We start from the raw sequence: 220,672 nt of genomic DNA, 5'->3' as shown, positions 1-220,672 counted from the left end.
GGCTGAGCTGGGCGCGGGCGTGGTCGATTTCCCAGCCCAGCGCCTCGGCGGATTCCATGTTCATCACATGCGGGTGCAGCGCGACCGCATCGGTGAAGGGCGCGCCGAGTTCGATGAGCGTGACGGTGGCGCCTGCCTTGCGCGCGGCCTCGCTCACGAACGCCATCAGGCCGGCCGTCTCGGGCGTGCCGGCCTGGCCGGGGGCGAGCACCAAGGCGAGCTTCGGCGCCCGGCCGGGCTTCGTCAGGCTGTGGTCGAAGCCGGTCATCGCCGTCATGCCCAGCGCCACATCAGCGACGCTGGAACCCATCAGGCCGATGGTGTCGAGGCTCTCGCTCATCACCTTCATGCCGGCGCGGTGGAAGGCGCCGTAGCTCGGCTTGAAGCCGACCGCGCCGCAATAGGCGGCCGGGCGCACGATGGAGCCGGCAGTCTGCGTCCCGAAGGCGAGGTGCAGCACGCCCGCCCCCACGCCGGCCGCCGAGCCGGAGGAGGAACCGCCCGGCGTGTGGCCGGGGTTGTGCGGGTTGGTGGTGGGGCCCGGGAAGCGCGTGGCGAACTCGGTGGTGACGGTCTTGCCCGCGATGATGGCGCCGGCGCGGCGGGCCAGCGCCACGCAGGCGGCGTCGCTGCGCGGCCGGTGCCCGCCCCAGATGGGCGAGCCGTATTGCGAGGGCTGGTCGGCCGTGTCCAGCACATCCTTCACGCCGAGGAAGAGGCCGGCCAGCGGCAGCTTGGTGCCGCCCTTGACCGCCGCGTCCACCCGCGCCGCCTGCCGCATCACCAGCGCGGGTTCGTGGTGGGTGAAGGCCCGCAACACGGGCTCGCGCGCGGCGATCCGGGCCAGCATGGCCTCGGCGAGGTCGGTGGCGGAAAGGCTGCCGGCGGCGATGCGCTGGGCGGCCTGGGCGGCGGAGAGGGATGCAGGATCGGTCATGGGGCGGGAGGCTAGGGCGGAAGCTGCGTTGCTGGGAAGGGTGCGGCCAGGCCCCCCGGACGCCGCGCGGCCGCGGCCAGCATCTCGACAAAGGCGCTCACCTTGGTCGGGCGGAAGCGGGTGGCGGGAAAGACGGCGTGGATGCCTCCGTCCGGCAGGCTCCATTCGGGAAGCACAGCGTGCAGACGCCCGCTGGCCAAGTCATCGCCCAGGATGAAATCGGGCAGGACGGAAAGGCCGCCTCCCGCCAACAGGGCCTCGCGCACGGCCAGGGTGGCATCGATCGAGATGGCGGCGCGCAGTTGCACCGTGCGGCGCTCCTCACCGCGCGTGAATTCCCAGCGGTCTGGCTCGCGGAGGGCCAGGTTCGCCACGAAGGGGAGCGCGGGCAAAGCCTGCGGTCCCGGGAGAGCGGCGGTGGCCTCGCGCCAGGCGCCGCCCGCCACCAGAACCTGCCGGAAGCCGCCGATCCGCCGCGTCTGCAAGGCGGAATCGACCAGCCAGCCGACGCGGATGCCGAGGTCGAAGCCCTCCGCCGTCAGGTCCAGCGTGCGATCGGTCAAGTTCAGGACCACGGCGCAGGCCGGGTAGCGCTGGCTGAAGGCCGTGATGACCGGGACGATGACCGCGGTGCCGAGGTCGAAGGGCGCCGTGATGCGCAGGGTGCCGGTGGGCTCGGCGGCGCCTTGCGCCAATTCGTCGAAGGCACGCTCGGCCTCGCCCAGGATCACGGCGCAGCGGGCATGCAGCAGGCGCCCCGCCTCGGAGGGCTGCACCCGGCGCGTCGTGCGCAGGAGCAGGGCGCTGCCGGTCGCCTCCTCGAGCCGCGCGATCTGCTGGCTGACCACGGCCTTGGTCACGCCCAGGCGCGCGGCGGCGGCGGTGAAGGAACCGGCTTCCACCACGGCTGCGAAATAAGCGAGGCGATTGAGGTTGATCGGCGCGCGCATGGCCGGGGTCTCCATCGGCATTGTTCGACTTGAACATACACAGTGTCGTGATCGTTTGTCTTTTCCTGACACGGCGCCCCGGCGATGATCCGCGGCGCTGGAGACCCACCCATGCCCCGCCTGCTCTTTCTTTTCGATCCCCTGTGCGGCTGGTGCTACGGCGCCGCCCCCGCCCTGGCCGCCCCTGCCCTGGCCGCCCTGCGCGGTCCCGGCCTGGAGCTGCTGCCGACCGGCCTCTTCGCCGGCCCCGGCGCCAGGCGGATGGATGCCGCCTTCACCGCCCATGCCTGGAGCCATGACCAGCGCATCGCCCAACAGACCGGCCAGGCCTTCACGGACGCCTATCGCCGCACTTCCCTCGCCATCGGCGCCGCCTTCGATTCCGGCGCGGCCAATGCCGCCCTGACCGCTGTGCATCTCGCCGCACCCGAGCGCGAGGCGGAAGCGCTGCACGCCATCCAGCAGGCCCGCTTCATCGACGGACGCGACATCACGGCGCCGCACATCCTGGCCGGCCTGCTGACGGAACTCGGCCTGCCGGAGGCCGCGCGGCGCCTTGCCACGGATGATCCCGAACTGGCCGCCGCCACCCTGGCCCGCACCCGCCGCGGTGCGGCCTGGATGCGCCGCCTGGGCGCCCAGGGCGTGCCGAGCCTTGCCCTTCTGGAGGGCGAAAACGCTCGGCTGCTGCCCAGCCGCCTGCTCTTTGGCCCGCCCACCGATCTTCTCGCCACCCTCGAAACCACCTGACCCCAGGACTGCAACGGAGCTCCCGCATGATCACCCGCCGAAACGCCCTCACCGCCCTCCCCCTGGCCATGGCCGCCCCCCTGGCGCATGCGGCCGAGCCGCTGCGCTGGCAGGCCTTCCCGGCCGGCCCCAATGGCTTCTTCCGCGCGCCCGTCCTGCTCACGGGCCCGAGCGAGGCCATCCTGGTGGATGGCGGCTTCACCCTCTCGGATGGGCGCGCCGTGGCCGCGGCCATCCAGGCCAGTGGGAAGCGCCTCACCACCATCCTCGTGACCCAGAGTGACCCGGACTACTATTTCGGCCTTGGCCCGGTCCGCGCCGCCTTCCCCTCGGCCCGGATCATCGCCGCGCCCGAGACGGTCGCCGCCATTCGCGCGAGCGCGCAGAAGAAGCTGGAGACCTGGGGCCCGCAACTGCGGGAGAACGGCCCGCAAAGCATGGCCGAAGTCGTCATCCCCGAGGCCTCGGCCGAGACGCATCTGCGCCTGGATGGCGAGGCCATCGAGATCATCCCCGCCCAGGGCCTGGCCAATCGGCGCCATGTCTGGGTGCCCTCGCTGCGCGCGATCATGGGCGGCGTGCTGGTCTTCTCCGGCCTGCATGTCTGGACGGCCGATACGCCAAGCCCCGCCGAGCGTGCCGCCTGGGTCGCCAACCTCACGGCGATGGCTGCCCGCAACCCCGGCGTCGTCGTGCCCGGCCACATGGCGCCGGGCGCCGTGATGGATGCCAGCGCGCTGCTCTTCACGCGCGACTACCTGCTCGCCTTCGAGGAGGAAATGGCCCGGTCGGCAGACAGCGCGGCGCTGATTGCCGCCATGCGCGCCCGCTATCCGGCGGCAGGTCTGGGCATCGCGCTCGAGATCGGCGCCAAGGTCGCCAAGGGGGAAATGCGCTGGGGCTGAAGCCTCATCGCGCCTCCGCCACCCCCTGCGCGATGAGCTCGACCAGCGCGCGCGCCAGGCAGTCGTTCAGCCGGTCCGTCGCGGCGCCCCGATCGGCACGGGCGGTGCGCTCGAGGTCGAGCGCGCCGGTATCCACCCAGTGCTGCATCAGGTCGTAGCGGCGAAAGAGCGGCGCGCCGGCCGCGGCGGCCACCAGGCGCAGCTTGTCACGATACGGGTCGATATTCGCATTCGCCCGCAGGAAGCGGGAATATTGCTGGTCGAGGATGATGATGTCCGCGCCCCGCCGGCGGATGCGCTCCAGGCCCAGGCGCATCGCCTCGCCCATGTCGTCGGGGTCGAGGCCGCGCACCGCCTCCACCGTGCCGGCCTGCCAGAGCACGAGCGCGGGCGTCTCGGCGGCCAGGCTCTCGCGCAGCAGGGCCTGGTGGTCATGCACCGTCACGCCGCGCCCGCCGCGCAGCGCGATCTCGACCGAGCGGCCCGGGAAGCGCGCGGCGAGCAGCGCCTGAAGGCGCGCGGGCCAGGCGGCGTCGGGGCCCGAGGCGCCGGGGCCGGTGATGGAGCCCGAGCCCAGGACCAGCACGCGCAGGCTGCCCTGCTGCAGCGCGCGGGCGGTGGCGGGCAGCGGGCGGGCCGCGCTGACCACCTCCGGCGGGATGTCGCAGGTCGCGGCCGGCGCCGGGGCGGGGGCGGCGATGGCGGCCGCCAGGGCGAGAGCGGCAAGGGCTGGAAAGGGCATGGTCAGGCGGTCCCGGTGAGCGGCTGGGGGGCGGGGGTGGGCGCTGGCTTGGGGCGCACCGTCTCGCGCGCCCAATCGGCGATGACGGCGACGATGACGAGCGCAGTAAAGCAGAGAAGATTGACGGTGAGTTGCATGCCCCAGCCATCATCCTGCTCCAGCAGGAGCCGCGCGGCAAAGGAGAGCAGGATGCCGAAGCAGAAGACCGGCAGGCTGTGCCGGCCCATGGCGGCGAAGGGCCAGATCCAGCGCGATCGGAGAAAGCGCCAGTCGCGCGGCACATAGGCGGCGACGAGGTAGGTCAGCGCCAGCATGGAGAGCAGCCGCGTGGGGTGCAGCGAGACCTTGTCGATGCCCACCAGGAAATCCGAGAACCAGAGCGGCATGTCCTCCATCGTCTCGGGCAGGTGCTCGGAGACGATCATGCCGAGCACGCCGAGCCCGAGCACGAGCAAGGCCATGGCCGCGATCCAGGGGCTCTTCGGCGGCAGCGGGATGGAGGGCGCGCCGCGCGCCGCCTGGCCGAGCAGGAAGCCGCAGACGAAGAGCACCTGCCAGGCGAGCGGGTTGAAGAACCAGCCGCCCTCCTGCCAGCGCGGCAGGTTGAACCCCGCCGCCCGCACGCCGAGCCAGAGGGCGACCGAAAGCGTGAGCAGCGCCCAGGGATGGCCGCGCAGCAGCAGGCCCGGGATGAACAGCGCCAGCAGCACGATGTAGAGCGGCAGGATGTCGAGGAAATGCGGCTGGAAGCGCAGCAGCAGCGCCTCCAGCAGGGTGCGGTAGGGCTGCTCGGCGAAGGGGTCGAGCGCCAGCTCGTCGAGGTAGGTGGCGCGGTCCAGCGTGGCCGCGGAAAAGCCCACCTGCGCGGTGAAGACGACCAGCAAGAAGATGTGCGCGACATAGAGCTTGCCGATGCGGCGGACGAGGCTGGCCGCGGCCGGCGCCCAGCCCTGGCGGTCGGCCTGGCCGGCATAGGCGAAGGCGCCGGCATAGCCGGCCAGCAGCACGAAGGCCTCGGTGGCGTCCGCGAAGGCGAAGTTCTTGAGCGTGAAGCCGCCCACCCAATTGCCCGGCGTGTGGTTGATCACGATCATCCAGAGCGCCAGGCCCCGGCAGATGTCGGCGCGCATGTCACGCCCAGGACGCGGAAGGGTCGCGGGGTTGCTGGTTTGCGTAGCCATCGTCGCCATCACCCCCTATATGGCGTTTATGCTGCGGCGCGTCCCCCCTTTCCTGCTGCTCAGCCTCCTGCTCGCCCCCGGGGCCGGTATGGCCGCGCCCGGCTGCCCCTCCGTGACCGAGCGCCTGGCCCCGCTGCTCGGCGTCCAGGCCGAACTGGACGCGGGCGAGCCGCTGACCATTGTGGCGCTGGGCTCCTCCTCCACCGAGGGGGCGGGCGCCTCCACGCCCGAGGCCGCCTATCCGAACCGGCTGGAGGCGTTGCTGCGCCGCAAGCTGCCGGGCGTGGAACTGAACGTGGTCAATGCCGGCAAGTCGGGCGAGACGAGCCAGGAGATGCTGGCGCGGCTCGAGGCCGATGTGCTGGCGCATGACCCGGACCTCGTCATCTGGCAGGCCGGCGGCAATGAGGTTCTGCTCGGCCGCGACCCGGCCGCCTTCCTCGACCTCATGCGCCAGGGGTTGCGCCGGCTGCGGGCGGCGGGCGTCGAGGTCGTGCTGATGGACAACCAGCAGGCGCCGCGCATCCTGGGCGCGCCCGCCCATGCCCGCTTCGAGGCCGCCATGCGGGCGCTGGCCGAGGAGGAGCGCGTGCCCCTCTTCGCCCGCTCGCGCCTCATGCGGCGCTGGCATGAGGCGGGGCTGCCCCAGGGCGAGGTGATCGCGCCCGACGGGCTGCACCACAATGACCGCGGCTATGCCTGCCTCGCCGAGGCGCTGGCCGCCGCCCTGCTCCGCTCCGCCGGGCAGCGCGAGGCGCAGCTCGCCGCCAACTGATCGCACCCGCGTGACCGTCACCACCACCGCCCTGCCCTCCGGCGCGTTGCGGCATGAGATCGGCGTCGCCGCCTCGGCCCTGCCCGCCGTGCGCCCCTCGGCGCTCGAATCCGCCTGGGAGGCGGCGCGCGCCTCGGCCGAGGCGGGGCTCTGGGGACCTGCGCGGCTGATCGCCTTCGAGGATGGCGTGGAGATCGCGCTGACCGACACGGATGCCGCCTGCTGGGCCGAGGCGATGGCGCGGCGGGACGGGCTCGATTCCCTGGCCGGCCTCGCGCTCTGCCTCAGGCTTCTCGCGCTGGTGGAGGTGCTGGGCCGGGCCAAATGGCTGCGCGGCCTGTTCGCCATCACGGCCGAGGGCGCTGAATTCCACCCGGCACTCCTCGCCGCCGCCGCCCGCGCGCCCCTTGATGCGACGGGGCGTTTCGAGGATGGCCCATTGCGTGCGATGCTCGGACGGAGCATTTCGCATGCTTCCGCCTGACGCCCCCTTCCGAGGAAAGACTTCCCCCATGTTGCGCGCCGCCGTGCTGCTCTGCCTCCTTCCCCTCGCCGCCTGCGGCCCCTCCGGCACCTTCCCGGGGAATTTCTCCGCCCCCACCCTCTCCCCGCCCCGGCCGGGCGATCCGCGCACCAATGAGGCGGTGGCCCAGGCCTGCCGCGCCCAGGTGGCGCAGCAGCTCCAGCGCCAGGATCGCGGCATGCTGCTGCGCGAGGATGAGAGCAATTCGCGCCTCGGCGCGGGCTTTGGCGGCCAGCCCTCGACCAACCAGACCGATGTGCTGGCGCGGCAATACCTCTTCGAGCGGCGCATCAACGAGTGCATCCGCCTGAACACGCAGACCGACCCCTCGGTGCAGCCGGCGCCCGCTGCGCAGCCCGCGGCCACCCCCGCCGCCACGCCGCCGCGCCGGGGCACGCGGACGAGCTCCTGAGCTGGGCCCTTTCGGCGCGCTCGGGCGCGCCCTGTCCCACCGCGATGCCCGGATCTTCTTCTCGGCCAGCCTGACCGCCTGGACGGGGCTCTGGATGCACCGCATCGCGGTGATGTGGCTGGCCTGGGAGCTCACGCGCTCCTCCTTCTGGGTCGGCATGGTCGCCTTCTGCGACCTAGCCCCCGCCGTCGTCTTCAGCCCGATCGCCGGTGCCGTGGCCGACCGGATGGACAGGGTGAAGCTGACCATGATCGCGCAGGGCGCGATCGGCGCGCAGGCGCTGGGGATTGCGATCCTCACCTGGACGGGCGTGATCTCCATCGGCTCGCTGCTCGTGTTCGAGGTGATCGGCGGCATCGCGGCCAGCTTCGCGCAGCCGGCGCGCCAGGCGCTGATGCCGGGCCTCGTGCCGCGCTCCGACCTGCCGGCGGCCGTCGCCTGCAATTCGCTGACATTCAATGTCGCCCGCTTCCTGGGGCCCGCCATCGCGGGGCCCATGGTGGCCCTCTGGGGCGTGGTGCCGGCCATCCTCTGCAACGTGATGGCCTATGTGGTCGCGACCGCCAGCCTGCCGCTGATGCGGGTGGACCCGGCGCATATCCGGGGCCATGCGCCCGAGGCCTCGCTGCTGGCGGAAACCGTGGAGGGCGTGCGCTATGCGGCCAACCACCCGGGCATCGGGCCCATCCTGCTCTTTGCCGGCATCAGCGCCATCCTGCTGCGCGGCATCCAGGAGGTGCTGCCGCCCTATGTGGAGCGCCTCTTCGACCAGGGGGCGGCCGGGCTCGCGCTGCTGACGGCGGCGATCGGAATCGGCGCGCTGGTGGCCGGGCTCTGGGTCGCCTCGCGCGGGCGGCTGGCCGGGACGACGCGCATCGCGGTGCTGGCCATCGGCGTGCAGGCGCTCTGTGCGATGGGCTTCGTGGCGACGGGCTGGTTCCCGCTGGCGGTGCTCTGCGGCGCGCTCTACGGCGCCTGCGCCTCGATGCACGGGATCTCGGTGCAGACGCTGGCGCAATCGGCGGCGCTGACGAAAATGCGCGGGCGGACGCTGGCGCTCTGGGGCTTGATCACCCGCGCCTGCCCGGCCCTGGGCGCTCTGGTTCTGGGCACGGCGGGCGAGGCCTTCGGCATGCGGTGGCCGACGCTGATCGCGGCCGGTGCCGCGCTGCTGGTGACGGCCTGGGGCGTGACACGCATGCGCGGCTGGGCCAGACATCTGGAAAATCCCACATAGGACAGGTTCGTATGCTGAACACCGCGATCATCGGCATGGGCAATTGGGGCCGCACGCTGGTCAATTCCGTGCAGGGCAAGAATGGGGCGGGACTCCGCTTCGTTGCCGGCACGACGGGCACGCTGGACAAGGCGCGCGACTACGCGGCCGAAAAGGGCATCCGCCTGCACGCGACCTATGAGGAGGTCCTGGCCGACCGCGAGGTGCAGGCCGTGGCGCTGGCCAGCCCGCATGGCATCCATGCCGAGCAGGTGATCGCCGCCGCCGCGGCCGGCAAGCATGTCTTCGTGGAAAAGCCCTTCACGCTGAGCAAGGCCAGCGCCGAGGCCGCCGTAGAAGCCTGCCGGAAGGCCGGCGTGGTGCTGGCCCTCGGCCATAACCGCCGCTTCCTGCCGGCGGTGGCCGAGATGAAGAAGCTGCTGGCCGACGGCGCGCTCGGCACGCTGCTGCATGTGGAGGGCCAGTTCAGCGGCCCGGGCGCCTTCGCCTACAAGGAGGGGATGTGGCGCGCGGACCGGGCCGAGAGCCCGCTTGGCGGCATGGGCGGCATGGGCATCCACATGGTGGACATGATCATCAACCTGGCCGGCCGCTTCCGCGATGTGCGCGTGCTGAGCCATGCCAAGGTCAGCACCACCATCGACGACACGACGGCGATGATGGCGACCCTGGAGAACGGCGCGACCGTGACCTTCGCGACGCTGGCGCTGGCGCCGCGCTACTGGCGCGTGGCGCTCTTCGGCACGGATGGGCTGGTGGAGCAGCGCGGGCATGAGCAGCTCTTCTTCCGCGCCCGCGACGGCCAGGAATGGACGCGCGACTTCCCGGTGACCGACATCGAGCATGCCGAGCTGGAAGCCTTCGCGGCGGCCGTGGCCGGCGGGCCCGCCTATCCGCTGCCGCTAGATGAGGCGGTGCATGGCGTCTCGGTCTTCGAGACGATGATCTTCGCCGCCGCCTCGGGCAGCGCCTACGCGGTCGCCTGACGCGGCCTTACCGGCGCGCGCGGGGCGTGGGCTCCGGCGCGTCGCAATCCGCGCCGGCGAGGGTGAGCGTCACGCTGCTGGAATGCGGCCCCTCCTGGCTCTCGGGCGGGGCGAGGACAAGCTGCACGCCCTGCCCGGCCGGCGCCGGCATCACCTGGAACACCGCCTCCACCCCGCAGGCGCGCAGGCCCTGGCGCGCGGCCTGGGCGCGGCTGGCGGCGAGCGCCTCCACCGCCTGGGCCATCGCGTCGTTCAGCGTCAGGGTGGCGGTCGGCGGCGCCGGCATCAGCACCGGCGCGGTGCAGGCCGGAAGGGCGAGGGCCGCGAGAAGGGCGGTCGCGAGTATGGGGCCGGTCTTGCGTCGCATGCGGCGTCCTCCGAGTGAGTGCGGGAGACTGCGCCCGCCATCGCCGCGCTGCAATGAGGGATTGCGCGCCCCGCCGCCTTCCCCGGCACCTCCCCCTGCGTTAAGTTTCGCGGCCTTTCGCAACACCAGGAGCAACGCCCGAGATGAGCAAGATCACCCGCACCGGCAGCAACCAGATCCTCAGCAGCGCGGTCGAGTACCACAACTTCGTGTATCTGGCCGGGATCACGGCTGATGACCTGAGCCAGGACGTCACGGGCCAGACCCGCCAGGTCGTCGCCAAGATCAACGCCCTGCTGGAGGCGAATGGCACGGATACGACGCGCCTGCTGCAGGCGCAGATCTGGCTGAAGGACATCCGTGACCGCGACGCGATGAACAAGGTCTGGGTGGAGTGGCTGGGCGATGCCGGCCGCCCGGCCCGCGCCTGCGTTCAGGCCAATATGGCCGATCCGCGCCACCTCGTGGAAATCATGATCACCGCCTGCAAGTAATTCCGGCGGGCAGGCATTCACTGCCCGTCAATACTTCGAGAAGCGCGCCAGCCTGGTCAGGCCGGCGCGCTTTTTCGTGTCTGGGGGGCTCGCACGTGATTGCGGCCCGGCGCGGCGATGCTGCGGCGCGCCGATCATGATTTCCAGGAAAGCTGTGGCATTTCGGCCGCAACACTGTGGCAAAAACCTTCGCTCAGGGGATTTGCAGGAAGATCATCCTGATTTTCGCGCCGCCATGGGGGGGCTGTGGACAAATCACGCCGGGTTACGCCGTGTGTCGCAATTCCGGGTTGCCCGGCCCGCCCATGCCCGATACCCGAAACACAGCGAAACATTCCAACCGCCCAGGAGGGGTTCTGCATGCGTCTGAAGCTCGCGACCATGACCATGTGCCTGCTGCTGGGCGCGGCGCCCTTCGCGCCCCAGGCTTCCGCCTCGCGCGGGGATGCACGGTCGGATGTGCGGACTTCCGCTTCGCAGCCCCGCACCGCCGCGGCCCAGGCCAACCGCCAGGCCCGCCCGCGCCAGAGCAGCGCCGGTGGCTATGGCGGCGGCCTGACCTGCGTGCCCTATGCGCGCTCGGTCACCGGCATGGACATCTCGGGCAATGGCCGCGACTGGTGGCACAATGCGGCCGGCCGCTATGCCCGGGGCCAGCGCCCGCAGGTCGGCTCCGTGCTCGCCTGGCCGGGTTCGGGGGGCATGAGTTCCGGCCATGTCGCCGTCGTCTCGCGCGTGCTCAATGCGCGCCTCATCGAGATTGATCACGCCAATTGGGGCGGTCCGGGCATCCGTCGCGGCACCGTCATGCGCAATGTGCAGGTGATGGACGTCTCGTCCGACAATTCCTGGACCCGCGTGCGCGTGCAGGTGGGCTGGAGCAACGAGAATTTCGGCCGCGAATATCCGACCTACGGCTTCATTCACAACCGCCCGGCCAATGTCGCCCTGGCCGATGCCGCCGATGACATGATCCGCCCCGTCTCCTACACGCGCCGGTCCACCGCGCCGCGCCCCCGCGCGGCCAACACGCAGCAGCGCGTGGCGAGCCGCCCCACCCGGCCCACCCGCGTCGCCCAGGCTCGTCCGGCCCGCTGACCTGGGCCGCCGATTGGGGCATGCTGGACCTCTCAGGAGGGTCCCATGTTCGTCGCCGCCAATCGCTTCCGTGTCATCCCCGAGCAGGCCGCCGCCTTCGAGCAGGTCTGGCTGAACCGCGAGAGCCGGCTGCATGAGCTTCCGGGCTTCGTCAGCTTCCAGCTGCTGCGCGGGCCACAGGCGGAGGACCACATCCTCTACACCTCCTCCACGCTCTGGGCCTCGCGCGCGGATTTCGAGGCCTGGACGCGCTCCGAGCAGTTCCGCCACGCCCATTCGGGGGCCGGCAGCAGCCGGGGGATGACGCTGGGGCCGCCGAGCTTTGAAGGTTTCGATGTGCTGCAACACATCAAGAACGAACCATAATATGCTGCATTTAAAGCAAATCTATAAAATCACTTCGCGGCCTTGACCGTCCCGCCGGCCCGGGGCCGCCCAAACCCGGGGGGAAGATGCAGCACGATCTGACGCAGACCATCGCCGGCTTCGACTTCCTCGATTTTGGCGCCTCCAAGGGCGGGTCGCTGGCATGGGCGGCCTCCGCCTTCGGGGGGCGCGGCATCGGCGTGGACATCGCCCCCGCCAAGATCGCCCGCCTCGCCGAGGCCGGCCATGCCGGCTTCGTCGCCGACGCCACCGCGCTCGACCTGCCCGATGGCAGCTTCCGCTAAGCCACCATGATGAACTTCCTCGAGCACCTGCCCGACCGGGCGACCGGCGAGCGCATCATCGCCTCGGCGCTGCGCGTCTCGCGCGACTTCGCCTTCCTCCTCGGCCCGAATTTCGACGAGGCGGAGAACCTGCACCGCCTGGGGCTCAAGAAGTTCTTCGCGGACTGGACCGGCCACACTTGGCACCACACGACGCGGGAGCTGTCGGAGATCCTCTCGGGGCTGGGGCATCCCTTCAAGCTGATCGAGTTCGGCGAGATCCGGGACAGCGCCCACCCCAATCTGCTGTCCCTCGCCGCCCGGCGGAACCGCAGCGCCCATGACCCCGCGCTGGACCCACCCAAGCCTGCGGTGAAGATCCGACGTGGCGTCTATGGATGGGTGGCGGCCGTCATCTGGAAAAATCCGGCGGTGGATGTGGCGGACATCCTGCTCAAGGCCGCCGGCTGCCGCGTTGTGCCGCAGCCGGCGCGCGGCTGAGCCTCAGGCCCGGGCCGCCATTTCCATCGAGCGGTCCCAGAGATTGGGGACCACCGTGTTGGTGTAGCCCGAGACGAAGCGCTTCTTCTCGCTCGTCGCCGGGTCGAAGGTGTGGCGCTCGATCGCGCCGATATTGCCGCCATAGACATGGATGGAGATGGAGGGGCGGTCAGGGATGGCGTTCTCCACCCAATGCACATCCTCTTCGCCGGAACCCACGCCCACCACCTGGCCGGGGCTGAGGTGGTCCACCTGGCCCTCGCGCATCGGCGCGCCCGGCTCAGGGTGCATGGTCACGCTGACCTCCGCGCCGCGCAGCATGCCGACCAGGCCCCAGACCTTGTGGTTGTGGACCGGCGTGCGCTGGCCGATGCCCCAGACGAAGCTGACCACCGAGAAGCGCTCCAGCGGGTCGCAATGCAGCAGGTATTGGCGGTAGGTGGGGCCGGGCTCGGCCAGCGCCTCGGGCAGCCAGTCATCGGTCGCGATGAGCTCGGCCAGCAGGGCCTGTCCCTCGGACAGCCAGCGTTCCTCGGAGGGGTTCTGGTCGGCGAGGCGCGTCATCGCCTGGATGAACCGGCGCAGGCGGGAAATATCGCTCATCAATCCTCTCCGAGGGCACGCTTGGCGACGGCGGCGAGGTAGCTGGAGGCCACAGGCAGCACGTCATCGTTGAAGTCATAGGCCGGGTGGTGCAGTTCGCGCCCGCCATCGGCCGGCCCATTGCCGATCCAGACAAAGGCGCCGGGCACCTCGCTGAGGAACCAGGAGAAGTCCTCGCCGGTCATCGCGGGCGGCAGATCCCGCCGCGCAGTGGTCACGCTGGCGGCGGCGGCGGCGGCCGTCTCGCGCTCGGCCGGGTGGTTGGCCGTGACCGGCACGCCACGGCGGAACTCGACCGAGGCGGTGAGGCCGAAGGCGGCGGCGATGCCGTGCGCGATCTCGCGCATGCGGGCCTCGATCAGCTCGCCCACCGCGTCATCCAGCCAGCGGGCGGTGCCGAAGAGGCGCGCGCGGCTGCCGATCTGGTTCCCGGCGGAACCGGCCTCGGCGATGGTGACGGAAACCACCGCCGATTCCAGCGGGTCCACCCCGCGCGCCACGATGGATTGCAGCGCCACGATGGCGTGGCCCGCGCCCAGCATGGGGTCGCGCGTCATGTGCGGCAGGGCGGCGTGGCCGGCATGGCCCTGGAAGATGATCTCGAAGCGGGCGCCGGCCGCCATCACCGCCTTCTCATGGATGGCGATGTGCCCGGCCTCGAGCCCCGGCCAATTGTGCCAGCCGAAGATGCGGTCCATCGGGAAACGCTGGAACAGCCCGTCCGCGATCATCTGCCGGGCGCCGCCGCCGCCCTCCTCGGCCGGCTGGAAGACGAGGCGCACCGTGCCGGACCAGCTTGGGTCCTCCAGCAGGAGTGCGGCGGCCCCCAGCAGGGCGGTGGTGTGGCCGTCATGGCCGCAGGCATGCATGACCCCGGGCTTTCGGCTGCGATGGGGCAGCGTCTCATCCAGCTCCTGGATGGGCAGCGCGTCCATGTCGGCGCGCAGGCCCACGCTGCGGTTGCCGCCGGCCCCCGTGGCCGCGCGGCGCAGCGTCGCCACCACGCCATGGCCGCCGATGCCGGTCTCGATCTCGGAGACGCCCAGTTCCTTCAGCTTCTCGACCACGAAGGCGGCGGTCTCGCCCTCGTCGAGGGTCAGGCCGGGGTTGGCGTGAAGGTGGCGGCGCCAGAGGGTGAGACGGGACTGGAGATCAGGGTTCATCCCACCAATCTAGCCAGAAAGCGGCGCGGGGCGGAACCTTGCCGCTGTCACGTTTTTTGAGGCAATTCTTCGCTGATGACGGTTGATCTCGTTTGCAAAGGTTGTATCTTTAAACCCTTACCACCTTGTGGTTGCAGCACGCTGAGCAACGAGGCAGATTCCCATGAAATTCGCTGATATCGGTCAACAGCTCCGCGCCTATCGTATGGAATCCGGCATGCGGGCGGAGGAGATCGCCGCCCGCCTCGGTGTCTCCCGCGCCGCGCTCTATCGCTATGAGAAGGGCGAAGTCATCAAGCTTGAGACGATCCGCCGTCTCGCTGAACTTCTCAAAGTTTCGCCGCTCTCGCTGCTCGGCATCGGCATCGAGTATTTCGCCCGCCCCGCCGCCTTCCAGGAGCGGCTGCGCGGCCTGGAGGAGCAGGCGGATCAGGTGCTGCTGGCCGGTGGCGCCTTCTGCTGGCAGATCACGGGCGAGGCGCTGGAAGGCGCCCTGGCCGAGGCCTGGACCCAGGCCGTGCCCGCCGGGCCCGACCGCACCGTCGCCATCTCCCTCATCGAGCAGGCGCTGGGCGCGCTGACCGCCCGCAAGCGCCTCTACATCCAGAAGCGCCCCTCGGTGATCGCCGTGCTGAGCGAATCGGCCATCGTCACCTTCCTGAACGAGGGCGTGGCCGGCGGCCTCACCATCCCCGAGGCCTCACGCTCCCGCGCGCGGGAGGCGGCGGCCATTGAGTGCGAGGCCATGGCCGTGATCATGGAGACGGTGCCGATCGGGCTGCAGCTCGGCCTTGCCACCGGCATCCAGCCCTCCGCCCCCTTCATGGTGCTGCGCGGGCGGGAGCGCGCGCATGTCGTCACCTCCCCCATCCCGGCCGATGCGCCGCCGAGTGCCGTCGCCGGCGTCGCCGGCATCACGGCGGCGGAGGAGGCCGTCTCGGTGCATCAGCGCGTGGCCGAGGCGATGTGGCGGGATTGCCGCAAGGGCGCCGAGGCCGCGGCCCGCCTGCGGCAGCTGGTGCGCGAGGCGCGCGGCTGAACCGCTTGAGCGCGGCCGCGGGGAGGGCCTAGGCTCCATTCCATGCGAGCGGATGGTCCGCCCGCATCCGGAACGAAACCTGACATGCGCCTGATCCCCCTCGCTCTTCTCGCGCCGTTGGCGCTGGCCGGCTGCGCCGCGGAAGGGCCCGCGCCGAATGCCGCGACCCCCAGCCCGGTCCCCGCCCCCGTGCAGCCCAACAGCCGCATCACCTTCCCGACCGAGGCGCAGATCGCGGCCGGCCAACCCATCCGCATCCGCCCCGCGGCCAATTTCGGCGAATATGGCGTGATCCAGTCCCTGCCGGGCGCGCAATCCTGCGGCGTGCTGCAGCAGGGCCGCGTGGCGCGCTCGCTGCCCGTCTCCTCGCCCTCCGGCCCCGTCACGCCCGCCTTCAACATCGGCGGCCGCTGCCCGCGGACGGATGACAATCGCGGCCTGTCCTTCGTGCAGATCACCGAAGCATGGAACCTGCCCAACGGGTATTACCTGCGCGGGCCGACGGATGAGTGCATGCTGCCCCATGTCGGCTCCAACGCGGTCTGCGTCCCGCGGACGCCGCGTCCGGGCTGAGCCTTGGAGCATGATTCGTTGAGGCGGAATCGCCGAAGCTGAATCATCCTCTCAGCAAAAAGCTAGGCCGTGCGAAGCGAACGCATGTGAACGCAGCCTGGTCTAGCCCTGGGCCAGCGGGTGGTGTTCCTCGACCACCGCCCGCAGCCGCTCCTCCAGGACGCGGGTGTAGATCTGCGTGGTCGCGATGTCGGCATGGCCGAGCAGCGTCTGCAGCGCGCGCAGGTCGGCCCCGCGGGCCAGGAGGTGGGTCGCGAAGCTGTGCCGCAACACATGCGGGCTGACCTTGGCCGGGTCGAGCCCGCCGGCGATGGCGGCCTGCTTCAGCAGCAGCCCCACCCCCTGGCGCGTCAGGTGCCCATTGGCCCCGCGTGAGGGCAGCAGCCATTTCCGCGCCGAAAGCCGCCCCTTGCCGCGCGGCACCAGGCCGGCCTGTGCGGCCATCGCCGCCTCCCGCGCGCGGCGGGAGATGGGAACCAGGCGCTCCTTCCTTCCCTTGCCCATGACGGTGACGAGCGGCTCCTCCTCGCGCATCAGGCCGGCGGGCAGCGTCACCAGCTCGGTCACGCGCAGGCCGGAGGCGTAGAGCAGCTCGATCGCGGCCGTCGCCACGGGGGCCTGGGCGGGGGGAAGCTTCGAAGCCCCCTCGATGAGCTGCCGCACCTCGGCCTCGCTCAGCGCCTTGGGCAGCGGTGCCGGGGCCTTGGGTGCGTCCAGCAGCTCGGTCGGGTCATCGGGGCGCAGGCCCTCGCGCGCCAGGAAGCGGTAGAATTGCCGCAGCGAGGAGAGGCGGCGCGCCTGGGTGCGCGCCGAATAGATGGACTGGGCGCCCAGCCAGCCGCGCAGATCCTCAGGCGTGGCCCGGACCGGGTCCCCCTCCAGGTGGGAGAGGGCGCTCTCCAGATCGGCGCGATAGGCCTCGATGGTGTTGCGGGCCGCGCCGCGCTCCGCCGCCATCATCTCCAGGAAGGCTTCGAGATGGCGATTCACGCCGCCTCAGCGCACCTGGAAACGGTCATTGGGCAGCACGCGCTCAACCGGGGCGGTGGTGACGGCGGGCGGAAAGGCGCCGAGCGCCAGCAGGCCCAGCGCGCCGGCGCAAAGCAGCAGGAGGAACAGGGTCAGCACCGGGCGGCGGAACATGAGAAGTGGGGCATCCCCTCGCAGGATTCAGGGATTGTGCTAGCCTTGCGCCCAGTGTCACGCAACCTCGCCCAGCCCGATTCCCAGGACGTCGCCCCCTTGCGCAGCATCGTGCTGGTCGGCATGCCGGGAGCCGGGAAATCCTCCATCGGCCGCCGCCTCGCCGCGCGGCTCGGGCTGCCCTTCCGCGACGCCGATACCGAGATCGAGCAGGCGGCCGGCATCCCCATCTCCGAGATCTTCGCCCGCTATGGCGAGGCGCATTTCCGCGAGGGCGAGCGGCGCGTCATCTCGCGCCTGCTGAATTCGGGCGAGCCCATCGTGCTGGCCACCGGCGGCGGCGCCTATGTGGACCCGCGCTCACGCGCCGCCATCCGCGAGGCGGGCGCGACCGCGCTCTGGCTCAAATGCCGCCTTTCCACCCTCATGCGCCGCGTGGCGGGGCGTGACCACCGGCCCATGTTCGTGGGCCAGGACCCGCGCGAGGTGCTGGAGCGGCTGATGGCCGCCCGCCACCCCGCCTATGCCGAGGCCGATGTGACCCTGCTCTGCACCGATGAAGCGCCCGAAGTGACCACCCGCCGCGTGGCCGAGGCGCTGGCCGCCCATCGCCCGCCCGAGCGCCTGCATGTGGGCCTCTCGCGCAACGGCTATGACATCGTGATCGGCGAGGGCGTACTGAAGCGCGCCGGCGCCGAGATGGCGCAGCGCCTCGAAGGCCGGCGGGCCGTCATCGTCAGCGACCAGTCGGTGGCGCCGCTGCACCTGCCCACGCTGCGGGAATCGCTGGCTGATGCGGGCTTCACGGTCGCGGGCGAATTCCTCGTCCCCCCCGGCGAAGCCAGCAAGTGCTTCACGCAGTTCGAGCGGCTGGTGGATGGCATCCTCTCGGCCAAGGCGGATCGCCGCCTCGCGGTGATCGCACTCGGCGGCGGCGTGGTGGGCGATCTGGCCGGCTTCGCGGCGGCGGCCGTGCTGCGCGGCCTGCCCTTCGTGCAATGCCCGACCACCCTGCTGGCCCAGGTGGACAGCTCGGTCGGCGGCAAGACCGGCATCAACACCAGCCACGGCAAGAACCTGGTGGGCGCCTTCCACCAGCCCAGGCTGGTGCTGGCCGATACGGCGACGCTGCGCACCCTGCCGGAGCGTGAATTGCGCGCGGGCTGGGCCGAGGTCGCCAAGCACGGGCTGCTGCAGGGCCCGCTCTGGGAGTGGTGCGAGAGCGAGGGGCCGCGCGCCATGCAGGGCGACGCCGACGCGCTGGCCCATGCCGTGCTGGAGAGCTGCAAGCTGAAATCCGCCGTCGTCGTGGATGACGAGTTCGAGATGAAGCCGGAGGGCGGCCGCGCGCTGCTCAACCTCGGCCACACCTTCGGCCACGCGCTGGAGGCGGAGTGCGGCTATGGTGGCGAATTGCTGCATGGCGAGGCGGTGGCCATCGGATTGGGCCTGGCCACCGAGCTCTCGGCCCGCCTCGGCCTCTGCTCGCAGGAAATGCCCGGCCGCGTGCGCGAGCACCTGCGCGAGGTGGGGCTGCCCAACCGGATCGCTTCCCTGCCCCGCCGCTTCAGCGTGGAGCGCCTGATCGCGCGCATGCGGGCCGACAAGAAGGCGCGCGACGGCGCCATGCGCTTCGTGCTGCTGCGCGCCCCGGGCGATGTGTTCACCGAGAGCGGCGTGACCGAGGCGATGGTCCGCGCGCTCCTCACCGAGGAAGGCTGCGAGCCATGAGCGAATACAATCTCCAGGTCCTGCTGAAGCGCCGCCCGGTGGGCGAGCCGGTGGAGAGTGATTTCGAGGTCGTCGAGGGGCCCATGCCGCTGCCGGGCCACAACCAGGTGCTGGTGCGCAACCGCTTCCTCAGCCTCGACCCCTATATGCGCGGCCGCATGAGCGACGCGAAGAGCTACGCGAAGCCGGTCGAGCTCGGCGCGGTGATGGAAGGGGCCACGGTGGGCGAGGTCATCGCCTCCAACGACCCCGCCTTCGCGCCGGGCGATGCGGTGATGGGCGGCCAGGGCTGGCAGCGCTTCTGCGCGATGGATGGTGCCAAGCTGCGCCGCGTGGATGTGAACGAGGTGCCGCTCTCGGCCAATCTCGGCGTGCTTGGCATGCCGGGGCTGACGGCCTGGGTCGGCCTCGAAGATATCGGCGAGCCCAAGCCGGGCGAGACGGTGGTGATCAGCGCGGCCTCGGGCGCGGTGGGCCAGGTGGCGGGGCAGATCGCCCGCGCCCGCGGCGCGCGCGTCATCGGCATCGCGGGCGGGGCCGCGAAATGCGCCTTCGTGAAGAACGAACTCGGCTTCGATGACTGCCTGGACCACCGCGGCGACCTGAACGCGCAGCTCGACGCCGCCTGCCCGGATGGCATCGACGTCTATTGGGAGAATGTGGGCGGCCATGTGCAGGCCGCCGTCTTCCCGCGCCTGCGTGATTTCGCGCGCATGGTGATGTGCGGGATGATCGCCCAATACAACATCGCCCCCGGGGCGGATGCCGCCGGCGCGCCGCCCGGCCCGAACCTCGGACCCGTGGTGCGCAAGCGGCTGCGAATCCAGGGCTTCATCGTCAGCGACCATGGCTGGCAGCGCTATCCGCAGTTCCGCGCGGTGATGCTGGGGCTGATCCGCGGCGGCCAGCTCCATTGGCGCGAGGACATCGTGACCGGGCTGGAGGCCGCGCCGCGCGCCTTCATCGGCCTGCTCAAGGGCGAGAATTTCGGCAAGCTCGTCATCAAGGTGGAATGACTTCGCGGCTTCTTGCAATGCTGCCATGCATGAAGCACACAGACGCCGGACCTTCCCATCGGACGGAGAGACACGATGACGCGTAACCTCACCCGCCGCGCCAGCCTCGCCGCCCTGGGCGGCGTGTCGGCGCTCGCGCTGCCCGCCAACCATGCCCGCGCCCAGGCCCCGCGCGAGCTGCGCCTCGGCCTCATCACCCCGCCCGCGCATACCTGGAACCAGCAGCTCACCGCCTGGGGCACGCGGCTGCGCGATGCCTCGAACGGGCGCTTCACCGTCACCCTCTTCCCCTCGGGCCAGCTCGGCAACGAGGCGGCGATGCTGCAGCAGATGCAGACCGGCGCGCTCGACCTCAGCCTGCTCACCGTCTCCGAGATCAGCAACCGCGTGGACGCCTTCGGCGCGCTGCTCGCCCCCTTCATCGCGAAGGACATTGATGAGGCGGTGCGCATGCTGCGCCACCCGATTGCGCTCGGCCTGCTCAACGGCCTGCCGCAGGCGACGGGCTGCGTCGGCTTCCGCTACGGCATGGTGGGCATGCGCCAGCTCAGCACGCGGGATGTGACGAACACGCTGGCCGACCTGCGCGGCAAGAAGATCCGCATCACGCCCGCCGCCCCCACGCGGGACTTCTTCAACCTGATCGGCATGGCGCCCACGCCGCTCCCGCTGCCGCAGATCTTCGAGGCGCTGTCCAACGGGCAGATCGACGGCGTGGACCTGGATTTCGAGAGCATCATCAACAACCGCTTCCAGGAACTCTGCCGGACGATGCTGCTGACCAACCACTTCATGTTCCCCGCCGTGGGCATGATGTCGGCCCGCGTCTTCGGCACGCTGACCCCGCCCGACCGCGAGCTGATCCGCGGCACCATGACCGAGGCGCTGGACGCGCTGTGCAACTCCATGCCGGAGCGCGAGGCACGCCAGGGGGCGCAGCTGCGCGCGAGCAACATGCAGATCCGCCCCACCGGGCCCGAATTCTTCGGCGATGCCGTGGCGCAGTTCGACCGGATGTGGGGGCCGAAGGCGCCGGCACTCGCGCAGCTCCGCGCGGCGTTTCCGCGCGGCTGAGGTGCGGGCAGCGCGCCACGAGGGGGCTTTGCCCCCTCGTACTCCCCCAGCAAGAACCTCAGGTTCTTGCATCTCCGGCGAGACATGATGCGGCGCCTGAGCCTCGCGACCGCCGCACTCGAGAAGGGCGCGCTGGTCATCTGCATGGCCCTCGTGCTCGGGCTCGTGTTGCTCAACGTCGTCACACGCAGCCTGAACTATTCGCTGTTCTGGGTGGATGAGGCCGCCGTCTTCGCCATGGTCTGGGGCTGCTTCATCGGCGCCTCGCTCCTCGTCCACCAGCGCATGGACTTCGCCGTCACCCTCCTGACCGACCCCCTGCCCGACCGGCTGCGCCATGCGGCGCGCGTGCTGGTGGATGCCCTCGTACTGGGCTTCGGCGTGCTGATGGTCGTGCTCTGCTGGTGGTGGTTCGACCTGCCCACCCTCATCGCCCAGGACTGGAACCTCCAGGCCTTCTTCGAGGTGAACTTCAACGGCATCTACATGGACCGGCCCACCACCGTGAACCTGCCCAAATGGCCCTTCTTCCTGGTCATGCCCTGGTTCGCGCTGACCACCACGATCCATGCCACCGCCAACCTTCTGGAGGACCTCTCCGCCATGCGCTCGGGCGCGGCCTTCGCCGAACGCCAGGAGGCGGAGGTTTGATCACCGGCCTCGCCTTCGCCGCCCTGCTCTTCATCGGCGCGCCCATCGGCATCGTGCTGGGGCTTTCAGCGGCGGCCTATATCTTCGCCAGCAACAACCAGGTGCTGCTCGGCTCCTACCCGATCCAGATGTTCGGCGGCGTCGAGAACTACGGGCTGCTCGCCATTCCGCTCTTCCTGATCCTGGGCGAGATCATGAACGGGGCCGGCATCACCACGCGCCTGATCGGCCTCGCGCGCGCCTTCGTCGGCACGGTGCGCGGCGGCCTCGCCTACATCAACGTGCTGGCCAATGCGCTGATGGCGAGCATCCTGGGCTCGGCCGCCGCGCAGATCGCCATCATGAGCCGCGTCATCGTCCCCGAGATGGACCGCGAGGGCTATGACCGCCGCTTCTCCGTCGCCACCACCGCCTCGGCGGGGCTGCTCGCGCCCATCATCCCGCCCTCGATGATGTTCGTGGTCTATGCCGTGCTGGCGCGGGTGGCCACCGGCGACATGTTCCTGGCCGGCATCATCCCCGGGCTGATGATGACGGCGGGCTTCTTCCTCGTGATCTTCTGCGTGGGCCTGGTCCGCCCCTTCCCCGTGCCCGGCGCGCTCACCTGGCGCGATCGCCTCACGCTGCTCCGCGACGGCGCGCTGACACTGGCCATCCCCGTCGTCATCATCGGCAGCATCACGACCGGCGTCGCCACCGCGACCGAGAGTGCCGCCGTCGCCTGCGTGGCCGCCTATGTCATCGGCCGCTTCGTCACGCGCGAATTCCACGACCGGGACCTGCCGCGCATGCTGCTGGCGGCCGGGCGCAACGCCGCCGTCGTGCTCTTCATGGTGGCGACGGCCGCCGTCTTCGGCTGGGTGCTCACCTTCGGCAAGGTGCCGCAGGACATCGCGGCCTGGATCCAGACCATCGCGACCGGCCCCGTCTCCTTCATGCTGCTGGTGAACGTGATCCTGCTGGTCATCGGCACGGTGATCGACGGCATTCCGGGCCTGATCATGGTGGTCCCGATCCTGCTGCCCATCGCGACCGACATCTACGGGATCGATCCCGTGCATTTCGGCGTCGTGGTCTCGATCAACCTGGTGCTGGGGCTGGTCTCGCCGCCGGTCGGCATCGCGCTCTTCATCGCCGCCGCGGTGACGAAGATGAAGCCGGGGCAGATCTTCCTCTGGACCATCCCCTATTGCCTCACGACGGCCGTGGTGCTGGTGCTGCTCAGCATCTTTCCGGCGCTGACGCTGTACCTGGTGCGCTGAACTCCAGCCGGGCCGGCCGCGGCCCGGCGCCGCCTCCGGTCTCGATTGCGTTGGATCAAGGCGCGAGCCACTCCACCCTCCCAGGATGCCGGGCAGCGGGTCACCCGGTGCAATCGCGAAGCGAGGCCATGCGCAAGAGAACGCGGTCGAAACAGGAGGCAGGGACGCCATGAGCCGGACGCCGGCCGAATTCCCACCGCCCCGCCCATCCCGCCGGGCCCTGCTTGGCGCACCGCTTCTTCTCCCCTTCGCAGCCCGGGCCCAGGGCCTGGATGATTCGCTGGCGGGCGTGGTGCGGCGCGGCGTGCTGCGGGTGAGCGTCAGCTTCTGGACCTCCCGCTTCCTGCCCCGGCCCGGGCCGGACGCACCCGGCATGCGGGATGGCTTCCATGACGCGCTGTCACGGCTCATCGCGCAGCAGCTGGGGGTGCGGGCCGAGCTGCTTCCGGTGCGCGAATCGGGCCAGGGCGCCAGTCGGCTGATCGAGGGCGAGGTGGACGTCGCGCTGGCGCCGCCGATCACGCGCCAATTGCTGCGCCAGATCATGTTCTGCAGCCCGCATCTCAACCTCGACCTCGTCGTGGTGGCGCGCGGCGCCCAGGCGACGGAGCGGCCGCGCCAGAGGCTGCAGGGCATGCGCCTCGGCGCGCTGTCCGTCCTCGCCGCGGCCCTGGTGGATCGCGGCACGCTCGCCAGCGTGACGCCGGTGGCGACCCCCTGGCAGCTTCTGCGGCTGCTGACGGAGGGGCAACTGGACGGCGCCATCCTGACCAGCGTGACGGCCGATTCGGCGCTGCGCGAATTGCCGGAGCTCGGCCTGCGCGTGCAGCAGTCGCTGGCGCCCGCGACCTTCGCCGCCGCCGTGGCCTATGGCGCGCATGACCTGCGGCGCGCGGTCAACCTCGCCATCGAGCAATTGCTGCTGGATGGTCGCCTCGCCGACCTGTTCCGCCGCGAGACGGGCCTGCCCTTCAACCCGCCCTATCCGGAGTGACGCCGATGCCGCCCGCCCCCCTTCCGCGCCGCGGCCTGCTCCTCGCCGGGGCCGGCCTCGCCGCACCCGCCCTGGCCCCTGCCCTCGCGCAGACGGCCGATCCGCAGACGGTGAACTTCATCAGCTGGACCAGCGGCGCGCCCATCCAGGCCACGCTCCGCGCGCAGATCACGAGCTTCATGACGGCCACGGGCCTGCGCGTGGCGCACCAGCACTTCCCCTGGAGCGGCTACCGCACCGCCCTCCTCTCGCGCATGCTGGGCGACGGGCCGGCCGATGTGATCTGGCTCTCCGACGCCTGGCTGCCCGAATTCGCCGAGGCGGGCTGGGTCTCCCCGATCGACGATGTGGCGGCGCTGGCGCGCTTCAAGCCCGAGACCCGCGCCTCCTGCGTGCAGGGGATGAGCCACCGGGGCGAGCAATACGGCCTTGCCTATTACGGGGACAACATGGCCTTCCTCTACAATGCGCGCCTGCTGGAGCGCGCGGGCTTCGGCGATCCGCCGCGAAGCTGGAACGAGGTGGTGAACCAGGCGCAGGTGATCCGCCGGCGCGGCCTGGCCGCGGCGCCGCTCGGCCTGCCGCTCGCCGCCGACCCCTGGCTGATCGAGGTGATCTCGACCCTGGTGTTCAGCTTCGGCGGGGATTTCGTGGCCGGCGGCGAGCCGGTGATGGCCGCGCGGCCGCAGACGCGCGCGGCGCTCGACTTCCTGGCCCATGCGGTGCTGCATGAACGGATCGTCTCGCCCGAGGCGGTCAGCGCCAGCGAGGATGACGTGCTGGAGGCCTTCGGCCATGGCCAGCACGCCTTCGCCATCCTGCCGACCTACCGGATGCGCTTCCTGAACAACCCGGCGCGCTTCGCCGAGGCGGGGCATTTCCACGTGGCGCTGATGCCCAACGGCCCCGATGCCACGCGGCATGAGACCTGCGGCTGGGTGCGCATGTACGCGCTCACTTCGGCCGCGGCGCGGAACCTGAGGCGGCTGCGCAACGCCGTCGCCTTCATGGGCGCCTTCGGCGGGCGGGACCACACAGGCGAATACGCCATGGCCAAGCGCCTGCTCTTCGGCGCGGGCGTGCCCTTCTGCGCCACGCCGCTCTACCAGGACCAGCAGGTGATCGACTACGTCACGCAATGGAGCCTGGGCGGCAACATGGTGCTGCGCCAGCAGATGGACGCGGTCCGCACCAAGGACACGATCTCGCCCTGGTTCGGCAATTGGCAGGCTCTGACCGACCGGCTCTGGCAGGCGATCTGCCAGGGGACGCTCTCGCCCGATGCGGGCCTCACCCTGGCGGCCGAGGCCTGGTCGGGCCTGCGCCGGTCGAGGGGCTGAGCCATGGGCCTGCCGCCCTTTCGTCGCCGCACCCTGCTGGCCGGTCTGCCATGGCTGGCCGGCCCGGCGCGGGCAGCCCCGGATGGCTCGCTCCGGCGCGTGCTGGATGCGGGGGTGATCCGCCTCGGCGTGCAGGTGGAGGGGACGGTGGCCGCCGCGCGCGCCACGGATGGCAGCCTGCGCGGCTACCTGCCCGAACTGGGCCACCGCATCGCGCATGGCTTCGGCGTACGGCCGGAATTCGTGGCGGTGCCGCGGGGCGACATGCTGGGCCTCTCGCAGCAGGGCCGCTTCGACCTGGGGCTGGGCGGGGCCATCGCCAGCACCTGGCTCGCCATGAGCACCCTGCTGAGCGACCCGATCATGCGCTTCCAGCTCGTCGTGCTCACGCCGCGCGAGCATCCGGTGCTCGGCATGGGCGATCTTGCCAGCTGGCGCGTCGGCGTCCTCGACGGGCGCTCCTTCGCCGAGACGCTGCGCGAGGCGGGCGTGGAGGAGGCGCGGACCGTGACCCATCGCAGCTGGGAGGAGGCGGCGGCGGCGCTGCGGCGCGGCGGCAAGGAGGCGGTGGTGGTGCCGACCTATCACGCGCGCGAGATCCAGCGCGTGGTGCCGGGTGCGACGGTGCGCTTCACCCTGGGTGAGTTCTGGCATTGCGCCATGCTGCGGATGGGCGAGCATGACCTGCTGCGGGCGGTGAACGTGCTGCTCTACCTGCTGCGGCAGGAGGGGCAGCTGCAGGCGCTCCACCACGCCTTCTTCGAGCAGGACGCCGGCGGAAGGAGGACGCTGTGATGGCCCGCCCCCTGCCGGGGCGCCGGCACCTCCTGGCACTCACAGGCCTGGCCCTCGCCTGCCCTTCGCTCCGCCCCGCGCGCGCCGCGGCCACACCCGACGTGCTGCGCCGCGTGCGGGAGGAGGGGGTGGTGCGGATCGGCGTCTGGCTGGAGACGCCCCCCTGGGGCGGCTTCGACGCCGAGGGCCGGCCCGATGGCTCCGAGGTCGCGATCGCGCGGCTGCTGGCCCGCGACATGGGCCTTCGCCTGCGCCTCGTCCGGCTGAAGGCGGCCGAGCGGATGGAGGCGCTGCTGGAGGATCGATGCGACATCCTGGCCGCCGTCCTGCCGATGACGCCGCCCTATACGGGGCGCGTGGCCTTCACCCTGCCGCATGGCCGGGTGAACACGGTCTTCGCCGCGCCGGCCGGGCTGCGCCTGGAATCGATGGGCGACCTGGTCGGCCGGCGGGTGGCGATGTCGGCCGGGACCATCGCCGCCGACGCCGCGCATGCCCTGCTGCCCCCGGGCGCCATCGCGCTCTTCACGCCCGGCACGCCGCAGACGGTGGAGGCGCTGCTGCTGGGCGAGGCGGATGTGGCCGTGACCTATGACTGGCAGCTCCGGGACCTGCGCCTCGCCCGGCCGGACCTCGACATCGTGCCACGATTGCCGGTGCAGTCCTGGACCTACGGGCTGGCCACGCGGCTCGGCCAGCCGGACCTGCAGCGCTTCCTGAACATCTTTCTCTTCCTGCGCGGGCTGGACGGCACGCTGGCCGATATCCACGCCCGCTACTTCGCAGCCCCGCTGCCGGAGGGGCTGCGCTTCCGCTGAGCGGGCGCGCAGCCGCCGGGCCTCACTCGGGCTCGACGCGCGCCAGGCGCAGCAGGGTCTGCGCCTTCTCGAAATCGCGCGCGATATAGGTTTCGAGCGCCGCACCCGCCTGGAAGGTCGGCACGATGCCGAGGCCCTGCAGGCGCGAGCGGATCGCCTCCTCGCCCATGATCGCCTCCACCTCGGCATTGATGCGGGCGATGATGCCGTCGGGCATGCGGGGCGGGCCCCAGATGGCCCACCAGGAATGCGCGTCCACGCTGGGGAAGCCGGCCTCGGCCGTGGTCGGGATGTCGGGGGCGGCGGGGCTGCGCTGCGGCGCGGTGAGCGCGATGCCGCGCAGGCTGCCGGCGCGCACCGGCGGCAGCATCGCGAGCATGGGGTCCGTGTTGAAGCCGAGGCGGCCGCCCAGCAGATCCACCAGGATGGGCGCGGTGCCGCGATAGGGCACGAAGGTGACGTCCGCGCCGATCTGCCGGACGAACTCGATGGAGGCGAGGTGCCCGGCCGAACCCAGCGCCGAGACGCCGGCCGACCAGTCGCGCGGATTGGCGCGGATGGCGGCGGCCATCTCCGCCATGGTGGTCTGCGGGCGGGCGGGGTTGATCGCCATCAGGCAGGGCCCCTCGCCCACGCGGGCGATGGGCTTGAGGTCGGTCAGCGGGTCATAGCCGGGGGCCCGCATGACCAGGCGCGCGATGGTCTGCACCGAGGCCGAGACCAGCAGCGTGTAGCCATCGGCCGGCGCTTGCGAGACGGCGATGCCGCCCACCGTGCCATTGGCGCCGGCGCGGTTCTCGACGGTCACGGTCTGGCCGGTGCGCTCGCCCATGCGGGCGGCCACGGCACGCGCCATGGTGTCCACCGAGCCGCCGGGGGCGAAGGGGACGATGATGCGCACGGGCCGCGAGGGCCAGGCGGGCTGGGCGAGCGCCGGAAGCGCGAGGCCGGCGGGCAGGAGGCTGGCGCCGGCGAGGGCCGCGCGGCGGGTGAAACGGGTGGTCACGGGCGTGAGGTCTCCGGGCTGGAAGGGCGAGGATAGACCGGGATTCGCGCGATGTTTACCCAAAATTCACACGCGGCGCCGCTCAGCTGGCGCGGCGCTGCTCCAATGTCACGCGCAATGCCCGCATTTCGGCCTCCAGCGCGGCCAGACGCTCGCCCACAGGGTCGATTTCCTGGGCGGGCAGGCCATAGCCCACGGTCACGATCTCGGGACAATCCGGGCCCGAGCAGCGGGCGGGGATGCCCACCACCGTGGTGCCATCCGGCACGGAAGCGACGGCGACGGCATTGGCGCCGACGCGGGCCCCTCGGCCGACCGTGATGGGGCCCAGCACCTGGGCGCCCGCACCCAGGATGGCGCCATCCAGCACATCGGGGTGGCGCTTGCCGGCCTTGAGCGAGAGGCCGCCCAGCGTGACGCCGTGATAGATGGTCACGTCATCGCCGATCGTCGCCGTCTCGCCGATCACGACACCCATGCCGTGGTCGATGAAGAGGCGCCGGCCGATCTTCGCCCCAGGATGGATCTCGATCCCCGTCAGCATGCGCCCGAGATGCGAGGTGAAGCGGCCGAGGCCGCTGAGGCCGAGCGTCCAGAGCCGGTGCGCGAGGCGGTGCCACAGCACGGCATGCAGCCCGGGATAGGAGAAGATGACCTCGGGCCAGGAGGGGCGCGCGGGGTCGCGCTCGCGGATGGAGCGGCCGAGTTCGACGATCTCGAGTGTCATGCGAGCCAGCCTGGCACGGGCAGGCCCTTGGCGCGCAGGAATTCCGGGTTGAAGAGCTTGGACTGGTAGCGCGCGCCGCCATCGCAGAGGATGGTGACGATGCGGTGCCCGGGGCCCATCATCCGCGCGAGCTTCACGGCCGCGGCGACATTGATGCCGGCCGAGCCGCCGATGCACAGCCCCTCATGCAGCGTCAGGTCGAAGACCTGCTCCAGCGCCTCCTCATCCGTCACCTGCAGCGCGTCATCAATGGGGGCACCTTCCAGATTGCCGGGGACGCGGGACTGGCCGATGCCCTCGGTGATGGAGCCGCCCTCGCTCATCTCGGGCGTGCCGGTCTTGCGCCAGGCATAGAGGGCGGAGCCCATGGGGTCGGCGAGCACGACCTGCGTCGTGGCGTCATGCGCCTTCAGCGCCATGGCGATGCCGGCCAGCGTGCCGCCGGTGCCGCAGGCGCAGGTGAAGGCGTCCACCCGGCCGCCGGCCTGGGCGATGATCTCGGCCCCCGTGGTGCGGCGATGGCCCTCGCGGTTGTCGAGATTGTCGAACTGGTTGGCCCAGAGGGCGGAGCCCGGATCGGCCGCGTTCAATTCCTCGGCCAGCCGGCGTGAATAATGGACGTAGTTGCCGGGGTCCTTGAAGGGTTTGGCCGGGATCAGGCGAAGATCGGCGCCGATCATGCGCAGGAAGTCGATCTTTTCCTGGCTTTGCGTCTCCGGCATCACGATGACGCTGCGATAGCCGCGCGCATTGCCGACCAGCGTCAGGCCGATGCCGGTATTGCCCGCCGTGCCCTCGACGATGACGCCGCCGGGGCGCAGCTCGCCGCGTGCTTCCGCGCCCTGGATGATGGCGAGCGCGGCACGGTCCTTCACCGAGCCGCCGGGATTCATGAATTCGGCCTTGCCCAGGATCTCGCAGCCGGTGGCGGCGCTGGCGCGGGCGAGGCGGATGAGGGGCGTGTTCCCGATGGCGCCGAGAAGGCCGCGGACGGGCGTCGAGGTGATGGCGTTCATGGCCGATGCATATCAGCTTGGCTCAACCGTGAAACAAGGGTTCCGCGCGGAGGAATGCGCGCGACGCGGGGGGATCATGCGGCGACGTGGAGAATTTCACGTTGACGGACGAAGTTGAAATTCATATCTCACGATCCTTCATCGTGCTTAATTCACGTCATCGCCGGGTATTTTCCGCCCGGCCGGAGCAAGTTCCCATGAACCGCCGCCAGATCCTCGCCCTCGCCCCCTTCACCCTCGCCGCCCCGGCTTTCGCCCAGGCCGACCGCCCCATCCGCCTCATCGTCCCGGTCGCCCCGGGCGGCAGCCAGGACATCGTGGCGCGCCTCATCGCCCGCCATCTCGGCCCCGTGCTGGGGCAGGCCATCGTGGTGGAGAACCATCCGGGCGCCGGCAGCAATATCGGCTACGAGCTGGGCGCGCGGGCCCGGCCGGATGGGCTGACGCTCGTCGCGGGCTCGGACAGCCTCTCCATCAACAAGGGGCTGTTCCGCCGGCTCTCCTTCGACCCCGTCGAGGATTTCGCGGCGGTCGCGCAGGTCACCTCCGTGCCGCAGATCCTCGTCGTGAAGGCCGATTTCCCGGCGGCCAGCCTCGCCGAGTTCGTGGCGCTGAGCCGCCGCCTGCCCATCGCCGTCGGCACGCCGGGCAATGGCAGCCTCTCGCACCTGCTGGTGGAACTGCTCCAGCAGGCGACCGAGACGCGCTGGACGCATGCGCCCTATCGCGGCGGCGCGCTCGCGGTGAATGACCTGCTGGGCGGCTCGCTTCAGGGTGTGATGATCAATATCGGCGCGGTGACGCAGCATGTGCAGGCCGGCCGCCTGCGCGGCCTCGCCGTCTCGACCGGCGGCCGCACCTCGGCGCTGCCCGAGGTGCCGACCCTGGCGGAGGCCGGCGTCTCCAACATCGCCGTCTCGGGCTGGCACGGCCTCGTCGCGCCACGCGGGACCGAGGCCGCGACGGTGCTGCGCATCAACCAGGCGGTGGGCGAGGTGCTGCGGATCGCCGAGGTGCGCGAGCGCCTGGGCGCGCTCGGCATCGAGCCGGTGGACGCCCCCCCCGAGGCGCTGGCCGCCAAGCTGCGCGAGGATGCCGAGCGCTGGGCGCCGGTGATCCGCCGCACGGGCATGCAGCCGGATTGAAGACGGCGCGCCCTGCCCCACATCCCGGGGCGTGAATGACGCGCCCCGGCTCCGTTTCTACCTCTCCCATGTCGGTATCGGCATGGCGCTTTCGGCCGTGCTGATGGCGGCGATCCTCTGGGCGGACCCGCTGGGTCTGGGCGGCCTGCTGCTCCGCTCCTCCGAGCACCCGCTGCCCCTGCTGCTGCTCTGGTTCTTCTGCGCGCTGACCTTCGGCTCGGTGCAATTGGGGGTGGCCATCATGCTGCGCTTCGAGCGATGAGGCGGCGGCTCCTGCCCCTGCTGCTGGCGCCCTTCGTCGCGGCGTGCTCCGCTTTCGGCATGCGCGACGGCACCGAAGAACCGCCCTTCACCGTGATCGCCCGTGTGGGGGAGTTGGAAATCCGCCGCTACGCCCCGCGCCTGATCGCCGAGATCAGCGTCACGGGCGATGAGGTTTCCGCCCGCAGCGCCGCCTTCCGGCCGCTCGCCGCCTATATCTTCGGCGAGAATGACGCGGCCGAGCGCATCGGCATGACGGCGCCGGTCGCCCAAGGGAGGGCCGAGGCGGGCGAGCGGATCGGGATGACCGCCCCCGTGGCGCAAAGCGGCGGCGAGGGGCAATGGCGCGTGGGCTTCTTCATGCCGGCGCGCTACAGCCTCGCCACCCTGCCCCGCCCGCGCGACCCCCGCATCGCGATCGTGACGCTCCCTGAGGTGGAGGTGGCGGTGCTGCGCTTCTCCGGCCTGCCAGGCGCCGAGGCGGTGGCGGCGGCCCAGGCCCGCCTTGACGCCGCGCTCGCGGGCAGCGCGTGGACGCCCAGCGGCCCGGGCGGCGCCTGGTTCTACGATCCGCCCTGGACCATCCCGGCGCTGCGCCGGAGCGAGGCGTGGCGCCCCGTCCTCAGCAGGTGATGGCGATGGCTTCCACCAGCTGCGTGCTGATCAGGGTCTGCCCCACGCCATTCGCCTGATGGCCGAGCTTCACGCGCAGACCCGCCGGGCTCACCTGGAAGCTGCGGTTCATCGGCCGGTCCAGCAGATTGCCCCGGTAGGTGAAGGTGATGTTGGCCGGGCTCTGGCTGCGGATGAAGGCGTAGTAGGTGATGGTGGTGCTCGTCCGGTCGGTGTCCGTCCGCTCGGCCGTGACCCGGCCGTTGCAGAAGCGCGCCAGCTGCGCCTGCGCCGTGGCCGGCAGGATCAGGACGATCACCAGGGGCAGAAGGCGCAACATGGTCTCACTCCCGCATGTCGAGTCTTGTTAACCTTTGTGCAGGCCCCCTGCCAATCGGCATCTTCGATCCCGGGGGAAGGCTCAGCCGATGGTCAGCCCGTCACCATCGCGATCTTCCCGAAATGCGCGTTCGCCTTCATGTGCGCCAGCGCCGCATGCACCTCATCGAGGTGGAAGACGCGATCAAGCGGCAAGGCGAGCTTGCCTGCCTCCAGCGCCGCCCAGAGGTCCTGGCGCATGAGGCGGACGATCTCGCGCACCTCCTCATTGCTGCGGGTGCGGAAGGTGACGCCGATATAGGAGATGCGGCGCGCGGCATGCAGGTCGAAGTCGAAATCGGCGACGGCCCCGCCCAGGCGCCCGACATTGATGATGCGCCCCAGGATGCGCGTCGCCGCCAGCGTCTGCGAGACGAGCGGGCCGCTGATCTGGTCCACCACGGAATCCACGCCGCGGCCGCCGGTGGCCTCCAGCACCTGCTTCACCCAGGCGGGGTCGTTCGTGTCCACCGCCAGCGTGGCGCCGAATTCGGCCAGCCGCGCCCGCTTCTCCGGGTTGGTGGAGCTGCCGACGACGACGCTGGCGCCCATGAGGCGCGCGATCTGCAGCCCCATCAGGCCCACGCCGGAGGAGGCTCCCTGGATCATGATGGCCGAACCCGGGGCGCAGAGGCCGTGCGTGACCACGGCGTTGTGCATGGTCTGCAGCGCCACCGGGAGTGTGGCCGCCACCTCCCAGGACATGTTGGCATCGGGCACCAGGCTCACGCGGCCCCAATCGGCGAGCGCGTATTCGGCGTAGCAGGCGCCCATGCCGCCCATGACGCGCATCCCGGGCTTGAGATGCGAGGGCACCTCGCTGCCGCATTCCACGATCTCGCCCGCGGCCTCCAGGCCCGGGATGGCGCCGATGCCGCCCACCGCGCCATGCGCATGGCCGGCCGCCACGCCGAGATCGGCGCGGTTCAGGCCGATGGCGCGCAGCTTGATCAGGATCTGCTCGGGGCCGGGCCTGGGCACCGGCACCTCCTGGATCTTGAGGCCTTCGGCGGTGACGACGGCGGCTTTCATGGCATGCTCCCCTGGGAATCGACGCGGAGGCTAATCCGAAACCGCGCATGGAACGAGGGGCGGGGGCACATGGCAGCAGCGCAGCCCATCCTCTCCATCCAGTATCTGCGCGGCGTGGCCGCGCTGATGATCGTCCTCTACCACCTGGGCCTGCCGCTCGCGCGCCTCGGCCATGGGGGCGACTGGCCCGAGGGGCTGCGGCATGGCGTCGACCTCTTCTTCGTCATCAGCGGCTTCATCATGGTGGTGGCGACGCGCGACCCGGCGCTGACGCCGGGCACCTTCCTGCTGCGCCGCTTCCTGCGCATCGCGCCGCTCTACTACGTGCTGACGGGCTTCCTGCTGGTGGTCTTCGCGATCCGGCCCGCCCTGTTGCAGAGCTTCGTCTTCGAATGGCCGCACGTGCTGGCCAGCTTCGCCTTCTGGCCGGCGACGCACCCGGTGACGGGCGAGGCGGAGCCCGTGCTGATCCCGGGCTGGACGCTGCAATACGAGATGTTCTTCTACCTGCTCTTCGCGCTCGCCATGCCGGCCGGGCGCTGGAGCCTCGCCGCGCTGGCCGCGATGTTCCTCGCGCTGGTGGGGCTGGGCCAGATGCTCCAGGGCGGGGTGGCCTTCACCTTCTTCACAGCGCCGCTGATCCTGCAATTCCTGATGGGGGTGGCGCTCGGCCGCGCGCATGAGCGCGGCTGGCTGACGCCGGGCGCGGCGGGCCGGCGATGGCGCTGGGCGGTGGCGGCGGGCGCGGCGCTGGCCATGGCCGCGCTGGTCTTCCTGCCCCCCGCCCTCCCCGGCCCCTGGGCCGCGCTGGAGAGCGGCGCATGGGCCTCTGTCATCGTGGGCGCGCTGGTCTGGCTGGAGCGGGCGGAATGGATGCCCGACTGGCGCTGGCTGCTGCTGGCCGGGGATGCGAGCTATGCGATCTATCTCTCGCACCCCTCGGTGCTCTCGGCGATGCAGCAGGGCTGGCAGCGGGCCGGGCTGCCGCCCGATCTCATCACCTTCGGCGTCGCGGCCGTCTTCGCCTCGGTGGCGGTCGGGCTCTTCCTGCACGCGGCGGTGGAGCTGCCGCTGCGGCGGCGCCTCAGGCGGCCCGCGCCTCAGCGCAGCTCGATCGCGTAGCGCAGCGCGCCGGTCTCGATCCAGGAGAGGCGGCGCTCGACCGCGCGGTCCATCACGTCGAAGGCGATGCGGGCGATGTGCAGGATCGGCGCGCCGGGGGCGAGGCCGAGCAGCGCGGCCTTCTCCTCGGGTGCCGCGATGGCCGAGAGCTTCTCCGTGACCCGCATCACCGTGATGCCGTGGTGGCGCTGGTAATGGACGTAGAGCTCATCGCTCAGTTCCACGCCGATGGGCAGCGTGAAGCCGGGGAAGAGCGCCTCGGGCAGCGCGATCTCCTCGACGATGGGGGAGCTTCCCGCGATGAAGCGCTGGCGCGTGAAGCGGTGCACGCGGGCGCGGCGCGTGAGCGCGAGGGCGCGCGCTTCCTCCGGCGTGGCGGGCGCGCGTTCCAGCCGGTGCAGCCAGCTGGTGGGGGCGAGGCGCGCGCCATCCAGCCCCTCGGCGCGGAAGAAGTGGAAGAGCGCTCGCTCGCTGGTCGCTTGCGTCACATAGGTGCCGATGCCCTGGCGGCGCTCGATCAGGCGCTGGGCTTCCAGCACGCCAAGCGCCCGGCGCAGCGTGCCCTGGCTGATGCCGAGCTGGGCCGCCAGCACGCCCTCGGTCGGCAGCGCCTCGCCCGGCTTCCATTCGCCCGCCGCGATGCGGGCGCGCAGATCCTGCTCGGCGCGCGCATAGAGGGGCGCGCGGGCGAGTGCCGTCATGCGCGGCGCAGGTTGGGGGCGGGCAGGCCCTCGATGAGCACGTTCACGCAGGCGGGCTTGCCGCTGGCGAAGGCGCGCTCCAGCGCGGCCGCCAGATCCTCGCCGCGCTCCACGAATTCGCCATGGCCGCCGAGGCCGGCCACCACCAGGTCATAGCGCGTGCCCGGCGCCAGTTCGCAGCCATGGGTGCGGTTCGCGCCATAGTCGCGCGCCTGGATCTGGTATTCGGCATTCCACTTCGCGTCATTGCCGACGACCAGCACGAAGGGCAGGTCATGCCGCAGGGCCGTGTCGAATTCCGCCATGTGGAAGCCGAAAGTGCCATCGCCGCAGATGGCGAGCACACGCCCCGCCGGGCGCGCGGCGCGGGCGGCGGCGGCGAAGGGCAGCGCCGCGCCGATGGCACCGGCGACGCCGTTGATCACCCGCTCGGGTGCCGAGAGGCAGGCCTGCATCCATTGGCCGATCTCGCCGCCATCCACGACGAGGACGGTCTCGGGCGTGATGTGCGGGCGGAGTGCCGCGCCCAGCGTCGCGGGATGCACCGGCCCGCCCGGCTTGCCCGCCAGCGCCGCCCAGGCCGGCGGGCGATGGGCGATGGCCTCGCGCAGCGCCGCCGCCCAATCCGTGTTGGCGTGCGGCTTGGCGTGGGCCGCGAGCATGGCGACGGCCTCGAGCGGTGCGGCCATGGCCGAGAGCGCGAGCCGCTGGCCCAGGCCCTGCGCGGCGCGGGCGATGAGCTTCGCCTCGGGCTCGATCACGACCCAGCGGGCCTTCTCGCTGACGAAGGGGGCGCGGCCGAAGCGCAGCGTGAAGTCGAGCGGCTTGCCCAGCAGCACCACGCAATCGGATTGCGCGAGCATCTCGGCGAAGGCGCCGAGCGAGGGATCGCCCAGGCCGCGCGGGCTTTCCATGAGGGCCACGGGCAGGCCGATGGCGGCCTCCAGCGCCATGCGGGCGCGGCGGCCATCGGGCGTGTTCAGCGCGGGGCCGGCGGCGAGGATGGGGCGCTCGGCCGCCGCGATGGCGGCGAGGATGGCGGCCGCACTCTCGGCCGCGAGCGGCATGGGATGCGCGAGATAGGCGGCCTCATCGGGCAGCTTCGGCGTGGCCTTGGCCTCGACCACATCGGTGGGCAGCGAGATGTGGACCGGCCCCGGCCGGCCGGAGCGGGCGATGGAGAAAGCGCGGGCGATGTCGTGGGCCAAGCCCGCCGTGCTCTGAGCCAGCCAGGCGGCCTTGCAGAGGGGGGCCGCCATCTCGACCTGCGGCGTCTCCTGGAAGGCGCCGAGGCCCAGCTCATTCAGCGGCGCATGGCCGGAGAGCAGCAGCAGCGGCACCTCGCCCGCCAGCGCCGTGGGCAGGCCGGCGACCGCATTGGAATGCCCCTGCCCGCCAGTGACGAGCGCCACGCCGACCTCGCCCGTCAGCCGCGCCCAGGCATCGGCCATGTGCACGGCGGCGGCCTCATGGCGGACATGGATGATCTCGATGCCCTCACCGAAGGCCGCGTCATAGACCGGCATGATGTGGTTGCCCGAGAGGCTGAAGACGCGCGTCACACCGCCCTTCTTGAGTGCGCCCCAGAGGACGTCGGCCCCGCGAATCTCGTGCTGCATCATGCGTCTCCTGTTCTTGGGGCCGAGCTTGCACGGGTCTTGTGTCTTATACAAGACCGGGGCAGGATCGGACCATCGGGAGGAACAGCGATGGCCGATCTGAAGGTCCGCATCTGGCGCGGCGATGCCGCGGGCGGCGCATTCGCCGAATACGCGGTGCCGGCGCGCGAGAACCAGACCATCCTCGACGTGGTGACGCAGATCCAGCGCGAGCAGCAGCCGGACCTGGCCTATCGCTTCGCCTGCCGGGTCGGCATGTGCGGCTCCTGCGCCATGGAGGTGAATGGCCGCGCGCGCTGGACCTGCCGGACGCATGTGAAGCGCGTGGCGAGCCCCGGCGAGACGCTGGAGATCCGGCCGCTGGCCAACCTGCCGGTGATCCGTGACCTGGCCACCGACATGGCGCCCTTCTTCGACAAATGGGCGCGCGCCGGCGGAAAATTCCAGCCGAAGGATGCGCCGGATGGCGCGGTGCCGGCGGAATTCGCCGTGGTGCCGCCCGCTTCGAAGAAGCGTCAGGCCGCCGATGCGGGCATCGAGTGCATCGGCTGCGGCGTCTGCTACGCCTCCTGCGACATCGTCGCCTGGAACCAGGATTATCTCGGCCCCGCCGCGATGAACCGCGCCTGGACGCTGGTGAATGATGTGCGCGATGGCGGCAACAAGGAGAGGCTCGACGCCGTCAGTGGTGATGCGGGCTGCCACTCCTGCCACTCCACGCAATCCTGCACCGAGCGCTGCCCGAAGAATCTCGACCCCTCCTCGGCCATTGCCGGGCTGAAGCGGACGATCTTCTGGGACAGCCTCCTGGGGCGGCGCTGATGCGCGCGGCCGGCACGCGGCTCTGGGCCATCCAGCGCATCACCGCGGCCTTCCTGGGCCTCGCCGTCATCGTGCATCTGGTGACGATCATGCTGGCGATCCGCGGCGGCTTGTCGGCGGCGGAGATCCTGGCGCGAACGAGGGGTGCGGAGATCTGGTTCGGCTTCTATGTGCTCTTCGCGCTCTGCGCCGGGCTGCATGGCGCGATCGGGCTGCGCAACATCGCGGGCGAGTGGCTGGGCTTGCGCGGGCGCGCGGTGGATGCGGTCTGGCTCGGCATCGGGCTGGTCACCGCCGGTTTCGGCATCCGCGCGGCCTGGGGCCTCTACCATGCCTGATCGCCGCCACCCCACCTATGTCGCCTTCGTGATCCATCGCGTCTCGGGCCTGCTGCTGGCCCTCTTCCTCCCGCTGCACTTCTGGGCGCTGGGCCAGGCCATCTCGGGCGAGGCGGCGCTGGAAGGCTTCCTGCGCTGGACCGACAATGCGCTGTTCAAATTCGCCGAATGGGGCCTCGTTGTCCTGCTGGCCGTGCATCTCGCGGGGGGCCTGCGCGTGATGGCGCTGGAATTCCTCGGCTGGCGGGCGCGGCAGAAGGACATGGTGGCGGCCTCGGCCGGGGTCGCCATCGCCGCCGCCATCCTGTTCCTGCTCAATGTGGGCTGACGCGCTTCTCATCTCGGCGGGCAGCCTGCTCGCCGCCTTCTGCGCCAGCATCGCGGGCTTCGCCTTCGTGCTGGTGGGGGCGGCCGTGCTGCTGCAATTCCTCGCTCCCGCACTTGTGGCGCCGGTGCTGGTGATGGGCAGCCTGATCGTGCAGGGCATCGGCACCTGGTCGGTGCGCGCGCATATCCCCTGGCCGCGCCTCTGGCTCTATGTCGGCACCGCGACGCTGGGCGTGCCCTTCGGCCTGGCAATCCTGGCGCTGGGGCCCGCGCGCGCCATCGTGGCCGGCGTGGGCGTGCTGCTGGTCGTCTATGCCAGCTACACGCTGGCGCGCATCGCGCTGCGCATGGCGCCCGCGCGGCGGGCGGCGACGCGGGCGAGCGACGCGGTGATCGGCTTCGCCTCGGGCATATTGGGCGGCATCGGCGGCTATGTCGGCGCGCTGGTGGGCATGTGGGCCGATATCCAGGGCATGCCGCCGCAGGACACGCGGGCGCTGATGCAGCCCTTCATCGCCATCATGCAGGCGCTGACCATCATCGGCCTCGCCTTCACCGGCTTCTTCACGCCCGAGGCGATCTTCCTGACCGCCACCGCCGTCCCTGCCCTGCTGCTCGGCACCTGGCTCGGCCTGCGCGCGGGCAAGCGGCTGCCCGCGCAGGGCTTCCGCCTGGTGCTGCTCGGCCTGCTGCTCGTCTCCGGAATTTCCCTTCTCATCTGAGGAACCGCCATGTCCGTCATCCCCCCTCCCGAGAAGCTGCGCGTGACCCCGGATGCGATCGAGGAGGCGGCCAAGCTCCTCTACATCCGCGCGCTGAAGATCCTGCCCGACGACATCAAGCAGGGCTTCTTCCGCCTGGATGCGAGCGAGACGGATGGGTTGGCGCGTTCGGTGCTGGCGACGATGATCGAGAACATCGCCGTCGCCGAGCGCACCGAAAACCTGCTCTGCCAGGATACGGGCATCCCGATCTTCAACGTGCAGATCGGCCGCGATGTGGAGTTGGATGGCTGGGCGCTGAAGCAGGCCATCGCGCGCGGCACCGAGCGTGCCACGCGCGAGCATCCGCTGCGCAGTTCCGTGGTGCACCCCATCACCCGGGTGAACGCGCATACCTCCTGCGGGGCGCATGTGCCGGTGATCAACATCGATTTCGTGGAGACGCCGCGCACGCTGCGCCTCGAGATGATCCCGAAGGGCAGCGGCTCGGAGAATGGTTCCTTCCTGCAGATGCTAATCCCGGCGGATGGGCTCTCGGGCGTGAAGCGCTTCGTGGTGGATGCGGCGATCAAGGCGGGCGGCAAGGTCTGCCCGCCGACCATCCTGGGCGTCGGCGTCGGCGGCACCAGCGATCTCTGCATGCATCTGGCGAAGGTGGCGGCGACGCGGCCGCTCGGCAGCGTCTGCGCCGATGCGGAGGGTGCCAAGCTGGAGGTGGAGCTGAGCGAGGCGGTGAACTCGCTCGGCATCGGGCCGCAGGGGTTGGGCGGGGACAGCACCGCCTTCGCCGTGCATGTGGAGATCGCCGCCACGCACATCACGATGAACCCGGTGGCCGTGAACGTGCAGTGCCACTCCGCCCGCCGCGCGAGTGCCACCTTCACGCCCGAGGGCGTGGTGATCGGCTTCTAGGGAGCACGCATCATGGCCCACCACACCCTCCACATGCCCTGCACCGAGGCCGATATCCGCAAGCTGCGCGCCGGCGATACGGTGACGCTGCAGGATACGCTCTTCGGCATCCGCGACGCCACGCAGATCCACATGTTCGACCGCGGGCGGCGCACGCGCTTCGACCTGAACGGCCATGCGGTGATCCACACCGCGCCCAATGTGCGGAAGGTGGACCCGTCCGGGACGAACCAGGCGGGCTATGAGGCCGTGTGCATCGGCACCACCACCTCCGACCGCATGGAGCGCTTCACCCGCCCGCTGATGGAGCGCGAGGGCGTGCGCATCATCATCGGCAAGGGCGGGCTGCGCGAGGAATCCGCGAAGGCCTTCCAGGAGCTGGGCGGCTGCTACCTCGCCGTCATCGGCGGGGCGGCGGCGCTGGAGACCACCTGGATCGCCGCCATCGAGGATGTGGACATGGATGACCTGAACCCCGAAAGCCTTTGGCGCTTCGCCATCAAGGATTTCGGGCCGCTCATCGTCGGCATGGACAGCCATGGCGGCAGCCTCTACCGCGACGTGCAGGCGAGCGTGGAAGCCAGGCGCGCAGCGGTTCTCGCCAAGCTGGGAGCGGGCTGATGGACAGGATCTCAACCGACATCCTCGTTCTCGGCTCCGGCGGCGCGGGCCTGCTGGCCGCGCTGCACGCGAAATCCGCGAACCCCGATCTGCGCGTGACCGTCGCGGTGAAGGGGCTGCTCGGCAAATCCGGCTGCACGCGCATGGTGCAGGGCGGCTACAATGTGGCGCTCGCCGCCGGCGACAGCGCCGAGCGGCACTTCATGGACACGCTCGATGGCGGGAAATGGCTGAATGACCAGGATCTCGCCTGGACGCTCGTCACCGTGGCCCAGCGCCGCATCCGCGAGCTGGAGAACCGCTGGGGTTGCTTCTTCGACCGCAACGCCGACGGCACCATCCACCAGAAGGCCTTCGCCGGGCAGACCTTCGACCGCACCGTCCACAAGGGCGACCTGACGGGCATCGAGATCATCAACCGCCTCGCCGAGCAGACCTGGGCGCGCGGCATTGAGCGGCTGGAGGAGCATCGCGCGCTGGCGCTGATCCCGACGCGGGACGGATCGCGGCTTTCCGGCGTGCTGCTGCTCGACATCCGCCAGGGGCGCTTCGTCTTCGTGCAGGCCAAGGCCGTGCTGCTGGGCACCGGCGGCGGGCCCACCATGTACAAGTACCACACGCCCTCGGGCGACAAATCCTGCGACGGGATGGCGATGGCGCTACGCGCGGGCCTCGCCTTGCGCGACATGGAGATGGTGCAGTTCCACCCGACGGGCGTTCTCGCCGGCCCCGGCACGCGGATGACGGGCACCATCATCGAGGAAGGGCTGCGTGGCGCCGGCGGCTATCTGCTGAATGGCGACGGCCAGCGCTTCATGCACAATTACGACCCGCGCGGCGAGCGCGCCACGCGCGACATCGTCTCCCGCTCCATGGAGCGCGAGATCCAGGCCGGCCGCGTGAATGCCGAGGGCGGGCTCTGGATCGAGATGGGGCATCTGGGCCCCGCCAATGTGGCGAAGCAGTTCAAGGGCATGGTGGAACGCTGCGCCGATATGGGCTTCGACCTGGCGGGCGGGCGCGTGCCGGTGGTGCCGACGGCGCATTACATGATGGGCGGCGTGGTCTTCCGCGCCGATGGCAGCACCGAACTGCCCGGCCTGTTCGCCGCGGGCGAGGATACGGGCGGCGTGCATGGCGCGAACCGCCTCGGCGGCAATGGTGTCGCCAATTCCACCGTCTTCGGCGGCATCGCGGGCGATGCCATGGCGGCATGGGTGCCGCGCGAGGGCGCGCTGGAGGCGCCGGATGAGGAGCGGCTGCACGCCGCGCAGGATGCGGCCCTCTTCCCCTTCGGGCGGCCCGTCCGCCCGCTCAACGCGCTGCGCGACGCGCTGGCCAACCTCATGTGGGACAAGGCCGGCATCCTGCGCGACGCGAAGGGGCTCGCCGAGGCCGCCTCCGGCCTCGATGCGATCGAGGCGGAACTGCGCGCCTCGGGTGTCGCGGATGGCGCGCGGGGCTTCAACATGTCCTGGGCGGATTGGCTGAACCTGGAGAGCCTGGTGCTCACCAGCCGCGCCATCGTCGCCGCCGCCGAGGCGCGCGCAGAGAGCCGGGGCGCCCATTGGCGCGAGGATTTCCCGCAGACGGACGAGGATGCGAAAGGCCTCAGCCACACCGTGGTGACGCTGGAGGAAGGCCGGGTGAAGCTCGACTGGCGCGAGGTCCGCTTCACCCGCCTCAAGCCGGGGCAAAGCCTGTTGGCGGCGGCCGCGGAGTAGCCGTTAACGCTTTTTCAAGCGATGGCGGCGCAATCTGCCGCCATGGTCCTGCGCCCCCCGCCCCCCTCGCCCGACGCGCTGCTCTTCGACGCCCTGGTGAACAGCCGGCCCAGCCTGCCCCGGCAGGAGGCGGATGAGCTGGCCGACCTGGTGCTGCGCCTGGCGGGCGCGGTGCGGGAGACGAGCGTGGCGCTGCGCGAAGCCTCTGCCTGCCTGGAGGGCCGGCGCGATCCCGAGCGCCTGCCCGAACTGCTCACCCGCGCCGAGGGCGCCTGCCGCGAGCAGGCGGATTGCACCACGGCGCTGATCCAGCATCTGGCGCCGAGGTTGGCCGCCGCCTGAGGCGCCTCAGGCGCTTTCACGCGCCTTGCCGGGCTTGTGGACCTTCACCGCGCTCTGCTCCGCCAGGATCTCGCCGATGCTCTGGCGCAGCAGGCGGATGTCGCGGATGCGGCCGAAGCTCGGGCGGTGGAACAGCGCCACATCCCGCATGTGCTGCCCACCGGCGATGCGGCGATAGGCCACCATGTCGTCCAGCAGCGCGCCCACCTGGATGGCTAGCTGCGGCATGAAGGAGACGCCCGACCCGGCGGCGATCATCTGGCGCAGCGTCTCCAGGCTCGCCGCCTGCAGCTCGGGCGAGCCCTCGCGCAGGCGGGAGGGGCAGAGTTCGAGGGCCTGGTCGCGCAGGCAATGGCCCTCGGAGAGCAGGATGAGTTCCGGCACCGGGATGTCCTGCGGGTTCACCGCCTCCACCTGGGCCAGCGCGTGGTCGCGCGGGACGGCCAGCGCCAGTTCCTCGCGGAAGAGGGGCAGTTCCACCAATTCGCTGTCGCCGATCGGGCTGGTGGCCAGCAGCGCGTCCAGCTCGCCCTCCTCCAGCTGGCGGACCAGGGTGCGGGTGTGCCCCTCGGTCAGCAGCAGCTTCAACTCGGGGTAGCGGGCGCGCAGCGGCTTGAGCAGGAAGGGCACGAGATAGGGGCCGAGGGTGGAGATGACGCCCAGGCGCAGCGTGCCGGTCAACGGCTCGGCGCCGATGCGCACCACTTCGAACAGGCGCCGCGCCTCGCTGATGATGCGCTTGGCCTGGGCCACCACCTCCTCGCCGCGCCGCGTCACCAGCACGCCGCGCGGGCTGCGCTCGAAGATCTCGACGCCCAGGAACTCCTCCAGCTTGCGAAGCTGGCCCGAGAGGGTGGGCTGGCTGACGCCGCAGGATTGCGCGGCGCGCCCGAAATGCAGGTGCTCGGCCACGGCCGTGATGTATTCCAGGTCCCGCAGGCTCAGTCCGGCAAGGTTCATGCGATTCCCCATGCTCCAAGGCTCGGCGCGCAGCATTCGCCAGCGGGGGGCCGGCTGCAAGCACTGCTTGACGCATGCGCACGTGCCTGGAGGAGGCATGCGGCGCCACCCACCCGCCGACAGGACCCCCCCATGAGCGCCTTGCCGAGCTTTTCCGAGGCGCTGCGCGTCTGGGCGCGCATCGGCCTCCTCTCCTTCGGCGGGCCGGCGGCGCAGATCGCGATGATGCAGCGCGAGGTGGTGGACCAGCGCCATTGGGTCAGCGACCGGCGATTCCTGCACGCGCTGAACTTCTGCATGCTGCTGCCGGGGCCGGAGGCCATGCAGCTCGCCACCTATCTCGGCTGGCTGATGCATGGGGTGAAGGGCGGCATCGCGGCCGGGCTGCTCTTCGTGCTGCCGGGTGCGGCGGTGATGCTGGCGCTCTCCTTCCTCTACGCGATCCTGGGCGGCGTGCCGCTGGTGGACGGCCTCTTCTTCGGGCTGAAATGCGCGGTGCTGGTGCTGGTGGTGGAGGCGCTGCTGAAGGTGGCGAAGCGCGCGCTGAAGGGCGCCCTGCCCTGGGCGCTGGCGGTCGCGGCCTTCGTCGCGCTTTTCGTGGCGGGCCTGCCCTTCCCCGTCGTCGTGCTGGCGGCCGCGGCGCTGGGCTATGCCCTGCCCCAGGCCTTCGCGGCGGGCGCCCATGGCAAGCCGCGCGAGGGGGCGCCGGCCGCGCTGGATGCGGCGCTGGCGGCCGATCCGGGCCGCATCGCCGCCATGGCGCCGCTGGCGCGCCGGGCGGGGCTGGTGGCCCTCGCCCTCTGGCTCTGGCCCGTGGCGCTGCTCATGCCGATCGGCGGCGTCTTCGCCGATGTCGGCTGGTTCTTCTCGAAGATGGCGGTGGTCACCTTCGGCGGCGCCTATGCGGTGCTGGCCTATGTGGCGCAGGAGGCGGTGGAGCATTACGGCTGGCTCACGGCGCCCGAGATGCTGGCCGGGCTCGGCCTCGCCGAGACGACGCCCGGGCCGCTCATCCTCGTGCTGCAATTCGTGGGATTTCTCGCGGGCTGGCGGGATTCGGGCGCGCTGGGGGCTCTGGCGGGCGCGGGCCTCACGCTCTGGGTGACCTTCCTGCCCTGCTTCGCCTGGATCTTCCTGGGCGCCCCCTACATCGAGAAGCTGCATGACGTGCCGCGCCTCAAGGGCGCGCTGGCGGGCGTCACCGCCGCCGTGGTGGGCGTCATCGCCAACCTCGCGCTGTGGTTCGCGCTGCGCGTGCTCTTCGCGCGGATGGAGGGCATCCTGCCCGACCCGTGGAGCCTGCATCCGGCGGCTCTGGCCCTCTCCGTGCTGGCCGCGTTCTGCCTGTTCCGGCTGAAGCTCGGCGTGCTCGGCGTGCTGGGGGTGACGGCGGGTGCGGGGCTCCTGCTGCGCCTCACCGGCCTCGGCTGAGGGCCAGCGCGAAGACACGCAGGCGGCTGGCGAGCGGCTGGCCGGTCTCGGTGCGGGCCGCGTCCTGCTCGGCCACCAGCGCCGCCAGCGTCGCCTCGCGCCGCAGGGCCTCCTCCTCCAGCACGGCCCAGAACTCCGGCTCGAGCGCGATGGAGGTGGCGTGGCCCGCGAGGCGCAGGCTGCGCTTGACGAGGTGGCGCATGGTCAGCCGGAAGGGCGGAGCATCGCCTCGGGCCGCACCCAGGCGTCGAAGTCTTCCGCCGCGACACCCTGGCGGAGCGCGGCGTCGCGCAGCGTCAGATCCTCGTGCAGCGCGAGCTTGGCGATGGCGACCGCGCGGTCATAGCCCAGATGCGGGTTCAGGGCGGTCGCCAGCATCAGCGATTTCGCCAGGTTCTCGGCCAGCCGCGGCAGATTGGGGGCAAGCTTCTCCACCATGTTGCGCGCGAAGCTTTCCGACGCATCGGCCAGCAGCAGCGCCGATTGCAGCACGGCCTGGATGATGACGGGCTTGTAGGTGTTCAGCTCCAGGTGCCCCTGGCTCGCGCCGATCGTGACCGTCACCTGATTGCCCATGACCTGGGCCGAGACCATGGCCAGCGCCTCGCTCTGCGTCGGATTGGTCTTGCCCGGCATGATGCTGCTGGAGAGGCCGTCCTCCGGCAGGATGAGTTCGGCGAGGCCCGCGCGCGGGCCGCTGCCCAAGAGCCGCACGTCATTCGCGATCTTCATGAGCGAGGCGGCGATGGTGTTCATCGCACCATGCAGTTCGAGCAGCGCGTCATGCGCCGCCATGCCCTCGGACTTGTCGGGGTTGGGCGTGAAGGGCAGGCCGATGCGCGTGCCCACCACCTCGCAGAAGACGCTGTCGAAATCCGGATGGGTGTTGAGGCCGGTGCCGGCGGCGGTGCCGCCCTGGGGCAGTTGCAGCAGGCGCGGCATGCAGAGCTCGAGCCGCGCGACACCGTTCATCACCTGCCGCGCATAGGTGGCGAACTCGCCGCCGAGCGTGACCGGCACCGCATCCATCAGATGCGTGCGGCCGATCTTGAGGATGCCCTCCCATTCCTCGGCGCGGGCCTTGAGCGCGCTCGCCAGCGCTTCCAGCGCCGGCTTCAGGCGGAACTGCACCGCCTGCGCGGCCGCGAGGTGCATCACCGTCGGGAAACTGTCGTTGGAGGACTGGCCGAGATTCACATGGTCGTTCGGATGCACGGGCTCGCGCGCGCCGAGCGGGTGGCCGAGGAGCTGGTTCGCGCGGTTCGCGATCACCTCGTTCGCGTTCATGTTGGTCTGCGTGCCGGAGCCCGTCTGCCAGATGGTCAGCGGGAAATCCTCGTCCCGGTTGCCCTGGATGATCTCGTTCGCCGCCTGGCGGATCGGATCGGCCAGATGCGCCGGCAATTCGCCGAGGCGCGCATTGGCCTCGGCCGCCGCCCATTTCTGCTGGCCCATGGCACGGATGAGCAGCGGCGGGAAACGCTCGGTCCCGATGGCGAAAAGCGCGCGCGCGCGCTCGGTCTGCGGGCCCCAAAGGCGGTCGGCCGGGATCTCGATGCTGCCGAGGCTGTCGGTTTCGGTGCGGGTCATGTGGTCTCCTTGAGGGGCGCCGCCCCTCAAACTCCCCGCCAGGGAACTCGTTCCCTGGACCCTCAATCGCTGTAAGTCGAAATCTCGATCAGGTTCTGGTCGGGGTCGCGGCAATAGACGGAGGTGATGGGGCCGAGCGCGCCGTCCTTCGGCACCGGCCCCTGTTCGATCGAGACACCGCAGCGGTGCAGATGCTCCACCACCTGCGGCGCGCTGACGGTCACGATGAAGCACAGATCCTGCCCGCCGGGGGCCGTGGCGACGCCGGACCACCATTCGGCCTGCGTCGCCTCCACGGGCCGCAGGTTGATCTTCTGCCCGCCGAAGCGCAGCGAGGTGCGGCGATGCGGCCCGAATTCCGCGCGCTCCATGCCGAGGACGCGCTGGTACCAGGCAGCGCTGATCTCGACATCCTTCACGGTGATGACGAGGTGATCCAGGCGGTCCACGGAAAAGCGCATGGGCTCAGGCCTTCTTCTGGCGGCGGGCGGTCACTTCGATCTCGATGCGCATGGCATCCGTCTGCAGCCCGGCATGGATGAGCGTGGAGGTGGGGCGCGCCTTCCCGAGATACTTCTTGATCACGGGCCAGCAGGGCGCCCAATCCTCACGGCGGGGGACGATGAACATGACGCGCACCACGTCATCCAGCGTGGCGTCGGCCTTGGCGAGGGCTTCGGCGATGTTGCGGAAGGTCTGGTCGCATTGCGCGGCCACGTCGTCCGCGATGGTCATGGTCGTGTAGTCGTAGCCGGTGGTGCCCGACACCCAGATGTCGTCGCCATCCACGACAGCGCGGGAATAGCCGATTTCCTCCTCGAAGCGGGAGCCGGAGGAGAGGCGGATGCGGGTCATGGCCGGTGTCCTGAGAGGATGAGTTGCCCCGAGGGAGAGAGCGCGCCGGGCGAATGGAGCCAGATGATCTCGGCGATGAAGAGATCGGCCTCGCCATCGGCCAGCCGCACGCGCAGGCGATGGCCGATGCTGGGGATGCCGTCCAGCTCCACCATCTCGGTCGCGAGGGGGCCGAGGCCGTCCTCGCGCAGCGCGAGGAGGAAGCGGTAGCCGTTCACGCGCAGCGCTCCGGGCGGAATTTGCGTTCGGTGCTGGCGGGGTGCTTCGCCAGCATCGCCGCCGGGCGGATGGGGCGCGGGACGAGGTTGCCCTGGCAGTTCGGGCATTTCATGCCGAGCTTGTCCCGCGCGCAGTCATCACACCAGGTGCATTCGTAGGAGCAGATGAGCGCGTGCGGGCTGTCCGGCGGCAGGTCGCGATCGCAGCATTCGCAATTGGGCCGAAGGATCAACATTACTCAATCTCGTCGCTGGTTTTTTCAATGGACACGTCGATCATGCAGTCATAGCCAGCAATTTCCGGCTGCAAGGTCCAAGTCACTCTCTTAACCTCCAACAGGACATCAAATCCGAACTTCTTGAGCTCAGGAAAATGAACGAGGTCACCCTTCGCCGGGGCTCTCTTGAGATCGAAAACCTCACCCCAAAAGGCAGCCCCAATCCTTTGATCACGCAGGGTGTCGATAAGATTGGCAGAAACCTTGAAGGTCCCCATCATTCCAGGCCCTCGTAGAAGTCGTTGCCCTTGTCATCAACCACGATGAAGGCGGGGAAATCCTCCACCTCGATCTTCCACACCGCCTCCATGCCGAGTTCCGGATATTCCAGCACCTCGACCTTCTTGATGCAGTCCTGCGCGAGGCGCGCGGCCGGGCCGCCGACGGAACCCAGGTAGAAGCCGCCATAGGTCTTGCAGGCGTGCAAAACGGCCTTGGAGCGGTTGCCCTTGGCGAGCATGACGAGGCTGCCGCCGGCCTTCTGGAAGGCCTCCACATAGCTGTCCATGCGGCCGGCCGTCGTCGGGCCGAAGCTGCCGGTGGGCATGCCCTCGGGCGTCTTGGCGGGGCCGGCGTAGTAGATCGGGTGGTCCTTCAGGTATTGCGGCAGGCCAAGGCCCGCATCCAGCCGCTCCTGCAGCTTCGCATGCGCGATGTCGCGGCCCACCACGATGGTGCCGGTGAGCGAGACGCGGGTCTTCACCGGATATTTCGTCAGCGTCGCGCGGATCGCATCCATCGGCTGGTTGAGGTCGATCTTCACCACCTCGCCGCCCAGGATGTCCTCCGTGTGCTCCGGCAGGTAATGCGCGGGGTCGGTCTCGAGCTGTTCGAGGAAGATCCCCTCCGGCGTGATCTTCGCCTTGATCTGGCGGTCGGCGCTGCAAGAGACGCCGATGCCGATGGGCAGCGAGGCGCCGTGCCGCGCCATGCGGATCACGCGCACATCATGGCAGAAATACTTGCCGCCGAACTGCGCGCCGATGCCGAGCGACTGCGTGAGCTTGTGGATCTCGGCCTCCAGCTCATGGTCACGGATGGCGTGGCCCGACTTGTCGCCCTTCCCCGGCAGCCCATCCAGCCACTTGGTGCTGCCGAGCTTCACCGCCTTCAGGTTCAGCTCCGCACTCGTGCCGCCGATGACGACCGAGAGGTGATAGGGCGGGCAGGCGGAGGTGCCGAGCGTCTTCACCTTCTCCTCGATGAAGGCGAGCAGCTTCTGCTTGTTCAGCACCGCGCGCGTCTGCTGGTACAGGAAGGTCTTGTTGGCCGAGCCGCCGCCCTTGAGGATGAACATCAGGTGGAACTCGTCGGCGTGGTGCTCGCCGGGCGAGGCCATGATGGAGAATTCCACCGGCAGGTTGTTGCCGCTGTTCACCTCCTCATACATCGAGATCGGCGCCATCATCGAATAGCGCAGATTGGTCTCGGTGTAGGTGCGCGCCACGCCGTAGGAGAGCGCCTCCTCCTCGTCGCCCTCGACCCAGACGCGCTGGCCCTTCTTGCCGAAGACGATGGCGGTACCGGTGTCCTGGCACATGGGCAGCACGCCGCCGGCCGCGATGTTCGCGTTCTTCAGCAGGTCGAGCGCCACGAAGCGGTCATTCGCGCTCGCCTCGGGGTCCTTCAGGATATTGGCGAGCTGCTGCAGGTGGGCCGGGCGCAGCAGGTGCGAGACGTCATGGCAGGCGACGCGGGCGAGTTCCACCAGCGCCTCCGGCTTCACCTTCAGGACTTTCTTGCCCTCCACCTCGATGGTGGTCACACCCGCGATGTCGAGCTTGCGGTAGGTGGTCTGGTCCTCGGCCAGCGGGAACATCGTGCTGAAGGCGAAGCCCGGCGGGCGGGCGGGGGTGGCGTGATCAGCATCAAGCGGCATGGCGGCCTCGGCGATTGTTGGTTGCCCCATGGATAGCGCGGGCGCGCGCCCGCGTCATCCTGCCCGCTGGGCCGCTACTCCCGCTTGCGGCGGAAGGCGTCGAGGCTCACCACCTGCGGCGTCTCGGAGGCGGCGGGCGGGAGCGGCATGGGCTCGGGCTCCGGCGCGGCTTCGGGCAGGCCCGCCACATCGGTCTCGTCCGGCTCGAAGCGCAGGCCGAAATTGGCGTGCGGGTCCTGGAAGGCGGTCAGCGCGCCGAAGGGCACGGAAAGCACGGAGGGCACACCGGAGAAGGAAAGCCCCACCGAGAAACGCTCGGCCGCGCGGTCCACCATCAGATCCCAGAAGCGGTGCTGCAGGACGATCGTCATCTCATGCGGGTAGCGGGACTTGAGATGGTCGGGAATCTTCGTGCCGGGGTGGTCGGTGCGGAAGGAGATGTAGAAGTGGTGCTCGCCGGGCAGGCCCTCGCGGGCCGCGTGTTCCAGCGCGTCCACCGCCACGCCGCGCAATGCGCGGGCGGCCCAGCTCTCATAGGGGATTTGGCTCTCGGGGGTGCTCATCGTTGCTCTGTGGCGGGTGCTGTGTCGGGGGCCAACATATGGGGATGCGATGCTTTGGGGAAGAAAGCCCGGCGCCTCACCCCTGCCCCTTCGCCCGGAGCGCCCGCCAGACCTGTCGCAGCCCCTCCGCCTGCTGGGCGAACCAGCCGCCCGAGACATAGGCCCGGGGCGCGCCCGGATCGCCGGTGCGCGGGTAGGCGGCGCGGTTGAAATCGGCCGTGCCGAAGATCCAGTCCCAGACGGGGAGCAGCACGCCGTAATTCTTCCCCGCCTGGCCCACGCTGAGGACGCCGTGATGCAGCCGGTGGAAGCGCGGGCTGACCAGCAGCCGCTCGCCCACCCGCCCGAAATCGAGGCGGACATTGGCGTGACTGAGGCTTTCGGCGAGGCGCAGGACCAGCAGGATGATCGGGAATTGCCCGGGCGGGACGCCGATCAGCACCGCGATCACGCCGAACCAGGCGGCGGCGATCACGTCATCCAGCACGTGGTTGCGGTCATCCGTCCAGAAGGTCATCTGCGTCTGGGCGTGATGGATGGAATGCAGCGCCCACCACCAGCCGAACTGGTGCTGGAAGCGGTGGCGCCAGTATTCGGCGAAATCCAGGATGACGATGTAGCAGGCCAGCGCCACCAGCGGCCATTCGCGCAGCCAGGGCAGGAAGGTCTCGAGCGTCGGCGGCACGAAGCCGGAATCCGCGATCCAGCCCTCGATGCGGGCCGAGGCGGCGAAGAAGAGGATGAAGCCCAGCATGGGCAGGATGCCGAGGCGCGTGAGCAGCGTGTAGGTCACGTCGGTCCAGACGCGGCGCCGGCTGTCCCAGTGCTCGACGGGGCGCCAGCGCTCCAGCGGCAGGCAGACGGCGGCCACCACCATCACCTGGATCACGCCGAAGACGAAGAAGTCCATCCAGTGGAAGGCCTCGTCGGCCCAGTCCATCAGGCCGAGTTCGTACATCAGCGGCTGGAGCAGCGCCTCGAAGAGCCAGCCGGTGAAGCGTTCATAGGCGTCGGCGATCATCGGGCGATGCCTTCAGCTGGCAGGGGGGCGAAGCAGAAGCCGCGCTCGATCAGGCCGGTGAGGAGCTGGTCGAAGACGAGGCCGAAGGGCTCGCGGCGGGAGCGCACGCCCCAATGCATCACCAGCACCTCGCCCGGGCGGATGCGGCTGAGGTTCTGGCGCAGCAGGGCCGCATTGGGATGCGCGTCGGAGGCGAGTTCGTCACCCAGGAAGCCATTCGCCGTCCAGCCCTGGTGGGTGAGGCCGCAGGCGGCGGCCATGCGCACCGCGCCGGGCGTCACGATGCCGCCCGGTGCGCGCCAGAGCGGGAGCACGGTCGCGTCCGGCACCATGGCGCGCAGCGCCTCGATGGGGCGCGCCAGTTCGGCGCAAAGCCCGGCCTGGTCCAGCACCTCCTGCCCCTCATTCCGGCGGGAGGCATAGGTGACGCGGCCTGGCGCCGGGTCGCCGCGGAAATACCAGTGGCGCCAGGTGTGACTGGCGAAGACATGGCCCTCGGCCGCGCGGGCGCGCCAGAAGGGCGCCCAGGAGGGGTCGAGGTTGCGATCGCCGCGATGCGTCGGCTCATTGGCGATGAAGAGGGTCGCGCGTACGCCGTGGCGGGCCATGCTGGCCGCGATCATCTCCGCCTCGCGCGACCAGCCGGTGTCGATGGTGAGGTAGAGCGTGCCGGCGCAGCCACGCGCGATCGGCGGGCGCGCCAGCTGCGCGGCGGCGGGCGTGGCGCCCAGCCCCAGGGCGCCGATGGTGACGGCCCGGCGGGTGAGCATGATCAGCGAAGCGAGGGGCGGGCCGGATAGCTGGCCGGGTGGCCCGCATTGACGCGCACCGTCATGTCAGCCTGCGGCAGCGCGGCGGGGGCGGCCACGGGCGCGGCACGGGTGATGGTGCCGCCGCCCACCACGGGCTGCGGCATGGGGCGCGGGCCGCTGACGGCGCCGGGTGTGGCGAAGGCGAAATCGGCGCCGAGACCGGGGCGGCGTGGCATCACGAAGATGCCATGCGGGCTGCGCCCCACGCGGATCTGCGCCTGCTCGCCCGTCGCGGGGTCGAGCATGAGGACGCGGCCGATCCAGCGCAGGGTGGCGAAGATCCGGCCGTCTGAATCGAAGGCGATGCAGTCGGGTCCGCCCGGCACCTCGAAGACGCGCCGCACCTCGAGCGTCGCCGCATCCACCTCGGCGATGCGGCTGTCCACGCGGGAGGTGGCGTAGAGGAAGCGCCCATCGGGCGAGGGAAAGACGTTGTGCGCGCCGCGGCCCACCGTGAAGGCCGTCCGCACCTCGCGCGTCTCGGGGTCGAGCGAGACGAAGTCGGTGCGGCCCATCAGGCCGATGAGCAGCCGGCCGCGATGCCAGATGATGCCGGCGGGTTCGGGCCCCACATCCTGGATCCAGAGGGTGCTGCGGGTGGCCATGTCCACGGCCGCCACCTGCCCCGTGCCCTGCAGCGTGACGTAGACGAAGCGGCTGTCCGGGCTGAAGGCCACGTGGCTCGGCTTGTCCGGCTGGCGGAAGCGGTGGATCAGCGAGAGGGTCGCCGCGTCATAGATGTCGATCTGGTCCCGCCGGAGCGAGGCGATGACGAGATAACGCCCATCCGGGCTGTATTCGAGGTGGTAGGGGTTGCTGATGCGCTCGCGCCGGCGGATCTCGCCGGTCGTGGGGTCGATGAAGAAGAGCTCGTTCCCGCCACTGTCGCCCACCACCAACTCGCGCCCATCGGGCGTCACGACCAGGTGATGCCCCTCGCGCAGCAGCGGAATGCGCCGCGTTTCGGTGCGCGTGGTGGCGTCCAGCACCGAGATCGAGGCATCGGCGGAGTTGATGACGTAGACCGTGTCGGCGCGCGCGGACACGGGGGCGCTGAGCGTGGCGGTCAGAAGGAGCAGCAGTGCGGCGCGCCACATGGCAGCGGGGCTTTCGAGTGCGCGGCTTTCGAGCGGGGGTCTTTCAAGCCTCAGGTTACACGCGCATTTAGCCCCGGAAATCTGAAGAATTCAAGACGATAGGGCCGGATGGCAAGAATTACCTCGGCTTGAAATGCAGCGAAACACCATTCATGCAGTAGCGCAGCCCGGTGGGCTCCGGCCCGTCCGGGAAGACATGGCCGAGGTGGCCGCCACAGGCGGCGCAATGCACCTCGGTGCGGCGCATGAAGAAGCTGTTATCCTCGCTCTCGCCGACATTCCCCGCGATGGGGCTGGTGAAGGAGGGCCAGCCCGTGCCGCTTTCGAACTTCGTCTCGGCGTCGAAGAGCGGCGTGTCGCAGCCCGCGCAATGGAAAACCCCGGGCCGCTTCTCGTGGTTGAGGGGCGAGGTGCCGGCGCGCTCCGTGCCGTGCTCGCGCAGCACCTTGTAGGCGGCGGGCGAGAGCATGGCGCGCCACTCCGCCTCGCTCCGCTGGATCGGGAAGTCCTGCGTGCTCGTCTTCTTGCCGAAGAACATGGCTCAGGGCCCCATGCCAGCGACGGGGGCACGGCTGAGGCGCGCGGCGAAGCTCTTGCGGAACTTGCTCACCTTCGGCGCGATCACCGCGCGGCAATAGCCGGACCACGGGTTGAGCGCGAAGTAGTTCTGGTGCTCGGGCTCGGCCGCGTAGAAGGTGCCGGCGGGCACGAGTTCCGTGACCAGCGGCGCGCCCCAGATGCCGGCGGCCGTCACCTCGGCCATCACGGCCTGCGCCACGGCCTTCTGCTCGGGCGTCTCGGCCAGGATGATGGAGCGGTATTGCGGGCCGACATCGGCGCCCTGGCGGTCCTTCGTGGTCGGGTCGTGCAGGGTGAAGAACATCCGCAGCAGGTCGGCATAGGTGACGATGGCCGGGTCGAAGCCGATCCGCACCACCTCGGCATGGCCGGTCTTCTTGGCGCAGACCTGCTCATAGGTCGGGTTGACCGTGTGGCCGCCGGCATAGCCGGAGACGACCTCATGCACACCCGCCACATCCCGGTAGGCGGCGTCGAGGCACCAGAAGCAGCCCCCGCCCAAGGTCGCATATTCCCTGGTCGCGTATTCCATGATCCGCACCTCCCTGTTCCGCGCCCACACATAGGGTGGACATCCCGGTTGCAGAAGATGCGGGATGTTGCGGGGGTTCGCCGGATGGGGCCGTAAGGTGACCTGGACCGTGCTGCGTTCACATGCGTTCACTTCGCGCGGTCCAGCTTTTTGCTGAGAGGATGGTTCAGCGTTTCGGCGATTCCGCCTCAACGCATCATGCTCTAGCCTTGCCGCTGCCGCGCCGCGAGGGAGGAGACCTCCTCGCGCAGGAAGCGGCCCGAGGCGTCCAGCTCGCCGGCCAGGCCGCGCAATTCGCGCGCGGCGGCATCCGTCTCCGCCACCTCGCCGCTCAGCGCGTGGGCGCCGCCGGTGACGACATCCGTCGCGGCCGCCGCATGCGCGACGCCGCGGGCGATCTCGCGCGTCGCGTCGCCCTGCTGGGACATGCCATCGGCGATGGCGGCCGAGATCACGTGCAGCTCCTGGATGGTCTGGCCGATGCCGGCGATGGCCTGCGCCGCGCCCTCCGTCGTCGCCTGGATGGCGCCGATCTGGCTCGCGATCTCCTCCGTCGCGCGGCCGGTCTGCAAGGCGAGACTCTTCACCTCGCCGGCGACGACGGCGAAGCCCTTGCCGGCCTCGCCCGCGCGCGCCGCCTCGATCGTGGCGTTGAGCGCGAGCAGGTTGGTCTGCGCCGCGATGGTCTCGATCAGGCGCACCACCTCGCCGATGCGCTGGGCGGCGGTGGAGAGGCCGCGCACCGTCACATCCGTCTCCTGCGCCTGGGCCAGCGCGCGGTCGGCGACGCCGGAGGCCTCGGTCACCTGGCGGGTGATCTCGGCGATGGAGCCGGCGAGTTCCTCGGCGGCGGCGGCCACCGCCTGCACATTGGCGGTCGCCTCCTCCGAACCATGGCCGAGGCGCTTCGCCTCGCCCGTCGCGCGCTCGGCGAGGTCGCTGAGGCGGCTCGCGGCCTGGAGGGTGAGCGAGGCGCGCTCGGTCAGCTTGGCCGAGGCCTCGGCCAGCGCGGCCTCGAGCGCCGCGGCATTGGCATGCGCCGCCTCGCGCCGGGCGAGTTCCAGGCGGCCGCGCTCGGCCTCCGCCTCCTCGCGCGCGGTCAGCGTCTCGATGCGGGCGAGGCGCATCGCCTCGATGGCGCGCGCCATGTCGCCCAGCTCGTCGCGGCGGGCGAGATGCGGCACGGCGGCGTTGAGCTCGCCCGCCGTGATGCGGCCCACGCTGGCGCCGAGATCGCCCATCGGGCGCAGCATGCGGCGGATCATCCAGCCGCCGGCCAGGCCCATCACCAGCAGCGCGACAAGGCCCGCCAGCAGCCCGTCCCGCGTCATCGCGGCCTCGACCGCGGCCAGCGCGGCCAGCGACTGGCCGGCGAAGAGCAGGCCGATCTGCCGCCCCGAGGCGTCGCGGATGGGCTGGTAGATGGTGAGGTGGTTGGTGCCGAGGATCACATTCTCGCCGCGATAGGTCCGCCCCTGGGTGATGGCGGCGGCATGGGCCGGGCCGGGTGCCAGGCGCGTTCCCGTCGCGCGCGTGCCGTCCGGCCGCACCACGCTGGTGGCGACGCGCTCATCCCCCTTGAAGATGGTGGCGACCCCGCCGCCCGCGCGCGAGACCATGTCCACGATCGCATTCGCGCCTTCCAGCACGAGATCGCCGCGGACGAGCTGCCCGCCCTCGTTCAGGCGCCAGGGCGCGCCGCCGGAAAGCTGCGCGGTGACCGCCTCCAGCAGCTGGAGGTCACGCTCCAGCCGCTGCTCCAGCCGCGCTGTCTCGGTCGCGTGGAAGCGTTGGAAGGACCAGAGCTGCAGGCCGAGCACGGCCAGCGCGATGGCAAGGAGCCCCACGGCCGCGATGCGGGTGGCAAGGCTGAGCGCGGCGAGGCGCGGGAGGACGTTTTTCATGCGCCGACATTCACGGGCAGGGATTACCGGCCCGTGAACGCCGCCGATGAAATTCAGGCGGGGACCGCCGCCTCCTCGCGCATCGCCATCCAGGCGGCGTCCAGCCCCTGGCCGAAGCGGCGGCACATCAGCGCGATCTCGGCCTCGGTCATGATGAGCGGCGGCGTGAAGGCGATGCGGTCGCCGATGGCGCGGACCACGAGGCCCGCCTCATGGCATTTCTGCTGCACCAGCACGCCGACCTTGCGCGCGGGGTCGAAGGGCGTGCGCGTCGTCTTGTCGGCCATGAGCTCGACGCCGGCGATGAGGCCGACGCCGCGCACATCGCCCACCAGCGGATGGCCGCGGAAGGCGGCAAGGCCGCCCAGGAAGGCGGGCGAGACGCGCTGCACATGGCCCACCATGTCCCGCTCGGCATAGATGGCGAGCGTCTCGAGGCCGACCGCGCAGGCGACGGGATGGCCGCCATAGGTGAAGCCATGGCCGAAGCTGCCGTGCTTCTTCGAACCCTGGATCAGCGCCTCCTGGATCGGCGCGGAAATCAGCGTGGCCGAGAGCGGCTGGTAGGCGGCGGTGAGCTGCTTCGCGCAGGTCAGGATGTCGGGCGTGATGCCATAGGTCTGGCAGCCCCACATGTGGCCGGTGCGGCCGAAGCCGCAGATCACCTCATCCGCCACGAAGAGGATGTCGTGCTTCTTCAGGATGGGCTGGATGGCCTGGAAATAGCCCTCGGGCGGCGTGATGGCGCCGCCGCCGCCCTGCACCGGCTCGGCGAAGAAGGCGGCGATGTTCTCAGGCCCCTCGCGCTCGATCAGGGCTTCGAGTTCCGCCGCCATCCTTGCCGAGAATTGCAGCTCCGTCTCGCCCGGCTCATGGGCGCGGTAGTAGTTCGGGTTGCTGATGTGCAGGAAGCGGTCGCCATAGGGCAGGTCGAAATCGGCCTGCATGTGCGGCTGGCCGGAGAGCGAGGCGGTGGCGACGGTGTTGCCGTGATAGCCGCGGATGCGGCCGATGAGCTTCTTCTTCGACGGCTTGCCGCGCTGGTTGTTGTAGTACCAGATCAGCTTGATCGCGGCGTCGTTCGCCTCCGAGCCCGAGCACTGGAACAGCACATGGGTGAGGTTGCCGGGCGCCATCTCGATGAGCTTCTCGGCCAGGCGCACCGCGGGCTCATGCCCCTTCTGGAAGAAGGTGTGGTAATAGGGCAGCGCCAGCAATTGCTTGTACGCCGCATCCGCCAGCCGCTTCTCCGAGAAGCCGAGCGAGGCGCACCAGAGCCCGGCCATGGCCTCGATGTATTCCCGCCCCTCCGTGTCGAAGACATGCACGCCCTCGCCGCGCGCCATGAGCACGGCACCGTGCTCGTGATGATCGGCGAGGTCGGTCTGCTGGTGGATGAAGTGCGCGATGTCGGCGGCGTGCAGGGAATTCGGGCGCATCATGGCTCTCCTCGAGGCAGGGGGTGAGCTTACCCGGTTCGGGCGCGAGGGAAATGGCCATCGGGCGGCCGGGTTTCCTTGTATTCCGGAAAACCTGAGTCTGAGGCATGATAGTTGCACGGACAAAAACCGCAGCAGGACGCGGGCGCCGCCCGGTCCCGCCGCTCCGCGCGCAGACAGGATGTCTCGACATGGCTCTACCCACCCGGCCGCCCGATGGCGGCAAGCGAGGCCCGAACTGGGGCAGCATCATCGCCTATGGCATCATGATCGTGCTCGGCCTGCTGGCCCTGGCGCCGCTGCTCTCGGCCTTGCGGTAGGTCTCAGCCGGGGGCGGGAACCCAGCCGCCCGCCTCCTCGCGCAGGCGCGGCGTCTCGCAGACGCTGACCACCGGGATGTCGGCCGGCCATTCCGCCGCCCAGGCGCGGGTCTGGATCATCGCGACGCAGAGCCCCACCGGGCGCAGCCCCGCCGCCTGCAGGAGGGCGAGACCGGCGCGGGCGGAGGAGCCGGAGGAGACCACGTCATCCACCAGCAGCACACGCCGCCCCTCGAGGCGGGGCAGCATGCGCGGATCGAGCCAGAGGCGGCGCTCCGCGGTGGTGGTGATGGAGCGCATGGGCACGGAGAGCCGCTCCTCATACCAGAGCTTGCGCGAATAGCCGGCGGCGACCCAGTTGGCATGGCCGAGCCGCTCGGCGAGCAGCGGGGCGAAGACATGGCCGAGGGTGGGCAGGCCCAGGACCATCTCGGCGCGCAGCGGGGCCGCGGCTTCGGCCATCCAGCGCACCAGCGCATGCACCACGGGAAAGCTCGCCTGGGTGGCGATGAGGCCGGCCACGCCGATGGGGCGGATGGGCAGGTGGAGCACGCTGCCATCGGGCATGCGCGCGGGGTAGCGCGTGGCGAAGGGCGGGCCGGGATCGGGCACGGCGTCGAAATGCTGCCAGGGGTCGGTCACGCGGGAACTCGTCCCACACGCGGGGCGGCGCGTCAAAGAACACGCGGGGCGGCGCGTCCAAGGAGCACGCGGGGCGGCGCGTCAGAAGCGATACCGCAGCCGTGCCGTGCCCGCGACCTGCGTCACATTGCCCGAGAACTCGCTCTCCACCCGCGCGCCGAGCGTCAGCCCGGCCGCGATGGGCATCTCCAGCCCCCCCGCGAGCAGCGCCGCATTGGCATCCGGCCTGCGCGCCCCGCACCGTGAAGCCCGCATTGGGCAGCGAGGCGAAGCCCACCGCCATCGAGGCGTCGCGCGTCATGTAATGGGCCCAGGACGCCCGCAGATAACCCTGCACCGGCACCGAACCCAGCTGCGCCACACCCTCCAGCTGCGCGCCCAATTCGCCGCGCAGCGAGGTCTGGCTCTGCCCGCCCACCGTCACGCCATGGGTCGTGCCGGTCACGGTGCTGCTCTCCGTGTAGCCCTGGTTGTTCACCTGCTGCCATTGCAGCGCCGCGATCGGCAGCGCGCGGAAGCCGCCGCCCAAGGCCAGGCCATCCTGCCGCGCCTCGGCGCGCAGCGAATAGACCTGGGCGCCCAGGCCCGCCCGCTGCTGGTCGCTGTTCAGGAAGTAGAGCGTGCGCTTGGTGTCCACATCCATGAAGGTGAAGGCGCCGGCACCCGAAACCGTGAAGCTGCCGAAGCGCGTCGTGCCATAGGCGCCGATCTGGCCGAAATTGGCAGTGCCGCTCCCCTGCCCGCTCGCGAGCGAGGTGCCGCTCTCGCCCACCGCGATGGCCACGCCCGCGATGCTCCGCGCGCCGATCAGATGGTCGAAGCCCAGCGCGAAGCCCGCCATGCGCGCCGTGCGGGCGGCCGAGCCATCCGCCGCATCGCCGCTCGTGCGGTTGTAGCCGCCGGTCGCCGTGCCCCAGACGGCGTGGCGCTTGGCGTTGGGCGCGCTGCCATCGCCATCCCCGCCGGGGCGCAACCGCCCGCCCATCATGCTCTCGCGACCATAGCCGAGCGGATCGAGGAGGGTCGCCAGGAACTGCTCGCCCGCGGCGAAGCCCATCGCCCCCGTGCCGGTCGCGATCTCCCCCGAGAGCTGGTTCACCGCCAGGCCGATCGTGCTGGCCGGCTGGTTGTACACGTTGAAGAAGGGCGAGAGATTGCCGCCCGCCCGGTTCGCCGCATCCAGCGCGCCCGCGGCCGAGCGCTGGTTGAAGCTGGTGAGGGTCGAGATGGCCGCCGTGGTGAGCGGGGCCGGCGTCAGCCCCAGCAGCACCTGGGTCGGCGTGACGCTCACATTCGCCTCGACGCCCGCGCCGAAGCTGCCGCTCGTGCTCACCTGGGCGAACTGGCCGCTCACGCTGCCGGCCTGGAGCAGGATGTAGGGCGTGTTGAAATTGTAGGACCCGCCCAGCGGCAGCAGCCGCAGCGTGCCGCCGAGCGCGGCATGGCCCGTGACCTGGATGCGATCCGCGAGGCCGCCCTGCACCTCGATCGCGGTGGTGGAGCCGGCCTCCAGGGTCAGCCCCGCGATGGTGATCGTGCCGATGGAATTGCCGGGGGCCAGCGTCGCGCCATTCGCCACGGTGACGCCCGGCAGGGTGCCGCTGCCGCCCAGCGTGCCGCCATTGACGATGACATTCGCCCCGTCCACCGCGCCATTTACCAACATCCCGCCGCCATTGAGCGTGACGCTGGGCAGGCCGCGCAGCACCCCGTTCACGATGAGCTGCCCGCCATCAATCACGATCCCGGCCCCACCCTCGATCGCGCCGTTCACGATCAGCGTGGCGCCCCGGATCAGCGTCTGGCCGCCGATCCGCGAGGTGCCGTCGAGGGTGGTGGTGCCGCCGAGCAGGGAGAGCGTGCCGCGGGCGCCGGCGCCGGCATCGGCCAGCGTGCCGCCGAAGCTCGTGCCGCCCTGCGTGATGGCGAGCGGGGCGCTGCCCAGCAGCACCAGGCCATCCCCCGCCAGCGAGGCGACGGTCATCCCGCGCGCGAAGGTGAAGGCGAGGTTCGCCGTGGCGCCGGCCGCGACGAAGAGCGGTCCCGAGCCTATCAGCCCCCCCTGGAGGACAAGGCTGCCGGCCATCACCCGCGTCGGCCCCTCATGGTTGAGCCCGCTGCTGACGAGCAGCCGGCCCCCGCCGGTCAGCGTCAGCCCGCCCGGCCCGCTGGTCGTGGCGATCTCATTCAGGGTCAGCGTCGTGCCCGGCGCCGGCGCCAGGGCGCCGCCCGCGCCCTCCAGCGCCATGGGCCGGCTGATGGTGAAACTCGCGGTGGTGGCGAGGGTGCCGCCGGCCAGGGTGATGAGGCCACGGGCCGGCGTGCCGAGATTGACGTCCGCGCCCACGGAGAGCGTCCCGCCGGAAATCACCGTGCCGCCGGTATAGCTGTTGGCGCCGGTCAGCGTCGTCGTGCCTGGGCCGGCCTGCCGGAGCAGGCCGCTGCCGGAGATGGCATTGGCGATGGTGACGGCATCCGCGCGGTTGATGGCGAGCGTCGCGTCGTTCACGACCGCGCCGGTGCCGAGCGTGCCGCCGGGACCGAGTTCCAGCGTGCCGGCGCTGATGGTGGTGCCGCCGGTATAGGTGTTGGCGCCGGTGAGCGTCACCGTCCCGGCGCCGCTCTGCCGGAGCGCGCCCGCGCCGGAGATGACCTGCGGCAGCGTGAGGCTGCCCGACGCATTCACCTCCAGCCGCGCCCCGGCCGAGACGGCGACCGAGGGGCTGCCCAGCGCGCCGCCATCGCCCAGGCGCAGCGCGCCCTGGGTCACCTGCACGGCCGAGAGGCGGCTGGCGCCGGTCAGCGTCAGCGTGGCCGTGCCCTCCTTGGTGAGCGTGCCGCCCGTGCCATCGGCGCCGAAGGCGGCGCCCGAGGCCTGGTCCGTGTTGTTGCCGCCCAGGCGGATCTCCTTGCCCCCGAGCGAGACCTCGCCCTCGCCCGAGAGCGTGCCGAGGCGGAAGGAGGTGCCCTGGAACAGGGGGAGGTAGAGCACCGCATTGCCTTCCAGGCGCAGGCTGGCCTGCGGCGCGTCCTGGCTGCCGCGGAAGGCGACATGGCCGCCCCTGCCGCCGAAGCTGCCGCCCTCGGCGGTGATGCGGGCCGTGCCGGCCGTCGCGTCGCCCAGGAACTCCAGGCTCCCGCCGCCGCCCCCCGTGCCGCTGATCGCGGGGTTGCCCGACCCGCCCAGAAGCCGGATGGTGGAATCGGCCGCGGTGCTCCGGTCCTGGAAGACCAGCCGCGCACCGATCGTGTCATAGCCGATGGAGCCGCCGATGGTGAGCCTGGCCGTCGCCGCCGTCGCGTCGTCGCGCAGCTCGACCAGGCTGCCCGCCGGCTGCCAGCTCGGCCCGCCGCGATTGATGATGGTGGCGGCACCCATGCTCGCCTGGTCACGGAAGGTGATGGTCGGGATGGCGATCCAGTAGGAGGGCGCCGCCTCGTTGATCAGCGTCGCCGTCGCCGCCGTGCTGGTGCCCTCGAAGCGGATCTCGTTCGTCGCCGCGGAGACGAGGCCGTCGCCGGCCGTGTTCGTGTAGGTGCCGCTCCCCGCGCTCGCCGTGCCGAGGAAGCGCAGGAGGCCGCCGGGCACGCCGCCCGTCACCGCGCCCCGCACCACATGCGTGTTGTTGCCCGCATGCGCGCCGCTCTCGTAGATCAGCGTGCCGCCCTCGGCGACCGTCACGGTCGCGTTGCTGGACAGCGTGGCCCCGGCGGCGATGCCGAGCGTGCCGGCCGTGACGCTGGTGCCGCCCGTATGCGTGCTGGCCCCGGTGAGCGTGAGCGTGCCGGTGCCCGCCTGCGTCACGCCGCCCGTGCCCGAGATCACGCCGCCATAGGTCACGGCATCGCTCCGGTTGAAGACCAGAAGCGCGTTGTTCGTGATGTTGCCCGCGACGCTGCCCGTTGTCCCGCCATCGCCGATGCTGAGCCGCCCGGCGCTGATGGTGGTGCCGCCCGTGTGCGTGTTCGCGCCGGTCAGCGTCAGCGTCCCCGTGCCCGCCTGGGTGAGCGTGCCCGCGCCGGAGATCGCGCCCCCATAGGTCAGGGCGGTGGCGCGCTCGAAGACCAGCGCGCCGGCATTGGCGATATCGCCCGAGAGGCTGCCGGTGACGCGCAGGGTGCCGCCCGACGCGATGCTGGTGCCGCCCGTATGGGTCGCGGCGCCGCTGATGGTGAGCGTGCCGCCACCCGCCTGCGCGAGGCTGCCCGTGCCGGAGAGGTTGCCGGCGAGCGAGACGGCCCCGGGCCGCGCGAAGACCAGCGCGCCCTCATTCGCCACCCTCCCCGTCCCCAGCGTGCCCGTGCCCTCGACGCGCAGCGTCGTGCCGCTGTTGATCGTGGTGAGGCCCGAATGGCTGTTGGCCCCCGTCAGCGTCAGCACGCCCGGCCCCGCCTGGGTCAGCGCGCCGCTGCCCGAGATGGCGTTGGCGAGTGTCACTGCATCACCCCGGTTCACCACCAGCGCGCCATTGTTCAGGACGGCGCCGCCGCTGATCTGCCCCGAGGTGCCGCCATCCCCCACCTGGATGGTGCCGCCCGCGTTGATGGTGGTGAGGCCCGTGTGCGTGTTGGCACCGGTCAGGATCAGCGTACCGCTGCCCGCCTGCGTCAGCGTGCCGGTGCCGGAGATGGCGTTGGCGAGCGTGACCGTGTCATTCCGCGCGAAGACCAGCGCCGCGTTGTTGGTGATGCCGCCGCCACTCAGCGCGCCCGCGCCCTCGATGCGCAGCGTGCCGGCCGTGATCGTCGTGGTCCCGGCATAGGTGCTGGCGCCCGAGAGGGTGAGCGTGCCGGCCCCCAGCTTCTCGAAGCCGCCCGTGCCCGCGATCACGCCCGCGAAGCTGCCCGAGGAGATCTGCGTGGTGGCGCTGCCGGTGAGCGTGCCCGCCCCTTGCAGATTGCCGATGGTGCCGGTCAGCGCGCCGTAGTCGAGCGTGGCGCCGGAGGCGATGGTGACGCTGCCGGCCAGCTGCGTGAGCTGGTTGAGCGCGAGATTGCCGGCGGCGAGCCGGCCGCCCGCGATGGTGAGCGCGATGGTGGCGGGCGAGAAGACATCCACCGTCGCGAAATCCGCCACCACCCGCCCCGTCTCCGTGGCCGAACCGATGGTGAGCGTGGTGCCGGGCCGGAGCGAGAGCGCGCCCGTCAGCGTCAGCGTCTCGCCCGTGGCGGCAGCGAGGCGGCCGCTCGCATTGTCGGTGAGGTTGATGGCGTTGCCGAGCGTGCCGGTCACATTCGCGCGCAGGCCGCCGCCCGTCATCGTGACCAGGCCCGTGCCGGCGGCGTCCATGTGGCCCAGCGCCAGCGTTCCCGCGCTGATCGTGGTGCCGCCCGTGTGGCTGTTCGCCGCCGTCAGCGTCAGCACGCCGCCGCCCGCCTGGGTCAGCGTGCCGCTGCCGGAGATCTGGTTGGCGACGGTCAGCGCATCGCTGCGGTTGAAGACGAGCGCGCCGTCATTGATCACCGCCCCCGTGCCGAGCGTGCCCGATGTGCCGCCCGCGCCGATCTGCAGCGTGCCGCCGCTGATCTCGGTGGTGCCGGTGTAGCTGTTGGCGCCGCTGAGCGTGAGCGTGCCGCTGCCGGTCTTCTCCAGGCTGCCGCTGGTGCCGGTGATGGCGCCCGAGAAGCTGCCCTCGCGGATCCGGATCAGGTCCGTATTGGTGAGCGTGCCGGCACCCTGGAGGTTGCCGATGGTGCTGAGCCGCCCGTCCAGGTCGAGCGTGGCGCCGGACCGGATGGCGACGCTGGCGGCGTTGGCGGTGAGGTCGTTGAAGGCGAAGCCGCCCGAGACCACGCGCCCGGCCGCGATGACGAGGGCGGTGGTGGCGAGGTCGGTCGTGTCCACGCTCCCGAAGCCCGCCACGATCGTGCCCGTGGCGCCGCTGGCGCCCAGCGTCAGCGTGGAGCCGGCCAGCGTCGTCAGCCCGCCGCTGAGCGTGAGCGTGGTGCCGGCGGCGGCGGCGATGGTGGCGTTGGCGCCCCCGGTGATCCGGATGTCCTGCGCCAGCGTCGCATCCACGGCCGTGCGCAGCGTGGCGTCGCCGATGGTGATGAGGCCGGCGCCCAGCGCCGCGGCGTGGCCCAGCACCAGCGCGCCGGACTGGATGCTGGTGCCGGCGGAGAAAAGGCCCGCGCCGTTCAGCGTGAGCGTGCCCGCCCCGGTCTTGCTGATGGAGCCGAGGCCCGAGATGCCGGCGGCGAGCGTGGCGTCGGTGGCTTGCGCGAATTCCAGCGCGGCGAAGCCCTGGAGCGCGATGACGCCCTGCACCGAACCGCCCGCGCCGAGGGTGAGCTGGTTGGTCCCGCCCAGCAGATCCAGGGCGGCGGCGCCCTGGGTGCCATTGCCGCTGAGCCCGGCCGAGAGCGTGGCGTTGAGGGTGAGCGAGAGGCCCTCGCCCCGGATGCCCACGCCGCCCTCGGCGAAGGGGCCGCCACCCGCGCCGCCCGAGACATTCGCGTTGATCTGCAGCGTGACGCCGTCGGTCGAGGTGAAGGTGATGCCCGCGCCGCCCTGCCCGCCATCGCCCGGCAGGCCCGTGGGGGAAGCGCCGCCCGCGCCACCCGCGCCGCCGGTGACGGGGTCGAAGAGCGTGCCGGCATTGCCCGGGGCGATGAAGACGAGGCCGGTGCCGCCCCCGCCGCCCCCGCCGCCCGCATCGGCCCCCGCGCCGCCCGCGCCGCCCGCGCCGCCGGTGATCGGCCCGCTGGGAAGGATGGAATCGACCAGGCCATGGGCACCACCGCCGCCGCCGCCGCCCGCGAGGGTGCCATCCGCGCCGGGACTGCCGGCCGCGCCGGGGCCGCCGCCGCCCGCCCCGCCGGGCGCATCGCCCGCGCCGCCGGCGCCGCCCGTATCGCCCGCGCCGCCACCGCCGCCACCGAAGGACGCGTTATCGCCGCCGGCGCCGCCCGCGGAAAAATTGCTGCCGGAGCCGCCCGCGCCGCCGATGCCCGAGCCACCCTGGCCGCCCTGAGCCAGGGCATCGCCGCCGATCAGGGCCGTGGATGCCAGGAGGGCCAGCAGAAAACGTGAAAACTCCAAACCGGCGACCATCCTGGTTGCATGCGCGTTGCGTCACGCTACCCAGAATGCGCCGGCCTGATCCAGTGCGGCCGCAGGTTATTCCGCGGCCGCAACCGGCTTGGCGGTGTCGCCATGCTTGGCCCCCTTGCGGGGGCCCTCATGCGCCATTTCGCCCATCGCCTTCTGCACATGGGCGGAAAAGACGTATTCGGCCGGGCGCTGGTTCGAGAGGTCGATCTCGGGCGCCATGGGGCCTTCGGTGCGCGGGCCGCGCAACTGGGCGGCGACGGCCTTCCAGGGGCGCTTGATGGCATCGAGCGCGGCCGTCGCCTCGAAGCCGGAATGCACCATGCAGTCGGCGCATTTCTCATAATTGCCGACGCCGTACTTGTCCCAGTCGGTGGTTTCCATCAGCTCCGTGAAGCTCTTCGCGTAGCCCTCGCCCAGCAGGTAGCAGGGGCGCTGCCAGCCGAAGATGTTGCGCGTGGGATTGCCCCAGGGCGTGCAGTGGTAGCTCTGGTTGCCGGCGAGGAAATCGAGGAAGAGCGGGCTGTTGCCCATGCGCCACTTGGGCTTGTCCTGGCCGGTGTTGTGGCGGAACACGTCGCGGAAGAGGTTCTTGGTCGCCTGGCGGTTCAGGAAGTGCTTCTGGTCCGGCGCGCGCTCATAGGCGTAGCCGGGCGAGAGCATGATGTTGTCCACGCCCATCGCCGTCACCTCGTCGAAGAACTTCGCGGTGCGCCCGGCATCGGCATTGTTGAAGAGGGTGCAGTTGATGGCGGTGCGGAAGCCGGCGGCACGGACCTTCTTCAGCGCCTCGACGGCGCGGTCATACACGCCCTCCTGGCTCACGGCCCAGTCATGCTGCGCCTTGTCGCCATCCAGGTGGATGTCCCAGATGAAGCGGGGATGCGGCTTGTAGGCCTCCATGCGCTTCTCGAGCAGGAGCGCGTTGGTGCAGAGGATGACGATGCGGCCCTGCTTGAGCAGGCCGTCCACGATCTGCGGCATCTCCTTGTGCAGCAGCGGCTCACCGCCCGCGATGGCGACGACGGGGGCGCCGCATTCGAGCGAGGCCTCCAGGCACTCGGCCACGGAGAGGCGCTTGTTCAGAATCTCATCCGGGTAGTCGATCTTGCCGCAGCCCGCGCAGGCGAGGTTGCAGCGGAACAGGGGCTCCAGCATCAGGACGAGCGGGAAGCGCTTGCGGCCAGCCAGTTGCTGCTTGACCACATAGGCCGCGACCTTGGCCTGTTGCGCCAGTGGAATACCCATGCCGATTCCGCTCCGGTTCCATCGAAGACCGAGCCTCTAGCACGGGGAATGCGGCGCTGCGAAGGCAAGTCGGGCCGGCGACCCGCCGCGCGCCCCGGACCGAAATGTACAAAAATTGAAACTTGTTGGTGTCCCAGGCATGCACAATCATGGGTTGAGCGAATCCATGGAGGGGCACGCATGTTGGCTCGAGTGAAAGCGAACCCGCAGGTCAGGCGCTGGGCCGGCGCGGCCGCGCTTCTGCTGGGCGCGGGCGGCCTGGGCGGTGGCGGGGCGCTGGCCCAGACCGCCGTGCCGACGAGCGGCCTCTATATCGGCGCGGGGGGCAGCATCAATGTCGCGCGGTTCGACACGCAGAACACCTATTTCGCCGGCGTGTCGGACGCCTTCCAGAACGGCGTGCGGGTGCTGAGCGGGGCGGCCGAGGGACCGGCGCGCAACCCCATCGGCAGCGACGTCGCCGCGGCGCCGAACGCGCAGATCGGCTATTACCGGAACTTCCGCGACAGCCGCTGGCTCTGGGGGGCCAAGGCCTCCTACAGCTACCTGGGCGCGAGCGCCTCGGCGAGCAACTCGCTCCTGCCGCAGTTCGGCGGCTTCACGACGACGGACGGAACCTACGTCCCCTTCACCGGCAATGGCGTGGCGCGCTCCTACCAGATGCGGGCGCAGCACCAGGTCACGCTCACCCCCTTCCTCGGCTACACGACCGACCGGGGCTTCCTCTATCTCGGCGGCGGGCCGACGCTCACCCGCATCCAGACCGATGTGAACGGGCTGATCGGCTTCGCCGACATCAACGGCCAGGTCACCAATGTCTCCGGTCCGCCGCAGAACTTCTCGAGCGCCGGCTGGGTCTGGGGCGGGATGGTCATCGCGGGCGTCACCTGGTTCCTGACGCCCGACTGGTTCCTGGACTTCGCCTATACCGCCTCCGCCACGCAGCGGCAGTCGGGCGTGCACAACAGCCCCTTCATCAACACCGCCGACCCCCGGGGCGTGACCCAGGGCAGCGTGTTCCTCAGCACCTCGGGCGGCGTCGTCATCCAGGGGGCGACGCTGACGCTGAACCGCCGCTTCTGAGGCGGGCGGCTGACGGCGCGGGGGTGGCGGGCGGCAGGGCCGTTCTTGCCGGAATGCCATGCATCCGGCCCGGGCATGGCGGGCTGCGCCTGCGCGCGTGGACTTGGCGCGCCCTGGCGGATAATCAGTGCCTCCGGCCATCCTGCCGGCGCCCCGCCCCGATGGAGTCCCTCCCCCGTGAGCCACGCCGCCACCAGCCAGATCCTGAACGAGCTGGAAGCCCGCCTCTCCGGCAGCCTGGATGACAACCTCGCCGGCCGCCTGCCCGATGCGGGCACGGTCGCCGCCGCCGATGCCCGCGCGCGGCATTGGAAGAGCCCGCACAAGGGCCGCCTCAGGCCCGGCTCGCCCGAGCACAAGCAGGCGATGTGCGCGATGTTCGCAGAGACCTTCAACCCCTACAAACCCAGCGTCATCAACTGGCCCAAGCTCGATGCCGAGGCGCTGCACCGCATCACCTCGCTGCCCATCTGGGACATCGCGGTGCAGACCGAGGGCAAGGCGCGGCTGCGCATGTCCGCCTATGCCGAGACGCTGGCCGACCCCGAGCTGCGCGAGACCATCGCGCGCAATGGCTGGGAGGAGAACCGCCACAAGGAGGTGCTCTCCCGCCTCGTCGAGGCCTATGGCATCAAGCTCGCGCCCGAGCCGGAATACGTGAAGCCCAAGGACACCGAGTGGGCCTATCTCGTCACCGGCTTCAGCGAATGCGTGGACAGCTTCTTCGCCTTCGGCCTCTTCGAGATGGCGCGGCAATCGGGCTTCTTCCCGGAGGAACTCACCGAGACCTTCGAGCCGGTGATGCAGGAGGAATGCCGCCACATCCTGCTGTTTGCCAATTGGCTGGCCTGGCACCGCGCCACCATGCCGCTCTGGCGCCGGCCCTGGTTCGAGATGCGGGTCTGGGCGGTCTGGGTCTTCCTGGGCTGGGAGCGCATCGGGCTCGCCAAGACCGTGGATGGCGACGGCAAGGAGCGGGTGCAGGACAACAACTTCACCGTCACCGGCGGCAAGGCGGTGGCGGCCAAGGAATACAGCATGGCCGAGATCATGGACCTCTGCCTCGCCGAGAATGACCGCCGCTTCGCGGGCTATGACGAGCGCCTGCTGCGCCCCACCACCATGCCCTTCCTGGTGCGCCTCGCGCGGCGCTTCATGCGCGCGCCCAAACCGGCCTGATGGAGAGCGGGCTCGCCCCTGCCCTGCTGGAGGCGAGCGCGCTGGCGGCGCGCAGCGCGCTGCTGGGGGGTGCCGCCTTCCTGGTGGCGGTGGCGAGCCCGCTGGCGCGGCGCCTGCCGCCGGGCCAGGGTGCGACGCTGATGGCGCGGACGCAGCTTTTCCTGAGGCTGGCCGCGCTGGCGACGATGGGCCTCGCCATCGCGCAGCTCTTCGCCGGGCAGTTCGGCGCGATCGGCGTGATCCTGGCCGCGCTGGCGCCGCTGGTGCTGGCCCCGCGCGAGGGGCCGGCGCCGCGCCTCGCCCTCGTCATCCTGGCGTTCAGCGCGGCGGCGATGGTGCTGGGCGTGACGGAGGGCCGGCTCAGCCTGCTCCAGCCGGGGAGCGTGACGCTGGCCACCTTGCTGCGCGAGGCCGGCGCGGCGCTCTGGATGGGCAACCTGCCGCTGCTCTGGATGCTGCTGCGCCCCGCCTGGCCCGCTTCCGTGCCGCAGGCGATCGGCATGCGGCATGCGGGGCTGATGCTGGCCGGCATGGCGCTGGTGGCGCTGGGTCTGTTCCTGGCCGCGCCGCATCGCGGCCTGCTGTTCGGCGCGGAGGCCTTCCCGCTTCTCGCCATCACGGCCGGCTTCGTCCTCCTCGCGCAGATCGCGGCGGGGTTGCGCGTGCTGCTGCTCCTGGCCGCCGGGCGGGCCGCGCCGGCGAGCCTCTGGCTGCCGCGGCTGCGCTGCGTGGTGGAGGTGGAGCTGCTGCTCTCGCTGGCGCTCTGCGGGCCCATCGTGGCGCTGTTCCGGCTGGGTGCCACGGGTCTGGAGCCGGCGGCCGGGCCCGATCCCGGCGCGCTGCTGCCGCATTTCGGGCTGCATGGGCTGGGGCCGGTGGAGACCGGCGGGCTGGTGCTGCTGCTGATCGCGGCGCTGGCCTGGCTGAACCGGCTGGGCGGCGCGCCCGTGGCGCGCTTCGCCCCGCTCCTGCTGCTGCCGCTCGGACTGGGGCTGGCCTGGGGTGCCTCGGGCATGGCGCTGGCGCTGGCCGCGCTGGTCACGGTGGCGGGCCTGGCCGAGGCCTGGGTGGTGTTTCGCGGCAGCGCCGGGGGGCTCGGCATGGTGCTGCCCTTCGCGGTGATCCTGGGCGTGATCCTCGTGCTGGCGGGTTCGCCGCCGCGCTGGGCGCTGCTGCCCTGCTTCCTGGCCATGCTCGCGCTGCTGATCCGCTGGGCGGCGCTGCGCCTGCCCGAGCGGCGCGACCGCGCTTTGGCGGCGCTCGCCTGGCCTGTCGCGCTGGGCGCGCTCGGCCTCGTTCTGGTGCTCGCGCATGATGTCTGATCCGGCGGCCGGGCTCGGCCGCATCGTCGTGGCGCTGGTGCGGCTCTCGCTGCGCCGGACGATCCTCATGCTGCTGCTGCTGGCGCTGGGCACCGCGGGCGCCGGCTGGCTCGCCGCCACGCGCTTCGCCCTCGATTCCGACGTGACGAAGCTGTTTCCCCAGGACCTCCCCTGGCGCATGGCGGAGCGGCAGATCGAGGCCGCCTTCCCGCAGCGGCAGGACCTCATCGTCATCGTGCTGGATGCAGAGGAGGCGCGCGAGGCGGAGCGCCGGGCGGCGGCGCTGGCGGGCGCCTTGCGCGCGCATCCCGGCCTGTTCCGCAGTGTGCGACGGCCCGATGAGGGGCGCTTCTGGGCGACCCATGGCCTGCTCTACCTGGATCTGCCCGAGGTGCAGTCCATCACCGAGCAGATCATCGCGGCCCAGGGGCTGCTCGGCCCCTTCGCAGCCGATCCGAGCCTGCGCGGTGTCGCCGATCTGCTGCGGCTGATGGGTGAAGGGCTCGCGCGGGGCGAGGCGGATACGGCGCGGCTGGCGGCCCCCCTGGCCGCCTTCGCCGAGGCGGCGAAAGGGGCGCTGCAAGGCCGGGTGGTGGCGCCGGACTGGGAAAAGCTGCTGACCGGCCGTGCGCCGCGCCCGCTGGAACTGCGCCGCCTGATCCTGGTGCAGCCGGCGCTGGACTATGAGCAGCTCACCGCCGGTGCGGCCGCCACCGAGGTGATCCGCGCCGAGGCGGCGCGGCTGGCCATCCCGATCCGCCTCACCGGCCCCGTGCCCATGGCGGATGAGGAATTCGCCACCGTCAGCGCGGGCGCCGTGGAGAACAGCATCGTCTCCTTCGTGCTGGTCGGCGTGCTGCTCTGGATGGCGCTGCGCTCCTGGCGGCTGATCTGGCCGCTGCTCGTCCTCATCGTGGTGGGGCTGGTCTGGACCGCGGGCTTCGGGCTGCTGCTGGTGGGCAGCTACAACCCGCTTTCCATCGCCTTCGCCGTGCTCTTCATCGGGCTCGGGGTGGATTTCGGCATCCAGTACGCCGTGCAGTACCGGGCCGAGCGGGCGCATCTGCCGGAGCTGCGCCCCGCCCTCGAACAGGCCGCGCGCCTGGCGGGCCCGGGGATGACGCTGGCGGCGCTGGCCGTCACGCTCAGCTTCCTCTCCTTCTGGCCCACGGATTATCGCGGTGTCGCGGAACTCGGCCTCGTCGCGGCGCTGGGCATGGTGATCGGCTGGTTCCTGGCGATGACGCTGCTGCCCGCCCTGCTGGTGGTGGCGCGCCCGCGCGGCGAGGCGCGGGAGGTGGGCTACCCGGCGCTGCGCCCCGTGGATTCCTGGCTCTCGGTCAATGCGGGCGGTGTCGCGCTCATGGCGCTGGCGCTGGCCGCCATCTGCGTGGCGAGCCTGCAATGGCTGCGCTTCGACACCAACCCGATCAACCTGCGCGATGCCGGCGCGGAATCGGTCGCCACCTGGCGGGACCTGGCGCGCAGTGCGGAGACCAACCCCAACACGCTGGAGGTGCTGGCCCCCGACCTCGCCGCCGCCGAGGCGCTGGCGCGGCGCCTGGCCGCCCTGCCCGAGGTGGCGCGGGCGACGACGCTGGCCGATTTCATCCCGGGCCAGCAGGCCGAGAAGCTCGCCCTGATCGAGGATGCGGCGATGCTGCTGGGCCCCGCGCTGGCGGCCGAGCCGCGCCCCGCCCCCGATGCGCTGGCCGAGGTGGCGGCCCTGCGCGCGGCGGCCAGCGAACTCGCGCCCCTGCCGGGCGAGGCGGCGCGGCTGGGGCGGGCGCTGGCGCAGCTCGCGCGCGGGGGGGCCGAGGCGCGGGAGAATTTCACCGCCGCCACCGTGCCGGGGCTGGACGAATTGCTCGCCCGCATCCGCGACATGCTGGCCGCCGCCCCGGTGACGCCGGAGAACCTGCCGCCCGAAATCCGCGCGGAATGGATGACGCCCGATGGCCGCGCGCGGGTGGAGGCGGTACCGCGGCCCATCGCGGAGGATGAGACCACGCTGCTCGTGCGCTTCGCCGCCGCCGTGCGCGCCATGGCGCCCGAGGCCACGGGGCTCGCCGTCTCGATGCAGGAATCCTCGGCCACCATCCAGCGCGCCTTCCTGCAATCGGGCCTGCTGGGGCTGGTCTTCGTGCTCGCCCTGCTGTGGCTGACGCTGCGCTCGCTCAGGCTCTCGCTGCTGGCGCTCGCCCCGCTGGCACTCGCCGGGCTGATGACCATGGCGCATTGCGCGCTGCTGGGGCCCGACCTCAACCTCGCCAACATCATCGCGCTGCCGCTGCTCTTCGGGCAGGGGGTCGCCTATGACATCTACTTCGTCGCCGCCTGGCAGCAGGGAAGGCGGGACCTGCTGGCGAGCCCGCTGAACCGGGCGGTGATCTATTCGGCCGTGACCAATGCGGCGGCCTTCGGGGCGCTGGCGCTCTCGCCGCATCCGGGCACGGCCAGCATGGGCGTCGTGCTCTCGGTCAGCCTCGTCTATTCGCTGCTCTGCGTGATGCTGGTGCTGCCGCCGCTGCTCAAGCTCTTCGCGCCGCGCCCGCGGGGCTGAGCCCGCCTTTTCCGGATTTTGCATTTTGCAACGCACCACGCGGCCCGGTCCGCCCGCTTGCAGGATGCGAGGCGAAGGGACCGCCGGAAAATTTCATATTTTCCGTAACTTGAACTCCCCCGGGCTGCCGCCCTTGCCGGCACACCGCATGCAACGCCTCCGGCACACGCCGCATCCGAGGGGTTTGCACCATGGTTCGTCCCATCATCACCGGCACCGCCAACGCCGACTGGCTGCACCTGCAGGCCGTGGCCCAGGCGGTCGAGGTGACCGCCGGCGCGGGCGATGACGGCATCTTCGCCGGGGCCTTCGACGACATGCTGCGCGGCGGTTCCGGCCACGACCTCATCTGGGGCAACGCGGGCAGCGACACCATCCTGGGCGAGACCGGCAATGACCAGGCCTGGGGCGGCGACGGCGATGACAGCCTGGATGGCGGCGCCGGCCAGGACCTGCTCTGGGGCGATGCGGGCAACGACACCATCCTGGGCGGCGCGGGCCAGGACCAGCTCTGGGGTGGCGAGGGAAATGACAGCCTGGACGGCGGCGCGGGCCACGACATGCTCTGGGGCGGCTCGGGCCATGACAGCATGGCGCTGGGCGAGGGCAACGACCAGGCCTGGGGCGAGGACGGCGATGACCGCATCTCGACCGGCGCGGGCAACGACACGGTCTGGGCCGGCCAGGGCGATGACAGCATCACCGCCGGGGCCGGGAATGACAGCATCACGGGTGACCAGGGCGACGATCTGATCGACGCGGGCGCCGGCCACAACACCGTCCATGGCGGCGTGGGCCGGGACCGCGTCACCGCCGGCGCGGGCAACGACACCATCACCGGCGACCAGGGCGATGACGTGATCGACGCGGGTGCGGGCAACAACACGGTCTGGTCCGGCCAGGGCGATGACAGCGTCATCACCGGCGCCGGCCATGACGAGATCGGCACCGACGAGGGCCATGACACGGTCCAGTCCGGCGCGGGGAATGACCGCATCTACGGCAATGGCGGCAATGACAGCCTGGACGCCGGCGCGGGCAACGACTTCGTCACCGGCGATGCGGGCAACGACAGCATCAACGGCGGCGCCGGCAATGACAGCCTCTTCGGCGGCGCGGGCGATGACCGGATCATCGCCGGCGACGGCGCCGACCGCATCTATGCCGATGCCGGCAATGACACGGTGGTGCACAGCCGCGGCACGGTGAATGGCGACTTCTTCAACGGCGGCGCCGGCTTCGACACGCTCGCCTTCGACATGACCCTGGCCCAGTGGCAGGACAGCGCCTTCCAGGCCGAGCTCGGCACCTACATGGCGCGCCTCAACGCGGGCCGGACCGGCCTGTTCGACTTCGCCTCGCAGGGCCTGAAGGTGACCAGCTTCGAGGCCGTCTCCGTCACGGTGGATGGAAAGGCCGTACCCACGACCGATCACGCCGTCACCGCGCGCGCCGACGCCTTCCAGGTGAGCGAGGATGCGGCGCGCCTCACCGGCAACCTGCTGGCCAATGACAGCGTGGCCGACTTGGTGGCGAAGATCGAGATCCTGGGCGCGGCCAGCGAAGGCACGCTGAGCCTGGGTGCGAACGGCGCCTTCACCTGGGAGGGCGGCGATGCCTTCCAGTCGCTCAAGGCCGGCGAGAGCCGCATCGTCACCTTCTCCTACAAGGTGACGGACAGCGACGGCGACACGGGCACGGCCGAGGCCAGCATCACCGTGGTGGGCGAGAATGACGCGCCGGTGGCCGGCGCCGACGAGGCCAAGACCGACGAGGACACGGCGATCAAGCTCGACCTGCTCGGCAATGACAAGGACGTGGACGGCGATGCGCTGACCCTGGTGGGCGTCTCGGCCTCCGAATACGGTGCGGCGATCAGGCTCGATGGCGGGGTGGTGGTCTATGACCCGTCGGCCTCCGCCAAGCTCCAGGCGCTGGGCGCGGGCGAGGCGGTGACGGACAGCTTCACCTACACCCTGCGCGACGCGAACGGCGCCGAGGTGACGCAGACCGTGAAGATCACGCTGGCCGGCCTGGACGACAAGCAGGAGGTCACGGGCAGGCTCGTCGCCTCCTTCGAGGAGGGCCTGGGCAAGGGCTGGCAGGACACGGGCGACGTCGAAACCGTCAAAGGCGGCACGGAGGGCAAGATGGCCGCGCTGCTCTCCACCGACGACGCCAAGGACCAGAAGCAGGTCGAAGGCTGGCTGCAGCTCGACAAGGGCACGCTCGACAAGCTCGGCTATGGCGATGCCGAGGAGGGCTCGGCCATCCGCGCCAAGGTCGAGCTGGAAGCGGGCGACACGCTGAACTTCGACTGGCTCTTCGGCGCCGCCGCCAAGTCCGGCGGCAATGACTTCGCCTTCGTCACGCTGCGCCATGACGGCGCGAACCAGGTCTTCGGCCTGGCCGATGTGAAGATGGTCGGCCAGGGCAAGGACAGCGGCTGGCAGGGCTTCTCCTTCAAGGCGGAGGAGGCCGGCAGCTACGAGATCGGCATCGGCGTGATGGATGTGGGCAGCAGCGACGGCCACTCCACCCTGATGCTGGACAATATCTGGATCGGCTGAGGCGGCGGGGCCGCGCTCCGGCAGGCTCGGATCGCGGTTTGCATTGCTTTTTGTTTATTTTTTGACAATCTTCCGGACAAGAAACCGGAGGAGATGTCCCATGCGTCGTCGTCACCTGGCGGGCGCGGCCCTGCTGCTCGCCGCCCCCGCCGTCCAGGCTCAGGCCCCCTGGCCCGACCGCCCCGTGCGGATCATCGTCCCCTTCCCGCCCGGCCAGAGCACGGACATCGTGGCGCGGCTGGTGGCCGACGAGCTCTCCCGCCGCTGGCCGCAGCGGGTGGTGGTGGAGAACCGGGCGGGCGGCGCGGGCGTGCCGGCGATGGAGGCGGCGGCGCGCTCCGCCCCCGATGGCGCCACGCTGGTGGCGGGCTCGATCGGGCCCATGGCGGTGAACGCGGCCGTCATCCCGCGCCTCTCCTACGACCCGGAACGGGATTTCACGCCCATCACCAACCTGACGCTGGTGCCGCTGTGCATCGTGGCGCACCCCTCCTTCCCGGCGAATGACCCGGCGGGCTTCCTGGCCGCCGCGCGCGCCGCGACGCCGCCGCTCGCCATGGCGACGGCGGGGCCCGCCTCGGGCGCGCATATGGCGGCCGAGCTGCTGGCCCATCGCCTCGGCATCACGCTCAACATGGTGCATTACCGGGGCAGCGCGCCCGCCATCACCGACCTCGTCGCCGGCACCGTGCCGCTGATGACGGACAGCCTCGCCTCGGCCCTGCCCAATGTGCGGGCGGGGCGGCTCAAGCTCATCGGCGTCAGCACGCGGGGTCGCGTCGCCTGGGCGCCCGATGTGCCGAGCTTCGCCGAGACCATCGCGCCGGGGCATGAGGCGGTGGGGTGGAACGGCCTCGCCGCGCCGGCGGGGCTTCCGCCCGGGATCGTGGCGCGCATCAACGCGGATGTGACCGCCGTGCTGCGCGACCCGGCCGCCATCGCCCGCATCGAGGAGGCGGGAATGCTGGCCGATCCGCAGACGCCGGAGCAGTTCGCGGCCTTCCTGCGCGCCGAAATCGCGCGCTGGCGCGAGGTGGCGCGCATCGCGAATGTGACGCTGTAACCGCCGCGGGGATGTGCTTTCCTGCGGCCACAAGAACCGGAGGAAACCGCATGATCACCCGTCGCCTCGCTTTGGCTGCCCCTTCCCTGCTCGCCCTGCCCGCCACCGCGCAGACGTGGCAGCCGGAGCGCGCCATCACCATGATCGTGGCCTTCGCGCCGGGCGGGGGCACGGATGTGGCGGCGCGCACGCTGGCGCGCTTCATGGAGCGCGAGCTCGGGCAATCCGTCGTCGTCCACAACCGCGCGGGCGCGGGGGGCGAGGTGGGCTGGTCGGAACTCGCGCGCGCGCGGCCGGACGGGCTGACCATCGGCTTCATCAACACGCCCAACCTCGTCACCATCCCGATCGAGCGCCAGGCGCGCTACAAGCTCGAGGATTTCGCGCCCATCGCCAATGTGGTGGATGATCCCGGCGGCTTCTGGGTGCTGCCCGACAGCCCCTGGCGCAACCTCACTGACCTCGCCGCCGCCGCGCGCGCCGCACCCGGCACCATCAGCTACGGCACGACGGGCGTGGGTTCGGACGACCACCTGGCGACGCTGGCCTTCGAGCGGCTGACGGGGACGCGCCTGCTGCATGTGCCCTTCAACGGCTCCTCCCAGGTCCGCAACGCGATCCTGGGGCGCAACATCCAGCTGGCGGCGATGAACATGGGCGAGGGCGTGGGCGATTTCCGCCAGGGCGTGCTGCGCCCGCTCGGCCAGATGGCGGAGGCGCGCTGGGCCAACACGAATGACGTGCCCACCTTCCGCGAGCAGGGCTTCGACGTGGTGGACGGCTCGCTGCGCGGGCTCGCTGCCCCCGCCGGCACGCCGCCCGCCGTGCTGCAGCGCCTGGCTTCCGTGGTGCGCGGCGTGATGGACCACGCGGATTTCAAGGCGGCCGCGACGCAGCAGCAATTGCCGCTGCGCTTCCTCGACCCCGACCAGCACCGCGCGGTGCTGTTCGCGATGCGGGACAACTACCAGCGCATGTGGGCGCAGCATCCCTGGCGGGAGTAGGCGCGCCGGGCGTGACGCCGAAGGCGTGAATCGGCCGCGCAGCCCACGTCCGATCGCCTGAGGCGCAGCCGAGGGCGTGCATCGGCCGCGCAGCCCGCGTCCGATCGCCTGAGGCGCAGCCGAGGGCGTGCATCGGCCGCGCAGCCCACGTCCGATCGCCTGAGGCGCAGCCGAGGGCGTGCATCGGCCGCGCAGCCCACGTCCGATCGCCTGAGGCGCAGCCGAGGGCGTGAATCGGCCGCGCAGCCAATCCCCCGCTACCAGTAGCTGCCGCGCTCGATCTTCACGACGTTGGGCGGCGTGTCCTCCGGGTCGGGGCGGACCCAGGCGGCGTTCATGCGCTCCTGGAAGAACGCCTCGCCATCCCAGCGGCGGCCGCGGATGCCGAAGAGGATCTGCGTTGGACCGCCAGTGTGGAAACCCACCTTGCCCATGGCTTTCGCATGCGCCGAGAGCAGCAGCGAGATGCCGCCCGCGCCGATCAGCGCGATGTCATAGGGCGCGGCCTCCAGCGCATCGCGCATGCGCTCGAAGCGCTCCTGCCAGCCCGCCTCGGCGGGCGGCGCGAGGCCGGGGGAGAGCGGCATGCGGATGGTGCGAAGCTCGAATTCCGGCAGGATGTCGGTGCCCGGCCAGATCTCGGCGCGGCGGGCGTATTGGCGCTCGATCGTCGTGGCGAAGGGGGAGATCACGGTCACGCGCTTGCCGGCGAGATGCCGCGACCAGGGGTTGGGGAAATACCAGGGGTCGAGCGACTTCAGCGGGATGAGCCGCGCCTGGGGCGCGTGGCGGTTGAGCACCGCCGGTTCGCCCGAATAGCCCATGACGCCCATCACATCCATCGTCCCCGCGGCGGCGACGATGCGCTGGCAGAAGGCGTCGAGCGAGGCGTCGTCATCGGGGAAGAGGCCGACATTGAGGAAGGCCTGCTGCCGCAGGAGGCGCGGATAGGTGGCGCCCTTGGGGCGCTCATCCAGGTAGAAGCCGCAGAGTTCGGCCTCAAGGCCGCCGATCTTGCCGAAGGCCTTCGGCGGGCCGCTGCCGATCGCCTGTTCCAGCAGCGCATGCCCCGCCGCGTCCGAGGGCGCGAGGCGGCCGCCGAAGGCGCGGCGGATGCGCGCATCGTTCACATATTGGCGCAGGCGGAAATAGGTCGGGTGGATGGCGTCCCACAGCCAGGGCCGATCACGGACGAACTGGGCGAGAACGCGGCGGATTTCCATGATTTTGAGCATAAATGCGCCCCCCGCGCGGGACAAGCCGCGGGCCTGGCGCGCGGCGGTTCAAGTGGACAGGGCGGATGCGCTCGCCTAGATGAATCGGCGGCGAGGCGATCGGAGTCATGGAGAGAATCGGCGAGATTCCGCACCCTCGGGGCGCCCGGGGCGGCCTGCGGTGAGTGCGGCGGGCGATGCGCTCGCCGTTCCCGCGGCGCATATGCCAGGCACGCCCGCGGCCTGGGCGCCGGGCAGCTTCGCCGTGCGGGATGTGCTGACCACCGCCTTCCTGCGCCTGCCGCTGCTCATCCTCGCGCTCATCCTCCCCGTGCTGGCCGGCGTGCTGGCGGCGAGCGTGACCCGCCCGCTCTGGCCGGCCGAGGCGCTGCTGCTGGTGCAGGCGAGCCGCGAGAGCCTGGGCAGCCCGGACCCGACGGGCACCGGCCCCACGGTGATGAGCGTGGAGACGCCCAAGATCATCCAGTCCGAGGCGGAGCTGATCAATTCCGACGCGGTGCTGCGCCGCGCGCTGCTGGCCGCGGGGCCGGGCAGCATCTTCCCCGGCCTCGGCGAGCGGCGCCTCTTCGGCCTCAGGCCGGCCCTGCCCGAATCCGAATGGCTGCCGGCGGCGGCGGACCGGCTGCGCCGCGCGCTCTGGGTGCGCTTCTCGGCCAATTCCAACGTGCTGCGGGTGACGCTCTCCCTGCCCGATGCGGAGCGCGCGCGCCTCGCGCTCCATGCCGTGCTGGAGGCCTATTTCACCTATCGCGCCGAGGTCTTCGCGCAGGGGGATTCGCAGCTGCTGTCGGTCGAGACGGACCGCATGGCGGCGGACCTGCGGGCGCTCGACGCGCAGATCAGCCAGGTGCGCTCGGATGCGCGCATCCTCGACCTGCCGCAGGACATGCAGCTCGCCAATGCCCGCATCGACAGCGTGACGACGCGCATCGACGCGCTGCGCGAGCGCAAGGCGGTGACGGACGCGCAGCTCATGGCCGCCAGCGCGCGGCTCGCGAGCCACCCGCAGCGCGTGGTGGCGACGGCGGAGAGCACCAACCTCGCCCCCAATGACGACAGCCGCAACGAGCTGACGCGCCTGCTGCTGGAGCGCCGCCACATGGCCGCGCAGTTCACGCCCGACTGGCCGCCGCTGCGCGCGCTGGACCAGCGGATTTCGGCGCTGCGCGAGAGCATCGCCGCCAATGCGCGCATCCGCTTCGAGACGGTGCGCGAGGTGCGCAACCCCGCCGTGGAGCAGATCTCGCTGCGCATCGCCACACTGGAGGTGGAGGCGGACGCCATCGGCCGGCAGATGGAGGAGCTGATGGGCCAGCGGCGCGAGGCCGAGGCGCGCGCCGCCGCCCTGCTCAACGCGGAATCCGTACTGCGCGACCTGGGCCGCAGGCGGGACGCGCTGGAGGCGAGCTTCCGCCAGATCTCGGGCCGCGAGACCGGCGCGCGGGTGGCCGAGGATGCGCGCCGCGCGCGCTCGCCCACCGTCAGCGTGCTGCAGCCGGCAACGCTGCCCGCCCGGCCGCGCGACCGCAGCCTCTCCTTCATCCTGGCGGGCCTGGTCGGCGGCGTGATGCTGAGCGCGGCCGCCGCCATCCTGCTCACCCTCACCCGCCGCAGCTATGCGACGACGGAGGAAGCCACGCGCGGGCTGACGCTGCCCGTGCTGGCCAGCATCCCACGCCGCGCCTCGCTGGAGGGGGCCAATCCCAACCCGCAGATCACCGATCTCGGCTCCATGCTGCTGGATGCGCGGGCGAGCGGCGAGCGGCTCTCGCTGCTGCAATTCGTCTCGACCGGGCCGGAGGATGGGCGGGGCGCCATCGCGCTCGCCGTCGCCGCCGAGATCGCCCGCGCGCGGGGGCTGCGCACCCTGCTGATCGACCTCGAGACGGATGGGCGGCGACACCTGGCCGAGATGGGCGCGAGCCCGATGCATGACAGCCAGGACCCGGAGAATGTGCTGGCCTTCAGCACCGTCATCCCCAGCTTCTGGATCGCCTACAACGCGCATACCTCGCTGCTGACCGACCCGCATGCGGGCATTGACCGCACCGTGGCGCTGCTCACCCGGCTCCGGCGGGAACTGGACGTGGTGGTCTTCGTGGCGCCGGCCGATTCCAGCGCCTATGCCATGCGCCGCCTGACCGCGCTGATGGATGCGAATGTGCTGGTGCTGCGGGCCGAGCGCAACGACAAGGGCGCGGTGCGCCGCGCGCGGGATGCGGTGGCGGCGGCGGGCGGCAAGCTCGTCGGCTTCGTGATGAATGGCGAGCGGCCCATCATCCCCCGGCGCCTGGCCTGGCTCGCGCCATGAGGCGGCGGCTCTGGCTGGGCTTGGTGGCGCTCTCGGCCTGCGCGCCGGGCACCGACAATTTCGGCACCACGCAATCCATCGCGGTGCGGGAAACCATGCCCGAGGGCTTCGCGCCCTGGACCGACGGGCCCATCCCCTACCGCTTCGGCGCGGGGGACCGGGTGAAGGTGCAGTTCCTGCTCACACCCGAGGTGAACGAGGTGGCGCTCGTCGCCCCCGATGGCAGCATCGGCCTGCGCGCGGGCGGGCGCGTCGAGGTCGGCGGCCGCACGGCCGAGGAGGCGAGCGAGGCCATCACCCGGGCCGCGCGGCGCGTGCTGACCCACCCCATCGTCACCGTCTCGCTGGAGGAAGCGGGCGCCGCGGTCGCCTTCGTCGGCGGCTCGGTGCGGCGCGCGGGGGCCTATCCGGTGGGCGGGCGGCGCGGCGTGGTGGAGATGATCTCGCTGGCCGGCGGCCTGGATGAGGGGGCGCGCATGGACCAGGTGGTGCTGATCCGCCGCTCGCCCCAGGACCGGCCGATGCTGCGGACGGTCAATCTGCGCGGCTTCGTCTCCGGCCAGGACGCGACGGGCGACGTGCCGCTGATGGCGGGCGACATCGTCTTCGTGCCGCGCAGCCGCGTGGCCGAAGTCGGCCTCTGGGTGGACCAGGCGATCAACCGGATCATTCCCTTCTCGCGTTCCTTTTCCTACGCGATCAACCGCAACAACCCGGGCAACCTGCTGTGAGGGAGATCACGCTGCTGCGGGCGGCCAGCGTCGCCGACCTCGACGCGGAGGCCGCGACGGCGCTGATCGCGGCGCGCGACCCCGCGCTGCCGCTCGCCTATGTCGTCTCGGTCAACGCGCAGATCATGATCCTGGCGGAAGAGTCGGCGAACGGGCTGGCGGCGGCGCATGCCGGCGCCTGGCTCCGGCTGAATGACAGCCGCGTGCTGGCGCGGCTGCAGCGCCTCGTGGGCGGCGAGGCCGTGCCGGTGGCCGCCGGCAGCGACATCACGCGGCTGCTGCTGGAGCGCGTGATCCGGCCCGAGGACCCCATCACCATCATCGGCGGCGGGCCCGAGATCGTGGCGGCACTCCGGGCGCGCTTCGGCCTCACGCAGGTCGCGCAGCACGAGCCGCCCATGGGCTTCGCCGCCATCCCCGAGGCGCGGGCGGCGGCGGTGGCATTCGCGCGCGCGCATCCGGCGCGCTTCCTCTTCGTCGCCACGGGCGCGCCGCGTTCGGAGCTGCTGATGGCGCAGATGGTGGCGGAGGGCGGCGTCACGGGCGTGGGGCTCGCGGTCGGCAGCGGGCTGCTCTTCGCCGTCGGGCTCACGCGGCGCGCACCGGAATGGATGCAGCGCGCGGGCCTCGAATGGCTGCATCGCGCCTGGACCGAGCCCATGCGCCTGGGCCGGCGCTATGCGGCGGACCTGCCGCCGCTGCTGCGATTGACGTGGCGGGCCTGGCGGCGCGGCGCGTGAACTGGCCCTTCCTGCGGCGCTATATCCTCGCCTTCGGCGACCAGGGGCTGACGGCGCTGCTCTCACTCTTCGTCTCGCTCTGGCTGATCCGGCGGGGCGGGCCCGAGGAATTCGGCGCCTATGTCTTCTGGGCGAGCACGGCGCTGGTGGTCTCGACCTTCGCGGGCAGCCTGACATCGGTGCATCTGCACAGGCTGCGGCCCGCGCCGCTGGAGGGCAGGCGCAATATCGAGCGCGCGCTGCTGGCGGCGAATATCCTGCTGGCGGGGCTCGCGGCGGGGCTGACGCTGGCCGCCCTGCCGCTGCTGGGCGCGCCGCTGGCGGTCTGGGGGGCGGCGCTGCTGGTGCCGGGGACGCTGATCGGCATCTATGCGCGGGTGCTCGCCACCTCCCGCGCGCGGCTGGAGCCGGCGCTGGCCATCTCGCTCATCGTGGCGCTGGTGGTGGTGGGCGGCATGGGGCTGGGCGCGGCGCTGGGCCTGCCCGCGACCGCCAACCAGGTGCTGGTGCTGGCGGGGCTCGCCCAGGGGGGTGCCGGCGCCGTCGTGCTGTGGCGCCTCTCGCCCGGCCTCGCGCCCGACTGGGCGGGCCGGCGCTGGCGGGCGCTGCTGCGGCGCTCGCTCTGGCCGCTGGCGGGCGGCATGGCCAATGAGGTGGCGACGCGCCTCTACGTATTTCTTGTGGCCGCCTGGGGCGGCACGGCGGCCATGGCGGCGCTGGCCGCGGCGCAGACGCTGCTGCGCCCCGCGACCCTGCTGGCCGGCGCCTGGGGGGGTGCGGCGCGCAGCGCGCTGGCGCGGCTGGGCCACGCGCAGGACCATGCGGGCTTCGCGCGGTTGGTGACGCTGGGCGCGCTGGGGCCCGCGCTGGTGACGCTGCTGCTGGGCGGCGGGCTCGCGCTGTTCTGGCCCTGGGTCTCCTGGGCCGCCTATGGCGGGCGCTATGCCGAACTCGCGCCGGTGGTGCTGCTCTGGACGGTGACGATGGCGATCTCCTGCTTCGTCTTCGTCTTCGGCGTGGCCTTGCAGGCGCTGGGGCGGCTCGATGCGGCCGCGCGTTCGGACATCGCGGCGGCGGGGGTGATAGCGGCCAGCATGCCGGTGGCGCTCTGGCTGCTGCCGCCGCCGGGCGCGCTGCTGGCGATGATCCTGGGCGGCCTGGTGCAGGTGGCGATCCAGCTTCGCGCGCTCAGGGTGGCGCTGCGCCCGCGCCATCCGGGGAGCAACCGGCGTTGATGCCCGGATGGCGCATGCCACGCGGCTGATTCACGCCTTCGGTGTGCCACCGAAGCCGATCAGGCGCAGGCCACGCGGCTGATTCACGTCTTCGGTGTGCCACCGAAGCCGATCAGGCGCGGCCGCCCTTCGGCACGCGCCCAGCCGCCCAGGCGGGCGGCGCGAGGGCGGGCCGCGCGGTCGGCTGCGGGCGCAGGCCCGGCTCCTCCCGCGCCACGCCCTGGGCATCGCGCAGAGCCAGCCACCAGGCGATGGCCGCGATCGTCACCACCGGCCCCGGCGCATACATCACCGAATAGACGGCCGAGCAGAGCACCTCGAAGAGCACGTACCAGCCGAGCGCGCGGCGGAAGGGGTCCGCGCCCGGCAGGGTGAAGGCGGTCCAGAGCGCGCGGGCATGGATCAGGATGATCAGCGCCGTGCCCACCACGCCATATTCCAGCAGGATGCCGAGCCAGCCGATATCGGTGATCCAGAAATCCGGCGAATTCAGGTGGTCGGCCATGGTGTAGCCGGAAAAGGTGGAGGTGGAGCCGGCGCCGAAGAGGATGCGCCAGGGGTTCTCCAGCAGCCAGTTCCAGGCGGCGGTGACGGAGCGCAGGCGGATGAAGAGGGATTCGTCGAAGATCTCGGCCAGCAGCGCCGGCACGGCGGGGCCGAGGAAGATGGCGGCGAGTGCGGCGGGCAGCGTCGCCAGCGCGCCCAGCGCCCAGCGCCAGGCGGCCGGCAGCGAGAGGGCGAAGATCAGCACCACCAGCATGGCGGTGACGCCCGTGGGCAGGCGCGCCTTGTAGACGAAGGCCATGGCGAGCAGCCCGCCCAGCAGCAGCGCGCCGGCCCAGACCTCGCGCCGCTGCGCGAAGCGCACGGCCAGCCAGAGCAGGGCGAAGACGCCCAGCATCATCGGCATGCGGATGTAGTTCCCGCGCCCGTCATCCCAGGAGAACATGTTGGGCCCGGAGACGACCGGCTGGTACCATTCGATCGGCACCACGACCCAGAGCAGCAGCATCAGCCCGAAGGTGGCCGCACCCAGGCCGAGGGCGGAGCGCGCCAGCAGCCCCTCCGAGGGGCGAAGCAGCACGAGCGCGGCCGCGGCCGAGAAGTAGAAGGTGATGGGCCAGGCCTTCACGGCGGCGGCCGTCGCGTCCACCAGGTCATTGGGCAGGTGCAGCATGGAGAGGAAGGGTGTGATGCCCAGCGCGTAGACCGTCAGCGCCAGATAGAGCGCCCGGTCGGTGAGGCGCAGCGCCACCATGCCGTAGAGCACGAGGGGGGCGAGCATGACGGGCCAGAGCTTGGCCAGCAGGTAAAGCGGCCCCGCCTCCTCCTTGTAGTAGGGGAGTTGGAAGAACATCAGCAGCAGGACAAGCCAGGGCAGGCTGCGCGCCACCACAAAACTCTTCAATGCAACGAATGAGTCGAAGTGTAGATCAGACGGACCGGCCTGTCGCGTCAGGCATGCGGGGCGTGGCCCATCGGCCCCGGGTCAGGATTTGTATCATTTTCGAGATTGTCTTGCAGTTTTTCGCTTAATCCTTCATTAAGAATGCCATCTGATGCTTCCCCCCGGCCCCGGAGCCCTTCCAGACCGCATGCGCGCCCCCTCCCCGCACGATGATCCCGGCCTCGCCGTCGAGGAGCCGCGCCCCTCGGCCCTGGCCGGGGCGCAGCCCGTTGCGGCCTTCACGCAGCTCGCCTCCCTGCTGGACCTGCTGGCCCTGCTGCTCGCCGGGCTGCTCTGGATGGACGCGCCGCTGGTCGGCGGGGCCTTCACGCCGCTCGAAGCGCAGCTGATCGGCCTCGGCCTCGGCGTGCTGTGCTGGGTGGCGATGCTCTCCCTGACGCCGGCCACGCTCGGGCGGCTGCTGGACATGCCCTGGGCCATCGCCGATGCGGCGCTGCTGCCGGGCCTGGTCGGCGGCGCCATCGCGCTGCTCGCCCTCCTCTTCGCGGAGCGCAGCCTCGCCACGGCGCTGCTGCTTTGGCCGGCGGCGGCGCTCTCGCTCCTGCTGCCGCTGCGCATCCTGCTCTCGGGCCTTGCCATCCGCGGCGTGCGGGATGGCTGGCTGCGCCGGCGCATCGCGGTGGTGGGCGCCACCGACATGTCGGCCGAGCTGATCCACCGCCTGACCGACCCGGCCAATCCCGAGATCCCGGACCTGGTGGGCGTCTTCGACGACCGCGATGCGACACGCCGCCCGCCCGAGGTGCATGGCGTGGGCGTGCGCGGGGACATCGCCGAGCTGTGCCGCCGCGCGCAGAATGAACGGCTGGACCTCATCGTCATCGCGCTGCCGCTCAGCCGCGCGATGGACATCCTGCGTTCCGTCCAGCAGGTGCAGGCGCTGACGGCCGAGGTGGTGGTGCTGCTGGAGGGGCAGAACGCGGCACCCCAGGGCACGCGCGTCTCGGTCATCGCGGGCTATCCGGTGCTGCAGCTGGTGCGCCAGCCCTTGCAGCCGGGCGCGGTGCTGGCCAAGGGCATGCTGGACTATCTGGTGGCGGCGCTGGCGCTGCTGCTGGTCTCGCCCATCCTGCTGCTGGCGGCGCTGCTGATCCGCCTCAGCGGGCCGGGGCCGGTGCTGTTCCGCCAGCCGCGCGTCGGCCGCAATGGGCGCATGTTCAACATCCTGAAGCTGCGCACCCTGCGCTGGGATCCCGCGGATGACGGCACGCGCGGCGTGGTCGCCAACGACAAGCGCGTCACCCCCATCGGCCATGTGCTGCGCGTGCTCTGCGTGGATGAGCTGCCGCAGCTGATCAATGTGCTGCGCGGCGAGATGAGCCTCGTCGGGCCGCGCCCGCATGTGGCGCATATGCTGGTGGCGGGGCGGCCGATCGAGGAGCTGGTGCCGGGCTATGGCGCGCGGCACCGCATGAAGCCCGGCATCACCGGCTGGGCGCAGGTGAATGGCCTCTCCGGCACCATGTCGGATGTCGCGATGGCGCGCATCGTGATCGCGCATGACCTCGCCTATATCAGCGAGTGGTCGCTCTGGCTTGACCTTCGCATCCTGGCGCGGACGGCGGTGATCTCGCTCTTCGGGCGCAACGCCTTCGACGTGCAGCTGCGCGAGTGGAAGGGGCTTTAGCCGCCCCCTCGCCTATTGCGTCACGCCGCCACGGGCGCACACTCCCAGGGGCGAACCCGAGGAGAGCAACGCATGGCGCATCAACGCTTCCGCCGCTTCAACACCGGCATGTTCTACAAGGACCATGACGTGAAGAACGAGATGTGCATGGCGGTGCGCGCCGGCAATCTCATCTTCCTGCGGGGTCAGACCGGCTTCACCTTCGAGGGCGGCTTCGTGGGCCATGGCGACGCCGCCGCCCAGGCCGACCAGGCGATGAAGAACGTGAAGGTGCTGCTGGAAGAAGCGGGTGCGAAGATGGAGCACATCTGCAAGATCACGACCTACATCACGGACCGCGCGTATCGCGAGAGCGTGTACCAGGCGATCGGGCGGCATCTGGGCGACATCGCGCCCGTCGGCACAGGGCTCATTGTGAACGGGCTCGCTCTGCCGGAGATGCTGGTGGAGATCGACATCGACGCCGTGATTCCGGATGGCGAAGGATGATCCATCTGGGCGGCATTTCGGCGGGGGATGTGGCACCGTTCCACACGGCCGAGGCGGCCACGCGCCAGGCGGAGGCGGTGTTTGATCGGCTGGAGGCGGAGATCGCGCGCCAGGGCGGCAAGCTCACCGATCTCTGCAAGATCACCATGCAGATCACGGACCGCGCGTATCGGCAGGCGGTCTATGGCGTGATGGGCCGGCGGTTGATGGGCGTGCGTCCGGTCAGCACGGGCCTCATCGTGAAGGCGCTGCATGATCCGGCGGCGCTCTTCCAGCTGGATGCCTTCGCGGTGCCGGGCGGGCCGCATCAGCGGCTGCGGCCCTATCGCTCGACCAGCATGCCCTATGGCCTGGAAAAGCAGCCCTTCGAGGCGGAGTTCTGCATGGCCGTCGTCGCCGGCAAGCGCGTCTTCCTGCGCGGGCAGACCGGCCTCACCTTGGAGGGCGGGTTTTCCACCATGGGCGATGCGGGCGGGCAGGCGCGCATCGCCATCGCCAATGTGGAGAAGCTGCTGGCCGATGCCGGCGCCACGCTCGCCGATGCCGCGCATGCGACGATCTATGTGACCGACCGCGCCTATATCGGCCCCGTGATGCGCGAATTGCTGCCGCCGCTTTCGGCGCACCCGATCCCGCACACGCTCTATGTCGTGAAGGGGTTGGCGGCGCCCGAGATCCTGATGGAGATCGACGTCCATGCCGTCCTGGGATGATCTCTGGCTGGATGCGCGGCTCGTCACCATGCAGGGGGACGGGCTGGGGCTGATCGAGCCGGGCGCGCTGGCGGTGAAGGATGGCCGCATCGCGTGGGTGGGCGCGATGGCCGATCTGCCGCATCGCGATGCCGCGCGCGTGCATCAGGCGGGCGGGCGCTTCGTGCTGCCGGGCTTCGTGGATGGGCACACGCATCTGGTCTTCGCCGGCAACCGCATCGGCGAGTTCGAACGGCAACTGGGCGGCGCCACGCGCGCCCAGCTCGCGGCCGAGGGCGGTGGCATCCTCTACACCACGCGCGAGACGCGGCGCGCCAGCGTGGAGGAGCTGGTGGCGATCGCGACGCCCCGGCTGCAGCGGCTGATGAGCGAGGGCGTCACCACGCTGGAGATCAAGTCGGGCTATGGGCTCGACCTGGACAGCGAGCTGAACATGCTGCGCGCGGCGCGGCTGCTGGGGCAGCGGCATGGCGTGCGCGTCGTGACCTCCTTCCTCGGCGCGCATGTGGTCGCGCCCGAGTACAAGGGGCGCTCGGCGGACTACATCACGCATCTGATCGAGGTGATCCTGCCCGCCGCCCTGGCCGAGGGGCTGGTGGATCTCTGCGATGGCGGGATCGAGGGGTTGGCCATCAAGCCGGAGGACATGCTGCGCCTGTATGCGGCGGCGCAGGCGGCGGGCATCCCGGTGCGCGGCCATACGGACCAGTATGGCGATGTGGGGGGCGGCGGAATCCTGGCGGGGATTGGCGCGCTTTCGGCCGATCACCTGGAATATGTGAGCGAGGCGTCGCTCGCCGCCATGGCAAAGTCCGGCACGGTCGGCGTGCTGCTGCCGGGCTCGACGCTGTTTCTCAATGAGCCACGCCGCCCGCCGGTGGAGTGGTTCCGCAAGCATGGCGTGCGGATGGCGCTGGCGACGAATTGCAATCCGGGCTCCTCGCCCACGCTCTCGCCCTTGCTGGTGCTGGCGCTGGGATGCTCGTTCTTTCGCATGACGCCGGTGGAGGCGCTGCGCGGGATGACGGTGCATGGCGCGGCCGCGATCGGCTTGGGCGGCAAGGTCGGCGAGTTGCGCGCGGGGCTGCCGGCGGATTTCGTGCTGTGGGAAATCAGCGAGCCGGCGGAGCTGTGCTACTGGCTCGGCGGGTCACCGCCACGGCAGATCGTGCGCGGCGGGGAAGTGATCCAGTAAAAAAAGGCCTCCGGCGGCTGGGGCCTCAGGCCCCAGACCCCTTTCCTGGAGTCAGCCCAGCGCCGCCGGCATCGCTTGAAGTTCCTCCTCGGGCAGATGGCACGCGATCCGATGCGCCTCGCCAAAGACGCGCAGCGGCGGTGCCACCGTGTCGCAGATCTTCCCCATGTGGCGCGGGCAGCGATGGGCGAAGCGGCAGCCCGCACTCCCCTGCCCGCTCTGCACATCGCCCTTGAGGCGGATGCGCGCCTCGGCGCGGCCTTCGGCGCCGACCACGGGCACGGCGGAGAGCAGCGCCTCGGTATAGGGGTGATAGGGCGGCGCCAGGACGTCCGCCGCGCGCCCCTCCTCGACGATGGCGCCGCGATACATCACCGCGATGCGGTCGGCGATGTGCGCGACCACGCCGATGTCATGCGAGATGAAGAGGTAGGCGACGCCGAGTTCGTCGCGCAGGTCGGTGAGAAGGTTGAGGACCGCGGCCTGGACGGAAACGTCGAGGGCCGAGACCGCCTCGTCGCAGACCAGGAAATCCGGGCGGCTGGCCAGCGCGCGGGCGATGCCGATGCGCTGCTTCTCGCCGCCCGACATCTGGTGCGGGTAGCGGCTGCGATAGCTGGGCGGCAGGCGCACCAGTTCGAGCAGGCGCTCGACCTCGCGCGTGGCCTCGGCACCGCTTGCGATGCCGAAGCGGATGAGCGGGCGGCGCAGCGCCTCGTCCACCGTCTGGCGCGGGTTGAGCGAGCTGTCGGGGTTCTGGAAGACGATCTGCGCCCGCCTGCGGAATTCGGTGGAAGCCTCGGGCGGGATGGCGGCGCCGTCGAAGCGGATGCTGCCGCTGTCGGCGGCGATGAGGCGGAGCACCAGGCGGCCGAGGGTGGATTTGCCGCAGCCGGACTCGCCCACGAGGCCCAGCACCTCGCCCCGGCCGATGGTCAGCGACACACCATCCACGGCGCGCGTGCCCGCGCGCTTGCGGAAGAGGCCGCCGCCGCCGAAGGTCCGGGCGAGGCTGTCCGCTTGCAGCAGGGGCGTGGGCGTGGGGCGCGCCACGGCCTCGGGCGCGGGCGGGATGGGCCAGGGCTGGCCCGCGATCTCCAGCACGCGGTGGCAGCGGGCGCGGCGCGTTTCGCCCAGCAGGAGTTGCGGCAGCTCGCAGCCTTCCGCCGCGAAGGGGCAGCGAGGCGCGAAGTTGCAGCCTGGCATGGGCTGCGTCAGGTCCGGTAGGCCGCCGGGGATGGGCGCGAGGCGCGCCATGCGGCCGCGATCCACGCGCGGCAGGGCGGCGAGCAGGCCGCGCGTATAGGGGTGGCTGGGCGTGGCCAGCACCTCGGCGCAGGGCCCCTGCTCCACCACGCGGCCGGCATAGAGCACCGTCAGCTCATCGCAGAGACGGTCCACGATGCCGAGATTGTGGCTGACCAGCAGCATGGAGACGCCACGCTCGCGCCGCAGCTTTTCCAGGAGGTCGAGGATCTGCGCCTCCACCGTCACGTCCAGCGCGGTGGTGGGCTCGTCGAGCAGCAGGAGTTCGGGCTCGCAGGCGAGGGCCGTCGCGATGATGGCGCGCTGCTTCATGCCGCCGGAGAGCTGGTGCGGATAGGCCTGGGCGATTTCGGCGGGGCGCGGAATGCCCATCTCGCCGAGCAGGGTGACGGCGCGGGCCAGCGCGGCCTCACGCGAGAGGCCCTGGTGCTGGATCAGCGGCTCCGCCACCTGGAAGCCGATGGTGAGCGAGGGGTTCAGCGCGGCGGCCGGGTCCTGGAAGACGACGCCGATGCGGCGGCCGCGCAGTTCCTCGGCGGCGGCGCGGAGGTCCTGGCCGTCGAAGGAGAGCGCCTCGGCGGTCAGCGTGGCGCCCTGGCCGAGCAGGCCGAGGATGGCGAGCACGACGGAGGATTTGCCGGAGCCGCTCTCGCCCACCAGCCCCATGGCGCCGCCGCGCGGGATGGCGAAGGAGACATCCTGCAAGGCATGCACGGGGCCGCGCTGCGTCGCGTATTGCAGCGAGAGGCGCTCGATATTGAGGAGCGGCGCGCTCACGGCCGAGCCCTCTCGGGCGGCGGCGCGGCGTGGCCAGGCCAATGCAGCACAGGCCATGCAGGAGCGGCCCCCATCCGGGGCCCCCGCAAAAATGCCGCAGGCGTTTTTGTGGGGAGATTCTTCAATGTCCGCGCCCCCTCAGACGCGGGTCGAGCAGGTCACGCAGCCCCTCACCCACGATGTTGACCGCGATGAGCAGCACGCAGAGGCAAAGCCCGGGCGCGAGGCCGATCCAGGGCGCCTCGCTGATGAAGGGGCGGCTTTCGGCGATCATCAGCCCCCATTCGCTGTCGGGCGGCTGCGGGCCGAGACCCAGGAAGCTGAGCGCCGAGCCCAGCAGGATGGCGAAGGTGATGCGCAGCGCGGTTTCCACGATCAGCGGCGGCCAGGCATTGGGCAGGATCTCGCGCACCAGGATGTGATAGGCGCCCTCGCCGCGCGCGCGGGCGGCCTCCACGAAATCCTCGGCCAGCAAATCGAGCGCCACGGCGCGCGCCACGCGCGTCATGATCGGCACATAGACGAGGCCGACCGCGATGATGGTCTTGGAGAGGCCGGGTTCGGTGACGGCGAGGATGAGCAGGCCGAGCAGAACGGGCGGGATGGAGATCATCAGGTCAACGCCGCGCATGATGGCTTCTTCCGTCCAGCCACGGCGGAAGGCGGCGATGAGGCCGAGCGGCACGCCGATGGCGAGCGAGATGAAGGTGGCGCCGAAGCCCATCAGCAGCGAGTGATGGGCGCCGGCCAGCACGCGGGAAAACACGTCGCGCCCGAACTCGTCGGTGCCGAACCAATGCGTGGTGGAGGGCGGCTGCAGGCGGGAGCGGACGTTGAAGGCATCGGGCTCATAGGGCGCGATCCAGGGGCCCAGGATGGCGAGGATCACGATGGCGGTGACGATCACGCCACCGATCCAGAGCGTGCGGGGAATGCGGTTCATCCGGCGCTGCCGCTCACACGGATGCGCGGGTTGAGCACGGCGTAGAGGATGTCCGCCACCAGGTTCGCCAGCGCGTAGATCGCGGTGATGACGATCATGCCGCCCATCATCAGCGGGATGTCCTGGTTATCAATGGCGTAGATCAGCATGCGGCCCAGGCCCGGAAAGGCGAAGACGCTTTCAACGACGACGATGCCGCCGATCAGGATGCCGACATCCACCGCCAGCACGGTGATGGTGGGCAGCAGCGCGTTGGGCAAAGCGTGGCGGCGCAGCACGATGCGCTCGGGCAGGCCCTTGGCGCGGGCGGCCAGCACATATTTGCTCTCGATCGCCTCCAGCATGGAGGAACGCGTGAGGCGCGAGACATGCGCGATGAGGCCGAGCACGAGCGTGGAGACCGGCAGGATCAGGTGCTTCGCCCAGCCGAGGAACCCGCCATCGGCGAGCGGCGTATAGCCCGTGGCCGGCAGCCAGCCGAGCCAGACGGCGAAGAAGATGATCACCAGGATGCACCAGAAGAATTCGGGCACGGCGATGAAGAAATACTGCATGAGCGTGAGGCCGCGGTCGGACCAGGAGCCCACATGCGTCGCCGAATGCACGCCGAGCGCGATGCCGATGATCGCGACCAGCACGATGCTGATGGAGGCGAGGATGGCCGAGCGCCCCAGCGCCTCCAGGATCACCGGGCCGGCCGGGCGGTCCATGGTCAGCGACATGCCGAAATCACCCTGCATGAGCCCGGTGAACCAGCGCCAGTATTGCTGGTAGAGTGGCAGGTTCAGCCCCAGCCGCTCCTCCATCTCGGCGATCGCCTCATTGGTGGCGAATTCGCCGAGGATCATATGCGCCACGCTGCCCGGCAGGATGTGGACGATGGCGAAGACCATCACCGTCATCGCCCAGAGGACGAAGACGACCGAGACCAGGCGGCGGGCGAGAAAACCGGCCATCAGTTCGCGATGAACCCCGCGCGCAGGTCGAACCAGCGCATCGGATGCGTCTTCACGTCCCGCACCGCCGAGCGATAGGCGCAGGCGAATTTCTGCGCATAGGCGATGTAGCCCGGTGGGTTCTCCACCATGGCGCGCTGCATGGCGACGTAGTGCGTCTTCTGCTGGTTGAGGTCGCCCGTGAGGCGCGCGGCCTCAAGTGCGGCATCCACGCGCGGCTCATTGTACATCCAGAGGCGTTCATTCTGGCTGCCGCGCGAATGCAGGAAGGGGAAGGTGGAGGTATCAATGGTGGGGCGCGCGAAATAGCCATCAATATAGGCCGGCGCCTTGCCCGCGACCTCCGCCGAGTAGCGCGCGAAGGGCACGCGCTGGATGTCGAATTCGAAGCCGGCGGGGCGCGCCATCTGCTGCAGCGTGACACCGAGGCGCTCGCGCACCGGGCGGCCCACCGGGATCACCAGCGGCACGCGCAGGCCGCTCGCGTGGCCGGCCTCGCGCAGCAGGCGCCGGGCGGTGGCCACATCCGGGCGCGCGGGGAAACCGATATCGCTCGCGAAGAAGGGGTGGCTCGGCGCGATGGGGCTGTGCGTGGGCGAGCCCTCGCCGAAGAGCACGGCCTCGGCCACATCGGCCTTGGCGACCGCGATGTTCAGCGCGCGGCGCACGCGCGGGTCGTTGAAGGGGGCGATGCGGTTGTTGAGGATGGCACCATCCCAGGAGGCGGTGGCCACACTCTCCACGCGCACGTTGCGCGCCTCGCGGAGCGCGCGGATGTTCTCGGGGCCGAGGTCCCAGACCACGTCGAGATCACCCGCCTGGAGGGCCGCGATGCGGACGGACATCTCGGGCAGGATGCGCATCTCCACACCGTCCAGGCGCGGGCCGTTCTCCCAGTAATTCGGGTTGCGGGCGTAGATGACCCGGTCGCCCGGCGCGTAGCTGCGGAAGACGAAGGGGCCGGTGCCGATCGGGTTGGTGGCGAGCTCGTCCAGCTTGTCAGCGGGCACGATCTTCACCTGGCGGTCAGAGAGGATGTCGGCGAAGCCGCCATAGGGGTAGGAGAGGCGGAAGATGACCGTGTAGGGGTCGGGCGCCTCCATGCGCTCGATCATGTCGTAATTGCTGCGGCTGGCCGCCCCCGTCGCGGGGTCGAGGATGCGGCGATAGGTCACGATCACGTCATCGGCCGTCATCTCGCGGCCGTGATGGAACTTCACGCCGCGGCGCAGCTTGAATTCCCAGGTCTTGAGGTCCTGCGAATAGGTCCAGGATTCCGCCAGCTCCGGCACCACCGCCTGCTCTTCCGTCATGCGCGTCAGGCCGTTGAAGACGAAGACGGAGTGCATGAACTCCTCGCCGATCGTGGTCTTGGCGGGATCGAGCGCGCGGAGATTGGCGCTCATCGCGATGCGCAGCACACCACCGCCGGCCTGGGACGCGCCGGGGCGCGGCAGGGTGGCGGCGCTGACCAGCGCAGGAAGGGCCAGGGCAGAGCGGCGGGGGAACTGCATATCGGTCTCTCCTGAGGTTCAGATGACGCCGGGTGCCGCGTCGGGGTCCACGGCGCGGGTGACGAATTCACGCAGCGAGGGGATGTAGGCGTTCCAGAGCGAGCGCAGCGCGGAGATGGCCTCGGGCGCCAGGTCCACGCGGAGATCCACCAGGGGGAAGATCTCCTTTTCCATCACGATCAGGGATGCGGAGATCACGGGCTTGCCCTCGCCGCCGGCCGCTTCGCCCGCTTCCATCGCGCGCATCAGTCGCTCGGCGAGCTGTTCGTTCGCGGATTCCGTGAAGGCCTGCGCCATGGCGGCGGGCACGCGGTCATTGGCGAGGATGTTGCCCATGGCGATGCAGTCCGTGACATGCACGGCGGCCCGGGCGGGCTTCACGGCCGCACCATCGAATTGCGCGGTGCGGCCCTGCGCGTCCATCACGGCGAGCTGGCGCCATTTGTGGTGCGGCGTGCCGGCGACCAGCGCCGCCAGCGTTTCCTCCGCCGAGCAGCCGCTGCGCAGCAATTCCAGGCCGCGCGGGCCGAGGCGCGGGTCGGTGCGGTGCTGCGTCAGCACGCCGCCGATGCCGGGGGCCACATGCGGCACGCGCGAGCCCACCGCGATGCTGGAGGTGGTGACGGCGGCGCCGAACTGCCCGGTGCGGGCGCAACGGCCGAGGAGCGAATAGGTCATGGAGAAAGGCTACTCCGCTTCGGGGTCATGTCAGGGGGTCGGGCGCGCCAATGTCCAGGAAAAACGACAGGCGCTGCCCATCCAGGCGGCAGGCTGCCCGCGCCTCATGCGGTCAGCCTTCGCACGGTGGCGTCATCCATGCGCGGCACCGGCGTGGCCTCGCTGGCGCACCCCGCCAGCACCAGCATGGCGGCCACGCTGGCGGCGAGCTTGAGCTGATGCGGGTGCACCTTGTCGGGCGTATCGGCCGGCGTCAGGAGGAAGCGCATGTTGGAGAGCGGGCGGTCGAAGCCCGCGCAGAGGCGCAGCGCCGGGATGCCGTGGCGGATGTAGTTGGCGTGGTCGCTATTGCCCATGAAGGGCGCGCTGATGCCGATGGCGAGGCCGGCGGGCGCGAGTGCGGCGTGCAGGAATTCCGCCATGCCGGGCACGCCGCTGGTCAGTGCCGTGATGCCCTCGGCCCCCGCCAGCGAGTCGAGGTTCACGTTGAGCACGCGCTTGCCGCGCTCGGCCGGCGCCATCTGCGCGAGATGCGCGGCGGAGCCCAGCAGCGCCCATTCCTCAATGTTGAAGAGGCCGACCTGCACGCCCCGCCTGAGGCCCGGCACCACGTCCCGGATCGCCTCGGCCACGGTCAGCGCGCAGGCGAGGCCGGTGGCGTTGTCGATCGCGGAGCAGGCCAGGTCATGGCCATCGATATGCGCGGAGAGGACGACCAGCTCGTCGCCCTGGCCCGGCATGGTGGCGAGCAGGTTCTCCGCCACACGGTCCTCGAACGCGCCTTCGACGAACATGCGGATGCTTCGCCCCGACTGGGCCGCCAGCGCCGCGCCCGCCTCGTAGCTCAGCCCCGCGCAAGGGATGTTGCCCGGCGCGCCATTGCCGGCGGAGCCCGTCACCGGCAGCAGGCCGGGCTCATGGCAGGCGATGAGGAAGCCGGCCGCCCCCGCATCCCGCGCGCATTCGTATTTCTTGCGGCGATGCACATGCCCGGTGCCCACCATGAATTCGTGGCGCACGAGGATGATGGCCCCGCGCACCGCCTCACCCGCGGCCAGGATCTGCTCGGGCGTGCCGCGGCCGAGATCGAGCAGCGGGGCCTCCAGCCCCTCGGGCGGCGTGGCGGGAGAGCGGCCCAGCGCCTCGGCCTTGTGGGTCACGCCATGGGCATCGGCGATGCGGGCGCCGATGCGGGTCCAGCCGCGATAGGGGATGGGCTCGCGCGTCACGGGGGCGCCGGTCGCTTCGGCCAGGCGGGGGGCCAGCCATTCCACGGCTGCCTTCTCGCTCGCCGTGCCGGAGAAGCGGCCGCCGGTCGCGCAGATCGCGGCGAAATCGGCGTTGATGCGGGGCGAGGCCCAGATGCGGCCCAGAACCTTTTCCACCACGCCCGGTTGCAGCATCGCCAGCCCTCTTCGTCTCAACCGGGGACAGGGTGACGTGCTGCGCGGCATCGGTCTAGGGTTGACCGGACAAAAAGGAAGGCACCCCATGACCGACATCCATCGCCACGCCGCCGGCATGCAGGCGGCCCTGTCCGAAATCCTCGCCATGGCCGAGCGCTGCGTGAACATCGACAGCGGCAGCTACATGGCGGGCGGGGTGAATGCGGTGATCGACATCTGGGCCGGCATGCTGGGCGGCATGGGCTTCAGCGTGGAGCGGACCCCCCTGCCCGGCTTCGGCGACCAGATGACGGCGCGGCTGCCGCTCGGCGGCAATGGGCCGCGCGTGCTGGTGCTGGGCCATGCCGACACGGTCTGGCCCGCCGGCATCGCCGCCGAATGGCCCTTCACGCGGGAGGGGGACCGGCTCACCGGCCCGGGCGTCGGCGACATGAAGACCAATGTGGTGATGGCGCTGCACGCCATCCGCATGCTGCTGGCCGAGAAGGCCTTGGGCCATCTGGCCTCGATCACCGTCTGCATCGTGCCGGATGAGGAGATCGGCAGCCCCGGCAGCCGCGCCTGGCTGGAGGCGGAATCGCGCCAGGCCGATCTCTGCCTGACGCTGGAGCCCTGCCGGCCCAATGGCGGCATGGTCGTGGGGCGCGGGGCGGTGGGCGCCTTCTATATCAATGCCACGGGCATCACGGCGCATGTCGGCTCGGCGCGGGAGAAGGGCGCCTCGGCCGTGGCCGCGCTGGCCGCGCTGGTCGAGCCGCTGGAGGCGCTGGGCGATCCCGCGAACGGGCTCTGCGCCACGGTCGGCATCCTGCGCGGCGGCGATGCGCGGCAGGTGGTCCCGGGCTCGGCCGAGATGCACCTGGATCTGCGCGCGCCGGATGATGCGGCGGGCGAGAAGCTGCTGGCGGAGGTGCGTGCCATTGCCGCCCGCCCCCCGCGCGATCCGCGCGTGACCATCACCTCGCGCGGCGGCTTCACCCGGCCCGCCTTCCCGACGCATGAAGGCACCCGCGTGCTCTACGCCAAGGCCGAGGAATTCTGCCGCGCGCTGGAGATTCCGGTGCACCAGGTGGTCTCGCGCGGCGGTTCGGATGGCAGCTTCGCGGCAAGGCTCGGCGTGCCGACGCTGGATGGCCTGGGCCCCATCACGCATGAGACCTGCAGCCGGCGCGAATGGGTGGAGGTGCCCTCCATCGTCACGCGCGGCGCGGTGCTGGCGGGGCTGATGGCCTCGGCGGGCCGCTGAACCACAGGGGGCGGATGATTCACCGTCTCGGCGATAACGCCTCGCCGGATCATGCGCCGGCGCTGGAACAACTCGTCGCGGAGATCGGGGCCTGCCGGGCCTGCGCGGCGCATCTCCCGGCCGGCTGCCGGCCGGTGGTGCGGCTGGGTGCCAACGCGCCCATCCTGGTGATCGGCCAGGCGCCGGGCACGCGCGTGCATGCGACGGGCACGCCCTGGAACGATGCGAGCGGCATCCGCCTGCGCGACTGGATGGGGCTGCCGCCCGAGCTCTTCTACGACACGGCGCGCATCGCCATCATGCCCATGGGCTTCTGCTATCCCGGCACGGGGGCGAGCGGGGATCTGCCGCCGCGCCCGGAATGCGCGCCGCTCTGGCATGAGCGCGTGCTGGCTCTGCTGCGCGCGCGCCGGCTCACGCTGCTGGTCGGCAGCTACGCGCAGAAGCGCTATCTGCCCGGGGCGAAGCGGCTGAGCGTCACCGAGATCGTGCGGAACCACGCCGAATACGGGCCGGGCTTCTTCCCCCTGCCCCACCCCTCCTGGCGCAGCACCGGCTGGATGCGGCGCAACCCCTGGTTCACGGCCGAGGTGCTGCCCCGGCTCAAGGCGCGGGTGGCGGAGGCGCTTCGGACGGCTTGAGGAGGATGAGCTCCGGCGGCTGCACCTCCTCCGGGAAGGGCGCACCGAGCCGGGCGGAGAGGCCGCGCGCCGCGGCGGCGAGCCGCGCGGCCAGCGCCGGCAGGTCGGTGCGGGAGACACGGACGATGGGGCCGCTGACGCTGAGCGCACCGCGCAGCACGCCGGGCGGGCCCCAGATGGCGGTGGCGAAGGAGGCGGTCTGCGGGTTCTGCAGCCCGGCGGAGAAGAAGACCGACTGCCGCCGCCGCGCCGTCTCGGCCGCCGCGTCGCTGCGCAGCAGCGCCTGGCTGATCGAGGTGCCGTCCAGCGGCTTCATGTTCGGCAACACCTGGGCGGCGCGCACCACCTGCGGGCTCTCGACGCGAAACAGGGTGAGGCGATGCTCCTGCTCGCGCACCTGGAAGGTCGCGGTCTCGCCGGTGGCGGCGGAAAGCTCCCGCAGGACGGGCATCACATGGTCTTCCAGCCGGAACTGGGCGCGATAGGCCTCGCCCAGCTGCAGCAGCCGGGCGCCGAGCTGATAGCGGCCATCGGCGAGCCGCACGATGTAGCCGCCGCGCTCGAGCGAGACGAGGTTGCGCAGGACGGTGGGCTTGGCGAGGCGCGTGGCGCGCGCGAGCTCCGACAGGCCCCGGGTGCTGGTGGCGCCCAGGAAGGCGTCGAGGATGGAAAGGCTGCGCTCCACGGCGACGATGCCGCTCTGTCGGCGCTTGGGCGGGCTGGGCGGTGCGCTGGTCGGGTCCATTACCTCGCATTGCATGGTTTTTTTCGCCGGAGGTCAATCGAGGCCACCATGTCATCCGCACCAGTTTCCATGGCGAGTGATGCCCTTGGCGTACGAATTGACAGGCGCATGGCAACATTCCACCATGCGGACCACTGTTTCGTTTTTTGACGAGAATTGTGCCGAATGCCTCGCCATTTGCGACCACGCCCCGCCAGACCCGGCCTTGCGCGGGCGATTGCCGCGGCCCGGCCGCCCTGGCGGGGCGACCGTGATCTCCTGCTGACACATACGGACAAATTTGCAAGGATGAACCCGGCCCGGGGCGCCGGCGAAGAACCTCCTCGCTGAACATGCCCTGGCCGAAACAACTGCGCGGCCATACGCTCCCCTCGCCTGGAACGGTGGTCCGCCCTGAAGAACGGCCCTACCCTCCCTTCTCCGAGCCTGACGGAACCCGCCCCACGTGACTGCCCCCGCCCCCGGCATTTCCCCCCCTGGCATTTCCCTCGGCATTGATATCGGTGGCACCTTCACCGACCTGGTCCTCCATGACCCCGCGCTGCGCCGCTCGGGCAGCCTCAAGATCCTCACCACCCATGCCGATCCGGTGCAGGGCATCCTGGAGGGAACGCGCCGCCTGCTGGGCGAGGCGAGCGTGGAGCCCGGCGAGATCACCCGCGTCGTGCATGCGACGACGCTCTTCACCAATGCGCTGATCGAGCGGAAGGGCGCGCTGACCGCGCTGATCACCACGGAGGGCTTCCGCGACATCCTGAAGATCGGCCGTGAGCGCCGCTATGAGCTGTTCGACCTGATGCTGCGCCCGCCCGCGCCGCTCATGCCCGACGAACTCCGCCTGGAGGTGCCAGAGCGCGTGAAGGCGGATGGCACGGTGGTCACGCCGCTCGACCTCGCGGCGCTGGATGCGGCGGCGGACCGCGCGGTGGCGGCGGGTGCGGAGGCGATCGCCATCCTCTTCCTGCACAGCGACCTGCACCCGGCCCATGAGCAGGCGGCGGCGGCGCGGATCGCGGCGCGGCATCCGGGCCTCGCCGTCACCGCGTCGCATGCCATCGTGCGCGAGGTGCGCGAGTATGAGCGCGGCTGCACCGCCAGCGCCAATGCCTATGTGGCGCCCATGGCTCAACGCTACCTCGCGCGGCTGGGCGTGGAGCTGGGCGCCCTCGGCATCGCCGCCCCCCTGCTGCTGACCCTCTCCAATGGCGGCATGACGCATGTGGAGGAGGCGGTGCGCGCGCCCGTGCAGCTGCTGGAATCCGGCCCCGCCGCCGGCGCGCTCGCCGCCGCCTATCTGGCGGGCGGGCAGGAGCCGCGCATCCTCGCCTTCGACATGGGCGGCACCACCGCCAAGCTCAGCGTCGTCGAGCATGGCGAGCCGGAGGTGGTCTTCGGCTTCGAGGCGGCGCGCCAGGCGCGCTTCATCGAGGGCAGCGGCCTGCCCATCCGCATCTCGACCGTGGACCTGATGGAGATCGGCGCGGGCGGCGGCAGCATCGCCCGGCGCGATGCGATCGGCCTGCTGAAGGTGGGCCCCGACAGCGCGGGCTCCGAGCCCGGGCCCGCCTGCTATGGGCGCGGCGGCACCGAGGTCACGGTCACGGACGCGAACCTGCTGCTGGGCTATCTCGACCCCTCGCGCTTCGCGGGCGGGCGGCTGCCGCTCGATCGCCGCGCGGCGCAGGCGGCCATGGCGCGGCTTGCCGGCGCGCTCGGCATCACGCCCGAGGCGGCGGCCTGGGGCATCCATGACGTGGTGACGGAGGCGATGGCGAGTGCCGCGCGCACCCACATGGCCGAGCGCGGGCGCGATGCCTCGGGCTTCACGCTGGTCTGCACCGGCGGCGGCGGGCCCGTGCATGGCTACCACCTGGCGCGCAAGCTCGGCATCCGGCGCGTCATCGTGCCGCCGGAGGCGGGCGTGGCCTCGGCGCTCGGGCTGCTCACCGCGCCGCCGCGGGTGGACCGTGTCGCGACACTCGGCCGCCGCCTGCTCGCCTGGAAGGCGGCCGAGCTGGAGAGCGCCTTCGCGAGCCTGGAGGCCGAGGCGCGCGCCGTGCTGGCGCGCGGCGGCTGGGCCGAGGCGGCGCCGCCGGCCGAGCGCGTGGTGGATGCGCGCTGCGTGGGCCAGGGCGCGCACATGCCCGTGACCCTGCCGCCCGCCCCCTGGCCGCGGGAGGACGCGGCGCTGCATGCCATGATCACGGAGGCCTTCACCGCCGCCTATCAGGAGCGCTTCCGCCGCCCGCCGCCCGCCGTGCCGATCGACCTCGTGCATGCGCGCATCGTGCTGCGCGGCGCCGCGCATCCGCTCGCCCTGCCGCCCGCCCGGCGCGGCTGGGAGGGGCCGGCCCAGGCGCATCAGCGCCTGATCCTCTCGGGCGGGGCCAGCGCCATGGCCGACATCTATTCGCGGCCCGGGCTGATGCCCGGCTTCTCGGCGCGCGGGCCCGCCCTGGTGGAGGAGAGCGGCTCCACCCTCGTCGTCGGCGAGAAGGGGCGCTTCAGCGTGCTGGAGAACGGCAATATCCTGGTGGAGCTGGACGCATGAGCAAGCTCGATCCGGTCAAGCTGGAACTGGTCTGGACGCGGCTGATCTCGGCGGTGGACGAGGCGGCCAAGGCCATCGTCCGCACCTCCTTCTCCACGCTGTCCAACGAGGCGAATGACTTCGCCTGCGTGCTGACGGACAGCGAGGCGCGCTCGCTCGCGCAGAACACGGGCTCGATCCCGAGCTTCATCGGCACGCTGCCCAATACGGTGCGCGCGATCCGCGAGGCCATCCCCGAGAGCGAGATGCGGCCGGGGGACATCTACGTCACCAACAATCCCTGGATCGGCACGGGGCATCTGAACGACGTGTGCCTGGTGCGGCCGATCTTCCATGGCGGGCGCATCGTGGCCTATGGCGCGACGACGAGCCATGTGCCGGACATCGGCGGGCGGCTGCGCAGCACCGAGGCGCGGGAGCTCTTCGAGGAGGGCTTCCACATCCCGCCCATGCGGCTGCTGCGCGACGGCGTGCCGGATGCGACGCTGATCAAGCTGCTGCGCACCAATATCCGCACGCCCGACCAGACCGAGGGCGACATCTGGGCCCAGGCCTCGGCCGTGACCCTGATCGGTGACCGGGTGGTGCAGGCGCTGGAGGATCACGGCCTGCCCGATCTGACGGCGGTGGCGACCGAGATCTTCGACCGCTCGGAAGCCGCGATGACCGAGCGGCTGCGCGCCCTGCCGGAGGGCAGCTGGAGCGCGGGTTTCGAGACGGACGGCATGGACCAGCCCTTCCACCTGCAGGTCCGGGTGACGCTGAAGGATGGCGCGCTGCTGGCCGACTACGCCGGCAGCAGCCCGCAGCAGCCGCGCTCGGTGAACTGCCCCTTCACCTATACGCGCGCCATGACCTGGTTCGTGCTGAAGGCGATGCTGCTGCCCGAGCTGCCGAGCAATGAGGGCATCTTCCGCCCGATCCGCATCTCCGTGCCCGAGGGCTGCATCCTGAACCCGCGCGAGCCCGCGCCGGTGGGCGGGCGCGCGGCGACCGGGCATTACGTGCCGGTGCTGATGTTCCAGGCCCTGGCCGAGGCGATCCCGGACAAGGTGCGCGCGGCCCCGGGCAGCCCGCTCTGGATGATGAGCCTCGCGGGGCGCGACCAGGCGGGGCAGCCCTATGCGGGCACGCTCTTCTTCAATGGCGGCACGGGTGCGGGGGCGGCGCAGGATGGCTGCGATTCCATCTCCTGGCCGTCCAACATCTCGGCCACACCCGTCGAGGTCGCGGAACGCACGGCGCCCGTGATGATCCACCGCAAGGTGCAGCGCGCCGGCTCGGGCGGCGCTGGCCGCCACGCGGGCGGGATGGGGCATGAGACCGAGATCGAGTGCGAGACGGATGGCATGGCGGCGGTCTTCGTCACCGAGCGCATCAAGTATCCGGCGCCCGGCCTGTTCGGCGGCGCGCCCGGCGCGCGGGGCGAGGTGCTGATCGATGGCAAGCCGGTGAACACGCGCACGCAGCAGGTGCTGAACCGGGGCACGCGCGTCATCGTCCGCACGCCGGGCGGCGGGGGCTACGGGGAAGCCTGAGCCGCGCGCGCGGCCGCCGCGCGGAGTTCGGCCTGCACGGCCTCGACGGCGGCCGTCAGCGGCTGCGAGGCGAGGCGGATCATGGCCGGGCTCGTCGTCAGCCAGGGGGCGCGGAGCGGCAGGGCCACCACCTCGCCGCGCGCCAGTTCCTCGGCGATGGCGGGCAGCGGCGCCAGCGCCACGGCATCGCTGCCACGCACGGCGCGCAGCCAGCCCGGAAGGGATTCGATCAGCAGCGCGGGGAAGGCCACGTCCGAACGGCGCGCGGAGCCGCGCGCATCGGCCAGCGCCGTGTGCAGCATGGTCGAGAGATGCGCGGTGGTGACGAGCGGATGGGCGAGGGCCGCCGCGAGCGTCACGCGCCTGGACGCCAGCAGCGGGTGGCCGGCGCGGACGATCAGATGCAGCGGCCAGGCGGGCAGCGGCTCCACCACGAATTCGGCGAGGTCGGGCGCCTCGTTCGCGGTGATGACGGCGATCTCGGCATGCCGCTGGCGGAGCTGCGCCAGCGCCGAGGGCCAGGGCTGGACTTCCAGGCGCAGCCGGATGCGCGGCTGGGAGCGCGCCAGCGCCAGGGCGGCGGGCAGGCAGACCATGTCGAAGGGGAATGGGCCGGAGACGATGGAGACCTCCTCGCCCGAGCCGCCGCGCATCTGGCCGAGCCGGTCATTCAGCGCCTGCATGCGTGAGAGGATCTCGGGCGCCGCCGCCAGGATGGTGCGGCAGAGCGGCGTGGGCTCGGCGCCGCGCCGCCCGCGGCGGAAGAGCGGGCCGCGCAGCCGCGCCTCGATGGCGGCGATGCTGCGGGTGAGCGCCGGCTGCGTCATGCCCAGCGCGCGCGCGGCGCGGGTGAAGCCGCCCGCCGCGACGATGGCCTCGATGCGCTGCAGATCGCGGAATTCGAGCATCGGCTCCCCCTCTGATCCATGCCGGATCTGCATGATCCACCGCCGGGCGGGGCATTGGCCAGGGGGGTGTTCCAGGCGGCAGGATGCGCGGGATCAACCCCTCCGGAGGCCGCATGACCACCCGCCGCCATCTTCTCGCCGCCGGCGCGGCCCTCGCCGCGACGCCCGCGCTCGCGCAGCGCTGGCCGAGCCAGCCCATCCGCCTGCTCGTCCCCTACCCGGCCGGCGGCGGCAGCGACATCGTGGCGCGCATCCTGGCCGAGCCGCTGCGCGAGGAGCTGGGCCAGCCCGTGCTGGTGGACAACCGCGTGGGCGCGGGCGGGCTGATCGGCTCGGAGGCCGTGGCGCGCGCCACGCCGGATGGGCACACGCTGCTGCTGACGGCGGGCGCGCTGGCCATCGCGCCCTCGGTGATCCGCAACCTCAGCTTCTCGCCGCAGCGGGATTTGACCGGCGTGGCGCTGCTCGCCGTCGTGCCGCTGCTCATCGTGGTGCGGCCGGAGAGCCCGCTGCGCAGCGTGGCCGACCTGCTCGCGCTGATCCGCGCGCGGGGCAGCGATGTCAGCTATGCGAGCTTCGGCATCGCGACCCCGCCGCATCTGGTGGGCGAGCGCATCGGGCAGGAGGCGGGGCGCGCCATGACGCATGTGCCCTATCGCGGCGGCGCGCAGGCCATGCCGGATATCCTCTCGGGCGCGATCGACGTGGCGTTGCTGGACGCCGTCTCGATGACGCCGCATGTCACCTCCGGGCGGCTGCGGGCGCTCGCCATCACCGGCACGCGGCGCTCCAGCGCCCTGCCCGGCCTGCCGACGCTGGCGGAAGCGGGCGTGCCCTTCGAGGCGGTGGGCTGGCATGGCGCCTTCGCGCCCGCGCGCACGCCGCCCGACATCCTCACGCGGCTGAACGCGGCCTTCGTCAAGGCGCTCGCCCTGCCGCGCGTGCGGGATGCGATCATCGCCGGTGGTTCCATCCCCATCGAGCCGCCGCTCGACCTCGCCGCCTGGAATGCCCGTTTCAATGCCGATGTGGAGGCCTGGGGGCGCGTCGCGCGCTCGGCCCGCATCGAGGTGGAGTGAGCCATGAAGATCATCCGCGACATTCCCTATGCCACGGCGCGCATCGGCCATCGCGGCGGCGGCACCGGCGAGGTGACGCTGGCCTATGACGCCTATCTGCCGGAGGCGCAGCCCATCGGCGCCGTGGTGCTGGCCTTCGGCGGCGCCTTCCATCGCGGAGCCAAGGAGGATGACGCCTTCCCCGGCGCGGGCGACACCGGCACCAATACCGCCATGGCCGAGTATTGCCGCCACTTCGCGCTGCAAGGCTTCGCCGCCTATTCGGTGCAGTATCGCCTGGCGCCGCAGGACCCGGTGCCGCCGGAAGACCGCGTGCTGGGCCGGCCGGAGGAGGTGCCGCTCGGCCGCATCGCGCAGGTGCGGGAGATCATGGGCCTGCCGCCCATGGCGGCGCGCGACATGGCGGACACGATGGAGGCCGCCATCGCCGACATGACCGCCGCCGTCCTGCATATCCGCGGACGCGCGGCGGAGGATGGCTTCGACCCGGCGCGGATGGTGATCGGCGGCTGGTCGGCCGGGGCGCGCTGCGCGCTCTATGCCGCCTATGCGCGGCGCGTGCCCTGCGCGGGAGTGCTGGCGCTCTCGGGCGCCATGCCGGTCTGGGATGTGGCGGCGCATGTGGCGCCCGGCGCGCCGCCGCTCATGATGATCAGCGCGGAGCGGGACATCGGCTATATCCGGGACGGCGTGGAACCCACGCTCGCCGCCTTCGCGGCGCGCGGCGTGGACGTGGCGCATGTCACGGTGCCGGGCTGGGACCATTGGTATCCGGGCGATGCGCCGGCCAGGCCCGGCGGTACGGTGGCGCGCGCCATGCTGGGCTTCGTGCAGCGCTGCGCCTCCGCCGCCGACCTCGCGCTGCTGGAGCGCTTCGCGGACGCCTATAACCGGCACGACCTGGACGCGCTGCTCGGCCTGATGACGGAGGATGGCGTCTTCGAGACGGCGAGCGGGCCGGAGGCCTGCGGCACGCGCCATGCGGGCCGCGCGGCGCTGGCCGAGAGCCTCGGCTGGGCCTGGAGCCATTGGCCGGATGCGCGTTGGGAGGAGGCGCGGCACGCCGTCTCGGGCGAGCGCGGGTTCAGCGAATGGACCTTCCGGGGGACCGATGCCTCGGGGAAGAGGACCGAGGTGCGCGGCGTGGACCTGTTCGAGCTGCGCGACGGGCGGATCGCGCGGAAGGACAGCTACCGCAAGCAGCGGGGATAGGCGCTACCCCTCCGTGCGGATCAGCCGCACGCGCCGCCCGGCGACACCCAGGGCCAGCTGGCCCGTCTTCAAGGCCAGCGCATCCTCGCCGAACACCTCGCGCCGCCAGCCTTGCAGCGCGCGGATGTCGGGCTCCGATTCGCTGGCCAGCCGCTCCAGATCCTCGCTGTCGGCCAGCAGCTTGGGGGCCACGTGATGCGCCTCGGCACTCGCCGCCAGCAACACTTTCAGCAGCGCCACCAGCGCGGGCGAGGCCCCGGCCCCACGCCGCGCCTCCAGCGGCTGCGGCAAATCCTCCTCCGGCAGGGCCTTGGCCTCGGCGATGGCGGCGAGCAACGAGGCGCCGGATTTGCCACGGGCGAAGCCCTCGGAAATGCCGCGCGCGCGGGCCAGCTGGTCGGCCGTGGTGGGTGCGGTCGCCGCCACTTCCAGCAGCGTCTCGTCCTTCACCAGGCGCCCGCGCGGGATGTTGATGCGCTGCGCCTCCGTCTCGCGCCAGGCGGCGGCGGCGCGCAGCACGCCGAGGAAGCGGCGGTTGTTCGTCTTGGGCTTCAGCCGCTCCCACGCCTCGCTGGGTTCGGTGATGTAGGTGGAGGGCTGGAGCAGCGCGTCCATCTCCTGCGCCACCCAGTCGAGCCGGCCTTCGGCCAGCAGCTTCTCACGCAGGCGGAGATAGACCTGGCGCAGATGCGTCACATCGCCCGCCGCATATTCGATCTGCGCCTTGGAAAGCGGGCGGGCCGACCAGTCGGAGAAGCGGTGCGCCTTGTCGATCGAGGCGCCGGCGAGTGCCCGGACCAGGCTGTCATAGCTCGCCTGGTCGCCGAATCCGGCCACCATGGCGGCGATCTGCGTGTCGAACATGGGCGCGGGCACGGCGCCGAACTTGAGGAGGAAAATCTCCACATCCTGGCGGGCGGCGTGGAAGACCTTCACCACGGCCGGGTCGGCCAGGAGGTCGCCCAGCGGGGCCAGGTCCATGCCCGGCGCCTCGGCATCCACCACGGCCACCTCATCGGCGCCGGCCAGCTGCACCACGCAGAGCTCGGGCCAATAGGTGCGCTCGCGCATAAACTCGGTGTCCACCGTCACGAAGGGCTCCTGGCGGAGTCGTTCGCAGAGCTCGGCCAGTTCGGCGGCTTGGGTGATCAGGCGGGGCGAGGTTTCCGGCATGGACCCGGTTTGCAGCCGGAAGGGCCGCCATGCAAGGGCATGGCTTGACAGGGAGGCCACGCGAAGGCCCTTACCGGCGCTGGAAATTGCTCATTGCAGGATCACATGCACGCCTATCGCACCCATACCTGCGGCGCGCTTCGCGCCGAACACGCCGGGCAGACGGCCCGCCTCTCGGGCTGGGTGCACCGCAAGCGCGACCATGGCGGGCTGCTCTTCATCGATCTGCGCGACCATTATGGCCTCACGCAATGCGTGATCCCGAGCGGCTCGGCGGTGTTTGCCGCGGCCGAGGGGCTGCGCGCGGAGAGCGTCATCACCGTCACCGGCGATGTGGTGGCGCGCGAGGCGGGCACGGTGAATGACAAGCTGCCCACGGGTGCCATCGAGCTGCGCGTGCGCGAGCTGACCGTCCAGTCCACCGCCGATGTGCTGCCCTTCCAGGTGGCCGATGACAGCCCGGCGCCGGAGGAGCAGCGCCTGCGCTACCGCTTCCTGGATTTGCGGCGCGAGCGGCTGCAGAAGAACATGATCCTGCGCGCTGAGATCATCCAGGACATCCGCGAGCGGATGATCGCCGTGGGGTTCAACGAATTCCAGACGCCGATCCTGACCGTGAGCAGCCCCGAGGGCGCGCGCGACTTCCTGGTGCCGGCCCGCCTGCATCCCGGCAAGTTCTACGCGCTGCCGCAGGCGCCGCAGCAATACAAGCAGCTGACGATGGTGGCGGGCTTCGACCGCTACTTCCAGATCGCCCCCTGCTTCCGCGACGAGGCGGGCCGCGCCGACCGCACGCTGATGTTCTACCAGCTCGACGTCGAGATGAGCTTCGTCACGCAGGAGGACGTGTTCACGACGATGGAGCCCGTCATCCGCGGCACCTTCGAGCGCTTCGCAGACGGCCGTCATGTGGATGCCGGCCCCTGGATCCGCATCCCCTACGCGAAGGCGATGCTGGACTATGGCTCGGACAAGCCGGACCTGCGCAACCCGCTCGTGATCCGCGACGTGACCGAGCAGTTCAAGGGTTCGGGCTTCGGGCTCTTCGCCAAGATCGCGGCGGGCGGCGGCGTGGTGCGTGCGATCCCGGCCCCGGGTGCCGGCGGCAATCCGCGCAGCTTCTTCGACAAGCTGAACGAATGGGCGCGGGCCGAGGGCGCGGGCGGCCTCGGCTACATCACCTTCGACGCGGAAGGCCCCAAGGGCCCGATCGCCAAGAACCTGGAAGCCGAGCGCGCCGAGGCGATCCGCGTCGCCTGCGGGCTGAACCCCGGCGACGCCGTCTTCTTCGCGGCCGGCAAGGAGGCCGATGCCGCGAAATTCGCCGGCCAGACGCGCCTGCGCCTCGGCAACGAACTGGGGATCACGGAGAAGACCGGCTTCCGCTTCTGCTGGATCACCGACTTCCCCTTCTATGAGCTGAACGAAGAAACCAACCAGGTGGATTTCAGCCACAACCCCTTCTCGATGCCGCAGGGCGAGATGCAGGCGCTGGAAACCCAGGACCCGCTCACCATCCCGGCCTATCAGTATGACGTGGTCTGCAACGGCTATGAGATGGCCTCGGGTGCCATCCGCAACCACAAGGCGGAGATCATGGTGAAGGCCTTCGGCATCGCGGGCTATCCGCCCGAGGCCGTGGAAGAGCGCTTCGGCGGCATGCTGAACGCCTTCCGCTACGGCGCGCCGCCGCACGGCGGCATGGCGGCGGGCATCGACCGCATCGTCATGCTGCTGGCCGAGGAGCCGAACCTGCGCGAGGTGAACCTCTTCCCGATGAACCAGCAGGGCGAGGAGCTGATGATGGGCTCGCCCTCCACGGTGGAAGAGGCGCGGCTGAAGGAGCTGCACATCCGGGTGCAGATGCCGCAGCCTAAGAAGCCGGGCTGAACACCCGGCTCACGGGCCGGATCACGAAACGCACGAGCGGGATGAGCAGCGCGCCGATGAGCGTGCCGATGAGGCCCGCGAGCGCGGCATGGGCCAGCCATCGCGCGCCGGGCCAGGGTGGTGCGGCATTGGCCAGCGCGTCCAGCGCATGGGGCAGCGCGGTGAGGCCGAAGCCCTCCATCCCGTGCAGCAGGATGCCGCCGCCGACCCAGAGCATGGCCGCCATCCCCACCGCGGCCAGCGCCGCGAGGAAGGGCGGCATGCCGCGGACCAGGGCGCAGCCGATCTGCCGCCGCAGCCAGCCGGGGCGCGTGGCGAGGCGCAGCCCCAGGTCATCCGCCTTCACGATGAGCGCGACGGCGCCATAGACCAGCGCCGTGATCCCGGTGCCGACCACAGCGAGGATCAGCGCCTGCGACCAGAACCCCGCCTCCGGGATGGTGGCGAGCGCGATGGCCATGATCTCGGCGGAGAGGATGAAGTCGGTGCGGATGGCGCCCTGGACCTTGGCGTCCTCCAGCGCCTTCGGGTCGCCTGTCGCGCCGGTCTCGGGCGGCGGCGCGTGGCCGGCCAGCTTCTCGAACAGCTTCTCCGCGCCCTCGTAGCAGAGGAAGGCGCCACCCAGCATGAGCAGCGGCGTGATGGCCCAGGGCGCCAGCAGGCTGAGGGCCAGGGCCGCGGGCAACAGGATGAGCAGCTTGTTGCGCAGCGAACCGGACGCGATGCGGCGGATGATGGGGATTTCGCGCTCGGCGGCGAAGCCCGTGACATAGCGGGGGGTGACGGCCGCGTCGTCGATCACGACGCCGGCCGCCTTCACGCCGGCGCGCCCCGCCTGCCCCGCGACATCATCGAGTGTCGCCGCGGCCACCTTGGCGATGGCGGCGACGTCGTCCAGCAAGGCGATCAGTCCCGTGGCCATGGGGGCGCAACGCGCGGCCCGGGACTTGGCTGCCGTGCTGGGGGCCCGGGGGACCAGTCCCCCGGCGGGTCCAGGGCGGAGCCCTGGGTCTCAGGCCGCTTCCCGCGCCCCGTACCCTGCCGGGTGCGCCGCGTGCCAGTTCCAGGCCGTCCGCACGATCTCGTCCAGCGAGGCGTGCTTTGGCTGCCAGCCCGTCTCGGCGCGGATGAGCGCGGAGGAGGCGACGAGCGCCGGCGGGTCGCCCGCGCGGCGCGGGCCGTTCTCATGGGGCACCTTGCGGCCGGAGACGCGCTCGACGGCGGCCATCACCTCGCGCACGGAATGCCCCGCGCCATTGCCGAGGTTGTAGCGCACCGAGCCCTGGTCGAGCCGCGGCAGGACCGCGATATGCGCGGCGGCGAGGTCCATGACATGGACATAGTCGCGCACCGCCGTGCCGTCCGGCGTGTCGTAATCCGTGCCGAAGACATGCAGCGGCGGCAGGCGACCGAGGGTGGCGAGGATGGCGCGCGGGATGAGGTGCGTCTCGGGCTCATGATCCTCGCCCGCGCGGCCCAGCGGGTCGGCCCCCGCCGCGTTGAAGTAGCGCAGCGAGGCGGAGCGCAGGCCATGCGCGCTCTCGGCCCAGGCCAGCGCCTGCTCCATCATCAGCTTGGAGAGGCCGTAGGGGTTCACGGGGCTCGTCTCGGCCTCCTCCGTGATGGGCACGGATTTCGGCACGCCGAAGACGGCGGCGGTGGAGGAGAGGACGTATTTCAGGCAGCCGCCCTTCACCGCGGCCTCGGCGAGGTTCACGCTGTTGGCCAGGTTCTCGCGGCAATAGCGCAGCGGCTGCTGCATGCTCTCGCCCACCAGCGAGAGGGCGGCGAGGTGAAAGACGGCGTCGAACTTCCAGGCGGCGAAGATGTCGTCCAGCCGGCGGCGTTCGGAGAGGTTGGCCTGGATGAAGGTGGCGCCCGGCGGGACGGCGTTGCGATGGCCGGTGGAGAGGTCATCCACCACCACCACCTCATGCCCGGCATCGAGCAGGGTGAGGACGAGGTGGCTGCCGACATAGCCGGCGCCGCCGGAGACGAGATAGCGTGCCATGGGTGTTCCGATCTGACCGGGCCGGTTTGCTCCCGGAATATGGCATCAATTCGTTAAGCCGTGCCGCGTTGCGCCGCGATCAGCACGGCGAGGCGGTCCATCAGGCCGCGCACCACCGGGCGGCCGGCGGCGAGGCGCCTGAGGTCGCGCCGTGCCAGCACCAGCGGCAGGGCGGCGGCCCGGGCCTCGCGGGGCAGGCCCGTGAGCGGGAGTGCGGCCGGCGCCTCGGCGGCGAGGCGGGCGATGACGGGGGCGGCCTGGGCCGGGTCCTCGATCACGGCCTCGGGCGCGATGAGGTCGGTGGGCAGCAGGCAGCGGCCCTGGGCGGCCAGCGCGGGGACGGCGCGCAGCAGCCCGGCCAGGCCGTAGAGCAGGCCCGCCTGCTGCAGGGCGGGCAGGAGCGCGGGCGGCGCGCCGAGCAGCCGGCCCGCGGCGACCGCGAATCCGCCCGCCGTGCCGCGCAGATAGGCGTGCAGCGCGGATGTGCTGGCGATGCCCTCCTCCTCCGCCTCCATCTCCCGCGCCTCGGCCATGGCGACCAGGCTTTCGGCATCGAGTTCGCCCGCCCGGATGCCGGCGTGCAGGGGTGCCGCCACCTCGTGCTGGCGGGCGGGCTTGCCGGCCGCCGCCTCCTCCACCGCCTCGCGCCACCAGGTGAGGCGGATGAGCGCGAGGATGGGGTTGGAGGCGACCTCGCGCGCGCGGGCCAGCTCGTGGTTGAAGGCGATGAGGGTGAACAGCGCCTCGCGCTTCGCGGGCGGCGCGAAGAGGGCGCAGAGGAAGCGGTCGGGGTCGTGGCGGCGGGCGATGGCCGCTGGCGGCGAGAGTTCGGGCACGGGGAAGCCATGGCCGCAACGCCGCCCGCGCGCAAGCATCCGCCGCTTCATGCTTCGGCAAGGAAGAGGCGCGATGCTGCCGGGAAAGGAGTTTTCGCGGCATGAAGATGTTCCATTCGATCCAGGCGCGCCTGATCCTGGCCTTCTCGGCGATCGCGGCCCTCGTCGCCGCGGGCATTACGGGCCTCGCCATGATGCAGATGTCCGAGCAGGCGGCACAGGCGCAGCAGGCCACCGTGGCGCGGGTCACGGCGGCCACCACGGCCAGCCTGAACACCGAGCTTCTGCGGCTGCAGAGCCTGGGCCTCAGCCTGGCGGCGGATGCGCGGCTCATCGAGGCGGTGCGCCGCACCGATCGCGCCGGCATGGGGGCCGTGCTGGACCCTGTCTATCGCAGCCTGCAGGCCGAGCGGCAGATCTCCACCTTCGGCGTGGCGACGCCGCCCGGGCTGCTGCACTACCGCGCCCATAGCGAGATGACGGCGCCCGAGGACATCGCGCAGCGGCGCGGCGACGTGATGGCGGCGCTGGCCGGCCGCATGGCGCAGGGCGTGATCGTGGCGGCGCAGGGGCTCGCCTTCGCCTCCACGGTGCCCGTGATGTCCGAGGGACGACCCATCGGCGCCATCTTCGGGCAATCCTTGGCGAGCGACGAGTTCCTCCAGCGCATCAAGGCCTCGGTGAATGCGGAGCTCCTCGTCCATATCGAGCGCGAGGGGCGGATGGCGCGGATCGGCGGCACGGTGCGCGAGGGGCAGCTGGCCCCCGACGTGCTGCGCCAGGGCCTGGCCGGGCCGACCCCGCCGGTGAGCCTGGCCGTGGGCGACCGGCAGCTCGCCGTCTTCGCCCTGCCCCTGCTGGACCATGCGGGCCGGCCCGTGGCGGTGGCCGAGCTGATCCTGGACACGACGGCCGCAGCGGCCGCCGCGCGGGCGGGCATGTGGGAGCTGCTCGGCGTTTCGGCCGTGGCGCTGCTCGCCGCGCTGCTGCTGGCGCTGCTGATCGCGCGCGGCATCGCGCGGCCCATCACCGCCATGACGGGGGCGATGGGCGAGCTGGCCCAGGGGCGGCTTGAGACCGAGGTCCCGGCCCAGGGCCGGCGCGACGAGATCGGCGCCATGTCGGCCGCGGTGCAGGTCTTCAAGGAGAACGCGCAGGCGGTGCGCCGGCTGGAGCAGGAGCAGGCGGCGCAGGCGGCCGCGGCCGAGGCCGAGAAGCGCGCGACCATGCACCGCATGGCCGAGGCCTTCGAGGCCAGCATCGGCGGCGTGGTGGACAATGTCGCCTCGGCCTCGGTGGAGATGGAGGCCTCGGCGCAGTCGCTGACGCGGATCGCCGAGCGCACCACGGGCCAGGCGGTGGCCGTGCGCGGCGCCACCGAGGAGGCGGCGGCCAATGTGCAGACCGTGGCCGCGGCGAGCGAGGAGCTGGCGGCGACGGTGGACGAGATCGCCCGCCAGGTCTCGGCCAGCAACGACATCGCGCGCCGCGCGGTGGAACAGGCCGAGGACACGAATGGCCGCGTGCAGGGGCTCAGCTCCGCCGCGCAGGAGATCGGCGAGGTGGTGCGGCTGATCAACGACATCGCGGCGCGCACCAACCTGCTCGCGCTCAACGCCACGATCGAGGCGGCGCGGGCGGGCGATGCGGGCAAGGGCTTCGCCGTGGTGGCGAGCGAGGTGAAGGCGCTCGCCTCGCAGACCGCCCGCGCGACGGAGGAGATCGGCGCCAAGGTGCAGGAGATGCAGGCGGCGACGGCGGCCTCGGTCAGCGCGATCCATGCCATCGGCCAGACGATCGGCGAGATGAACCACATCGCCTCCGGCATCGCCTCGGCGGTGGACCAGCAGGGGGCGGCCACGCGGGAGATCGCGCGCAGCGTGCAGAATGTGGCCGCCGGCACGCAGGATGTGGTGAGCAACATCGCCGGCGTGAACGAGGCGGCGGACGAGACGGGGGCGGCGGCCGGGCAGATGCTGGGGGCCGCGGGCGGCCTCTCGCGCGAGGCGGATCAGCTCAAGCGCGAGGTGACGGGCTTCGTGGCGCGCATCCGGGCGGCCTGAGCGGCGTTCGAGGATGGGAAAGCGGCGGCGCGGCGGTTGACGCTGCGCCCCGCGCTGCTTAGCTGCCAGCCACTGATTCCCACCCTCGGAGAAACGCCATGGCCTTCAGCCTTCCCCCCCTCCCCTACTCGACCTCCGCGCTCGCCGCCCAGGGCATGTGCCAGGAGACGCTGGAGCTGCACCACGGCAAGCACCACAACGCCTATGTGACGGCGCTGAACGGCCTGATCGAGAGCAAGGGCCTGGCCGGCAAGTCGCTGGAGACCATCGTGGCCGAGGCGGGCAAGGCCGGCGCCGATGGCCTGCCCGTGCTGAACCAGGCCGGCCAGCACTGGAACCACATCCTCTTCTGGCAGGTGATGTCCCCCAATGGCGGCGGCGACAAGCTGCCGGCCAAGCTCGCCGCCAAGATCGATTCCGACCTGGGTGGCCTCGCCGCCTTCAAGGAGGCCTTCAAGCAGGCCGGTGTGACGCAGTTCGGCTCGGGCTGGTGCTGGCTGGTCATCGGCACCGACGGCAAGCTGAAGGTGACGAAGACGCCGAACGGCTCCAACCCGGTCGCCACCGGCGAGGGCACGCCGATCCTGGGCTGCGACGTGTGGGAGCACGCCTATTACCTGGACTTCCGCAATGTCCGCCCGAACTACCTGGACAACTTCCTGAACAAGCTGGTGGACTGGTCCGTGGTGGAGAGCCTGATGGACAAGGGCGGGCTGGCGAGCGGCCAGAGCGCCTGATCCGGCCTCACGGCTGAACCGAAAGGGGGCGCGGTCCGCGAGGGCCGCGCCCCTTTCGCGTTTCAGGCCAGATCCAGCAGGGCGCGGGCGAATTCCCCGGGCGCTTCCTGGGGCGGGTTGTGGCCCACGCCGGGCAGGAGGCGGCGCTCGAAGCGGCCGGTGAAGCGGGGCGAGGCGTTCGGGCCGGGCGGGTTCACGCCATCCGTCAGGCCGTGCAGGTCGATCGCCGGGACGGTGATGGGGGGCTGCTGCGCGAGCCGCGTCTCGACATCTTCATGCGCCCGATCGCCGGCCACGAGGCCGAAGCGGTGGCGGTAGGAATGGAGCACCACCTCGACGAAATCCGGGTTGTCGAAATGGGCGGCGCTGGCAGCGTAGTCTTCCTCGGTAAAGCGCCAATCGGGGGACCAGAGCTGCCAGAGCAGGCGGCAGAGCTCCGTACGGTTGGCGGCCAGGCCGCGGGCGCCGCGCTCGCTGTGGAAATAATACTGGTACCAGTGGCGCATCTCGCGCTCGGGCGGCTGGGGCTCGTGGGCGCGGGCGATGTCTTGGATGTTGTAGCCGGTGCCGGTGACGAGGCCGGCGCAGCGCTCCGGCTGCAGGGCCGCCACCACGCAGGCGGCGCGGCCGCCCCAGTCATAGCCGGCCAGGATGGCGGAGGGGATGCCGAGCGCGTCCATCAGCGCCAGCAGGTCGGCTCCCAGCGCAGCCTGCGCGCCGGAGCGCGGCACGCCGGGCTTGAGGCGGGTCTGCCCATAGCCGCGCAGATGCGGGACCAGGACGCGATGGCCGGCGAGACGCGGCACCACCGCATCATAGCAGCGCGCCGCATAGGGAAAGCCGTGGAGGAGGATGATCGGCCGCGCATCGGCGGGCCCGTGTTCCTCCACGGCGATGTGAAGCTGCGGGGTTTCGACGATCCGCAGCCGCATCACGTCAGGACTTGGAGTCGTTGGCCGCTTCGGGGCGAATGACGCTGCCGATGGTGCCGCGCACGACGGTCACGCGCACATTCGGCGCGATCTCGACCTCGACCTCGTCCGACGTGTCCTTGACCGACTTGATCTCGCCCACGATGCCGCCCGCCGTGATCACGCGGTCGCCGCGCTTCAGGCTGCCCAGCATGGCGCGGTGCTCCTTCATCTTCTTCTGCTGCGGGCGGATCAGCAGGAAGTAGAAGACGACGAAGATGAGCAGCAGCGGCAGGAGCTGCATGACGATCGCGCCCGCGCCGGCGGCGTCCTGGGCATAGGCGGGGGAGATGAGCATCGGGCCTCGCAAGGTGAGAAGGATGCGGGGGGAGATGAACTGCCCGCAGGCTTGCGTCAACCGTGATCCGGCGCTTGAAGCGGCTCATGGACAATGAACTCCTCGCCCGCATCGCCGCCGCCCTGGAACGCCTGGCCCCGCCGCCGGCGCCGCCGCCCTCGCTCGAAGGTGCCGATGCCTTCGTCTGGCACCCCGCCCGCAACGCGCTCTCGCCCGTGCCCAAGGTGAGCCGGGTGGACATCATCCTGCTGCAGGGTGTCGCCCGGCAGAAGGAGATCATCCTGGAGAACACGCTGCGCTTCGCCCGCGGCCTGCCGGCCAACAACGCCATGCTCTGGGGCGCGCGCGGCATGGGGAAATCCAGCCTCGTGAAGGCGGCGCATGCCGAGGCGAACCGGCTGCATCCGGGTTCGCTGGCCCTCATCGAGATCCATCGCGAGGATATCCGCACCCTGCCCGACCTTCTGGGCCACCTGCGCGACCAGGAGCGCCGCGCCCTGGTCTTCTGCGACGACCTCTCCTTCGAGAAGGAGGATGCGGACTACAAGGCGCTGAAGAGCGTGCTGGATGGCGGCATCGAGGGGCGGCCCGCCAATGTGCTGTTCTACGCCACCTCCAACCGCCGCCACCTCATGTCCCGCGACATGATCGAGAATGAGCGCAGCACCGCCATCCATTCGGGCGAGGCGGTGGAGGAGAAGGTCTCGCTGAGTGACCGCTTCGGCCTCTGGATCGGCTTCCACAATTGCGACCAGGACACCTTCTTCGCGATGATCGACGGCTATGCCGGGGCGATGGGCCTGCCCATCGGGCAGGAGGAATTGCATGCGGCGGCCGTCGAATGGTCCGTCACGCGCGGCGGGCGCTCGGGGCGCGTGGCCTGGCAGTTCATCCAGGAGATGGCGGGGCGGCTGGGCGTGAAGGTGTGAGGTTCCTCGGCACGCTGGAGGAGCTGCACGCGCTCTATGGCGTGCCGGGCCCGGCCTCGACGCGGAAGGAGGCGCCGCGCGTCACGCCGGAATACCGCCGCATCATCGAGGCCGCGCCCTTCCTGGCGCTGGCGACCGCCGGGCCGGAGGGGCTGGATTGCTCGCCACGCGGCGATGCGCCGGGGCGGCTCGTCCGCATCCTGGACGAGGTGACGCTCGCCCTGCCCGACCGGCGCGGCAATGACCGCATTGACAGCCTGCGCAACATCCTCCGCGATCCGCGGGTGGCGCTGATGTTCCTGATCCCGGGCTCGGGCAATGCGCTCCGGGTGAACGGCTCGGCGCGGATCACGGCGGATCAGGCGCTCTGCGAGAGCTTCGTGATGGAGGGCAAGGCGCCGCGCAGCGTGGCCGTCATCACCATCGAGACGATCTATTTCCAATGCGCGCGCGCCCTGATCCGCAGCCGGCTCTGGGAGCCGCATGAAAAGCCCGACCTGCCCACGCCGGGCCAGATCCTGGCGGCGATGACGTCGGGCGAGGTGGGCGGGGCCAGCTACGACGCGGAATGGCCGGCGCGCGCGGCCAGGTCCATGTGGTGATCCAGCCCGCGACGCGGGACGCGAAGGGGCGCTTCCGCAACCCCGATGGGTCCCTGGCCGCGCAGCCGCTGCACCGCGTGGCGCGGATGATGTGGGAGGGCAAGGGCGCAGCCTGGCCGCTGGGCCTGCGCAACCCGCCCCAGCCGCCGCCGCCCGCGCGCGTGCCGCAGGGCCATGCCGCCTTCACCTTCATCGGCCATGCGAGCTTCCTGATCCGCCTCGCGGATGGGACGACCATCCTGACCGACCCGATCTTTTCCCAACGCGCCAGCCCCTTCACCTGGCTGGGGCCGAAGCGGGTGCGGCCCCCGGCCCTCGGCCTCGAGGAATTGCCGCGCATTGACGCGGTGCTGGTGAGCCATGGCCATTACGACCACATGGACCTGCCCAGCCTGCGCGCGCTGCATGCGCGCTGGCGGCCGGTGCTGCTGACCGGGCTGGGGCATGCGGAATTCCTGGCGCGGAACGGGGTGCCGGGCGCCATCGAGCTGAACTGGGGCGAGGCCGCCGCCCTGCCCGGCGGGCATCGCGCGACCTATGTGCCGATGCGGCACTTCTCCGCGCGCGGCATCCGCGACCGGGCCATGGCGCTTTGGGGCGGCTTCGCGGTCGAAGCGGCTTCCGGCGGGCGCTTCCTCTTCGTGGGCGACACGGCGGCGGGCGGGCATCTGGACGTGATCGGGCGCGCCTTCGGCGGCTTCGGCGCGGCGCTCATCCCGATCGGCGCCTATGCGCCCCTGTGGTTCATGCAGGCCGTGCACGTCACGCCGGAACAGGCGGTGGAGGCGCAGGCGCAACTGCGCGCGCGCACCGCCATCGCCATGCATTTCGGCACCTTCCAGCTGACGCGGGAGCCGATGGAGGAACCGGCGCGGCGGCTGCTCGCCGCGCGCGGCGCGCAGGATTTCCGGGTCCCCGCATTCGGCGAGAGCCTGATGCTGGAAATCCGGAGCATGACGCGTTGAGGCGGAATCGCCGAAACGCTGAATCATCCTCTCAGCAAAGGCTGGACCGCGCGGCGTGAGCGCATGTGAACCCGGCGTGGTCTAGGGGCAACTCGACAAGGGCCGGGCGATCGAGGCGCGGGCGCCGCCGGGCCCAAGGTGGCAGCCGCTGAACCAGGCGCCGCGATACCAGCGCTGCTCGGCCGCGATGAAATGGGCGCCCTGGCCATCGGCGCGGTCGTCGCGCCATTCGCCCTCATAGCGGTTGCCATGGGGCCAGGTGACGCTGGCCTGGCCATCCAGGCGGCCCTCGCGCATCTGGCCGCTGAAGCGGCTCACCACGGGGGGCGCGCCGCCATCCTGGCTGCGCCACTCGCCGCTGCCCTGGCCCTCAGCGGGGCCCCGCGGGCAGGCGCCGCTCCAGGTGACGGTCTCATTCGGCTGGGGGTTGCTGTTCCAGAGCCAGCAGCCCGTGCGGCGAACCACCACCCAGCCGGCGCGGAAGGGCTCGGCCAGGTTCTCGCGCAGCGGGGGCGCGGGGCGGTTCTGCGCCGGCGGCGAGCAGGAGCGGGAGGAGGAGCACCTGGCGCGTGGTGACGCGGGAATGGAACACCGGCGGGCGCAGGCGATCCAGCGGGACAGCGGGACAGCGGGGGATTTGGCGCGACAGGTGGGATTTCCTTGAATTTTCCCGTGAATAGGATTAATGTCTTCATTCCGGAGGCCCCGATGAAACAGCGCATCCCCTTCACCGCCCTCACCGACCGCCAATGGGATGCGCTCCGCCCCTATGTGCTGGCGCAGAAGACCAACCCCTCCGGCCGCAAGGTCACGGACCTGCGCGAGCGGATGAACGCCATCCTTTTCCTGCTCTCCACCGACGCGCCTTGGCGGGAATTGCCCGAACGCTACGGCCCGCCCGGCACCGTCTCGCGCCATTTCCGGCGGCTGTGCCATGGCGGGTTCTGGGAGCATCTGCTGGAGGCGCTGCATGACCTGGGCCCCCGCCATCCCCTCCAGCAACTGCGGCGCGTGATCTTCCGGGGGGCCAGACGGGCCGCGAAACTCGTCGGACTCGGCATCATTGTGCTGGCGCGACGATTGCAGCTTCTCGAAGCCCTGCCTGGGCCGCCCTGGCTGCTGCCCGACCCGGATTTGTCCAAAACCCTGGTGGGCATCTTCCAACGCGAATTCGAAGATCCGGACCCCAACCGTTTCCGCCGCTGGTGGCGCCGGATGGGCCGCACCTACACCAGGCTCTTCGCCAATGCGGGCGGCCGGCGCAGCATCCCACGCTCCGTCAGGCTGGCCATGCCGTGAGGCGCCCCTCAGGGCAGCAGCGCCTCCGCCTCGGCCCAGAGCCGGCGCGTGAGCTCGGCCGCCGGTTCGGCGCGGGCCATGGCCGCCCCCTGCCCCGCCCAGGCCTGCATGCGCGAGAGGTCATTGGCGCGGCCCGCCTCGGCGCGCATCGGCGTGGTCAGGACGCGTTGCAGCGGATAGGGCGCGGGAGGGACGGCCTCGAAGGCGCGCGTCGCGTCATTGGCGATGCCGCGCGCCAGCCTTCCCGAGAAGGCGCGGGTCAGCACCGTATCCTCCGGCGCGGCCTGGGCCAGGCCGTCGGCCCAGGCCGGCGCGAGGCCCGTCTCGGGGCAGCGGAGATAGGCGGTGCCGAGCTGCACCGCGCTCGCCCCCAGCGTGAGTGCGGCCGCGATGCCCCGCCCATCCATGATGCCGCCCGCCGCGATCACGGGGACGGAGAGCGCATCCGCGAAGCGCGGGATCAGCGCGAAAAGGCCGATGAGCTGCGCCTCCGCGGCCTCGGGCGTGAAGGAGCCGCGATGGCCGCCGGCTTCCGCCCCCTGGGCGATCACGGCATCCGCCCCCGCGGCCTCGGCCGCGCGGGCCTCGGCCAGCGTGGTGGCGTTGCAGATCCAGAGGATGCCGCGCGCCTTCAGCTCGGCGATGAATTCCGGCTCCCAGAGGCCCATGATGGTGGAGACGACGGGCGGCCGCGCCTCCAGCACCGCCGCGCATTGCGCGGCGAAGTCCGGCAGGAACGGGCCTTCGCCCAGCGGCGGCGGCTCGGGGCCGAGCCTGGCCAGTGCCGCGCGCGCCGCCTCCTCCCGCGCCGCGTCGCGCAGCGGCGACGGGTCGGGCGCCCACAGATTGATCTGGAAGGCGCCGTTGCTCCCGGCGCGGAAGCCCTGCGCCCAGCCGGCGATCTCGGCCGGGCTCATCTGCAGCGCGCCCAGGCCCGCCATGCCGCCGCCATTGGCGACGGCCACGCCCAGCGCCACCGGCGAGGCGCTGGCCATGGGGGCCTGGAGGATGGGGACGCGCAGGCCGAAGCGGGCGCAGAAATCCATGGCGCGAGCGCGGGCGGCGCGGGTGCGGGCATTGCTCATGCGGGGAGGCTCGCCCGCCCGCGTGATTGTGTCCATCCGGGCGCGGCGGTAGCAATCGGCCCATGAGCACCCGCAAGGCACCCCGCATGAGCCCCGACAGCACCGTGTTACCGCCCCGCAAGAAGCTCTTCGGCACGGATGGCATTCGCGGCACCGCCAACAAGGCGCCGATGGATGCGGGCACCGCGCTGCGCCTGGGCCAGGCGGCGGGCAAGTATTTCAACCGGGGCACGCATCGCCACCGCGTGGTGATCGGCAAGGATACGCGCCTCTCGGGCTATATGCTGGAGCCCGCATTGACCGCGGGCTTCGTCTCGGCCGGCATTGACGTGGTGCTGGTGGGGCCGCTGCCCACGCCCGCCATCGCCATGATGACGCGCTCGCTGCGCGCCGATCTCGGCGTGATGATCAGCGCCTCCCACAACCCGCATGAGGATAATGGCATCAAGCTCTTCGGCCCCGATGGCCTCAAGCTCTCCGACGAGCAGGAGGCGGATATCGAGGCGCTGATGGCGGGCGATCTCAGCTCCGCCCTCGTCTTGCCGGCCAAGCTCGGCCGCGCCTCGCGGCTGGATGACGCGCCGGGCCGCTACATCGAGGCGGCGAAGCAGAGCTTCCCGCGCGGGCTGACGCTGGAGGGGCTGCGCCTCGTGGTCGATTGCGCGCATGGCGCGGCCTACAAGGTCGCCCCCACCGTGCTGTGGGAGCTGGGCGCCGAGGTCGTCAGCGTGGGCGTCGCGCCCGATGGCTTCAACATCAACCGCGGCGTGGGCTCGACGGCGCCGCAGCAGCTCGCCGATCTGGTGCGCGAGCGGCGCGCCGATCTCGGCATCGCCCTCGACGGCGATGCCGACCGCGTGGTGCTGGTGGATGAGCTGGGCACGGTGATCGACGGCGACCAGATCCTCGCCGTCATCGCCGATTCCTGGGCGCGCGAAGGCAAGCTCAAGGGGGGCGGTCTGGTCGCCACCGTGATGAGCAATATGGGCCTCGAGCGCTTCCTCGCCTCGCGCGGGCTCGCCCTGCACCGCACCGCGGTGGGCGACCGCTATGTGGGCGAGCGCATGCGCGAGCTCGGCTGCAACCTGGGCGGCGAGCAGTCGGGCCACATGATCATCAGCGATTTCGGCACGACGGGGGATGGGCTGGTCGCGGCACTCCAGGTGCTGGCCGTGCTGGTGGAGGAGAAGCAGCCGGCGAGCCAGGTGTGCCGCCGCTTCACGACGCTGCCGCAGAAGCTGGTGAACATCCGCTTCTCCGGCACCACGCCGCTGAAGGACCAGGCGGTGCAGGAGGCGATCGCGGCCGAGGAGGCGCGGCTGGGGTCGCGCGGCCGCGTGCTGATCCGCGCGAGCGGGACCGAGCCCGTGATCCGCGTGATGGTGGAGGCGGAGGAGGAGGAATTGCTCAACCAGTCGCTCGACGCGCTCTGCGGCGTCATCCGCGCGAAGCTCGGCACGTGAAGGGCCGCGTCCTGATCTGCGCCGGCTCGGATTCCGGGGGTGGCGCTGGCATCCAGGCCGACATCAAGGCGGTGACGGCGCTGGGCGCCTTCGCGATGACGGCGATCACGGCGCTCACCGCGCAGAACACGCTGGGCGTGCAGGGCGTGATGGGCGTGGAGCCGGATTTCATCCGCCGGCAGATGCGCTGCGTGCTGGAGGATCTGGGCGCCGATGCGCTGAAGACCGGCATGCTGCATGACGTGGCGACCATCGAGGCGGTGTGCGACGAGATCGCCGAGAGCGCGCCCGGCCTGCCCCTGGTGGCGGACCCCGTGATGGTGGCGACCAGCGGCAGCCGGCTGCTGGCGGATGACGCGATGGAGACGCTGCGCGCGCGGCTGCTGCCCATCGCCACCGTCATCACGCCCAATATCCCGGAAGCGGAGGCGCTGACCGGGCTTTCCATCGAGGATGAGGCGGGCATGCGCGCGGCGGCCGAGGCGCTGATGGCCCAGGGCGCGCGGGCCGTGCTGCTGAAGGGCGGGCACCTCACGGGCCCGGCGCTGGTGGACCTGCTGGTGACGCCCCAGGGCGTGGATCGCTACGAGGATCGGCGCATCGAGACGCGGCACACCCATGGCACGGGCTGCACGCTCGCTTCGGCCGTGGCGGCCGGCCTCGCGCAGGGAATGGCGCTGGAGCCCGCGGTGCGGCGCGCGCGGGCCTATGTGCGGGCCGCCATCCTCCATGCCCCGGGCTATGGGGCGGGGCATGGGCCGCTGGATCACGCGGTGACGATGGACCCCGCCCGCCTTGGCTGACGCGGCGGCGCGACGCGCGGATCTCGCCGGGATCCGCAGCCTGGCCCACCTGCCGCTGCCGCTGCTGGCGGTGCCGCTGGGGCTCGGCGGGCTCGGCCTCGCCTGGCGGCAGGCGGGCGTCGCCTGGCTGGGCGAGCCGCTGATGGCGCTGACGGCGCTGGCCTGGTTGCTGATCCTGGCGCTGCATGCCGGCCGCGCCTGGCGGCACCCGGAGGCCGCGCTGGCCGATTGGCGCAACCCGATGCGCTGCGGCTTCGTGGGCGCGGCTTCGATCGGGATGATGCTGACGGCCGCCGCCCTGCTGCCGCATGCGCCGGAGGCGGCGCGCGCGCTGCTGATCCCGGCCGTGCTGCTGCACCTGGCCATCGGCCTCTCCCTGCTGGCGCGCGTGCTGCGCGGCGAAGGCGGTGCGGCGATGCTCGTGCCGCCGCTGATGATCCCGCTGGTGGGCAATGTGCTGGCGCCGCTGTTTCTCGTGCCGCTGGGTTTGCCCATGCTGGGCTGGATGCTCTTCGGGGTGGGCATGCTGCTCTGGCTGGGCCTGCAGCCCTTGCTGCTCGGGCGCCTGTTCGAAGCGGCACTGCCGCCGCCGCTGCGCCCCTCGCTCGCCATCCTGCTCGCACCCAGTGCGGTGGGCGCGCTGGCGGTGGATGCGCTGGGCGGGCCGCTGCCGGCCTTCCTGGCCCTCTACGGCCTCGCCGCCTTCACCTTCGCGCTGCTGCTGATGGTGCTGCGCCACATGCTCGGTGCGGGCTTCACGCTGGGCTATTGGGGCTTCACCTTCCCGCTTGCCGCCTTCACCACGGCCACGATGAAGATCGCGCCGGGGCTGATCGGCTGGGGCATGCTGGGCCTTGCCACCCTGGCGATCGGCGCGATCGCGCTCGCGACGCTGCGGCTCGCGCTGAATGGCGCGCTGCTGCGGCCACATTGAGAAGGAGAGAGCGATGACCCGCATCCTGCGCGCGATGCCGAGAATGGCGACCCCCGAGAGCATCGCGCCCTATGGGACGCTGATCGAGCCCACCGAGGATGGCCATCCCTTCGGCGCGGCCGATGCGGAACTGGACCTCGGCCAGGGCACGCCGCGCCTCTACATCATGCGGCTGCGCCAGCGCCCGCTGCTGATCCGCGGCATCACGCGGCATGCGCGCGTCACGCAATGCCTCGCCAGCATGAAGGGCGAGGAATGGTTCATCGGCCTCGCGGAGCCCGGCGATGCGCCGATGCCGGAGGAGATCCGGGTGTTCCGCATGGGGGGCGATGTGGCGCTCGCGCTGCATGCCGGCACCTGGCATGCCGGCCCCTTCTTCACCGCGCCTGCCGTGGATTTCCTCAACCTCGAACTCACCGACACGAACGAGACGGATCACGAGACGACGCGGCTCGACCAGCTGCATGACAGCGTGATCGAGATCCTCGCGTGACGCGCGCCCGGGGCTGCGGCCCCGGGGTTTTCTCACCTGCGTATTGTCCGAAGTTGCGCCTGCGCGCCACTTCCGCTTCTCTATCGCAAGCTGTTGATTTCAAACGTTTTTGTGAAGACATCTACAGCTTTACCGATGAAGAGGTGAAGAGTGGTGCAGATGTTGGTGGTGTTCCTCCTGCTCCTGCTGCCGGGCGCGGCATGGGCGGTCGAGGCGGAGATCGAGGATGTGGTGGTGAACTCCGCGCGGCACGTCACCGCGCGCGAAAGCATCCCGGCCAGCACCGGCGCCAGCACGACGACGATGGACCGCGAGACGATCGAGCGCATGCCCCAGGGCAATGCGGCCTCGCTCAACCAGATCCTGCTCCAGGCGCCGGGCGTGGTGCAGGAGGCGCAGGGCGACCTGCATGTGCGCGGCGACCATCGCAACCTGCAATACCGCATCAATGGCGTGACCCTGCCGGAAGCCATCAGCGGCTTCGGCCAGATGTTCGATGCAAGGGCGCTGCGCTCCGTCTCGCTGCTGACGGGCGCCTTGCCGGCGCAGTTCGGCTATCGCACGGCGGGCATCGTGGAGCTGACCTTGCGTTCGGGCATCACCGATCCGGGCGGGAGCATCGGCGCCTATGGCGGCAGCTTCGGCACCTTCCAGCCGGCGATGGCCTATGGCTCTTCCATCGGAGCCTTCGAGTATTTCCTCACCGGCAACTATCTCCAGAGCCAGCGCGGCTTCGAGAACCCGACGGCGGCGCGCGATTCCATCAACAACGACACGCAGCAGATCCGCGGCCTGGCGAATTTCGGCTACCAGCTCGACGATTTCACGCGGATCAGCCTGATCGGCGCCACCAACCAGTCGCGCTACCAGATCCCGGCCGTGCCGGGGCAGGTGCCGCAGTTCAGCGCCTTCGGGCAGGAGCTGTACGACAGCGCGGCGCTGCGCGCGCGGCAATGGCAGCGCTCGAGCTTCGGCGTGCTGGCGGTGCAGCACAGCCGCGACAGCTGGGACCTCCAGGTGGCGGGCTTCCTCCGGCAGACCTCCCTCAACTACCTGCCGGACGTGCTGGGCGAGATGATCTTCAACGGCGCGGCGGCCGAGACGCGCAAGCGCAACACCTCGATGGGCCTGCAGGTGGATGGCGTCTGGCGCGTGGCGGCCGACCACACGATCCGCATGGGGCTCTATGCCTCGCGCGATGTGACGCAGAATGTGAGCAACTCGACCGTGCTGCCGCTCAGCGCGGATGGCGCGGCGCTGGATCAGCCCTTCACCATCCAGGAGCGCGGGCGGATCCATGGCCAGCTCTACGGCATCTACGCGCAGGACGAGTGGCGCATCGCCGAGGGGCTCACCTTCAACTACGGCGCGCGCTTCGACGTGATGCGCCAGCAGGTGGAGGCGAGCCAGCTCAGCCCGCGGGCCAACCTGGTCTGGCGCGCGAGCGAGGCGACGACGCTCTCGCTCGGCTATGCGCGCTACTTCACGCCGCCGCCCTCGGAGCTGCTGACCGCGCCCGCGCTCTCGCTCTACGCCAACACCACGCTGGCGCCCGAGGTGCCGATCGCCAGCGCGCCGCGGCCGGAGCGCGCCAACTCCTACAACATCGCGATCCGCCAGCGGCTCGCGCCCAACTGGCAGGTAGGGGCGGATGCCTTCTACCGCGACGTGCAGGACATGCAGGATCTCGGTCAGTTCGGCAGCGCCTACATCTTCTCGCCCTACAATTACCGCCAGGGCCGGGTCTATGGCGTGGAGCTGACGACGAGCTACCGCGATGGGCCGTGGCTGGCTTACGCAAACCTGACGCTCTCGCGCTCGGTGGGGCGCGGCCTCGTCTCCAACCAGTATTTCTGGAGTGCGGCGGAGCTCGCGCAGGTGGAGAGCAAGTTCGTGCGGACGGATCACGACCAGCTCGTCACCGGGTCGGCGGGGCTGAGCTGGCGCGGTTGGGAGGGGGGCACGCTCTCGGGCACGCTGGTCTATGGCAGCGGCATGCGGCGCGGCTTCGCCAACAGCCAGTCGGTGACGCCCTATGCGACCATCAACCTCGGCCTCGCGCAGCAATTCACGACGCCGGAGGGCGGCGTGTGGACCGCGCGGGTGGATCTGGTGAACCTGGCCGACCGCTCCTACCAGCTCAGGGACGGCACGGGGATCGGCGTGGGCGCGCCGCAATATGGCATGCGGCGGGCGATCTTCGCGGGGCTGAGCCGGGCGCTTTAGCGGGGCGTAATGGTGAGGTTGAAGCTCTCGGACGGCGCGGGGTCGGCGGGCGGGGCGCCCGGATCATCCAGCGTGGAGAGCCCCTCGCCCTCCGCATTGCTGCGGCCGAGCTGCGCGTCGCGCCGCTGGCGCACCACACTGCGCAGGCGGGCATAGTAGTCGAGGCTCTCGGAGCGCAGCGCGTCCAGCGTCTCGATATTCTCGGCGCGCAGGTCGAGGCCGCCCAGCGCGCCGCGCCCCACGCCCAGCATCTGCGAGAGCATGGCCGAGGTGGTGGCGCCGGTGACCAGGCCGACCGGGCTCGCCAGCGCGTCCACGCCATCGCCCACCGCGTCGCGCACCGTGGTGGGGCCGAAGACGGGCAGCATGAGGAAGGGCCCGTCGGGCACGCCCCAGGCGTGCAGGGTCTGGCCGAAATCGCCCGTGCGGCGCTCGATGCCCGAGGCGGTCGCGACATCGAAGAGGCCGAGGCCGCCCGCCGTCGAGTTGATGTAGAAGCGCATCAGCGTGTGGCCCGCATCCATCATCCGGCCCTGCAGCAGGTTGTTGGCGAGGATGACCGGCTCGTTCAGGTTGCGCAGGAAATTGCGCAGCGCGGTCCGCATGGGGGCGGGCACCGTGTCGCGATAGGCCTCGGCCGCCGGGCGGATGATGTTCTCATCCAGCGAGGTGTTGAATTCGAGCACGGCGCGGTTCGACGCCTCGAAGGGGTCGGAAGGGTCGCTGCCGGGGGGGCCTTGGGTGGCGCAGCCGGCCAGCAGTCCGGCCAGGAGAGCCATGGGGAGAATGGACTTCACGCCCCTACTCTACCCGCCCTGGGATGGCCGCGCGATAGTGCGCGCGTGACGTTCTATTTCGCCCTCTTGCTCTTGCTGGTCTCGCTCGCCGGCGCGGCGCAGGCGCTGCTGGCCCGCCGCGCGCTGCGCCGGCTGGCGGCGACGCCCCCGCCCCTCGCCCCTGCCCTGCCCGCCAGCCTGCTGAAGCCGCTGCATGGCGATGAGCCGGGGCTCGCCGCCAATCTCGCCGCCTGCCTGGCGCAGCGCCACGCCGCCCCCTTCGAGGCGATCTTCGGCGCGGCGGACCCGGGCGATGCGGCGCTGCCGGTCGCGGCGGCCGCGATGGCGGCCAGCGCCACGCCGGCGCGCATCATCAGCGGGGGCGCGGTGCTGGGGGCGAACCGCAAGGTCTCCCAACTCGTGCATCTGGGCGCGGCGGCGACGCATGGCGCCCTGGTGATCAGCGATGCCGACATGCGCTGCCCGCCCCATTGGCTGACGGCGGTGACGGCGCCGCTCGCCGAACCGGGCATCGGCCTCGTCACCTGCCTCTACCACGGCGAGCCCGCGAATGGCGCGGCCTGGTCGCGCCTCGCGGCCCTCGGCATTGACTGGCACTTCCTGCCCAATGCCGCACTGGGCGAGGCGATGGGGCAGGCCGAGGGCTGCTATGGCGCGACCATGGCGCTCTCGCGGGAGACGCTGGACCGGATCGGCGGGTTCGAGCCGCTGCTGCCGCTGCTGGCCGATGACCATGCGCTGGGGGCGGCGGTGCGGGGTCTGGGCCTGAAGGTGGTGGTCTCGCCGGTGATTCCAGCTCACGTCATGTCTGAGAAAAACTTTTCATCCCTCTGGAATCATGAGGTTCGTTGGGCGCGTACGGTGCGGCTGCTGAACCCGGCCGGCTATGCCGGGCTGGCGCTGACCCACCCGCTGGCCTGGGCGCTGCTGGCCCTGGCCCTCGCCCCAGGCGCCGTCACCCTGGCCGGGCTCGCGCTCGTGCTGGCCGCAAGGCTGGCGCTCGCCCAGGGCGTGGATGCCGCGCTCGGCGTGGCCGGCGGCTGGCGGCGCTGGGCCTGGCTGCCCGCGCGGGACCTGCTCTCCGCCGCCGTCTGGCTGGCCGGGTTGCGGCGCGGCGGCGTGGTCTGGGGGGCGGGGCGCTACCGGCTTGGCGCGGATGGGCGGATGGTGGAAACGGGGCGCGCGCCATGAAACGCCTCATCTTCACCGCCGACGACCTCGGCCTCGCGCCCGAGACCAATGAAGCCATCGAGCATGCGCATCGCGAGGGCGTGCTGACGGCGGCCAGCCTGATGGTGGGCGAGGCCGGCTTCGAAGAGGGCGTGCGCGTCGCACGCGCCAATCCGGGGCTGGCGGTCGGCCTGCATCTCACGCTCACCGATGGCGTGCCGGTGCTGCCAGCGACCCGGATTCCGGCGCTGACGCAGAAGAATGGCCGCTTCCGGGATGACATGGCCGCACTCGGCCTGCTGCTGGCGCTCTCCCCCGCCGCCAAGGCGGAGCTGGCGGCCGAGGTGGCGGCGCAGGTCGAGCGCTTCACCGCGACGGGCCTCGCCTGCGATCATGTGAACGCGCACAAGCACTACCACCTGCACCCGCTGATCGCGGCGGCGCTGATGCAGGCGGCGGCCGGCGCCGGCGTGCGCTGCATCCGCCTGCCCTGGGAGCCCGGGCCGCTGATCCGCGCGGTAGACCGGGCCAGCCCGCGCCCGGCGGAATGGGCGCTCAAGCCCTGGTGCGGCACGCTGCGACGGCGGGCGCTGAACTGGAACCTCGTCGCCCCGGACCGCATGGTGGGGCTCGCCTGGTCCGGGCATTTCACGGCCACGCGGCTCCGCGCCGTGCTGCCCCGCCTGCCGGAGGGCGTGACGGAGCTCTATTTCCACCCGGCCCTGCGGGGCGGCTTTCCCGGCAGCGCCGCCGGCTACGACTATGCGGGCGAGTTGGCGGCGCTCTGCGACCCGGCGGTGGCGGCGGCGGTGGCGGGGCTGGAGCGCGGCGGCTATGCGGCCATGCTCTTGCCGAAACCGCGGGGCGCCCTCAGTTGAGGGGCCGCTCTTCCCCGCATGAGGTCTCCCTTGCTTCCGATCCGCCCGGACATCCCCCGCCGCGCCCTCGTCACGGGCGGCGCGAAGCGGCTCGGCCGCGCCATTTCGCTGGCGCTGGCCGATGCGGGCTTCGACGTGGCGATCCATTACAACAGCTCCGAGGCGGAGGCCGAGGCGCTGGCGGCCGAGATCCGCGCGCGCGGCCGGGCAGCGGCCATCCTGAAGGCCGACCTGATGCGCGAGGCCGAGGTGGCGCGGCTGGTGCCGGGCGCGGGCGAGGCCCTGGGCCCGCTTGGCGTGCTGGTGAACAATGCCAGCACCTTCGAGCGCGACGAATGGAACGACGCGACGCGGCAGAGCTGGGACCAGCATATCGAGCCCAATCTGCGCGCGCCCTTCCGGCTGATGCAGGATTTCGCCATGGCGCTGCCGGCGCCGCAGCACGGCGTGGTGCTGAACATGCTGGACCAGCGCGTGATGTCGCTGACGCCGCATTTCGTGACCTATACGGTCAGCAAGGCCGGGCTCTGGGCGCTGACGCAGCAGATGGCACTCGCGCTCGCGCCGCGCATCCGGGTGGTCGGCATCGGCCCCGGGCCGGCCATGCCGAGCCCGCGCCAGAGCCAGGCGCAGTTCGACCGGCAATGCGCCTCGGTGCCGCTGGCGCGCGGCACCTCTCCGGAGGAGATCGCGGCGGCGGCCATGGCGCTGCTCAGCCTCTCCTCCGTCACCGGGCAGGTGATTCACCTGGATGGCGGGCAACATCTGCAATGGTCGCCCGCCTCTCCTGGATCGGCGCCGGAGGAATAGCCGGGCGACGCCCCAGGTGCTACCTCGCCCTCTCGATCAACCGGATGCCGACACGCCCGCATGAGTTCCACGCCGCCCCGCATCCGCAAGGTCTTCGTCCGCGGGCTGGAATTGCAGGCCCGGCTTGGGGTCTATGCCCACGAGAAGGTCGGGCCCCAGCGCATCCGGATGCATATCGAGCTGGATGTGGTGGACGAGAGTGCCGCCATCGGCATCGGGCCGGACAATCTGGAGCGCGTGGTGGATTACGGCCACCTGGTCCATGCCGCCCGGGCCGCGGTGGCGGAGGGGCATGTGCTGCTGGTGGAGACACTGGCCGAGACGGTGGCCGAGATCGCCCTCCGGGATTCGCGGGTGCTGCACGCCCGCGTTTCGATCGAGAAGCCGGACGCCTTCGCCGATGCGGAAAGCGTGGGCGTGACCGTGGAGCGAGAGCGCGCGTAAATCCAAGTCAAGTCTTGACGGCCACTCCGGCGAAGAATCATCCACTGCCAAAACCGGCAATTCCGGTCGCACTGTTTTTGCAACACTTTCTTCATAAAGGCAAAACATGCAGGTCGGGCATTCCTGGCTGTTTTCATTGTTTTCAATGGGTTGATTCACTGCCCATTCTCCAGGCAATGTGATGTAACCCAAGGTGCAAGGCCGATCTCCCTGGCGCGGGCCCAGCATCACCCACAGAGTTATCCACAGGATCGGGGGATTGTTTCGTCCGGCTTGAGCCGCCCGGCCCGGCCCGGTAAGCGCAACCCCATGGAATCCGCCGATTCGCCCGAGGAGGTCGCGCCAAGCCCGCCAGAGACCGGCCCCGGGAACGGCCTGGCCGTGCTCGAGGCGACCCTGCCCACACTGCCGCTCTCCCCCGGCGTCTATCGCATGCTGGATGCGAAGGGCGATGTGCTCTACGTCGGCAAGGCGCGGGCCATCCGCAAGCGCGTCACCAGCTACACCCAGATCGCCCGCCTGCCCGAGCGCCTGCGCCGCATGGTGCACGAGACGCGGCGCGTCGAGGTCATCACCACCGCCTCCGAGGCCGAGGCGCTGCTGCTGGAGGCGAACCTCATCAAGCGGCTGAGGCCGCGCTACAACATCGTCCTGCGCGACGACAAGTCGTATCCCTGGCTGATGGTGAGCGACGACCACCCCTTCCCGCAGATCGCGAAGCATCGCGGCGAGCGGCGCAAGGGCGCCAGCTACTACGGCCCCTTCGCCAGCGTCTGGGCGGTGAACCAGACCATCACGGCCTTGCAGCGCGTCTTCCTGCTGCGGACCTGCCGCGACACGGTCTTCGACACGCGCGACCGCCCCTGCCTGCTGCACCAGATCAAGCGCTGCTCCGCCCCCTGCGTGGAGCGCATCAGCGCGGCGGACTACGGCGCGCTGGTGGCCGAGGCCAAGGAGTTCCTGGCGGGCGAGACGCCCAGCATCCAGAAGCGCCTCGCCGCCGAGATGGAAGAGGCCGCGGAGAAGCTCGAATTCGAGCGCGCGGCGTCCTTGCGCGATCGCATCCGCGGGCTGACCCATGTGCAGGGCACGTCCCGCATCAACCTCGACGGCATGGGCGATGCCGATGTGGTGGCGCTGCACATGGCGGCCGGGCAGTCCTGCGTGCAGGTCTTCTTCTTCCGTGGCGGCCGCAACAACGGCAACCGCCCCTATTTCCTGACCCACTCCAAGAGCGACATCACGCCCGAAGAGGTGCTCGGCAGCTTCCTCGGCCAGCTCTATGACGACCTGCCGCCGCCGCCGCTCGTGCTGCTCAGCCATGAGGTGCCGGATGCGCCGCTGATCGCCGAGGCGCTCTCCATCAAGGCCAGCCGCAAGGTGGAGCTCCACCGCCCGCAGCGCGGCGAGAAGCGCGACGTGGTGCTGCACGCCGAGACCAATGCGCGGGAAGCGCTGGAGCGGCGCCTCGCGGAATCCACCGCCCAGGGCCAGCTGCTCGACGGCGTGCAGCGCCTGTTCGACCTGGCCGAGCGGCCGGAGCGGATCGAGGTCTATGACAACAGCCACATCATGGGCACCAGCGCCTATGGCGCGATGATCGTGGGCGGCCCCACGGGCTTCGTGAAATCCGCCTATCGCAAGTTCAGCATCAAGGAAGCGAAGCCCGGGGACGACTTCGCCATGATGCGCGAAGTGCTGGAGCGCCGCTTCGGCCGCGCCCTGAAGGAGGATCCCGCCCGCACCGAGGAAGGCTGGCCGGACCTCGTCATCATCGATGGCGGCCAGGGCCAGCTCTCGGCCGCGAGCGCGGTGATGGCCGAGCTGGGCCTGGAGGACATCCCCCTCGTCGCCATCGCCAAGGGCGTGGACCGCGATGCCGGGCGCGAATGGTTCCACATGGCCGGGCGCGAGGCCTTCCAGCTCCCGCCGCGCGACCCCGTCCTCTATTATCTGCAGCGCCTGCGCGACGAGGCGCACCGCTTCGTCATCGGCACGCATCGCGCGGGCCGCGCCAAGTCGCTCACGAAGTCGGAGCTTGATGACGTGCCCGGCGTCGGCCCCAAGGTGAAGCGGGAGCTCCTGAACCATTTCGGCTCGGCCCGCGGCGTGCGCCAGGCGAGCGAGGCGGATCTCGGCAACTGCCCCGGCGTGGGCCCTGCGCTCGCCCGGCGGATATATGAGCATTTCCACCTTGGCGCGGGCCAAGCTACATAGACGCCGTGCCAACCGACCTGCCCAACCTCCTCACCCTCTCGCGGATCCTGGCGATCCCGCTGCTCGTGGTGTTCGTGGCCATCCGCGCCCCCTGGGCGGACATGGCGGCCTGCGCGCTGTTCTCGGCCGCGGCCATCACCGACTACTTCGACGGCAAGATCGCGCGCGACCGCAAGATCGTCTCCGATTTCGGCCGCATGCTGGACCCGATCGCCGACAAGCTGCTGGTGGGCGCCGCGCTCATGCTGCTCGCCGGATTCGACCGCCTGCCCAACTGGGCGCTGCTGCCGGCGATCGTGATCATGCTGCGCGAGATCCTGGTCTCGGGCCTGCGCGAATATCTCGCCGGCATCAATTTCGGCCTGCCGGTCACGGCGCTCGCCAAGTGGAAGACGGGCTTCCAGATGGGCGCGCTCGGCACGCTGCTGGCAGGCGACAGCGGCGCGGCCGTGATCGGCCTGGGTTTCCTGCCCGTCTCGTTGATCGGCGAGCTCATGCTCTGGACCGCGGCAGCGCTCACGCTCGTCACCGGCTGGGACTATCTGGCGGCGGGGCTGCGCCATGCGGCGCGCGAGACGCCGGCTCACACTTCGTCACCAGCCAATCGGCTGGAGCGGCCTTGAGATCGCGCGACAGGCGACGCATCTTGCACCGCAAGATGTTCTTCTACTCCAGGAGTCACGAATGCGCTTGAAGTTCTCGGCGTTCAGGGCCGCGGCCCTGCTGACCGCCACTGTCGCGGTGGCGGGCTGTACCAGCGTCGAGTCGGGGATTGCCGGCGTGCAGCGCAGCCTGTCGGGCACCTATGACCGCTTCGGGCCCAACTGGGGCGGCATGCGCCCCGCAATGCCGACCGAGAGCCTGACCGTGCAGCGCATCCGCGGCGCCGCCGATCCGCTCGAACCGCTGCGCCCCGAGCCGGGCGATGTCTGGCCCGTCGAGGAAGGCCCGCGCGCCACGCTCGCCAACCCCGAGGAGGCGCTGCGCGGCGTCCGCGTGACGGATGCGCCGCCGCCCCGCACGCGCGGCAGCAGAGGCGCCTTCGATAATGCGCCCGGCGCCGCCCCGCCCGTCATGTCCCCCATCTTCGAGGCGCCGACGCCGCCGCCACGCGCCAACCGCACCGATGGCGCGGCGCCGCCCGGCCAGGTGTTCCAGACGCCGCAGGGCGGCGTGGTGGGGACGGGCGGCGCAGGCAATGTGCAGTCCACCGTCTCTCCCCAGGGCTCCGGCCTCGCCATCCGCGACGGCGCCACCACCACGCTGATCGGCCCGGGCGGCCGCGTGCAGCAGGTGCCGACGCCGCGCTGAGCCATGCAGATCCTGTATTTCGCCTGGGTGCGCGAGAAGATCGGCCGCGCCGGTGAGGAGATCGCCCTGCCGGCCGGCATCGCCGATGTGGGCGGGCTGATGCGCCACCTGGCGACGCTCGGCCCCGGCCATGCGGCCGCCTTCGCCAACCCCTCCGCCATCCGCGCCGCCGTGAACCAGGATTTCGCCAACCTCGCCGACCCGGTGAGCGATCGTGACGAGGTCGCCTTCTTCCCGCCCGTGACCGGCGGCTGAGATGGCGCGCATCGCCGTCCAGGACGCGGAGTTCGACGTGGCGGCCGAGACGGCGCGCCTCACGCAGGGCCGCACCGATATCGGCGCCGTCGCGAGCTTCACGGGCGTCTGCCGCGCCGATGACGGGCTGGCGGCCATGGTGCTCGAACACTATCCCGCCATGACCGAGCGCGCGCTGGGCAAGATCGCGGCCGAGGCGGAGGCGCGCTGGCCGCTCACCGGCTGCACCGTCATCCATCGCGTGGGGCGGCTGCCGCCGGGCGCGCCCATCGTGCTGGTGCTGACGGCGAGCGCGCATCGCCAGGCGGCGCTGGAGGCCTGCGCCTTCCTGATGGACTGGCTCAAGACCAAGGCGCCCTTCTGGAAGCGCGAGGAATTCACCGAAGGCCACGCCCGCTGGGTCGAGGCGCGCAGCGAGGACGACGCCGCCGCCAGCAAGTGGTGAGCGCCTGCGCGGCGATTCTCGCCGGCGGCCTCCTCCTCATCTGTCCGGCCTTCCTGAACGGCTACCCGCTGCTCTTCAGCGACAGCGGCGCCTTCCTGGCGCAGACCGTCGTGCCGCTGATGATCTGGGACAAGCCCTGGGTCTACGGGCCCTTCGCCTGGCTCTTCCACCAGCATCTCTCGCTCTGGGGCACCAGCCTCGCGCAGGGCGTGATCGTCTCGCACCTCATCTGGCTGCTGGCGCGCGTGCTGGGGCGGGCCGCGCCGGGCGGCCATCTGCTGCTTTGCGCGGCCCTCGCTCTCGGCACCACCCTGCCCTGGTCGGCCGCGCTGGTGATGCCGGACATCCTGGCGCCCGTGGCCGTGCTCGCCGCGGTGCTGCTGGGCTGGGGCTGGGCGGCGCTCAGCCCCGGCGAGCGGCTCTGGCTGATCCTGCTCGGCAGTGTCGCCACCGCCTCGCATCTCTCGCACCTGCCGGTGATGCTGGCGCTTCTGCTGCCCGCGCTCGTCATGCGGCTGCGCTGGGCGCGCTGCCTCGCGGTGCTGGCGCCGCTGGCGGGGGGCATGCTGCTGCTGCTGGCCACCAACATCGCGGGGCATGGGCGCATCGCCCTCTCGCCCCATGGCAGCAGCTTCCTGCTGGCCCGCCTCGTCGCCGACGGGCCGGCCGCGCGCACCATCGCCGCGCGCTGCCCGGAGGCCGGCTGGTATCTCTGCGACTTCGCCGGCCGCCTGCCGGAGGATGCCGACGTCTTCCTCTGGGCGCCGGACAGCCCGGTGAACCGCACGCCCGAGGGCATCCCGATCTTCCTGGGCGGCATGCTCCTGGCGCCCGAGGCCCGCATCATCGTCGCCGAAACGCTGTGGCGCGAGCCGCTTTCCGTGCTGCAAGCCGGCCTGGGCAATGCCTGGCGGCAACTGCTCACGGCCGGGATCGGGGACACGCTGGGCAACCGGCACCTCGACGTGGCCGTCCGTCCCCGCATCGCCCAGGGCTTTCCGCCGAGCGAAGTGGCGGGCTTCGACGCGGCCCTGCAACGGGGCGCGGGCCTCGCCCAGGCCGGGCGCGCCATCGCCTGGCTGCACCCGCTGGTGCTGCTGGCAAGCCTGCCGCTGCTCGCCTGGGGCTGGTGGCGCGGCGATGCGCGGCTGCGTGGCCTGCTGCTGGCGCTGGTGGTGGCGGTGCTGGCCAATGCGCTGGCGACGGGCGCGCTCTCGGGCGTGCATGCCCGCTACCAGGCGCGCATCGCCTGGCTGCTGCCGCTCGGCGCCTGGCTGGCGGTTCCGCGGCGGCGCTCGCCTTTACTGAGAGGATGATTCAGCGTTTCGGCGATTCCGCCTCACCGCGTCATGCTCCAGCTCCCGGCGAGCACCGGAACCGGCATCACCCATTCGCGCCCCGCCAGCCGCGCCAGATGCGCGTGCAGCTCCGCCGCGTTGCGCGGCCAGGTGAAGCGCTCCGCCACGGCGCGCACCGCCGCGGGCGGTGGCGGGTCTGCCAGGATCGCACGGATGGCCGCCGCGATGGCCTCAGGCGTGCGCTCGGCCAGCAGGCGGCCGGCGGCGGGGCGGTCCAGCGCCTCGCGCGCGCCATCCACATCGGGCGTGACCACGGGCGTGCCGCAGGCCATGGCCTCGATCCAGGCATTGGCGAGCCCCTCGCTCGCCGAGGCCAGCGCCATCACATCGGCCGCCGCCAGCAGCGCCGGCAATTCGCCATGCGGCACGGGGCCCAGCAGCCGCACGCGACCTTCGAGGCCGAGGCGTCGCACCAGCGCGGCAAGGCGCCCCGCCTCGGGGCCGCCGCCCGCGATCAGCAGCGTCGCATCCGGCAGTTCGCGCATCGCCGCGACCACCAGCGCATGGCCCTTGCGCGGGATGAGCGCGCCGAGGCTGACCACGAGCGGCCCCGCCACACCCAGCGCCCGCTTCGCCGCCACGCGCGGGCGCGGGCGGAAATGATCGAGGTCGCAGCCGGTGTAATGCACGCTGACGCGCTGAGCCGGCATGCCCATCGCCACCATGTCCCGCGCCAGCGCGGCTGAGACGGCGAGCAGGCCGTCGGCCGCCTGCCCCGCGCGCCGCACCTGCCCGGCCGTGCCGCGGCGACGGCCCCAGAAATGGATGTCGGCGCCGCGCGCCTTGATCGAGCAGGGCAGGCCCAGTTCCCGCGCGAGGCGGATCGCGGCCGGCCCGTCGGGGAAGAAGAATTCGGCATCCAGCACGTCCGCCGTGAAGCCCTCGGCGCGCCAGGCCGCGAGCACGGGGCGCACGGCGCGCGCCAGCAGCCAGGGGTTGAACGGCGCGCTCAGCCCCGGGATCAGACGCAGACGCGGCCGCGCGACGCGCAGGCCATGCCACTCCTCCTCCAGCGGCAGCGCGCGCGGCCGGGCGTAGCGCGGGAGGCGGTCGAGCGGCGGGGGCGGCAGGGGCAGCGGGCTCACCACCCGGACCTCCACGCCGGGCCGCGCCGCCAGTGCCCGCGTCTGCGCGCCGACGAAGACGCCGAAATGCGGCTGCACGGCATGCGGGAAGAGCGTCGAGAGCGTGACGACGCGCAGCGGCGCGCCGGCCGGGCCACTCCATCCGGCAGGGCCCGGCCGGCGGCTCACCTCACGCCTCCGGGCGGCGGCGGCGCATCGCGGCCATGCCGAGCAGACCGAGGCCGAAGAGGCCGAGCGAGGCGGGCTCCGGCACGGCCACGATCTGCGAGCTGGCATTCACCACCGCGCCGCCGCCCAGGAAGCTGGCCGTGAAGACCATCGTCTCGGAGAAGCTCGGCCCCGGCAGCGCAAATTTGCTGACGATCACCGGCGTCGCGTCATTGCCCGGCCCCGTGAAGGTGGCGGTCGCGAGCGGGATGGCGCGGCTGAAGGCCACATCCGCCGCATCGGCGTAGTTCGCCACCGTGACGCCGCCGACGGCCGCGCCGTTCACCAGGATGTTGGCGGTGAGCGTGCTGCCCAGCGCGCCGATCAGCCCGCCCGCGCTCTGGCTGTCCAGGCCGGTCTGCGTGACCTCCAGTCGGATCGTGCGCGGGCCCGTGCCGAAGCCGGTGAGCGAGGCGATGTTCGTCGTCTGCGCCGTCATGCCCGGCTGCGCGATGAGCGGGCTGCCGCCGGCGATGACCGAGACCAGCTCGAACCGGCCGGTCGAGCCGCTGATGACCAGGCTCCCGGTGAAGGAGGAGCCGCTGAGCCCGGCCTGCAGCACGTCATCCTCGAAGACGCGGTACTGCAGCAGCGGCGCCGCCGAAGCCGAGGCCCCGATGCCGAGCCCCAAGAGCAGGAGCAGGACAAACCTGGATGAGCTTCGCATGGTCGTGGCCTCCGTGTAGGTGGCGCCGCGATTGGGCGTCACGACGTGAGCAGCAGAAATCGTGCCATGGATTTTCTGTCGTCTTTTCCAAGCGTTACCGGCCAATCCCCAGCCCTTGCCACGCGGCTGTCAATAATCCCGACATGCCCCCTCACCCGCCTTCCGACTGCGCCCGCGCGGCCGCCGCCACGCCCGCCGCCGCACCCTGTTCCAGCAGGCGGCGCAGCAGCGCGCGCGCCTGGCGGGGATCGGCCCCCGGCGCCTCGATGCTGATGACGGCCAGCACGGGGCGGCCCGCCGCGCCGCCCAGCCCCTGCCAGAGGCGCGTGGCGCGCGCGCGCAGGCCATCGCCCGCGGGCGCGCCGCCATGCCAGGCCGCGACGGCAACCGCATCCGCCCCGCCCGGCGGCTGGCGCGCCTCCCAGCGCGCGCCCTCGGTCTGGATGGCGAAGGTCACCGCCTCATCCTCCTGGCCGCTCGCAAGCTGGCGCTCGGCGACCACGGCCGACCAGCGGGCGCTGGCGGGGAAGCGGCGCAATTCAGCGCGCAGCACCAGCGCACCGCAGCGCAGCGCCGCCCCTTCGTCCGCGCACCCCTCGCCGGCGCTCAGCGCCATCACGATGCGCTCCGCCCCGCCGGCGGGCGCCCGGTCCAGCGCGGCGGCCAGCCCGGGCATGGCGAGGCCGGCGCCGAGCGTCAGCCCGGCCGCCGCCGCGAGCCTGCCGCCGCGCCAGGGGCCGGCGGGCGGCAGCGGAATCGGCGGCGCCGGCTCCGGCCGATCCTCCCGGAAGGGCAGGCCCGCCAGGATCAGCAGCAGGATGACCGCCGAGAAGAAGACCCAGCCATAGATCAGGTGATCCGCCGCCGCCGCCTCCGCGCTGCCCCAGTGGTGGCCGAGCAGGACGATACCCAGCGCGCGCATGCCGTTCGCCACCACCGGCACCACAAGGGCCAGCACCATGACCAGCACGCGCCGGCCGGGGCTTCGGAACATCACCAGCGCGTAGAGCGCGCCGAAGGCGAGGGAGGCGATGATGAAGCGCAGCCCCGCACAGGCCTCGGCCACGAGGAAGGTGCCGGCGGCGAGTTCGATGATCAGCCCATCCGCGTGATGCGGAATGCCGAGCAGTTCCAGCCCCATCACGATCATCACCGCCGTCACCCGCTGCAGCGCGGGCACCAGGAAGGCGCCGAAGGGCACGAGGAAGACGAGGTAGAGCAGCGGCGCCGCCATGGCGCGGCAGACGCGCCAGCCGAGCACGGCCAGGACCAGCGAGAGCATGGCGGCAAGCGCCGCGAATTGCCGCCCCTCCATCACACCCAGCCGCTCGGCCAGCCACCAGGCGCAGCCCGCGCCCAGCGCCGGCAGCGCGGCCCAGGGCGTGGGGCGCGGTGCCAGGGCCGCCAGCCGGTGCCGCCGCGTCCAGCCGAGCCAGAGCGCGACGGGCAGCACCAGCCAGCAGTGATTATAGGCGGCCGAGTTCTCCCAGACGGTGACGGCGGCCACGCCCTCGGCGCGGAACACCCAGCCGAGGGCCACGAGCCCCGCCGCCAGCACCAGCAGCGGCACCACCCAGCCCTCGCCACGCAGGCTCGCGGGCGGCGGCGCGATGGTGGCGCGCGCGGCGATGTTCATACGACGAGCGCCGCTTCGCGCACGCGCAGCATGGCATCCAGCGGGCCAAGCGTGACCGCCCAGTCATGCCCCGTCGCCACGGCCGCCCGCGCCGCGGCCCCGAGGCCGGGCCATTCGCCGCGCAGCACGGCCCGCACGGCCTGCGCCGTCGCCTCCGCGCCATCGGACACCAGCAGGTCTCGCCCCGGCATCGCCTTGATGCCCTCGAAGGCCGGCGTGGAGGCGATGACGGGGCGCGCCATCGCCATCGCCTCCAGCACCTTGTTCTGGATGCCGCGTGCGACGCGCAAGGGCGCCACCGCCGCCGCCGCATGCGCGATGTAGGGGCGCGTATCGGGCACGCGGCCGGTGACATGCACGCCGGGCAGCGCGGCCAAGGCCCGCACCTCCGCCGTGGGGCGCGCGCCCACGATGTGGAATTCCGGCGCGGGGCCGGGCTGCGCGCGCAGGCGCGGCAGCACCTCGCGCGCGAGATCCCGCACCGCCTCGATATTGGGCGGGTAGTCCATCGTGCCGGTGAAGACGAGGGCGGGCGCGCCGGGCGGATAGGGATCGGCATGCGGCACGCCAGGGTCGAAGACGTCGAGGTCCACGCCGTTCTCGACCCAGCCCGCGCGCCCCCGTGCCTCGGGCGCGAGGTCCAGGAAGCGGGCGCATTCGGGCTCGGAGACGAGCAGCGTGCGGTCGAAGAAGCAGGCCGCGCGGCGCTCGAAGGCGAGCAGCGTGCGTGCCTCCCGCGCCCAGAGCTGGCGGCGCGGCGGATGCGCGGCAGCGGCATAGGCGCGCCATTTCTCGCTGTCCACGTCCACGAGGTCGAGCACGCGTCGCGCCACGCGCGGCCCCCGCATCACATAGGGCGCCATGGCCGAGGAATAGACGAAGACCGCGTCATGCCGGCGCGTGGCCAGGGAAGCCTCCACCCAGGCCTGGAGGCCCGGCGCATGGAACCAGCCCAGCGTCAGCGGCAGGCCGGGCCGCGCGCGGGAGAGCGTGCGCAAGGCGGCGAGCGCGCCGCCCGCGATGGGCTCGCAATGCACCGCCGCGCAGCGCTGCCGCAGCATCGGCAGGTGCTCCGCATCGGCCGGATCATCGGAGAGGCAGCCCAGATCCACCTCCCAGCGCCGCGCCAGGTGGTCGAGCATGTGCCAGGAGCGGATGCGGTCCCCCTTGTCGGGCGGATAGGGCAGGCGATGCGTGAGGAAGAGCAGGCGTCCCATCTTCGTCACCCCAGGCCGCGCACGATGGGCGGCCCCAGCAGTTTGGCGAGCGGCAGCGGCATGCGCCGCCAGGCCGCGATCATCAGCCGGTATTTCGGGTTGGCCGGATTGTGCTCCGGCAGGCTGGCCCCCGCGCCGAGCTGATAGGCGTAGTGCAGCGGCTGCGGCGCGAAGCCCCAATGCTGCTTGAACTCGAAGGCGCCGGTGCCCTGCTTGCTGCGCCCGAAGTCGAACAGGCGCGCGCCGCGCTCGCTCCCCGCACGGCGCATCACCTCCCAGTACATGACGTCATTGGCGGCCAGCCGCCGCGCCGCCAGCGTGCCGCCGCCGTAATAGGGCAGCACCTCCTCGCGGAAATGGAAGTTCATGACCGCGGCCACCGGCGTGCCCTCATGCAGCACCGTCACCACATCCATCGCATCGCCGAAGACCTCCGCCAGCAGCCGGAAATAACCGCGCGAGAAGACGGCCAGCGGCGGCCGGGTCGCCACCAGTGTCACCGTCACCATGGATGGCCGGCAGGCCGGCCGCTTCACGCTCGACCAGGGGCAGTACCAGAACTGGCACGAGGCCTTCTCCTCCAACGGCAAGAATGGCGGCCAGGGCCTGGGCGACCCCGCCCAGGGCTGGCTGAACATCCGCCAGGACGTGGCGCATCTGCAGGCCACCGGCGCCATCGCATCCTATGACCTGACGCGCGGGGTGGACCCGACGCTGCTCAACGCATGGGGTGCCGCCATCACGGACCCCGGCTGGAACGCGCCGCTCGCGACCAATGGCGTGACGCAATACATGCCCGGCACCGGCGGGCGCGCCGATATCGGCTTCACCACCCAGTCCAACACCGGCTGGCTCATGACGCAGGATGCCCGCGCCGCCGCCCATGCGCTGGGACAGGCGGAAACCGCGAGCGCCATTCCCTGGCATCTGCGCGATGTCGCCAACAACACCTGGCTCAACACCGACGCCTACCCCACCCTCTGGACCGATGGCCGCGGCGGCGTGGGCAGGCCGGGCGACGCCACCTCCGGCGGGCTCACGCAGCCGCTCGATGCCAGCAGCGGCTGGACGCTGGATGCCGCCCACCAGCCCGACCTCTCCTTCGTGCCCTATCTGCTGACCGGCCAGCGCTGGATGCTGGACAACCTCCAGGCCCAGGCGAGCTGGAGCATCATGAGCCAGTGGCCCCAGCTGCGCGACGGCGCGGGGGACCTCGTCGTGCAGGGCAACCAGGTGCGCGGCGCCGCCTGGAGCCTGCGCCAGATTGACGAAGCCGCCTGGGCAAGCCCCGAGGGCAGCCGCGAGAAGGCCTATTTCACCGAGGCCTCGGCGCAGAACTGGGCCTGGCTGGTGAAGCAGATCCCGGTCTGGACCCAGCAGCAGGGCGAGGCGCATGGCTGGCTGCCCGGCGAATACGGCATCAAGGGCGCCATGCCGCCCTGGCAGCAGGACTACTTCGCCTCGACCGTGATCGCCGCCGCCAGCCGCGGCAATGCCGATGCGATGACCTTCCTGAAGTGGCAGGAGAACTTCCTGGTCGGCCGCTTCACCCACGCCGCCCAGGGCTTCGATACCCATGACGGCGCCGCCTACCTGATCGCGACCGGCGATGCGACGACGGGCGCGCTCTACACCAGCTGGGCGCAGATGGGTGCCGCCATGGATGCGCGCGGCTGGTCCAACAATGCGGGCTGGTCGCAGAGCCAGGGCGACTACGCGCAGCTGGCGCTGGCCACGCTGGCCGGCATCGCGCGCGTGACCGGCTCGGCCGAGGCCGCGCGCGTCTACGCCCAGCTCATCGCCGATGCGGCGCCCTTCACCAGCAGCGCCGACTTCCTCCGCGACCCGACCTACGCGATCGCGGCGCCGACGGTGACGACGGCGAGCGCCATCACCAAGGCCACGACGACGGACCCCGCGGCCCCTGCGATGCTGGATCTCGTCATCGTGCTCGGCGCGGAATCCTGGCAGGGCGACCCGCAGGCCGAGGTGCGCGTGGATGGCGTGCAGGTCTGGGCCGGCACGGTCAGCGCGCCGCATGCCACCGGCGGGGCCGCGATCAGCCTCGGACAGGTCACGGCCGGCATGGCGCATGCCGTCACCGTCAGCTTCCTGAATGACGGCTGGGGTGGCTCGGCCAGCACCGACCGCAACCTCCATGTCGAGGACGTCAGGCTCGGCGGCATTTCCACCGGCCTGAAGGCGGCGCTGCTGGTCAATGGCGACGCCACGCTCGCCCTTCCCATGAACCCGCCCCCCGCCAGCATGACGGCACCGGCGACGACCACGCCGCCGCCCGTGATCCCCGGCGGGCTCGACCTCGCCATCGTGCTCGGCGCGGAAGCCTGGCAGGGCGACCCGCAGGCGGTGGTGCGCGTGGATGGCGTTCAGGTCTGGGCCGGCACGGTCACCGCCGCGCATGCCACCGGCGGGGCCGCCATCGCGCTCGGCCAGGTCACGCCGGGGGTGGCGCATGCCGTCACCGTCAGCTTCCTGAACGATGCCTGGGGCGGCTCGGCCAGCACCGACCGCAACCTCTATGTCGAGGATGTCAGGCTCGGCGGCGTCTCCACCGGCCTGAAGGCGGCGCTGCTGTCCAATGGGGACGCCACGCTGAACCTGCCCGCCACGGTCACGGCCCCGGCGCCGACCTCCATCTCGACGCCCGTCTCCGCCCCGGCCGCCACCGCGGCACTCGACCTCGCGATCGTGCTGGGGGGCGATTCCTGGCAGGGCGATCCGCAGGCGGTGGTGAAGGTGGACGGCGTCCAGGCCTGGGCCGGCACCGTCACGGCGGCGCATGCCACCGGCGGGGCATCCATCGCGCTGGGCCAGGTTGCGGCAGGCGTCGGGCATGCCGTCACCGTCAGCTTCCTCAATGATGGCTGGGGCGGCTCGGCGAGCATGGACCGCAACCTCTATGTGGAGGACATCAGGTTGGGCGGCGCTTCCACCGGGCTGAAATCCGCGCTGATGAGCAATGGCGACGTCACGCTCACCCTCGCGGCGGTGGCCACCGGCAAGCTGCTGAACGGCACCGGCGGCGCCGATCTGCTCACGGGCGGCCTGGGCCATGACACGCTCGCCGGTGGTGCGGGGAACGACACGCTGAACGGCGGCGCGGGGCAGGACCGGCTGACCGGCGGCAGGGGCAAGGATGTCTTCGCCTTCACCAGCGCGGCCGAGGCGAATGGCGATGTCATCACCGATTTCAGCCGCACCCAGGGCGATCGGCTCGACCTGCGCCCGATCGACGCCGACACCACCCATGCCGGCGACCAGGCCTTCACCTACATCGCAGGCGCGCTCTTCAACGGCACGCCCGGCCAGCTGCGCTATGCGGAGGGCGTGCTCTCGGCCGACCTGAACGGCGACACGTTGCCCGACGTCCAGATCACGCTGGAGGGCGTGCCTTCGCTGCGCGCGGGGGACTTCTGGCTGTAGCGGAAAGCGGCGCGGGTCAGAGCCGCGCCGCCACCCCGCTCACTCCCGTCGCGAATTCCAGCTGTGCCAGCGCCGTCAGATAGGCGGCGCGCGCATTGTTGGCGCCGACGCGGGTCGCATTCAGCGTGCGCAGCGCGTCCAGCACATCGAGCAGCGAACGGCCGCCCGCCAGATAGGCCTGCTCGGCGCTGCGATAGGCGAGCTCGGCCCGGTTGAGCGCGCCGCCCGTGTAGAGGCGCAGCAGCGCGCGGGACTGCTCATAGGCCGCCCAGGCGGTGGCGAAGTCGGCGCGCCCCTGCAGCAGCGCGGCACGCGCCTGCGCCTCCAGCTGCGCCTGCTGCCCCTGCGCCGTGCCGACCTGGCCGGTCACGATCTGGTTGGTGAAGAGCGGCACGGAGAGGCTGAAGGTGAACTGGTTGGTCGCGTTCAGCGGCTGCGAAGCGCTGGGCAGGTCCTGCGAGAGACGGGAGCGGCTCCAGCCGCCATTCAGCGTCACGTCGCGCCAGCGTTCCGCCTGGGCGAGGTTGGTGTTGGCCGCGCCCGCCGTGGCGGCGCGGGCGGCGGCCACCACATCGGCGCGGTTCTGCACCGCCTCGGCCAGCTCGTCCCGCGTGGCGCCCGGCGTGGGCATGGCATCGAAGCGGCCACGGACATCGAGCGCGATGGGCGGCAGCGCGGCCGTGGTCGCGCTGCGCGCGGCGGGCGCGTTGAAGGCGGCGGCGTCCATCGCCAGCACGACCGCCACCTGCGCCACGGCGGCCGCGTAGTTCTGGGCGGCGGCGGTCACGTCCGCCTCGAAGGGCAGCCGGCTCGCCTGGAAGCGCAGCAGGTCACCCTCGGGCAGCGCGCCATCCTGGAGCTGGCGGCGCAGCAACGCCTCGGTGCGGTCCAGGCTGCCGCGGTTGGCCAGCGCCACCTCAAGATTGGCGCGCGCGGCGAGTGCGGCGATGAAGGCCTGGCGCAGTTGGAAGAACTGCATGCGCAGCGCATCCAGCACCTGCGCCTCGGCCACCGCGATATTCTGCTCGGCGAGGCGCGTGCGCAGCGTGCGCTTGCCGCCCGTCTCGATCAGGACGGTGAGGCCGAGCGCGATGTTGTTCGCCGGGCTGATGAAGCGCGCCCCCTCGATCCGGTTGCCGTTCTGCGTGCTGTTGAACTCGGCGAAGGTGTTGCCGATGCTCACCTGCGGCGGCGGCAGCGAGGAGGCGACGAGGCGCTGCGCGCGCACCGCATCCACGCCCCGCTGGGCGGCGATGACGGTGAGGTTGCGCTCCAGCAGCATCCGCTCCGCCTCATCCAGTGAGAGCACGCGCGTGCCGGCGGGCAGCGGCAGCGGCGCCATGCCGGGGCCCATGGCACGCGCCGGGCGGGCCTGCTGCGTCGAGGGGCCTGGTGAGGCGACCGGCGGCGGCGTCTGCGCCAGGGCTGGCGCTGCCAGCAGCAAGGCCAGGGCGGGTGTGGCGCGCCTCATGCCGGCAGCCCCGCGCGCTCACGCCGCGCGGCCAGCGCCGCCTCCTGCCGCGCGAGATCCTTGGGCCGCCCCAGCAGGTCGATCAGCGCCGGGAAGACCACCAGGATGAAGACCGGCACGAGGCCGATGCCGCCCACGACCACGATGGCCAGCGGCTTGGTCACATCGGCGCCGATGCCGGTCGCCAGCGCCATGGGCAGCAGGCCGAAGAAGCTCGCGAAGCAGGTCATGAAGACCGGGCGCAGCCGGTCCTGGCCCGACTGGTCGAGCGCCGCCCGCCAGGGCATCCCCTCATGCCGAAGGTGGTTGAAATGGGCGAGCAGGATGATCCCCTCCATCACGGTGATGCCGAACAGCGCCAGGAAGCCGATGGCAGCCGGCACCGAGAAGTTCAGCCCCGCCGCGCCAAGCGCCAGGATGCCACCGACCAGCGACATGGGCACCATGGCCATCACCAGCAGCATCTCCCGGATGTTCCCGAACTGCACGTAGAGCAGGATCATGATGATGATCAGCGCGACAGGCACGATCATGAGCAGCCGCTTCACCGCCTCCTGCAGGTTGCGGAACTCGCCCACCCAGTCCAGGCGATAGCCCGGCGGCAGTTGCACCTCACGCGCCACCAGCGCCTGCGCCTCCAGCACGGCGCTCGCCGGGTCGCGGCCACGGACGGAGAAGCGGATGGGCACGTAGCGGCTGCCATCCTCGCGGTAGACATAGGCCGTGCCGGAGACGAGCTGGATACTCGCCACATCCGCCAGCACCGCGCCGCGCGGCCCGCCCACCGGGATGCGGCCGATGGTGTCCAGGCTGTTGCGGAAGGGCTCGGCCAGGCGCACCACGATGGGGAAGTTGCGGTCGCCCCCAGGCTCGTAGAGGCGCCCTGCCTCCCGCCCGCCGATCGCGGCCTGGATCACGTCATTGATCTCCTCCACGCGCAGGCCGAAACGTGCCGCGCGGGCGCGGTCAATGGTGACCGAGACGGTGGGCTGGCCGAGCGTGGGGAAGACCGCGATGTCGGTGAGGCCCCGCACCTGCGTCAGCAGGCCGCGGATCTGCTCCGCGCGCGCCGTCAGCACATCCAGCTCCGTGCCGAAGACCTTGATGGCGTTAGCCCCCTTCACGCCCGAGGCCGCCTCCTGGACGTTGTCGCTGATCGCCTGGGCGAAGCTGAACTGCACGCCGAGGAAGCGCTCGGACAGGCGCGCATTGATCGCCGCCACCAGGCCATCGCGATTCTTCGCCGTGGTCCATTGCTCCGGCGGCCGCATGGGGATGAAGAATTCCGCGTTGAAAAAGCCGGCCGGGTCCGTGCCGTCATCCGGCCTTCCCTGCTGCGAGGTGACGGTCAGCGCCTCGGGGAATTCCATGAGCGTCGCGCGGATGCCCTGCACCGTGGCGTGGCCTTCCTCCAGCGAGATGGTGCCGGGCATGGTGGCGCGGACCCAGAGGTTGCCCTCCTCCAGCGTCGGCAGGAATTCGGCGCCGAGCAGCGAGAGCACGAAGATGGAGACGGCCACGAGCATGGCGGCGACGGTCAGCGCGAAGGCGCGCAGGCCCATCGCCGCGTGGTAGAGCCTCCCGTAGGACCAGCGCAACGCGCGCACCAGCGGCGTATCCCGCTCCTGGCTGTTCTCGCTCAGCAGCACGGCGGAGAGCGCGGGGACGATGGTGAAGGCCGCGATGAGCGAGCCCGCGATGGCATAGGCGTAGGTCTTGGCCATCGGGCCGAAGATGCGCCCCTCGATGCCGCCCATGGTGAAGAGCGGGATGAAGGCGACGATGACGATGAGCAGCGCGAAGAGGATCGGCTTGCCCACCTCGCTCCCCGCGCGGAGGATGATGAGCGAGATGCCCGACAGCCCGCCGGAAGCCTGCCCACCCGCATAGAGATGCGGGTTGCGCCGCGCCATGGCGAGGTGGCGGTAGATGTTCTCCACCATGATGATGGTCGCATCCACGAGCAGCCCGAAATCGAGTGCCCCGATGCTGAGCAGGTTGGCGCTCTCGCCGCGGGCCAGGATCACCAGCACGGCGAAGAAGAAGGCGAAGGGGATGGTGGCGGCGACGACGATGGCGCCCCTGAGATCGCCCAGGAAGAGCCACTGGATGACGAGGATGAGCACCACGCCCACGATGATGTTGTGCACCACCATGTGGGTGGCGAGCTTCACCAGGTCCTCGCGGTCATAGATCGGCACGATGCGCACGCCGGGCGGCAGGATCCCGCCGGCATTGATGCGCGCCACCTCGGCCTGCACGCCATGGATGGTGGGCAGCGTCTGCTCGCCGCGGCGCATCAGCACGGTGGCCAGCACCACATCCTCATCCTGCTCATGCCCCGCGATGCCCAGGCGCGGCAGGGCGCCGATCTCGATGGTCGCGACATCGGAGAGCAGCACCGGCGTGCCGTCGGCCGAGGCGTTGAGGACGATGTTGCGGATGTCGTCCAGGCTGCGGATCAGGCCGATGCCCTGCACCACCGCCGCCTGCGGCCCGATCTGGATGGTGCCCGCACCCACCGTCGCATTGCCGCTGCGCACCGCCTCGATCACGGCGGGCAGCTGCAGGCCGAAGGCATTGAGGCGCGGCAGGTCGATGGTGACGGAATAGGCCTTGCTGCGGCCGCCGAAGCTCGTCACATCGACCACGCCGGGCACGCGCTTGAAGCGGCGCTCCAGCACCCATTCCTGCAGCACCTTCAAATCATCGGGCGAGAAGCCGGGCGGGCCCACGATGCGGTAGCGCATGATCTCGCCAATGGGCGAGAGCGGGCTGATGGTGGGGTTGGCACCCTCCGGCAGGTCCCGAAGGACGGCGAGCCGGTTCAGCACCTGCTGCAAGGCCTGCTCGTAGGTATAGGCGAAGGTGAACTGCACCCGCACGTCGGAAAGGCCGAAGAGGCTGGTCGAGCGGATCGAGTTGAGATTGGGCAGCCCCGCCATCGCAAGCTCGACCGGGATGGAGACGTAGCGCTCGATCTCCTCCGCCGATTGCCCCGGGTTCTGCGTGATGATGACGACCTGCGGTGGCACCGGGTCCGGATAGGCCTCGATGTTCAGCTTCAGGAAGCCATAGGCGCCCACCGCCACGAAGGCGATGAAGAGCAGGATGACGAGCGCCCGCTGCTGCAGGGAAATGGCGACGATCTGGCGCATTCAATGCCTGCTCAAATGGGCCGCGCAACGGCGCGGCGGAAATTCAGGACATCACGGCGGCGGAAGGGCGCCGTGGGCACGCGCTCAGTCAATCCGCGCCGCGCGGTCAATGAAGAGCGCGCCGCCCGTGACCAGCCGGTCGCCAGCCTCGAGCCCCTCCTTCACCTGGATCATGTCGCCCGCGCGGATGCCGGGCGTGATGCGGCGCATGGTGAAGCGGCCCTCCGGCAAGGCCACCCAGACGAAGGCCTCCGCGCCGCGGAAGATCACGGCGCTGGCGGGCACGGCGGGCGAACGCTCGGCCTCGCCCACCGTGATGCGGAAATTGGCGAACATCTCGGGCCGCAGCACGCCCTCGGGGTCCTGCACCTCCGCCATCACGGTCAGGCGCCGCGTCGTGGGGTCGAGGCCGGCCGAGGTGCGGACGATCCGGGCCGGAAACTCCCGGCCCGGCAGCGCGCCGACCGTGACCTCGACCGCCTGGCCGACGCGGATCAGCGGCACGTCCAGTTCGCGCACATTGGCGACGAGCCACATGGTCGAGAGATCGGCGATGGTGAAGACAGGGTCACCCTGCCCGGCCGAAACCCATTGCCCGGGGCCCACGCGGCGCTGGGTGATGGTGCCGGCGAGCGGCGCGGTGACGGTGATCAGCCCGCTGACCTGCCGCGTGCGCTCGATCTCGGCGATCTGCTCCGCCGTGCGGCCCAGCACGCGCAGGCGGTCCCGCTGCGCCTCGGATTGCGCGACGGCGCTGCGCGCATCGGCCTCGGCCGCATTGGTCGCGGCGCGGGCCTGCTCCACATCGCGCTGCGAGGCGGCGCGGGCCGAGAAGAGGGATTGCTGCCGCGCTTCCTCGCGCCGCGCCTGCTCCAGCGCCACGCGGGTCTTCTGCACATTGTCGAGGGCAGCGAGCCACTCATTGGCGGCCGCCGTGATTTCGGGCGTCTCCACCTCATAGAGCGGCTGGCCCACCTCCACGCGGTCGCCCACGCGGGCGAAGGCGCGGATCACGCGTCCCGTGAAGGGCGAGAGCATGGGCGTCGAACGGTCATCATTATAGGCGATGCGGCCTTCCGCCATGCGCTCGGGACGGAATTCGCGCATCGCCACCGGCTCGATGCGCAGCGCGCGCATCTCGTTCTCGTTCAACCGGAACTCGCCGGCGGGCAGGCGCTCGGGTGCCGCGGCCTGCGAGGGCGGCGGCTCCGCCCCGGTCAGATAGAACCAGGCGCCGGCGCCCAGCAACACCGCCAGGCCGATCCAGGGCCAGGGCTTGCCACCCGACCGTTCCTCAACGGGCACCTCGGCCTGGACCTTCGTCTCGGCCTGCGTCTCGGCCCTGGGCCGCTCCTGGTGGATCACGTTCATGCGAGTTCTGGACTTTCCAACGCGAAAGTGAACGGGCCAACGCAACACATGAGCTGCCGGAACCTCGCGATCGGCGCGAAGATAAACGGAAGCTGAACAGAGACCTAGCGCGTAGAGTTAAAATCTTCGTCACGCAACAGAAAAATCAGGCCGGCAGCAGCGGCTGCGGATCGAGCCAAAGCCGGTACCAGCTCAGGCTGAAATGCAGGTGAGGTCCGGTCACCCGCCCGGTCGCGCCCATGGCGCCGATCCGCTGACCCTGGCGTACCTCCTCGCCCTCCCGCACCTCGATGGCGGAGAGATGGGCGTAGAGCGTGTTCACCCCATGCCCGTGGTCGAGCACCAGGAGCTTGCCGAAGAAGTGGAACTCCGCGGCCAGCGTCACCTTGCCCGACTGCGCGGCGAGGATGGGCGTGCCGACCGGCCCCGCGACATCGAGGCCGTAGTGCGGCTGGCGGGGCTGGCCGTTCAGCACGCGTTGGCTGCCGAAGACCCCGCTGATCCGCCCCCGCGCGGGCCAGGCGAGGCCGCCCGCGAAATCCACCCGTGCCGAATCGGTGCCGCGCACGGCAGCCAGCCGCTCGCGCTCCACCCGGATGCGCTCGAGCGCCGCCGCATCGGGCGTCACCTGCGCAGGCGGCAGGCCGGTGATGTGCTGCACATCCCATTCGCGCTTCGCGACCGGGATGGCGCGCGCCGCACCATTCACCGTGAGCGTGGCCGAGGGCCCGTGGTCCCGCCCGAAGCCGAGCGCGAAGAAGCCCTGCGGCGAGACGCGGACCGCCTGGCCATCCAGCGCCAGGCGCTGGCCCTGCGCCCCCTGCCCGATCAGCAGCGCGCCCTGTTGCGGCGTGCCGCGCCAATCCAGCGCCCGCGCCGGCCCCGCCCCCAGCATCAGGGCTGGCAGGGCGAGGGCGGCGCGGCGCTTCACAGCAGGCTGCCCTGCGTGGGTTTGGGCGGGGCTTTCGGCTTGCCGCCCGCCGCCGTGGCCTTCACCTGGCCGTCCTGGAAGGTGATGGTGAGCGCCGCGCCAGGTGCGACCTGCGCCGCCTGGGTGAGCGCCGTGCCATCCGCGCCCTGCACCAGCGCGAAGCCGCGCGCGAGGACCGCATTGTAGCTCACGGCTTCGAGGCGCGCGGCCAGGCCCTCCACGCGCGCCCGGTTCTCGCGGATCAGCGCCTGCACCGGCACGGGCGAGAGGCGCGCCAAGGCCGGCGCCGATTGCCGCCGCGCCGCCCCCCGCGCCCAGGCCGCCTGCATCCGCTGGTCCAGCGCCGCAAGCGCGTGGCGCCTTGCCGCAATCGCCTCGCGCGGGTGGCGCAGGCTGGCGCCAAGCCGCGCGACCTCCGCCCGCTTGGCGGCGACGAAACCGGGCAAGGCGGCGCGCAGCCGCTCGCCCCGGTCATCCAGGCGCTGGCGCAGCTGGTTCACCATCGCCGGCAGGTCGGGCAGGCCGGCCTCTGCGCGGGTCAGGTGCAGCCGCGCCTCGCGCAGGCGGGCGGTGATGCGGTTGTCCAGCCGCGCGCCGCGCTGGGCGAGATCGGCCGCCATTTCGAGCCGCGCGGGCACGGCCATCTCGGCGGCCGCGGTGGGGGTGGGCGCGCGCCGGTCGCTCGCGAAGTCGATCAGCGTGGTGTCCGTCTCATGGCCCACGGCGGAAATCAGCGGGATGGTCGAGGCGGCGGCGGCGCGGACCACCACCTCCTCGTTGAAGGCCATGAGGTCCTCCAGCGAGCCGCCGCCGCGCGCCACGATCACCACGTCGGGGCGCGGCACGGGCCCGCCCTCGGGCAGTTCGGAAAAGCCACGGATGGCGGCGGCGATCTTCTCCGCCGCCCCTTCCCCCTGCACCGGCACGGGCCAGAGGATGACATGGCGCGGGAAGCGGCGAGCCAGGGTGGTGCGGATATCCTGGATCACCGCGCCCTGCGGGCTGGTCACCACGCCGATCACGCGCGGCAGCAGCGGCAGCTTGCGCTTGCGCTCGGAATCGAAGAGGCCTTCCTTCAGCAGCGCGGCCCGCAGCGCCTCGATCCGGGCCAGCATGGCGCCCGCTCCGGCATATTCCAGCTTCTCGATGACCAGCTGGTATTTGGAGCGGTCGGCATAGGTGGAGAGGCGGCCGGTCGCCACCACCTCCATCCCGTTCTCCGGCCGCAGGCCGATGCGGGGCACGGCGCTCTTCCAGATCACCGCCTCGATCTTGGCGTTCTCTTCCTTGAGCGAGAGGTAGATATGGCCGGAGGCATAGGGCTTGACCTCGGTCAGCTCGCCGCGGACCCGCACCCGCGAGAAGGCGCCCTCCAGCGTGCGCTTGATGGCCCCCGCCAACTCGCCCACACCATATTCGGGAACATTGGCGCCGATTCCGTCCATGTCCGACTTATAGGGGCGGAATTGGGCTTTGCAGAGGCGGTGTTGCGATGAAAGTCCTGGTTGTGGGTGGTGGCGGCCGTGAGCATGCCCTGTGCTGGGCCATCGCGGCCTCGCCCTTGCTGACGAAGCTCTGGTGCGCGCCGGGCAATCCCGGCATCGCCGAAGTGGCGGAATGCGTGGGGATCGGCGCGGAGGACGTGGGCGGCCTGGTCGCCTTCGCCCGCCGCGAGGCGGTGGATCTGGTGGTGGTGGGCCCCGAGGCGCCGCTCACGCTGGGCCTCGCCGATGCCTGCGCCAGGGACGGCATCGCCTGCTTCGGCCCAACCGGCGCGGCCGCGCGACTCGAGGGCAGCAAGAGCTTCTTCAAGGAGATCGCCAACGCCGCCGGCGCCCCCACCGCCGCCCATGGCCGCTTCACCGAGGCCGAGACCGCCCGCGCCCATATCCGCGCGCAGGGTGCGCCCATCGTGGTCAAGGCCGATGGCCTCGCCGCCGGCAAGGGCGTGGTGGTGGCCGGCACGGTCGCCGAGGCCGAACAGGCCGTGACGGAAATGATGGAAGACGGCATCCATGGCGAGGCCGGCCGCGTCGTCGTCATCGAGGAATGCCTGCTGGGCGAGGAGATCAGCTTCTTCGCCCTTTGCGACGGCACGCATGCCATCCCGCTCGGCGCCGCGCAGGACCACAAGCGCGTGGGCGATGGCGATACCGGCCCCAACACCGGCGGCATGGGCGCCTATTCGCCGCCGCCCGCCTTCACCGAAGCCTTGCAGGCCCAGGTGATGGCCGAATGCATCAACCCCGTCCTGGCCGAACTCGCCCGCCGCGGCACCCCCTTCCAGGGCGTGCTCTTCGCCGGGCTGATGCTGACCAAGGACGGCCCGAAGCTGCTGGAATTCAACGTCCGGTTCGGCGACCCCGAATGCCAGGCCCTCATGCTGCGCCTGCGCTCCGACCTGCTGCCCGCGCTCCTGGCCGCGACGCAGGGCGAGCTGAAGAACTTCGACCTGCGCTGGGAGAAGCTGGCCAGCCTTCTCGTCGTCATGGCGGCGGAGGGCTATCCCGGCACGCCCCGCAAGGGCACCGAGATCCGCGGCCTGGAGGCGGCCGCGCAGGTGCCGGGCGTGCAGATCTTCCACGCCGGTACGGCGCGGGACGAGGCCGGGCGGCTGGTGGCCCATGGCGGCCGCGTGCTGGGCATCGGCGCGACGGGCGCCACGCTGGCCGAGGCCCGCGCCGCCGCCTATGCCGCCGTGGCCAAGGTGGATTGGCCCGAGGGATTCTGCCGCGGCGACATCGGCTGGCGCGCCCTGTAGATCATGATCCTCTGAGGTTGGATCACCGAAGCGGTGAATCATCCTCTCAGCCAAAGGCCAGACCGTGATGCGCGCCTCTATCCGCGCGGATCACGGTCTGGCGCGCGCGCCGAGACCAGCAGGAACATCGGCCGCTCGCGTTCCTTCGCCCATTCCGGGCGGGCGGCCACCTGCTCGTTGCTCGGCCCGAACTCCTCGACCCGCGTCGGCGCGAAGCCGGCCTCGATCAGGCTGTTCAGCGTGGTGGCCAGCGTCCGGTGGTGCTTCACCACGCCCGGGACGAACCAGGTCGTCTCGCGCGGCCCCTCCGCCAGATAGGCATCCACCGGCCAGGTCAGCCGCCCATCCGCCTCGCGCCGCCAGCCGGGCGCGCGCGGCGCCATGAGCAGCGGGTGCTCGATCGAGAAGACGAGATGGCCGCCCGGCGCCAGCCCGCGCCGGATCGCGCCCAGCAGCCGCCCGAAATCCGGCACGTAATGGAAGGCGAGCGAGCTGAAGACGAGGTCGAACGCCGCCTCCGGCAGTTCCAGCGCGTCGAGGTCGGCCCGCGCATAGGCGATGCCCTCGCCATCCGCCCGCGCCTCGGCCAGCATACGCTCCGAGAGGTCGAGCCCCAGCACATGGGCCGCGCCTTCCGCGCGCGCCCAGCGGCAGAACCAGCCAGTGCCGCAGCCAAGATCCACGATCCGCAGCCCCGCCATCGGGGGCAGCATGGCCCTCAGGCTTGCCCATTCCGGCGCGCCGTCGAGGCCCTGCACCGAACGCTCCAGCCCCGCATATCCCGCGAAGAAGGCCGGGTCGTCATAGATGTTCTGCGCCAAGACCTGCACCCTTCCACCTTCCCGCCAGGGATGGCACGCTCCCCTCCAATCAAGGAGGCCAGCCATGACCTACACCAATCCCGAGACCATCGCGCTGCATGGCGGCAGCCATCGCGCCGACCCCAACACCGGCTCCGTCGCGGTGCCGATCCACCAGACCACGTCCTTCCAGTTCCAGGACACGGGCCACGCCGCGCGCCTCTTCGGCCTGGCCGAGCTGGGCAACATCTACACCCGCATCATGAACCCGACCTGCGACGCGCTGGAAACCCGCGTGGCGCAGCTCGAAGGCGGTGTCGCCGCTCTCGCCGTCGGCTCCGGCCAGGCGGCGACCAGCTTCTGCGTGATGAACCTCTGCGAGGCGGGCGACAACATCGTCAGCAGCACCGACCTCTATGGCGGCACCTACAACCTCTTCGCCAATACGCTGAAGCAGTTCGGCATCGAGGTGCGCTTCGTGGACCCGGCCGACCCCGAGGCCTTCGCCCGCGCGACCGACAGCCGCACCCGCTGCTACTACGCCGAGACGCTGCCCAACCCGAAGCTGCAGGTCTTCCCCATCGCGGAGGTCGCCGCCATCGGCCGGCGCCTCGGCGTGCCGCTCATCATGGACAACACGGCGGCCCCCATCATCTGCAAGCCCTTCCAGCATGGCGCGGCCATCGTCATGCACTCGACCACCAAGTGGATCGGCGGGCATGGCACCTCCATCGGCGGCATCATCGTCGATGGCGGCAATTTCGACTGGGAGGCGGGCGGTGATCGCTTCCCCACGCTCAACAAGCCCGACCCGTCCTATCACGGCGCCGTCTGGTCCCAGGCGGCCAAGCCGCTCGGGCCCATCGCCTATATCCTGCGCATGCGCACCTGCCTGCTGCGCGACATCGGCGCGCCCATGGCGCCCTTCAACGCCTTCATGTTCCTCCAGGGGCTGGAGACGCTGCCGCTGCGCATGGAGCGGCATTGCAGCAACGCGATCCGCGTGGCCGCCTATCTCGCCGCCCACCCCAAGGTCAGCCGCGTCATCCATCCCTCGCTCGCACAGGGCGAAGCGCTGAAGCGGGCGGAAGCCCACCTCAAGGGCGGCTCTGGCAGCCTGCTCGGCTTCGAACTCAAGGGCGGCAAGGAGGCCGGCCAGGCCTTCATCGAGAAGCTGAAGATGTTCTACCACGTGGCGAACATCGGCGACGCCCGCAGCCTCGCCATCCACCCCGCCACCACCACACACAGCCAGCTGAACGAGGCCGAGCAGGCGGCGAGCGGGGTGACACCCGGCTATATCCGCCTCTCCATCGGCATCGAGCATATCGACGACATCCTGGCCGATCTGGAGCAAGCACTCTCGTGACAACCTGGCTCACCGGCTCCTTCCCCGCCACCCGCATGCGGCGCAACCGGCAGGATGCCTGGACGCGCGCCCTCGTCGCCGAGAACGCGCTGCATGTGAGCGACCTGATCTGGCCGATCTTCCTCACCGAAGGCCAGGGCCAGCGCGTCGAGGTCCCCTCCATGCCCGGCGTCTTCCGCGTGAGCCCGGACATCGTGGCCGACCACGTGGCCGAGGCCGCCTCGCTGGGCATCCCCGCCGTCGCGCTCTTCCCCTACACGCCGATGGAATCGCGCGACGAGGACGGCACCGAGGCGCTCGACCCCGACAACCTCACCTGCCGCGCCGCGCGTGCGCTGAAGGCCGCGCATCCCGATCTCGGCATCATCGGCGACATCGCGCTCGACACCTACACGCTGCACGCCCATGACGGCGTGGTGCGCAATGGCGAGGTGCACAACGAGGAGACGGTCGATGCGCTCGTCACCATGTCCCTCAACTATGCCAAGGCGGGCGTGGACGTCGTCGCCCCCTCGGACATGATGGATGGCCGCATCGGCACCATCCGCCGCGCGCTGGACGCCGAGGGGCTGATCCACACGCGCATCATGTCCTACGCGGCGAAATATGCCTCGGGCTTCTACGCGCCCTTCCGCGACGCCATCGGCTCCCTGACCGGCCCCGACCGCGCCGGCCCGAAGGACAAGAAGACCTACCAGATGGACCCCGCCAATACCGACGAGGCACTGCGCGAAGTGGCGCTCGACCTCGCCGAGGGCGCGGACATGGTGATGGTGAAGCCCGGCCTGCCCTATCTCGACGTGGTGCATCGCGTACGAAAGGAATTCGGCGCGCCCACCTTCGTCTATCAGGTGAGCGGCGAGTACTCGATGCTCATGGCCGCCATCGAACGCGGCTGGCTCGACCATGACCGCGCGATGATGGAAAGCCTCATGTGCTTCAAGCGGGCGGGGGCGAACGGCATCCTCACCTACTTCGCGGTACAGGCGGCGAAGCTGATCAAGGCCGGATAAGAAAAGGGCCTCCGGCGGCTGGGGCCATGGGCCCCAGACCCCGGGAATTGGCGCTTTCCCGGGCGGCAAAGGGCTGCCATGCTCCGGGCACAAAAACCGGGGGAAACCATGCCGTCACGTCGCCATCTGCTCGCCTCGGGCATCGCCTTGCTGCCCGCACCCGCCATCGCCCAATCCTGGCGGCCCACGCGCCCGATCCGCCTCATCGTGCCCTTCGCGCCCGGCGGATCGAACGACATCGTCGGCCGCATCGTGGGCGAGGCCGCGGGCAACATCCTGGGCCAGCCCGTCGTCATCGAGAACCGCGCCGGCGCGGGCAGCGTGATCGGCGCGGAAGCCGCCGCGCGCGCGGCACCCGATGGCCAGACGCTGCTCATCAACTCCTCGCTGCCCACCGTCCCCGCCATCGTGGCCCGCGTGCCCTACAACACGCTGGAGGACTTCACCGGCATCGCCGTCGCGGGCTTCTCGCCCTACGTCCTCGTCGTGAACCCGCAGGTGCCGGCGCGCACCGCGCAGGAACTGGTCGCCCTGATGCGCGCCACGCCGCAGAACTACCACATCGCCGCCACCGGCAATGGCAGCGGCGTGCACGTGGCGGCCGAGCTCTTCCGCTCCGTCGCCCGCGTGGAATCCGATGTTGTGCATTATCGCGGCGGCGGCCCCTCCGTCGCGGCCCTCGTCTCGGGCGAGGTGAGGGTCGGCCTGCCCACCATGGCTTCCTCCATCGGCCAGGTGCGCGGCGGCGCGCTGCGCGCCCTGGCGGTGCTGGCCGAGAGCCGAACGCCCGTCCTGCCCGACGTGCCAACCACGGCCGAGGCCGGCCTGCGTGGCGTCGTGCTGGAGGAATACTTCCCGATCGTCGCCCCCGCGCAGACGCCGCCGCCCGTCGTGGCCGCGCTCAGCGAGGCCTTCCGCGCCGCCGTGCAACAGACCGCCCCGCGGCTCGCCGAACTCGCCGGCGTGACACCGCGCGCAGGCTATGAGACGCCGGCCCAGGTGATGGGGCTGGTGCGCGCGAGCATCGCGCAGCAGACGGCGATCCTGCGTGCGGCGGGCGTGCAGCCGGAATAGGGCTCAGCCCGGATCGAGCCGGGCGAGGCGCGGCGCCAGGCGCGGCACGGCGGCGATGACGGGCCGTGTCATGGCCAGCGCCGCCCGCGCATCCTCCACACGGCCGAGTGCGATCAGCGCCTCGACCCGGCCCAGTTGGGCCTCGCCCCAGAGCGGCGCATGGCCGATGGCGGTCTCGAAGGCGGCCAGGGCGGCGGCGGCCTGGCGCTCGGCCAGGAGCGCCTGGCCCAGCGCGCTCTGCGCCGAGGGGTTCTTCTGATCTTCCGCCACCGCGCGGCGCGCCAGCGGCAGCGCCTCCCGCGCGCGGCCGAGCGCGATCAGCGCATAGGCCAGCTCCACCTTGCCCTGCGCATCCACCTGATTGTCGCGCACCGGCTGCACCAGCAGGTCATGCGCAGCCTGGTTCTGCCCCCGGTCCCGCAGCACCTGCGCCAGGCCCACGCGCGGAAAGGCGATATCGGGCAAGGCGCGTTGCGCCGCCTCGAAGGCGGCCATCGCCTCATCCAGCCGGCCCAGCTCGCGCAGCGCCCGGCCACGCGCATACAGCGCCGGGCCATAGCCGGGGAATTCCCGCAGCTGCGCCTCGCTGACGGCCAGCGCGGCCTCCGCCTCCCCCGTGCGCGCCAGCGAGCGGCCGAGCAGGAGCTGCGTCGTCCGCATGAGCACACGATCCGAGCCCGCGCCGTGCATCATGTCGGTCAGCCGGTCGCGCATGTCCGTCTCGCTCGGCGCCTCGCTGGAGAGCCACCAGGCGTAGAGGACCGGCTGCACCACCCGCCACACCTGTGGCGCGCCGGCGCGGATCAGCGCATCCGGATCCGGCGCCGCCACATCGGCGATGACCCCCTGGCCCGAGAGCCGAAGGCGCAGGCGCAGCGCATCGCCATCCACCGTCACCTCGCCCGAGACGCGGCGCTCGGGGATGCCCAGCATGTTGCGGAGCGTGCTCACCACCGAACGCAGGGAAAGGCCGGTCAGCGGCACGGTGAAGTCGGGGTGGGTGCCGCCCACATCGGCGCCGGTGCGGCGGCGCGGTTCGCCGCCGACACTGTCCTGCAACTGGATCAACGCATCGGTCAGTCGCAGCGCCACCACCTCCGGCGTCAATCCGGCCTCGACCAGGCGCGCGGGGACGGAGATGGGCTGCACCTCGATGCCGTCGCGCTGCAGCTCATCCACCAGGATGACGAGGAGGATGGCCGCACCCGCCAGCGGCAGCAGCCGTGGCAGCAGGCCCAGCGCACCACCCCAGAAGCCGGTCCGGGGCGGCGCGTCGCTCATCCGGCCAGGAAGCCCGCCACCAGCGCCACCTGCGCCGGCTCCATCAGCGCCGGCGCATGGCCGCAGCGCGGGATGGTCGCCACCTGCACGCCCGGGCTTTCGCCCATCCGCTGCGCCGTCTCACGCAGCAGCAGGTCCGAGCGCTCGCCGCGCAGCACGAGCACCGGGCGAGCCGCCACGACGGGCCAGAGCTGCCAGAGGTCCACATCCGTGAGCTCGCCCTGCATGGGCTGCATGATGGCGGGGTCATAATGCAGGGCCACCTGCCCATCGGGCCGCATCCGCGCGCTGTAATGCGCGAGATGCGCCCATTCCTCATCCGAGAGCGGGCCGAAGGGCGCGTGCACCTGACGCAGATAGGCCTCGAGCCCCGCGATGTCGGAGAAGACGCGCGGTTCGCTCAGATAGGTGCGGATGCGCTCCAGCGCCGCCACCGGCACGAAGGGGCCGATGTCGTTGATGACGAAACGCCGCATGGCGAGCCCCGGCGTCGCGCAGACGCCCATGCCGATCAGGCCCCCCATCGAGGTGCCGACCCAGTCGAACTCGCCGAGGCTGGTCAGCAGCGGCATCATCGCCGCGATGTAGTGCGGCACCGCGTAGAAGCGCCCCTCGGGCAGCCAGCCCGACAGCCCGCGCCCGGGGATGTCCACGCAGATCACGCGCCGCCCCTGCCCCGCGAGATGCCGCGCCAGCACGTCGAAATCGCGCGCATTGCGCGTCAGGCCATGCACGCAGACGACAGGCTTGCCCGTGGCCGGGCCCCACTCGACCCAGCGCAGCGGCACCGTGCGGCTTTCCGGCGTGCCCTCGAAGGGGCCGCTGACGGCACCGAAGCGCGGGCGTTCCATGCTCAGACGATTCCCTTCTCGCGCAGCGCCGCGACCTCGGCGGCGCTCATGCCGAGCAGGCGGCTGAGCACGCTCTCGCTGTGCTCGCCCAGCACGGGCGGCGGCGAGCGGTAGTCGGGCGGCGTGGCGGAGAGCTTCACGGGGTTTGCGATCACCTGGATCTCTTTGCCCGTGGCGTGCTGCATGGTTACCACCATGTCGCGCGCCTTCACATGCGGATCGGCGAAGACGTCCTTCAGCGTGTTGATCGGGCCGCAGCCGATCTTCAGCGCCTCCAGCGCCTCCACCCACTCGGTCGTGGTCTTGGACTTCATGACCGGCGTCAGCGTCTGCGTCACCAGGTCGCGGTTGGCCACGCGCTTCGGGTTGGTGGCGAAGCGCTCATCGGCCAGCAGGTGCTCGCAGCCGAAATTCCTGCAGAAGCGCTCGAAGGTCGGGTCATTGCCGACGGCGAGGATGAGGTAGCCATCCTTCGTCGGGAATTCCTGGTAGGGGCTGATGTTCGGGTGCTGGTTGCCCAGGCGCGGCGGGTTCTCGCCCGTCGCCAGGTAGTTCATGCCCTGGTTGGCAAGCCAGGCGACATGCGTGTCCAGCATGCCGATGTCGATGTGCTGGCCCTCGCCCGTGGCGTGGCGGTGGTTCACCGCCGCCAGGATGCCGATGCAGCCATAGAGGCCGGCGAAGAGGTCCGCCACCGGCACGCCCGCCTTCTGCGGCGAACCGCCCGGCTCGCCCGTCAGCGACATGATGCCACCCATCGCCTGGATCAGCGCGTCATAGCCCGGGCGCGGCGCATAGGGGCCGGTCTGGCCGAAGCCGGTGATGGAGCAATAGATCAGCCGCGGATACTTCGCCTTCAGCTGCTCATAGCCCAGGCCATACTTGGCGAGCGCGCCGACCTTGAAGTTCTCGGCGAGGATGTCGCAATGCTCCAGCATCCTGTGCACCAGCGCCTGGCCCTCGGGCTTGGCGATGTCCACCGTCACCGACTGCTTGTTGCGGTTCACGCCAAGGAAATAGGCGCTCTCCTTCGTCTCCGGCCAGAAGGGGGGCGCGAAGCCGCGCGTGTCGTCCCCGCTGTCGGGCTTTTCGATCTTGATGATCTCGGCGCCGAGGTCGCCCAGCATCTGCGTGCAGGTGGGTCCGGCGAGGACGCGGGTGAGGTCGAGAACGCGAAGGCCCTTGAGGGGCCCGGAAGGCTGGGACATGTCTTGGCTCCGTGCTTGAGCCGTGATTATGCCCGCCCGCCGCGCCCGGCAAGACGCAGGCTTCAGCCGCCGCCGAAGGTGACCTTCGCATTCTCGCCCATCTCGGGCGGCGTCTTGGTCAGGACGGCCTTCACATAGCCGATGGCGTAGCGCGCGGTCGAAGCCGGGCTGTCCCAATACTGCGCCTCGGTCATCTCGACCGCGATCAGCGCGAGGTCCGGGCTCCCCGCGCCATCGGGGAACCAGAGCCGCGCCGCCTCGGTCCAGAGCGCCTTCTGCTGCGCGCGGTCCTGCATCACCCGCGCCCTGCCGCGCACCGAGACATATTCCTGGCCGGACGGGTTGGCGCCGGCCAGCAGCACCGCGTGCTCCTGGTCGATCGCGAAGGTCTTGGGCGTGTCGCGGCCGGTGAAGAACCAGACGGTGTCACCCTCGACAGCCAGGATGGCCATGGGCCGGGCGTCGAGCCCACCATCGGGATCATGCGTCACCAGCATCACCGTCCGGATCTGCTCCAACATCTCCCGCACCTTGATGCGGGCCTCGTCATCGCTCGGCGCCTCGGTCATCTCTGCTCCTCCTGGGTGGCGATGGCCTGAACCGATGAGGTGGCGGCCGGTTGCCCCTCCGGGCCCGGTTGCGGGGGAAGGCTTGCTCCCTCCCCCCCATCCGGCGCATGGTCCGCCGCCAGTCGCTGAGAGGAACGCAACGATGCTCGACACGCCGCACCCCACCCCCGCCGCCCCCTGCCTGGACCAGCAGAAGCTGGCCACCGCCCTCTCCGGCCTGCATTTCATCGGCGGCCGCTATGTACCCGCCGTCAGCGGCAAGACCTTCCCCGTGGTGAACCCCGCCACCGGCATCCAGGTCGCCACCGCCGCCGAGGGCGATGCCGCCGATGTGGACGCCGCCGTCCGTGACGCCGCCCGCGCCCAGAAGGAGTGGGCCAAGGTCCCCGCCCGCAAGCGCGGCGCGCTGGTGCACCAGTGCGCCGCGCTCCTGAAGGAGCACCAGGAGGAGCTGGCGCGCCTGATCGCCCTCGAGACCGGCAAGGCGCTGCGCACCGAAAGCCGCGTCGAGGCTGGCGTGGTGGCCGATGTCTTCGAGTTCTTCGGCGGCCTCGGCTCCGAGCTGAAGGGCGAGAGCGTGCCCTTCGCGCCGAACGTCCTGAGCGTGACCGTGCGCGAGCCGCTGGGCGTGGTGGGCGCCATCATCCCCTGGAACGTGCCGATGCTGCTGATGGCGCTGAAGGTCGCGCCCGCGCTGGTGGCGGGCAACACCGTCGTCGTGAAGTCGGCCGAGGAGGCGCCGCTCGCGGTCCTGCGCATCTGCGAGCTGATGAACCGCGTGCTGCCGCCGGGCTGCTTCAACATGGTGAGCGGCATGGGCCCCGAATGCGGCGCGCCGCTGGTCGAGCATCCGCTGGTCCGCAAGGTCACCTTCACCGGCTCCGTCGAGACGGGGAAGATCGTGGCCAAGGCCGCCTCCCAGAAGCTCGTCCCCGTGACGCTGGAGCTGGGCGGCAAGTCGCCCATGATCGTCTTCCAGGACTGCGACTTCGCGAAGACCGTCTCCGGCGCGCTGACCTCCATGCGCTTCACGCGCCAGGGCCAGTCCTGCACCGCCGCCAGCCGCATCTATGTCGAGCGCCCGATCTTCGACGCCTTCGTGGCCGAGATGAAGAAGGCGGTGGACGGCATGGTGATGGGCGACCCGCTGGACGAGAAGACCGACATCGGCACCATCATCAGCCAGGGCCAGTTCGAGAAGGTCCAGGCCTATATCGCCGAGGGCAAGGCGACGGCCGGCGCCACGGCGCATGAGTGCAGCGCGATGCCATCCGACCCCGCGCTGAAGAAGGGCCTCTTCCTGCGCCCGGTGATCTTCACGGGCCTCGACGGCAATTCCCGTCTCGTGAAGGAGGAGATCTTCGGCCCCGTCACCGTGATCCAGGCTTTCGACGACCCCGAGGCCGTGCTGGCCGAGGCGAATGACAGCGAATACGGCCTCGCCGCTTCGCTCTGGACCAACAACCTGAAGGTGGGCCTCGATCTCGCGCATCGTCTGGAGGCGGGCCTGGTGCAGATCAACCAGAACCTCGTGGTGCAGGCGAACCTCAGCTATGGCGGCGTGAAGTCGAGCGGCCTGGGCAAGGAGGCCTCGCTGGAGGCGATGCTCGAGCACTTCACCCACAAGAAGACCATCATGGTCAATATGGCATGAGCCTCGATCTCAGCGCCAAGACCGCGGCGGAACTGAAGGCGCTGCTGGCCAATGCCGAGGCGGTGCTGGCGGGTGGCAACACCAAGCTGCATGCACGGGCGGAGGAATTCCGCGCGGCGGCCCAGGCCGCGCTGGCCGAGCGCCGCGTGGCGCCGCCGGGCCAGCGGGCGGAGCCCGACCCGGCGCTTGATGCGGCGGTCGCCCGCATCAAGGCCGTGGCGGCCGAAGCATTGGCGAAGTTCGACCTGACGCCCGAGACGGCGAAGGCGCGCGGCATCACCACGCCGCATGCGCTGCTGGCCGGCAACGGCGCGCCCAAGACGGGCGGCGGCGTGCGGACCAAGAAGTTCAGGCGCTGCCCCTACATCTCCTACCGGGGCCCCGCCGGCATCGCGATGCTGCAATACGCGGTCCCGCCGGGCGAAGGCGCGGAAGGCTTCTGGGCGGGTGGCCTGGTCGCCGTCGGCAGTGCCGAGAGCAAGACCGGCTTCGACGCCGCGATGGATGAAGAGGCCGCCGTGGCCGCTTTCCTCAAGGCGCTCGCTGAACTGGCGCCCGCCCGTTCGTGACCGAGGCGGCGTGCAGCGTCGTCATCGTCGCCTATAATTCGGCGGCGCTGCTGCCGGGCTGCCTCGCCGCCATCCCGGCGGAATGCCCCGTCATCGTGGTGGACAACGCCTCGCCGGATGACAGCGCCGATGTGGCCGCCGCCGCGCGGCCTTCAGCGCGGGTGATCCGCGCCGGGCGCAACCTCGGCTTCGGCCCGGGCGCCAATCTCGGCTTCGCCGAGGTCACCACCGAATTCGGCCTCCTGCTCAACGCCGACGCCACGCTGGAGCCCGACACCATCGCGGGCCTCATCGCCGCCGCGCGCCGCCATCCGGAGGCCGGGCTGCTGGCGCCCGAGGTGATCGCCGAGGAAGGCCACATGCAGTTCGGCCACGACCTGCCCTTCCGCCGCCTGCGGGGCCCGGTGGTGGAGCCGGTGGGCGATGCCTGCTGCTGGTATGTCGGCGGCTCCGCCATGTTCCTGCGCATGTCGGCCTTCCGGGCGCTGGGCGGCTTCGACCCCGAGATCTTCCTCTATTTCGAGGATGATGATCTCTGCCTGCGCATGCGCGCGGCGGGCCATGCGCTGCTGCATGTGGCGGGCGTGCGGGTGCGGCATCTGGGCGGCGCCAGTTCCGCCCCCGCGCCGCGGCTCTCGCATTGGAAGGCGTTCCACCAGGGCTGGTCGCGCCTGCATCTGGAAGCGAAGCACCGCGGCCGCGCGGCCGCCTGGCGGCTGGCGCTGTCGGAATGGCCGGGCCTGACGCTGAAGGCGGCGCTGCGCCGGGGCGATGCGCGGCGGGAGAAATGGGCCGGGCGCGCTTCAGGGATCATGGCCTGGATGCGCGGGCGATCGGCCAGGGACATCCGGCTCGGCTGAAGCCGCGCCTCACGCGTCCACGATCACCTCGAAGCCGCCGAAGATCATGCGGCTGCCGTCGAAGGGCATCTGGTCCATGAAGCCCGAGGCGCGGCCCTCGGCGAAGACCTTCTGCATGCCCTCATCGCGCGTCGCCTTGTCGGGCCAGCTGATCCAGGAAAACACCACCGTCTCCTCCGGCTTGCGCAGCACGGCCGTGTGCATGGAGTTCACCTTGCCCTCGGGCACGTCATCGCCCCAGGCTTCGACGAGCGAGAGCGCGCCATGCTTCTTGAACACCACGGCCGCCTCCTCCGCATGGCGGCGATAGGCCTCCTTGCCGTCGCTCGGGACCGCCAGCACGAAACCATCCACATACATCGCTCGTCTCCCCTCAGATGATGTTGCGGCCGCCGCGCTCAGCGCGCGGCCTGCCGCCCGGCATGGGACGCGAAATTGTCGAGGATCGCCTGCCAGCCGTCGCGCTGCATCTCGATGCTGTGCTGCGTCTCCGCGTCGAAGATGGTCGTCACGCGGGTGCCCTCGCCGCTCGGCGCGAAGGTGGTGCGCGCCCGGCGCCCGTCGCCGAGGACGAGGGTGAGCGCGCGGCCGGGCTCCACCTCCTCGTAGACGCCCTCGAAGTCGAAGCCGAAGCTGCCGTCCTTCGCCTCCATCCGCGCCTTGTGGATGCCACCGACGCGCAGATCCACCTCCGCGGCAGGGCAGCACCAGTCGGCACTGGCGAAGTTCCAGCGCATGATGTCTTCGGGCGTGGTGAAGGCCGCCCAGGCGCGCTCGACGGGCGCGGCGACGAGGGTTTCGACGGTGATCCGGGGTGCGGACATGTGGCCCTCCTGTGGTGTGGCTTCGCGCCGGCCTCAGCCGCGACGCGCGGCCTCGATGGCCGCGATGTCGATCTTGCGCATGGTCATCATCGCCTCGAAGACGCGCTTCGCCGCATCGCCGCCGGCGGCGATGGCCTCGGTGAGGACGCGCGGGGTGATCTGCCAGTTCACGCCCCAGCGATCCTTGCACCAGCCGCAGGCGCTCTCCTGCCCGCCATTCGCGAGGATGGCGGCCCAGTAGCGGTCGGTCTCCCCCTGGTCCTCGGTCGCGATCTGGAAGGAGAAGGCCTCGCTCTGCGGGAAGGCCGGGCCGCCATTGAGCCCGAGGCATGGCAGGCCGGCGACGGTGAACTCCACGGTGAGCACGTCACCCGCCTGACCGGAGGGATAGTCGGCCGGGGCGCGGTGCACGGCGCCCACGCGGCTGTCGGGGAAGGTGGCGGCGTAGAAGCGCGCGGCCGCCTCGGCCTCACGGTCGAACCAGAGACAGATGCTGCTCTTCGGGGTGGCGTGGCTCATCCTGTCTCCCCAAAAACCCTGGACTGATCGGCTGTTCCGCTCTGGCTTTACCCCATGAATTTTGATATCAAAGTAAATAGAAGATGTCAAGCTCCGAAACCCTCCCCGCCGCCACGGTGCACCACATCCGTGACACCTGCCTCTGCCTCGCGGCGCAGCGGGCGGCGCGCGCCCTGGCGCGCCGCTTCGACGAGGCGCTGCGGCCCTTCGGGCTCACCAACGGCCAATTCTCCCTGCTGGTTGCCTTGAACCAGGCCGAGCCGCCGCCGATCGGCCGCCTCGCACCCTTCCTGGCCATGGATCCCTCGACGCTGACCGCCGCGGTCAAGCCGCTGGCGCGCCGCGGGCTGCTGCGCCTCATCCCGGATGCGACGGACCGGCGCTCCCGCCGGGTGCAGATCACGCCGGAGGGCGTGGCCCTGCTGCGCGAGGCCATCCCGGCCTGGCGGGCGGCGCATGCGCGGCTGGATTCGGAAATCGGGCCCACCACGGCCGAGGCGCTGCGGCAAGGCCTGGCCGAGATCCGCCCCCTCCCCGCCGATGGCGCGGCCTGAGCGGGCCGACACTCACGCCCGGGCCAGCACCCAGCCCAGCGCGAAGGCGGCGAGACCGAGGCCCAGGCTCGCCGCCACATAGAGCACCCCCTGCCAGGCCGCGCGCTCCCAAAGCAGCGCCGCCTCCAGGCTGAAGGCCGAAAAGGTGGTGAAGCCACCGAGCACGCCGGTGATCCAGAAGAGCCGCGCGCCGCCGCTGAGCCCCATCCCCGCCAGCACGCCGATGGCGCCGCTACCCAGCACGTTCACGGCGAGCGTGCCCCAGGGAAAGGCCGAACCCAGCCAGGCCATGGCCAGCAGCGAGATGCCGTAGCGCCCCATGGAGCCCAGCGCGCCGCCCGCCGCCACGAGAAGAAAACTCATCGGCGCTGCTTCGCCCAATGCGCGAGGCGCCGCGCGATCTCCGCCTCTTCGCCGCGCCCGGCCGGCTCGTAGAAACGCGGGCGCGCCATGCCGTCCGGAAAATAGTTCTGGCCGGAGAAGCCCTCCTCCGTGTCGTGGTCGTAGGCGTAGCCCGCGCCGTAGCCGAGTTCGCGCATCATCTTCGTCGGCGCGTTCAGGATATGCGCGGGGGGTGCGAGGCTGCCCGTCTCGCGCGCCGTCGCCTGCGCCGCCTTCCACGCGACATAGACGGCGTTGGATTTGGGCGCGGTGGCGAGATGCACGACCAGTTGCGCCAAGGCCAGTTCGCCCTCCGGCGAGCCCAGCCGCTCATAGGTCTCCCAGGCGGCGATGGCGGCCGGCAGCGCGCTGGGGTCGGCCAGGCCCACATCCTCGGCGGCGAAGCGGGTGAGGCGACGGGCGATGTAGCGTGCATCCTCGCCGCCCAGGATCATCCGCGAGAACCAGTAGAGCCCCGCATCCGGGTCGCTCCCGCGCAGCGACTTATGCAGCGCCGAGATGAGGTTGTAGTGCTCCTCGCGATCCTTGTCGTAGAGCGCGGCGCGCTTGGCCAGCAGCTGCGAAAGGCCCGCCGGGTCCAGCGGCGCGGGGTCCGGCAGCGCCAGCAGCTGCTCGGCCAGATTCAGCAGATAGCGCCCATCGCCATCCGCCATGGCGAGCAGCACCTCGCGCGCCGCGGGATCGAGCGGCAGCGTGCGCCCGGCCTCCGCCTCCGCACGGGCCAGCAGCGCCGTGAGGCCCGCCGCCTCCAGCCGCTTCAGCACCATCACCTGGCAGCGTGAGAGCAGCGCGCCGTTCAGCGCGAAGCTCGGATTCTCCGTCGTGGCGCCGATCAGCACCACCGTGCCGTCCTCCACCACCGGCAGGAATCCATCCTGCTGCGCACGGTTGAAGCGATGGATCTCATCCACGAACAGGAGGGTCCGCCGCCCCATCCGCCGCCGCTGCCGCGCCTCGTCGAAGGCGCGCTTGAGGTCCGCCACGCCCGAGAACACCGCCGAGAGCGAGGCGAAGTGCAGTTCCGCGGCTTCCGCCAGCAGCCGCGCGATGGTGGTCTTCCCCACGCCCGGCGGCCCCCAGAGGATCATGGAGGCCAGGCTGCCGCGCGCCAGCATCCGCGTGATGCTGCCCTGCGGGCCCAGCAGCTGGTCCTGCCCCACCACCTCGGAGAGCGTGCGCGGGCGCAGCCGCTCGGCGAGCGGCGCGCCCTCGGCGGGGGCGCCGGGCGCCACGGGCGGGGGCGCCTCGGGCGGGCCAAAGAGGTCGTCGGTGGGTTCGCGGCGGGGGGCCATGCACCGAGCCTAGCCCGGTTCGGCGGTGGCGACACGGGCCGCGAGGGCGCGCGGCGCGATCAGGCTGTAGCTGCGCCGCACCAGCGCCTCCACCTCCGCCCAATCCGGCCGGCCGGAGAGGTTCACGCCCACCCAGCCCTTGTGGCCCAGATAGGGCGGGCGGAAGAAGCGCGCGGGTGCGGCCTCGATCAGCAGTTCCTGGCTGCCGCGCGGCGCCTTCACCCAGATGGCGAGCGGGTCCGGCATCGCCATGCAGAAGATCTTCCCCCGCACGCGGAAGGTCGGCGTCTCCCAGGTCTCGCGCTCCTCCGCCTCGGGAAGGGCGAGGCAGATGCGCCGCAGCTGGGCGAGGCCCGCGCTCATTCCATCACGATGCGCGGGCCGGCGGCCGCGGCCGGCGCCGACACCTTCTCCCAGATCCGCGCGGCGATCGCCCGATAGGTCGCGGCCTCATGCGTGTCGGGGGCGGCGAGCACGATGGGCGTGCCCGCATCGGCCATCTCGCGGATGGCGAGCTTGAGCGGCAATTCGCCCAGGAACTCGGCCCCCAGCCGCTCCGCCTCGGCCCTTGCGCCGCCATGGCCGAAGATCTCGGTGCGGTGGCCGCATTCAGGGCAGCAGAAATAGGACATGTTCTCGATCAGCCCGAGCACGGGCACATTCACCTTCTCGAACATCTTGATGCCGCGCCGCGCATCGATCAGGGCCACATCCTGCGGCGTGGAGACGATGACCGCGCCCGCCAGGGGCACCCGCTGGGACATGGTGAGCTGCGCATCGCCCGTGCCCGGCGGCATGTCCACCAGCATCACGTCCAGTTCGCCCCACTCCACCTGGCCCATCATCTGCTCCAGCGCGCCCATCACCATGGGGCCGCGCCAGACCATCGCCGTCTCCTGCTCCACCAGGAAGCCGATGGACATGGCCTTCAAACCCCAGCGCTGCAGCGGGATGATGCGCTGGCCGACGGCGCGCGGCTTCTCCTGCGTGCCCAGCATCTGCGGCAGCGAAGGGCCATAGATGTCCGCATCGAGCAGGCCCACGCGCAGCCCCTGGGCGGCGAGCGCCACCGCCAGGTTCACCGCGGTGGTGGACTTGCCGACACCGCCCTTGCCCGAGGCGATGGCGATGATGCGCTTCACCTCGGGCAGGAGCATCTGGCCCTGGCCGGGCGGCGTGGGCCCCGGCGCGGGCCGGGTGGAGCGCGCGCCCGGCGCTTCCGGCGCCTCGCGATGCGCGGTCAGCACGACGGTGGCGGAGATCACCCCCGGCACGGCGGCGGCCGCCTTCTCGCAGGCCTGGCGCACCGGCTCCATGGCGCGCGCCCGCTCGCGCGGCACGGCGAGGGTGAACTGCACCAAGCCATCCCGCGCGGAAATGCCTTCGACCATGCCGGAACTGACCACATCCACGCCCGTCGCGGGGTCCGTCACCCGGGAGAGAGCGGCCCTGATGGCCGCGATGAGCGTGTCCGACATGATTTCTACCTTTCCTTGACCGGCGGGGCGGCACATATGCACATGCGAGGGCGAGAGCGCACCCCTCCCGGAGGGGCGTTCGAGCCTATATATGGAAGAGAATTCAGAAATGACCGTGCGGGGGTGACCCTGGCGGCCAGAGCGGAGTGTCCGGTAACGATGTCTTGGAACAATGGTGGACCGAGCCCCTGGGGCAATCCGCGTCCTCCCGGTGGTGGGGGAAATGGCGGCGGACCCTGGGGTGGACCGCCTTCGGGCCCGCCCGGCGGCGGCAATCGCGGCCAGGGGCCGGACATCGAGGAGATGATCCGCAACGCGCAGAATACCGTTCGGCGGCTGCTGCCGCGTGGTGGCGCGGGCGGCGGGAAGGCGATCGGCCTGGCGGCTCTTGTTCTGGTCGGCGTCTGGGGTACCTCCGGTTTCTATCGCGTCCAGCCGGATGAGCTTGGCGTCGTCATGCGCTTCGGCGCCTTCGAGCGCACCGCGCCGCCCGGCCTGAACTACCGCATTCCCTGGCCGGTCGAGACGGTGTCCACGCCGCGTGTCACGCGCATCAACCGCGTGGATATCGGCTTCCGGGGCGCGCCCGACACGGCGCCCGGCGGCCGCGTGATCTCGGCGCGCGACGTGCTGGCCGAATCGCTCATGCTGACGGGCGACGAGAACATCATCGACATCGACTTCGCGGTGTTCTGGCGCATCCGGGATGCGGCCGACTTCCTCTTCAACACTCGCAACCCGGAGGAGACGGTGAAGTCCGCCGCCGAATCCGTGATGCGCGAGGTGATCGGCAAGACGCCCATCCAGCCCGCGCTGACCGAGGCGCGCGCGCAGATCGAGCAGGATGTGCGGCGCGGCACCCAGGCCATCATGGACCAGTATCGGGCCGGCGTGGAAATCACGCAGGTGCAGATGCAGAAGTCGGATCCGCCGACGGCCGTCATCGAATCCTTCCGCGACGTCCAGCGCGCCAATGCCGACCGCGAGCGCGTGCGCAACGAGGCGGAGAGCTTCCGCAACGACATCATCCCCCGCGCCCGTGGCGAGGCGGAGCGCATGGTGCAGGAGGCCCAGGGCTTCCGCGACAGCCAGATCGCCCGCGCCCGAGGCGAGGCCGGCCGCTTCAACGCCGTGCTCGGCGCCTACAACCAGGCGCAGGATGTGACGGTGCGCCGCATGTATCTGGAAACCATGGAAGAGATCTTCAAGCGCAACGGCATGATCCTGGTGGATGACCGCCTGCAGGGCCTGGTGCCCTTCCTGCCGCTCGACCAGCGCGGCACCGCGCCGGCGGCCCAGCCGCCAGCGCGCCCGGCCATGCCGCCGGCCGCCGTCGCGCCGGTGATCCAGCAGCAGCAGCGCGGGGGGACCGGCCGATGAACAAGCTCGCCATCGCGGCCGGCGTCGCCGTCGCCGCCCTTTTCGTCGCGGCGTCCAGCTTCTTCACCGTGCAGCAGACGCAGCAGGTGCTGATCACGCAGTTCGGCCAACCGATCCGCGTGATCCAGACCCCCGGCCTGAACATGAAGGTGCCCTTCATCCAGACCGTGATCGTCTTCGACCGCCGCCTGCTCGATTTCGAGGCGCCGGGCGAAGAGGTCATCCTGGGCGACCAGCGCCGCCTGATCGTGGACAGCTTCACCCGCTACTCGATCACCGACCCGCTGCTGTTCTTCCAGACCGTGGGCGCGACCGAGGCCGGCATCCGCGGCCGGCTGAACTCCATCGTCACCTCCTCGCTCCGCCGCGTGCTGGCGGGCGAGACGCTGCTCGCGGTGCTGAGCGCCGATCGCGGCCGCATCATGGGTGAGATCCGCCGCCAGGTGAACGAAGAGGCACGCCGCTTCGGCATCGACGTGACGGATGTGCGCATCCGCCGCGCCGACCTGCCGGACGAGAACACCCAGGCCATTCTCTCGCGCATGCAGTCCGAGCGTGAGCGCGTGGCCCGCGAAGCGCGCGCCGAGGGCGCCGAGGTCGCGGCCCGCATCCGCGCCCAGGCCGAGCGCGACCGCACCGTGATCCTGGCGACCGCCGAGGCCGATGCCGCCATCCTGCGCGGCACGGGCGAGCAGGAGGCGATCCGCGTCTTCGCGGAGGCCTTCCAGCGCGACCCGGAGTTCTTCCAGTTCTGGCGCACCATGCAGGCCTATCGCGAGGTCTTCTCGACGGGCGAATCCCGCATGGTGCTGACCCCGGAGAGCGATTTCTTCCGCTACTTCCGGGACATGCCGGCGCGCACGGGCGCGCCGCGCTGATCCTTCTTGGGGCTGGCGCGCTGGACAGGCGCGCCTTAGCTTCCACATGACGGGCTGGGGTGGTCCGCGCCGCCCCGGCCCATTCTCTTTTCAGAGGTGCTTGCCCGATGCGGCTTGTCGCGACCGCCCTTCTCCTGGCCCTTTCCCTTCCTGCCGCGGCACAGCAGGCCACGGCCCCCGCGCCCGCGGCCCCCACGCCCTTCGTGGCGCCGGAGAGCTTCGCGCCGCTGGTGCGCAACCTGCTGCCGGCGGTGGTGAACATCTCCACCTCGCAGAACGTGGCGCCCCGCCCCGGCCGCCCCGATGCGCCGGAGACGCCGCAGGCGCCGCCGGGCTCGCCCTTCGAGGAATTCTTCCGCGACTTCTTCAACCGCAACCGCCCGCCCGGCCAGCAGAACGAAGCGCAGCCCAACCAGCCGAACCAGCCCAATCGGCCGGCGCCCCGCCGCGCGCAGTCGCTCGGCTCGGGCTTCATCGTGGATGCCTCCGGCATCGTCATCACCAACAACCACGTCATTGACGGCGCGGACGAGATCAACGTCATCCTGCAGGACAACACCTCGCTGCGCGCGACGCTGCTCGGCACCGATCCGCGCACCGACCTCGCGGTGCTGCGGGTGAGCCACACGGCCCCCCTGCCCTTCGTCCCGTGGGGCGATTCCGACACGGCGCTGGTGGGCGACTGGGTGGTGGCCATCGGCAACCCCTTCGGCCTGGGCGGCACGGTGACGGCCGGCATCATCTCGGCCCGCGGGCGTGACATCCGCCAGGGGCCCTTCGACGACTTCATCCAGACCGACGCCGCCATCAACCGCGGCAATTCGGGCGGGCCCCTCTTCAACATGCGGGGCGAGGTGGTGGGCATCAACACCGCCATCTACTCGCCGACCGGCGGCTCCATCGGCATCGGCTTCTCCATCCCCTCCAACCTGGCGCGCGGCGTGGCGCGGCAATTGGCCGAGGGAGGCCGGGTGCGGCGCGGCTGGCTCGGCGTGAACATCCAGCAGGTGACGGATGAGATCGCCGAGAGCCTCGGCCTGCGCGGCGGCGCGCGCGGCGCGCTGATCGCCCGCGCGCAGGAGGGGGCGCCGGCGGCCGCCGCCGGCATCCGCAATGGCGATGTGGTGCTGCGCTTCAACAACCAGGAGGTGCGCGAGATGCGCACCCTGCCGCGCATCGTGGCCGAGACGGCGGTGGGCGCGCAGGTGCCCGTCGTCGTCTGGCGCGATGGCCGCGAGGAGACGGTGACGGTGACGCTGGGCGAGCTGCCCACCGAGGCCACGCCCGCCTCCACCTCGCCCACGCAGACGCCCCGCCCGGATCGCCCGATCGAGCTTTCGGGCCTTGGTTTGCGCGTGACGGCGCTGACGGCGGAGCTGCGCGAGCGCTTCCGCCTGCGGCCAGAGGCGCGCGGCGTGGTGGTGACGGAAGTGCTGCCCAACACGCCGGGCGCAGAGCGGGAGATCCGCCCGGGCGACCTGATCCTGGAAGTCCAGCAGGAGCGCGTGACCACGCCGCAGGAGCTGCAGGAGCGGATCGAGCGGCTGCGCCGCCAGGGCCGCGCCACCGCGCTCTTCCTGATCGAGAGCCAGCAGCAGGGGCAGCGCTTCGTGCCACTGCGACTGGCACCGCCGCGCGGCTCGCCGGGCTGAGGCGATAAAGAAGGGGGGCTCCGGCCCCCCTTTCCCGTTCTGCCTCAGCTCTCCAGGCGGATATTGTTGTCGCGGATCAAGGCGCCGATGCGGGCGCGCTGCTCCGTAAGGAAAGCGGCGAAATCGGCCGGGCCCAGGGCCTGGATGTCCATCCCCAGATTGGCGTGGCGCTCGCGGACCACCGGATCGGCCAAGCCCTGCTGCGCGGCCTCGGCGTGCCGGGCGATGGCGGCGGCGGGCGTGGCGGCGGGTGCGAAGAGGGCCAACCACTCGTTCAGCGAAAACCCCTCATAGCCCAGTTCCAGCATGGTGGGCGTATCGGGCAGCGCCGGGATGCGGCGCGGCGTGGCCACCGCCAGCGCGCGAAGGCGGCTGTCGCGGATCAACGGCACCACCAGCGGCGTGGTGTTGAAGGTGAAGAGCGTCTCGCCCGCCAGCAGGCCGGGGATGGATTGCTGGCTGGCGCGATAGGGCACATGCGTCACCTCCAGCCGCTCGCGCTGGGTGAACATCACGGCCGCCAGATGCGACGCAAGGCCGATGCCGGTGCTGGCATAGGGCTGGCCCGGATTGGCCCGCAGATAGGCGACCAGCTCCGGCACGGTCCGCACCGGCGTCTCGGCCCGCACCACCAGCACATTGGGCAGCAGCGCGAAGAGGCAGACGGGCGCGAAGGCCGTCAGGTAGTCGAAGGAGAGGCCGCGCATCAGGAAGGGGTTGCTCACCTGCCCCGCCGCGTCGAACAGCAGGGTGTGGCCATCGGCCGCCGCCTGCGCCACCACGCCCGCGCCGATGGAGCCCGAGGCGCCGCCGCGATTCTCGATCACGACGCTCTGCCCCAGCGCGGTCTGCATATGCGGCGCGACCAGGCGCAGCGAGGCATCGGCCGAGCCGCCCGCCGGCCAGCCGGCCACGATGCGCACGGGGCGTGTGGGGGCCCATGATTGCGCATGGGCGATCGCCGGGGCGGCGAGCGGGAGAGCGAGGAGGCTGCGTCGGTTCATGCGCCTTAAATGCCGCGCGCCGCGCTATCCGTCGAGCCGAATCCCCTCGGCCGCGATCAGCGCGCCCATGGCGGCACGCTCGGCGGACAGGAAGCGCGCCAGAGCCTCCGGCCCCTCAGCCGCTGGCTCCAGTCCGAGTTCGGCGAGGCGTGGACTTAGCGCGGGCTGCATCACCGCCTCCCGCACCGCGGCGGCGAGGCGGGCGATGGTGGCGGGCGGCGTGCCGGCCGGTGCCAGCAGGGCCAGCCAATCGCCGATGGCGAAGCCCGGGAAGCCCTGCTCCGCGATGCTGGGCGCGCGGCCCGGCAGGGAATAGCCCAGCGCCAGCAGCCGCCCCTCGCGCAGCAGGGGGGCCGCCAGCGCCACGGAGGTGAAGCCCAGCGCCACATCGCCGCGCAGCAGCCCGGCCATCTGGTCGGCCCCGCCGCGATAGGGGATGTGCTCGCCGGTCAGGCCCGCGCGCCGCAGCAGCGCGGCCATGGCCAGGTGCGTGCGCGCACCGATGCCGACACTGCCATAGGCGACGGGCCACCCCTCCGCGCGCAGCCGCGCCAGCAGCGCGGCCAGCGTGGCCACGCCGAGATCCGCCCGCACCACCAACACCAGCGGCAGCGTGGCCAGCAGCGTGACGGGCGCGAAACCCGTGGCGTAATCGAAGCCGAGGCCGCGCATGAGATGCGGGTTCACCGCCTGCCCGCCGGAATCCAGCAGGAGCGTCGCCCCATCCGGTGCCGCCTGCGCCACCAGCCCCGCCCCCACCGCGCCCGAGGCGCCGCTGCGGTTCTCCGGCGTCACGGTCGTGCCCAGGATCTCCCCCATGCGCGGCGCGATCAGCCGGCCCAGGATGTCCGTGCTGCCCCCCGGCGGGAAGGCGATGACGAGGCGGATCGGCCGCTCCTGCGCGAGGGCAGGCCCGGCCAGCGGCAGCGCCAGCAGGCCGCGGCGGGCAGCCCGCACCTAGTCGAGCCCCATCAGCGCATCGATCGCCGCACTGTCCGGCATGGCGGGCGCCGCCCCAGCCTTCGTGCAGGCCAGCGCCCCCGCGGCATTGGCCCGCCGCACGGCCAGCTCCAGCGGCATGCCCAGATGCAGCGCCGCCGCCAGCACGCCGCACCAGGCATCGCCCGCGCCGGTGCTGTCCCGCACCTCCACCGGGAAGGCCGGCACGTCGAAGGCGCCCGCCGCCGTCATGACCGAGGCCCCCGCCCCGCCCTGCGTCACCGCGACGCCGATGCCCAGCGCCTCATGCAGCGCCGCCGCATCGCCGGCCCGGCCCAGCTGCTGGCCGAGCCAGGCGGCCTCGCTCTCATTCACGATCAAGAGGTCCACGCCACCCAGGGCCGTGCGGTCCATGGCAGCGGCGGGCGCCAGGTTCAGCAGCACACGGGCCCCCGCCGCCCGCCCGCGGGCGATGGCGCGGACATTCTCGGCGGGCGTCACCTCCATCTGCAGCAGGAGGATGGTGTCGTCACGCAGTTCCGGCAGCTGCGCCGCCCGTGCCAGCAGATTGGCTCCTGGCGAGACGGCGATCTGGTTCTGCCCCGCCGCATCCACGCAGACGCAGGCGAGGCCGCTCGGCACATCCTCCCCACGCAGGCCGGCCACGTTCACGCCAGCCTGGATCAGCGCCATGCGCAGCAGGTCGCCATGCTCATCCCGGCCGACGCAGCCCACGAAGCGCGCATCCGCGCCATCCCGCGCGGCGGCGATGGCCTGGTTCAGCCCCTTCCCGCCCGCGAGCGGCGCGCCCGCCTGGCCCAGCAGCGTCTCGCCCGGGCGGGGCAGGCGCTCGAGGCGAAACACGAGATCGGCGATGGCCGAGCCGAAGATGGTGACCGTCACGGCAGCAGCAGCCCCTCCCGCATGGCGCGCTCGTACAGGGCCTCGATCATGGGGGCGAAGGGAGGGCCCAGGTCAATTGCCGGTTGCATGCGCTTGAGGCTGCGGGCGCGGGTGAGACCGACCTTGGCCCAGGCGGGGGCGCCGCATTCCACCTGCTGCGCGAAGCCCTGCAGCCGGTCGCAACCCATGGCGAAGCGCGCCTCAGGGGTCTCCTGCGCCTCGAATTCCTGCCAGAGGGCATGCAGGCGCTGGCCGAGATCCGGGGGCAGCATGCCGAAGATGCGGGCCGCCGCCGCCTGCTCCCGCGCGGCCTGGGTCAGCAGCCCGGCCTCGTCAAAGGCGAAGGTGTCGCCGGCCTCGATCTCGATCACGTCATGGATGGCGATCATGGAAAGCACGCGCGCCATATCGGGCCGCGGCTCCACCTCATCGGCCAGCAGAACCGCGATCAGCGCCACATGCCACGCATGCTCGCCCGCATTCTCGCGCCGCTCGCCGGTGCGCGACGCGCGCAGCACATGCTTGAGGCGGTCGGCCAGCGCGATGAAATCGAGCAGCGCCGCCTGACGCCCGCTCACGCGGCGCGCCCCAGGACCTCCATCAGCTCGCGCCATTCGCGCTTGGAGAGGCCGCTCGTCTCCTGCGTCACCGCCTCGCCGCCCAGCATGCGGCGGATGATGGAAAGCATCTGCGAGGACATCATGACCGCGCCCATACGGTAATCGGCGAAAGCCTCATAACTCAGCGGGACCCAGGCCTTCACCGTCTCCAGCATGGCCTCGGCATAGACGCGGATCTCGTATTGCGCGTGGGAATCGGCGCGCAGGCTGAGGAAGTGCAGCAGGTTGTGCAGGTCGGTCTTCCAATACCACTGTGTGTAGGTGTTGAGCGTCAGGTTCATCCGCGCCAATTCGCGCGCGAGGCCGGAGCGCCCCTCATCCACCACCTGGCCCGAATCATCCTCGTTCAGCATCCAGGCGTAGTGGTCGTAGTTGCGCGTCGCGTCGTCGCGCAGCAGGCGCAGCACCTCGGCCGCCTCCTCGCCTTCCAGCACATCGCCGCGGCCCTGGCGGTTGCTGCTGGATTGCGCCGCGAGCTGCGCGGGCTCGGGGATATAGAATTCGCGGTCCATCACCGAATACCGCGCGGAATACTCGTTCACATTGGCCGTGCGGTGCCGGATCCATTGCCGAGCCACGAAGATGGGCAGCTTCACATGGTACTTGATCTCGCACATCTCGAAGGGCGTGGAGTGGCGGTGCCGCATGAGGTAGCGGATCAGGCCGCGATCCTCATTGGCAGCCTTGGTGCCGCGCCCGTAGGAAACGCGGGCGGACTGCACCACGGCGCCGTCATCGCCCATATAGTCCACCACGCGGATGAAGCCGTGGTCGAGCACGGGCATCACCTGGTAGAGCATCGCCTCGAGCGCGGGCACGGTGGCGCGCCGCGTCTCGGCCCGCCCTGCGCGCGCCTGTTCCAGTTCTGCCCGCTGGGCGTCCGTCAATGCCATCTGCGCAACCCTCTGATGCCGGATCACTTAGCCGAGGCCCTGGCTTTCGCCAACGCGGCACCCTATGTTGCTCAGGTCAGAGGCGGTTCGCCGCCCCCGACTATGGCGATAAACGCAGCGTGGCATAAACGTTACGGACCCGGGGGCAGTGCCCGGCGTCTCCACCACTCCAACCTTCCTTGTCGGGAAGCGTGGCACGGGGACGAAACAGGCTCGACGTGCGTGGTAAAGACGCTGCTTTTGCCCGGCATGGTACCGGCGTTATCGGACCAAATCACAAGTGCCAACGACAATGTCCGCGAGGACATGGCGCTCGCTGCCTAATAGGTAAGCGCGGTTCGGGGGGCACCGGGCAACAGAAGCCCCCCACTTTTCGCGAAGCGAAAAGTGGTCTTTGTCGTGCCCTCAGGCGCCGGGCGCGCGCTCCGCGCGCTTGGCTTCGCAAAGCTGAAGCTTTGCGCCGGGCCTATTCGCCCCGGATACGTCGTTGTCGTGCCCTCAGGCGCCGGGCGCGCGCTCCGCGCGCTTGGCTTCGCAAAGCTGAAGCTTTGCGCCGGGCCTATTCGCCCCGGATACGTCGTTGTCGTGCCCTCAGGCGCCGGGCGCGCGCTCCGCGCGCTTGGCTTCGCAAAGCTGAAGCTTTGCGCCGGGCCTATTCGCCCCGGATACGTCGTTGTCGTGCCCTCAGGCGCCGGGCGCGCGCTCCGCGCGCTTGGCTTCGCAAAGCTGAAGCTTTGCGCCGGGCCTATTCGGCCCGGACTCTCGGTATGCGGGCGGGGCTTTTCAGGGTCGGCTCACACGAGTGCAGCGCGGATCGTGGCTTCCGGAATGCCGAGGCGCGTGGCGCAGGCGGACAGGTCGCCCCAGGTCACGTCATCCAGCGGAATGCCCTCGCCGATGCGCCCGGCCTTGGCGCGTCGCTCCGGGTCGCCCGGCAGCAGCACGCGGCCGGGCGCGCTGGCCTGCACATGGTCGCAGATCGCCTGCACCTCATGCCCGAAGGTCGGATTCTCCGAGAGCCGCGCCGGATCGAGGATGAAACCCAGCATCCCGTTCACGATGCCGCGGTTGTTCGGGTTCTTCGGCTCATTCGTACCGCCGCCGGTCAGCGCACCCGCCAGAATCTCGCAGACCAGCGCCAGCCCGTAGCCCTTGTGCCCGCCGAAGGAGAGCAACGCCCCGCGCGGCCCTTGCCCATACATCACCGCCGCATCCGTGCTGGGCTCGCCCTCATGCGTCACCAGCGCGCCATGCGGCACCGGCTTGCCCGCGTTGAAGGCCACCTTCACCTTCCCCACCGCGATGGCACTCGTCGCGAAGTCCAGGATGATCGGCGCCGGCGCCTTGGGAATGCCGATGCAGATCGGGTTGGTCCCCATCCGTCCATCCGTGCCGCCGAAGGGCGAGACCACCGGTGGCCCGCTCACCGCATTCACGAAGAACAGGCCGATCATCCCCGCCTCCACCGCCATCTCCGCATAGGCGCCGATGCGCCCCAGATGATGCGTGTTGCGCAGCCCGAAGCAGGCCAGGCCATGCTCGTGCGCGGCCGCGATGCCGGCCGCCGTCACCTGCCGCCCGGTCCATTGGCCATAGCCCATCCGCCCATCCCAGACGGCGAGCGAACCGGCACCCCCCACCTGCTCGGCCACCGCATTGGGCGTGATCAGCCCCTTCTCCGTGTTCTCAACATAGCGCGGCACGAGCTGCATGCCGTGGCTGTCATGCCCCTGGAGATTGGCCTCCACCAGATCCGCCGCCACCTGGCGCGCCACCTCGGGCGCGGCGCCGACGCGGGTGAGCATCGCCGCCACGAGGTTGGTCAGCTTGTCATGGGCGAGGCGGGGCATGCGGCGTGGTTCCTCCTGGGATGAGGCGCGGATCGAACCACGCGCGCGAAGGTTCCGCCACCCGCCTCAGGCGACCTCGAAGCGGCACTCCGAGGCACCCTCTGCGTAGCACGCGACCTCCCGGCAGGCAGGGTCACCCGGCAGGCCCAACGCCTCCAGCACATAGGCCATGCCGCCCGCGAAGCTGCCCTCGAACACGTAGCAGACGCGCCGCCCCGCCCCTGCCCCATAGCCCAGCGCATAGGCGGAGTTCCGCACCACGATCCCGGCCCTCCCGGACCCGACATCAAGCGAGGCGATCTCCACCTGCCCATGCCCGCGCTGCGACATGCGCTTCAGATAGTGCCGGAAGGTCTCCTCCGGCCCCAGGCCATGCGTCTTCGCCTCCGCCCGGCACCATTGCAGCGCCGAAAGATGGCAGGATTTGTAGAGGATGGCGCGATAGGCCTCGACACCCATCGCCGCCTCGATGGTCTGCTGTATGTTCACCATGAAGTGGCGCGGCAGATACATCATGGGCAGGCCGTTGGTGGTCCAGATGCCCGTCGCGGGGTCCACCTCGATCGGCACTTCAGGCGCGGCCATGCTTCGCTCTCCTCGCTACTGGCGCGCCATCAGCGCTTCGCCGATGCCCGCGCCATCCAGTTCCTGGTCATCATCCATGGTGACGACCACCTTGGCGAGCTTGCCGGTGAACAGGAAGGGCGGCTCGTAATCCGAGACGGGCGAGCCACGGTCGCAGCCCACATCGAGCCCCGCCCAGGAGACGAAGTTGAAGAAGCCGAGCCGTGTCTCGATGCGCCCGGCCGGCACACCGTCAATCAGCAGCGTGAACTCGCTGATGCCGGGCCCGGTCGCGATGGTCGGCTTGGCCTCGCGCGTCAGCCGCCGCACGCGCAGCCCCACGATATGATCACCCGCCGGCACGGGCCGCTCCGAGGTCACGACCACATGCTCGCCGCCGATATTCATGTCATGCACGAGGTGGCCGTGGCGCAGATAGAGCGCATAGCCCGTCGTCGCATCGCCATGCGCGATCAGCACACCCTCATCCCCGCCCGCGAAGCGCGCATGGGCGTCGATCCGGTAGCTGCGGCTACGGATATCGGGCGCCACCTCCGTCGGCACATGGCCGACGCCCGCGTGGAAGACGTAGCGCTTGCGCGCACCATGCACGCGCGCCGCATTCTCGGCGAAGCGCTGGCGGAAGCGGTCATCCAGCGGCAGCACCTGGTGCTTGCGCGCCTCCTCCCACCAGAGGTCCACCAGCTCGCGCAGCTTCTCCGGATGCTGGGCCGCGAGGTCATGGCTCTCCGAGAAATCGCTCTCGAGGTGGAACAGCTCCCAGCGATCCTCCTCAAAGGGCGTCTCCGGCGTGTGATAGGCGACGGCCTTCCAGCCCTGATGCACGAGGCCGCGATGGCCGAACATCTCGAAATACTGCGGCACGGGCTTCGACGGCGCTGCGGCATCGAACAGGCTCGCGCGGAAGCTGACCCCTTCCAGCGGCATCTGCGGAACGCCGTTCACGGTGGCGGGCGGTGTGACGCCCACGATCTCCAGCAGCGTCGGCGTCAGGTCGCAGGCATGAACGAACTGGTGGCGCAGCTCGCCCCGCGCGGGAATGCCGCGGGGCCAGGAGATCACCAGCGGGTCGCGGATGCCGCCGCCATGGGTGTTCTGCTTGTAGCGGCGCAGCGGCGTATTGGACGCCATGGCCCAGCCCAGCGGATAATTCGCATAGGTCCCTGGCGCGCCGATCTGCTCCAGCCGCGCCATCTTCTCTTCCATCGTCTCCTCGCGCAGGTTGCGCGGGCCCAGCAGGTTCACGCCGCCGGTAGGTCCCCCCTCCTGGCTCGCGCCATTGTCGGAGAGCACCAGCACCAGCGTGTCCTCGCGCAGCCCCGCCGCATCGAGGAAGGCGAGCAGCCGGCCGATCTGCCGGTCGGCGTGGTCCAGCATGCCGGCGAAGGCCGATTGCAGACGCGTGTAGAAGCGCCGCTGGTCTTCGTCGCACTCCGCCCAGGGGCCGACATCGGCATTGCGCGGCGGCAGCGCGGTGCCGGGTGGAACGATGCCCATGGCCTTCTGCCGGGCGAAGCGCGCCTCGCGCTCGGCATCCCAGCCCTGCTCGAACATCGGATCATAGCCGCGGATCAGATCGGCCGGCGCCTGGTGCGGCGCATGCACCGCACCCAGCGCCATCCAGAGCAGCCAGGGCGTCTCCGGCTGCTCCGCCGCATGGCCGGCCAGGAAGCGGATCGCCTGGTCCACCAGATCCTCGGTCAGGTGATAGCCTTGCTCGGGCGAGCGCGGCGGTTCGATGGGCGAATTGTCGCGCACCAATTCCGGTGTGTACTGGTCCGTCGCCGCATCCATGAAGCCGTAGTAGCGGTCGAAGCCGCGCGCCAGCGGCCAGCCGTCGAAGGGCCCGGTGCTGCCGCTCTCGGTCAGCGGGGTCACATGCCACTTGCCCAGCATGTAGTTGCGATAGCCATGCGGGCGCAGCATCTCGGCCAGCGTGCCGGCCTCCTTCGCGATCTTGCCGCGATAGCCCGGATAGCCGCTGTCGAAATTGGCGAGGCTGCCCACGCCGGCCGAATGATGGTTGCGCCCCGTCAGCAGCGCAGTGCGCGTCGTCGAGCACATGGCCGTCGTGTGGAAGCCCGTGTAGCGCAGCCCCTGCGCGGCAAGGCCATCAATGTTCGGCGTGCGGATGGGCGAGCCGTAGCAGCCGAAATCCGAGAAGCCCGCATCGTCGAAAAGAATGAGCAGGATGTTGGGCGCGCCCTTGGGCGGCCGCGGGGCCGCGGGCCAGGCAGGCGTGGAATCCTTCACGCTGAGACCGATCTTGGGCGTCCCGCTCATGCGGCCTGTCCTTCCCTCTCCGTTGCCGGGAGCTTGGCGGGGCCGCGCCCCGCACGCAACGCCATGCGGAATTGCTGGCATTGACGCGTGATCGCGGCACACTCTCCGGCAAGAGCTGGAGGAAACACATGAAAGGCGCTCCCATCGCCCGGCGCACGCTGCTGGGCAGCCTGCTCGCGACACCCGCGCTGGCGCAATCCGGGTGGCCCGACCGGCCGGTCCGAATCGTCGTCCCCTTCGCCCAGGGCGGACCGATGGACCTCATCGCACGCCTGTCGGGCGAGCATCTTCGTGGCGCCTTGGGCCAGCCCTTCGTGCCGGATTTCCGCACAGGCGCCGGCGGCAATCTCGGCGCGCAGGCCGTGGCGCAGGCCGCGCCCGATGGCCAGACGCTGCTCGCCACCATCGACACGGTGATGACGGTGAATGCGGCGCTCTACCCCCGCGCGGGCTTCGACCCGGTGCGCGACTTCACGCCCATCGGCCTGCTGGCACGCATGGCGAGCGTGGTGACGGTGAACGCTTCCCTGCCGGTGACCGACCTCGCCGGGCTCATCACCCTCGGCAAGCAGCGGCCACTCACCTATGGCTCGGCTGGCGTCGGCGTGCCGGCACATCTCTATGGCGAATATCTCCGCCTCATCACCGGCGCGCGTTTGGAGCACGTGCCCTTCCGCGGCCTCGGCCCCGCCGTGACCGAGCTGGTGGCCGGCCGCATCGACATGGTGGTGGCCCTCATGCCGGGCGTCGCCGCGCATGTGGCCGAGGGGCGGCTGCGCGCCCTGGCGGTGACCGGAGGCAGCCGCTCGCCCTTCATGCCGGACGTGCCCACGCTGTCGGAGACCCTCGCCCCCGGCTTCGACACGAGCACCTGGTTCGGCCTCTACGGCCCGCGTGGCCTGCCGCCCGAGATCACCCTGCGCCTCAACCAGGAACTCAGCCGCTTCGCCCAGAGCGCCCCGGTGCGCGAACGGCTCGCTCAGCTCACCTTCGAGCCGGCGACGGCCACGCCCGAGGAACTCGCGCAGCTCCAGGCGCGCGACGCGGCGAGCTGGGCGCGCATCATCCGCGAGGCGGGCGTCAAGGTGGAGTAGCGGCGCTCAGCCCTTGGCGAGCTGGTCGAAGGCCTTCAGCCGCGCGATCAGCGCCGGCATCTCCCGCAGCGGGATCATGTTCGGCCCGTCGCTCGGCGCCGCATCCGGGTTCTCGTGGCACTCGATGAAGACGGCGGCCACACCGACGGCGACCGCGGCCCGCGCCAGGACCGGCGCGAATTCCCGCTGCCCGCCGGAGGACCCACCCTGCCCGCCCGGCTGCTGCACGCTGTGCGTCGCGTCATAGACCACGGGGTAACCCGTCTCGGCCATGATCGGCAGGCTGCGCATGTCGGAAACCAGCGTGTTGTAGCCGAAGCTCGCTCCACGCTCGCAAAGCAGGATGCGCCGGTTGCCCGTGCTCGCGATCTTGGCGGCGACGTTCTTCATGTCCCAGGGCGCCAGGAACTGGCCCTTCTTCACATTGACCGCGGCCCCCGTCTCGCCGGCGGCGAGGAGCAGGTCGGTCTGGCGCGAGAGGAAGGCCGGGATCTGCAGCACATCCACCGCCTCGGCGGCGGGCCTGCACTGCTCGGCGGTATGCACGTCGGTCAGCACGGGCAGGCCCGTGCGCTCCCGCACCTCGGCGAGGATCGCGAGGCCTTCCGCCATGCCGATGCCGCGCGCCGCATTCACGCTGGTGCGGTTCGCCTTGTCGAAGCTCGACTTGTAGATCATCGGCACGCCGAGATCGCGCGCCATGGCGGCAATGGCATCCGCCGTCTCCAGCGCATGCGCCCGGCTCTCGATCTGGCAGGGGCCGCAGATGAAGGCGAGCGGGCGCGTCTGCCCGATCACCAGGTCCCGGATCGCGACCTCCATCAGACGAGCCTCGCCTGGCGGACCGCCGCCCCCACGAAGCCCGCGAAGAGCGGATGCGGTGCGAAGGGCTTGGACTTCAGCTCCGGGTGGAATTGCACGCCGATGAACCAGGGATGGTCCGGATATTCCACGATCTCGGGCAGCAGCCCGTCAGGCGACATGCCGGAGAAGCGCAGCCCCGCCGCCTCCAGCCGCTCGCGATAGGCGACATTCACCTCATAGCGGTGGCGGTGGCGCTCCTCGATGCGATTCGCGCCATAGACGCTGCACACGAGCGATTCGTCCGCCAGCACGGCCGGATATGCGCCGAGGCGCATGGTGCCGCCGAGGTCGCCGCTCGCTTCGCGCTGCTCGCGCTCATTGCCGCGCACCCATTCGGTCATGAGGCCCACCACCGGCTCGGCGCAGGGGCCGAATTCGGTGCTGGAGGCCGCCGGGATGCTCAGCAGGTTCCGCGCCGCCTCGATCACCGCCATCTGCATGCCGAAGCAGATGCCGAGGAAGGGGATCTTCTTCTCACGCGCGAAGCGCACCGCCTGGATCTTCCCGCCCGTGCCGCGCTCGCCGAAGCCGCCGGGGACGAGGATGCCATGCACGCCGTCCAGCCGGCGCATCACCTCGCCTTCCTCGCGCTCGAAGATCTCGCTGTCCACCCAGTCGAGCTTCACGCGCATGTTGTGCGCGATCCCGCCATGGGCCAGCGCCTCATTGAGCGACTTATAGGCGTCGAGCAGGCCCGTGTACTTGCCGACGACGGCGATGGTCACCTCGCCCTCGGGTGCCGTGATGCGCGTCACCACCCGCTCCCAGGCGGAGAGGTCGGGCTCGCCATAGATGGAGAGGTTGAAGTGGCGCAGCACCTCGCGGTCCAGCCCCTCGCGGTGATAGCTGCCGGGCACGGCGTAGATGCTGCTCGCATCATAGGCCGGGATCACACTCTCGGGCCGGACGTTGCAGAAGAGCGCGATCTTGCGGCGCTCGTTTTCCGGGATCGGCCGGTCGCAGCGGCAGAGCAGGATCTGCGGCTGGATGCCGACCCCCAGCAGTTCCTTCACCGAATGCTGGGTGGGCTTGGTCTTCAGCTCGCCGGCCGAGGGGATGTAGGGCACCAGCGTCAGATGAATGAAGAGGCTCCGCGTCGGGCCCAGCTCATTGGCTAGCTGCCGGATGGCCTCGAGGAAGGGCAGGCTCTCGATGTCGCCCACCGTGCCGCCGACCTCGACCAGGACGAAGTCGTAATCATCCGTGCCGGTGACGACGGCTTCCTTGATGGCGTCCGTGATGTGCGGAATGACCTGCACCGTGGCGCCCAGGTAGTCGCCGCGCCGTTCCTTCGCGATCACCTCGGAATAGAGGCGGCCCGTGGTCCAGTTGTCGGCCTTGCTGGCATGGACGCCGGTGAAGCGCTCATAATGGCCGAGGTCGAGGTCTGTTTCGGCCCCGTCATCGGTCACGAAGACCTCGCCATGCTGGTAGGGCGACATCGTGCCCGGGTCCACGTTCAGATACGGGTCCAGCTTGCGAAGCCGGACGCGGTATCCGCGGGCCTGAAGGAGTGCGCCAAGGGATGCTGCCGCGATGCCCTTGCCAAGCGAGGAAACCACGCCACCGGTGATGAATACGAACCGTGCCATGGGAGGTCGTCATAGCCACTTCCGTGGCCGTGTCACACCCCCCTAAATCGCAGGGCAGGTCAGTTCGTGGGCACGGCGGGCAGCGCGGGCGCGGTCGGGGCGATCACGGGGGCCGGGGCGTCGAGGATGGAGCGGTTCACCGCTGTGCCGCGGTCCAGCAGGGCCAGGATCAGCGCCAGGACGAAGAAGATGGTGCCGAGGATGGCCGTGGTGCGCGTCAGCAGGTTGGCCGTGCCGCGCCCGCCCATGAAGGAGCCCATGCCCTGCGACGAGCCGATGCCAAGGCCGCCGCCTTCGCTGCGCTGCACGAGGATGACCCCGATCAGCGCCAGGGTGACCAGCAGGAAGATGATGGTGAGGATGGTGGACATGATGGCGCCCCGCATAGCCCGGCGCGCGGCGTATGGCTAGCGCGGAAGCGCACTGCCCTGGCTGGCCGCGCGGAATCCTGGTAGCCTGCAGCCTGCGCGCCATCACCCGGCGCCAGCCGCGCGGAAGACGGGCCGGGCCATGGGAAAGCCGCCCACGGAGAGCTTCAGCGCCTGCGCCACCCCTCCCCCGCCCGAGAAGAACCGCCATGAGCCAACCGGACGCCGCCCCCACGGCCCTCGTCATCTCCGCCCATTCCGCCGATTTCGTCTGGCGCGCCGGCGGTGCCATCGCGCTGCACGCCGCCGCCGGGTTCGAGGTGACGGTGGTCTGCCTGAGCTATGGCGAGCGTGGCGAGAGCGCCAAGCTCTGGCGCCAGCCCGGCATGACGCTCGAGCGCGTCAAGGCGGAACGCCGGAAGGAGGCCGAGGCCGCCGCCCGCGTGCTCGGCGTGCATGATCTGCAATTCTGGGACCTGGGCGACTACCCCATCACGCTGGAACGCGAGAGCCTGTTCCGCATGGTGGACGTGATGCGCGCCATCCACCCGAAATTCATCCTGACCCACAGCAAGGAGGATCTCTACAACTGGGACCACCCGGCCGTGACCGATTTCGCCCAGCACGCCCGCATCACCGCCCAGGCGCATGGCCACACCCCCGGCCAGAAGGTCCTGGGCGCGCCGCCCGTCTTCCTCTTCGAGCCGCACCAGCCCGAGCAGTGCAACTGGAAGCCCGACGTGCTGCTCGATATCGGCCCGGTCTGGGCGCGGAAAAGGCAGGCGATCGAGTGCATGGCGGGGCAGGAGCACCTCTGGGAATACTACACCCGCGTGGCCCAGCAGCGTGGCGCCCAGGCCGCCCGCAACAGCGACAAGGCCATCACCTGGGGCGAGGGCTATGCCAGTGTCTTCCCCCATGTGGTCGAGCGGCTGGCATGATCCCGGGCCGATTCACGCCACGGCCAAGCCGCGACGATCGGGCCGGTGTGCCCCCGGGCCGATTCACGCCGCGGCCAAGCCGCGACGATCGGACTGGTGTGCCCCCGGGCCGATTCACGCCGCGGCCAAGCCGCGACGATCGGGCCGGGACGTGATCACCCTCACCGCCGCCATCGGCCGCTACCCGCACACGGCAGCGCTGCTCGACGGCGCCGTGACGGATCCGGAGGTGGCGCTGGACTGCGCCCCCTTCCCCAACATCACCCGTGCTTTCGCGCCCATGGTGCGGGAGGGCCGCTTCGAGGTGAGCGAAATGGCCATCGCCACCTGGCTGCAGGCCTGGGCGTATGGCAAGCCGCTCGTACCGCTCCCCTGCGTGCTGGCGGCGCGCCTGCAGGAGGGGTCGCTCCTCTGCCGCGCCGATTCGCCCATCCGCGGCCCGGCGGACCTCGCCGGCCGGCGCATCGGCGTGCGGTCCTACAGCCAGACCACCGGCCTCTGGCTGCGGGGCATCCTCCAGGATTCGTTCGGTGTGGCGCCGGAGAGCGTGCATTGGGTCACCTTCGAGGATCCGCATGTCGCCGAATGCCAGGACCCCGGCTTCGCCACGCGCGCGCCCGCGGGCCGCGACATGCTCGCCATGCTGGAGGCGGGCGAGCTGGACGCCATCATCGCAGGCGCCGATGCACCCCCGGCGGACTGGCTGCGCCCGGTCTTTCCCGATGCGGCCGCGGCCGGGCAGGAGTTCATCCGTTGCCACGGCTTCACGCCCATCAATCACCTGCTGGTGATCCGGGCCGATCGCGCGGCGCATGCGCAGGCCGTGCTCCGCCTGCTGGATGCGGCGGGCCAGGCGCCGCAGCGTGGGCGCCTCGGCATGATGCCGGCCCTCGCCTTCGCCGCCAGCCATGCCGTGCGCCAGGGCCTCATCCCCCGCGCGCCGACAGCCGGGGAGATCTGGGCGGGCCTGCCGCCGGACATCAGCTGAACCAGCCCAGCGCTGCGCGGGGGACGATCGGGCGCGCCGATCGCCGGCATGGATGGGCCTGCATCGCGGCCGGCGATGGGCGGCGCCATCCCATGCCGGAGACAAGGATGCCCCCACGATACGAATGCTGCTGATCGCCGCACCCCTGGCCCTGCTGGCGGCCCTGCCCGCCAGCGCCCAGCTGACCACCGGCTACACCGCGGCCTGCGTGCCGCACGGGTCAGACCAGTTGCGCTGCGCCGCGCGGCTGGGCTCGCTGGGGGATGCGCGGCAGCATGACACGTTCCTGCTGCCCACGGGCGATGGCCGGATCACGGGTTTCGCCCAGCTCTGGACGAGCGAATGCGGTTTGCCTGGCCAGTCCAGCCCCCCGCAGCCCACCAGGAACCACTCCAGCCACAGGCTGCAGTGGCGGGGCGGGATCAACGGAACATTGCTGTTCTGCGCCGAAATCTTCATCACCAACTGCCAGGAGATGGGCCAGCCGGTCCCCTGCGCGCGAGGCTTCGGCAACGCGACGATCCGAACGGAGACCCGCTGACGCCCCCCCCCTGCCAGGCGCCCCCCTACCAGGCGGCTTCGGGCGGCAGGCTCATCAGGATGGCCTCGACATTGCCGCCGGTCTTCAGGCCGAAGATCGTGCCGCGGTCATGCAGGAGGTTGAACTCCACATAGCGGCCGCGGCGCAGCAACTGGTGCTGGCGTTCCTCCGGCGTCCAGGCCTCGTGCATGCGGCGCCGGACGATCTCGGGATAGGATTCGAGGAAGGCAAGGCCGACATCCCTGGTGAAGGCGAAGTCGAGATCCGCCCCCCGCCCTGGCGTCCGATCGCCCAGCCAGTCATAGAAGATGCCACCCAGGCCCCGCGTCTCGCCCCGGTGCGGCAGGAAGAAGTACTCCTCGCACCATTGCTTGAAGCGCGGATAGTAGGTGGGGTCGTGCTTGTCACAGGCGCGCTGGTAGGCGGCGTGGAAGAAGGCCGCATCCTCCAGGCTCTCGGGCGAGGTGAGGTTCATCGGCGTGATGTCGCCCCCGCCGCCGAACCAGGCGCGGCGGGTCAGGATGAAGCGGGTGTTCATGTGCGCCGTCGCCGCGCGGGGCGAGCGAGGGTGCGCCACCAGCGAGATTCCAGTGGCGAGGAAGCGGGAATCCTCCTCCGCGCCCGGGATCTGCTTGCGGAATTCCGGACTGAACTCGCCATGGACGGTCGAGATGTTGACGCCGACCTTCTCGAAAACCCGGCCGCGCATCAGGCCCATGGTGCCCCCGCCCCCTTCGGGACGCTTCCAGGGTGTATAGGTGAACCGCCCGGCGGGCAGGTCGGCATGGGGGCCGCTTTTCAGCTCGTCCTCCACCGATTCGAAGGCGGCGCAAATCCGGTCGCGCAATTCGGCGAACCAGGCCTCGGCGGGCTTGGCGAGCGGGTGGGTCAAGGGGGCCGGCTGGGCAGCGGGATTCGGGGCGGTTTGGGCTTCGTTCATATGGGAAGCCTAACACCAGTTCCCGCTGCGACCAGCAGGGGGAATTTCCCTTGGCGATTGCGCCAACTTAAGGCCGGGCGTGGTTGCCAGTTTCCGGAAGCATCCCTAATAGGCAGCAGGCGTGAGGCGGGGCGCGGGCATTTGCTTGGGCGCCGCCTGTCTTGGTCGGTTTCAGCCGGGTGATCCGGCGGGGCAAAAGGTGGGCTGGATGGCGGACTCGATGGCATCGCAGGCGACGACCGGGGGTTCGGCCCCCGGGGTCACGAAACGCGATTTTCTCTCCCTGACGACGGCGGCTTTCGCGGCGGTGGGTGTCGGCGCGATCGCCTGGCCCTTCATCGGCTCGCTGGCCCCCTCCAAGGACGTGCTGGCGCTGGCCAGCACAGAGGTTGATCTCAGCCCGATCGCGCTTGGCCAGAGCGTCACGGTCATGTGGCGCGGCAAGCCGGTCTTCGTGCGCCATCGCACGGCCGAGGAAATCCAGGTGGCGCGCGCCACCCCGCTCAGCGAGCTGAAGGACCCCGCGACCGACCAGTCCCGCATCAAGCGCGACCCCTGGCTCGTCGTCGTCGGCGTCTGCACCCATCTGGGTTGCGTGCCGCTCGGGCAGAAGTCCACGGACGCCAAGGGCGACTACAATGGCTGGTTCTGCCCCTGCCATGGCAGCCACTACGACACCTCGGCCCGCATCCGGAAGGGACCCGCGCCGACGAACCTCGTGGTCCCCGACTACAGCTTCACCTCCGACCGGGCGATCCGCATCGGCTGAGGTCCATCGGGCGCGGGGTATGGTCCCACGCTGCCCATCCCCCATCCCGGGGCTTTCTATTTAGAGGACGAGCACCATGGCCAGCGGCCTGCACGACTCTCAAGTTACCAACCCGGTCCTGCGTTGGATTGACCAGCGCCTGCCTGTCGTCACCATGATCCAGAAGGAGTACGGGGTGTTTCCGACGCCCCGGAACTTCAATTATTTCTGGAACTTCGGTGCGCTGGCCATGATCAACCTGATGATCATGATCGCGACCGGCATCTTCCTTGCCATGAACTACACGCCGCACACCGCCTACGCCTTCGACAGCGTGGAGCGCATCATGCGCGACGTGAACTTCGGCTGGCTGATCCGCTACGTGCACATGAACGGCGCCTCGATGTTCTTCATCGTGGTCTATGTGCACATCTGGCGTGGCCTCTACTACGGCTCCTACAAGGCGCCGCGTGAACTGCTCTGGATGCTGGGCGTCGTCATCTTCCTGCTGATGATGGCGACGGCCTTCATGGGCTACGTGCTGCCCTGGGGCCAGATGTCCTTCTGGGGTGCCACCGTCATCACCAACCTGTTCAGCGCCATTCCCGTCGTGGGTCCGACCATCGTGACCTACCTCTGGGGCGGCTTCTCGGTGGACAACCCGACGCTGAACCGCTTCTTCTCGCTGCACTACCTGCTGCCGTTCGTGATCGTGGGCGTGGTGTTCCTGCACGTGGCGGCCCTGCACATCACGGGCTCCAACAACCCGCTGGGGATCGAGCCGAAGGGCCCGCAGGATACGCTGCCCTTCCATCCCTACTACACCATCAAGGACAGCGTCGGCATCGTCGTCTACCTGGCGGTCTTCGCTGCGCTGGTCTTTTTCGCGCCGAACTATCTGGGCCACCCGGACAACTACATCCCGGCGAACCCGCTGGTGACGCCCGCGCACATCGTGCCTGAGTGGTACTTCCTGCCCTTCTACGCGATCCTGCGCGCGGTGCCGGACAAGCTGGGCGGCGTGCTGCTGATGGGCGGCGCCATCGTGGTGCTGTTCTTCCTGCCCTGGCTCGACACCTCGAAGGTGCGCTCGCTGCGCTTCCGCCCGATCACCCGCATCATCTTCATGCTGTGGACGATCAACTTCTTCGTCCTCATGTGGGTGGGCGCGAAGCCGGCCGAGCAGCCCTACGTGCTGATCAGCCAGATCTGCACGATGTTCTACTTCCTCTACTTCCTGGTGGTCCTGCCCATGATGGGCCGCTTCGAGGTCGTGATGAAGCTGCCCGAGAGCATCTCCCGCGCCGTGCTAGGCGCCAAGGCTGGCCTTGGTGGCGGTCCGGTCCCCGGTGGCGCCGCCGCCAAGCCGATGGAAAAGGCCTGAACCATGCGTATCCTCAAGGCTTTCGCCCTCTCCGCCGCCTTGTTCGCCAGCGCACCCGCGCTGGCGGCGGGCTCCGGCCCGACGCCTCCGAATGCGCATTTCGGCTTCAATACGCTGTTCGGTACCTTCGACCGGGCGGCCGCCCAGCGCGGCTTCCAGGTCTACAAGGAGGTCTGCTCGGCCTGCCATGCAATGCGGCAGCTCTCCTACCGGAACCTTCTGGACCTCGGCCTCTCCGAACAGCAGGTGCGCGAAATCGCGGCCAGCTTCACCGTGACGGACGGCCCGAACGACGAGGGCCAGATGTTCGAGCGTCCGGGCCGTCTCTCCGACCGGTTCCGCCGGCCCTTCCCCAATGAGCAGGCCGCCCGCGCCGCCAACAATGGCGCATATCCGCCCGACCTCTCGGTGATGGTGAAGGCCCGTCCGGACGGCGCCAACTACCTCCACGCGCTGCTGACCGGCTACACGGACCCGCCGGCTGGCATGGTGATGATGGACGGCATGAACTACAATCTGTGGTTCCCCGGCCATCAGATCGCCATGCCGAACGTTCTGAACGAGGACCAGATCGACTACGCCGATGGCACCAAGGCCACCGTGGACCAGATGGCCCGCGACGTGACCACCTTCCTCGCCTGGGCCGCCGAGCCCGAGACGGAAGCGCGCCGCGCCATGGGCGTTAAGGTGCTGATCTTCCTGACCATCCTGGGCGGCCTGGTCTATGCCGTGAAGCGGAAGGTCTGGGCCGATGTGAAGCACTGAGCTTCACGTCGCCAACCCCACGAAAAGCCGCCCCTCCGGGCGGCTTTTTTGTTGTCGCCCCCCGGGTTGAAACGCCCCCGTCACGGGAATAGGGTCCGGCCGCAGTTTCAGGACCGGACAACCATGAACCTCACCGCCGATCGGCTCGACAACATCTCCCCCTCGCAGACCATCACGATCACGGCCAAGGCCCGCGCCCTGAAGGCCGCCGGGCGCGACGTGATCAGCCTCTCGGTGGGCGAGCCCGATTTCGACACGCCGCAGAACATCAAGGACGCCGCCATCGCCGCGATCCAGCGCGGCGAGACGAAGTACACGGATGTGTCGGGCACCATGGAACTGCGCAAGGCTGTCGCCGCCAAGTTCAAGCGGGACAACAACATCGAGTACAAGCCGGAGGAGATCATCGTCACCACCGGCGGCAAGCAGGTGATCTTCAACGCGCTGCTGGCCACGATCAATCCGGGCGATGAGGCGATCATCCCCACCCCCTGCTGGGTCAGCTATCCGGACATCGTGGCGCTGGCCGAGGGCGTGCCCGTCTTCGTCCCCTGCGGGATGAATTCCGGCTTCAAGATGTCGGCCGAGCAATTGGAGGCCGCGATCACGCCCAAGACCAAGTGGCTGATCCTGAACAACCCCTCCAACCCGACGGGGGCCGCCTATAACGCCGAGGAGCTGAAGCAGCTCACCGACGTGCTGCTGCGCCACCCCCATGTCTGGATCTTCACTGACGACATCTATGAGAAGCTGGCCTTTGACGGCTTCAAGCCCGCCACCATCGTCGAGGTGGAGCCGCGCCTGCGCGACCGCACCATCACGATGAATGGCTGCTCCAAGGGCTATGCCATGACCGGCTGGCGAATCGGCTTCGCCGGCGCCCCCCTCGCCCTCATCAAGGCGATGGACAAGCTGCAGGGCCAGAGCACCAGCAACACCAGCAGCATCAGCCAGGCCGCCGCGGTCGAGGCGCTGACCGGCCCGCAGGATTCGGTGGCCGCCATGGGCGAGGTGTTCCAGCGCCGCCGCAACCTGGTGGTTGACATGCTGAACCAGGCCCCCGGCCTGCGCTGCCACAAGCCGGAAGGCGCCTTCTACGTCTATCCTTCGCTGAACGCCTGCCTCGGCAAGACCACCAAGGGCGGCCGCAAGCTGGAGACGGATGCGGATTTCGTGGAGGCGCTGCTGGAGGAAGAGGGTGTGGCCGCCGTGCATGGCTCGGCCTTCATGTTCCCCGGGCATTTCCGCATCAGCTACGCGACCGACGACGCGACGCTGGTGGAAGCCTGCACGCGCATCCAGCGCTTCTGCGCCGGCCTGACCTGACGAGCCGGCCGCGCCCTGCGTCCGGCGCAAGCCGGCCGCGCGCCGCGGCGCTTGCAAATTCCCGCGGGAGAGGGCATCTCCCGCAGCACTGATTTATCCTGATCGCAAGACATGGGGCAGGCGGCGCCAGATGGGCGCTGACCTGCCTTGCCGCATGGAGGCCTGACGTGGCTCATTCACCGCTCGAGAAGATTCGCAACATCGGCATCACCGCGCATATCGACGCGGGCAAGACGACGACGACCGAGCGAATCCTCTACTACACCGGCAAGAGCCACAAGATCGGCGAGGTGCATGACGGCAACACCACGACCGACTACATGGAGCAGGAGCGCGAGCGGGGCATCACGATCACCTCCGCCGCCGTGACCGCGGTCTGGAACGACAACCGCATCAACATCATCGACACGCCCGGCCACATCGACTTCAACATCGAGGTGAACCGTTCGCTGCGCGTGCTGGACGGCGCGATCTTCATCATCGAGGGCGTGGCCGGCGTGCAGCCGCAGTCCGAGACCAACTGGCGCCTCGCGGACCGCTACAACGTGCCGCGCATCATCTTCATCAACAAGCTCGACCGCACCGGCGCCGACTTCTACAAGGCCGCGGCCACGCTGACCGAGAAGCTCGGCATCAACTGGGTCGCGCTGCAGCTGCCCATCGGCATCGAGGACCAGCTCAAGGGCGTGGTCGACCTCGTCGAGATGCGCGCCATCACCTGGCAGGGTGATGAGCTGGGTGCGAAGTTCGAATATGGCCCGATCCCGGCCGACATGGCCGACAAGGTCGCCGAATACCGCCAGAAGCTGCTCGACACCGCCGTCGGCGTGGATGAGACGGCGATGGAAGAGTATTTCGAGAAGGGCGACGTCTCGGTCGAAACGCTGAAGCGCTGCATCAAGAAGGGCACGATCTCGGGCGAGTTCCGCCCGGTGCTCTGCGGCTCGGCCTTCAAGAACAAGGGCGTGCAGCCCCTGCTCGACGCCGTGATCGACTACCTGCCGAGCCCGGTCGACGTGGAAGGCATCAAGGTCGCCCCCGAGGAAGGCCAGGACGAGAATTCCGAGCGCCGGGTGATCCCGGTGAAGACCGAGGGCCCCTTCGCCGGCCTCGCCTTCAAGATCATCAACGACAAGTACGGCAACCTCACTTTCGTGCGCGTCTACTCGGGCGTTCTCCGCCAGGGCGACATGGTCATGAACACGACCAAGGGCCACAAGGAGCGCATCGGCCGCATGTTCCAGATGCACGCCGACAAGCGTGAGGAAATCAAGGAAGTCGTCGCCGGCGACATCGCGGCCTTCGTTGGCCTGAAGGACACCGGCACGGGTGACACCCTGGCCAGCCAGGAAGACCCCGTGGTGCTCGAGCGCATGGCCTTCCCGGTGCCCGTGATCGACATCTCCGTCGAGCCCAAGACCAAGGACGCGGTGGAGAAGATGTCCATCGGCCTCGGCAAGCTCGCCGGCGAGGACCCCTCACTGCGCGTGAAGACCGACCAGGAGACGGGCCAGACCATCCTCTCCGGCATGGGCGAGCTTCACCTGGAAATCATCGTCGATCGCCTGCGCCGCGAATACAACGTGGACTGCAATATCGGCGCTCCGCAGGTGGCCTATCGCGAGACCATCACCAAGCCGCACACCGAGACCTACACCCACAAGAAGCAGTCGGGCGGTTCGGGCCAGTACGCCGAGGTGAAGATCACCTTCGAGCCGCTGGAGCGGAACACGGGCATCGAGTTCGTGAACGCCGTCGTCGGCGGCGCCGTGCCGAAGGAATACATCCCGGCGGTGGACAAGGGCATCCGCGTCCAGGCCGACACCGGCGTGCTGGCCGGCTTCCCGACGGTGGACTTCAAGTTCAGCCTGGTGGACGGCAAGTACCATGACGTCGACTCGTCGGCGCTCGCCTTCGAAATCGCCGGCAAGGCCTGCTTCCGCGAAGGCATGAAGAAGGCCGGCCCGGTGATCCTCGAGCCGATCATGGACGTGGAAGTGACCACGCCGCAGGACCATGTCGGTGACGTCGTGGGCGACCTGAACCGTCGTCGCGGCGTGATCCAGAACCAGGACATGGCCGGCACCTCGGTCATCGTCCGCGCGCATGTGCCGCTGAAGGAGATGTTCGGCTACATCTCCAACCTGCGCGGCATGACGAAGGGCCGTGCGTCCTTCTCCATGCAGTTCCACCACTACGACCCCGTCCCCCGCAACGTGGCGGACGAGATCATGAAGGCGGCGGGCTGAGCCCCGCCCCTTCCCCGAAATGGGCCGGCCAGGGACACCTGGCCGGCCTTTTTTGTGCCCGCCGCCAGGGGACCAGGCCATTCTCCGTGGCCAATAGGCGGCGCCGATCCCCGCCCATGCCCGAACCGAATGGCCCGACAAGGCGTGGCTGCATAGCGTCTTCCTCATGGCGAGGGTGCGTGGCCGGCCCGAAGTTCAGCCCGCGACAGCGTGGGCGGCTCTTTGCCGAACATCAACCCAACCCAGCACAGGAAGACCCCCACAGCCCCGCCCCCTTCCCGGGGGCATGACGGAGTTCGACGCCATGTCCAGCACCAGCCCTGCCAATCGCGGCAACCTCGCCCTCACCCTCCTGCGCTTTGGCGTGCTGGCGACGGCCGGCATCTTTGCCGGCGTGGTCGCGCATGTGATGTGGCGGCTGGTCTCGGGCTGAGCGCCTCAATCCCCCCAGCGCGCCAGCCAGAAGCGCATCCGCCCATCGGCCGAGGCCGGCATGTCCAACTGCCGGCGCATCGCCACCACCATCGGCTCGCGATAGAGCGGCATGGTCCAGAAGGCGCGCCGCTCCATGTTGAAGGCCTCGGTCATCAGGGCGGTGCGGCGAACCGGGTCCATCTCGGTGGAAGTGCGGGCGATCAGCGCGTCGAAGGCCGGGTCGGAGACGCGGCCGGCGTTCCAGCTTCCGCTGCGCTGGTTCTTGGTGTGGAGCACGTTGTTGAGGATGGAGAAGCCGTCCAACTGCGGCGTATTGGCCCAACCCAGCAGGAAGATGTCGCTCTGGTGGTTCAGGAAGCGCGCCATATAGGCCGGGTAGCGATAGACGCCGAGGTTCGCCCGCACGCCGATCCGTGCCCACATGGAGGCGATGGCGCGGCAGACGCGCTCACCATTCACGAAGCGGTCATTGGGACATTCGAAACCGATGGCGAAGCCGTCCGGGTACCCCGCCTCGGCCAGCAGGCGTCGCGCGGCGGCGGGGTCGTAGCTGACGCGCGGCATGGCTAGCGAAGCGTCATAGCCGCCGATCTCAGGCGCGATCAGCGTGTGGATGGGCTGCGTCAGCCCGCGCATCACGCTGCCGGTGATGGCCGGCACGTCCACCGCGCGCGTCAGCGCCTCGCGCACCCGCACATCGGCGAGCGGGTTGCGCGGCTGCCCCTCCACCGCATGGTCGGGCGCCACGTTGAAGCCCAGGAACATCACGCGCAGGTCCTGCGCCTCCACCACGCGGATCGTCCCCGTCGCGCGGAAGCGATCGAGATCCTGCAAGGGTGTGGGCGTGATGACGTCGAGCTGGCCGCCGAGCAGGCCGGCGACGCGCGTCGCGTCATTGGCCACGGGGGTGAAGATCACGCGCTGGAGGTTGTGCGCCGGCCGGTCCCACCATTCGGGGAAGCGCTCCAGCACCGTCTCGGCATCGGGTGTGCGGGAGACCAGGCGGAAGGGGCCAGTGCCGTTGGCATTCTGGCTGGTATAGGCGGTGCGGCCGCGCGCCGGGTCGGCCGGGAGCAGCGCGTCATGCCGCGTCATCCAGGCTTCCGAGAGGATCGAGATGCCGGCCAGGTCGTTGATCAGCACGGGATAGGGCCCGCGCAGCAGCACATCCACCGTCCAGGGGCCGGATTGCACCACCTCGCGGATCATGTGCGTCACCGAGGCATAGGGGGAATTGGGCACCGAGGCGCGCTTGAGCGAGGCCACGACATCGGCCGGCGTCATCGCGCTGCCATCATGGAAGCGCACGCCCTGACGGATGGTGAAACGGTAGTGGTCGGGCGCCACCACTTCCCAGGCGGTGGCCAGTGCCGGCTCGAATTGCAGGTTGCGGTCGTGCCGAACGAGGCTCTCGTAGATGTTGCCGAGCAGCGCCGCATTGGCGGTGCTGAAGGCGCCATGGGGGTCCATGGTCGAGATTTCGCCATTGTTCCCCCAGCGCACGGTCTGCGCCTGAGCGAGCATCGGCGCCGCCAGCAGGGCGAGCGCGGTGAGGAGGCGGATCATGCGTTGCTCCTGTCCAGCGGGAAGATGGGGCGGCGCACGCGGCGCCAGTCGAATTGCGCGAAGTCGAGGCTCGCCACCCCCGGTCCGTGGCAGGCGATATCCGCCACGGCGAGCGGCCCGAAGGCGGGGATGTGGTTGGTCTTGGCCTTGAGGATGACGTAGCGGAAGCGCGTCGGCTCCAGGCCGAAATGCCGGTATTGCAGGGGGTCCAGGCCTTCCACGCGGCCCTCGCTGACGAGTAGCGTGAGGCGTGGCGTCTCCAGCACGGCGCAGCGGCCCAGATCCACGGGCATGCCGGTGAAGACCGGGCCTTCCACGGTGAACCGTCCGATCGCGAGGCTCTTCACCACGCCGGTCAGACGCAGCGGCCGCAGCGGTTCGCGCAGCGCGGGCGATGGCATCTTGCCGCCGATCTCAAGCGTGACGGTCGCGTCGATGCCGGCCGCGATCATTTGCGCCACGGCCTCAGGGTCGCGGATCGGGCCGGCCAGGATGCGATCGAGCCCCTGGTGGAGCGCCTCCTCGATCACGGCCATGCTGTCCATGGGCCCGCCGGAATGGCAGTTATCCGCCGTGTCGGCGAGGATGACGGTGCCCTCGGTGATCGCCGCGGCACGGGCGATGGCGCTGGGCAGCGGTTCCAGCACCTGGGTGAATTCCTCCCGCAGCGACCAGGCGAGGTCCCCCACGCGGGCCGCAGCCGCCTCGGCCGCCGCACGGTCCTTGTGGGCGGTTGCCACCACGGTCAGCGCCGTGTCTGCCGTATCGGCCAGCGGGAAGCCCGTGAAGACGGTGCAGCAGGGCAGCCCCGCCGCCTCCTCGGCCTTGGCCGCGGCGATGAGGTGGGACATGGGGGGCTTGCTGGAGAGCCCGCGCACCATGTCGGGCAGCATGGGCACGCGGTGCAGCACGGTGACGGGATCAAGTCGGCCTTCCAGCACGTCGTGCAGCAGGCGGCCGGCGAGGCGCCCCGTCTCGGGCATGTCCAGATGCGGATAGGTGCGATAGCCCGGCATCACCGTGCAGTTCTCGACGAAGCGGGCGGTGATGTTGCCATGGCTGTCGAGGGCCGCGCCGATCGGCAGTCCGGGGCGGGCATGGCGGATACGGGCCAGCATCTCGCCTTCGCCATCCTCGTATTCCTCGGCGACCATGGCGCCGTGCAGGTCCAGCAGCATGGCGTCGCACTCGCGGGCGGCGGCGCAGAGGATCTCGCTGATCCGCTCGAAGGCGTCGCGCGACACCGGCGCGCTGGGCAGGGCACGGGCGGCGATCGGGATGGTGACCTCAGCACCCATCGCCTCGGCCTCTTCCAGCAGGCCCGCCATGGCGTAGCCCGAATGCCGATAGGTCCGATAAGCCTCCGCACCCGCCATGGGGCTGAAATCCTCCCAGCGCGTCGGCACGGGCGAGAAGGTGTTGGTCTCATGCTTGAACATGCCGACAGCCAGGCGAAGACTCATGCGCAGGGGGGCTCCTCGCCTCAATGGACCGGACAAATATCGAAGCCCCTCCCCTCGCGGCATGCAAGGACAAACAGGGGTGCGTGGACAAACGCTTCGCTTTGGTGAGATTCGGCGGCCGGAGGAACCGAACCATGAAGCGCCGCGCCGCCCTTGCCCTGCTTGCGACCCCTGCCCTGGCCCAGGCCCAGGGTGCGTGGCCGCAGCGGCCCGTCCGCATCATCGTCCCCTTCCCGCCCGGCGGCTCGAACGACGTGATCGCGCGTCCGCTGGCGGAGAAGCTGCAGCAGCGCCTGGGCCAGCCCGTGGTGATCGAGAACCGCCCCGGCGCGGGCGGCGCCATCGGCGCGGCGCAGGTGGCGCAGGCCGCCGCCGATGGGCACACGCTCATGGTCACCAGCAGCAGCTTCGCGGCTTCGGCCGTCGTGCAGCGCACGCCCTATGATGCACAGACGAGCTTCGAGCCCGTGGCGCGCCTTGCCGTCGCGCCCTTCCTGGTGCTGACGAACCTGAACTTCCCGCCGCGCGACATCGCGGGCCTCATCGCCTATGCGAAGGCCAATCCTGGCCGCGTGGATTTCGGCAGCTCGGGCCCCGGCGGCATCAACCACTTCGTCACCGAGTATTTCGCTCTGCGCGCCGGGCTGCGGCTGAACCACGTGCCCTATCGCGGCATGCCGCCCGCCGTGACGGACCTCGTCGCCGGCCATATCCAGATGCTGATCACGACCATGGCCAGTGCTTCTGCACCCATCCGGGACCAGCGGGTGCGCCTTCTGGCCTATGCCGGCCCCGGCGCGCCCGCTGGCAGTCCGCCCGCGCCGACCGTCCGCGCGGCCACCGGCCTCGACTACGAGGCAACCATCTGGTGGGCGCTCTTCGCCCCCCGCGGGCTGCCGCCGGAGGTGACACGCGTCCTCAACGCCGCCGTGGTGGCGAGCCTCGCCGAGCCCGACGTGGCCCGCGTCTATGAGGCCGAGGGCGCGACGCCCGCCCCCTCCACGCCGTCCGAATTCGCCGAGATCCTGCGCGCCGATATCGCCCGCTTCCGCGAGGTGGCGCAGGCGGCCAACATCCGCGCGGAGTGAGCCCGATGCACCGCCGCACCCTGCTCGCCGCCGGCACGCTGCTCGCTGCGCCCGCCCTGGCCCAGCCGCGCACGCTGCGCCTCGTCGTCCCCTATCCGCCTGGCGGCAGCGCCGATGTGCTGGCCCGCGCCATCGCCGAGCAGATCACGGCCATCGGCGGCCGCAGCGCCATCGTCGAGAACCGCGCCGGCGCCTCGGGCACGGTGGGCGCGCTGACCGTGGCGCGCGCCGCACCCGATGGGACGACGATCCTCCAGGCCGATGGCTCGCCCATGTCCATCCTGCTGGAGGCCGGGCGCACGCAATACAAGGCCGAGGATTTCGCGCCGCTGATGCGCCTCGCCACCTCGCCCTTCGTGCTGGCGACGCGTCCGGGCGGCCCGCTGACGACGCTGCCCGAGGTGATCGCCGCCGCCCGCGCTGCCCCGGGCCGCATCACCTATGCCACGCCCGGCGTGATGAGCTTCGCCCATGTGGTGGCCGAACGCTTCGCCGCCGCCGCCGGGATCGAGCTTCTGCACGTCCCCTTCCAGGGCACCGGCCCCGCCACCAGCGCCGTGCTGGGCGGCCAGGTGGATCTCATCCCCGTGCCGCCCGGCCAGGTGCTCGACCAGGGCGGCGGCGCCATCTTCCGCCCCATCGCTATCACCACCGAGGCGCGCCATCCGAGCCTGCCCAACACCCCAACCTTCCGCGAGGCGGGGACCGACCTCGTCTTTCTTGGCTGGCGGGGCATGTTCCTGCCGGCGGCCACCCCGCGCGAGGCGCTGGTGGCGCTGGAGCAGATGCTCACGCAGACGATGGAAGGCCCGATCGTGACGGCCGCCATGCAGCGCCTGGGCGAGGCGCCGGCCCTGCTCGGCCCGAGGGACTTCGCGCAATTCTGGGCCGAGGACCGTGCGGCGATCCGCGCGATCCTGCCGCGCCTGCCGAGGGAATAGCCCTCGACACCCGAAGCGGCCTATCATGCGCCGCATCTGGCCTGTTCAGGATCTTCGCCGCATGTCGCTCGTCAAAACCTCGGCCCGTATCTTCCAGCCGCCGCGCTCGGCCATGCAGTCGGGCCGCGCCAAAACCCATGAATGGGTGCTGGTCTTCACGCCCGCCGTCCGCCCCCGCCTCGATCCGCTCACCGGCTGGATCGGCTCGGCCGACACGACGAAGCAGCTCCGCCTCACCTTCCCATCGCGCGAGGCCGCGGTCGCCTACGCCCAGGGTCAGGGCATCGCCTATGAGGTGGAGGAACCCGCCCGTGCGCGGCCGATCAAGCCCAAGGTCTATGCCGACAACTTCCGCACGAACCGGCCCGACAACTGGACGCATTGAGCGTCCCGCATTTCAGCGCCCTTAGCTCAGTTGGATAGAGCAGGAGCCTTCTAAGCTTCAGGCCGGTGGTTCGAATCCACCAGGGCGCGCCAGTCATCTTCCACGCCAGAATAAAGCTGAACACCGGGGCGCTATTACCAGCCTCTGGGTTACGGTATTTTTCGCGTGTTTTTTAAGTCGTAATTAGGAGTATGTTCGCTGGTAAAGTCAGGTGGAGACGGTCGTGCGCTCGACATTATTGATACCGTCAGAAAGGCCGCCCACGCTGCTTGACCTAAAGGCCGCACTTCTAACCTATGACAGGGTGCAGTTGCTCGATCCAGACGACCGAGACCTGTTTCCGTCGACCGCGCTGGGCATGGCTCTCGGTATGCCGCCGATAGTGTCCATGCCTAGTTCGAATCCCATGAGGCGCATCGGGAAGGCACCTGGCTACGATGATGAATTTGCTGCAGTTGTTGATGCGGCCAAGGCGGCTATCCAACAAGGCAGCGTTTCGGTTGTCCGCACGTACCAACCACCCGGGCCAGAGTTCCGAATAGGTATGGTCGACTTGGGCGGCTTTCCGCTCGATTTATCAATGCTGCTGGAATTGTTCCGGACTGCTGCTGCCGACCCCCAATTTCAGGCAGCGGCGGTGCAAAACGATAAGTGGCTATTCGAGACACCCGAGCGCGTTTGGGCAATCGCGGAAGCGCGTGGGAGCGCTGACGGCGGAATCAACGGTGGCCCACCGTTGGCAGACGTCACGTTTCCACTTGGCACGGAGGGTTTGCGAGAGCCCCTGTCAAACGTCGCGCGTGCAAGGATAGGCCATACGATTAAGCTTACTAGCTTTTGCATGACGCAGGGCCTCGTACCGTATGGGATACACCAATGTCATGACGCTATACTGCGAAAATTCCAGCAAAACAGCGCGAAATTCCTAGACCAAATAGCAGAGATTGACCCGTATTGGAACTATCGTAACCGCGCTCTAAAACTTGCCCACGGAGAATACGTAGATTTCGACTGCCTCAGTCGGTTGTCCGTCCAAGACGTCCTGACTCTAAGAACCAATGCATGGGGACGACAGGCTGAAGCGCGGGACGCCCTATTCGATGCAGTGGGACAGCTTGTTCGGAATTGTAGTGAAGAAGCGGATTTTGATAAATTCGTCATGGAACAAATACGTGACTATAGACAAAGGGCAGCAGAAGTCGAGGATGAAAGGGCAGCGCTCCTCTTTAAGGTAAATTGTGAGTTTGGCAAAGCATCGCTCAAGGGCGCTGGCGCTATGACAACGGTCGGCGCAATTGACACCCTAGCCACCGGCCTCGGCGTAGCAGCAGCCCTCGTCGCCGCAGCCTATTTTTCTATGAAGGTTTATGAAGATCTGAAACCTATCTCTGAGAAACTCCGGCAATCAGAACAAGAATTCAAAGTGGATGCCAGATATTGTATCCACAACTTCTATGATAAATTTCTATAGTATATTTATTCATGTTTGGCAGATTTTACTTTTTTGAATCACTACAGACATCCCTTACGCCCAATTACCAATTAGAATTCCTATTTCAGCAACCATTAATAGGTAGCATGGGATCATGAGAATTACATTTCATGAGAAATAACATGCTATTATATTATTTTATCATTATGGTTGGGCTGTTTGCATTGCTCTCTGCCTCGCAGCCCGCGAAACACGCCCGGCACATTGCTTGATGAACCCATTCCGCAACCAACAGCGGAGCGGCTTTCATGGCGCTTTACCTCATCACCGGCGGGGCCGGCTTCATCGGCTCCCACCTCGCGGACGCGCTGATCGCGCGCGGCGATCGCGTGCGCGTGCTGAATGATCTCTCCACCGGCAAGCGCGAGAACCTGCCGCCCGGCGCCGAACTCCTCGAGGGCGACGTCGCCGATGCCGCGCTGGTGCGCCGTGCGATGCGAGGTGTGGCCGGCTGCTTCCACCTCGCCGCCATCGCCTCCGTCGCGCGCTCCAACGAGGATTGGCTCGGCACGCATCGCGCGAACCAGACCGGCACCGTCGCCGTGATGGACGCGGCGCGCGCGGAGGGCCGCATCCCCGTGGTCTATGCCTCCTCCGCCGCCATCTACGGCAATCCGGACCGCATGCCGATCAGCGAGGAAACGGCGCCCCGCCCGCTCACCGCCTATGGCGCGGACAAGCTGGGTTCCGAACTGCATGGCCAGGTCGCCTGGCTCGCGCATGGCGTCCCGACCTTTGGCTGCCGCTTCTTCAACGTCTACGGCCCGCGGCAGGATCCGCACTCGCCCTATAGCGGCGTGATCTCCATCTTCGCGCGCCGTGTCGCCTCGGGCGAACAGCTCACCGTGAACGGCACGGGCGAGCAGGTGCGGGACTTCATCTATGTGGCCGATGTGGTGCGCCACCTGATGGGCGGCATGGCGCTGCTGCAGCGCGAACCACAGGCGGCCGTCATCAATGTCTGCACCGGGCGCGCGACCTCACTGATGGAACTGCTCGCTTCGCTGGAGCGCGTCTGCGGTCGGATGGCCCGGCGGAGCTTCGGCCCGGAGCGGCCAGGTGACATCCGCCTCTCACTGGGTGATCCATCCCACGCCACCGCGCTGCTCGGTCTCAAGGCCATGACGCGCCTTGATCAGGGTCTCGCGGCGACGCTGGGGCTACCGGGCCTGGCGCTGGCCGCCTGAGCCAGGACGTAGCGGCTGGTGGCGGCGGCCAGCGCCAGCAGGATATAGACCGGCTAGGTGAAGGCCAGCACGGCGACGATGCCGAGCAACCCGCCACGGCTCTGCGTCTCCAGGATCGCCATCACGATCAGCACGGCGCCGATCGCGCCGAAGCCACGGCTCAGCAGCCCCGTGCGCGGCGTCAGCACCAGCGCGACGGCGAAGGAGAGCGGAAAGAGCAGCACGAGCGAGAGGTCGTTCGGGTCGCCCAGCACCGAGCCGATGTCGCGGTCGATGGTGACGCGCGTACCCTCCACCAGCCCGATCTCATTGGCCGCGTTGGAGATGGCGACACCGGCCACGAGCATCCCCGCCAGCACGAAGGCGCGCGCCGCCAGCGCGAAATCACCCGGCGCGCGTGCCAGTGAGGCGATGGCGAAGGTCATGATCGCGATCTTCACATAGGTGTCGGTCCAATAGGACATCGCGACATCCTTGCCGCTCGCGACCGGCAGGCCGAGCGTCATCAGCGCGAAGAGGATGGCGAAGAGCTTGAGCTCCGGGCTCCACGCGATCCGCAACGCCGTGGTGCTGCATGACGACGCCGCGCTGGAGCGCGCCATGCTGCCGCCGCAACTGCTGCGCGCTGCCCCACGCGGGGCGGCGGTGGCAGCGCCGCCCCCTCCCCCACCCGCGCCAATGCCCGTTGTGACGCAGCCGGCGCCGGAACCGGTCTTCGTCGCACCGCCGCCAGCCGAACCGGCGCTACCGCCCGCGCCCCCGCCAACCCCTGCGCCTCCGCAGGAGCCCGAATTCATGCCAATGAAGGAAATCGAGCACCGCGCCATCCTGGCCGCCCTGCGCCACACGCAGCGCGACGTGCCGCGCGCGGCGACGCTACTCGACATCAACCCCTCCACCATCTACCGCCGCCTCATCACCTGGCGCGAGGAAGGCACGCTGCCGCCTGAATTCGCCTGATTGGCCGGATGGGGCCACAGGGCGTAAGCACGGCGCATGATGCGTGACACCGGCTTCGAGATTTTCCTGACCGCCCTGCCCGGGCTCGAAGAGGCGCTCCTCGCCGAAGTGCGCGGCAAAGGGTTCAGGCGCCCCCGGACCGTGCCCGGCGGCGTGGTGCTGGAGGGCGGCTGGCCCGAGGTCTGGCGGGCGAACCTCTGGATCCGCGGTGCGGGGCGCGTCCTGGCCCGCATCGCACGGTTCCGGGTGGAGCATCTGGCGCAGTTGGACGGCCGCGCGCGCCATGTGCCCTGGGCGAGCGTGCTGCGCCCCAATATACCGGTGCGGGTGGAGGCGAGTTGCAGCCGCTCGCGCATCTATCATAGCGGGGCCGCCGCCGAGCGCATTGAGCGCGCCATCCGCGAAACGCTGGGCACCCACATCGCCGATGACGCCGAGGTCAGCATCCGCGTCCGCATCGAGAACGACATCTGCACCATCAGCCTCGACACTTCGGGCGAGTTGCTGCACCGGCGCGGCCACAAGCAGGCGGTGAACGCGGCGCCGATGCGCGAGACCATGGCCGCCCTCTTCCTGCGGCAATGCGGCTTCGAGGGGAATGAGCCGGTCTTCGACCCGATGTGCGGCTCGGGCACCTTCATCCTCGAGGCGGCGGAGATCGCGGCGCGCCTCAATCCTGGCCGGGATCGCCGCTTCGCCTTCGAGCAGCTCGCCACCTTCGAGGCTGACGCCTGGGCGAAGATGCGCGCGGTGAACCCCGCCCGCACGCCGGAATTCCGCTTCCATGGCCGCGACCGCGACGCCGGCGCGATCGCGATGAGCGCGGCCAATGCCGAACGCGCGGGCGTCGCGGCCTTCACCGAATTCCAGCGCTCCACGATCAGCGAGGCCGCGCCGCCGCCCGGCCCCGCCGGCCTCGTCATCGTGAACCCGCCCTATGGCAATCGCCTCAGCGACAAGAAGCAGCTTCTCCCGCTCTACCAGGCGCTGGGCCAGGTGCTGCTGACCCGCTTCTCCGGCTGGCGCGTGGGTCTGGTCGCGGCCGAGCCGCGCCTCGCCCAGGCGACCCGCCTGCCCTTCCTGCCAGCCAGCCCGCCCGTACCGCATGGCGGCATCCGCGTGACGCTGCACCGAACTGCCCCCCTGCCCTGAATACCCCTCGCGCCCTGCCTGGCAGGCTGCGAATGGCGGGCTGGCACGCCGCATGCCCTGAGCCGGAGGAAGACCCTCTCAGGAGCGAATGGCATGTGCGGCATTGTGGGCATGGTGAACGGACATCCGGTGGCAGTGGATCTCGCCGCGGCCCTCGGGCGCCTCGAATATCGCGGCCATGATTCGGCCGGCGTCGCCCTGGCCGGGCCCGGCTTGCCGGTGCACCGCATCCTGGGCCGCGCGACGGACCTGCTGCGCATGCTGGAGGCCGCCCGCCCCGAGGGCCGCGCCGGCATCGGCCACACCCGCTGGGCCACCCATGGCCGGCCGGAGCTGCACAACGCCCACCCGCACCGCCATGGCGGCGTCGCCGTCGTGCACAACGGCATCATCGAGAACCATGACGCGCTGCGCCGCCAATTGCGCGACCAGGGCCACCACTTCGCCTCCGACACCGATTCCGAGGTCATCCCGCATCTGATGGCCGAGGGCCTCGCCCACGGCCTCGCGCCTATCGAGGCGCTTCTCGCCACCTGCCGCGCACTGGAGGAGGAGCTCGGCTATATCCGCGCCGAGGGCTATCCCTCGGGCGAGCTCAAGCACGGGCCCATCGCCGTGATCCGCGAGGGCTCGCCCGTCATCGTCTGCACGCCGGGCGATGCGGGCCAGGCCAAGGTGCTGGCCAATGCGAGCGCGGTGGCGGCACGCGGCGCGCATCTGGTGGCACTGACCGACGCGGCCGGCCTCGAGGCCGCGGAAGCGACAGCGGCGCAGACCATCACCCTGCCGGGCGATGCGCTCACCGCGCCTTTCGCCCAGGCGGTGTTCCTGCAGCTGCTCGCCTATCACACCGCCGTGGTGCTCCGGCATGACGTAGACCGCCCGCGCAACCTCGCCAAATCGGTGACCGTGGAATGAGCGCGACCCTCTCCCTCAAGGCCTGGATGAAGCGGGGCGAGCACCCAGCCGCCCGCCTCGCCTACCGCGCCGCCAAGGCGATCCGCGGCGCGCGCATGCCGGTGATTCGCCCGCTGCACCGCGCGCTCTATGCCCTGCACAAGGGCGTGACGGGCGCCTGGTCGAACGCCATGCGCATCCTCTGGTGGACGCCCCTATTCCTCTCGCGCGTCGAGAACGAGGCTCCGGGCCTCTACCTGGAAGGCGGCATGCCCCTCTGGGGCCGCTCACCATCCGCCTTGGGCGTGATGTGCGGCTCTCTGCTACCACGACGCTCACCGGCCGCAGCGCCAGTGCCGCGCCGCTGCTCGAGGTCGGCAGCAATGTGGATATCGGCTGGCAGACCACCATCGCGTTCGGCACGCGCGTCGTGATGGGCGACAATGTGCGCCTCGCCGGCCGTTGCTTTCTCGCCGGCTATCCGGGCCACCCGCTGGAGGCCGAGCGCCGTGCGGCGGGCCTCTCCTGCGATGCGACGCAGATCGGCGACATCATCCTGGAGGATGATGTCTGGCTCGCGAGCGGCGTCACGGTGCTGGCCGGCGTGCACATCGGCCGCGGCACGGTGGTGGGCACGGGCAGCGTCGCCACGCGCGACCTGCCGCCCGGCGTCATCGCCGCCGGCTGCCCCGCCCGCGTGGTGCGGGATATCGCCTGATGGCGCATGACCTCATCGTGTTCGGCGAGGATTGGGGCGCGCATCCCTCCTCCAGCCAGCACCTCGTCTCGCACATGGCGGCGGATCGCCATGTGGTCTGGGTGAATTCCATCGGACTGCGCAAGCCCGCGTTTTCCATGGGCGACGCCGCGCGCGCCGCGCGCAAGCTCGGCGCCGCCTTGTTCAGCACGCCCGCGCCCCGCCCCACGGATCTTCCCGAGGGCGGGCCGGTTGCGGGCTTCTATGGCAGCCTCGCGCCCTGGATCGATCTCGACCTGGTCGCCGCCACAGCGCGGCTCCTGCCGGAATGGCGCTTCGTGATGATCGGCGCGGCGCAGACCGACCTCTCCGCGCTCGAGGGCCTCGGCAACATCCACCGACTGGGCGCGCGGCCGCATGCGGCGCTGCCGGGCTATGCCCAGCATTGGGATGCCGGGATCATCCCCTTCCGTGACACGGCGCAGATCCGCGCCTGCAATCCCCTGAAGCTGCGGGAATACCTCGCCGCTGGCCGCCCCGTGGTCAGCACGGATTTCCCGGCGCTGGATGGCTATCGTCACCTCGTCCAGGTCGCGCGAACGCCGGAGGATTTCGCCGCCGCCCTGGGCGCCAGCCTCGCCGACACCAACGCCGCCGCCCGCCAGGCCGCCGTCGCCGCCCAGTCCTGGGCTGCCCGCGCCGCCGAGGCCGCCGCGTGGACGGACGCCCTGTGAGGGCGCTTCTTCTCCTGCTGCTCTTCCTCGCCTCGGCCTCGGCCGAGACGCTGCGGATCGGCCCGCCGGCCGCCTTGCCCGCTTTGCCCGAACTCGTCCTGACCGGCGAGAACCAGGGGACGGCGCCCGCTTTGCCCGTGCTGCGCGTGGATGACCGTGCGAGCAGGAAGATGTGCAACTGCTCCCGCACCGGCTCCATGATGTCGCGCCTGCTCTGAGCGACCTCGATCACGATGGGGACCTGGCGGCTCACGGCAAAGCTTGCGGTGACTTCGCGCTGAAATGCGTCCGTGCCGGTGAATGAGCCGGCCTCGCGGCGGGGTAGGAAGTCGCGGAATAACCAGTTCTCTGGCAGCCTGCGACCAATTGCTTCGTTCCGCCCGTCGTCGTGAGCAAGGAGAGCGCCGTCGAAGCCGTAGAGGCGGATGTCCACCCCAAAGGCACGCCCGGAGTGGCAGCGATCGCGGTCAGATATTCGGGATTGAGAAGAGCGACCGCGAACTCTCCCTGGATACCTCCAGCGGCGGGTCGTGCGAGCGCGAGGGGGATTGTCCAGCGGCGCCAGGCACCCTCGCCCGTGGGTTCGTCGAGCAAACGGCCCGGCTGCGGCCCCACCACGCGCAGGACGCCGATCGCACCCGCCTCACGGATCGCCAACAATTCCTTGAACCAGGCACTGCCGCCGAAATCCCGTTCACGCAAGGCGGCCGGCATCGCCTCGACCACACGCCCATGGCCATCCAGGATCAAGATTCCACGGAGTTGCGGCATATCCTGAACAAGGTTCGACATGTCCGGCGAGAGGGCCTGGGCCTCACCTCGCTGGGCCCGCGCCATGAGGTCCGCGAGAACAAACCCGACGGCATCCACCGTGCGGGATACCTGGTCGGCGGGTCCGATGGCGATGGCTTGGGTGAGGTGAGCCGCTTCGGTCTCCGCGCGGACCTGACGACGCGAGGACTGCACCGCATAGGCCACCGCCAAGACGGCCATGACGAGCGCAACCGCAATGAGCACGACGAATCGATAACCAAACATGCCACCCCAGCGGCGGATGAACGTGCCTTCGCGCGGGGTGGCCGTGACAGGCATATCGATGCGGAACACTGCGCTCTGGCTGGAGAAATGTCACCAGGGATGCGAGTTCGGCGGCCTGCACCGCCGCGTGCGGGATACGAGACCTCCTGGCAGCGGCAGGTGGTAGCCGCTATGCGCTAAGGGCATGCCGGGGTGGGCTTGCCAGGGTCCGCGATGCGTGCGAAACACTAACCCACGGAGCGGGCGGGCGTAGCTCAGGGGTAGAGCACGACCTTGCCAAGGTCGGGGTCGAGGGTTCGAATCCCTTCGCCCGCTCCAGTGTCTCCCCGAACAATCACTCACCACGTATCACACGGCGCTGTGAACTGCAGGGTTCCTGAGGTTTTGCCGCGACGGCTTGAGGGTTGGAGAACGCAACGAACCCGGAAATCTCTCTGCGGAGGGCCCAAATTCTCCGAAGCTTGAGGGTAGATCGATTTCACCCTCAAGCTCCAAGTGGCTGAACTCAAGCGCATTCGTCCAGATCGGAGTCGGGGCATTTCCGTATTCTGATCGCCTGCCGATCGAGCCTGGACGAGCAACCCCTACCCTTATCTAGCCCCTCGCCACCTTCCCCGCACGCCGCAGCCGCTCCCAAGGCGCCCCAGGCCACAGACGGCACCCTACGGGCCGTGTCTACTCAACGCTCGAAATTTGACCTAGCTTAAAGACGTTCGGATATATCCGTGCGTAATTCGCCTCGTGGTCGAAGCCGACAGCAGAGAGCTTGACGTGACATTTGACCATCCGATTTGCGAAGAGCCGGTTCCGAGAAAGACAACGGGGTGACTGCTACGCAGGCGATGGCCCGGACGAGGCGGAGGCAGCGCGGCGTCCTGCTATTGGGCTTGGTGGCGCTTCTACCCCTCCTCGCCTTCGCGATTTTCTCCGCGCTCTCAACCCTTCACTCCTATCGTGCCTCCAGCGAGACACGTCTGCGCGACACCGCACGCGCCCTCGCAGCCGCTGTCGATGCTCAGCTAGGCACCTATGTCGCAGCGCTACAGGTGCTCGCCACCTCGCGACGACTGGATGGCGATCTCGACGCCCAGGGTTTCGCAGCGCGCAGTCGCGGCGTGGGCGAGTTGTTCGACGGCTGGGTCGTGCTGCTTGGCCCGCCGCCCGACCATCGTGTCCTCTCGCTCAGCAACCAGCCAGACCAGACGTCCCTGCCAACCGAACTGCCGCCCGAGAACCGGCAAGCCGTCGCGTCCTTGCTGACCGAGGTCTTCGAACATGGCCGGCCCGGGATCTCAGACCTTTTCGAAGGGGCGGTCATCCAGCGCTCAATCCTGACCGCTATGGTGCCTGTTATCCGCGACGGCATGCCGCGTCGCGCCTTGGCGCTTAGCTTCGAGCCGGCAGCGCTGCGGCTACTGCTCATGCGGCAGGGCCTTCCACCCGGCACCTTCGCCGCCATCGCCGACAGCCAACTGCGCATCCTAGCGCATAGCTTCGATCCCGAAGGCCGCCGCGTTGGCGTTCGGGCGCCTGAATGGGTCAGCACAGCAATCGCCGGCAAGCAGCACGGCCTCGTCGTGGGACCCGGCTGGAGTGGGCAAGACAACGTCTACGCCGTCGAGCGGCTGAGGCTGGTCCCTGGCTGGACCGTAACAGTTGCCGAGCCACTGGCGGTGCAGCAAGCCTTGGCATGGGCGGCTCTGCGTTGGCTACTCGCCGGTGGCGCCGCTCTTGGCCTTGGCCTGACGGTCGTTGTCTGGGCCAGCCGCCGCGAGGCGGTGCAGGACGCCCGGGCCGAAGCCGAGGCGCTGCGCATCGGGCGCGCCGAGGTCGAGCGGCTGCATGGTGGGCTGCCGGCCATCATCTTCCTGCGCGAGCTAACACCGGACGGCAAGAAACCCCTGCTTTACCGCGCGGGGGATTTCGAGACGGTGACGGGATGGCCGGCGGCTACCTTCGCTGACGTGGAAAGCTCTCAGCCGTGGGGTGACCTCAGCAAGGACGATTACGACGCCTTCTTCGAACGGGTTGTGCGTGAGGGAACGGGAAGCGTTGAGTTTCGATTCGCCAACCTGATGGCTCATGGCGTGATCTAAAGTCGCGAGGTCGGCTGTTGGCCCGGCGGCTGGACGGCACCTGCGAAATCGTCGGCTACATCCTTGATGTATCGGCCGAGCGCGAGGCGCAGGCCCGCGCCATGTCTGCCGCCCGACTTGCCTCGCTGGGCGAGATGGCCGCGGGCCTGGCGCATGAGATGAAGCAACCGCTGCAATCCATCTCCCTCGCCGCCGAGATGGGCCAGATCGCCGCTACCGAGGGCGATATCGTGGGCGTTGACGAACAGTTTGAGCAGATCGTGGAGCAGACGCAGCGGACGGCCCAAACCATCGAGCATTTGCGTCGCTTCGCGCGAGGCGCCGAGGAAGGGGGGTCGTCGCAGGCCGTACCGCTGACGACATTGGTTGAGGGCGTGCTCGATCTGACGCGCAGCGTGCTGCACGACGCCTCCATCAAGGTCGAAGTGGATCTCGGCGATCCCTCGCCTGTTGTGCAGGGTCAGGAGGTTCTGCTCGAACGGGTGCTGTCCAACCTGCTGCTGAACGCCCGCGACGCACTGGCGGCGCGGCCGGACGGCGCGCCGCGGCGGATCTGCATCGCGGCCGCACCGGGATCGGATGGGACAGTCCGGCTGACCGTCGCCGATACGGGCGGCGGGATCGCGCCGGATGTGATGGCACAGCTGTTCGAGCCCTTCGTCACCACCAAAGGTCCGGAGACGGGTACTGGTCTCGGGCTGTCGATCTGTCACCGCCTCGTGAAAGGCATGGGAGGCAGCATAGAGGCGCACAACGACGCAGAAGGGGCGGTGTTCACGATCAAGCTTCCAGGCAGCGCCCAGGGCGAAACGAACGACAAACTGATGCCGCATGCCTGATGCGTTTTCCGGGTCGCCACGCGGAGCGTAAGCTCACCGTGTTCCGGCACTGATCCTCGCCATGGAGGGCTGTATCGACAGAGTCGGATAGTGCCGCTCTCGTTGGCCGCCCCATACGGGATACTCGTGCCGCTCGTCCGTGTGGCTGTGGCATGTCCAGCGAGGAAGGCGCAACTCGGTGATTCTTTGCATTTTCTGACCGCGCTGTTCTCAACTTACGAAAAGGCCCTTCTCATGCGATGATATATTGAGCCTACGCAATGAGACATCGTTGGAGGTGACAGGGATGGAAAACGCGAAGAGCTTCCTGTCGCCAGCCCCTACCATGCGATGGCGGGTCAGGCTCTTCCCCTTGACCGTCGCGGCGCTTCTGCCGCTTTTGGCCTTCGCCGGTTTCGCCGCCATCACCGCGCTAGAAGCGTATCGGGCAGTTGACAACGCTCGCCTACAGGCAACTGCCCGGGCCGTCGCGGCGGCAGTGGACGCGCAGATCGGCAGCCATGTCACAGCGCTCCAGGCTCTCGCGAATTCGCCACTTTTGGACGATCCACAGGATGCGGCCGCCTTCGCGACGCGCATCCGACCTTGGGCTGAGACGGTCGGCGGCTGGCTCGTGGTTCTGGACCAGCCGCCTAGCTACAGGCCACTGGCGAACACACTGACCCTCTCCGGACCCACACTGCCGGAGACGCTGCCACAGCAAGCGCGGGAAGCGCTGGCACAAGCGCTCGGCTCAGTCTTCGAATCAGGCCGGCCAGCGGTTTCCGACCTGTTTGACGGACCGTTCGCCGCGCAACCGGTGCTCACGATCACTGTGCCGATCGATCGCGAAGGCCAGCCACGCCGCGCCTTGGCACTTGGCTTCCCACCCGGTTCGCTATTTGCGCTTCTGGAACGGCAGGAGTTGCCACCCGGCACCGCCGCAGCGATCATTCACGGGCGGCTCAGAGTCCTGGCGCAAAGCCAGGACCGCGAAGGGCGCTTCATCGGCGTGGCGGCACCCGATTGGCTCGCCCCCTTGCTTGCGGATACGCAGCGCGCCCTGATCGTCGGTCCTGGTTTGGGGACCGGACCGGACAACGTCTATGCTGCCGAGCGGCTTACCCAAGCTCCCGGCTGGATGGTGGGCGCCTATGAGCGCCGCGCCTTGCAGGATGCCTCCGCCTGGGTGGTGATGCGTCTTCTGATCGTTGGGAGCTTTGCGGTAAGCCTCGGCTTGGGCATCGCAGTCTGGGCCAATCGTCGCGAAGCGGTTCTGAAGGCCCGCCAGCAGGCAGAGGCGCTCCTGGCGGGGCGCGCAGAGGTCGAGCGGCTGCATGGCGGATTACCGGCGATGATCTTCCTGCGCGATCTGAAGCCGGACGGGACGGACCGCCTGATCTATCGCGGAGGGGTTTTGAGACGGTGACAGGCTGGCCAGCCGCTACCTTCACTGGCGTAGACAGCCTTCGCGAATGGGTGGACCTTGATGCAACCACCTACCAATCCTTCTTGTACCGGGTTGTAGAGGAGGGAACGGCCACTATCGACTATCGAATTCGCCAGCCCGATGGCTCGTGGCGTCCCCTCAGGTCACGGTGCCACCTACTAGGCCTGCGGCCGGACGGCACCTGCGAAATCGTGGGCTACGTTCTTGATGTCTCGGCCGAGCGCGAAGCCCAGGCACGCGCCCTGGCCGCGGCTAGGCTCGCATCGATCGGCGAGATGGCAACCGGCTTGGCGCATGAGATCAGGCAGCCGCTGCAGTCCATGTCGCTTTCCGCAGAATTGGCGGAGCTCGCACTGCGCCAAGGCGACACCGAGGGCGCGGACGGGCATCTCGAAGACATCGTCAAGCAGACGCAAAGGGCATCTGACCTGGTTGAGAATTTGCGCCGCTTCGCTCGTGGTACGGCAGAGGGGGGCACGCAGACGGCCATCCCGCTCGGAGAGGTTGTGGAGAGCAGCCTGCAGTTGGCTCGCGGCAATTTGCACAAGGCGATGATCGATGTGGACGTCGCGCTTGGCGATCCGGCCCCTACCGTTGTCGGAAATGCCATCCTGCTCGAGCAGGTGCTGTTTAACCTGCTGCTGAACGCCCGCGACGCTCTTGCAACGCGGAGCAATGGCGGGCCACGCCGGATCCGTATCGCAGCTTTGCCGGAAGCAGAGGGCAGCGTCCGACTGACTGTCGCCGACACGGGCGGTGGCATCGCACCGGAGGTGATAAAACGAGTTTTCGAGCCCTTCGTTACCACCAAAGGTCCAGACAAGGGCGCCGGCCTCGGGCTGTCGATCTGTTACGGTCTGGTGAAGGGCATGGGTGGCACCATCGAGGCCCACAACGATGCAGAGGGGGCCGTGTTCACCATCACGCTTCCAGGCATCGTCCAAAGCGAGATACGTGAAGGAGAGGTGCCCGGCGCCCGATGAGCCGCAGCAATCTAGAGCGATCGACGCGATCGTATCCTGGGTTCGGATCCACGATGTAGAGCGCTACCCTCTCGGTCTGCAGATCCGACGGAGGAAACTACGATCGTCCAAACTGAAGGCGATCATTACCGCTGGCGCACGGATCCAGGATCTTGCTGCAGGCCGGCCTGCTCGCGTTGCTCGTCCCACGATGCCGGGAGCGGTTTCATCAGCGCCGGCAGGGTCACACCATCAGGCTGCTGCCCATCCAGGATAGCCTCAACGAACTCTGGAACCAGCAGCGTTAGGCGAAGAAGGCTGCCGAGATAGCCGCGCTCGATCCCCTCGCCCTCGGCCATCTCGCTGATGGTCGCATATCGGCCTACGTCCAGCATCCGCTGATACCGAAACGCCCGCGCAAGCGCCTTGGCCAAGACGCGGATCGACCCTAGTTATAACCGGCGCCCCACCATCGGCCCTCGGCGTCACGACGGTCTTCCGCCCCGGCCGGTATCGGATGGCCAGGGGCACCCGGACCGTGATGCTGGTCGCGGTCGTCATGCTACAGCCCTCAGAGCGTCCGGCGCGATAGCGGTGAGGTCGCGGACCAGCCCACCAAGCCCATCCAGTCGCAGCCGAATGTCCGCGCCGGCCCGGCCAACCACCACCCGCTCCACCAGAGACCGGACGATCCTAACCTGCTCCGCGGGGAACAACTGCTCCCATAGCGGATCGGATCAAGCCGATGTAGGCGCGTCGCTGACCTCCATCTCCGTCAGCTCGGGTGCGTCCTTGCGCGCGGCTCTCCAGGTGCCGACTGCGATCTCCGGTTGGCGCAGCAGCGCGCGAACCTGTTCCACCACCGCGGTCTCGATCTCCGCCGCCGAAACCCGGCGCACGATGCTGTCGTCGCCGCCAGCGTCGCCCTTCAGCACCCGCTGCGCCACGTAGTAGCGGTAGAGCCGCCCGTTCTTCCGGGCGTGCGTCGGCGACAGCGCCCGACCGTCTACCCCAAAGATCAGCCCCTTTAAAAGCGCCGGCGCTTGCGCCCGGTTCTGGTTGGCGCGAACCCGCGGGCTGACCTGCAGCACGGCATGCGCCCGGTCCCACAGCTCCCGCGGCACGATGCCCTGGTGTTCGCCGGGATAGACCTGCCCTTTGTGCGCGGCCTCGCCCACATAGGTCCGGTTGTTCAGCAGCTTATAGACGTCGCCCTTGTCCAGCGGCCGGCCCGACTTGCTGGTGGCGCCCTCGGACTGCAAGTCCCGCACCGTCTCGATCCCTGATCCAGTCTCGACGAAGACCTCGAACACGCGCCGGACGCGCAGCGCCTCCTCCTCGTTCACCACCAGCTTCCTGGCCACGACATCGTAGCCGAGCGGCACCTTGCCCCCCATCCACATGCCACGGGCACGCGAGGCTGCGAATTTGTCGCGGATCCGCTCGCCAATGACCTCCCGCTCAAACTGCGCAAAGCTCAGCAGGATGTTAAGCGTCAGCCGACCCATGCTGGTGGTCGTGTTGAACGACTGCGTGACGGACACGAACGTCACGCCATGCGCGTCCATCACCTCGACCAGCTTGGCGAAGTCCATCAGGGAGCGGCTGAGCCTGTCGATCTTATAAACCACGATCACATCGACGAGGTCGGCCTGGATATCCCGCAGCAGGCGTTGCAGCGCCGGTCGCTCCAGCGTGCCGCCGGAGAAGCCGCCATCGTCGTAGCGATCACGGACCAGCACCCAGCCCTCGGCGCGCTGGCTGGTGACGTAGGCCTCGCAGGCATCGCGCTGCGCGTCGAGGGAGTTGAATTCCTTCTCCAGTCCCTCGTCCGTGGACTTCCGCGTATAGACCGCGCAGCGCAGCTTCTTCGTGGTAGCGGGCATGGCCGGCTCGATGCGGGCGCGGCGGCTCATGCCCCTGCCCTCCCCTTCAGCCCAAAGAACGTCCAGCCATTCCAGCGCGTGCCGGTGATGTGCCGCGCGATGGAGGACAGCGACTGATACGGCCGTCCCTCGAACTCGAAGTCATGCTGCCGCACCGTGACCACGTGCTGCACGCCCTGCCATTCGCGGATGAGGCGTGTGCCCGGCAGCGGGCGGCTATCGGCCCTGATGCGTCGCAGGACGACGTTGCCGCCGTCCAGCTGCTCGCCAAGTGCCTCGAGCCGTTCCCTTGTCTCCCGCTTCAGGCCGCCATAGGCCAATTCCTGGATCCGATAGGCCAGCCGACTTGTGATGTAGCTGCGACTGAATGGCGGCGGCTCCTTGCCATAGAGCTCCCGCCATTGCTGCTTCAGGGTGACAATGGGCGCGGTCTGAAGCGCCGCCAGCCGGCCAAGCACCTCGGGCGGCGGAATCCTTGGGATGGTGGGCGCCGGCGCGGGCGCGGGCGCAGCGGTGGATCGTCTCGTCATGCAGAGTCCCTCCCCTGTTGGGGTTCGCATGGAGGCGCTGCCAGGCGGTGGAGTGTAGGCGAATGTCTCCACCCTCCCCCACCTGCGCGGCATCACGGGCAAGATCCTCCGCAGTGCGGCTGCGCAGCCGCACCAGGCCAGCGGCCAGGATGGAGCACACCTCCCGCAGGTGTGGCGGCAAATGCTGGTTGATGTTCGAGGGATGGGACCTGGCGCTCATACCAGGTCCTACCCGCTGACTTCGCAGAGCCGTCTCACGCGGCCGGGCGCGCGAGAGCCTCCGCGTGGCGGCGCCATAGCAGTGTCACCTTGCGCTTCACCGTGCTCGGGTCCGGGAACTGGCCGCGCTTCGCGAACCAGGCCTCCATGCGCCGGATGACAGCCGCCTGCGTCTCCGGCATGCCCTCGACCTGCAGCATCACCGCCAGCTCGCACCAAAACGCGTCCCAGTCGTAGCGCGCGGGCGCGCCACGCTGGCCGGGCTGAGGCGCTGCTGTAGCAGACGTCAACTCACCGGCGGCCATCGCTTGCGCCGCCTCGAACCGCTCGAGCTCCGCATGCCGCACAACCAACCGCTCGCGCGGTACGATGAACTCCGCCGCCTCTTCGTTCTGCACCCATACTGAGCGGTACCGGCCCACGTCGGCCTGAAACGCTGTCACGTTCTGCGCCCCCTGCATCACCGCAGTCCAGGCATCCTGCGGCCACAGGTCCAAGGTGCCACTGAAAAAATATCGGCGGTGCGGGATGTCGACGAAGTGGCCGTCATCCACCTCATCGACCTCTCCCTCTTCCAGCGGCAGTCGCGCCACCACAACCGAGAGGGTGATTTCCTG

The 220,672-nt window shown here is 70.6% G+C and carries 213 protein-coding genes, 2 tRNA genes, 1 other RNA gene and 1 pseudogene (1 of these 217 cut by a window edge); 120 read left to right on the top strand and 97 right to left on the bottom strand.

The features are described from left to right. Both ACQ860_RS01085 and ACQ860_RS01080 read right to left on the bottom strand, forming a co-directional pair. A protein-coding gene (locus ACQ860_RS01085; RefSeq protein ID WP_431301560.1) for an amidase crosses the window boundary here: on the bottom strand, positions 1-937 show its 5' portion. 347 nt of this gene lie to the left of the window's left edge; only the first 937 of its 1,284 coding nucleotides appear in the window; the start codon lies at positions 935-937; its stop codon lies off the left edge, out of view. Between the two features lie 11 nt (positions 938-948). Further along, positions 949-1,887 carry a LysR substrate-binding domain-containing protein gene (locus ACQ860_RS01080; protein ID WP_431301559.1) on the bottom strand — a complete coding sequence of 313 codons (939 nt, stop codon included), beginning with the start codon at positions 1,885-1,887 and terminating at the stop codon, positions 949-951. A 111-nt stretch (positions 1,888-1,998) separates the two neighbouring features. On the opposite strand from ACQ860_RS01080, the gene ACQ860_RS01075 reads away from it, so the two are divergent. Next, positions 1,999-2,637, top strand: a complete 639-nt coding sequence (locus ACQ860_RS01075; protein WP_431301558.1) for a DsbA family protein — start codon at positions 1,999-2,001, stop codon at positions 2,635-2,637. A 26-nt stretch (positions 2,638-2,663) separates the two neighbouring features. Continuing rightward, positions 2,664-3,542: an MBL fold metallo-hydrolase gene (locus tag ACQ860_RS01070; RefSeq protein WP_431301557.1), complete on the top strand. Its 879-nt coding sequence runs from the start codon at positions 2,664-2,666 to the stop codon at positions 3,540-3,542. Between the two features lie 4 nt (positions 3,543-3,546). On the opposite strand, the gene ACQ860_RS01065 is transcribed toward ACQ860_RS01070, so the two are convergent. Next, a complete protein-coding gene (locus ACQ860_RS01065; RefSeq protein WP_431301556.1) occupies positions 3,547-4,284 on the bottom strand; it encodes an SGNH/GDSL hydrolase family protein in 738 nt (245 codons plus the stop codon). A gap of 2 nt (positions 4,285-4,286) precedes the next feature. Beyond that, a complete protein-coding gene (locus ACQ860_RS01060) occupies positions 4,287-5,414 on the bottom strand; it encodes an OpgC family protein (RefSeq protein WP_431301555.1) in 1,128 nt (375 codons plus the stop codon). A 79-nt stretch (positions 5,415-5,493) separates the two neighbouring features. Between ACQ860_RS01060 and ACQ860_RS01055 the strand changes: the two genes are divergently transcribed. From ACQ860_RS01055 to ACQ860_RS01035, 5 genes are read left to right on the top strand one after another with little or no spacing between them, the layout of a single operon-like run. Beyond that, the gene (locus tag ACQ860_RS01055) at positions 5,494-6,240 is read left to right on the top strand and encodes an SGNH/GDSL hydrolase family protein (protein WP_431301554.1); all 747 of its coding nucleotides are present in this window, start codon (positions 5,494-5,496) and stop codon (positions 6,238-6,240) included. A 10-nt stretch (positions 6,241-6,250) separates the two neighbouring features. After that, a complete protein-coding gene (locus ACQ860_RS01050; protein WP_431301553.1) occupies positions 6,251-6,724 on the top strand; it encodes a hypothetical protein in 474 nt (157 codons plus the stop codon). A gap of 28 nt (positions 6,725-6,752) precedes the next feature. Continuing rightward, positions 6,753-7,175: a hypothetical protein gene (locus ACQ860_RS01045; RefSeq protein ID WP_431301552.1), complete on the top strand. Its 423-nt coding sequence runs from the start codon at positions 6,753-6,755 to the stop codon at positions 7,173-7,175. Further along, entirely contained in the window at positions 7,111-8,412 is a 1,302-nt protein-coding gene (locus ACQ860_RS01040) for an MFS transporter (protein WP_431305713.1), read from the top strand. The genes ACQ860_RS01045 and ACQ860_RS01040 overlap by 65 nt, the downstream gene beginning before the upstream one ends. A gap of 11 nt (positions 8,413-8,423) precedes the next feature. Then, positions 8,424-9,398, top strand: a complete 975-nt coding sequence (locus ACQ860_RS01035) for a Gfo/Idh/MocA family protein (protein WP_431301551.1) — start codon at positions 8,424-8,426, stop codon at positions 9,396-9,398. Between the two features lie 7 nt (positions 9,399-9,405). Here ACQ860_RS01035 and ACQ860_RS01030 read toward each other — a convergent pair whose 3' ends face one another. Continuing rightward, positions 9,406-9,765, bottom strand: coding sequence for a hypothetical protein (locus tag ACQ860_RS01030; RefSeq protein ID WP_431301550.1), 360 nt, complete (start codon positions 9,763-9,765; stop codon positions 9,406-9,408). Between the two features lie 143 nt (positions 9,766-9,908). Here ACQ860_RS01030 and ACQ860_RS01025 point away from each other — a divergent pair, with 143 nt between their 5' ends. From ACQ860_RS01025 to ACQ860_RS01005, 5 genes are all read left to right on the top strand, one after another. Continuing rightward, positions 9,909-10,259, top strand: a complete 351-nt coding sequence (locus ACQ860_RS01025) for a RidA family protein (protein WP_431301549.1) — start codon at positions 9,909-9,911, stop codon at positions 10,257-10,259. A gap of 360 nt (positions 10,260-10,619) precedes the next feature. After that, positions 10,620-11,357 (top strand): CHAP domain-containing protein, encoded by a 738-nt coding sequence (locus ACQ860_RS01020; protein WP_431301548.1) that lies wholly within the window; start codon positions 10,620-10,622, stop codon positions 11,355-11,357. Positions 11,358-11,402: 45 nt separating this feature from the next. Then, the gene (locus tag ACQ860_RS01015) at positions 11,403-11,723 is read left to right on the top strand and encodes an antibiotic biosynthesis monooxygenase family protein (protein ID WP_431301547.1); all 321 of its coding nucleotides are present in this window, start codon (positions 11,403-11,405) and stop codon (positions 11,721-11,723) included. Positions 11,724-11,809: 86 nt separating this feature from the next. Further along, entirely contained in the window at positions 11,810-12,028 is a 219-nt protein-coding gene (locus ACQ860_RS01010) for a class I SAM-dependent methyltransferase (RefSeq protein WP_431301546.1), read from the top strand. A gap of 9 nt (positions 12,029-12,037) precedes the next feature. Further along, positions 12,038-12,508, top strand: coding sequence for a hypothetical protein (locus ACQ860_RS01005; RefSeq protein ID WP_431301545.1), 471 nt, complete (start codon positions 12,038-12,040; stop codon positions 12,506-12,508). Positions 12,509-12,511: 3 nt separating this feature from the next. Here ACQ860_RS01005 and ACQ860_RS01000 read toward each other — a convergent pair whose 3' ends face one another. Together ACQ860_RS01000 and ACQ860_RS00995 are read right to left on the bottom strand one after the other, a co-directional pair. Further along, positions 12,512-13,111, bottom strand: coding sequence for a cysteine dioxygenase (locus tag ACQ860_RS01000; protein WP_431301544.1), 600 nt, complete (start codon positions 13,109-13,111; stop codon positions 12,512-12,514). Further along, positions 13,111-14,274: an amidohydrolase gene (locus ACQ860_RS00995; RefSeq protein WP_431301543.1), complete on the bottom strand. Its 1,164-nt coding sequence runs from the start codon at positions 14,272-14,274 to the stop codon at positions 13,111-13,113. The genes ACQ860_RS01000 and ACQ860_RS00995 overlap by 1 nt, the downstream gene beginning before the upstream one ends. A 163-nt stretch (positions 14,275-14,437) precedes the next feature. On the opposite strand from ACQ860_RS00995, the gene ACQ860_RS00990 reads away from it, so the two are divergent. Further along, complete coding sequence (locus ACQ860_RS00990; RefSeq protein ID WP_431301542.1) at positions 14,438-15,313, top strand: helix-turn-helix domain-containing protein; 876 nt, start codon at positions 14,438-14,440, stop codon at positions 15,311-15,313. Positions 15,314-15,397: 84 nt separating this feature from the next. Further along, positions 15,398-15,886, top strand: a complete 489-nt coding sequence (locus ACQ860_RS00985; protein ID WP_431301541.1) for a hypothetical protein — start codon at positions 15,398-15,400, stop codon at positions 15,884-15,886. A 102-nt stretch (positions 15,887-15,988) separates the two neighbouring features. On the opposite strand, the gene ACQ860_RS00980 is transcribed toward ACQ860_RS00985, so the two are convergent. Together ACQ860_RS00980 and ACQ860_RS00975 are read right to left on the bottom strand one after the other, a co-directional pair. Next, on the bottom strand, positions 15,989-16,876 hold the full coding sequence (locus tag ACQ860_RS00980; RefSeq protein WP_431301540.1) for a tyrosine recombinase: 888 nt from the start codon (positions 16,874-16,876) through the stop codon (positions 15,989-15,991). A 6-nt stretch (positions 16,877-16,882) separates the two neighbouring features. Further along, positions 16,883-17,029 carry a hypothetical protein gene (locus ACQ860_RS00975; protein WP_213615244.1) on the bottom strand — a complete coding sequence of 49 codons (147 nt, stop codon included), beginning with the start codon at positions 17,027-17,029 and terminating at the stop codon, positions 16,883-16,885. 36 nt (positions 17,030-17,065) lie between these two features. Between ACQ860_RS00975 and aroB the strand changes: the two genes are divergently transcribed. The 9 genes from aroB (at position 17,066) to ACQ860_RS00930 (ending at position 26,710) form a co-directional block, all read left to right on the top strand. Continuing rightward, positions 17,066-18,760, top strand: a complete 1,695-nt coding sequence (aroB, locus tag ACQ860_RS00970; protein WP_431301539.1) for a 3-dehydroquinate synthase — start codon at positions 17,066-17,068, stop codon at positions 18,758-18,760. Continuing rightward, positions 18,757-19,776, top strand: a complete 1,020-nt coding sequence (locus ACQ860_RS00965) for an NADP-dependent oxidoreductase (RefSeq protein WP_431301538.1) — start codon at positions 18,757-18,759, stop codon at positions 19,774-19,776. The genes aroB and ACQ860_RS00965 overlap by 4 nt, the downstream gene beginning before the upstream one ends. 75 nt (positions 19,777-19,851) lie before the next feature. After that, positions 19,852-20,850, top strand: a complete 999-nt coding sequence (locus tag ACQ860_RS00960; protein WP_431301537.1) for a TRAP transporter substrate-binding protein — start codon at positions 19,852-19,854, stop codon at positions 20,848-20,850. 84 nt (positions 20,851-20,934) lie between these two features. Further along, positions 20,935-21,501: a TRAP transporter small permease gene (locus ACQ860_RS00955; RefSeq protein WP_431301536.1), complete on the top strand. Its 567-nt coding sequence runs from the start codon at positions 20,935-20,937 to the stop codon at positions 21,499-21,501. Further along, positions 21,498-22,763 carry a TRAP transporter large permease gene (locus tag ACQ860_RS00950; protein ID WP_431301535.1) on the top strand — a complete coding sequence of 422 codons (1,266 nt, stop codon included), beginning with the start codon at positions 21,498-21,500 and terminating at the stop codon, positions 22,761-22,763. The genes ACQ860_RS00955 and ACQ860_RS00950 overlap by 4 nt, the downstream gene beginning before the upstream one ends. 169 nt (positions 22,764-22,932) lie before the next feature. After that, positions 22,933-23,757 (top strand): substrate-binding periplasmic protein, encoded by an 825-nt coding sequence (locus ACQ860_RS00945; RefSeq protein WP_431301534.1) that lies wholly within the window; start codon positions 22,933-22,935, stop codon positions 23,755-23,757. A 5-nt stretch (positions 23,758-23,762) separates the two neighbouring features. Further along, complete coding sequence (locus ACQ860_RS00940) at positions 23,763-25,097, top strand: ABC transporter substrate-binding protein (protein WP_431301533.1); 1,335 nt, start codon at positions 23,763-23,765, stop codon at positions 25,095-25,097. Between the two features lie 3 nt (positions 25,098-25,100). After that, positions 25,101-25,892 carry a substrate-binding periplasmic protein gene (locus tag ACQ860_RS00935; RefSeq protein ID WP_431301532.1) on the top strand — a complete coding sequence of 264 codons (792 nt, stop codon included), beginning with the start codon at positions 25,101-25,103 and terminating at the stop codon, positions 25,890-25,892. Further along, the gene (locus tag ACQ860_RS00930) at positions 25,892-26,710 is read left to right on the top strand and encodes a transporter substrate-binding domain-containing protein (protein WP_431301531.1); all 819 of its coding nucleotides are present in this window, start codon (positions 25,892-25,894) and stop codon (positions 26,708-26,710) included. Before ACQ860_RS00935 ends, ACQ860_RS00930 begins: the two co-directional genes overlap by 1 nt. A 22-nt stretch (positions 26,711-26,732) precedes the next feature. Here ACQ860_RS00930 and ACQ860_RS00925 read toward each other — a convergent pair whose 3' ends face one another. The 3 genes from ACQ860_RS00925 to ACQ860_RS00915 form a co-directional block, all read right to left on the bottom strand. Continuing rightward, positions 26,733-27,716: a Bug family tripartite tricarboxylate transporter substrate binding protein gene (locus ACQ860_RS00925; RefSeq protein WP_431301530.1), complete on the bottom strand. Its 984-nt coding sequence runs from the start codon at positions 27,714-27,716 to the stop codon at positions 26,733-26,735. A gap of 82 nt (positions 27,717-27,798) precedes the next feature. After that, positions 27,799-28,443: a serine O-acetyltransferase gene (gene cysE, locus ACQ860_RS00920; RefSeq protein WP_431301529.1), complete on the bottom strand. Its 645-nt coding sequence runs from the start codon at positions 28,441-28,443 to the stop codon at positions 27,799-27,801. Further along, positions 28,440-29,459 (bottom strand): cysteine synthase A, encoded by a 1,020-nt coding sequence (locus ACQ860_RS00915; protein WP_431301528.1) that lies wholly within the window; start codon positions 29,457-29,459, stop codon positions 28,440-28,442. The genes cysE and ACQ860_RS00915 overlap by 4 nt, the downstream gene beginning before the upstream one ends. Before the next feature lie 197 nt (positions 29,460-29,656). Here ACQ860_RS00915 and ACQ860_RS00910 point away from each other — a divergent pair, with 197 nt between their 5' ends. The 3 genes from ACQ860_RS00910 to ACQ860_RS00900 are packed head-to-tail and all read left to right on the top strand — an operon-like array spanning position 29,657 to position 31,498. Further along, the gene (locus tag ACQ860_RS00910; RefSeq protein ID WP_431301527.1) at positions 29,657-30,604 is read left to right on the top strand and encodes a Bug family tripartite tricarboxylate transporter substrate binding protein; all 948 of its coding nucleotides are present in this window, start codon (positions 29,657-29,659) and stop codon (positions 30,602-30,604) included. Positions 30,605-30,635: 31 nt separating this feature from the next. Then, the gene (locus ACQ860_RS00905) at positions 30,636-30,866 is read left to right on the top strand and encodes a hypothetical protein (protein ID WP_431301526.1); all 231 of its coding nucleotides are present in this window, start codon (positions 30,636-30,638) and stop codon (positions 30,864-30,866) included. Further along, the gene (locus ACQ860_RS00900; protein ID WP_431301525.1) at positions 30,863-31,498 is read left to right on the top strand and encodes an SOUL family heme-binding protein; all 636 of its coding nucleotides are present in this window, start codon (positions 30,863-30,865) and stop codon (positions 31,496-31,498) included. The genes ACQ860_RS00905 and ACQ860_RS00900 overlap by 4 nt, the downstream gene beginning before the upstream one ends. On the opposite strand, the gene ACQ860_RS00895 is transcribed toward ACQ860_RS00900, so the two are convergent. After that, the gene (locus ACQ860_RS00895) at positions 31,488-31,817 is read right to left on the bottom strand and encodes a hypothetical protein (protein ID WP_431301524.1); all 330 of its coding nucleotides are present in this window, start codon (positions 31,815-31,817) and stop codon (positions 31,488-31,490) included. The two genes, ACQ860_RS00900 and ACQ860_RS00895, sit on opposite strands and share 11 nt — an antisense overlap. Positions 31,818-31,909: 92 nt before the next feature. Then, positions 31,910-32,887, bottom strand: a complete 978-nt coding sequence (locus ACQ860_RS00890) for a zinc-binding dehydrogenase (protein WP_431301523.1) — start codon at positions 32,885-32,887, stop codon at positions 31,910-31,912. A 69-nt stretch (positions 32,888-32,956) separates the two neighbouring features. Here ACQ860_RS00890 and ACQ860_RS00885 point away from each other — a divergent pair, with 69 nt between their 5' ends. Next, positions 32,957-34,009, top strand: coding sequence for an acyltransferase family protein (locus tag ACQ860_RS00885; RefSeq protein ID WP_431301522.1), 1,053 nt, complete (start codon positions 32,957-32,959; stop codon positions 34,007-34,009). Here the strand turns inward: ACQ860_RS00885 and ACQ860_RS00880 are convergent. Together ACQ860_RS00880 and ACQ860_RS00875 are read right to left on the bottom strand one after the other, a co-directional pair. Next, a complete protein-coding gene (locus ACQ860_RS00880) occupies positions 33,988-34,710 on the bottom strand; it encodes a GntR family transcriptional regulator (RefSeq protein WP_431301521.1) in 723 nt (240 codons plus the stop codon). The two genes, ACQ860_RS00885 and ACQ860_RS00880, sit on opposite strands and share 22 nt — an antisense overlap. Beyond that, positions 34,707-36,329 (bottom strand): thiamine pyrophosphate-binding protein, encoded by a 1,623-nt coding sequence (locus ACQ860_RS00875; protein WP_431301520.1) that lies wholly within the window; start codon positions 36,327-36,329, stop codon positions 34,707-34,709. Before ACQ860_RS00875 ends, ACQ860_RS00880 begins: the two co-directional genes overlap by 4 nt. 90 nt (positions 36,330-36,419) lie before the next feature. Here ACQ860_RS00875 and ACQ860_RS00870 point away from each other — a divergent pair, with 90 nt between their 5' ends. The 8 genes from ACQ860_RS00870 to ACQ860_RS00835 are packed head-to-tail and all read left to right on the top strand — an operon-like array spanning position 36,420 to position 42,137. Next, the gene (locus tag ACQ860_RS00870) at positions 36,420-37,151 is read left to right on the top strand and encodes a succinate dehydrogenase/fumarate reductase iron-sulfur subunit (protein WP_431301519.1); all 732 of its coding nucleotides are present in this window, start codon (positions 36,420-36,422) and stop codon (positions 37,149-37,151) included. After that, positions 37,151-37,489 (top strand): succinate dehydrogenase, encoded by a 339-nt coding sequence (locus tag ACQ860_RS00865; RefSeq protein ID WP_431301518.1) that lies wholly within the window; start codon positions 37,151-37,153, stop codon positions 37,487-37,489. The genes ACQ860_RS00870 and ACQ860_RS00865 overlap by 1 nt, the downstream gene beginning before the upstream one ends. Next, complete coding sequence (gene sdhC / locus ACQ860_RS00860; protein ID WP_431301517.1) at positions 37,482-37,817, top strand: succinate dehydrogenase, cytochrome b556 subunit; 336 nt, start codon at positions 37,482-37,484, stop codon at positions 37,815-37,817. Before ACQ860_RS00865 ends, sdhC begins: the two co-directional genes overlap by 8 nt. Next, positions 37,807-38,538, top strand: coding sequence for a sulfite exporter TauE/SafE family protein (locus ACQ860_RS00855; RefSeq protein ID WP_431301516.1), 732 nt, complete (start codon positions 37,807-37,809; stop codon positions 38,536-38,538). The genes sdhC and ACQ860_RS00855 overlap by 11 nt, the downstream gene beginning before the upstream one ends. 9 nt (positions 38,539-38,547) lie before the next feature. Continuing rightward, positions 38,548-39,450, top strand: coding sequence for a fumarate hydratase (locus ACQ860_RS00850; RefSeq protein WP_431301515.1), 903 nt, complete (start codon positions 38,548-38,550; stop codon positions 39,448-39,450). A gap of 12 nt (positions 39,451-39,462) precedes the next feature. Further along, on the top strand, positions 39,463-40,071 hold the full coding sequence (locus ACQ860_RS00845) for a fumarate hydratase C-terminal domain-containing protein (RefSeq protein WP_431301514.1): 609 nt from the start codon (positions 39,463-39,465) through the stop codon (positions 40,069-40,071). Next, positions 40,071-41,795, top strand: coding sequence for an L-aspartate oxidase (locus ACQ860_RS00840; RefSeq protein ID WP_431301513.1), 1,725 nt, complete (start codon positions 40,071-40,073; stop codon positions 41,793-41,795). The genes ACQ860_RS00845 and ACQ860_RS00840 overlap by 1 nt, the downstream gene beginning before the upstream one ends. Before the next feature lie 42 nt (positions 41,796-41,837). Further along, positions 41,838-42,137 (top strand): hypothetical protein, encoded by a 300-nt coding sequence (locus ACQ860_RS00835; protein WP_431301512.1) that lies wholly within the window; start codon positions 41,838-41,840, stop codon positions 42,135-42,137. A 6-nt stretch (positions 42,138-42,143) separates the two neighbouring features. On the opposite strand, the gene ACQ860_RS00830 is transcribed toward ACQ860_RS00835, so the two are convergent. Continuing rightward, positions 42,144-43,097, bottom strand: coding sequence for a LysR substrate-binding domain-containing protein (locus ACQ860_RS00830; protein ID WP_431301511.1), 954 nt, complete (start codon positions 43,095-43,097; stop codon positions 42,144-42,146). Between the two features lie 132 nt (positions 43,098-43,229). Between ACQ860_RS00830 and chrA the strand changes: the two genes are divergently transcribed. After that, positions 43,230-44,528 carry a chromate efflux transporter gene (gene chrA, locus ACQ860_RS00825; RefSeq protein WP_431301510.1) on the top strand — a complete coding sequence of 433 codons (1,299 nt, stop codon included), beginning with the start codon at positions 43,230-43,232 and terminating at the stop codon, positions 44,526-44,528. Here chrA and ACQ860_RS00820 read toward each other — a convergent pair. The 16 genes from ACQ860_RS00820 to ACQ860_RS00745 all read right to left on the bottom strand — a co-directional run bounded on the left by ACQ860_RS00820 (position 44,512) and on the right by ACQ860_RS00745 (position 57,295). Continuing rightward, on the bottom strand, positions 44,512-44,730 hold the full coding sequence (locus ACQ860_RS00820) for a ribbon-helix-helix domain-containing protein (protein ID WP_431301509.1): 219 nt from the start codon (positions 44,728-44,730) through the stop codon (positions 44,512-44,514). The two genes, chrA and ACQ860_RS00820, sit on opposite strands and share 17 nt — an antisense overlap. A gap of 2 nt (positions 44,731-44,732) precedes the next feature. Next, entirely contained in the window at positions 44,733-46,118 is a 1,386-nt protein-coding gene (locus ACQ860_RS00815) for a class II fumarate hydratase (protein ID WP_431301508.1), read from the bottom strand. A gap of 62 nt (positions 46,119-46,180) precedes the next feature. Next, positions 46,181-46,579 carry a VOC family protein gene (locus tag ACQ860_RS00810; RefSeq protein ID WP_431301507.1) on the bottom strand — a complete coding sequence of 133 codons (399 nt, stop codon included), beginning with the start codon at positions 46,577-46,579 and terminating at the stop codon, positions 46,181-46,183. Between the two features lie 4 nt (positions 46,580-46,583). Beyond that, the gene (locus ACQ860_RS00805; protein ID WP_431301506.1) at positions 46,584-46,973 is read right to left on the bottom strand and encodes a RidA family protein; all 390 of its coding nucleotides are present in this window, start codon (positions 46,971-46,973) and stop codon (positions 46,584-46,586) included. After that, on the bottom strand, positions 46,970-47,191 hold the full coding sequence (locus ACQ860_RS00800; RefSeq protein WP_431301505.1) for a hypothetical protein: 222 nt from the start codon (positions 47,189-47,191) through the stop codon (positions 46,970-46,972). Before ACQ860_RS00800 ends, ACQ860_RS00805 begins: the two co-directional genes overlap by 4 nt. Next, entirely contained in the window at positions 47,188-47,427 is a 240-nt protein-coding gene (locus tag ACQ860_RS00795) for a DUF1272 domain-containing protein (protein ID WP_431301504.1), read from the bottom strand. The genes ACQ860_RS00800 and ACQ860_RS00795 overlap by 4 nt, the downstream gene beginning before the upstream one ends. Next, a complete protein-coding gene (locus ACQ860_RS00790) occupies positions 47,427-47,690 on the bottom strand; it encodes a hypothetical protein (protein WP_431301503.1) in 264 nt (87 codons plus the stop codon). Before ACQ860_RS00790 ends, ACQ860_RS00795 begins: the two co-directional genes overlap by 1 nt. Next, positions 47,687-49,348, bottom strand: coding sequence for a fumarate hydratase (locus ACQ860_RS00785; protein ID WP_431301502.1), 1,662 nt, complete (start codon positions 49,346-49,348; stop codon positions 47,687-47,689). The genes ACQ860_RS00790 and ACQ860_RS00785 overlap by 4 nt, the downstream gene beginning before the upstream one ends. 74 nt (positions 49,349-49,422) lie before the next feature. Beyond that, entirely contained in the window at positions 49,423-49,911 is a 489-nt protein-coding gene (locus ACQ860_RS00780) for an SspB family protein (RefSeq protein ID WP_431301501.1), read from the bottom strand. Positions 49,912-49,987: 76 nt separating this feature from the next. Further along, on the bottom strand, positions 49,988-50,932 hold the full coding sequence (locus ACQ860_RS00775; RefSeq protein ID WP_431301500.1) for a sterol desaturase family protein: 945 nt from the start codon (positions 50,930-50,932) through the stop codon (positions 49,988-49,990). Then, entirely contained in the window at positions 50,929-51,702 is a 774-nt protein-coding gene (locus ACQ860_RS00770; protein WP_431301499.1) for a polysaccharide deacetylase family protein, read from the bottom strand. Before ACQ860_RS00770 ends, ACQ860_RS00775 begins: the two co-directional genes overlap by 4 nt. A 2-nt stretch (positions 51,703-51,704) precedes the next feature. Continuing rightward, positions 51,705-52,841, bottom strand: a complete 1,137-nt coding sequence (locus ACQ860_RS00765; protein WP_431301498.1) for a YncE family protein — start codon at positions 52,839-52,841, stop codon at positions 51,705-51,707. A gap of 118 nt (positions 52,842-52,959) precedes the next feature. After that, positions 52,960-53,379: a peptide-methionine (R)-S-oxide reductase MsrB gene (msrB, locus tag ACQ860_RS00760; RefSeq protein ID WP_431301497.1), complete on the bottom strand. Its 420-nt coding sequence runs from the start codon at positions 53,377-53,379 to the stop codon at positions 52,960-52,962. 3 nt (positions 53,380-53,382) lie between these two features. Further along, positions 53,383-53,952 (bottom strand): peptide-methionine (S)-S-oxide reductase MsrA, encoded by a 570-nt coding sequence (gene msrA, locus ACQ860_RS00755; protein ID WP_431301496.1) that lies wholly within the window; start codon positions 53,950-53,952, stop codon positions 53,383-53,385. Between the two features lie 203 nt (positions 53,953-54,155). Next, complete coding sequence (locus tag ACQ860_RS00750; RefSeq protein WP_431301495.1) at positions 54,156-55,856, bottom strand: methyl-accepting chemotaxis protein; 1,701 nt, start codon at positions 55,854-55,856, stop codon at positions 54,156-54,158. A 53-nt stretch (positions 55,857-55,909) separates the two neighbouring features. Continuing rightward, positions 55,910-57,295: an aminotransferase gene (locus ACQ860_RS00745; protein WP_431301494.1), complete on the bottom strand. Its 1,386-nt coding sequence runs from the start codon at positions 57,293-57,295 to the stop codon at positions 55,910-55,912. Positions 57,296-57,486: 191 nt separating this feature from the next. On the opposite strand from ACQ860_RS00745, the gene ACQ860_RS00740 reads away from it, so the two are divergent. After that, positions 57,487-57,615: a hypothetical protein gene (locus tag ACQ860_RS00740; protein ID WP_431301493.1), complete on the top strand. Its 129-nt coding sequence runs from the start codon at positions 57,487-57,489 to the stop codon at positions 57,613-57,615. Positions 57,616-57,618: 3 nt separating this feature from the next. On the opposite strand, the gene ACQ860_RS00735 is transcribed toward ACQ860_RS00740, so the two are convergent. The 3 genes and pseudogenes from ACQ860_RS00735 to hpnH all read right to left on the bottom strand — a co-directional run bounded on the left by ACQ860_RS00735 (position 57,619) and on the right by hpnH (position 66,556). After that, positions 57,619-58,182, bottom strand: a complete 564-nt coding sequence (locus ACQ860_RS00735; RefSeq protein ID WP_431301492.1) for a phosphoribosyltransferase — start codon at positions 58,180-58,182, stop codon at positions 57,619-57,621. A gap of 2,428 nt (positions 58,183-60,610) precedes the next feature. Then, positions 60,611-65,311, bottom strand: a pseudogene (locus ACQ860_RS00730) (autotransporter-associated beta strand repeat-containing protein); the annotation flags it as partial. Between the two features lie 66 nt (positions 65,312-65,377). Next, positions 65,378-66,556, bottom strand: a complete 1,179-nt coding sequence (gene hpnH, locus ACQ860_RS00725) for an adenosyl-hopene transferase HpnH (protein ID WP_431301491.1) — start codon at positions 66,554-66,556, stop codon at positions 65,378-65,380. 192 nt (positions 66,557-66,748) lie between these two features. On the opposite strand from hpnH, the gene ACQ860_RS00720 reads away from it, so the two are divergent. The 7 genes from ACQ860_RS00720 to ACQ860_RS00690 all read left to right on the top strand — a co-directional run bounded on the left by ACQ860_RS00720 (position 66,749) and on the right by ACQ860_RS00690 (position 77,340). Continuing rightward, positions 66,749-67,639 (top strand): outer membrane protein, encoded by an 891-nt coding sequence (locus ACQ860_RS00720; RefSeq protein WP_431301490.1) that lies wholly within the window; start codon positions 66,749-66,751, stop codon positions 67,637-67,639. A 177-nt stretch (positions 67,640-67,816) separates the two neighbouring features. Beyond that, positions 67,817-68,818, top strand: coding sequence for a ferritin-like domain-containing protein (locus ACQ860_RS00715; protein WP_431301489.1), 1,002 nt, complete (start codon positions 67,817-67,819; stop codon positions 68,816-68,818). Next, on the top strand, positions 68,818-70,140 hold the full coding sequence (locus tag ACQ860_RS00710; RefSeq protein ID WP_431301488.1) for a hypothetical protein: 1,323 nt from the start codon (positions 68,818-68,820) through the stop codon (positions 70,138-70,140). The genes ACQ860_RS00715 and ACQ860_RS00710 overlap by 1 nt, the downstream gene beginning before the upstream one ends. Further along, a complete protein-coding gene (locus ACQ860_RS00705) occupies positions 70,130-72,703 on the top strand; it encodes an MMPL family transporter (protein WP_431301487.1) in 2,574 nt (857 codons plus the stop codon). The genes ACQ860_RS00710 and ACQ860_RS00705 overlap by 11 nt, the downstream gene beginning before the upstream one ends. A gap of 191 nt (positions 72,704-72,894) precedes the next feature. Further along, positions 72,895-75,273 carry an Ig-like domain-containing protein gene (locus tag ACQ860_RS00700; RefSeq protein WP_431301486.1) on the top strand — a complete coding sequence of 793 codons (2,379 nt, stop codon included), beginning with the start codon at positions 72,895-72,897 and terminating at the stop codon, positions 75,271-75,273. A gap of 100 nt (positions 75,274-75,373) precedes the next feature. Continuing rightward, positions 75,374-76,336: a Bug family tripartite tricarboxylate transporter substrate binding protein gene (locus ACQ860_RS00695; RefSeq protein ID WP_431301485.1), complete on the top strand. Its 963-nt coding sequence runs from the start codon at positions 75,374-75,376 to the stop codon at positions 76,334-76,336. Between the two features lie 50 nt (positions 76,337-76,386). Further along, on the top strand, positions 76,387-77,340 hold the full coding sequence (locus ACQ860_RS00690; RefSeq protein WP_431301484.1) for a tripartite tricarboxylate transporter substrate binding protein: 954 nt from the start codon (positions 76,387-76,389) through the stop codon (positions 77,338-77,340). Between the two features lie 257 nt (positions 77,341-77,597). On the opposite strand, the gene ACQ860_RS00685 is transcribed toward ACQ860_RS00690, so the two are convergent. Then, complete coding sequence (locus tag ACQ860_RS00685; RefSeq protein ID WP_431301483.1) at positions 77,598-78,563, bottom strand: hypothetical protein; 966 nt, start codon at positions 78,561-78,563, stop codon at positions 77,598-77,600. A 172-nt stretch (positions 78,564-78,735) separates the two neighbouring features. On the opposite strand from ACQ860_RS00685, the gene ACQ860_RS00680 reads away from it, so the two are divergent. Genes ACQ860_RS00680 through ACQ860_RS00665 form a run of 4 tightly spaced genes read left to right on the top strand, consistent with a single transcriptional unit; the run spans position 78,736 to position 83,592 of the window. Further along, positions 78,736-80,886 (top strand): GumC family protein, encoded by a 2,151-nt coding sequence (locus ACQ860_RS00680; RefSeq protein WP_431301482.1) that lies wholly within the window; start codon positions 78,736-78,738, stop codon positions 80,884-80,886. Then, entirely contained in the window at positions 80,883-81,617 is a 735-nt protein-coding gene (locus ACQ860_RS00675) for a polysaccharide biosynthesis/export family protein (protein ID WP_431301481.1), read from the top strand. Before ACQ860_RS00680 ends, ACQ860_RS00675 begins: the two co-directional genes overlap by 4 nt. Then, positions 81,614-82,357 (top strand): WecB/TagA/CpsF family glycosyltransferase, encoded by a 744-nt coding sequence (locus ACQ860_RS00670; protein ID WP_431301480.1) that lies wholly within the window; start codon positions 81,614-81,616, stop codon positions 82,355-82,357. The genes ACQ860_RS00675 and ACQ860_RS00670 overlap by 4 nt, the downstream gene beginning before the upstream one ends. Continuing rightward, positions 82,354-83,592, top strand: coding sequence for a lipopolysaccharide biosynthesis protein (locus ACQ860_RS00665; RefSeq protein ID WP_431301479.1), 1,239 nt, complete (start codon positions 82,354-82,356; stop codon positions 83,590-83,592). Before ACQ860_RS00670 ends, ACQ860_RS00665 begins: the two co-directional genes overlap by 4 nt. 112 nt (positions 83,593-83,704) lie before the next feature. On the opposite strand, the gene ACQ860_RS00660 is transcribed toward ACQ860_RS00665, so the two are convergent. Then, a complete protein-coding gene (locus ACQ860_RS00660; RefSeq protein WP_431301478.1) occupies positions 83,705-84,985 on the bottom strand; it encodes a hypothetical protein in 1,281 nt (426 codons plus the stop codon). 202 nt (positions 84,986-85,187) lie between these two features. Between ACQ860_RS00660 and ACQ860_RS00655 the strand changes: the two genes are divergently transcribed. From ACQ860_RS00655 to hutI, 4 genes are all read left to right on the top strand, one after another. Then, on the top strand, positions 85,188-86,687 hold the full coding sequence (locus ACQ860_RS00655) for an exopolysaccharide biosynthesis polyprenyl glycosylphosphotransferase (protein WP_431301477.1): 1,500 nt from the start codon (positions 85,188-85,190) through the stop codon (positions 86,685-86,687). Between the two features lie 72 nt (positions 86,688-86,759). Beyond that, entirely contained in the window at positions 86,760-87,176 is a 417-nt protein-coding gene (locus tag ACQ860_RS00650) for a RidA family protein (protein WP_431301476.1), read from the top strand. Continuing rightward, on the top strand, positions 87,173-87,889 hold the full coding sequence (locus tag ACQ860_RS00645) for a RidA family protein (protein WP_431301475.1): 717 nt from the start codon (positions 87,173-87,175) through the stop codon (positions 87,887-87,889). The genes ACQ860_RS00650 and ACQ860_RS00645 overlap by 4 nt, the downstream gene beginning before the upstream one ends. Further along, entirely contained in the window at positions 87,873-89,084 is a 1,212-nt protein-coding gene (hutI, locus tag ACQ860_RS00640; RefSeq protein ID WP_431301474.1) for an imidazolonepropionase, read from the top strand. The genes ACQ860_RS00645 and hutI overlap by 17 nt, the downstream gene beginning before the upstream one ends. A gap of 51 nt (positions 89,085-89,135) precedes the next feature. On the opposite strand, the gene ACQ860_RS00635 is transcribed toward hutI, so the two are convergent. From ACQ860_RS00635 to ACQ860_RS00610, 6 genes are all read right to left on the bottom strand, one after another. Beyond that, the gene (locus ACQ860_RS00635; RefSeq protein ID WP_431301473.1) at positions 89,136-91,127 is read right to left on the bottom strand and encodes a dipeptide ABC transporter ATP-binding protein; all 1,992 of its coding nucleotides are present in this window, start codon (positions 91,125-91,127) and stop codon (positions 89,136-89,138) included. A 121-nt stretch (positions 91,128-91,248) separates the two neighbouring features. Next, on the bottom strand, positions 91,249-92,070 hold the full coding sequence (locus ACQ860_RS00630; protein WP_431301472.1) for an ABC transporter permease: 822 nt from the start codon (positions 92,068-92,070) through the stop codon (positions 91,249-91,251). Continuing rightward, positions 92,067-93,026, bottom strand: a complete 960-nt coding sequence (locus tag ACQ860_RS00625; protein ID WP_431301471.1) for an ABC transporter permease — start codon at positions 93,024-93,026, stop codon at positions 92,067-92,069. Before ACQ860_RS00625 ends, ACQ860_RS00630 begins: the two co-directional genes overlap by 4 nt. Continuing rightward, positions 93,026-94,540 carry an ABC transporter substrate-binding protein gene (locus tag ACQ860_RS00620; RefSeq protein ID WP_431301470.1) on the bottom strand — a complete coding sequence of 505 codons (1,515 nt, stop codon included), beginning with the start codon at positions 94,538-94,540 and terminating at the stop codon, positions 93,026-93,028. The genes ACQ860_RS00625 and ACQ860_RS00620 overlap by 1 nt, the downstream gene beginning before the upstream one ends. A gap of 18 nt (positions 94,541-94,558) precedes the next feature. Then, entirely contained in the window at positions 94,559-95,218 is a 660-nt protein-coding gene (locus ACQ860_RS00615; protein WP_431301469.1) for a DUF1028 domain-containing protein, read from the bottom strand. Between the two features lie 104 nt (positions 95,219-95,322). Then, the gene (locus ACQ860_RS00610) at positions 95,323-96,621 is read right to left on the bottom strand and encodes a M28 family peptidase (RefSeq protein ID WP_431301468.1); all 1,299 of its coding nucleotides are present in this window, start codon (positions 96,619-96,621) and stop codon (positions 95,323-95,325) included. Positions 96,622-96,709: 88 nt separating this feature from the next. Here ACQ860_RS00610 and ACQ860_RS00605 point away from each other — a divergent pair, with 88 nt between their 5' ends. Then, on the top strand, positions 96,710-97,870 hold the full coding sequence (locus ACQ860_RS00605) for a M20/M25/M40 family metallo-hydrolase (protein WP_431301467.1): 1,161 nt from the start codon (positions 96,710-96,712) through the stop codon (positions 97,868-97,870). Positions 97,871-97,884: 14 nt separating this feature from the next. Further along, positions 97,885-98,511: a uracil-DNA glycosylase family protein gene (locus ACQ860_RS00600; protein ID WP_431301466.1), complete on the top strand. Its 627-nt coding sequence runs from the start codon at positions 97,885-97,887 to the stop codon at positions 98,509-98,511. Here the strand turns inward: ACQ860_RS00600 and ACQ860_RS00595 are convergent. Continuing rightward, positions 98,474-99,256: an IclR family transcriptional regulator gene (locus tag ACQ860_RS00595; protein WP_431301465.1), complete on the bottom strand. Its 783-nt coding sequence runs from the start codon at positions 99,254-99,256 to the stop codon at positions 98,474-98,476. The genes ACQ860_RS00600 and ACQ860_RS00595 overlap by 38 nt on opposite strands. A gap of 445 nt (positions 99,257-99,701) precedes the next feature. Between ACQ860_RS00595 and ACQ860_RS00590 the strand changes: the two genes are divergently transcribed. Continuing rightward, entirely contained in the window at positions 99,702-101,807 is a 2,106-nt protein-coding gene (locus tag ACQ860_RS00590) for a hydantoinase/oxoprolinase family protein (RefSeq protein WP_431301464.1), read from the top strand. Further along, positions 101,804-103,345 (top strand): hydantoinase B/oxoprolinase family protein, encoded by a 1,542-nt coding sequence (locus ACQ860_RS00585; protein WP_431301463.1) that lies wholly within the window; start codon positions 101,804-101,806, stop codon positions 103,343-103,345. The genes ACQ860_RS00590 and ACQ860_RS00585 overlap by 4 nt, the downstream gene beginning before the upstream one ends. Here ACQ860_RS00585 and ACQ860_RS00580 read toward each other — a convergent pair. After that, positions 103,330-104,253 carry a LysR family transcriptional regulator gene (locus ACQ860_RS00580; RefSeq protein WP_431301462.1) on the bottom strand — a complete coding sequence of 308 codons (924 nt, stop codon included), beginning with the start codon at positions 104,251-104,253 and terminating at the stop codon, positions 103,330-103,332. The two genes, ACQ860_RS00585 and ACQ860_RS00580, sit on opposite strands and share 16 nt — an antisense overlap. A gap of 113 nt (positions 104,254-104,366) precedes the next feature. On the opposite strand from ACQ860_RS00580, the gene ACQ860_RS00575 reads away from it, so the two are divergent. Together ACQ860_RS00575 and ACQ860_RS00570 are read left to right on the top strand one after the other, a co-directional pair. Continuing rightward, complete coding sequence (locus ACQ860_RS00575) at positions 104,367-105,332, top strand: tripartite tricarboxylate transporter substrate binding protein (protein WP_431301461.1); 966 nt, start codon at positions 104,367-104,369, stop codon at positions 105,330-105,332. 3 nt (positions 105,333-105,335) lie between these two features. After that, positions 105,336-106,544 (top strand): nuclear transport factor 2 family protein, encoded by a 1,209-nt coding sequence (locus tag ACQ860_RS00570; RefSeq protein ID WP_431301460.1) that lies wholly within the window; start codon positions 105,336-105,338, stop codon positions 106,542-106,544. A gap of 3 nt (positions 106,545-106,547) precedes the next feature. On the opposite strand, the gene rnd is transcribed toward ACQ860_RS00570, so the two are convergent. After that, positions 106,548-107,717 carry a ribonuclease D gene (gene rnd, locus ACQ860_RS00565; RefSeq protein ID WP_431301459.1) on the bottom strand — a complete coding sequence of 390 codons (1,170 nt, stop codon included), beginning with the start codon at positions 107,715-107,717 and terminating at the stop codon, positions 106,548-106,550. 105 nt (positions 107,718-107,822) lie between these two features. On the opposite strand from rnd, the gene aspS reads away from it, so the two are divergent. Further along, entirely contained in the window at positions 107,823-109,607 is a 1,785-nt protein-coding gene (gene aspS, locus ACQ860_RS00560; protein ID WP_431301458.1) for an aspartate--tRNA ligase, read from the top strand. On the opposite strand, the gene ACQ860_RS00555 is transcribed toward aspS, so the two are convergent. The 3 genes from ACQ860_RS00555 to ACQ860_RS00545 all read right to left on the bottom strand — a co-directional run bounded on the left by ACQ860_RS00555 (position 109,591) and on the right by ACQ860_RS00545 (position 112,493). Next, positions 109,591-110,529 carry a DUF808 domain-containing protein gene (locus ACQ860_RS00555; protein WP_431301457.1) on the bottom strand — a complete coding sequence of 313 codons (939 nt, stop codon included), beginning with the start codon at positions 110,527-110,529 and terminating at the stop codon, positions 109,591-109,593. The genes aspS and ACQ860_RS00555 overlap by 17 nt on opposite strands. A 90-nt stretch (positions 110,530-110,619) precedes the next feature. Further along, a complete protein-coding gene (galE, locus tag ACQ860_RS00550; protein ID WP_431301456.1) occupies positions 110,620-111,618 on the bottom strand; it encodes a UDP-glucose 4-epimerase GalE in 999 nt (332 codons plus the stop codon). A 53-nt stretch (positions 111,619-111,671) separates the two neighbouring features. Beyond that, entirely contained in the window at positions 111,672-112,493 is an 822-nt protein-coding gene (locus ACQ860_RS00545; RefSeq protein WP_431301455.1) for a squalene/phytoene synthase family protein, read from the bottom strand. A gap of 62 nt (positions 112,494-112,555) precedes the next feature. On the opposite strand from ACQ860_RS00545, the gene ACQ860_RS00540 reads away from it, so the two are divergent. Beyond that, on the top strand, positions 112,556-114,517 hold the full coding sequence (locus ACQ860_RS00540) for a methyl-accepting chemotaxis protein (RefSeq protein ID WP_431301454.1): 1,962 nt from the start codon (positions 112,556-112,558) through the stop codon (positions 114,515-114,517). 98 nt (positions 114,518-114,615) lie between these two features. Further along, on the top strand, positions 114,616-115,254 hold the full coding sequence (locus tag ACQ860_RS00535; protein ID WP_431301453.1) for a superoxide dismutase: 639 nt from the start codon (positions 114,616-114,618) through the stop codon (positions 115,252-115,254). Positions 115,255-115,316: 62 nt separating this feature from the next. Here ACQ860_RS00535 and ACQ860_RS00530 read toward each other — a convergent pair whose 3' ends face one another. Together ACQ860_RS00530 and yajC are read right to left on the bottom strand one after the other, a co-directional pair. Then, entirely contained in the window at positions 115,317-116,186 is an 870-nt protein-coding gene (locus ACQ860_RS00530) for an alpha/beta fold hydrolase (RefSeq protein WP_431301452.1), read from the bottom strand. A 4-nt stretch (positions 116,187-116,190) separates the two neighbouring features. Then, positions 116,191-116,523 carry a preprotein translocase subunit YajC gene (gene yajC, locus ACQ860_RS00525; protein ID WP_431301451.1) on the bottom strand — a complete coding sequence of 111 codons (333 nt, stop codon included), beginning with the start codon at positions 116,521-116,523 and terminating at the stop codon, positions 116,191-116,193. An 86-nt stretch (positions 116,524-116,609) separates the two neighbouring features. Here yajC and ACQ860_RS00520 point away from each other — a divergent pair, with 86 nt between their 5' ends. The 3 genes from ACQ860_RS00520 to ACQ860_RS00510 are packed head-to-tail and all read left to right on the top strand — an operon-like array spanning position 116,610 to position 119,019. Then, positions 116,610-117,452 (top strand): ATP-binding protein, encoded by an 843-nt coding sequence (locus tag ACQ860_RS00520; protein WP_431301450.1) that lies wholly within the window; start codon positions 116,610-116,612, stop codon positions 117,450-117,452. Then, positions 117,449-118,054, top strand: a complete 606-nt coding sequence (locus tag ACQ860_RS00515; RefSeq protein WP_431301449.1) for a pyridoxamine 5'-phosphate oxidase family protein — start codon at positions 117,449-117,451, stop codon at positions 118,052-118,054. Before ACQ860_RS00520 ends, ACQ860_RS00515 begins: the two co-directional genes overlap by 4 nt. After that, entirely contained in the window at positions 118,021-119,019 is a 999-nt protein-coding gene (locus tag ACQ860_RS00510) for an MBL fold metallo-hydrolase (protein WP_431301448.1), read from the top strand. Before ACQ860_RS00515 ends, ACQ860_RS00510 begins: the two co-directional genes overlap by 34 nt. A gap of 81 nt (positions 119,020-119,100) precedes the next feature. On the opposite strand, the gene ACQ860_RS00505 is transcribed toward ACQ860_RS00510, so the two are convergent. Beyond that, the gene (locus ACQ860_RS00505; protein WP_431301447.1) at positions 119,101-119,484 is read right to left on the bottom strand and encodes a hypothetical protein; all 384 of its coding nucleotides are present in this window, start codon (positions 119,482-119,484) and stop codon (positions 119,101-119,103) included. Between the two features lie 243 nt (positions 119,485-119,727). On the opposite strand from ACQ860_RS00505, the gene ACQ860_RS00500 reads away from it, so the two are divergent. Next, entirely contained in the window at positions 119,728-120,318 is a 591-nt protein-coding gene (locus ACQ860_RS00500) for a transposase (RefSeq protein WP_431301446.1), read from the top strand. 8 nt (positions 120,319-120,326) lie between these two features. On the opposite strand, the gene ACQ860_RS00495 is transcribed toward ACQ860_RS00500, so the two are convergent. Beyond that, positions 120,327-121,403, bottom strand: a complete 1,077-nt coding sequence (locus ACQ860_RS00495; protein WP_431301445.1) for an NAD(P)H-dependent flavin oxidoreductase — start codon at positions 121,401-121,403, stop codon at positions 120,327-120,329. Positions 121,404-121,465: 62 nt separating this feature from the next. Between ACQ860_RS00495 and glmM the strand changes: the two genes are divergently transcribed. From glmM to ACQ860_RS00470, 5 genes are all read left to right on the top strand, one after another. After that, complete coding sequence (gene glmM / locus ACQ860_RS00490) at positions 121,466-122,866, top strand: phosphoglucosamine mutase (protein ID WP_431301444.1); 1,401 nt, start codon at positions 121,466-121,468, stop codon at positions 122,864-122,866. After that, positions 122,863-123,669 (top strand): bifunctional hydroxymethylpyrimidine kinase/phosphomethylpyrimidine kinase, encoded by an 807-nt coding sequence (thiD, locus tag ACQ860_RS00485; RefSeq protein WP_431301443.1) that lies wholly within the window; start codon positions 122,863-122,865, stop codon positions 123,667-123,669. The genes glmM and thiD overlap by 4 nt, the downstream gene beginning before the upstream one ends. Beyond that, positions 123,662-124,603: a hypothetical protein gene (locus tag ACQ860_RS00480; RefSeq protein WP_431301442.1), complete on the top strand. Its 942-nt coding sequence runs from the start codon at positions 123,662-123,664 to the stop codon at positions 124,601-124,603. Before thiD ends, ACQ860_RS00480 begins: the two co-directional genes overlap by 8 nt. 13 nt (positions 124,604-124,616) lie before the next feature. Further along, positions 124,617-125,096, top strand: a complete 480-nt coding sequence (locus ACQ860_RS00475; RefSeq protein ID WP_431301441.1) for an ureidoglycolate lyase — start codon at positions 124,617-124,619, stop codon at positions 125,094-125,096. A 168-nt stretch (positions 125,097-125,264) separates the two neighbouring features. Continuing rightward, positions 125,265-127,322 (top strand): TonB-dependent receptor, encoded by a 2,058-nt coding sequence (locus tag ACQ860_RS00470; RefSeq protein ID WP_431301440.1) that lies wholly within the window; start codon positions 125,265-125,267, stop codon positions 127,320-127,322. Here the strand turns inward: ACQ860_RS00470 and ACQ860_RS00465 are convergent. Beyond that, positions 127,319-128,119 carry an MlaA family lipoprotein gene (locus ACQ860_RS00465; RefSeq protein WP_431301439.1) on the bottom strand — a complete coding sequence of 267 codons (801 nt, stop codon included), beginning with the start codon at positions 128,117-128,119 and terminating at the stop codon, positions 127,319-127,321. The two genes, ACQ860_RS00470 and ACQ860_RS00465, sit on opposite strands and share 4 nt — an antisense overlap. Before the next feature lie 45 nt (positions 128,120-128,164). Here ACQ860_RS00465 and hpnI point away from each other — a divergent pair, with 45 nt between their 5' ends. From hpnI to ACQ860_RS00415, 10 genes are all read left to right on the top strand, one after another. Next, positions 128,165-129,310, top strand: a complete 1,146-nt coding sequence (hpnI, locus tag ACQ860_RS00460) for a bacteriohopanetetrol glucosamine biosynthesis glycosyltransferase HpnI (RefSeq protein WP_431301438.1) — start codon at positions 128,165-128,167, stop codon at positions 129,308-129,310. Next, positions 129,307-130,167, top strand: a complete 861-nt coding sequence (gene hpnK, locus ACQ860_RS00455) for a hopanoid biosynthesis-associated protein HpnK (RefSeq protein ID WP_431301437.1) — start codon at positions 129,307-129,309, stop codon at positions 130,165-130,167. The genes hpnI and hpnK overlap by 4 nt, the downstream gene beginning before the upstream one ends. A gap of 18 nt (positions 130,168-130,185) precedes the next feature. Next, entirely contained in the window at positions 130,186-130,977 is a 792-nt protein-coding gene (locus ACQ860_RS00450) for an SDR family oxidoreductase (RefSeq protein ID WP_431301436.1), read from the top strand. Positions 130,978-131,037: 60 nt separating this feature from the next. Further along, entirely contained in the window at positions 131,038-131,421 is a 384-nt protein-coding gene (gene folB / locus ACQ860_RS00445; protein WP_431301435.1) for a dihydroneopterin aldolase, read from the top strand. A gap of 309 nt (positions 131,422-131,730) precedes the next feature. After that, the gene (uvrC, locus tag ACQ860_RS00440) at positions 131,731-133,638 is read left to right on the top strand and encodes an excinuclease ABC subunit UvrC (protein WP_431301434.1); all 1,908 of its coding nucleotides are present in this window, start codon (positions 131,731-131,733) and stop codon (positions 133,636-133,638) included. 5 nt (positions 133,639-133,643) lie between these two features. Further along, a complete protein-coding gene (pgsA, locus tag ACQ860_RS00435; RefSeq protein ID WP_431301433.1) occupies positions 133,644-134,261 on the top strand; it encodes a CDP-diacylglycerol--glycerol-3-phosphate 3-phosphatidyltransferase in 618 nt (205 codons plus the stop codon). A 61-nt stretch (positions 134,262-134,322) separates the two neighbouring features. Then, positions 134,323-134,949, top strand: a complete 627-nt coding sequence (locus ACQ860_RS00430; RefSeq protein ID WP_431301432.1) for a hypothetical protein — start codon at positions 134,323-134,325, stop codon at positions 134,947-134,949. A gap of 3 nt (positions 134,950-134,952) precedes the next feature. Continuing rightward, the gene (gene moaD / locus ACQ860_RS00425; RefSeq protein WP_431301431.1) at positions 134,953-135,204 is read left to right on the top strand and encodes a molybdopterin converting factor subunit 1; all 252 of its coding nucleotides are present in this window, start codon (positions 134,953-134,955) and stop codon (positions 135,202-135,204) included. Position 135,205: 1 nt separating this feature from the next. After that, positions 135,206-135,649, top strand: a complete 444-nt coding sequence (locus ACQ860_RS00420; RefSeq protein ID WP_431301430.1) for a molybdenum cofactor biosynthesis protein MoaE — start codon at positions 135,206-135,208, stop codon at positions 135,647-135,649. After that, positions 135,646-136,965, top strand: a complete 1,320-nt coding sequence (locus ACQ860_RS00415) for a hypothetical protein (RefSeq protein WP_431301429.1) — start codon at positions 135,646-135,648, stop codon at positions 136,963-136,965. The genes ACQ860_RS00420 and ACQ860_RS00415 overlap by 4 nt, the downstream gene beginning before the upstream one ends. Positions 136,966-136,988: 23 nt before the next feature. On the opposite strand, the gene ACQ860_RS00410 is transcribed toward ACQ860_RS00415, so the two are convergent. The 5 genes from ACQ860_RS00410 to ACQ860_RS00390 form a co-directional block, all read right to left on the bottom strand. Then, the gene (locus ACQ860_RS00410) at positions 136,989-138,260 is read right to left on the bottom strand and encodes a glycosyltransferase (protein WP_431301428.1); all 1,272 of its coding nucleotides are present in this window, start codon (positions 138,258-138,260) and stop codon (positions 136,989-136,991) included. 1 nt (position 138,261) lies between these two features. Further along, complete coding sequence (locus tag ACQ860_RS00405) at positions 138,262-138,966, bottom strand: PEP-CTERM sorting domain-containing protein (protein WP_431301427.1); 705 nt, start codon at positions 138,964-138,966, stop codon at positions 138,262-138,264. Positions 138,967-139,117: 151 nt separating this feature from the next. Further along, positions 139,118-140,602, bottom strand: a complete 1,485-nt coding sequence (gene xrtA, locus ACQ860_RS00400; protein WP_431301426.1) for an exosortase A — start codon at positions 140,600-140,602, stop codon at positions 139,118-139,120. Beyond that, positions 140,599-141,819 carry a TIGR03087 family PEP-CTERM/XrtA system glycosyltransferase gene (locus ACQ860_RS00395; RefSeq protein ID WP_431301425.1) on the bottom strand — a complete coding sequence of 407 codons (1,221 nt, stop codon included), beginning with the start codon at positions 141,817-141,819 and terminating at the stop codon, positions 140,599-140,601. Before ACQ860_RS00395 ends, xrtA begins: the two co-directional genes overlap by 4 nt. Positions 141,820-141,824: 5 nt before the next feature. Next, positions 141,825-142,328 carry a GNAT family N-acetyltransferase gene (locus tag ACQ860_RS00390; protein ID WP_431301424.1) on the bottom strand — a complete coding sequence of 168 codons (504 nt, stop codon included), beginning with the start codon at positions 142,326-142,328 and terminating at the stop codon, positions 141,825-141,827. On the opposite strand from ACQ860_RS00390, the gene ACQ860_RS00385 reads away from it, so the two are divergent. Then, positions 142,327-145,263 carry a carbohydrate-binding domain-containing protein gene (locus tag ACQ860_RS00385; protein WP_431301423.1) on the top strand — a complete coding sequence of 979 codons (2,937 nt, stop codon included), beginning with the start codon at positions 142,327-142,329 and terminating at the stop codon, positions 145,261-145,263. The two genes, ACQ860_RS00390 and ACQ860_RS00385, sit on opposite strands and share 2 nt — an antisense overlap. Before the next feature lie 16 nt (positions 145,264-145,279). Here the strand turns inward: ACQ860_RS00385 and ACQ860_RS00380 are convergent, their stop codons facing one another. The 5 genes from ACQ860_RS00380 to xseA form a co-directional block, all read right to left on the bottom strand. After that, entirely contained in the window at positions 145,280-146,734 is a 1,455-nt protein-coding gene (locus ACQ860_RS00380) for a TolC family protein (RefSeq protein WP_431301422.1), read from the bottom strand. After that, on the bottom strand, positions 146,731-149,892 hold the full coding sequence (locus tag ACQ860_RS00375; protein WP_431301421.1) for an efflux RND transporter permease subunit: 3,162 nt from the start codon (positions 149,890-149,892) through the stop codon (positions 146,731-146,733). Before ACQ860_RS00375 ends, ACQ860_RS00380 begins: the two co-directional genes overlap by 4 nt. A gap of 84 nt (positions 149,893-149,976) precedes the next feature. Next, positions 149,977-151,263, bottom strand: coding sequence for an efflux RND transporter periplasmic adaptor subunit (locus ACQ860_RS00370; protein ID WP_431301420.1), 1,287 nt, complete (start codon positions 151,261-151,263; stop codon positions 149,977-149,979). Positions 151,264-151,408: 145 nt separating this feature from the next. Then, positions 151,409-152,194, bottom strand: coding sequence for a M23 family metallopeptidase (locus tag ACQ860_RS00365; protein WP_431301419.1), 786 nt, complete (start codon positions 152,192-152,194; stop codon positions 151,409-151,411). After that, entirely contained in the window at positions 152,191-153,639 is a 1,449-nt protein-coding gene (gene xseA / locus ACQ860_RS00360; RefSeq protein WP_431301418.1) for an exodeoxyribonuclease VII large subunit, read from the bottom strand. Before xseA ends, ACQ860_RS00365 begins: the two co-directional genes overlap by 4 nt. 47 nt (positions 153,640-153,686) lie before the next feature. Between xseA and purD the strand changes: the two genes are divergently transcribed. Beyond that, complete coding sequence (gene purD, locus ACQ860_RS00355) at positions 153,687-154,955, top strand: phosphoribosylamine--glycine ligase (protein WP_431301417.1); 1,269 nt, start codon at positions 153,687-153,689, stop codon at positions 154,953-154,955. 77 nt (positions 154,956-155,032) lie between these two features. Here the strand turns inward: purD and ACQ860_RS00350 are convergent, their stop codons facing one another. Then, entirely contained in the window at positions 155,033-155,776 is a 744-nt protein-coding gene (locus ACQ860_RS00350; protein WP_431301416.1) for a class I SAM-dependent DNA methyltransferase, read from the bottom strand. Between the two features lie 64 nt (positions 155,777-155,840). On the opposite strand from ACQ860_RS00350, the gene ACQ860_RS00345 reads away from it, so the two are divergent. The 3 genes from ACQ860_RS00345 to ACQ860_RS00335 all read left to right on the top strand — a co-directional run bounded on the left by ACQ860_RS00345 (position 155,841) and on the right by ACQ860_RS00335 (position 159,211). Beyond that, positions 155,841-157,124, top strand: a complete 1,284-nt coding sequence (locus ACQ860_RS00345) for an O-acetylhomoserine aminocarboxypropyltransferase/cysteine synthase family protein (protein WP_431301415.1) — start codon at positions 155,841-155,843, stop codon at positions 157,122-157,124. Further along, positions 157,121-158,137 carry a porphobilinogen synthase gene (gene hemB / locus ACQ860_RS00340; protein ID WP_431301414.1) on the top strand — a complete coding sequence of 339 codons (1,017 nt, stop codon included), beginning with the start codon at positions 157,121-157,123 and terminating at the stop codon, positions 158,135-158,137. The genes ACQ860_RS00345 and hemB overlap by 4 nt, the downstream gene beginning before the upstream one ends. 108 nt (positions 158,138-158,245) lie before the next feature. After that, positions 158,246-159,211 carry a Bug family tripartite tricarboxylate transporter substrate binding protein gene (locus tag ACQ860_RS00335; protein ID WP_431301413.1) on the top strand — a complete coding sequence of 322 codons (966 nt, stop codon included), beginning with the start codon at positions 158,246-158,248 and terminating at the stop codon, positions 159,209-159,211. A 3-nt stretch (positions 159,212-159,214) separates the two neighbouring features. Here the strand turns inward: ACQ860_RS00335 and ACQ860_RS00330 are convergent, their stop codons facing one another. From ACQ860_RS00330 to ACQ860_RS00315, 4 genes are all read right to left on the bottom strand, one after another. Then, the gene (locus ACQ860_RS00330) at positions 159,215-160,492 is read right to left on the bottom strand and encodes a tetratricopeptide repeat protein (RefSeq protein WP_431301412.1); all 1,278 of its coding nucleotides are present in this window, start codon (positions 160,490-160,492) and stop codon (positions 159,215-159,217) included. Further along, positions 160,489-161,343 carry an alpha/beta fold hydrolase gene (locus ACQ860_RS00325; RefSeq protein ID WP_431301411.1) on the bottom strand — a complete coding sequence of 285 codons (855 nt, stop codon included), beginning with the start codon at positions 161,341-161,343 and terminating at the stop codon, positions 160,489-160,491. The genes ACQ860_RS00330 and ACQ860_RS00325 overlap by 4 nt, the downstream gene beginning before the upstream one ends. A gap of 2 nt (positions 161,344-161,345) precedes the next feature. Beyond that, positions 161,346-162,551 carry a CaiB/BaiF CoA transferase family protein gene (locus ACQ860_RS00320; RefSeq protein WP_431301410.1) on the bottom strand — a complete coding sequence of 402 codons (1,206 nt, stop codon included), beginning with the start codon at positions 162,549-162,551 and terminating at the stop codon, positions 161,346-161,348. Positions 162,552-162,613: 62 nt separating this feature from the next. Next, complete coding sequence (locus tag ACQ860_RS00315; RefSeq protein ID WP_431301409.1) at positions 162,614-163,120, bottom strand: pyridoxamine 5'-phosphate oxidase family protein; 507 nt, start codon at positions 163,118-163,120, stop codon at positions 162,614-162,616. 142 nt (positions 163,121-163,262) lie between these two features. Between ACQ860_RS00315 and ACQ860_RS00310 the strand changes: the two genes are divergently transcribed. From ACQ860_RS00310 to ACQ860_RS00300, 3 genes are read left to right on the top strand one after another with little or no spacing between them, the layout of a single operon-like run. Next, positions 163,263-164,774 (top strand): aldehyde dehydrogenase family protein, encoded by a 1,512-nt coding sequence (locus ACQ860_RS00310; RefSeq protein WP_431301408.1) that lies wholly within the window; start codon positions 163,263-163,265, stop codon positions 164,772-164,774. Next, positions 164,771-165,343 carry a hypothetical protein gene (locus ACQ860_RS00305; RefSeq protein WP_431301407.1) on the top strand — a complete coding sequence of 191 codons (573 nt, stop codon included), beginning with the start codon at positions 164,771-164,773 and terminating at the stop codon, positions 165,341-165,343. Before ACQ860_RS00310 ends, ACQ860_RS00305 begins: the two co-directional genes overlap by 4 nt. After that, the gene (locus tag ACQ860_RS00300) at positions 165,340-166,203 is read left to right on the top strand and encodes a glycosyltransferase family 2 protein (RefSeq protein WP_431301406.1); all 864 of its coding nucleotides are present in this window, start codon (positions 165,340-165,342) and stop codon (positions 166,201-166,203) included. Before ACQ860_RS00305 ends, ACQ860_RS00300 begins: the two co-directional genes overlap by 4 nt. A gap of 9 nt (positions 166,204-166,212) precedes the next feature. Here ACQ860_RS00300 and ACQ860_RS00295 read toward each other — a convergent pair whose 3' ends face one another. Genes ACQ860_RS00295 through ACQ860_RS00285 form a run of 3 tightly spaced genes read right to left on the bottom strand, consistent with a single transcriptional unit; the run spans position 166,213 to position 167,546 of the window. Then, positions 166,213-166,563, bottom strand: a complete 351-nt coding sequence (locus ACQ860_RS00295) for a DUF1428 domain-containing protein (protein WP_431301405.1) — start codon at positions 166,561-166,563, stop codon at positions 166,213-166,215. 38 nt (positions 166,564-166,601) lie between these two features. Then, on the bottom strand, positions 166,602-167,027 hold the full coding sequence (locus ACQ860_RS00290; protein ID WP_431301404.1) for an SRPBCC family protein: 426 nt from the start codon (positions 167,025-167,027) through the stop codon (positions 166,602-166,604). Positions 167,028-167,060: 33 nt separating this feature from the next. Continuing rightward, the gene (locus ACQ860_RS00285; RefSeq protein ID WP_431301403.1) at positions 167,061-167,546 is read right to left on the bottom strand and encodes a VOC family protein; all 486 of its coding nucleotides are present in this window, start codon (positions 167,544-167,546) and stop codon (positions 167,061-167,063) included. A gap of 83 nt (positions 167,547-167,629) precedes the next feature. On the opposite strand from ACQ860_RS00285, the gene ACQ860_RS00280 reads away from it, so the two are divergent. Continuing rightward, entirely contained in the window at positions 167,630-168,100 is a 471-nt protein-coding gene (locus ACQ860_RS00280; RefSeq protein ID WP_431301402.1) for a MarR family winged helix-turn-helix transcriptional regulator, read from the top strand. A 12-nt stretch (positions 168,101-168,112) separates the two neighbouring features. Here the strand turns inward: ACQ860_RS00280 and ACQ860_RS00275 are convergent, their stop codons facing one another. Genes ACQ860_RS00275 through ACQ860_RS00260 form a run of 4 tightly spaced genes read right to left on the bottom strand, consistent with a single transcriptional unit; the run spans position 168,113 to position 171,272 of the window. Next, the gene (locus tag ACQ860_RS00275; protein WP_431301401.1) at positions 168,113-168,463 is read right to left on the bottom strand and encodes a fluoride efflux transporter FluC; all 351 of its coding nucleotides are present in this window, start codon (positions 168,461-168,463) and stop codon (positions 168,113-168,115) included. Next, complete coding sequence (locus ACQ860_RS00270; RefSeq protein ID WP_431301400.1) at positions 168,460-169,794, bottom strand: replication-associated recombination protein A; 1,335 nt, start codon at positions 169,792-169,794, stop codon at positions 168,460-168,462. The genes ACQ860_RS00275 and ACQ860_RS00270 overlap by 4 nt, the downstream gene beginning before the upstream one ends. Positions 169,795-169,803: 9 nt before the next feature. Continuing rightward, a complete protein-coding gene (locus tag ACQ860_RS00265; RefSeq protein WP_431301399.1) occupies positions 169,804-170,157 on the bottom strand; it encodes an MmcQ/YjbR family DNA-binding protein in 354 nt (117 codons plus the stop codon). Beyond that, complete coding sequence (locus tag ACQ860_RS00260; RefSeq protein WP_431301398.1) at positions 170,154-171,272, bottom strand: Mrp/NBP35 family ATP-binding protein; 1,119 nt, start codon at positions 171,270-171,272, stop codon at positions 170,154-170,156. The genes ACQ860_RS00265 and ACQ860_RS00260 overlap by 4 nt, the downstream gene beginning before the upstream one ends. 303 nt (positions 171,273-171,575) lie before the next feature. On the opposite strand from ACQ860_RS00260, the gene hflK reads away from it, so the two are divergent. From hflK to ACQ860_RS00245, 3 genes are all read left to right on the top strand, one after another. Continuing rightward, positions 171,576-172,652: an FtsH protease activity modulator HflK gene (hflK, locus tag ACQ860_RS00255; RefSeq protein ID WP_431301397.1), complete on the top strand. Its 1,077-nt coding sequence runs from the start codon at positions 171,576-171,578 to the stop codon at positions 172,650-172,652. After that, on the top strand, positions 172,649-173,530 hold the full coding sequence (gene hflC / locus ACQ860_RS00250; protein ID WP_431301396.1) for a protease modulator HflC: 882 nt from the start codon (positions 172,649-172,651) through the stop codon (positions 173,528-173,530). Before hflK ends, hflC begins: the two co-directional genes overlap by 4 nt. Before the next feature lie 107 nt (positions 173,531-173,637). Next, a complete protein-coding gene (locus ACQ860_RS00245) occupies positions 173,638-175,182 on the top strand; it encodes a DegQ family serine endoprotease (RefSeq protein WP_431301395.1) in 1,545 nt (514 codons plus the stop codon). Between the two features lie 44 nt (positions 175,183-175,226). On the opposite strand, the gene ACQ860_RS00240 is transcribed toward ACQ860_RS00245, so the two are convergent. From ACQ860_RS00240 to thyX, 5 genes are read right to left on the bottom strand one after another with little or no spacing between them, the layout of a single operon-like run. Further along, complete coding sequence (locus ACQ860_RS00240) at positions 175,227-176,186, bottom strand: Bug family tripartite tricarboxylate transporter substrate binding protein (protein ID WP_431301394.1); 960 nt, start codon at positions 176,184-176,186, stop codon at positions 175,227-175,229. Positions 176,187-176,210: 24 nt separating this feature from the next. Beyond that, the gene (locus tag ACQ860_RS00235; RefSeq protein ID WP_431301393.1) at positions 176,211-177,143 is read right to left on the bottom strand and encodes a Bug family tripartite tricarboxylate transporter substrate binding protein; all 933 of its coding nucleotides are present in this window, start codon (positions 177,141-177,143) and stop codon (positions 176,211-176,213) included. Continuing rightward, entirely contained in the window at positions 177,144-178,028 is an 885-nt protein-coding gene (locus tag ACQ860_RS00230; RefSeq protein ID WP_431301392.1) for a ribokinase, read from the bottom strand. It lies immediately after the preceding gene. Continuing rightward, on the bottom strand, positions 178,025-178,606 hold the full coding sequence (locus ACQ860_RS00225; RefSeq protein ID WP_431301391.1) for an HD domain-containing protein: 582 nt from the start codon (positions 178,604-178,606) through the stop codon (positions 178,025-178,027). The genes ACQ860_RS00230 and ACQ860_RS00225 overlap by 4 nt, the downstream gene beginning before the upstream one ends. Continuing rightward, positions 178,603-179,541, bottom strand: coding sequence for an FAD-dependent thymidylate synthase (gene thyX / locus ACQ860_RS00220; protein WP_431301390.1), 939 nt, complete (start codon positions 179,539-179,541; stop codon positions 178,603-178,605). The genes ACQ860_RS00225 and thyX overlap by 4 nt, the downstream gene beginning before the upstream one ends. A gap of 36 nt (positions 179,542-179,577) precedes the next feature. Between thyX and ssrA the strand changes: the two genes are divergently transcribed. After that, positions 179,578-179,912, top strand: a transfer-messenger RNA (tmRNA) gene (gene ssrA, locus ACQ860_RS00215). A gap of 423 nt (positions 179,913-180,335) precedes the next feature. Here ssrA and ACQ860_RS00210 read toward each other — a convergent pair. From ACQ860_RS00210 to ACQ860_RS00200, 3 genes are all read right to left on the bottom strand, one after another. Then, positions 180,336-181,391, bottom strand: a complete 1,056-nt coding sequence (locus ACQ860_RS00210; RefSeq protein WP_431301389.1) for a malate/lactate/ureidoglycolate dehydrogenase — start codon at positions 181,389-181,391, stop codon at positions 180,336-180,338. A gap of 66 nt (positions 181,392-181,457) precedes the next feature. After that, positions 181,458-181,976, bottom strand: a complete 519-nt coding sequence (locus ACQ860_RS00205; RefSeq protein ID WP_431301388.1) for a DUF5943 domain-containing protein — start codon at positions 181,974-181,976, stop codon at positions 181,458-181,460. Positions 181,977-181,991: 15 nt separating this feature from the next. Beyond that, positions 181,992-184,259 (bottom strand): arylsulfatase, encoded by a 2,268-nt coding sequence (locus ACQ860_RS00200; protein WP_431301387.1) that lies wholly within the window; start codon positions 184,257-184,259, stop codon positions 181,992-181,994. A gap of 128 nt (positions 184,260-184,387) precedes the next feature. Between ACQ860_RS00200 and ACQ860_RS00195 the strand changes: the two genes are divergently transcribed. Next, on the top strand, positions 184,388-185,353 hold the full coding sequence (locus ACQ860_RS00195) for a Bug family tripartite tricarboxylate transporter substrate binding protein (protein WP_431301386.1): 966 nt from the start codon (positions 184,388-184,390) through the stop codon (positions 185,351-185,353). 6 nt (positions 185,354-185,359) lie between these two features. On the opposite strand, the gene kdsA is transcribed toward ACQ860_RS00195, so the two are convergent. Genes kdsA through secG form a run of 3 tightly spaced genes read right to left on the bottom strand, consistent with a single transcriptional unit; the run spans position 185,360 to position 188,180 of the window. Continuing rightward, positions 185,360-186,175, bottom strand: coding sequence for a 3-deoxy-8-phosphooctulonate synthase (gene kdsA / locus ACQ860_RS00190; RefSeq protein ID WP_431301385.1), 816 nt, complete (start codon positions 186,173-186,175; stop codon positions 185,360-185,362). After that, positions 186,175-187,809, bottom strand: a complete 1,635-nt coding sequence (locus ACQ860_RS00185; protein WP_431301384.1) for a CTP synthase — start codon at positions 187,807-187,809, stop codon at positions 186,175-186,177. The genes kdsA and ACQ860_RS00185 overlap by 1 nt, the downstream gene beginning before the upstream one ends. A gap of 59 nt (positions 187,810-187,868) precedes the next feature. Then, positions 187,869-188,180, bottom strand: a complete 312-nt coding sequence (gene secG, locus ACQ860_RS00180) for a preprotein translocase subunit SecG (protein WP_213610838.1) — start codon at positions 188,178-188,180, stop codon at positions 187,869-187,871. A 206-nt stretch (positions 188,181-188,386) separates the two neighbouring features. Between secG and ACQ860_RS00175 the strand changes: the two genes are divergently transcribed. The 3 genes from ACQ860_RS00175 to ACQ860_RS00165 all read left to right on the top strand — a co-directional run bounded on the left by ACQ860_RS00175 (position 188,387) and on the right by ACQ860_RS00165 (position 190,647). After that, positions 188,387-189,118, top strand: coding sequence for a PIG-L deacetylase family protein (locus tag ACQ860_RS00175; protein WP_431301383.1), 732 nt, complete (start codon positions 188,387-188,389; stop codon positions 189,116-189,118). A gap of 151 nt (positions 189,119-189,269) precedes the next feature. Then, on the top strand, positions 189,270-190,106 hold the full coding sequence (locus ACQ860_RS00170; RefSeq protein WP_431301382.1) for an ABC transporter substrate-binding protein: 837 nt from the start codon (positions 189,270-189,272) through the stop codon (positions 190,104-190,106). 124 nt (positions 190,107-190,230) lie between these two features. Then, on the top strand, positions 190,231-190,647 hold the full coding sequence (locus tag ACQ860_RS00165) for a hypothetical protein (protein WP_431301381.1): 417 nt from the start codon (positions 190,231-190,233) through the stop codon (positions 190,645-190,647). A 25-nt stretch (positions 190,648-190,672) separates the two neighbouring features. On the opposite strand, the gene hemF is transcribed toward ACQ860_RS00165, so the two are convergent. Continuing rightward, the gene (gene hemF / locus ACQ860_RS00160; protein ID WP_431301380.1) at positions 190,673-191,587 is read right to left on the bottom strand and encodes an oxygen-dependent coproporphyrinogen oxidase; all 915 of its coding nucleotides are present in this window, start codon (positions 191,585-191,587) and stop codon (positions 190,673-190,675) included. 208 nt (positions 191,588-191,795) lie between these two features. Here hemF and petA point away from each other — a divergent pair, with 208 nt between their 5' ends. The 6 genes from petA (at position 191,796) to ACQ860_RS00130 (ending at position 198,492) form a co-directional block, all read left to right on the top strand. Beyond that, a complete protein-coding gene (gene petA / locus ACQ860_RS00155; RefSeq protein ID WP_431301379.1) occupies positions 191,796-192,356 on the top strand; it encodes a ubiquinol-cytochrome c reductase iron-sulfur subunit in 561 nt (186 codons plus the stop codon). 76 nt (positions 192,357-192,432) lie between these two features. Next, positions 192,433-193,719: a cytochrome b gene (locus ACQ860_RS00150; RefSeq protein ID WP_431301378.1), complete on the top strand. Its 1,287-nt coding sequence runs from the start codon at positions 192,433-192,435 to the stop codon at positions 193,717-193,719. Positions 193,720-193,722: 3 nt separating this feature from the next. Continuing rightward, positions 193,723-194,484: a cytochrome c1 gene (locus tag ACQ860_RS00145; RefSeq protein ID WP_431301377.1), complete on the top strand. Its 762-nt coding sequence runs from the start codon at positions 193,723-193,725 to the stop codon at positions 194,482-194,484. 123 nt (positions 194,485-194,607) lie between these two features. Next, positions 194,608-195,810: a pyridoxal phosphate-dependent aminotransferase gene (locus ACQ860_RS00140; RefSeq protein WP_431301376.1), complete on the top strand. Its 1,203-nt coding sequence runs from the start codon at positions 194,608-194,610 to the stop codon at positions 195,808-195,810. Between the two features lie 167 nt (positions 195,811-195,977). Continuing rightward, positions 195,978-198,059, top strand: coding sequence for an elongation factor G (gene fusA / locus ACQ860_RS00135; RefSeq protein WP_431301375.1), 2,082 nt, complete (start codon positions 195,978-195,980; stop codon positions 198,057-198,059). 286 nt (positions 198,060-198,345) lie between these two features. Beyond that, entirely contained in the window at positions 198,346-198,492 is a 147-nt protein-coding gene (locus tag ACQ860_RS00130; RefSeq protein WP_431301374.1) for a hypothetical protein, read from the top strand. 5 nt (positions 198,493-198,497) lie between these two features. On the opposite strand, the gene ACQ860_RS00125 is transcribed toward ACQ860_RS00130, so the two are convergent. Then, a complete protein-coding gene (locus ACQ860_RS00125) occupies positions 198,498-200,060 on the bottom strand; it encodes an ABC transporter substrate-binding protein (protein WP_431301373.1) in 1,563 nt (520 codons plus the stop codon). Next, positions 200,057-201,523 carry a M81 family metallopeptidase gene (locus ACQ860_RS00120; protein ID WP_431301372.1) on the bottom strand — a complete coding sequence of 489 codons (1,467 nt, stop codon included), beginning with the start codon at positions 201,521-201,523 and terminating at the stop codon, positions 200,057-200,059. Before ACQ860_RS00120 ends, ACQ860_RS00125 begins: the two co-directional genes overlap by 4 nt. A 134-nt stretch (positions 201,524-201,657) precedes the next feature. Here ACQ860_RS00120 and ACQ860_RS00115 point away from each other — a divergent pair, with 134 nt between their 5' ends. From ACQ860_RS00115 to ACQ860_RS00090, 6 genes are all read left to right on the top strand, one after another. Further along, positions 201,658-202,611 carry a Bug family tripartite tricarboxylate transporter substrate binding protein gene (locus tag ACQ860_RS00115; protein ID WP_431301371.1) on the top strand — a complete coding sequence of 318 codons (954 nt, stop codon included), beginning with the start codon at positions 201,658-201,660 and terminating at the stop codon, positions 202,609-202,611. Between the two features lie 5 nt (positions 202,612-202,616). Continuing rightward, complete coding sequence (locus tag ACQ860_RS00110; RefSeq protein ID WP_431301370.1) at positions 202,617-203,552, top strand: tripartite tricarboxylate transporter substrate binding protein; 936 nt, start codon at positions 202,617-202,619, stop codon at positions 203,550-203,552. A gap of 61 nt (positions 203,553-203,613) precedes the next feature. Further along, a complete protein-coding gene (locus ACQ860_RS00105) occupies positions 203,614-203,937 on the top strand; it encodes an ETC complex I subunit (RefSeq protein ID WP_431301369.1) in 324 nt (107 codons plus the stop codon). 15 nt (positions 203,938-203,952) lie between these two features. Beyond that, positions 203,953-204,029 (top strand) — tRNA-Arg (locus ACQ860_RS00100). 212 nt (positions 204,030-204,241) lie between these two features. Next, positions 204,242-205,408 carry a hypothetical protein gene (locus tag ACQ860_RS00095; protein ID WP_431301368.1) on the top strand — a complete coding sequence of 389 codons (1,167 nt, stop codon included), beginning with the start codon at positions 204,242-204,244 and terminating at the stop codon, positions 205,406-205,408. Positions 205,409-205,677: 269 nt separating this feature from the next. Further along, on the top strand, positions 205,678-206,616 hold the full coding sequence (locus tag ACQ860_RS00090; RefSeq protein WP_431301367.1) for an NAD-dependent epimerase/dehydratase family protein: 939 nt from the start codon (positions 205,678-205,680) through the stop codon (positions 206,614-206,616). A 53-nt stretch (positions 206,617-206,669) separates the two neighbouring features. On the opposite strand, the gene ACQ860_RS00085 is transcribed toward ACQ860_RS00090, so the two are convergent. Next, positions 206,670-207,176 (bottom strand): hypothetical protein, encoded by a 507-nt coding sequence (locus ACQ860_RS00085; protein WP_431301366.1) that lies wholly within the window; start codon positions 207,174-207,176, stop codon positions 206,670-206,672. A 235-nt stretch (positions 207,177-207,411) separates the two neighbouring features. On the opposite strand from ACQ860_RS00085, the gene ACQ860_RS00080 reads away from it, so the two are divergent. From ACQ860_RS00080 to ACQ860_RS00055, 6 genes are all read left to right on the top strand, one after another. Then, positions 207,412-207,576, top strand: coding sequence for a helix-turn-helix domain-containing protein (locus ACQ860_RS00080; protein ID WP_431301365.1), 165 nt, complete (start codon positions 207,412-207,414; stop codon positions 207,574-207,576). A 36-nt stretch (positions 207,577-207,612) separates the two neighbouring features. Then, positions 207,613-208,728 (top strand): THUMP domain-containing class I SAM-dependent RNA methyltransferase, encoded by a 1,116-nt coding sequence (locus tag ACQ860_RS00075; RefSeq protein ID WP_431301364.1) that lies wholly within the window; start codon positions 207,613-207,615, stop codon positions 208,726-208,728. Positions 208,729-208,821: 93 nt separating this feature from the next. After that, entirely contained in the window at positions 208,822-209,646 is an 825-nt protein-coding gene (locus ACQ860_RS00070) for an SIS domain-containing protein (protein WP_431301363.1), read from the top strand. A 289-nt stretch (positions 209,647-209,935) separates the two neighbouring features. Then, a complete protein-coding gene (locus ACQ860_RS00065) occupies positions 209,936-210,343 on the top strand; it encodes an acyltransferase (protein WP_431301362.1) in 408 nt (135 codons plus the stop codon). Further along, positions 210,343-211,056, top strand: a complete 714-nt coding sequence (locus tag ACQ860_RS00060; protein WP_431301361.1) for a glycosyltransferase — start codon at positions 210,343-210,345, stop codon at positions 211,054-211,056. The genes ACQ860_RS00065 and ACQ860_RS00060 overlap by 1 nt, the downstream gene beginning before the upstream one ends. After that, positions 211,053-211,274, top strand: a complete 222-nt coding sequence (locus tag ACQ860_RS00055; RefSeq protein WP_431301360.1) for a hypothetical protein — start codon at positions 211,053-211,055, stop codon at positions 211,272-211,274. Before ACQ860_RS00060 ends, ACQ860_RS00055 begins: the two co-directional genes overlap by 4 nt. Before the next feature lie 31 nt (positions 211,275-211,305). Here the strand turns inward: ACQ860_RS00055 and ACQ860_RS00050 are convergent, their stop codons facing one another. Next, positions 211,306-212,163, bottom strand: coding sequence for a hypothetical protein (locus tag ACQ860_RS00050; RefSeq protein ID WP_431301359.1), 858 nt, complete (start codon positions 212,161-212,163; stop codon positions 211,306-211,308). A 174-nt stretch (positions 212,164-212,337) separates the two neighbouring features. Between ACQ860_RS00050 and ACQ860_RS00045 the strand changes: the two genes are divergently transcribed. The 5 genes from ACQ860_RS00045 (at position 212,338) to ACQ860_RS00025 (ending at position 217,441) form a co-directional block, all read left to right on the top strand. Beyond that, positions 212,338-212,412: transfer RNA gene (locus ACQ860_RS00045), tRNA-Gly, on the top strand. 569 nt (positions 212,413-212,981) lie between these two features. Next, the gene (locus tag ACQ860_RS00040) at positions 212,982-214,190 is read left to right on the top strand and encodes a hypothetical protein (protein WP_431301358.1); all 1,209 of its coding nucleotides are present in this window, start codon (positions 212,982-212,984) and stop codon (positions 214,188-214,190) included. Positions 214,191-214,207: 17 nt separating this feature from the next. After that, entirely contained in the window at positions 214,208-215,029 is an 822-nt protein-coding gene (locus ACQ860_RS00035) for a sensor histidine kinase (RefSeq protein WP_431301357.1), read from the top strand. A gap of 352 nt (positions 215,030-215,381) precedes the next feature. Next, complete coding sequence (locus ACQ860_RS00030; RefSeq protein ID WP_431301356.1) at positions 215,382-216,437, top strand: hypothetical protein; 1,056 nt, start codon at positions 215,382-215,384, stop codon at positions 216,435-216,437. A gap of 50 nt (positions 216,438-216,487) precedes the next feature. After that, positions 216,488-217,441, top strand: a complete 954-nt coding sequence (locus ACQ860_RS00025) for a PAS domain-containing sensor histidine kinase (RefSeq protein ID WP_431301355.1) — start codon at positions 216,488-216,490, stop codon at positions 217,439-217,441. Positions 217,442-217,566: 125 nt separating this feature from the next. Here the strand turns inward: ACQ860_RS00025 and ACQ860_RS00020 are convergent, their stop codons facing one another. From ACQ860_RS00020 to ACQ860_RS00005, 4 genes are all read right to left on the bottom strand, one after another. Next, positions 217,567-217,854: a hypothetical protein gene (locus tag ACQ860_RS00020; protein WP_431301354.1), complete on the bottom strand. Its 288-nt coding sequence runs from the start codon at positions 217,852-217,854 to the stop codon at positions 217,567-217,569. Between the two features lie 303 nt (positions 217,855-218,157). Then, complete coding sequence (locus ACQ860_RS00015; protein ID WP_431301353.1) at positions 218,158-219,336, bottom strand: recombinase family protein; 1,179 nt, start codon at positions 219,334-219,336, stop codon at positions 218,158-218,160. Next, positions 219,333-219,836 (bottom strand): DUF2924 domain-containing protein, encoded by a 504-nt coding sequence (locus ACQ860_RS00010; RefSeq protein ID WP_431301352.1) that lies wholly within the window; start codon positions 219,834-219,836, stop codon positions 219,333-219,335. Before ACQ860_RS00010 ends, ACQ860_RS00015 begins: the two co-directional genes overlap by 4 nt. A 254-nt stretch (positions 219,837-220,090) precedes the next feature. Next, positions 220,091-220,672 (bottom strand): hypothetical protein (locus ACQ860_RS00005; RefSeq protein ID WP_431301351.1); only part of this gene is annotated, 582 nt, incomplete at its 5' end.

The sequence above is a fragment of the Sediminicoccus sp. BL-A-41-H5 genome (genome assembly GCF_050632405.1).
Lineage (GTDB): Bacteria > Pseudomonadota > Alphaproteobacteria > Acetobacterales > Acetobacteraceae > Roseococcus.
Note: the sequence above shows the minus strand (reverse complement) of the source record. Positions and strands in the feature narration are given on the sequence as shown.

What these genes read in the sequence shown, in the direction of transcription:
- ACQ860_RS00535 (WP_431301453.1), top strand. Translation starts at nt 114,616, where the DNA reads ATGGCCTTCAGCCTTCCCCCCCTCCCCTACTCGACCTCCGCGCTCGCC.
- ACQ860_RS00315 (WP_431301409.1), bottom strand. Translation starts at nt 163,120, where the DNA reads ATGACCGAGGCGCCGAGCGATGACGAGGCCCGCATCAAGGTGCGGGAG.
- ACQ860_RS01030 (WP_431301550.1), bottom strand. Translation starts at nt 9,765, where the DNA reads ATGCGACGCAAGACCGGCCCCATACTCGCGACCGCCCTTCTCGCGGCC.
- ACQ860_RS00530 (WP_431301452.1), bottom strand. Translation starts at nt 116,186, where the DNA reads ATGCGGCTGCGGATCGTCGAAACCCCGCAGCTTCACATCGCCGTGGAG.
- ACQ860_RS00805 (WP_431301506.1), bottom strand. Translation starts at nt 46,973, where the DNA reads ATGACCCGCATCCGCCTCTCCTCCGGCTCCCGCTTCGAGGAGGAAATC.
- ACQ860_RS00265 (WP_431301399.1), bottom strand. Translation starts at nt 170,157, where the DNA reads ATGAGCGCGGGCCTCGCCCAGCTGCGGCGCATCTGCCTCGCCCTTCCC.
- ACQ860_RS01000 (WP_431301544.1), bottom strand. Translation starts at nt 13,111, where the DNA reads ATGAGCGATATTTCCCGCCTGCGCCGGTTCATCCAGGCGATGACGCGC.
- secG (WP_213610838.1), bottom strand. Translation starts at nt 188,180, where the DNA reads ATGTCCACCATCCTCACCATCATCTTCCTGCTGGTCACCCTGGCGCTG.
- xrtA (WP_431301426.1), bottom strand. Translation starts at nt 140,602, where the DNA reads ATGAACATCGCCGCGCGCGCCACCATCGCGCCGCCGCCCGCGAGCCTG.
- ACQ860_RS00975 (WP_213615244.1), bottom strand. Translation starts at nt 17,029, where the DNA reads ATGTTCCGCCGCCCGGTGCTGACCCTGTTCCTCCTGCTGCTTTGCGCC.
- ACQ860_RS00545 (WP_431301455.1), bottom strand. Translation starts at nt 112,493, where the DNA reads ATGCTTGCGCGCGGGCGGCGTTGCGGCCATGGCTTCCCCGTGCCCGAA.
- ACQ860_RS00705 (WP_431301487.1), top strand. Translation starts at nt 70,130, where the DNA reads ATGATGTCTGATCCGGCGGCCGGGCTCGGCCGCATCGTCGTGGCGCTG.
- ACQ860_RS00690 (WP_431301484.1), top strand. Translation starts at nt 76,387, where the DNA reads ATGATCACCCGTCGCCTCGCTTTGGCTGCCCCTTCCCTGCTCGCCCTG.
- ACQ860_RS00390 (WP_431301424.1), bottom strand. Translation starts at nt 142,328, where the DNA reads ATGGTGACGGTGACACTGGTGGCGACCCGGCCGCCGCTGGCCGTCTTC.
- msrA (WP_431301496.1), bottom strand. Translation starts at nt 53,952, where the DNA reads ATGGAATACGCGACCAGGGAATATGCGACCTTGGGCGGGGGCTGCTTC.
- ACQ860_RS00305 (WP_431301407.1), top strand. Translation starts at nt 164,771, where the DNA reads ATGAGCCTCGATCTCAGCGCCAAGACCGCGGCGGAACTGAAGGCGCTG.
- ACQ860_RS00685 (WP_431301483.1), bottom strand. Translation starts at nt 78,563, where the DNA reads ATGGAAATCCGCCGCGTTCTCGCCCAGTTCGTCCGTGATCGGCCCTGG.
- ACQ860_RS00840 (WP_431301513.1), top strand. Translation starts at nt 40,071, where the DNA reads ATGGACAGGATCTCAACCGACATCCTCGTTCTCGGCTCCGGCGGCGCG.
- ACQ860_RS00310 (WP_431301408.1), top strand. Translation starts at nt 163,263, where the DNA reads ATGCTCGACACGCCGCACCCCACCCCCGCCGCCCCCTGCCTGGACCAG.
- ACQ860_RS00430 (WP_431301432.1), top strand. Translation starts at nt 134,323, where the DNA reads ATGCGCTTGAAGTTCTCGGCGTTCAGGGCCGCGGCCCTGCTGACCGCC.
- ACQ860_RS00275 (WP_431301401.1), bottom strand. Translation starts at nt 168,463, where the DNA reads ATGAGTTTTCTTCTCGTGGCGGCGGGCGGCGCGCTGGGCTCCATGGGG.
- ACQ860_RS01005 (WP_431301545.1), top strand. Translation starts at nt 12,038, where the DNA reads ATGAACTTCCTCGAGCACCTGCCCGACCGGGCGACCGGCGAGCGCATC.
- ACQ860_RS01080 (WP_431301559.1), bottom strand. Translation starts at nt 1,887, where the DNA reads ATGCGCGCGCCGATCAACCTCAATCGCCTCGCTTATTTCGCAGCCGTG.
- ACQ860_RS00540 (WP_431301454.1), top strand. Translation starts at nt 112,556, where the DNA reads ATGAAGATGTTCCATTCGATCCAGGCGCGCCTGATCCTGGCCTTCTCG.
- galE (WP_431301456.1), bottom strand. Translation starts at nt 111,618, where the DNA reads ATGGCACGCTATCTCGTCTCCGGCGGCGCCGGCTATGTCGGCAGCCAC.
- ACQ860_RS01075 (WP_431301558.1), top strand. Translation starts at nt 1,999, where the DNA reads ATGCCCCGCCTGCTCTTTCTTTTCGATCCCCTGTGCGGCTGGTGCTAC.
- ACQ860_RS00710 (WP_431301488.1), top strand. Translation starts at nt 68,818, where the DNA reads ATGGAGAGCGGGCTCGCCCCTGCCCTGCTGGAGGCGAGCGCGCTGGCG.
- ACQ860_RS00835 (WP_431301512.1), top strand. Translation starts at nt 41,838, where the DNA reads ATGGTCCTGCGCCCCCCGCCCCCCTCGCCCGACGCGCTGCTCTTCGAC.
- hpnH (WP_431301491.1), bottom strand. Translation starts at nt 66,556, where the DNA reads ATGGGTATTCCACTGGCGCAACAGGCCAAGGTCGCGGCCTATGTGGTC.
- ACQ860_RS00570 (WP_431301460.1), top strand. Translation starts at nt 105,336, where the DNA reads ATGAAGATCATCCGCGACATTCCCTATGCCACGGCGCGCATCGGCCAT.
- ACQ860_RS00890 (WP_431301523.1), bottom strand. Translation starts at nt 32,887, where the DNA reads ATGAAAGCCGCCGTCGTCACCGCCGAAGGCCTCAAGATCCAGGAGGTG.
- ACQ860_RS00210 (WP_431301389.1), bottom strand. Translation starts at nt 181,391, where the DNA reads ATGCCCCGCCTCGCCCATGACAAGCTGACCAACCTCGTGGCGGCGATG.
- ACQ860_RS00015 (WP_431301353.1), bottom strand. Translation starts at nt 219,336, where the DNA reads ATGAGCCGCCGCGCCCGCATCGAGCCGGCCATGCCCGCTACCACGAAG.
- ACQ860_RS00765 (WP_431301498.1), bottom strand. Translation starts at nt 52,841, where the DNA reads ATGTGGCGCGCCGCACTGCTGCTCCTTCTGACCGCCACGCTCAGCGCC.
- ACQ860_RS00380 (WP_431301422.1), bottom strand. Translation starts at nt 146,734, where the DNA reads ATGAGGCGCGCCACACCCGCCCTGGCCTTGCTGCTGGCAGCGCCAGCC.
- ACQ860_RS00990 (WP_431301542.1), top strand. Translation starts at nt 14,438, where the DNA reads ATGAAATTCGCTGATATCGGTCAACAGCTCCGCGCCTATCGTATGGAA.
- ACQ860_RS00935 (WP_431301532.1), top strand. Translation starts at nt 25,101, where the DNA reads ATGGGCCTGCCGCCCTTTCGTCGCCGCACCCTGCTGGCCGGTCTGCCA.
- ACQ860_RS00965 (WP_431301538.1), top strand. Translation starts at nt 18,757, where the DNA reads ATGAGCGAATACAATCTCCAGGTCCTGCTGAAGCGCCGCCCGGTGGGC.
- ACQ860_RS00900 (WP_431301525.1), top strand. Translation starts at nt 30,863, where the DNA reads ATGAGGCGGCGGCTCCTGCCCCTGCTGCTGGCGCCCTTCGTCGCGGCG.
- ACQ860_RS01065 (WP_431301556.1), bottom strand. Translation starts at nt 4,284, where the DNA reads ATGCCCTTTCCAGCCCTTGCCGCTCTCGCCCTGGCGGCCGCCATCGCC.
- ACQ860_RS00395 (WP_431301425.1), bottom strand. Translation starts at nt 141,819, where the DNA reads ATGGGACGCCTGCTCTTCCTCACGCATCGCCTGCCCTATCCGCCCGAC.
- ACQ860_RS01035 (WP_431301551.1), top strand. Translation starts at nt 8,424, where the DNA reads ATGCTGAACACCGCGATCATCGGCATGGGCAATTGGGGCCGCACGCTG.
- ACQ860_RS00070 (WP_431301363.1), top strand. Translation starts at nt 208,822, where the DNA reads ATGTGCGGCATTGTGGGCATGGTGAACGGACATCCGGTGGCAGTGGAT.
- ACQ860_RS00330 (WP_431301412.1), bottom strand. Translation starts at nt 160,492, where the DNA reads ATGAGCGACGCGCCGCCCCGGACCGGCTTCTGGGGTGGTGCGCTGGGC.
- ACQ860_RS00120 (WP_431301372.1), bottom strand. Translation starts at nt 201,523, where the DNA reads ATGAGTCTTCGCCTGGCTGTCGGCATGTTCAAGCATGAGACCAACACC.
- ACQ860_RS00885 (WP_431301522.1), top strand. Translation starts at nt 32,957, where the DNA reads ATGGCAGCAGCGCAGCCCATCCTCTCCATCCAGTATCTGCGCGGCGTG.
- ACQ860_RS00795 (WP_431301504.1), bottom strand. Translation starts at nt 47,427, where the DNA reads ATGTTGATCCTTCGGCCCAATTGCGAATGCTGCGATCGCGACCTGCCG.
- ACQ860_RS00245 (WP_431301395.1), top strand. Translation starts at nt 173,638, where the DNA reads ATGCGGCTTGTCGCGACCGCCCTTCTCCTGGCCCTTTCCCTTCCTGCC.
- ACQ860_RS00110 (WP_431301370.1), top strand. Translation starts at nt 202,617, where the DNA reads ATGCACCGCCGCACCCTGCTCGCCGCCGGCACGCTGCTCGCTGCGCCC.
- ACQ860_RS00260 (WP_431301398.1), bottom strand. Translation starts at nt 171,272, where the DNA reads ATGTCGGACACGCTCATCGCGGCCATCAGGGCCGCTCTCTCCCGGGTG.
- ACQ860_RS00780 (WP_431301501.1), bottom strand. Translation starts at nt 49,911, where the DNA reads ATGAGCACCCCCGAGAGCCAAATCCCCTATGAGAGCTGGGCCGCCCGC.
- ACQ860_RS00010 (WP_431301352.1), bottom strand. Translation starts at nt 219,836, where the DNA reads ATGACGAGACGATCCACCGCTGCGCCCGCGCCCGCGCCGGCGCCCACC.
- ACQ860_RS00940 (WP_431301533.1), top strand. Translation starts at nt 23,763, where the DNA reads ATGCCGCCCGCCCCCCTTCCGCGCCGCGGCCTGCTCCTCGCCGGGGCC.
- ACQ860_RS00675 (WP_431301481.1), top strand. Translation starts at nt 80,883, where the DNA reads ATGAGGCGGCGGCTCTGGCTGGGCTTGGTGGCGCTCTCGGCCTGCGCG.
- ACQ860_RS00895 (WP_431301524.1), bottom strand. Translation starts at nt 31,817, where the DNA reads ATGTTGCGCCTTCTGCCCCTGGTGATCGTCCTGATCCTGCCGGCCACG.
- ACQ860_RS01060 (WP_431301555.1), bottom strand. Translation starts at nt 5,414, where the DNA reads ATGCGCGCCGACATCTGCCGGGGCCTGGCGCTCTGGATGATCGTGATC.
- ACQ860_RS00325 (WP_431301411.1), bottom strand. Translation starts at nt 161,343, where the DNA reads ATGGAACGCCCGCGCTTCGGTGCCGTCAGCGGCCCCTTCGAGGGCACG.
- thyX (WP_431301390.1), bottom strand. Translation starts at nt 179,541, where the DNA reads ATGGCATTGACGGACGCCCAGCGGGCAGAACTGGAACAGGCGCGCGCA.
- ACQ860_RS00695 (WP_431301485.1), top strand. Translation starts at nt 75,374, where the DNA reads ATGCGTCGTCGTCACCTGGCGGGCGCGGCCCTGCTGCTCGCCGCCCCC.
- hflK (WP_431301397.1), top strand. Translation starts at nt 171,576, where the DNA reads ATGATCCGCAACGCGCAGAATACCGTTCGGCGGCTGCTGCCGCGTGGT.
- ACQ860_RS00775 (WP_431301500.1), bottom strand. Translation starts at nt 50,932, where the DNA reads ATGATCGCCGACGCCTATGAACGCTTCACCGGCTGGCTCTTCGAGGCG.
- ACQ860_RS00295 (WP_431301405.1), bottom strand. Translation starts at nt 166,563, where the DNA reads ATGTATGTGGATGGTTTCGTGCTGGCGGTCCCGAGCGACGGCAAGGAG.
- ACQ860_RS00520 (WP_431301450.1), top strand. Translation starts at nt 116,610, where the DNA reads ATGGACAATGAACTCCTCGCCCGCATCGCCGCCGCCCTGGAACGCCTG.
- ACQ860_RS00075 (WP_431301364.1), top strand. Translation starts at nt 207,613, where the DNA reads ATGATGCGTGACACCGGCTTCGAGATTTTCCTGACCGCCCTGCCCGGG.
- ACQ860_RS00140 (WP_431301376.1), top strand. Translation starts at nt 194,608, where the DNA reads ATGAACCTCACCGCCGATCGGCTCGACAACATCTCCCCCTCGCAGACC.
- ACQ860_RS01055 (WP_431301554.1), top strand. Translation starts at nt 5,494, where the DNA reads ATGCTGCGGCGCGTCCCCCCTTTCCTGCTGCTCAGCCTCCTGCTCGCC.
- ACQ860_RS00845 (WP_431301514.1), top strand. Translation starts at nt 39,463, where the DNA reads ATGGCCCACCACACCCTCCACATGCCCTGCACCGAGGCCGATATCCGC.
- ACQ860_RS01025 (WP_431301549.1), top strand. Translation starts at nt 9,909, where the DNA reads ATGAGCAAGATCACCCGCACCGGCAGCAACCAGATCCTCAGCAGCGCG.
- ACQ860_RS00105 (WP_431301369.1), top strand. Translation starts at nt 203,614, where the DNA reads ATGTCGCTCGTCAAAACCTCGGCCCGTATCTTCCAGCCGCCGCGCTCG.
- hemF (WP_431301380.1), bottom strand. Translation starts at nt 191,587, where the DNA reads ATGAACGAAGCCCAAACCGCCCCGAATCCCGCTGCCCAGCCGGCCCCC.
- ACQ860_RS00320 (WP_431301410.1), bottom strand. Translation starts at nt 162,551, where the DNA reads ATGTCCCAGCCTTCCGGGCCCCTCAAGGGCCTTCGCGTTCTCGACCTC.
- ACQ860_RS00790 (WP_431301503.1), bottom strand. Translation starts at nt 47,690, where the DNA reads ATGATGGGGACCTTCAAGGTTTCTGCCAATCTTATCGACACCCTGCGT.
- ACQ860_RS00370 (WP_431301420.1), bottom strand. Translation starts at nt 151,263, where the DNA reads ATGAACGTGATCCACCAGGAGCGGCCCAGGGCCGAGACGCAGGCCGAG.
- ACQ860_RS00475 (WP_431301441.1), top strand. Translation starts at nt 124,617, where the DNA reads ATGACCCGCATCCTGCGCGCGATGCCGAGAATGGCGACCCCCGAGAGC.
- ACQ860_RS00600 (WP_431301466.1), top strand. Translation starts at nt 97,885, where the DNA reads ATGATTCACCGTCTCGGCGATAACGCCTCGCCGGATCATGCGCCGGCG.
- ACQ860_RS01045 (WP_431301552.1), top strand. Translation starts at nt 6,753, where the DNA reads ATGTTGCGCGCCGCCGTGCTGCTCTGCCTCCTTCCCCTCGCCGCCTGC.
- ACQ860_RS00610 (WP_431301468.1), bottom strand. Translation starts at nt 96,621, where the DNA reads ATGCTGCAACCGGGCGTGGTGGAAAAGGTTCTGGGCCGCATCTGGGCC.
- ACQ860_RS00785 (WP_431301502.1), bottom strand. Translation starts at nt 49,348, where the DNA reads ATGCCGCTTGATGCTGATCACGCCACCCCCGCCCGCCCGCCGGGCTTC.
- ACQ860_RS00575 (WP_431301461.1), top strand. Translation starts at nt 104,367, where the DNA reads ATGACCACCCGCCGCCATCTTCTCGCCGCCGGCGCGGCCCTCGCCGCG.
- ACQ860_RS01010 (WP_431301546.1), top strand. Translation starts at nt 11,810, where the DNA reads ATGCAGCACGATCTGACGCAGACCATCGCCGGCTTCGACTTCCTCGAT.
- ACQ860_RS00130 (WP_431301374.1), top strand. Translation starts at nt 198,346, where the DNA reads ATGACGGAGTTCGACGCCATGTCCAGCACCAGCCCTGCCAATCGCGGC.
- ACQ860_RS00750 (WP_431301495.1), bottom strand. Translation starts at nt 55,856, where the DNA reads ATGAAAAACGTCCTCCCGCGCCTCGCCGCGCTCAGCCTTGCCACCCGC.
- kdsA (WP_431301385.1), bottom strand. Translation starts at nt 186,175, where the DNA reads ATGGAGGTCGCGATCCGGGACCTGGTGATCGGGCAGACGCGCCCGCTC.
- ACQ860_RS00385 (WP_431301423.1), top strand. Translation starts at nt 142,327, where the DNA reads ATGGATGGCCGGCAGGCCGGCCGCTTCACGCTCGACCAGGGGCAGTAC.
- hpnK (WP_431301437.1), top strand. Translation starts at nt 129,307, where the DNA reads ATGAAACGCCTCATCTTCACCGCCGACGACCTCGGCCTCGCGCCCGAG.
- ACQ860_RS00910 (WP_431301527.1), top strand. Translation starts at nt 29,657, where the DNA reads ATGAACCGCCGCCAGATCCTCGCCCTCGCCCCCTTCACCCTCGCCGCC.
- ACQ860_RS00495 (WP_431301445.1), bottom strand. Translation starts at nt 121,403, where the DNA reads ATGAGCAATGCCCGCACCCGCGCCGCCCGCGCTCGCGCCATGGATTTC.
- ACQ860_RS00815 (WP_431301508.1), bottom strand. Translation starts at nt 46,118, where the DNA reads ATGACCCGCACCGAAACCGACAGCCTCGGCAGCATCGAGATCCCGGCC.
- yajC (WP_431301451.1), bottom strand. Translation starts at nt 116,523, where the DNA reads ATGCTCATCTCCCCCGCCTATGCCCAGGACGCCGCCGGCGCGGGCGCG.
- ACQ860_RS00185 (WP_431301384.1), bottom strand. Translation starts at nt 187,809, where the DNA reads ATGGCACGGTTCGTATTCATCACCGGTGGCGTGGTTTCCTCGCTTGGC.
- ACQ860_RS00240 (WP_431301394.1), bottom strand. Translation starts at nt 176,186, where the DNA reads ATGAACCGACGCAGCCTCCTCGCTCTCCCGCTCGCCGCCCCGGCGATC.
- ACQ860_RS00510 (WP_431301448.1), top strand. Translation starts at nt 118,021, where the DNA reads ATGGCCGGCGCGCGCGGCCAGGTCCATGTGGTGATCCAGCCCGCGACG.
- ACQ860_RS00285 (WP_431301403.1), bottom strand. Translation starts at nt 167,546, where the DNA reads ATGAGCCACGCCACCCCGAAGAGCAGCATCTGTCTCTGGTTCGACCGT.
- ACQ860_RS00405 (WP_431301427.1), bottom strand. Translation starts at nt 138,966, where the DNA reads ATGCGAAGCTCATCCAGGTTTGTCCTGCTCCTGCTCTTGGGGCTCGGC.
- ACQ860_RS01015 (WP_431301547.1), top strand. Translation starts at nt 11,403, where the DNA reads ATGTTCGTCGCCGCCAATCGCTTCCGTGTCATCCCCGAGCAGGCCGCC.
- ACQ860_RS00150 (WP_431301378.1), top strand. Translation starts at nt 192,433, where the DNA reads ATGGCCAGCGGCCTGCACGACTCTCAAGTTACCAACCCGGTCCTGCGT.
- ACQ860_RS00915 (WP_431301528.1), bottom strand. Translation starts at nt 29,459, where the DNA reads ATGAACGCCATCACCTCGACGCCCGTCCGCGGCCTTCTCGGCGCCATC.
- ACQ860_RS00335 (WP_431301413.1), top strand. Translation starts at nt 158,246, where the DNA reads ATGCCGTCACGTCGCCATCTGCTCGCCTCGGGCATCGCCTTGCTGCCC.
- ACQ860_RS00865 (WP_431301518.1), top strand. Translation starts at nt 37,151, where the DNA reads ATGCGCGCGGCCGGCACGCGGCTCTGGGCCATCCAGCGCATCACCGCG.
- ACQ860_RS00930 (WP_431301531.1), top strand. Translation starts at nt 25,892, where the DNA reads ATGGCCCGCCCCCTGCCGGGGCGCCGGCACCTCCTGGCACTCACAGGC.
- sdhC (WP_431301517.1), top strand. Translation starts at nt 37,482, where the DNA reads ATGCCTGATCGCCGCCACCCCACCTATGTCGCCTTCGTGATCCATCGC.
- petA (WP_431301379.1), top strand. Translation starts at nt 191,796, where the DNA reads ATGGCGGACTCGATGGCATCGCAGGCGACGACCGGGGGTTCGGCCCCC.
- ACQ860_RS00175 (WP_431301383.1), top strand. Translation starts at nt 188,387, where the DNA reads ATGAGCCAACCGGACGCCGCCCCCACGGCCCTCGTCATCTCCGCCCAT.
- ACQ860_RS00280 (WP_431301402.1), top strand. Translation starts at nt 167,630, where the DNA reads ATGTCAAGCTCCGAAACCCTCCCCGCCGCCACGGTGCACCACATCCGT.
- ACQ860_RS00555 (WP_431301457.1), bottom strand. Translation starts at nt 110,529, where the DNA reads ATGGCCACGGGACTGATCGCCTTGCTGGACGACGTCGCCGCCATCGCC.
- ACQ860_RS00585 (WP_431301463.1), top strand. Translation starts at nt 101,804, where the DNA reads ATGAGCAAGCTCGATCCGGTCAAGCTGGAACTGGTCTGGACGCGGCTG.
- ACQ860_RS01070 (WP_431301557.1), top strand. Translation starts at nt 2,664, where the DNA reads ATGATCACCCGCCGAAACGCCCTCACCGCCCTCCCCCTGGCCATGGCC.
- ACQ860_RS00165 (WP_431301381.1), top strand. Translation starts at nt 190,231, where the DNA reads ATGCTGCTGATCGCCGCACCCCTGGCCCTGCTGGCGGCCCTGCCCGCC.
- ACQ860_RS00745 (WP_431301494.1), bottom strand. Translation starts at nt 57,295, where the DNA reads ATGCGCCCGAATTCCCTGCACGCCGCCGACATCGCGCACTTCATCCAC.
- ACQ860_RS00615 (WP_431301469.1), bottom strand. Translation starts at nt 95,218, where the DNA reads ATGACCTATTCGCTCCTCGGCCGTTGCGCCCGCACCGGGCAGTTCGGC.
- ACQ860_RS00810 (WP_431301507.1), bottom strand. Translation starts at nt 46,579, where the DNA reads ATGCGCTTTTCCGTGGACCGCCTGGATCACCTCGTCATCACCGTGAAG.
- ACQ860_RS00855 (WP_431301516.1), top strand. Translation starts at nt 37,807, where the DNA reads ATGTGGGCTGACGCGCTTCTCATCTCGGCGGGCAGCCTGCTCGCCGCC.
- ACQ860_RS00270 (WP_431301400.1), bottom strand. Translation starts at nt 169,794, where the DNA reads ATGGCCCCCCGCCGCGAACCCACCGACGACCTCTTTGGCCCGCCCGAG.
- ACQ860_RS00645 (WP_431301475.1), top strand. Translation starts at nt 87,173, where the DNA reads ATGATCCATCTGGGCGGCATTTCGGCGGGGGATGTGGCACCGTTCCAC.
- ACQ860_RS00985 (WP_431301541.1), top strand. Translation starts at nt 15,398, where the DNA reads ATGCGCCTGATCCCCCTCGCTCTTCTCGCGCCGTTGGCGCTGGCCGGC.
- ACQ860_RS00115 (WP_431301371.1), top strand. Translation starts at nt 201,658, where the DNA reads ATGAAGCGCCGCGCCGCCCTTGCCCTGCTTGCGACCCCTGCCCTGGCC.
- msrB (WP_431301497.1), bottom strand. Translation starts at nt 53,379, where the DNA reads ATGTTCTTCGGCAAGAAGACGAGCACGCAGGACTTCCCGATCCAGCGG.
- ACQ860_RS00605 (WP_431301467.1), top strand. Translation starts at nt 96,710, where the DNA reads ATGACCGACATCCATCGCCACGCCGCCGGCATGCAGGCGGCCCTGTCC.
- ACQ860_RS00630 (WP_431301472.1), bottom strand. Translation starts at nt 92,070, where the DNA reads ATGAACCGCATTCCCCGCACGCTCTGGATCGGTGGCGTGATCGTCACC.
- ACQ860_RS00820 (WP_431301509.1), bottom strand. Translation starts at nt 44,730, where the DNA reads ATGCGCCACCTCGTCAAGCGCAGCCTGCGCCTCGCGGGCCACGCCACC.
- xseA (WP_431301418.1), bottom strand. Translation starts at nt 153,639, where the DNA reads ATGGACGGAATCGGCGCCAATGTTCCCGAATATGGTGTGGGCGAGTTG.
- ACQ860_RS00960 (WP_431301537.1), top strand. Translation starts at nt 19,852, where the DNA reads ATGACGCGTAACCTCACCCGCCGCGCCAGCCTCGCCGCCCTGGGCGGC.
- ACQ860_RS00735 (WP_431301492.1), bottom strand. Translation starts at nt 58,182, where the DNA reads ATGCCCGATGGCAGCGTGCTCCACCTGCCCATCCGCCCCATCGGCGTG.
- ACQ860_RS00420 (WP_431301430.1), top strand. Translation starts at nt 135,206, where the DNA reads ATGGCGCGCATCGCCGTCCAGGACGCGGAGTTCGACGTGGCGGCCGAG.
- ACQ860_RS00060 (WP_431301361.1), top strand. Translation starts at nt 210,343, where the DNA reads ATGGCGCATGACCTCATCGTGTTCGGCGAGGATTGGGGCGCGCATCCC.
- ACQ860_RS00195 (WP_431301386.1), top strand. Translation starts at nt 184,388, where the DNA reads ATGAAAGGCGCTCCCATCGCCCGGCGCACGCTGCTGGGCAGCCTGCTC.
- cysE (WP_431301529.1), bottom strand. Translation starts at nt 28,443, where the DNA reads ATGACACTCGAGATCGTCGAACTCGGCCGCTCCATCCGCGAGCGCGAC.
- ACQ860_RS00080 (WP_431301365.1), top strand. Translation starts at nt 207,412, where the DNA reads ATGCCAATGAAGGAAATCGAGCACCGCGCCATCCTGGCCGCCCTGCGC.
- ACQ860_RS00740 (WP_431301493.1), top strand. Translation starts at nt 57,487, where the DNA reads ATGGCTCTACCCACCCGGCCGCCCGATGGCGGCAAGCGAGGCCCGAAC.
- ACQ860_RS00655 (WP_431301477.1), top strand. Translation starts at nt 85,188, where the DNA reads ATGCGCGCCCCCTCCCCGCACGATGATCCCGGCCTCGCCGTCGAGGAG.
- ACQ860_RS00650 (WP_431301476.1), top strand. Translation starts at nt 86,760, where the DNA reads ATGGCGCATCAACGCTTCCGCCGCTTCAACACCGGCATGTTCTACAAG.
- purD (WP_431301417.1), top strand. Translation starts at nt 153,687, where the DNA reads ATGAAAGTCCTGGTTGTGGGTGGTGGCGGCCGTGAGCATGCCCTGTGC.
- ACQ860_RS00580 (WP_431301462.1), bottom strand. Translation starts at nt 104,253, where the DNA reads ATGCTCGAATTCCGCGATCTGCAGCGCATCGAGGCCATCGTCGCGGCG.
- hutI (WP_431301474.1), top strand. Translation starts at nt 87,873, where the DNA reads ATGCCGTCCTGGGATGATCTCTGGCTGGATGCGCGGCTCGTCACCATG.
- ACQ860_RS00620 (WP_431301470.1), bottom strand. Translation starts at nt 94,540, where the DNA reads ATGCAGTTCCCCCGCCGCTCTGCCCTGGCCCTTCCTGCGCTGGTCAGC.
- moaD (WP_431301431.1), top strand. Translation starts at nt 134,953, where the DNA reads ATGCAGATCCTGTATTTCGCCTGGGTGCGCGAGAAGATCGGCCGCGCC.
- ACQ860_RS00830 (WP_431301511.1), bottom strand. Translation starts at nt 43,097, where the DNA reads ATGAACCTTGCCGGACTGAGCCTGCGGGACCTGGAATACATCACGGCC.
- ACQ860_RS00125 (WP_431301373.1), bottom strand. Translation starts at nt 200,060, where the DNA reads ATGATCCGCCTCCTCACCGCGCTCGCCCTGCTGGCGGCGCCGATGCTC.
- aspS (WP_431301458.1), top strand. Translation starts at nt 107,823, where the DNA reads ATGCACGCCTATCGCACCCATACCTGCGGCGCGCTTCGCGCCGAACAC.
- ACQ860_RS00945 (WP_431301534.1), top strand. Translation starts at nt 22,933, where the DNA reads ATGAGCCGGACGCCGGCCGAATTCCCACCGCCCCGCCCATCCCGCCGG.
- ACQ860_RS00205 (WP_431301388.1), bottom strand. Translation starts at nt 181,976, where the DNA reads ATGGCCGCGCCTGAAGTGCCGATCGAGGTGGACCCCGCGACGGGCATC.
- ACQ860_RS00145 (WP_431301377.1), top strand. Translation starts at nt 193,723, where the DNA reads ATGCGTATCCTCAAGGCTTTCGCCCTCTCCGCCGCCTTGTTCGCCAGC.
- ACQ860_RS00850 (WP_431301515.1), top strand. Translation starts at nt 38,548, where the DNA reads ATGTCCGTCATCCCCCCTCCCGAGAAGCTGCGCGTGACCCCGGATGCG.
- ACQ860_RS00375 (WP_431301421.1), bottom strand. Translation starts at nt 149,892, where the DNA reads ATGCGCCAGATCGTCGCCATTTCCCTGCAGCAGCGGGCGCTCGTCATC.
- rnd (WP_431301459.1), bottom strand. Translation starts at nt 107,717, where the DNA reads ATGCCGGAAACCTCGCCCCGCCTGATCACCCAAGCCGCCGAACTGGCC.
- ACQ860_RS00290 (WP_431301404.1), bottom strand. Translation starts at nt 167,027, where the DNA reads ATGTCCGCACCCCGGATCACCGTCGAAACCCTCGTCGCCGCGCCCGTC.
- chrA (WP_431301510.1), top strand. Translation starts at nt 43,230, where the DNA reads ATGAGCGCCTTGCCGAGCTTTTCCGAGGCGCTGCGCGTCTGGGCGCGC.
- ACQ860_RS00625 (WP_431301471.1), bottom strand. Translation starts at nt 93,026, where the DNA reads ATGGCCGGTTTTCTCGCCCGCCGCCTGGTCTCGGTCGTCTTCGTCCTC.
- ACQ860_RS00955 (WP_431301536.1), top strand. Translation starts at nt 20,935, where the DNA reads ATGATGCGGCGCCTGAGCCTCGCGACCGCCGCACTCGAGAAGGGCGCG.
- ACQ860_RS00870 (WP_431301519.1), top strand. Translation starts at nt 36,420, where the DNA reads ATGGCCGATCTGAAGGTCCGCATCTGGCGCGGCGATGCCGCGGGCGGC.
- ACQ860_RS00200 (WP_431301387.1), bottom strand. Translation starts at nt 184,259, where the DNA reads ATGAGCGGGACGCCCAAGATCGGTCTCAGCGTGAAGGATTCCACGCCT.
- ACQ860_RS00090 (WP_431301367.1), top strand. Translation starts at nt 205,678, where the DNA reads ATGGCGCTTTACCTCATCACCGGCGGGGCCGGCTTCATCGGCTCCCAC.
- ACQ860_RS00450 (WP_431301436.1), top strand. Translation starts at nt 130,186, where the DNA reads ATGAGGTCTCCCTTGCTTCCGATCCGCCCGGACATCCCCCGCCGCGCC.
- ACQ860_RS00770 (WP_431301499.1), bottom strand. Translation starts at nt 51,702, where the DNA reads ATGCTCACCCGCCGGGCCGTCACCATCGGCGCCCTGGGGCTGGGCGCC.
- ACQ860_RS00880 (WP_431301521.1), bottom strand. Translation starts at nt 34,710, where the DNA reads ATGACGGCACTCGCCCGCGCGCCCCTCTATGCGCGCGCCGAGCAGGAT.
- ACQ860_RS01020 (WP_431301548.1), top strand. Translation starts at nt 10,620, where the DNA reads ATGCGTCTGAAGCTCGCGACCATGACCATGTGCCTGCTGCTGGGCGCG.
- folB (WP_431301435.1), top strand. Translation starts at nt 131,038, where the DNA reads ATGAGTTCCACGCCGCCCCGCATCCGCAAGGTCTTCGTCCGCGGGCTG.
- ACQ860_RS00700 (WP_431301486.1), top strand. Translation starts at nt 72,895, where the DNA reads ATGGTTCGTCCCATCATCACCGGCACCGCCAACGCCGACTGGCTGCAC.
- ACQ860_RS00995 (WP_431301543.1), bottom strand. Translation starts at nt 14,274, where the DNA reads ATGAACCCTGATCTCCAGTCCCGTCTCACCCTCTGGCGCCGCCACCTT.
- ACQ860_RS00345 (WP_431301415.1), top strand. Translation starts at nt 155,841, where the DNA reads ATGACCTACACCAATCCCGAGACCATCGCGCTGCATGGCGGCAGCCAT.
- ACQ860_RS00500 (WP_431301446.1), top strand. Translation starts at nt 119,728, where the DNA reads ATGAAACAGCGCATCCCCTTCACCGCCCTCACCGACCGCCAATGGGAT.
- ACQ860_RS00875 (WP_431301520.1), bottom strand. Translation starts at nt 36,329, where the DNA reads ATGCAGCACGAGATTCGCGGGGCCGACGTCCTCTGGGGCGCACTCAAG.
- ACQ860_RS00595 (WP_431301465.1), bottom strand. Translation starts at nt 99,256, where the DNA reads ATGGACCCGACCAGCGCACCGCCCAGCCCGCCCAAGCGCCGACAGAGC.
- uvrC (WP_431301434.1), top strand. Translation starts at nt 131,731, where the DNA reads ATGGAATCCGCCGATTCGCCCGAGGAGGTCGCGCCAAGCCCGCCAGAG.
- hflC (WP_431301396.1), top strand. Translation starts at nt 172,649, where the DNA reads ATGAACAAGCTCGCCATCGCGGCCGGCGTCGCCGTCGCCGCCCTTTTC.
- glmM (WP_431301444.1), top strand. Translation starts at nt 121,466, where the DNA reads ATGAGCACCCGCAAGGCACCCCGCATGAGCCCCGACAGCACCGTGTTA.